Genomic DNA, 230686 nt, shown 5'->3' on the forward strand with positions numbered 1-230686 from the left:
TCCGCGGTGGTGCTGGGCGAGCGGCCGTCGGCGCTGCAGCTCGCCGGGTGCGCGGTGATCGTCCTCGGAGTCCTGTACGGCTCCCGCACCCGGTCGCCGCAGCCCGCCGAGACCCGCCGGAAAGAGACCCGTAAGGAGCAGGTGCCGAAGGCCGCCGGCTGACGCCGGTCAGCCCCTGGAGAAGACGGCGCAGGTGCCGAAGGCCCCCACCAGCTGACGTCGGTCAGCCCTTGGAGCAGGCGGCGCAGGTGCCGAAGACCTCGACGGTGTGGGTGATCTCGGTGAAGCCGTGCTCGCTGCCCACCGCCTCGGCCCACCGCTCGACCGCGGGGCCGGCCACCTCCACCGTGTGGCCGCAGCGGCGGCAGACCAGGTGGTGGTGATGGACGTCGCTGGCGCACGCGCGGTAGACGGACTCGCCCTCGTCCGTACGCAGCACATCGACCTGCCCGCCGTCGGCCAGCGCCTGCAGGGCGCGGTAGACGGTGGTCAGGCCGATCTTGGCTCCGTGCAGGCGCATCTCGGCATAGACGTCCTGCGCGCTGCGGAACCCCTCGCTCCTGCGGAGGGTGTCGTGCACGGCGTCGCGTCTTGTCGTCATGCGACCTCCTCCACGCGCATCTTCGGTCGCTCGCTCACTGTCGACTCCTGGGTACGGCCTCGGCGTACGAATTTACCGACACCGAGGGCCAGGACGAAGCCGGCGAGAGCAAGAAGCACGATCGCCGCGCCGGGAGGCACCTTGGCCGAGTAGGTGGAGGCGAGCAGGCCGCCCACCGAGGCGAGCACCCCGAACAGCATGGCCAGCCCCATCGTCGTCCGGAACCCCCGGGTGAGCTGCTGGCTGGTGGCCACCGGGATCACCATCAGCGCGCTGACCAGCAGCAGGCCCACCACGCGCATCGCGATCACGACGGTGAGCGCGGCGGTGACCGCGATGAGCAGGCTGAGGAAGCGGACCGGCAGGCCGCTCGCCCTGGCCATCTCCTCGTCCTGGCAGAGCACGAACAGCTCCCTGCCGAAGACCACGACCACGCCGATCACGGCCACGGCCAGCGCGGCGATGACCCAGATGTCCTGGACCGTGACGCTGGCGATGGCGCCGAACAGGTAGGAGTTCAGCTTGGCGTTGCTGCCGCCCGGCGCGATGGCCATGAGCATGACGCCGCCCGCGATCCCGCCGTAGAACAGCAGCGCCAGCGCCACGTCGCCGCTCGTCCGCCCGCGCGCCCTGACCAGCTCGATGGCCACCGCCCCGACGACGGAGACGATCACGGCGGTGAGCACGGGCGTGGTGCCGGTCAGGAAGCCGAGGGCGACGCCGGTCAGCGCCACGTGGCCGATGCCGTCACCCAGCAGCGCCAGCCTGCGCTGCACGATGAACGTCCCCACGGCGGGCGCGCACAGGCCCACCAGCAGCGCGGCCACCAGGGCGAGCTGGAAGAGCTGCTCCTGGAGCAGATCCATGATCATCGCGGTTCCCCCCATCGGCCGCCGTTCACGGCGCCTCCCCCTGCCAGCCGGTCAACGGCCCCGCGGCCGGTGTGGCCGCGTGCGGATGCTGATGCTCGTGGCCCGGCCGGGCGCAGTCGCCCTCCGGGCGCGGCGGCCTGCCGTCGTGCGCGACGCGGCCCTCGCGGATCACCACGCCGCGCGTGATGATCGGCTCCAGCGGCCCCAGCTCGTGCGCGACCAGCACCACCGTCTTGCCGTCGCGCACCAGCCCGGCCAGCGTGTCGGCCAGCAGTTGCTGCGTGTCGGCGTCCACGCCCGCCGTCGGCTCGTCCATCACGTACGTGTCCGGCTCCCCGGCCAGCGCCCGCGCGATGAGCACCCGCTGCTGCTGGCCGCCGGACAGCGACTGGACGGGGTCGTTCGCGCGGTCGGCCAGCCGGACGGCCTCCAGCGCGCCGGCCACGGCGGCCTTGTCGGCCGGGCTGGTCCTGCGCAGCCGGCTCTGCCTGGCGATCCGGCCCGAGGCCACGACCTCGCGTACGGTGGCGGGCACGCCGCCCCCGACCTGCAGCCGCTGCGGCACGTAGCCGATGCGCCACCAGTCGCGGAACCTGCCCGGCGGGGACCCGTACATCAGCGTCGAGCCGCCGGTCAGCGGCGTGAGGCCGAGCAGCGCGCGGACCAGCGTCGACTTGCCCGAGCCGTTGGCCCCCAGGAGGGCGACGACCTCGCCCGGGCAGACGGTCAGGTCGATCCCCCGCAGGACGGGCTTGCCATCGAAGGAGACCCGGCCGTCGGTCATCGCGAAGGCCGTTTCGCTCATGCCGTACACCCCAGTGCTGTTTGTAGGGTTTTGAGGTTATCGCGCATGGCTGAGAGGTAATCGCCGGAGGGTCGGCTCTCCAGCGGGTCGAGCACGGCGGTCTTCGCGCCCACCTGGTTCGCGAGCACCTCGGCCACCTTGGGGCTGACCAGGGACTCGGTGAAGATCGTGGTCACGCCCTCGGCCTTGGCCAGCTTGGCCACCTCGGAGATGCGCGCGGGCGACGGCTCGGTCTCGGGGTCGAGTGTGATGCCGACCTGCTTGAGTTTGTAACGGTCCGCCAGGTAGCCGAACGCCTCGTGCGCCGTGACCAGCGACTTGGTTCTGCACGTGCTCAGGCCCTTGGCGAACTCCTGATCGAGCGTTCCAAGCGCGCCCGCCGTCTTGGCGGCGCGGTCCTTGTACGCCTGCGCGTGCGCCGGGTCGGCGGCGGCCAGGCGCTCGCCGAGCTTGGTGGCGACGGTGGCCAGGCGGGTGGGGTCCAGCCAGAGGTGCGGGTCGTACGAGACCTCGTGGCCGTGCTCCTCCTCGCCCTCCTCGTGCCCGCTCGCGGGCAGGGTCGTGACGGCCGTGGCGGCGTCGAAGCTCTTTTCGGCGTCGACCGCGTCGTCCACGGCGGGCTGGACGCCCTTGATGTAGACGGTGAGCGCCGCCTTCTGGATCTCGGTCACCTGCTGGATGCTCAGCTCGAGGTCGTGCGGTTCGACGCCGGGGGCGGTCAGGACGGTCACGTGCGCGTCGGATCCTCCCACCTGCTCGGTCAGCCATTGGAGCGGGTAGAACGCGGCGACCACCTCCGGCTTGCCCCCTGCGGCGGTCTCGGCGGAGCCGGATCCGCAGGCAGCGGTGGTGAGGAGGGTGGCTCCGGCCAGCAATCCGACAGCGTACGACCGGGAAAATCCTGACATCATGTGAGTCAGTATGCGCCAAAATGAAAATGGTTGTCAAAATCCCCCGGCGAGGGAGCGCCGTCGCCTGGACTGAGGAGCGTAGGGAGCGTAGCGACTGGAGCGACGAGGGAAGGCGGCGGCTCGGGGCGACTGAGCCCGCCTCCGCGGAGCGGAGGCCATAAGCGCGCGAGGGAGCGCCGTCGCCTGGACTGAGGAGCGTAGGGAGCGTAGCGACTGGAGCGACGAGGGAAGGCGGCGGCTCGGAGCGACCGAGCCCGCCTCCGCGGAGCGGAGGCCATAAGCGCGCGAGGGAGCGCCGTCGCCTGGACTGAGGAGCGTAGGGAGCGTAGCGACTGGAGCGACGAGGGAAGGCGGCGGCTCGGGGCGACCGAGCCCGCCTCCGCGGAGCGGAGGCCATAAGCGCAGAGGGGATGCCGACGGCGGCTGGGGGCCAGGGCGCCGTGCGGCATCCCGCCATCACCCCGGTGAGTGCGCGCCGGCCGAGCCATAGCCGGCGCCCGAGGTGATGCTCAGGCGGCGCTCGCCCGTGTAGACGTTCATCGAGTTCCCGCGCAGGAACCCGATGAGCGTCAGCCCCTCCTCCGCGGCCAGTTCGACCGCGAGCGACGACGGCGCCGAGACCGCGGCGAGCACGGGGATGCCCCCCATGACCGCTTTCTGCACCAGTTCGAACGAGGCCCGGCCCGACACCATCAGCACCGTCCCCCGCAGGGGGAGCCGGTCGTTGCGCAGGGCCCAGCCGAGCAGCTTGTCCACCGCGTTGTGCCGGCCCACGTCCTCGCGCACGCACAGCGGCTCGCCGTCGGACGTGAACAGGCCGGCCGCGTGCAGGCCCCCGGTCCGGTCGAACACCCGCTGGGCCGCGCGCAGCCGGTCCGGCAGGGTGGCGACGGTCGGCTGCGCCAGCTCGACCGGGTCGTCCGCGGCGCTCCAGCGAGCCACCGTGCGTACCGCCTCCAGCGACGCCTTGCCGCAGACGCCGCAGGAGGACGTGGTGTAGAAGTTGCGCGGCGCGGGCGCGGCCACGCCGGGTGCCAGCCGCACGTCGAGCACGTTGTACGTGTTCCCGCCGTCCACCGTCGCGCCCGCGCAGTAGCGGATCGTGTCGAGGTCGTCCGCCGAGCCGACGGCCCCCTCGCTGACCAGGAACCCGGCGGCCAGGTCGAAGTCGTCGCCGGGCGTGCGCATGGTGACCGTCAGCGGCGTGCCGTCGAGGCGGATCTCCAGCGGCTCCTCGGCGGCCAGCGAGTCGATCTTGGGGATGCGGGCGGTGTCCTTGATCCGCAGGATCCGCCGTTTCACCGCGACCCTAGACACGAGCGCTCCTCTCGGCCCGAGTGGGCGCCCTAGACATAGCCGTACCCGAAGCGGCCCTTGACGCAGAGGTTGCCCTTGGTCACCGGGTTGTCGTGCGGCGAGCTCACCTTGACGATCTTGTTGTCCTGCACGTGCAGGGTCAGGTTGCAGCCGACCCCGCAGTAGCTGCAGACCGTCGTGGTCTCGCTCTGCCGCGACTCGTCCCAGGTGCCCTCGGCCCGCATGTCGAACTCGGTCTTGAACGACAGCGCGCCCGTCGGGCACACCTCCACGCAGTTGCCGCAGTAGACGCAGGCCGAGTCGGTGAGCGGCGCCTCGAACTCCGTGGAGATCGTCGCGTCGAACCCGCGGCCCGCCACGGCGATGGCGAAGGTGTTCTGCCACTGGTCGCCGCAGGCGTCCACGCACTTGTAGCACAGGATGCACTTGCTGTAGTCGCGTACGTAGAGGTCGTTGTCCACCTTGGCGGGCTGCTCGACCGTGGCCGCGTCGTCGCCGAAGCGCGCGGGGTCGGCGCCGTACTCCTCGGTCCACTCGGCGGCGCGGGGGGTGGTCGACAGGTCCACGGAGGAGCCGAGCAGCTCCAGCACCACCTTGCGGCTCTGCCGGGCGCGCTCGGTGTCGGTGCCGACCTTCATGCCGGCCTCGGCCTTGCGGGAGCAGGCGGGCGCCAGCGTCCTGGCGCCCTCCACCTCGACGACGCAGACGCGGCAGGCGTTCTTCGGGGTCAGCGTGTCGCCGTAGCAGAGGGTGGGGATGTCCTTGCCCGCCGCGTGGCAGGCGTCGAGGATCGTCGAGCCCTCCGGCACCCGTACGTCCTCGCCGTCGATCTGGACGTCGATGAGCCGCCGGGGCGGCTGGAGCGGGATCATCTGAACACTCCCAGACGGTCGATGGCCGATTCGACGGCGTTCCAGGCGGTCTGTCCGAGGCCGCAGATCGAGGCGTCCCGCATGGTCTGGCCGACCTCGCGCAGCAGCACGAGATCGTCGTCGGAGACCCGGCGCGAGAGCCGGTGCAGGGCCTCCTCCTGCCGTACGGTGCCCACCCGGCAGGGCACGCACTGGCCGCAGGACTCGTCGCGGAAGAACTCCGCGATGCGCAGCAGCAGCCGTTTCATGTCCACGGTGTCGTCGATGACGAGCACCACGCCGGAGCCGAGCGTCGCCCCCGCGTTCCTGGTGCCCTCGAAGGTGAGAGGGATGTCCAGGTCGGTGACGAACGCGCCGGCCGCGCCGCCGAGCAGCACCGCGCGGGTCGTGCCGGTGGTGCCGGTCAGATCCAGCAGCTCGCGCAGCGTCGCGCCGAACGTGAGCTCGTACACGCCGGGCCGCTCGACCGCGCCCGAGACGCAGAACAGCTTGGGCTCGGCCGCCGCGTACGCCCGGGCGCCGCGCTCCAGGATCGGCAGCACGTTGACCAGCGTCTCGACGTTGTTGACCACGGTCGGCTTGCCGAACAGCCCCTTCTCCACGGGGAACGGCGGCTTGCTGCGTGGCTCGCCCCGCTGCCCCTCGATGGAGTTGAAGATCGCGGTCTCCTCGCCGCAGATGTACGCGCCCGCGCCCCTGCGCAGCTCGATGTCGAACGACAGGCCCTTGCCGAGGATGTCGTCGCCGAGCAGGCCCCGCGCGCGGGCGGTCGCGATGGCGTGCTGGAGCCGCGCGGTCGCCCTGGGGTATTCGCCCCTGATGTAGAGGTATCCCTTGGCGCAGCCGGTGGCGTAGGCGGCGATCGTCATCGCTTCCACCAGCGCGTACGGGTCGCCCTCCATGATCACGCGGTCCTTGAACGTGCCCGGCTCGCTCTCGTCGGCGTTGCAGACCAGGTAGTGCGGGTGGTCGGGCTGGCGCGCGGTGGCGTCCCACTTGCGGCCGGTCGGGAACGCGGCGCCGCCCCGGCCGACCAGCCCCGACTCCAGGACCTCCCGGATGACCCCGGCGGGCCCCAGCTCGAACGCCCTCCTGAGCGCGGTGTAGCCGCCGGCCGCCCGGTAGTCGTCCAGGCTCGCGGGGTCGGTCGTGCCGACCCTCCTGAGCAGCGTCAGCCCGTCCTGCCCGGCCTGCGGCACGGCCGCCGCCACCGGGGCGTCACCGGCGACGTCGAGGCTCGGGGTGGTGCCGTTGGGGGTGGGGGAGCCGAGGGTCAGGGAGGCGTTCGCGGGCGCGTACACCTGGGCCTTGGGAGGCGTGCCCGCCTCCAGGGCGAGCGCGGCGGGGGCCCGCTCGCACAGGCCCAGGCAGGGGCTCTCGTGCCACGACGTGCCGGGCGGGCCGAGCCGCTCCTCCACCTGCCTGCGTACGTCCTCGCCGCCCTTGGCCTGGCAGGCCAGGTCGGTGCAGACGTGCAGCACCCGCTTCGGGCGCGGCTCCATGGAGAACAGCGAGTAGAACGTCGCCACCCCGTACGCCTCGGCGGGTGGCACGGTCAGGCGGCGGCAGATGTAGTCGAGCGCGCCCTCGCTGATCCACCCGACCCGGTCGTTGACCGCGTGCAGCGCGGGCAGCAGCATGTCGCGCTGGGACTCGGCGCGCACGGCCACCCGCAGGTCGGCCTCGCTCCTCCCGCCGCCGTCCCACGCCGACGCGGGCGGCCCGAGCAGGGCGTCGACGGCCGCGCGCTCCTCCTCGGACGGCTCTGCGCCGCGGAACCTCAGATCCATCTGATCACCCGGCCTTCACGAGCTTCTCGACGCGTACGGCCGCCGCCTTGAACTCGGCGGTGCCCGCGATGGGGCAGGTGGCCTCGATGGTGAGGGAGTTGGTGTCCACTTCGTCCGGGAAGTGCATGGTCATGAACACCAGCCCCGGCCGCAGGGCGGGGTCGATGAAGACGGGCGCGACCACCGACCCGCGCCGCGAGGTGATCCGCACCTCCTCGCCCGCGACGACGCCGAGCCGGTCGGCGTCCTCGGGGCAGAGCTCCACCGTCTCGCCCCGGCGCAGGGGAGAGGCGAACCCGGAGGACTGCACGCCCGTGTTGTAGGAGTCGAGCCGCCGCCCGGTCGTCAGCCGAAGCGGATATTCCTCGTCCAGCAGGTCCACCGGCGGCGAGTGGCGCAGCACCGCGAACGGCGCCGGCGTGCCCCGCCTGACCGGGTCGCTCTCCCACAGCCTGCCGTGCAGGTAGGGCGGCTCCAGGGAGTCCTCCGACGGGCAGGGCCACTGGATGCCCTGCAGGTCGGCCAGCCGCTGGTAGGTCATGCCGTGGTGCTGGGGCGACATGGCGCGCAGCTCGTTCCAGACCTCTTCGGCGCCGTCGTAGTGCCAGTCGTGGCCCAGCCTGCGGGCCAGCTCGCACATGATCCAGATGTCGTCGCGCGCCTCGCCCGGCGGATCGAGAGCCTTGCGCACCCGCTGGACCCGGCGCTCGCTGTTGGTGAACGTGCCGTCCGCCTCGCACCAGGCGGCGCTCGCGGGCAGCACGACGTCGGCCATCTGGGCGGTCTTGGTGAGGAAGATGTCCTGCACGACCAGGTGGTCGAGCATGGACAGGCGCTTGATGCAGGCCAGCGAGTCGGCCTCGGACTGCACGGGGTTCTCACCGATGAGATAGCAGGTGGTCACCTCGCCTTCGGCCATGGCCTCCAGCATCTGGGTGAGGTTGAGGCCGTAGCGCGGCTGGATCTCCCTGCCCCACGCGCTCTCGAAACGCGCCCTGATGCCCGGGTCGAGGAGGTCCTGGAAGCCGGGCAGGCGGTTGGGGATGGCGCCCATGTCGCCGCCGCCCTGCACGTTGTTCTGGCCGCGCAGCGGCGACAGTCCGGAGCCGTAGCGGCCGACGTGGCCGGTGAGCAGCGACAGGTTGATCAGGGCCCGTACGTTGTCCGTCGCGTTGTGGTGCTCGGTGATGCCGAGCGTCCAGCACAGCTGGGCGCGGTCGGCGCGGGCGTAGGCGTGGGCCAGCTCGCGGATGGCGTGCGCGGGCACGCCGGTGACCTGCTCGGCGACGGTGAGCGTCCAGGGCTCGACCGACTCCTTGAACTCCTCGAACCCGACCGTGGCCCGCTCGATGAACGCCTCGTTGTGCAGCCCGGCGTGGATGATCTCCCTGGCCACCGCGTGGGCGAGGGGGATGTCGGTGCCCACGTTCAGCCCGAGCCACAGGTCGGCCCACTGGGCGGTGCCGGTGCGGCGCGGGTCCACCGCGAACATCCGGGCCCCGTTGTGGATGCCCTTCAGCACGTGCTGGAAGAAGATGGGGTGGGCGTTACGCGCCGCCGAACCCCACATCACGATCACATCGGTGTCCTCCACCTCCTGGTAGGAGGACGTGCCGCCACCGCTGCCGAACACCGCCGACAGCCCCGCCACGCTCGGCGCGTGGCAGGTGCGGTTGCAGGAGTCCACGTTGTTGGTGCCGATCACCACGCGGGTGAACTTCTGCCCGACGTAGTTCATCTCGTTGGTGGAACGGGCGCACGACAACATGGCGAAGCAGTCGGGCCCATGTGCGGCGAGGTTGCGGCGGAAGCCCTCCGCCGCCCGCTCCAGGGCCTCCTCCCAGGTCGCCCTGCGCAGCACGCCGTTCTCACGCACCAGTGGATGGGTCAGGCGGTCATAGCTCATGATCCCTCCATTCTGTATACAGGCTACGGTATTCCTCGCTAGACCGCGCGGACAAGGTTGGCGTTGAGGAGGTCGCTCACCGCGTGGATCGCGCGCAGCGTCGGCACCTCGGCGCCGGTGAGGTCGGCCAGCTCGACCACCGCCGCGAGCAGCACGTCCAGCTCCAGCGGCTTGCCCTTCTCCAGGTCCTGCAGCGTGGAGGTCTTGTGCTCGCCCGCCTTCTCCGCCCCCTTCAGGCGGCGCTCGATGGAGATCCCCGGGTCGCACCCGACCCGCCTGGCCACCTCGACGGTCTCCCGCATCATGGCCACGACCAGCTCCCTGGCGCCGTCGTGGCGGCAGATCCCGGCCATGGTCGCCCTGGCCAGCGCGCTGATCGGGTTGAAGGCGATGTTGCCCATGAGCTTGACCCACACGTCTTTGCGCAGGTCGCGCTCCACCGGGCACTTGAGCCCGCCCGCTATGGCGGCCTGGCTGAAGGCGTCGCACCGCTCGGTCAGCTCGCCGTCCGGCTCGCCGATGGAGAAGCGGGTGCCCTCGAGGTGGCGGATCACGCCGGGCCGCTCGATCTCGGTGGCGGCGTACACGACGCAGCCGACGGCACGGTTCAGGGGCAGCGCGGTCGTGACCGCGCCGCCCGGGTCGACGCTCTCGATGCGGTAGCCCTCGTAGGGGCCCTTGAGCCCGTGGAAGTACCACCACGGGATGCCGTTCTGCGCGGCGATGATGCTCGTGGCCTCGTGCAGGAGCGGCCTGATCATGGGGCCGGCGGAGGCGTAGCTGTTCGCCTTGAGGCCCAGGAAGACGTGGTCCACCGGGCCGACCTGGGTGGGGTCGTCGGTGGCATGGGGATGGGCGGTGAAGTCGCCTCGGGGGGTGAGCACCCGCACACCGGCGCGCCGGATCGCCTGGAGGTGCTCGCCTCTCGCGATGAGGTGCACCTCGACTCCCGCCCGGTGGAGGGCGGCCCCCACGTATGCGCCGATGGCGCCGGCGCCAAGAACAGCGACCTTCATGCTGCGCTCCGTTCTCGCGTCGGATTTGCATTCGGTATACAGTATGGAAAAACGCGGGTCAAGGAGCATGCCTGTGACCGTTCTTCGGCATGATCTAGTGGTGGAGTCGACGACCTGGGTGACCGCGCGGGCCCTCGCGAAGGGGGCCGCGGCGCCCCTGGAGCCCGCGTCCGTGCCGCTCGCCGACGCTCTCGGCGGCCGCCTGGCAGCGCCTTTGCCGGCGCTGGTGGCGGTGCCCGGGGTGGACGTGTCGGCGATGGACGGCTACGCGGTGGCCGGTGCCGGGCCGTGGCGGGTGGTCGGCCGGGTCCTGGCCGGTGGCGCCTGCTACGGGGAGGAGCTGCGGCCAGGGGAGGCGGTCGAGATCGCCACCGGCGCTCCGGCGCCCCCGGGCGCCTTGGCGGTGCTGCCGTACGAGCAGGCCGCGGTGGACGGGGCGCGGGTGGACGGCGCCGTCGAGCCCGGGCGGCACCTGCGGCGGCGGGGCGAGGACATCGCCGAGGGCGCGGTCGTGCTGGGCGCGGGCGCGGTGGTGACGCCGGTGGCGCTCGGGCTGGCCGCCGCGCTGGGCCACGACGAGCTGCTGGTACGGCCCCGCCCGCGGGTGGCGGTGCTGATCACCGGGGACGAGGTCGTCCACGAGGGCCTGCCCGCGCCGGGCCGGGTGCGCGACGCCATCGGCCCGTTCCTGCCGGGCCTGGTGTCGTGGGCCGGCGGCCGGGTGGCGAGCACGGACCGGCTGCCCGACGGCCCGCAAGCGCTCCGCGCCGCGCTGGCGGCTGACGGGGCGGACGTGGTCGCCGTGTGCGGGGCCTCGTCCAAGGGCCCGGCCGACCACCTCAGGGCCGTGCTCGGCGACCTCGGCGCCGACGTGATCGTCGACGGCGTCGCCGTGCGGCCAGGGCACCCGCAGCTCCTGGCCCGGCTGCCGGGCGGATCGCTGGTCGTCGGCCTGCCGGGGAACCCGTTCGCGGCCCTCGGCGCGGCCCTCACGCTGCTCGCGCCCATCCTGCGCGAGCTGGCCGGGATCCCCGTCCGCACGGAGGCGTCGGCGCTGGCCGGGGCGGTGCGGGCGCACCCGCGCGACACGCGGCTCGTGCCGGTCAGGCGGTCGGGCCGGGGAGCGGTGCCGGTGGGGCACGACCGGCCGGGTTCGCTGTGGGGTGCGGCGCTGGCCGACGCGCTGGCCGTAGTCCCGCCGGGGTGGGCCGGTGAGCAGGTCGAGCTGATCGAGTTGCCTCCTGGGGGCTAGACAGGCCGAACGGGAGGGAGTAACCATTGCGTTCATACGGTATGCAGTATGCGGAAGACAGCCGACGCCGGAAAGGGTGGCATGATGTCGGAAACGATCTCTGGTGGTCATCTCGTAGCCAAGGCACTCAAGGCCGAGGGCGTGGATGTGATCTACACGCTCTGCGGCGGCCACATCATCGATATCTATGACGGCTGCGTCGATGAGGGCATCGAGGTCATCGACGTACGCCACGAGCAGGTGGCGGCACACGCGGCCGACGGGTACGCGCGCATCACCGGCAAGCCCGGCTGCGCGGTCGTCACCGCCGGGCCGGGCACGACCGACGCGGTCACCGGCGTGGCCAACGCCTTCCGCGCGGAGAGCCCCATGTTGCTCATCGGCGGCCAGGGAGCGCTGAGCCAGCACAAGATGGGCTCGCTGCAGGACCTGCCGCACGTGGACATGATGAACCCGATCACCAAGTTCGCGGCCACCGTGCCGAGCACGGAGCGGGTGGCGGACATCGTGTCGATGGCCTTCCGCGAGTGCTACAACGGCGCGCCGGGCCCGTCGTTCCTGGAGATCCCGCGCGACGTGCTCGACGCGAAGGTCCCCCTGGAGAAGGCGCGTATCCCCAAGGCCGGGCACTACCGGGCCTCGACCCGCCAGCAGGGCGACCCGGAGGCGATCGAGCGGCTGGCCGACATGCTGGCGCACGCGGAGAAGCCGTGCATCCTGCTCGGGAGCCAGGTGTGGACGTGCCGGGCCACGGACGCCGCGATCGACTTCGTCCGCGCCCTGAACGTGCCCGCGTACATGAACGGCTCGGGCCGCGGCACGCTCCCGCCCGGCGACCCGCACCACTTCCAGCTCAGCCGCCGGTACGCCTTCACCAACGCCGACCTGATCATCATCGTCGGCACCCCGTTCGACTTCCGGATGGGCTACGGCAAGCGCCTGTCGCCGACCGCCGCCGTCGTCCAGATCGACCTCGACTACCGCACCGTCGGCAAGAACCGCGACATCGACCTGGGGATCGTCGGCGACGCCGGCCTCGTCCTCGCGGCGGCGGCCCAGGCCGCCAGCGGCCGCATCGAGAACGCGGTCACCAAGCGCAAGGAGTGGATGGACGAACTGCGCGCCGTCGAGACCCAGGCGTACGAGAAGCGCCTGCCCCGCCAGCTCTCCGACGCCCAGCCCATCGACCCCTACCGCCTGGTCCACGAGATCAACGAGTTCCTCACCGAGGACACGATCTACATCGGCGACGGCGGCGACATCGTCACCTTCTCCGGCCAGGTCGTGCAGCCCAAGTCGCCCGGCCACTGGATGGACCCGGGCCCGCTCGGCACGCTCGGCGTCGGCATGGCCTTCGCCATGGCGGCCAAGCAGGCGCGGCGCGACAAGGAGGTGCTCTGCCTCTTCGGCGACGGCGCCTTCAGCCTGACCGGCTGGGACTTCGAGACCATGGTCCGCTTCGACCTGCCGTTCATCGGGGTCATCGGCAACAACTCCTCCATGAACCAGATCAGGTACGGCCAGGCCGCCAAGTACGGCGAGGACCGCGCCCGCGTCGGCAACACCCTCGGCGACATCCGCTACGGCGACTTCGCCAAGCTGCTCGGCGGCTACGGCGAGGAGGTGCGCGACCCGGCCGAGATCCGCCCCGCGCTGGAGCGGGCCAGGGAGTCGGGCAAGCCCTCGCTGATCAACGTGTGGGTCGATCCCGAGGTCTACGCCCCCGGAACCATGAACCAGACGATGTACAAGTAGGCGGACGAAGTTAGGAGAGACGCCCAGATGAAGGCCCTCGAAGGTGTCCGCGTCCTCGACATGACCCACGTCCAGTCGGGCCCGTCCTGCACCCAGCTGCTCGCCTGGCTGGGCGCGGACGTCGTCAAGCTGGAGGCCCCGACCGGCGACATCACCCGGCAGCAGCTGCGCGACCTCCCGGACGTCGACAGCCTCTATTTCACGATGCTCAACTGCAACAAGCGCAGCATCACCCTCAACATGAAGAGCGAGCGCGGCAAGGAGATCTTCACCGAGCTGGTGAAGAGCGCCGACATCCTGGTCGAGAACTTCGGCCCGGGCGCGGTCGACCGCATGGGCTTCACCTGGGACCGCCTCCAGGAGCTCAACCCGCGCCTGATCTACGCCTCCATCAAGGGCTTCGGCACCGGCAAATACGCCAAGTTCAAGGCGTACGAGGTGATCGCCCAGGCCATGGGCGGCTCGATGACCACCACCGGCTTCGAGGAGGGCCCGCCGCTGGCCACCGGGGCGCAGATCGGCGACTCGGGCACCGGCATCCACGCGGTCGCCGGCATCCTGGCCGCCCTCTACCAGCGCCAGCGGACCGGCCGCGGGCAGCGCGTACAGGTGGCCATGCAGCACGCCGTGCTGAACCTGTGCCGCGTCAAGCTCCGCGACCAGCAGCGCCTGGCGCACGGCCCGCTGCGCGAGTACCCGAACAAGACGTTCGGCGACGAGGTACCCCGCTCGGGCAACGCCAGCGGCGGCGGACAGCCCGGCTGGGCGGTGCGCTGCGCGCCCGGCGGGCCCAACGACTACATCTACGTGATCGTGCAGCCGGTCGGCTGGAAGCCGATCTCGAACATCATCGGCCGCCCCGAGCTGGCCGAGGACCCCGAGTGGGCCACGCCCGAGGCGCGGCTGCCGAAGCTGGACAAGATGTTCCAGCTCATCGAGGAGTGGACGATCCGCCACGACAAGTGGACGGTCCTCGACCGGCTCAACGCCGAGAACATCCCGTGCGGGCCGATCCTGTCCACCAAGGAGCTGGTCCAGGACGAGAGCCTGCGCGAGGAGGGCATTGTCGTCACGGTCGACCACCCGCAGCGCGGCGAGTTCGTGACGGTAGGCAGCCCGCTGCAGCTATCGGACTCCCCGGTCGACGTCCGCACCCCGCCCCTGCTCGGCGAGCACAACCAGGAGATCTACGGCGAGCTCGGCGTCAGCGCGGACGAGCTCGCCGAACTCAGGACGAACGGAGTCATCTAGTGGAGCGGCGAGTAGGGTCCGACAGCGGCAGCTTGCGTAACCAGGGAGGACCCGTAGGGAGCGCGACCATGGGCGCAGTCCGCGAAGTCATCGAGAAGGCGCTCGCCGAGGGCCGCACGGCCCTGACCGCCCCCGAGGGGCGCCAGATCTGCGAGGAGTACGGCATCGCCACCCCGGGCGAGGGCCTGGCCACCTCGGCCGACGAGGCGGTCTCGATCGCCGAGCGCATCGGCCTCCCCGTCGTCCTGAAGATCGTCTCCCCGGACATCCTGCACAAGACGGACGCGGGCGGCGTGCTGGTCGGCCTGAAGAGCGCGGAGGAGGTCCGCGCCGGCTACGACACGATCCTCGCCAACGCCCGCGCCCACAACGCCGACGCCGCCATCGACGGCGTCCAGGTGCAGCAGCTCGTCGGCGGCGGCCACGAGGTCATCGTCGGCGCCGTCACCGACCCCACCTTCGGCAAGGTCATCGCGTTCGGGCTGGGCGGCGTCCTGGTCGAGGTACTCAAGGACGTGACCTTCCGGCTTGCCCCGGTTTCGGGTGAAGATGCCCTTGGGATGCTGGACGACATCAGGGCGGCGGAAGTGCTCCGTGGGGCCCGTGGCGCGGAGCCCGCGAACAGGGAGGCGCTCGCGGAGCTGATCGAGCGCGTCGGCCGGCTGGTCTCCGACGTCCCCGAGATCGTCGAGGTGGACCTCAACCCCGTCTTCGCCGACGCCAACGGCGCGGTCGCCGCCGACGTGCGCATCCTCATCGGCGACAGGCCCGCCGAGGTCGCCCGCCTGCCGCGGGAGGAGATCCTCCGGCAGATGACGCGGATCTTCAAGCCGCGCTCGGTGGCCGTGATCGGCGCCTCCGCCGAGACCGGCAAGATCGGCAACTCGGTCATGCGCAACCTCATCAACGGCGGCTACCAGGGGCAGATCTTCCCCATCAACCCCAAGGCCGACGAGATCATGGGGCTGGCCGCGTACAAGAGCATCTCGGACGTGCCCGGCGACGTGGACGTGGCCGTGTTCGCGATCCCCGCCAAGTTCGTGGCGCCGGCGCTGGAGGAGGCCGGGCGCAAGGGCGTGGCGGGCGCGATCATGATCCCGTCGGGGTTCGCCGAGACGGGGAACGTCGAGGGCCAGAAAGAGATCGTCGAGATCGCGCGCAGGCACGGCGTGCGCATGCTCGGGCCCAACATCTACGGCTACTACTACACGCCGGAGAACCTCTGCGCGACGTTCTGCACCCCGTACGACGTCAAGGGCAGCGTGGCGCTGACCTCGCAGAGCGGCGGCATCGGCATGGCCATCCTGGGCTTCAGCCGCACCACCAAGATGGGCGTCTCGGCCATCGTCGGCGTCGGCAACAAGGCCGACGTGGACGAGGACGACCTGCTGACCTTCTTCGAGCAGGACGACAACACCAAGGCCGTCGCCATGCACCTGGAGGACCTCAAGGACGGCCGCGGCTTCGTCGAGGCCGCGCGCCGGGTCGTCAGGCAGAAGCCGGTCATCGTGCTCAAGGCCGGCCGCACCGCGATGGGCGCGCGGGCGGCGGGCTCGCACACGGGCGCGCTGGCGGGCGACGACAAGGTCTACGACGACATCCTGCGGCAGGCCGGGGTCGTGCGCGCGCCGGGGCTCAACGACATGCTCGAATACGCCCGCGCGCTGCCGATCCTGCCCGCGCCCCAGGGCGAGAACGTCGTCATCATCACCGGGGCGGGCGGCTCGGGCGTGCTGCTGTCGGACGCCATCGTGGACGCCGGGCTGACGCTCATGGACATCCCGCCCGACCTGGACGCGGCCTTCCGCGCCTACATCCCGCCGTTCGGCGCGGCGGGCAACCCCATCGACATCACCGGCGGCGAACCCCCCTCGACCTACGAGAACACGGTCCGCCTCGGCCTGGCCGACGAGCGCATCCACGCGCTCGTCCTGGGCTACTGGCACACGATCGTGACGCCGCCGATGGTCTTCGCCGAGCTCATCGCCCGCGTCGTGGCGGAGGAGCGGGCGAAGGGCAACGTCAAGCCGGTCGTCGCGTCGCTCGCCGGCGACACCGAGGTAGAGGAGGCCAGCGAGTACCTGTTCGAGCACGGCGTGGTCGCGTACCCGTACACGACGGAGAAGCCCGTGGCGGTCCTCGGCGCGAAATATCGCTGGGCCAGGGCCGCCGGACTGTTGCGCTAAGAGCCGAGCGCAGCAGAGCCGGGTGAGGGGGCTAATCGGGGCGCACGAGGAAGTAACAACCCCCCAGGAGGTCCGTAGGTGGACACATCGAAAACACCACCGGCGACGGCCACGCCGCCGGTCGAGGACGAACGAGTATGGAAAGCGGGCCGGCTCGCGCCGATGCCCATCAGGAAGCTGCCCGACGCGCCTCCGTCGGTGCACATTCTCGGGCCGACGGTCTTCCTCGTCGCGCTGGGCGTGGGCATGGGCGAGTCGTACATGTGGCCCCGGCTGGTGCTGCTGTTCGGGCCCGAGATCAGGTGGCTGTTCCTGATCGGCGTCACGCTGCAGGCCTTCGTGATGCTGGAGATGGCGCGCTACGCCATGGCCACGGGGGAGAGCATCTTCTCCGGCGCGGCCCGGGTGTTCAAGCCGCTGATGTGGTTCTTCTTCATCGTGGCCATCGCCGTCTACATCTGGCCGGGCCACCTGTCGGCGGGAGCGGCGGCGTTCGAGGAGATCACCGGCATCCCATGGATGGTCACCGCCATCGTCGGGCTCATCCTGGTCGGCGTGGTGTTCAGCCTGGCCAAGGTGATCTACAACGTGCTGGAGAACGTGCTGTCGCTGCTCATCGGCACACTCGTGATCGGCACGGCGGTGGTCGCGGCCATGGTCGGCTCCTGGGGCGACGTGGCCTCCACGCTCTCGGGCATGTTCTCCTTCGGCTACTTCCCGTCGGAGGCCATGTCGGCGGCCTGGTTCCCCGTCATCGTGGGGGCGTGCGCCTTCGCCGGACCCTCCGGCATGCAGCAGATGTGGTACACGCTGCACCTGCGTGACTCCGGGGCCGGCATGGGCGCGCACATCCCGCAGATCCGCGGGCTGCGGCACGCGGGGGAGCAAGAGGAGATGCCCGCGCGCGGGTTCATGTTCGACACCGAGGACCCGGCCGAGATGGCCAAGTGGAAGGGGTGGCGGCGCTGGGTCACGTTCGACGCGCTGCTGCTGTTCTGGGGCGTCACCATGCTGGTGACGATCTCGTTCACGGTGATCGCGCAGTCCGCCGTGCGGCTCAACCCGGGCGTGCGGGCCGTCATCCAGGGCGACGACCGCGAGGTGGCGCTCACCGCGATGGCCAACGCCGTCTCCCACGCGGGCAGCTCGGTGCTCGGGGCGGTCTTCCTCGGGTTCATCGCGCTGATCGGCCTGAACGCCACCCTGGGGCTGTTCGACTCCTTCTCCCGGGGCCAGGCTGACATGACGTACCACTTCGTGCCCGGGGCGAAGAAGCTGGGCATGTCGCGCCTGTACGGGGTCTTCCTCTGGGGCGTGATCATATTCGGCATCCTGATCCTGCTGTTCGGACCGGCCGACGGGCCGAGCGGGATCCTGGACACGCTGGCGTTCCTGTCGACGTTCGCGATGGGGGCGTACTGCGTGACCCTGCTCCTGGTGAACAACCGCATGCTCCCCAAACCGATCCGGCCCAAGTGGTGGACGAACGTCGTCATCGGCTTCGGCGCGGTGTTCTACCTGGGGATGCTGTTCTACAGTCTGTTCGCCTTCGGCGTGGTCGTGGGCTGATGGACGGACGGCACAGCCTCGAACTCGCCCTGCCAGGGGCGTCGATCGGAGCCGTCGCCGGAGCCATGGCCGGTGGGCTGACCCTGTTCGCGGGGCAGCCCACCGGGATGGCCGCGCTGTCGGCCCTGTCGCTCGCCATGCCGCTCGCCCTCTTCGGCGGCCTGTACGGCGTGCTGCTCGGCCACGGCGTGTTCCGTCCGGGGACCTTCGGGCCGGTCGGCCTGTACTGGGTGGCGGCCTTCCCCGTGTCCCGGCTCGCGCAGGAGAGCCTGGTCGGGATCGGCCTGGCCGACGGAGTGCTGCCGTTCCTGGCGTACCAGGCGATGGTGAGCCTCGGCTTCGCGATCGGCTTCGTCTGGCTGCACGAGCGGATCATGCCGCACTGGCTGATCCGCCGCGCCGCCGCCAACCCCCTGGCCCACGACCTGCTCGGCGTCTACGTCCGGCACGCCGGGATGCTGCGCGCACGGAAGGGGACCCGCCGGTGAACCTGCCCCCCTGGATCTGGCTGGCCACGATCGCCGGCTTCGCGGTCGTGCTCGCCGTGGACTTCTGGCTCGTCGCCAGGAGGCCGCACGAGCCGTCCATGAAGGAGTGCGTGGCCTGGGTCTCGTTCTACGTCGCCCTGGCCGCGGCCTTCGGCGTGGGACTCCTGCTGCTGTCGGGCCCCGCGCACGGCGGGGAGTTCTTCGCCGGCTGGATCACCGAGTACTCGCTCAGCGTGGACAACCTGTTCGTCTTCCTGCTGATCATGAGCCGCTTCCAGGTGCCGCGCGAGTACCGCCAGAAGGTGCTGCTCATCGGCATCATCCTGGCGCTCGGGATGCGAGGCGCGTTCATCGCCGCGGGCGCGGGCGCGGTGGCCAGGTTCGACTGGCTCTTCTACGTCTTCGGCGCCTTCCTCGTCTACACGGCGTGGAAGCTCATGGGCGGCGAGGACGACGAGGCGGAGTTCTCCGAGAACGTCGCCCTGCGCGCGGTGCGCCGGGTGCTCCCGACCACGGACACCTATCACGGCGCCCGCCTCACCGTGCACCTCGGGCGCAGGATGGTCACCCCGATGCTGATCGTCATGGTCGCCATCGGGACCACTGACCTGCTCTTCGCGCTCGACTCCATCCCGGCCATCTTCGGCCTCACCAAGGAGCCGTACCTGGTCTTCACCGCCAACGCCTTCGCCCTCATGGGGCTGCGCCAGCTCTTCTTCCTCATCGGCGGGCTGCTCGACCGGCTCGTCTACCTGAGCAAGGGGCTGTCGGTGGTGCTGGCCTTCATCGGCGTGAAGCTGATCCTCGAGGCCCTGCACCACGACGGTGTGTCGTGGGCGCCGGAGATCCCGATCCTGGTCTCTCTCGGCGTCATCATCGGCACCCTCGCCGTCACCACGGTGCTGAGCCTCATCAAGTCGGCCCGTGACGCGAGGGCGTCCGCCGCGGCCTCGGAGGGGGTGGAGCCCGAGCCCGTGGAACGCTGACCACGCCGCGGCATCGGGGCGATCGTCCCGGCCGCGGCTGCTCAGTGATGCGGGCAGTTGGGTACGTCGTGCTCCACGGCCGCCCACTCGCGCAGGTAGCGCTCCGCTTCGTCGGCGGAGTAGTGCTTCTTGAGAGCTGTGCTCAGGCCCAGGCCGATCACCCGGCCGTCCGCCGCCTGGCCCGGGGGATCACCGAGGAGAAAGCGGAAGAACGCCTTCACGGTCACGCACCTCCATTCGTCCGGCTCCATCCTCTACCCGAGGTGTTTCGGAGCATGCGGTCTCTTGTGAACGACAGATCAACCCGGCTGCCGCGTCCGGCGCCGCCGCACCGGCTTGGGCGCCGGCAGGACGGGCTCCTGCTCGCGCTGGGCCATGTACGAGGCGCGGGTGTGCTCGGTGTGCTCGCGCATGATCTTGGCGGCGCGCCGCTCGTCGCCCGCCTCGATGGCGTCGATCAGCGAGGTGTGCTCCTCCCACGAGGCCATGCCGCGCTGGCGGGCCACCGGCGTGTGGTACCACCGCACGCGCCTGGCCACCTGGCTGGCCAGCTCCGAGAGGACCTGGTTGCCCGACAGGGCGGTCACCAGGGCGTGCAGCTCGGAGTTGGTCGCCACGGCGGAGTCGACGTCGTCGGCCTCCACCGCCGCGATGCCCCGCGCGCACAGGGCGCGCAGCCGCCTGACGCCGTCCTCGCCCGCGTGTTTGGCGGCGAGCCTGGCGGACTCGGTCTCCAGCAGCGTGCGCACGGCCAGCAGCTGGTCGGCCTCCTCCACGGTCGGGACGTGCACGAACGCGCCCTGGCCGGGGAACAGGTCGACCCAGCCCTCGCCGCTGAGCTGCTGCAGCGCCTCGCGGACCGGCTGCCTGGACACGCCAAGCAGCTCGGCCAGCTCGCTCTCCACGAGGTGCTGGCCCGGCTTGAGCTGCCCGGAGACGATGAGCTCCTGGATAGCCTCGATAACGCTCTCGCGGAGCGTGGCAGGGCGGGGAATCTTGGTGGCCGCCGCCTGACCGGCCTGATCCGACAGCAACATGGTCACGTCTCCAGGGCTGCGTACGGTTTTTCGTCGACTGCCTACAGCATACTGGCCAGGGGTCTGTCCTGGCTGGTGAGCCTTGTCACAGGCGCCTTCTATCCCCGTTCCTCACCGTTACTCCCGCTGCGAGCGCGGGCGGCCGTGGGTCACAGGGGGATGGTGGCCGGGAGGCCGGGGATGCGCAGGCGGGGGATGGCCAGGGCCGGGAGGGCGGCGAGGGCCGCGGCGACGGCCAGCGCGGTCACAGGCGTGCCCAGGGCGAGCAGGGCCAGGGCGGCGGCCCCCGCGCCGGCCAGGGCCTTGGCGCTGTAGACGACGGCGTGGATCTCGCCCGCCCGCTCGGCCCCGAAGAACTCCCGCACCAGGCTGGCGAGCAGCGGGTAGAACGCCCCGCCCCCGAGACCGGCCGCCACGGCCCCGAGCCACAGCAACGGCCCCCCGGACGGCACCGGGCCGGCACCCCCGGCCGTGGCGGCGAGGGCGGTGGCGAGGAGCACCTGGCCGACGGCGAGGGTGGTCAGGACGGCGGCGAGCACGCGGCGCCGCCCGAACAGCTCCGAGCAGCGCATCGCCACCGACCGGCTGGCCCCGTTCAGCGCCACCAGGACGGCCAGCGCGCCCCACGACCCGGTCCCCGCGACCACGATCACGTCGACGACCGACACCGCGCCCGCGCACGTCAGGATCAGGGCCAGCGCCGGCAGCGTACGCGTGCGCAGCGCCTGCGCCGGCCCGAACTGCCGGGCGGCTTCCGGGGTCGTGCGCAGCCGCGCCGCGTCCAGGGCGTGCGAGCGCGGGTCCACGTCCTCGGGCCACCACAGCGCGGGAGGCAACCGCAGGTGCCGGGCCGCGGTCCCGATGACCGCCAGCGCGACGACCGCAGCGACCAGGAACGCGGTGGACGTGGCGGCCGGCGCGAGCCCGGCCCAGACGAGCAGGGGCACCGCGCCGTACCCGAAGGCGCCGGTGATCAGCCCGACCCGGGCGGCGGGCCGTTCCGGGTACCAGGAGGAGACGACCTCGCCGCAGACCCCGTAGACCAGGCCCGCGCCCAGACCGCCGAGGAGCGCGTACCCGGCGAAGGCTCCGGGGCCGCTCAGCGGGAGCGCCGCCGCGGCGAGGCCGGCGAAGCTCAGGGCGGCTCCCGCGGCCAGGCTGGCGCGGACGCCGAGGCGGCCCCGCCGTACGAGGTGGAGCGCGGGCAGGGCGCCCGCGGCCTGGCAGGCGATCCAGACGGCCAGGAGGGTGAGCCCGGTGGCCTCCTTGGCGAGGAGGGCGGCGTAGCCGTACTGGAGCGGGCTGATCGCCGCCATGGCGCCCCAGGCCAGCCAGAACATGCGCGTGCGGTCGGCGGGGACGGGCCCGGGGAGGTACGAGCGGCCGCGCCAATCTCTAGCTGCATTCTCCATACTGTATGGAATATCCAGTAGACGAGAGACTGTCGAGACCCTAGACGAGGGATTTTCCATACGGTATACCGTCTACAAAGGAGGCTCGAATGGACCTGTACGAGTACCAGGCGAAGGAGCTCTTCGGGCGTCATGGGATCCCGGTCCCGGCCGGCAGGATCGCGGCCACCCCGGCGGAGGCCCGCGCGATAGCGGCCGAGCTGAACGCGCCCGTCGTCATCAAGGCCCAGGTGAAGACCGGCGGACGCGGCAAGGCGGGCGGGATCAGGACCGCCGCCGGGCCGGTCACCGCCGAGGCGGAGGCCGAGCACGTGATCGGGATGGACATCAAGGGGCACGTCGCGCGCAGCGTGCTCGTCGAGGCGGCGACCGTGCCGTTCGAGGAGTACTACGCGGCCTTTCTCGTCGACCGGGCTGAGGGCGGTTTCCTGGCGATGGTGTCCGGCCGGGGAGGCATGGAGATCGAGGAGCTGGCCGCCACCGACCCCGACGCCCTGGTGCGGCTGCCGGTCGACCCGGTGACGGGCGTGGACGCGGACACCGCGCGCCTGCTGGCGGCCAAGGCGGGGCTGCCCGAGCAGGCGGCTGAGGTGCTGGAGAAGCTGTGGCGGGTCCTGGTCGCGGAGGACGCCCTGCTGGTCGAGGTGAACCCGCTGATCTGCACCACCGACCAGCGCATCGTGGCCCTCGACGGCAAGGTCACCCTGGACGACAACTCCGCCTTCCGGCACGCCTGGGAGTACGGGGAGACCACCGGCAGCCTGGAGGACCGCGCCCGGGCCAAGGGGCTGAACTACGTCAAGCTCGACGGCCGGGTGGGCGTGATCGGCAACGGCGCCGGGCTGGTCATGAGCACGCTCGACGTGGTCGCCGGGGCCGGGGCCGCCCCCGCGAACTTCCTGGACATCGGCGGAGGCGCCTCCGCCAAGATCATGGCCGACGGGCTGGAGATCATCCTGGCCGACCCCGACGTGCGCTCGGTGCTGGTCAACGTGTTCGGCGGCATCACCGCCTGCGACGCGGTGGCCAGCGGCATCGTCACCGCGCTCGAGCTCCTCGGCGAGCGCGGCCTGGCCCGGCCCATCGTCGTACGCCTGGACGGCAACAACGCCGAGGTGGGCCGGCGCATCCTGAGCGACGCCCGGCACCCGGCGGTCCGGCAGGTCTCCACCATGGACGGCGCCGCCGAGATGGCGGCCAGACTCGCGGCAGGTGCGTGATGGCGATCTTTCTGACCAAGGACAGCCGGGTGCTCGTGCAGGGCATGACCGGCGCGGAGGGCACCAGGCACACGGCCCGCATGCTGGCCGCGGGCACCGACGTCGTGGCCGGCGTGACGCCCGGCAAGGGCGGCCGGTCCGTGGACTTCGGCGAGCGCGCGGTGCCCGTGTTCGGGTCCGTGGCCGAGGCGATGGGGGAGACCGGGGCCGACGTCTCCGTGGTGTTCGTGCCGCCGCGCTTCACCGGCCCGGCGGTGGAGGAGGCGGTCGAGGCCGGCATGCCCTTGTGCGTGGTGATCACCGAGGGCGTCCCCGTGCACGACGCGGTGCGCTTCCGCGCCCTCGCGCACGGCCGCACCAGGATCATCGGCCCCAACTGCCCGGGGCTCATCAGCCCGGGGCAGTCCTCGGCCGGGATCATCCCCGCCGACATCACCTCCGCCGGGCGCATCGGGCTGGTGTCGAAGTCGGGCACGCTGACGTACCAGCTCATGTACGAGCTGCGCGACCTCGGCTTCTCCACCGCCGTCGGCATCGGCGGCGACCCGGTCGTCGGCACCACCCACATCGACTGCCTCCAGGCGTTCCAGGACGACCCCGGCACGGACGCCATCGTCATGATCGGCGAGATCGGCGGCGACGCCGAGGAGCGGGCCGCCGCCTACATCGCCGCGAACGTCAGCAAGCCCGTGGTCGCCTACGTGGCCGGGTTCACCGCGCCGGAGGGCAAGACGATGGGGCACGCGGGCGCGATCGTGTCCGGCTCGTCCGGCACCGCCCAGGCCAAGAAGGAGGCGCTGGAGGCGGCCGGGGTCCGGGTCGGCCGCACGCCGTCGGAGACCGCCCGCCTCATGCGCTCGGCGATCTCGTCATGAAATTCGCCGTCAACCTCTCCATTCTCCTCACCGACCTGCCGCTGCTGGAGCGGCCAGCGGCGGCGGCCAAGGCCGGGTTCGACGCGGTCGAGCTGTGGTGGCCGTTCGGCGTCCCCGACCCCGCGGGCGCCGAGCTGGCGGCGCTCCGGCAGGCGATCGAGGACGCCGGGGTGCGCCTGACCGGCCTCAACTTCGACGCGGGCGACATGGCCGCCGGTGAGCGCGGCCTGCTGGCCAGGCCGGACGGCTCCGCGCGGTTCCTGGCCAACATCGACGTGGCGGTCCGGCTGGCGGGCGAGCTCGGCTGCGGCGTGCTCAACGCCCTGTACGGCAACGATCCCGGCACCGACCGGGCCCTGGCCGTGGCGAACCTGCGCGCGGCGGCCGACGCGGCGGCCTCGATCGGCGCGACCGTGGTGGTCGAATCCCTCAACTCCCACGAGAACCCGAAATATCCGATCACGTCGTCGCAGGCGGCGTTCGAGCTGATCGACGAGGTGGACCGGGAGAACGTGGCCTTCCTGGCCGACCTCTACCACCTGCACCGGATGGGCGAGGACGTGCTGGAGCTCATCGACCGGCACAGCGCCAGGTTCGGTCATGTGCAGATCGCCGACGACCCCGGCAGGGGACGCCCCGGCAGCGGCCAAATGCCGTACGACGAGATCTTCGCCCGGCTGGCGGCGGCGGGCTACCAAGGCCACGTCGGCCTGGAGTACCGGCACGAGGGGCCGGGCGCGTTCGACTGGAGGCAGGCGTGAACATCGGCTTCGTCGGCTTGGGGATCATGGGCAGCCCGATGGCGGCCAACCTCCTCAAAGCCGGACATGTCGTGACCGGTTATGACGTGAGCGCCGAGCGGGTCGAGCAGCTCGTCGGCCTGGGCGGCAAGGGCGCCTCCGGCGTGGTCGACGCGGTCGGCGGCGCCGAGGTGGTGATCACGATGCTGCCCGACTCGCCGCAGGTGGAGGAGGTCGCGCCGCTGATCGTCGAGTACGGCCGCCCGAACCTGCTCTACATCGACATGAGCACCATCAAGCCCGAGACCTCCCGCTGGGTGGCCGGGCGGGCGGCGGCCGCCGGCGTACGGGCGGTGGACGCCCCCGTCAGCGGCGGCGAGCGCGGCGCGATCGACGGCACCCTGTCGATCATGGTGGGCGGCGCGGCCGAGGACGTCGAGGCGGCCCGGCCCGTCCTGGGCACCCTGGGCACGACCGTCGTGCACGTCGGCCCGGCCGGCGCGGGACAGACCGTCAAGGCGGCCAACCAGCTCGTCGTCGGCGGCATCTACGGGCTCGTGTCGGAGGCGATCGTGCTGCTCGAAGCCTCGGGCGTGGACCCCCTGGCGGGGCTGGACGTGCTCGCGGGCGGCCTGGCGGGCTCCAGGATCCTGGAGCTCAAGCGGCACACGATGGTCAGGCGGGAGTTCAACCCCGGCTTCCGGATCGACCTGCACCACAAGGACATGGGCATCGCCGTCGCCGCCGCCCGCGAGGCCGGGGTCAGCCTGCCGCTCACCGGGCAGGTCGCCCAGCTCGTGGCCGCGGCCAGGGCGCAGGGCCACGGCTCGCTCGACCACTCCGCCCTCCTGAAGGTCGTGGAAAGGCTCAACGGATGAAGCGCATCCCGTGCATGGAGGCCGTGGTGGCGGTGCTGGAGTCGGAGGGGGTGGACACCGTCTTCGGCATCCCGGGCGCGGCCATCCTGCCGCTCTACGCCGCGCTCCAGCACAGCTCGATCAGGCACGTCACCGTACGCCACGAGGAGGGCGGCACCCACGCGGCCGACGGCTGGTCCAGGGTGACCGGGAACGTCGGCGTCTGCATCGGCACCTCCGGCCCCGCCGGCACGAACATGATCACCGGCCTCTACACCGCCCTGGCCGACTCGATCCCCATGATCTGCGTCACCGGCCAGGCCGTCTCCTCCAAGCTGCACCAGGAGGCGTTCCAGGCGGTGGACATCGTGGAGATCGCCCGGCCGGTGACCAAGTGGGCGGTGCAGCTCAAGGAGCCGGCGCAGGCGCCGTGGGTGTTCAGGGAGGCGTTCAGGATCGCGCGGTCGGGGCGGCCCGGCCCGGTGCTCATCGACCTGCCGGTGGACGTGCAGCGCGGGACCTGCCTGTACGACCGGGAGCTGGACGCGCCGCTGCCCGTCGAGGAGCCCGCGCCGCTGCCCAACGCCATTCGCAGGGCCGTGGACCTGCTGGCCGAGGCCAGGCGGCCGATCATTCTGGCCGGCGGCGGCGTGATCATCGCGGACGCGACCGACCAGTTGCGCGCGCTGGCCGAGCACCTCCAGGTGCCCGTGCAGGTGACGCTCATGGGCAAGGGCGCCTTCCCCGAGGACCACCCGCTGTTCGCGGGCATGGCGGGCATCCAGACCCAGACGCGGTGGGGCAACGCCGCGTTCCTGGAGAGCGACCTGGTGCTGGCCGTCGGGGCCCGCTTCGGCGACCGGCACACCGGCGACCTCGACGTCTACCGCCGGGGCCGCACGTTCGTGCACGTGGACATCGAGCCCACGCAGATCGGCCGGGTCTTCGAGCCCGACCTGGGGATCGTCGGGCACGCCCGGCCCGTGCTGGCGGAGCTGCTGGGCGAGGCGCGCCGGCGCGGCGGGCCGCGGCAGCCCGGCAAGTGGGTGCGGAAGGTCGCCGACCTGCGCAGGACGATGGCCCGCCGCGACGACTTCGACGACGTGCCGATCAAGCCGCCCAGGGTGTTCAGGGAGATCAACGAGTATTTCGGCAGGGACACCACGTTCGTCACCGCCATCGGGCTCTACCAGATCTGGTCGGGCCAGTTCCAGACGACCTACCTGCCGCGCCGCTACCTGGTGTGCGGGCAGGCCGGGCCGCTGGGCTGGGAGGTGCCCGCGGCGATGGGCGTCAAGTGCGCGCACCCGGAGCGGCAGGTCGTGGCAGTGGTGGGCGACTACTCCTTCCAGTTCCTCATGGAGGAGGTGGCGGTGGCCGCCCAGTACCGGATCCCGTTCGTCATCGTCATGATCAACAACGAGTACCTGGGCCTCATCAGGCAGGCCGAGATCCCGTACGGCATGAACTACGCCGTGGACCTGCACTACGGAGAAGGCGGCATCGACCATGTCAAGGCCATGGAGGCGTTCGGCTGCCCGGCGCGCCGGGTGGAACTGCCGGGCGACATCCGGGACGCGCTGGCCTGGGCGACGGCGGAGTCGGCGCGGGAGCGGCTGCCCGTGCTGGTGGAGGTGATGGTGGAGCGCGAGGCCAACGCCGCCATGGGGCCCTCGCTGGAGGCGATCAAGGAGTTCGAGCCGCTGCCCGAGCTCATCACCGCCGACTGGTCCGACTGAGGAGGAGCGCATGCGGCTCAAGCCGGGTACGGCCTGGCGGGACGCCTACGAACGGTGCTGTTCGGCGGCCCCCGAGGCATTCCACGACGACCGGGTGCTCAACCACTGGGGCGGCATCTGGCACCGCGACGGGCGCCCCGTGCCCGGCTTCTCGCCGCTGGACGGCACCGCCATCGCGGGCCTGCCCCGGATCGACCGGGCGGGCGCGGGACGGGCGGTGGCGGGCGCGGTGGAGGAGCACCGGCGCTGGCGGCACCTGCCGCTCGCCGAGCGCAAGGCGATGGTGTCGGCCGCCGTCGAGTCGATGGCCGCCCACCGCGACCTGCTGGCCCTGCTGCTGGTCTGGGAGATAGGCAAGCCGTGGAAGACGGCCTGCGCGGACGTGGACCGCTGCCTGGACGGCGTGCGCTGGTACGTGGCCGAGATCGACCGCATGGTCGCCGGCCGGATGCCGCTGCCCGGGCCCGTCAGCAACATCGCGAGCTGGAACTACCCGATGAGCGTGCTCATGCACGCCATGCTCGTGCAGGCGCTGGCCGGCAACGCGGTGATCGCCAAGACGCCCACGGACGGCGGCCTGTGCTGCCTGACGCTGGCCTGCGCGCTGGCGGTGCGTGAGGGCCTGCCGTTCACGCTGGTGAGCGGGGGAGGGGCGGAGCTGTCGCCGGTGCTGGCCGGCGGGCGGGCGCTGGGCAGCGTGTCGTTCGTGGGCGGCCGGGACGCGGGGGCCAAGGTGGCGACCTCGCTGGCCGACCTCGGGCGCCGGCACGTGCTGGAGCAGGAGGGGCTGAACTGCTGGGGCGTGTGGGAGTACGGCGACTGGGAGCTGCTCACGAGGCAGATCCGGGCGTCGTTCGACTACGGCAAGCAGCGGTGCACGGCCTATCCGCGGTTCGTGGTGCAGCGGTCGCTGTTCCACGAGTTCCTGGGGGCGTATCTGGCGGCGGTGGAGTCCCTGCGGTTCGGCCATCCGCTCGCGGTGGCCGATCCCGACGATCCGCTGCCGGAGCTGGACTTCGGGCCGCTGATCAACGCCTCCAAGGCCAAGGAGCTGGCCGATCAGGTGGACGAGGCGGTGGCCAGGGGCGGGGTGCCGGTGCACCGGGCGTCGCTCGATGCCGGACATTTCCTGCCGGGGCAGGATATTTCGGCGTATTTTGCGCCGACGGCGCTGCTCAACCCGCCCCGCTCCTCACCCCTCTTCCACGCCGAGCCGTTCGGGCCCGTGGACACCATCGTGCTGGTGGACACGGAGGCCGAGCTGCTGGCCGCCATGAACGCCAGCAACGGCGCCCTGGTGGCCACGCTGTCGTGCGACGAGGAAGAGACGTTCCACCGGCTGGCGCCGGAGGTGCGGGCGTTCAAGGTGGGGCACAACCGGCCGCGCTCGCGCGGCGACCGCGAGGAGCTGTTCGGCGGGCTCGGGGCATCCTGGCGCGGGGCGTTCGTCGGCGGCGAGCTGCTGGTGCGGGCCTCCACCGTGTCTTCCACCGGGGGCCCGGACGGCGAGCGCCTGCCGGGCAACTTCCCCCACTACACGCTGTTGCCCTAGGGGTTGCTCTAGGGGGCTATGAAACCGAAGCGGGTCGCCGCCAGCAGCACGAGGAAGGTCAGCATGGCGACCCGCATCACCTTTCCGCCGATCCCCAGCGACGGCCACGACAGGTACGCCAACCAGCCGATGAAGACGATCACCGGCAGCACGGCCACGCCGCCCAGCGGGTTGGCCACGGCGAACCCGGCCAGCAGCAGGACCACCAGCACCGTCGGCGCCGTCCATCGGGGCACCTGCGTGAACAGATAGGTCATCGGCACGGCGCTGCGCTGCTCGACGGCCTTGCGCAGGCCGGTCGCGCCCGGCGTGAAGAACTGCTCGCCCTCGGGAAGCGGGCGCTTGCTGTCTGGGGCCACACCCAGAGCCTACGGGAGACGGGACGCCGAGCGGGCGGGCCGCCCGCCGGCATCGTGGCGCGTTTAATCTGGTCGGGTGCTCGCCGTGATCCGATACACCGTTCCAGAGTCCCAGTCCCAAGATTTCGTCAAGCAGGGCCACACCATCCTTGACACGTTCGCCGCCCAGCCGGGCTACCAGCGGGGCAGGCTGGCCCGTTCGGTCGATGAGCCCAATCTGTGGGCCCTGGTGACGGAGTGGGAAGGCGCCGGTTTCTACCGCAGGGCGCTCTCCGCCGCCCGGATGGTGATGTATCCGCTGATGATTCTCATGGTCAACGAACCCAGTGCGTTCGAGGACGTTTACACGCAGGAAGGCGCTTAACGATTACTGGCGCGCGAGAGGGTCCGCGCGTCCCCTAAGCTGGGATCTCACCAATTTCACTCGCCGACCTCCAGCCGGAAAGAGAATCAACCAAAATGGCACGACGCACCGACGTCATGGACACCATCGTCAGCCTCGCCAAACGCCGCGGGCTCGTATACCCGTCGAGCGAGATCTACGGCGGACTGCGCGCGTCGTGGGACTACGGTCCACTGGGTGTCGAGCTCAAGAACAACGTCAAGCGGCAGTGGTGGCTGTCGACGGTCCAGTCGCGCGACGACGTGGTGGGCCTCGACTCCAGCGTGGTGCTGGCCCCCGAGGTGTGGCGGGCCAGCGGTCACGTCGAGACCTTCACCGACCCGCTGACCGAGTGCCTCTCCTGCCACAAGCGCTTCCGCGCCGATCACCTGATCGAGGCGTACGAGGAGAAGAACGGCAAGGAGCCCGAGGGCGGCCTGGCCGACATCACCTGCCCCAACTGCGGCAACAAGGGCACCTTCACCGAGCCCAGGCAGTTCAGCGGCCTGCTCAAGACCTACCTCGGCCCGGTCGAGGACGAGTCGGGCCTGGCCTACCTGCGCCCCGAGACCGCGCAGGGCATCTTCATCAACTACCTCAACGTGCAGCAGTCGGCGCGCAGGAAGATCCCGTTCGGCATCGGCCAGATCGGCAAGTCGTTCCGCAACGAGATCACGCCGGGCAACTTCATCTTCCGCACCCGCGAGTTCGAGCAGATGGAGATGGAGTTCTTCGTCAAGCCGGGCACGGACGAGGAATGGCACCAATACTGGATCGACGAGCGCTACCGCTGGTACTCCGACCTGGGCATCAACAAGGACAACCTGCGCCTTTACGAGCACCCGAAGGAGAAGCTGTCCCACTACTCCAAGCGGACCGTCGACATCGAATACCGCTTCAACTTCACCGGCTCCGAGTGGGGTGAGCTCGAAGGCGTCGCCAACCGCACCGACTTCGACCTGACCGCCCACTCCAAGGCGTCGGGCACCGACCTGAGCTTCTTCGAGCAGGACACGGGGGAGCGCTACGTCCCCTACGTCATCGAGCCCGCGGCCGGTGTCGACCGCGCCACGCTGACGTTCCTGCTCGACGCCTACAGCGAGGACGAGGCCCCCAACGCCAAGGGCGTCATGGAGAAGCGCACGGTCATGCGGCTCGACCACCGGCTCGCGCCGGTCAAGGCCGCGGTGCTGCCGCTCTCGCGCAACGCCGACCTGTCGCCGAAGGCCCGCGACCTGGCCGCCCAGCTGCGCCGCCGGTGGAACGTCGAGTTCGACGACGCGGGCGCCATCGGCCGCCGCTACCGGCGCCAGGACGAGATCGGCACGCCGTTCTGCATCACGGTCGACTTCGACACGCTCGAGGACCAGGCGGTGACCATCCGCGAGCGCGACTCGATGGCCCAGGAGCGCATCTCCATCGAGGGCGTCGAGTCCTACCTGCGCCAGCACCTGAATGACTGATCTCTAGAGTGCGTCCCACGGGCCGCCCGCCGTGATCCACGGCGGGCGGCCGCTGTGTTTTCTCCATCTTTTACGGCTTCGCACGGCCGCTGTGTTCCTTCATCCTTTACGGCTGCGTACGGTGTGCGTGTCTTTCCATCCTTTACGGCTGCGCACGGTGGGCTCCACCCGCCGCACCGCGCTGAGGGCCCTCCAGGGTGACGCTTCTCCGCCTCATCGCCGGGCCACCGTGACGCGCGCAAGCTTGACCGGCTCCGTGGTGATTCGTAGAGCGCCGGACGGACGGTCAGTCCGTTGCGGGTGGCCCGCAGGCTCCGGGTGGAGTGGCCGGTGGACCGGGGGATCTGGAGGCGTGGGAGTGAGGCGGGCAGGGCCGCAGGAGCCGATCCAGGAGCAGCCGTCGTGGTCAGGCCGGCCGGCAGGCGCAACGGCGGTTCGCGCTCGGCGCGGCGCCGGCCGTCGCTGCGCTCAATACCCTTCCGATTGGTATGGGTTGATCGCGTAACCCCCGGACCTGTTAGATCAGGGAGGGATGAGGTTCGTAACCATATGACGGGTGGAGTAGACGTTGAGCTATTCGTCTGGCGGGTACCCCAGAGGGGGGAACAGCAGCAAGGCGACGGCGGCTCTGGTGCTGGGCATCCTGAGCTTGGTCATGTGCGGGATCCTGAGCATCGTCGCCGTGATTGTCGGGCACAGCGCGATAAACGAGATCGACCGGGAGGGGCTGGAAGGGCGAGGGCTCGCGACGGCGGGGTTGGTGCTCGGCTACATCGCTCTGGTGCTGTGGGGGATCGGCTTTCTCATCTATCTGACCTAGCGTCATCAATGCCCGGGCGCGGGCGGGGGTGTTGTAGTGGCCCACGAACGCTCGGCGAGCGCGGCGCGCGGTATGTCACGGTCATTCGTCCAGTAGGGCGCGCCACCGTGACGCGCGCAAGCTTGACCGGCTCCGTGGTGATTCGTAGAGCGCCGGACGGACGGCCACCCCGTTGCGGGCCTTCTTGGGGCGGGGACCGAAAGATCATGTAAAGGCGGGGGTTACGCTGGTTTTCGCGGTCGCTTGATGACATGCGTTCCATGCGTACATCACGTTTCGCTCTTGTGCTGCTGGCCGCGGGCGCCGTGCTCATGACGGGAAGCGCCGCGTTCGCCGATCCCGAGCCGTCCGCGCTGGAGTTGCGGGTGGTCGTGGACGACTGCGACCACTCGGTGGTGCAGCCATGACTGATCCCCTGCTGCTCGAACGGGCGTTGTTCGAGGTCAAGCGGGTGATCGTGGGTCAGGACCGCATGGTCGAGCGGCTGCTCGTGGCGGTGCTGGCCAAGGGCCACTGCCTGCTGGAAGGCGTGCCCGGCATCGCCAAGACGCTGGCCGCCGAGACCCTGGCCACCGTGGTCGGCGGCACGTTCGCCCGGATCCAGTTCACACCCGACCTGGTGCCCGCCGACATCGTCGGCACCAGGATCTACCGGCCGTCGACCGAGACCTTCGACGTCGAGCTCGGCCCGGTCATGGTCAATCTGCTGCTCGCCGACGAGATCAACCGGGCGCCCGCGAAGGTGCAGTCGGCGCTGCTGGAGATCATGGCCGAGCGGCAGGTCAGCATCGGCGGGGTCTCGCACGACGTGCCGAGGCCGTTCCTGGTGCTGGCCACCCAGAACCCGATCGAGTCCGAGGGCGTCTACCACCTGCCCGAGGCGCAGCGGGACCGCTTCCTCATGAAGATCGACGTGGACTATCCCAGCGAGTCGGAGGAGCTGGCGATCGTCTACCGCATGAGCGTGGACCCGCCCGTCCCGCACGCCGTGCTGGACGCCGCTCAGGTCGTCGCGCTCCAGCGGCGGGCCGAGGAGGTCTTCGTGCACCACGCGGTGGCCGAGTACGCCGTCCGCCTCGTCTACGCCACCCGCGATCCCGACCGGTTCGGGGTGGAGGACGTGCGGCGGCTGCTGGCGTTCGGGGCGAGCCCCAGGGCCACGCTCGGCCTGCTGGCGGCCGGGCGGGCGCTGGCACTCCTGCGGGGGCGCGACTACGTGCTGCCGGAGGACGTGCGCGACCTGGCGCACGACGTCATGGCGCACCGGCTCGTGCTCTCCTTCGACGCGCTGGCCGACGGGGTGGTCCCCAGGCAGATCGTGGACCGGGTGCTGGCGGCCGTCCCGCTGCCCGTCATCGCCCCCCAGCAGCAAGCCCAGCAGCAAGCCCAGCGGCAAGTTCAGGAGAACGAGGCCGTGGCATGAGACCGTACCTGATGGCCGAGCCCGCGCTGCGCCGGCTCGAGCTGACGATCACCAGGAGACTGGATGGACTGCTTCAGGGGGAGCATCTGGGGCTGGTCCCGGGTCCGGGGAGCGAGCCGGCGGAGACCCGGCCGTACCAGGCGGGCGACGACGTGCGGCGGATGGACTGGAACGTCACCGCCCGCACCAACGAGCCCCACGTCCGGGACCTGGTCGCCGACCGCGAGCTGGAGATCTGGGCGCTGCTCGACGCCACCGCCAGCATGGACTTCGGCACCGCGGCCATGGAGAAGCGGGAGCTGGCCGTGTCGGCGCTGGCGGCGGTCGGCTTCCTCACCCAGCGGACCGGCAACCGGATCGGCACCCACCTGCTGCACGGCGGCGGCGTCCGGACGCTGCCCGCCAGGACGGGCCGGCCGCACCTGATGGCGCTGCTGCAGGCGGCGTTCGCGCTGCCCCGCACCCCGCCCGGGGTGGCCGAGCCGCTGCTGGGCGTGGCCGCCGACCAGCTAGGCCGGATGGTACGGCGCCGCGGCCTGGTCGTGGTCGTGTCGGACTTCCTCGACGCGCCCGAGACCTGGGAGCTGCCGCTGCGCAAGCTCACCGCCAGGCACCAGGTGCTGGCCGTGGAGGTGCTCGACCCGCGCGAGCTGACGCTGCCCGACGTCGGGATCCTGACGCTGGTCGACCCGGAGACGGGGCGGCGGCGCGAGGTCGCCACGGGGAGCGCGCGGCTGCGCCGCAGGTACGCGCAGGCGGCGGCGGAGCAGCGGGACGCCGTCGCGCAGGCGCTGCGCCGGGCCGCGGCGACCCACCTGCGGCTGCGCACGGACCGGGACTGGGTGCGTGACCTGGTCCGGCACGTCATGAGCCAGCGCCGCCTGGCCGCCCTGGCCCGCCCCTCCGGGGGAGGAGGTGGTGTGGCGTGACGCTGCTCGCGCCCCTGTGGTTGCTGCTGCTCATCCCCGTGGCCGCGCTGGCCCTGGCGTACGTGGTCATGGCGTTGCGGAGCAGGACCGCGTACGCCGTCAGGTTCACCAACCTCGACCTGCTCGACAAGGTCGCCCCGAGGCGGCCGGGCTGGCGCAGGCACGTTCCCGCGGCGGCGCTGCTGCTGATGTTCGCCCTGCTCGTGATCGGTTTCGCGCGGCCGACGGCCGAGGTGCGGGTGCCGAGGGAGCGGGCGACGATCATGGTGGCGTTCGACGTGTCGGCGTCCATGAGCGCCACCGACGTCCAGCCCAACCGGTTCGAGGCGGCCAAGCAGGCGGCCCGGCAGTTCGTGGCGGGGCTGCCCGAACGGTTCAACCTGGGCCTGGTGTCGTTCTCCTCGTCGGCGTCCGTCGCCGTGCCGCCGACCACGGACCGGCAGGCGGTGCTGGGCGCGCTCGACCGGCTCAGCACCGCCTCGGGCACCGCCATCGGCGAGGCGGTCTACTCCTCGCTGGACGCCATCGCCGCGCTCGACTCGCAGGAGGAGACGCCGCCCGCGCACATCGTGCTGCTGTCCGACGGCTCCAACACCACGGGCCGCACGGTCGGCGACGCGGCCGCGGCGGCCTCCGGGAGGGGCGTGCCGGTCACGACCATCGCCTACGGCACGGCGGACGGCACGATCGACATCTCGGGACGCGAGATCCCGGTGCCGGTGGACGCTCCGGCGCTGCGCGGGCTGGCCGAGGCGGCCGGCGGCGGCTTCTACGAGGCGGCCAGCGGCGACGAGCTGCAGGCGGTCTACGAGGACATCGGCACGTCGGTCGGCTACCGGACCGAGCGGCAGGAGGTATGGATGTGGTTCGTGGCGGCGGGGATGGCCTTCGCGCTGATCGCGGCGGTGACGTCGATGTTGTGGTTCTCGAGGCTGCCATGAGAGGGCTGGGCAGCCCGCGCGGGCCGGAGTTCGTCACGCCGGCGTCCGGAATCCCCGCCACGCCGCCGCAGGACGTGTCGCAGGACTCTCCCCGGAAGGGACGCCTGCTGGTGGCCGCCGCGCTCGTCGCGGCGCTCACCGGGGCGGCGGCGGGCGTGGCGGGGGCGCGGCTCTCCGAAGGGTCCCAGCCGGCCCCCGTCGCCGCCCTCCCCAGGGTGGCGCCCGCGCCGTCGGCCGGCCTCGGCGGGCTGAGCGCGACGGCGGCCCGGGTGCTGCCCAGCGTGGTCTCGGTGGAGACGGGCAGCGGGGGCGGCTCGGGGTTCGTGGTGGACGGCAGCGGCCACATCCTCACCAACGCGCACGTGATCAGGGGCGGCGACCGGGCGACCGTCGTGCTGAACGACGGCCGCCGGATCAGCGCCCGCGTGATCGGCGAGGACGACGACGAGGACCTGGCCGTGCTGGAGGTGGACTACCCGCGGGAGCTCACGCCCGCCACCCTCGGCAGGTCCGGCGACCTGGCCGTCGGCGACCAGGTGCTCGCGATCGGCTCCCCGCTGGGCCTGTCGGGCACGGTCACCGCCGGCATCGTGAGCGCTCTGGACCGGGAGGTACGGTTGGGCTCGGCGCGACGCACGGCCGTGCAGACGGACGCGTCCATCAACCCCGGCAACTCGGGCGGCCCGCTGGTCAACGCCCGGGGCGAGGTCGTGGGGGTGAACACGGCGATCGCCTCCGGGCGCGGCGGCGGCAACATCGGCATCGGGTTCGCCATCCCCATCGACCGGGCGGCGCCGATCGCGGAACGAATCATCCGAAACTAGGGTGCGGGGCATGCGACTGCTTGTGGTGGAAGACGAGGAGGACCTGGTCGACGCGTTGCGCGTCGGCCTCGTCCGGGCGGGATACGCGGTGGACGTCGCCTACGACGCGCCTTCCGCGCATGAGAAGTTGCAGCTCAACTCGTACGATCTGGTCCTGCTCGACCTCAACCTGCCCGGCGGGGACGGCTTCCAGCTGTGCCGCAGCGTGCGCGCGGCCGGGCAGGGCGCGCGGATCATCATGGTGACCGCCCGCGACCGGCTGGACGACCGGGTGCGCGGGCTCGACGAGGGGGCCGACGACTACCTGGTCAAGCCGTTCGCGTTCCCCGAGCTGCTGGCGCGGGTGCGGGCGCTGCTGCGCAGGGACACCGGCGCCGGCACGTCGGTGCTGGAGGTGGGCGGGCTGCGGATCGACACCGCCCGGCTGGAGGTGTCGCTGCACGGCAGGTCGCTGGCGCTCACCCCCAAGGAGTACGGGGTGCTGCACTACCTCATGCGCCGCCCCGGGCACGTGGTCTCCTCCGAGGAGCTGCTGGAGCACGTCTGGGACGAGCACGCCGACCCGTTCACCAGCACCGTCCGCGTCACGGTCGGCAACCTGCGCCGCAAGCTGCAGGAGGAGGGGCTGATCGAGACCGTGATCAGCCGGGGCTACCGGCTCAGGGAACCGGCGTGATCCACACCATCCGCTTCCGGCTCACGGTCCTGTACTCGGGCCTGCTCTTCGCGCTGGCCGCGCTCGTGCTCGGCGGCACCTACTTCGCCGTGTCCAAGACCACCGAACAGCGGCCGATCACGACGGAGTTCGCCAAGACCTACAGCGGCACCACCTTCCTCGGCAAGCGCGAGGTGGTCTTCGTCGAGGAGGTCGAGAACGCGGTCAACGTCAGGACGATGGCCACGCTGCGCGACTACTCGCTGATCACGCTGGCCGGCCTCTACGTCGCCAGTCTCGGCATCGGCTGGGTGCTGGCGGGCCGCGTGCTGCGGCCGGTCAGGTCGATCACGCGTACGACGGAGGAGATCCAGGCCACCGACCTCAAACGGCGCATCAAGCTGAACGGGCCGCGCGACGAGCTCAAGGACCTGGCCGACACCATCGACACCATGCTGGACCGGCTGGAGGAGGCGTTCAGGGCGCAGCGCCAGCTCATCGACGACGCCTCCCACGAGCTGCGCAGCCCGCTGACGATCATCCGGGCGAACGTGGACGCCGTGCTCGCCGCCCCCGAGGCCAGCGACGAGGAGCGGGTCAGGGCCGTGGCCATCGTGGACCGCGCCACCACCCGCATGACCAGGCTCGTCGAGGATCTGCTGGCCAGCGCCAGGCGGCAGGGCGGCGCGTTCGCCGACGCCGACCTCGACCTGGCCAGGGTGGTGGGCGAGGCGTGCGAGGAGTACGCGACGCCGGCCGCCGCCCGAGACCTGACCATCACCCGGCGGCTGGGAGCGGGCCTGGAGGCGACCGGCGACGCCGACGCGCTGCGCCGCGCCGTGGCGAACCTGCTCTCCAACGCCGTGCGCCTCTCACCGCCCGGCGGGGCGATCCGGGTCGCGGCGGGCAGGTCGGAGGGCTGGCTGTGGGTGGCGGTCCGTGACGACGGCCCCGGAATCGAGGCGGCCGACCAGGCGCGGGTGTTCGACCGGTTCTGGCGCGGAGAGGCCAGCCGCCGCGACCGCCACACGGGCCTCGGCCTGGCCATCGTCCGCCAGATCGTGGAGTCGCACGGAGGGCGGGTGGCGGTGTTCTCGCGGTTGGGGGAGGGGGCCACGTTCGTGCTCTGGCTGCCGCCGCGGGACGGCGTGCCCGGCGCGCCGCCCGATCACAACCCTCTCTGACCGGCCCGCCCGCGGCAGACCGCCCGCGCGACCAGGAACGCCACCACCGGCACCACGAACACGGCCACCCGCAGCCCGAGCACGATCGTCGCGTAGGTGTCGTGCGGGACCGTGAGCAGCGCGTGCGGGGCCGGGGGCGGCTGCGGGAAGCCGGGCGCGGAGTGCATCGGAGGCGCCGCCTCCGAGACCCACGTGCCCGCCCACAACACGGTGAAGAACGCGATGACCGCGATGCCCAGCGCCGTGCGCACCGGGGCCTGCGACGGCCGGTCGAGCAGGTGGTGGTGGTCGCCGTCGCCGGTGAAGCGCCGCTCGAGGAACGGGTAGAGCAGCAGGATCCCGAAGAAGACCGTCAGGATCAGCGGCGGGATCCAGAGGCCGGGCTGCAGGACGTACCCGCCGATCGTGAGCTCCCACGGCGGGACGAGCCGCTGCGCGCCGTCCAGCACCCCGAAGTACCAGAACGGCTGCGCCGACGGGACGTGACCGCCCGCGCTGTACGCGCCGTGCTCCCACACCGGGTTGACCCGGACGAACGTGGCCAGCGCCGCGATGGCCCCCATCGTGAACAGCGCCGTCGCGCCGTTCTTGACCGCGAAGTAGGGAAAGAACGGGCCGCCGGTGACCCAGCCCTCCACGGCCTTGCGCTCGTGTTCATGGTCGCGACCGCTTCGCTCGGTGTGCTTCTGCCGCCAGGTGAGGATCAGCGCGTGCAGCGGCACGACCGCCATCAGGATCCCCGGCACCAGCAGCACGTGGGTGACGAAGATCCGCGGAAGGACCTGCCCGGGGAACTCGCCGTCGAAGGCGAACGCCGACAGGTACGTGCCCACCACCGGGATCGACAGCAGCAGCCCCTGCGCCTGCCGCAGCCCGGTCATCGCGAGCTGGTCGCCCGGCAACGAGACGCCCAGGAACGACTCGAACAGCACCAGCCCGAACAGCACCACCCCGAGCATCCACGTCAGCTCGCGCGGCCGCCGGAACGCGCCGGTGAAGAAGACGCGGCACAGGTGGGCCACGATCGCCAGCACGAACACCGTCGCCGACCAGTGGTGGAGCTGCCGCATCAGCAGCCCGCCCCGCACGTTCAGGCTGATCTCCGCCGCGGACGCGAAGGCCACGTCGGGGTTGGGCTTGTAGAACAGCGTGAGGAACGTGCCCGTCAGCACCAGCAGCGCGAACGAGTAGAGCGCCAGCTCGCCCAGCAGGAACGACCAGTGGCTCGGGAACAGCTTGCGCAGCTGGGGGCGGAGCCAGCGGGCGAAGGGCAGGCGATCGTCGAGGTAGATCGCCGAATCGACGGCCGTTTTTGCGGATCCCGCGACGATACGGGCGCGTCGCTTGGGCTTGGTAGGAGTGGCCATGGGGGCCTCCTGGTGGGGGTGTGATCCGATTCTGCACCCATACGCCGACTTTCTCAAGAATTGGTGTAAACCAATTGGTCTAATCCAATTTCTGGTCTTCCAGAACTATAATTGGATTAGACCTTTGGTGGGGCTTTGACCAGGACAAACAAGGACTTATCCGAGGAGTGCAGTTTCATCATCAATTTCGCCGGTAGAGTCCGGGCAGAGCCGTTGATTGGAGCGTGTGGTGGCCAAGTACGTTTACGACTTCACCGAGGGCAACAGGAATCTCAAGGATCTTCTTGGCGGCAAGGGAGCGAACCTTGCCGAAATGACCAACCTCGGGCTCCCCGTTCCCCCCGGATTCACGATCACCACTGACGCCTGCCGTCACTACCTGGCGGCGGGCGTCGTACCGGACGGCCTCGAGCAGGAGGTCGCCGAGCACCTGGACGCGCTCGAGAAGCAGATGGGCCGGCGGCTCGGGCAGGCCGACGACCCGCTGCTGGTGAGCGTGCGCTCCGGGGCGAAGTTCTCCATGCCGGGCATGATGGAGACCGTCCTCAACATCGGGCTCAACGACGAATCGGTACACGGCCTGGCCAAGCAGGCGGGCGGCAACGACCGCTTCGCGTGGGACTCCTACCGCCGGCTCATCCAGATGTTCGGCAAGACGGTGCTCGGGATCGACGGCGACCTGTTCGAGCACGCGCTCGACACGCTGAAGGGCAAGCGCCAGGACACCGACCTCGACGCGGGCGAGCTGCAGGGGCTCGTGGAGACGTTCAAGGGCATCGTCCACGAGCAGACCGGCAAGGACTTCCCCACCGACCCGCGCGAGCAGATGCGCCTGGCCGTCATGGCGGTCTTCGACTCCTGGAACGCTCCCCGGGCCATCCTCTACCGCCGCCAGGAGCGCATCCCCGCCGACCTCGGCACCGCCGTGAACATCGTGGCCATGGTCTTCGGCAACGTCGGCAACGACTCCGGCACCGGCGTCGCCTTCACCCGCGACCCGGGCACCGGCAGGCAGGGCATCTACGGCGACTACCTGCAGAACGCCCAGGGCGAGGACGTGGTGGCCGGCATCCGCAACACGATCCCGCTGGAGGAGCTCGAGCGCATCGACAAGCGTTCGTACGACGAGCTGCTCGGGATCATGGAGACCCTCGAGAACCACTACCGGGACCTGTGCGACATCGAGTTCACGATCGAGCGCGGCAAGCTGTGGATGCTGCAGACGCGGGTCGGCAAGCGCACGGCGGCGGCGGCGTTCTGCATCGCCACCCAGCTCGTGGACCAGGGCCTGATCACGATCGACGAGGCCGTCACCCGCGTCACCGGCGACCAGCTGGCGCAGCTCATGTTCCCCCGCTTCGACGGCGGCGCGGACAAGAAGAAGATCGCCAAGGGTATGAACGCCTCGCCCGGCGCGGCCGTGGGCAAGGCCGTCTTCTGCTCCGAGCGGGCCGTGGAGCTGTCGGAGCAGGGCGAGGACGTCATCCTCGTCCGCCGCGAGACCAACCCCGACGACCTGTCCGGCATGATCGCCGCCAAGGGCATCCTGACCAGCCGGGGCGGCAAGACCTCGCACGCCGCCGTGGTGGCCAGGGGCATGGGGAAGACGTGCGTGTGCGGGGCCGAGGAGCTGGAGGTCTCGACGAGCGAAGGCCGCTTCACCGCGCCCGGCGGGGTGGTGGTGTCGGAGGGCGACGTCATCTCGATCGACGGAACGTCCGGGGAGATCTACCTCGGCGAGGTGCCGGTCGTGGACTCGGCCGTGGTCGAGTACTTCGAGGGCGCCGAGCCGGAGGACGAGCTGGTCAAGGCCGTGGACCGGATCATGAGCCACGCGGACTCGGTCCGGCGGCTGGGCGTGCGGGCGAACGCGGACACCCCGGACGACGCGGCGCGGGCCCGCCGGTTCGGGGGGCAGGGGATCGGGCTGTGCCGGACGGAGCACATGTTCCTGGGCGAGCGCAGGCAGCTCGTGGAGGACCTGGTCCTGGCCTCGACGGACGAGGCCCGCCAGGCGGCCCTGGACGCGCTGGAGCCGCTCCAGAAGGCCGACTTCACTGAGATATTTCGGGCTATGGACGGAAATCCCGTCACAATTCGGCTGATCGACCCGCCGCTCCACGAGTTCCTTCCCGACATCGTGGATCTGTCGGTCAAGGTCGCCACGGACGGGGCCACGGACAAGGACCGCAAGCTCCTGGCGGCCGTGAAGCGCCTCCACGAGCAGAACCCGATGCTCGGCCTCCGCGGCGTCCGCCTCGGGCTGGTGATCCCGGGCCTGTTCGCCATGCAGGTGAGGGCCATCGCCCAGGCGGCCAAGGAGGTGCCGGGCGCGCGGCCGGAGATCATGATCCCGCTGGTGGCGGCCGTACAGGAGCTGGAGTCGGTACGCGAGGAGGCGGCGAAGATCCTCGCGGAGACCGGCGTGGAGGCCCTGATCGGCACCATGATCGAAGTCCCCCGGGCGGCCCTGACCGCGGCCCAGATCGCGGAGGCGGCGGAGTTCTTCTCCTTCGGCACCAACGACCTGACCCAGATGACCTGGGGCTTCTCGCGGGACGACGTGGAATCGGCGTTCTTCTCCCGCTATCTCGACCAGGGCATCTTCGGCGTCTCCCCGTTCGAGACCCTGGACCGGGAGGGCGTCGGACGCCTGATCAGGATCGCGGTCGAGGAGGGCCGCTCGACCCGCCCGGACCTCCACCTGGGCATCTGCGGCGAACACGGCGGCGACCCCGACTCCGTCCACTTCTGCCACGACGTGGGCCTGGACTACGTCTCCTGCTCCCCCTTCCGCATCCCGATAGCCCGCCTGGAAGCAGGCCGCGCCGCCCTGACCGACTCAGACTCCGACACCCGCTGACCTCGGGGGGCCTCAACCCCCCCCGCTCGCTTCGCTCGCCGGCACCCACCCGCTACTCGGTTACCGGTCGGGCCCGCCGGACCGCTCGCTTCGCTCGCCGGCACCCGCCCGTTGCGTGGTTACCGGGTGGGCCTGCTGGATCCCGCCCCGAGCGGTCCTCGCTGACGCTCGGCCGTGTCGATGGGGGCTCGCAGCTTCGCCCCGAGCCCCCGGGCGAGGTGGCCTGCCGGCCCCCTCGCGCTCCCCCGGCCGTGGGCCACATTCCACAGGAGTGTCGTAGGCACTGAGACGAGAATACGAGCGGCGTTCTACGGCTGCGGAGGGACAATGCTAAGCGGCGTGAGCCTCGAATCGGACCGATGCGAGATCATGCCAGAGGTGCGCCGGACATCGGCGTCCAGGGCAGCGGCCAGGTGGCGTAGGAGCGCGACGGTTGGTGCAGTCAGCGCGTCAGCGCGGTGCCCAGGCGGCGGATCACCTCGGCCTCGCCCGGGTCGGCGTCGTCGCCGGACGGCGCGTGTTCGGTGATGGCCGCCCCGACGACGTCGTCCACCTGGGAGAGGAGGTCGAGCAGCCGCTGCGGCCGGACGCCGTCGGGCTCCGGGTAGCAGGTCGAGCCGAAGGCGGTGGGCTCCAGGACGTCGAGGTCGACGTGGACGTACACGGGGCCCCGCAGACCGTCGAGCGCGCGCTCCAGGTCGTCCACGCCGTACCTGCGCAGGCCGGTCTCCGCGAGGTACTCGTGCTCGGACGCGTCGCCCGCCCGCTCACCGGCGATGATCACCTGGTGCGGCCGCAGCGGCCGCTCCGGCGTGAGGCCGGCCGGGCCGTCCCCGAGCAGCGCGCGCACCACCATCCCGTGGAAGGCGCCCGACGGCAGGGTACGCGGGCTGTAGACGTCCGGGTGCGCGTCGATCCACAGCACCGTCAGAGCGTCCCCGAAGCGGGCGTGGGCGGCGTCGATCGGCGCGATGTCGACCGCGCAGTCGCCGCCGACGGTGACCACCCGGTCGTCGATGCCGGCCAGCGCCTCGCGCGTCCGCCGCTGGTTCTCCACGAGCACGTCGTACGCGCGAACCCCGGCCGCCCTGTCCCCGCCCGTCTCGAGCACCGGCACGGTCACCACCGCGTCGGCCGGAACGAGCGCGGCGGCGCGGCGGGCACCGGCCATCAGCCGCGGCGCGCCGTCGGACGCCGAGCCTTGCCATTGCGGCACGCAGAGCACAGTGGTCATGCGGCGACGATACGGGGCGCCGTGATCGGAGTGCCAGATCGTTCATGAGGAGGCCCAGGTCCGGTGTGGGCGTCGCCCACTTCGGAGGTCACTTCCATGGAAACCCTTGCCGCATCCGGATCGTAGTCGTACCGTCACGGATAGCGTTTCCCGAGATGTGGAGGTGGAGCAGTGGGGAGGCACGTATGCGGGCATCCTTTCGCGAACGGGGAGGTGTGATGTTCACGCACATCGCGTGGCGGCTCGACGCGATGATCGAGGCGATCACCGACCACCGCCCGCCCCTCACCCGCCCGATCGAGCAGGCGCTGCGGGCGGTCCCGCGCCACTGGTTCGTGCCGCCGGTGGGGGAGTCGCTCGAACGCGACGGGCGCGGCGCGCCGATCGACCGGGAGGCCGACCCGCCGGCCTGGTGGGACGCCGTTTACGCCGGGCGCCCGATCGTGGCCGCCGACGGGTGCTCGTGTCCCGCGCCCAGCGCGGTCGCCGACCTGCTGGAGCTGCTCGGGCCGGCGCCGGGCCAGCGGGTGCTGGAGGTGGGCACGCGTACGGGGTGGACCGCCGCCCTGCTGTGCCGGCTGGTCGGGCAGGCGGGGAGCGTGACCTCCATCGAGGCGGACCCCACCGTGGCCGAGCAGGCCGCCAAAAACCTGGCCGCCGCGGGAGCGCTCCCGCACCTGGTCGTGGGCGACGGCACGGGAGGCCGGTCCGAGCGGGCGCCGTACGACGGGGTGCACGCGACGTACGCGACGCGCACCGTGCCGTACGCCTGGATCGCGCAGACCAGGCCGGGCGGGGTGGTGGTCGCGCCGTACGGCGACGGGCACGCCCTGCGGCTCGTGGTCGGTCCGGACGGCACGGCCGCCGGACGGTTCTCGCCGCTGACGACCATGACGTGGACGCGGCGCGACACCCCGCCGGGCGCCGTCCTGGCCGAGGACGTCCTCGCCGGGCCGGGTGACGCCCGCCGGACGTGGGCGGAGTGGGGCGAGCCGGAGCGGGAGCGGTTCGGCGTGACGATCACGCCCGACGGGCAGCGGGTCTGGCTGGACAGCCCCGAGCGCGTGATCGGCTGAGCTGCCGAAATCCGGTTGACCCCGCGCGGAGCCCGCCAGAAGGATGCGGGGGTGCAGATCGAGTTCACGCGATTCTCCCCGGACGACGTCGAAGCGCTCGTCGGCTTCCTCACCGGGCACGAATGGCCCTTTCACGCGGGCGTCCAGGACCCCGGGACCGTGCGCGAGCGCGCCGCGGGCGGCCTCTACGACGACGAGGAGTCCAGGACGTTCTGGGTGCTCGCCGACGGGGAGCGGGCGGGCCTGGTGCGGCTGCAGGACCTCGCCGACGACACCCCCCTGTTCGACCTTCGGATAGCGGAGCGATGGCGGGGCCGGGGCCTCGGCGCCGCGGCGGTCGCCTGGCTGACCGGATATCTCTTCACGGAGCTGCCGCACGTCAACCGGATCGAGGGCACGACCCGCCAGGACAACCACGCGATGCGGGCGGTCTTCCGCAAGAGCGGCTACGCCAAGGAGTCGCACTACCGGGAGTCGTGGCCGGGCCTGGACGGCACGGTCCACGACGCCGTCGGCTACGCGATCCTGCGCCGCGACTGGCTCTCCGGCACGGTGACGCCCCCCGACTGGGACGACGAGCCCCGCTGACCGCGGGCGGCGCGCCTGGCCGGAGACCGGCCAGGCGCGGGGGGTCAGGAGGTCTTGCGGGGGCGGTGGCGGGCCACGGCGCGGGCGTGGGCGTCGGTCAGGAGGGGGCGGGCCTGCTCGCCCGGGTTCACGATGGCGATCCAGCCCTGGGTCGCGTACTTGGGGTGGGGCAGGACGCGGTCCTCGGCCGTGTAGTCGACCTCGGAGTCGTCGCCGGCGAGCCGCTGGAGGGTGGCGCGCCCGACGGCGATGTTGAGCCGGAACACGCCCGGCCTGTTCAGGTCGGAGAAGGTGTCCCAACCCGGGTAGTCCTTGATGACGATCGTGGCGAACGGCTGACGGGGGTGGGTCTCCAGGGTGCCTTCCGGGTCGTAGAAGAAGAACGTGTCGCCCCAGGCCACCTCGGGGGCTTCGCTGTTCGCCTCGATGGTCTGGGTCACGACTCCGGGAAAGCCGGAAACGAAGCTGATGATGTCTTCCTCAGTCATGCCTTCAAGTGTTTCATTGACCAACCCAGTGAGACTTTTCGCGCAGAACAGTCCCTTGACCGAGCGAAAGCTTCAAACCGCAGGAGGACAACCATGTCTGAGACACACCTTCCCGGGGGCTTCGTCAACGCCGTCGTCCGCGTCGGCGAGACCGTCCGCCGCACGCCCGGGCAGCGGGCCGCGTACGTGCACGAGCTGCTGCGCCTCCTGGAGGCGAGCGGGTGGGCGGGCGCGCCCCGGTTCCTGGGCCTCGACGAGCGCGGGCGGGAGATCCTGAGCTTCGTGGACGGCCACGTGGCCTGGGAGGACGTCCAGCCGGACGGCGTCGCCTCGGACGAGAGCCTGGCGCGGGTGGCGGAGCTGGTGCGGGAGTTCCACGACCTGACCGCCGGCACCTCACTGGCCGGGGAGGAGGAGGTGGTCTGCCACAACGACCTGTCTCCCAAGAACACCGTCTACCGGGGCGAGGAGCTGCGGCCGGTGGCGTTCATCGACTGGGACCTGGCGGGGCCGGGACGGCGCGTCCACGACGTGGCGCACGTCTGCTGGCAGTACGCGGGCCTCGGCCCGCTGCTCGCCGACCCGGCCGACGCGGCCCGGCGGGTGCGGCTGATCTGCGACGCCTACGGGCTGCGGGAGCGCGGCGAGGTGGTCGAGACGATCCTGTGGTGGCAGGACAGATGCCGGCGCGGCATCGAGCAGCAGGCCGCGGAGGGGCTCGCTCACGCGGTCAGGCTGCGCGAGCAGGGGGTGGTGGCGCAGGTGCGCGCCTGCCACGACTGGGTCGCCGAGCACCGCGCCGGATTCGAGCGGGCGCTGCGCTAGACCGTGGGCGTCACGGCCTGGGCGGGCTGCCCGGGGGAGGGCTCCTCGACCGGGACGTAGTCGTGGCGCATGCCGTGGTCCCCGAGCCACCGCCGCAGCCCGGAGACGGCCTCCGGATTGGCCGACACCTGGGCCGCGTACTCCGACAGCGCGACCTCCTCGCCGTCGTCGAACAGCAGCCGCGCAGGCCCCGACCACGACAGCGTCCACTTGGCCTCGCCGAGCTGGATCAGCACCGCCTCCAGCGCCTGCCCCAGCACCCCGGCGAGCAGGGTCTCCGAGGCGTTCCAGCCCTGCTCGCGCAGGACGGCCTCCAGCTCCGCCTGCCGGCCGCGGGCGATCGCCTCGAAGGCGGCGTCCAGGTACGGCCGCGCGGCCCCCATCACCCGCTGGCCGGCCACCGCCAGGTCGTGGAGGGCGTCGGCGTTGCGGCCCGCGTACATGGCGTGCGCCACCAGCTCCTCCCACGGCACCGGCCGCAGCCCGGTCAGCGCCTCCGGCGTCCACATGGACTGCTCCACGGCGTTCACCGCCACGTTCGCGTCACGCAGCAGCGTCAGGGCCGAGCGGGGGTCGGGGACGTGCGGCGGCTCCGGCAGGTGCTCGATGGCGGCCAGGCGCTCGGCCAGGCTCGGATGGGAGTCGTACGGCGAGACCTCCTGCGGCTCCTCGCCCAGCTTGGCGATCTCGGCCTGCCGGTCGGAGTCGCTCATGAGCGCGTGGAAGCCCCCGAACACCGAGACGGGCCTGGTGCCGCCCGCGCCGGTGAGCGACAGGTAGTTGGCGACGTAGAGGTCCCAGCCGGTCGCGGTGGTCTGGATCTTGCGCAGCGCCCCGGCCATGGCCTGCCGCCCGCCGATCGCGACCGCGAACTGGTCGGCCTCCAGCTCCTGCTTGCGCGAGACGGACTGCGAGACCCGCAGGTAGAACTTGGCGTACCAGGTGAACAGGCGCTGGACGAACGGGTGGTTGCGCAGCCCCTGGACGGTGGCGAGGAGCGCGACCCGCCCCCGGTAGACCGGCGCGCCCAGCCGCGTGTGCGCGCCGCTGTAGTGGCCCAGCTCGTGCCCCAGCACCGCACGCATCTCGTCCACCGTCAGCGTCTGCAGCAGCGGCAGCCCGATGAACATCCGCCGCCGCGTCGCCTTCATCCCCAGCCAGCGCGTGTCCTCCGAGACGGCCGCGTTGACCTCCGCCACCAGCCGGATCTCGTCCGGCGGCGCCGTGCGCACGCGCTGGGCGAGCTCCTCGACCGTCTGCCAGAGCACGGGCTCGTGCTCGCGCCCGATCGGCACGCCGGGCTGCTCGCCGCCCTGGCGGCGGCTCACCACGAACAGGGCCCGTACGAGCGCGCCCGCGACCAGGGTGAGGACGATCGCGGCCTTGAGGGCGTTGGCGTGGAAGTCCACGAGGAGCAGGACGTCGAAGAAGACGGCGGCCACCAGGAAGAGGCCGACCAGAACGTAGAAGCCGGCGAGCAGGATGAAGGCCAGCACTGCTCGGAACGCTGTCGTCATGGGGTGAGGGCTCCCGGGGAAGGGGTTCTCGCGAGGCTCGACCTTAGCGGAGACCTGAAACTGGATAAAATCACCAAAGCAATGCCGTACTACGATGACCACGATCAGGAACGCTGGATTCCGGAACCTCCCGGCAATCCTGAGCGCTCCGCGTTCGAGCGCGACCGCGCCCGCGTGCTGCACAGCGCCGCCCTGCGCAGGCTGGCCGCGAAGACGCAGGTCGTGGGCCCTGCCGAGTCCCTCGGCGGCGGCCAGCACATCCCGCGCACGCGCCTGACGCACTCCCTCGAATGCGCTCAGGTCGGCAGGGAGATGGGCGCCACGCTCGGCGTCGATCCCGACCTGGTGGAGACCGCGTGCCTGGCGCACGACCTGGGGCACCCGCCGTTCGGCCACAACGGGGAGATGGCGCTCAACGCGCTGTCGGCCTCGTGCGGCGGCTTCGAGGGCAACGCGCAGAGCCTGCGCCTGCTCACCAGGCTGGAGGCCAAGGTCCTCACGGAGGACGGCCGCAGCGCCGGGCTCAACCTGACGCGGGCGGTGCTCGACGCTTCCATCAAATATCCCTGGACATGCGAAAAATCCGCAAAATTCGGCGTATACGACGATGATCTACCCGTGTTCCGGTGGATCCGGGACGGCGCGCCGGACGGGCGGGTGAGCTTCGAGGCCCAGATCATGGACTGGGCCGACGACGTCGCCTACTCCGTGCACGACCTCGAGGACGCGCTCCACTCCGGCCACGTCACCCCCGAGGCGCTGCGCTCGCCCATCGAGCGCACGCTGGTGTGCGAGACCACCCGCACCTGGTACGCCCCCAACTCCGACCTCGGCGAGCTGGAGGAGATCTTCGCCAAGCTGATCACCGACCCGCTCTGGCCGCGCCGCTTCGAGGCCACGCTCGCCGACCTGGCCGGGCTCAAAGCCCTCACGAGCGGCCTCATCGGCCGCTTCTGCCGCTCGGCCCAGACCGCCACCAAGGAGGTGTACGGCTCCCGCCACCGCGCCGACCTGGTCGTGCCCCACGCCACCCGCCTGGAGTGCGCCCTGCTCAAGGGCGTCACCGCCCACTACGTCATGGCCACCAGGGACCACAACGCCAACCAGGCCAGGCAGCGCGAGCTGATCACCGAGCTGGCCTCGATGATCACGCTGGGCGCGCCGGGCACGCTGGAGCCCGCCTTCAGGCCCGCGTACCTGGGCGCCGCCGACGACGCCGCCCGGGTCCGCGTGGTGATCGACCAGATCGCCTCGCTCACCGACACCTCCGCGGTGGCGTGGCACCGCAGGCTCTCCCGCTGACCAAGTTTCTCCATGAGTCGGCACACCCGGCTTTCCCGATGACCCGCGCGGGCGGATACTGCGCCCATGGCCACATATGTGATCGTCGGTGCCGGACTCGCGGGGGCCAAGGCCGCGGAGACGTTGCGCGAGGAGGGCTTCGACGGCGAGATCGTGCTGATCGGCGCGGAGAACGAACGGCCCTACGAACGACCGCCCCTGTCCAAGGAGTACCTCCAGGGCAAGGGCGAACGCGAGAGCATCTTCGTCCACGGCCCGCAGTGGTACGCGGACAACGCCGTCGACCTGCGGCTCGGCACGCGCGTCACGCGCCTCGAGCTCGACAACCACCTGGTCAGGCTCGGCGACGGGTCGCGCCAGCCGTACGACAAGCTGCTCATCGCCACCGGTGCCACGCCGCGACGCCTGCCGGGGCCCGCGTACTACCTGCGTACCGTGCACGACAGCGAGGCGCTCAGGGAGCGCCTGGCCGGCGCCGGCAGCGTGCTCATCGTCGGCGCGTCCTGGATCGGGCTGGAGACCGCGGCGGCCGCCCGCGCGGCCGGTTGCGAGGTCACCGTCGTCGAGCCCGAGCCCACCGCGCTCAACCGGCCGCTCGGCCACGAGCTCGGCGACCTGTTCGCCCGCCTGCACCTCAGCAAGGGCGTGGACCTGCGCTTCGGCACCGCCGCCGCCGAGATCACCGAGACGGGCGTGCGGCTCAGCTCGGGCGAGCGGCTCGCCGCCGACTTCGTCGTCGTCGGCATCGGCGCCGCGCCCGAGGTCGGGCTCGCCCGTGACGCCGGGCTCGACGTCGGCCAGGGCATCCGCACCGACGCCGCGCTGCGCACCTCGCACCCCGACGTGTTCGCCGCCGGCGACGTGGCCGAGTCCTTCCACCCCCTGTACGGGCGCCGCCTGCGCGTCGAACACTGGGCCAACGCCCTGCACGGCGGCCCCGCCGCGGCCCGGTCCATGCTCGGCCAGGACGTGGTCCACGACCGGATCCCGTACTTCTACACCGACCAGTACGAGCTGGGCATGGAGTTCTCCGGCGACATCGAGGGCTACGACGAGATCGTCTACCGCGGCGAGCCGGAGAGTCTGGAGTTCGTCGTCTACTGGCTGCGCGAGGGCCGCGTGATCGCCGGCATGAACGTCAACGTCTGGGACGTCGTGGATGAGATCCAGGAGCTCATCAGGTCACGCGTCATTGTTGACCAAAAGGAGCTATCGACGGGGTGACGGTGACCACGCCCTTGTCGGTGCGCTTCGGCTTCGGCTCCTGGGTCTTGCCGGCCTGCGGGACCTTCTTCGTCCCGCCGCACTGCACGGCGCAGGCCGGCGTCTCGCCCAGCTTGCCGCGCAGCGCCAGCGTCTTCTCCCTCGGCGAGTACGTGCGGTTGCCCGTCGCCCAGGCGTCGAGGTAGTCCCACGGCTCGACCATGCCCCTGCGCACCCACCAGTAGGCCGGGCCCGTCTTCCACGAGATCGCGAAGTAGAGGTTGGGCCCGGTGTCGCGGGCGTTGCCCGTCCGGCCCACCCGCCCGAGCAGCTGGCCCGCCTTGACCTTGACGCCCGGCCGGACGCCGTCGGCGATCGTGTCGAGGTGGCCGCCGAGGTAACGCACGCCGTCCTCGCCGATGATCGTGACGAACTTGCCCTCGCGGGCGGCCCCCGCGTCGGTGGCCGGGCTCCAGTTGTTCTGGAGGTTCACCTCGTCCACGACGCCGCCGATCGGCGCCACGAACGCGCACCCCTGCGGCGCCCAGATCGTCGTCTTGGGCAGCACGAGGAGCTGGCGCTGGTAGGTCGTCTTGCAGCCCTTCACCGGGAAGGTGTACTCGTACTTCGACAGCTTCGGCGGCGGCACCTTCACCGGGTCGTCGCCCTTGGGCGGCTGCTCGGCGGCCTGGTGCTCGGCCGTCGGCTCCGCCGACTCGCCGGTCTGCGCGGCGGCCGGGGGGCTCGTGGCCGGCGGGGTCGAGGGCGACGTCGCGTTGACCCCCGCCAGGCCGGTGACCTGGGAGCAGGCGCCGGTCAGCAACAGAGCGGCCGTGACGGCCGCCCATCGTCCGAGATGCCCCGTACGCATGATCTCCACCCGTGTCACCGTTTCCACCGACAACCTTTACCTTTGTAGCCGACCGGGAGCCCCCACAGAGCCGGTTTCCCCCTTTAGCAACCGACAGGTAATGCCCGTCTACCCCGGACCGCGCCCGGACGGGCGGAACCGTCGGTGGGGCGGAATAGACTCACCGGCGTGGCTGGCCGGATCCGTGATGTCGACATCGCGCTCGTACGCGAGCGTTCACCCATCGCCGACGTGATCGGCGAACACATCCAGTTGCGCAACGCCGGGGGCGGCAACCTCAAGGGCCTGTGCCCCTTCCACGACGAGAAGAGCCCGTCCTTCAACGTCACCCCCGAGCGCGGGATGTACTTCTGCTTCGGCTGCTCCGAGGGCGGCGACGTGATCACGTTCGTCGAGAAGATCGAGCACCTGTCGTTCGGCGAGGCGGTCGAGCGGCTGGCGCAGCGGGCCGGGATCACGCTGCAGTACGAGCAGGGCGGCTACGTCCCCAGGCGCGACCACGGCGAGCGGGCCCGGCTGATCGAGGCGCACAAGGCGGCGGCGGAGTTCTACGCGGACAAGCTGCTGGTGCCCGACGCGGCGCCCGGCCGGCGGTTCCTGTCGGAGCGCGGCTTCGAGCGGGCCGACGCCGAGCTGTTCGGGGTGGGCTACGCGCCGGCCGAATGGGAGGCGCTGACGCGGCATCTGCTGGGGCGCGGGTTCACCACCGAGGAGCTCGTGAAGGGCGGGCTGGCCAAGGAGGGCCGGCGGGGGCCCATCGACCGCTTCAGAGGGCGGCTGATCTGGCCCATCAGGGACGCCACGGGCGACGTGATCGGGTTCGGCGCGCGGAAGTTGCTCGATTCCGATGATGGGCCGAAATATCTCAATACGCCTGACTCGCCGCTTTACAAGAAGAGCCAGGTCCTTTATGGGATTGATCTCGCCAAACGGGAGATCTCCAAGCGCGCCCAGGCCGTGATCGTCGAGGGCTATACCGATGTGATGGCCTGCCACCTGGCCGGCGTGCCGACGGCGGTGGCCACCTGCGGCACGTCGTTCGGCGAGGAGCACATCAAGATCCTGCGCAGATTCCTGCTCGACCAGGCCGAGTTCCGGGGCGAGGTGATCTTCACTTTCGACGGCGACGCGGCCGGGCAGAAGGCGGCGCTGCGGGCGTTCGCCGACGAGCAGAAGTTCGTCACCCAGACCTACGTCGCGGTGCAGCCCGACGGGCTCGACCCGTGCGACCTGCGGGTCAAGCAGGGCGACGCGGCCGTGCGCGATCTCATCGCCAGCCGGGAGCCGCTCTTCCAGTTCGCGATCAGGAGCACGATCTCCCGCTACGACCTGCGCAGCAACGAGGGCAAGATCGCCGCGCTGGACGCCGCCGCGCCGATCGTGGCCGGCATCAAGGACGTCGGGCTGCGCAAGCGCTACGCCATCGACCTCGACCGGTGGCTGGGGTTCATGGACGAGCGGTTCGTGATGCAGCGCATCGCCGAGGTGGGCGGGGCGCAGCAGGGCCGCCCGCGGCGCGCGCCCCAGGCCGCGCCCGTCGATCCGAGCGTGCGGGTGGAGGGCGAGCTGCTCAAGCTCGCCGTCCAGCGCCCGGCGCTGCTCGGGCCCCGCTTCGACGCGCTCGACCCGCAGGCTTTCACGGCTGCCGACCACGTGATGCTGCACAAGGTCATCCTCGCGGCGGGCGGCGTGGCCGCGGGCGCCTACGGCGGGCGCGAGTGGGTCGACCGGCTGCTGGAGCACGCGCACGAGGAGGGGGCGCGGGGGCTGGTGACCCGCTTCGCGGTGGAGCCCATCCAGGCCGACGCGCACGCCGAGGAGCGCTACGCCGGCGCCATGCTGGCGGCCATCGAGGCCATCGCGGTCGACCGGGCCATCGCGCAGGCGAAGTCGCGGATGCAGCGGCTCAATCCGGTGGAGGAGCAGCAGGAGTACAACAAGCTGTTCGGGGAGCTGGTGGCGCTGGAGCAACAGCGCCGCGTCCTCCGCGACCGCGCCGCCGGCAGCTGACCCCCCGAACCCGTGTGAAGCGGGCATACCACGCAGACGGTTGATAACAGTTCGGCCGCGATGACAACCTGGATACCAGGGCGGTTGAGCGGGGAATCTCAGGGAGCCTGGCGCGGTCCAATGCAGCGTCAAAGAGGACGGGTGACGACTTCCGGGCAGCGAAAGAGTCGCGTCCGACCGGAGGGTGTCGCCGGGCGCCGGGAATCCAGACCGCGTAATTGACTTTTCTTTCCTGATCAAACTCCGGCTAAACCTTTAAGTGATCTCAATTCGGTAAGGACGTTCGTCTTACCTTCGGTGACAAAAATGGGTCTGCCATTTGATGGAACCAATACTGCAGACTGTCTCCCGTGGGTGCATCGGTGCTGCCAAGCAGTCCGCCATCGGTAGATCAGGTGGCGGACCTCGTCGCTAAGGGAAGAGAGCGCGGGAGCGTAACCGTCGATGACGTCGCAGCCGCGCTTGACCGATCCGAGTTGCCATCCGACGCGCTGGAACGCGTCGTGCGCATGCTCGCAGAGAACGGCGTGGAGGTCCTCGAGCCCCAGGGCGACGAGGAATCCACCCGCGCCGATGAGGAAGACGTCGGCAAGCGGGCGCCGACCAGCGATCTGGTCCGTATTTATCTACGGGAGATCGGCCGCGTGCCTTTGCTGACGGCAGAGGAGGAGGTGGAGCTCGCCAAGTCGATCGAAGCCGGTCTGTTCGCCGAGGACAAGCTGGGCAGCGGGGTCTCGCGCCTGGCCTTCCCGGAGTTCAGGGAGCTCGTCTGGCAGGGCACCCGGGCCAAGCAGCGGCTCATCGAGGCCAACCTCAGGCTCGTGGTGTCGATCGCCAAGCGCTACGTGGGCCGCGGCATGCTGTTCCTGGACCTGATCCAGGAGGGCAACCTCGGGCTCATCCGGGCGGTCGAGAAGTTCGACTACACGAAGGGCTACAAGTTCTCCACCTACGCCACCTGGTGGATCAGGCAGGCGATCACCAGGGCCATCGCCGACCAGGCGCGGACGATCCGCATCCCCGTGCACATGGTGGAGACCATCAACAAGCTCGTGCGCGTACAGCGCCAGCTCCACCAGGACCTCGGCCGCGAGCCGATTCCCGAGGAGATCGCCAAGGAGATGGACCTCCCTGTCGATCGCGTGGTGGAGATCCAGCGCATCGCCCAGGAGCCGGTGTCGCTGCAGTCGCCGATCGGCGAGGAGGACTCCGACCTCGGCGACTTCATCGAGGACGCCGACGCCGTCGTGCCCATGGAGGCCGCGGCCTTCATCATGCTGCAGGACCAGCTCGACGACATCCTGGCCACGCTGTCCGACCGCGAGCAGCGCATCATCCAGCTCCGCTTCGGCCTCGCCGACGGCCATCCGCGCACGCTGGAGGAGGTGGGCAGGGAGTTCGGGGTCACGCGGGAGCGCATCCGGCAGATCGAGTCGAAGACCCTGGCCAAGCTCCGTCACCCGACGCGGGCGCAGATGCTGAGGGACTATCTGGACTGATCCGGAGGGATCCCAAGGGAACGGGCCCGGGCCGCTTCGCCCGGGCCCTTCCCACGCCCGCGGCCGTCAGGAGCAGCCCTCGAACTGCGGCACCGCGACCGTCGACAGGTCCAGCCCCGACTTGCCGAACCACCGGTGCAGCAGCCGCCCGGCCGTCCCGTCCTGGTACATGTCGGTGATCGCCCGGTTGACCGCCTCGCACCCGGCCACGTCGCTCCTGCGCATGCCCACCCCGGTGCGCTGCTCGTTGAACTGCGCGTTGGCCAGCTTCAGCCCCGTCCCGTCCTGGTTGGCCAGCCCGGCCAGGATGACGTCGTTGGTGGTGACCGCGTCGACCTGCTTGGTCTTCAGCGCCGTCAGGCACGCCTTGTAGTCGTCGAACGGCACCAGCTTCGCCGGCACCTCGCGCTCCTCCACGACCCGCTGGGCCGCGTTCGAGCCCTTGACCGCGCAGATCCTGCGGCCCTTGAGGTCGCGCACGTTCTTGATCGTCTCGTCGGGCCGCTGCAGGATGTCCTGGTAGGAGACGTGGTACGGCCCCGCGAACAGCACGTCCTTCTTGCGCTCCTGGTCGATCGTGAACGTGGCCAGCACCAGGTCGGCCTTGCCGTCCGTGATCACCTTCGCCCGGTCGGCGGCCAGCACGGGGATGTAGGAGACCTGCTTGTGCAGCTTGCGCGCGATGTAGGCGGCCACGTCCACGTCGAAGCCCTCGAACCCGCCGTCCGGGCGGCGGAACCCGACCGACGGCAGGTCGGGCCGTACCGCGATGACGATCCGGTCCTTGTCCACGACCGATTCCTGCCCGTCCGTCCCGCAGCCCGCGACGACCGTCGCGAACAGGGCCAGCACCGCTGCCAACGCCCGCTTCACCGGTACTCCTTGAGTCGTGGCCACACCCCTGCGATCAGCAGCAGCCCGATCGCGCCGATGGCGAACGGCAGCAGCCGCCACAGGTTGTCCAGCGAGCTTTCGCCGGTCTGGATCGCCCGCGTGAACGCGGCCTGGTGCCCGGCGGACAGCGACACCAGCGCGCGGTCATAGGCGTCGAACGACTGGGCCACCGGCCCGAGCCGCTCGGCGACCGCCTCGTTGGTCCGGCCGCTCGCCACCAGCTCGCGGAACTTCCCGTCGGCGGCCTGGAAACTCCGGTACGCCTCCATCGCCTGGACGCCCTGCGGGCCGACGAGCTCGGGCCCCAGCAGGCCGAGGACGTCGTTGTCACCCTTGGCGACCTGGTCGTGGTAGGTCCGCAGGTTGCCGGCCTTGAGGAAGACGACCGACATCGCCTTGTCCAGGAACGTGTGCTCGTAGGTGTCGGCCCACTCCTTGTCGAGCAGGTAGCGGCTCTGGTCGCCCTGCATGCTGTTGCTGATCGAGCGCGCCTTGGCCAGCGTCAGCACCGAGTCGAACCCGGCCGACTTCGCCGTGCGCAGCGCGTCCTGGTCCCGCGCGAGCACGTTCATGCCGATGATCAGCGCGACCGCGGTCGTCACGGTGGCGACCAGCAGCGCCGGGCCGAACACCCGGCGGAACCGCCGTGCGAGGAAGATCTGCAGCCAGAGCAGGCAGCCCAGCGCGAGCAGCCCGGCCACCACCACGGCGGCCCGCAGCAGGGGCACCATGACGGCCTTGTCGTCGTAGGTGGCGCGCACGATCGTGCCGCTCTCCAAGGTCAGGTTGTACGCCTGGGGCAGCAGCTCGACCCGCATCAGCTTGGTGGCCTCGCGGTAGGTGAGCACCACCTCCTGGGGCGGCGGCCCCGGCGCGTGCTTGGACCGCTCGTCCAGCAGCAGCGCCTGGCCGGTCAGCCGTTCGTAGCGGCCCAGCCGGTCGAGCACCGAGTGGACCGTCTCCTGCTCCGCCTTGGTGTCGGCCAGCGACAGCGCCTGCATCAGCGCCCCGTTGGCCCTGGACCGCGCCGCCTCGTAGCGGTCGAGCGCCTGCGCGCGCTGCGGCGCGTACTGGTCGCCCATCACCAGCACGTTGGCCACCTGCGCGTCCATGTCGCTCAGCGCCAGGTAGAGATCGGCGGTGGCGACCACCTGCGGGCCCGCGTCGCGCCCGATGACCTGCAGGCCGTCGCGGGCGGTCATGCTGCCGACCGCGAGCGCCCCGAAGAGCAGCGCCAGCGAGGCCACGGTGACGCCGGTGATGACCCGGATCCTGCCGGGCACGCTGCGCCGCGCCGGCGGCGGACCGGCCGCCGCCGGCACCGCGGGGGCCTGGGGCGCCTGGGGCTGTGCGAGGGTCACGGCGTGCCCTCCCTGATGGTGATGACGGTCCACGCGCCCAGGTGGATCTTGTCGCCCGCGCCGACCCTGACCGGCACGTTGACCTTGACGGGCCTGCCGTTCACCTGGGTGCCGTTGGAGGAGCCGGGGTCGACCAGCATCCACGAGCCGTCCGGCTGCGCCAGCAGCACGGCGTGCAGGTGGGAGACGCCCGGGTCCTCGGGCGGCCCGGTCAGGTCGATCTCGGGCGCCATGTTCCTGGCCCGGCTGCGCCGCCCGATGCGTACCTGCTCGCCCATCAGCGCGAACGAGCGCTCGGGGCAGTACGGCGGGAACGCCATCGCCGCCGCGTCGGGCCCGCCCTCGGCGACGACCTTCTCGTAGTAGGTCCGGTCGGCCGCCGTGACGGCCTCGAACCGCACCCCGCTCACGGGGACCGAGACGGGCGCGCTGCCGCCGGTGAAGTCGTGCCCGCACACCTCGCAGAACTGCCCGGCACGCGGCGTCTGGCAGACCGGGCACGCCTCCGCCGACGGGCCCGGAGCCTGGGGCTGGGGCGCGGCCGCGGGCGCGCCCCCCATCTGGGCGCCGCAGACGTCGCAGTAGTCGTCGGCGCCTGACGGGTGCCCCTGCGGACAGGTGGCCATCAGTTTCCTTCCTTGCGCAGCCGGCTGGTACGGACGGAGCCGGTGTCGAGCTCGAGCTCGTCGGCCTTGTCCACGTTCCTGCGCAGCCTGGCCGTGCCGGTGGCCGGATCGACCTCGACCACCTTCTCCAGCAGCCTGGCCGTGTCCTCGCGGCCCGACTGGGCGGCCAGCTGCTGGGCCTTGGCCAGGCGGGCGGTCGCGGTGTCGACGTCGCCCATCGCCCGGGCGCTGAGGCCGTCCTGGATGAGCTCGTGCAGCTCGGCCTGGCCGGTGTAGTGGGCGACCTTGCCGTTGATCCGGGTGGACTGCGCCAGGTCGTCGGTCCACTGGGCGAGCACGTTCCCGCTGGCCAGGACCTCCTGGGTGTCGGGGCGTACGAGCTTGACCCAGCCGGCCCTGATCTCGTGCCCGATCTGCCCCGGCGGCACCTCCACGCAGATGTGGTACTCGCGCTCCTCCGTGCCCCAGGAGCCGGTCGGGTAGTCGCCGGTCAGCGGGTTGACGTCGGTGCGCTTGCCGGTCAGGTCGAGCAGCGTGGGGGAGACCTGCTTGACGAACTTCAGCGTCGCCGTCTGCGGCACCCACACCCGCAGCGACAGCTCGGCCACGGTCTTGCTCATCGACGTCCGCGTCAGCCTGCGGAAGAACTCCGACAGATCCCCTTGGTTGCGTACGTAGTCGAACGAGCCGAGCATGGCCTCCGCGACCTTGCGCAGCTCGGCGGGCACCCAGTCCTCGCCGATCCCCAGGGAGTCGACCACGAACTTGCCGCTCCAGCCCGCCAGCACCGAGGCGAACACCTCGGGCCGCTCGTTGTTCTGGCCGTCGGTCATCAGCAGCGCGTGCCGGATCGCCGACGGGTGCGCTGAGAGGAGATGCCCGGCCAGCTTCAGCCACTCGCCCATGGCGGTGCCGCCGTGCGCGCTCAACCGGCTGATCGCCCGCTCGGCCTCGGCCCTGGTGGCTGGGCTCGCCTTGACCAGGTTGGCGTTGCCGCCGGGGTAGACGACCTTGGCCCGCTCGGTGCCGGCGACCACCGCGAAATACACCCCGTCACGCAGGGTGTGGACGGCGGCCGTGGCCGCCTGCCTGGCCTCGCGGATCTTGCTGCCGCTCATCGAGCCGGACGTGTCAATGATGATCACTTCGGCGGCCTCGGCGGCGACGGTCTGCGTGGTGACGCCGCCGGTGGAGCTGACCGTGAGGATGGCGTGCACGTCGCGGCCGTCGGTGGACAGGTACTTGTTCTGGTCGATCGTCAAGGTGAAGGTCGGCTGCTCACCCATGCGTCACTCCTAGGGGGATCAAGGCGATGGTCACGTTGTCCTGGCCGCCGGAGTCGAGCGCGTGGCGCAGCATCTCGCGGGCCATGTCGATGGGGGTTCCGGAGCTGGGGAAGGCGTAGCCGTCCAGGTAGCGCCACAGGCCGTCGCTGCAGACGAGCAGCAGGCCGGGCTCCTCCGGGGTGAGGACGCGTACGTGGAGCGGGACGTCGACCGCGTCGGCGCCCAGCCAGCCGGTGATCTCGCCGGTCTCGATCGCGTCGTCCACGGTCAGCATGACGCCGGGCCGGCCTGCCGGTCCCGGCAGCCAGTAGGCCCTGGTGTCGCCGGCCCAGCCGAGCGTGATCCGGCCCCGCTCGACCACGGCGGCGATGTACGTGCAGGCGGGGGCGTCGTCCACGGATGTGGCGAGCTTGCTCACCGCGCGCCCGGCCAGCTCGAACGCCTCCTGCTGCCCCAGCCCCCTGGCCAGCGCGGCCGAGGCGGTCTCGACGGCCACCGCGGACGCCTCGTCGGCCCTGGGCGAGCTGCCCACGCCGTCGCAGACCACGGTCACGACCGCGTCGCCGGACGTCAGCAGCGCCACCGCGTCCTCGTTGCGGCTGCGGCGCAGGCCCTTGTCGGTCACGGCCGCCGCGCCGCCGTCGATCACGGTCTCCGCGTGGTCCCTGTCGGTGGGCTGGCGCAGGCCGCACCGCTCGCAGTAGCCCTCGGCGTCCACGGCCGCCGCGCCGCACGAGGCGCAGGTCGGCGCGCCCAGGGCGTGCCCGCACGCCTCGCAGTAGGTGTCACCCGCCAGCACGGGCGCCTCGCAAACCGGACAGCTCATTAGATCCAGCTCCTCGGCCGTACGGCGTTCGCCCGGTCGATGAGGGCGTGGCGTTCCTGGCGGGAATCGGCCGCGACGGCCAGCCTGCGGAAGATCGACTCCAGCCTCTTGCGCAGCCCCTGCTCGGTGAACGGCGCCTCGGCCAGCCGCGCGCCCTTCGGCGGGGAACCGCTCTCGAGCCAGGTCAGCGCCGAGGTGAGCAGCTCGGCGGTCAGCAGGTCGCGGCGGCGCGGGTCGAGGTCGGCCTGTCTGGCCAGGCGGTCGGCCGAGCCCACCAGGTCGTCCGTGGTGAGCGTGCTCAGGTCGGCCCCCCGTACGACGGAGACCGCCAGCGCCACCTGCGCCCGCGCCCGGTAGACCGAGTGGGAGGGCACCTCGTCGAGCACGCTCATCCGGCCCGACCTGGCCAGCCCGAACACCGCGCTCACGTACGAGTGGTCGGTCCGCCAGACGGCCTCGTACCAGCCGGCGGCGGGCTTGCCCGCGCACTCCAGCGCGAACGCCAGCGCCAGCTTCGGCGCCAGCTCGCCGGGCAGCGCCGACAGGCACGCGTCGAACATCGCGACGGCCTCCTCCGGCCGCCCCGTGGTCAGGCAGAGCACCCCGCGGTACCAGGTCACCCGCCAGTCGCGGGGCAGCTCGATGTCCAGCTCGTTCAGCGCGACGGGGGCCTCGGGCGCGGCCCCCTCGGCCAGCAGCCTGGCCCGCATCAGCTTCGTCTCGGGCGTCCTCGGCAGCGCGGCGAGCTGGTCCATCAGCTCCTGGCCGTCGCTGCCCAGCAGCCCGGCCAGCGCGCCCGCCGCCGCGTCGGCGGGGTCGACCAGCGGCACCGGCAGCGCCTGCGCGACGGCCACCGGGTCGAGCGGCCCGAACACCACGTCGCTCTCCTCCGCCAGCACCGTGCCCACGGCGCTGCGCTCGGGCCCGAACATCGGCGAGGGCGCCGGGTACGGGACGTTGTCCTCGATGGCGCTGACCTCCCGCAGCACCCCGACGAGCTGCTCCTCCATCTCCTCCGCGCTCTGGAACCTGTCGGCGGGGTTGAGGGCGGTGGCCTTGCGCAGCAGCCGGGTGAACGACGGGTGCCCGCAGTCCTCGGGCAGCGGGGTGGCCACGCCGTTCGCATACGGGGCGAAGCCCGGGATCGCCAGCACCGCCAGCGTCCTGGCCACGGTGTAGAGGTCGGCGGTGACGGCGGCGGGGTGGGACTCCACCTCGGGGGCGTGGTAGCCGGGCGTGGCCCAGCCCGAGCCCGGCGGCGCGCCGACGGGCAGCACCGCGCCCAGGTCGATGAGCTTGAGCCGCTTGCCGACCCTGATCACGTTGGCCGGTTTGAGGTCGCAGTAGACCATGCCGTGCTCGTGCAGGTAGGCGAACGCCTGCAGGATCTCCCGGCCGTACATGAGGGCCTCGCGCAGCGGCACCGGGCCCTGGCGGCGCAGCTCGTGCAGCGACTGGCCGCCGACGTACTCCATGACGATGTAGCCGAAGCCGCCGGAGCGCTGGAAGTTGAGGATCTTGACGATGTTGGGGTGGTCGACCGTGGTGAGGAACTTCCGCTCGGCCTCCGCCGCCGCCAGCGCCTCGGCGTCGTTGGTGTTGAGCAGGCCCTTGAGCACGACCCACATGCCGTCGAGGTTCTCGTCGGAGGCCAGGTAGATCCAGCCGAGCCCGCCGTGCGCCAGGCAGCCCAGCACGCGGTACTGGTCGGCGACCAGGTCGTCCTTGTCCAGCTTGGGGGTGAACGAGAACTGCGTGCGGCAGTGCGGGCAGAACCCGTCCGTCAGCCCCGGCCGGCCCTCCCTGGAGCGCCCGACCTCCTGCCCGCACGCCGGGTTGGCGCAGTAACGCTTGTTCTCGGGCACCACGGGGTCGGCCATCACGGCGGTGGCCGGGTCGCGGTAGGGCACCGACGGCAGGTCGGCGATGGTGGCCAGCACGCCTGGCCGCGACCTGCCGCTGCTCACCGGAGAGGTGACGGACCGGCTCACCGGCTGTGTCCGTACGGAAACGGGCCCGGAAATGGGCACGGAAACGGGCACGGAGGCGGGCGGCGGCGCCGGGGTGCTCGCCGAGTGGCCGCACAGGTCGCAGTAGCCGTCCTCGATCGTGCCCGTGCAGCCCGGCTGCGCGCAGCGGGTCATGGCTTACCTCCGTGGATCGCGCGCTGGTACGTCTCGACGGCCGCCGCCGCCCTCGTCAGGTCACAGGGCGCCGTCCACAGCAGCACGCGCGCCCGTTCGAACAGCTCGGAGGCCGCCGGGTCCTCCGCCAGGCCCTTGCGCACCGCCATCACCTGGCAGGCGCCGAGCCGCCCGCGCAGCTCGTCACGCCTGCTGACCAGGCCGTAGAGCGCCTTGGCGGTGGCCTGCGACTGCTCGGCGGCCCGGCGGGCCTCCTCCTCCAGCGCCGCCAGCCGCTTGGCCCGCAGCACCCAGGTGTCGGCCGAGGCGTCGAGCGCGTCCAGGCCGGCGGCCAGGGACTCGGCCCGGCCGCGCGGCTGGGCCTGCGGCGGCAGGGCGATCTTCACGACGACCGCGCCGTGGGCCAGCCTGGCCTCGCTCTCGGCCGCCCGTACCCGGTCGAGCGCGGCCACGAGGTCCTCCCGCCGCCTGGCGAACTCGTCCTTGACGGTGAGCGCCAGCTCCAGCTCCGCGCGGGAGCCGGCCAGCAGCTTGGTCAGCCGGTCGAGGTCCGGCTCCGCGGACGGGCCCAGCGGGTCTTCGAGCACCGAGCCGCGCAGCCGCTTCAGCTCGGCCTCCTGGGCGGTCAGGTCGGCGCCCTCGCCCAGCCGGCGTTCGAGGTCGCGGATGTGGCGCAGGTCGCTGTCGGCGCCGTCGAGGCGGGGCAGCACGGCGTTCCACACCGCGTCGATGTCGTTGAGCGCGGAGGTGACCTCGCGGAAGGCGGCGTCCATCCGGGTCAGGGTCTGGTCGAGGGTCAGCCGCTCGTCCTTCTGGGGGAGCAGCGAGCGCTGCTCGACGGGCTTGGCGGTGGCCCGCAGCACCACGGACGGGCCCGCGAGCAGCTCCGTCAGCTGGCTCAGCTGTTCGGGGGTCAGCCTGGCGCGCGTGGCCCTGATCTGCTCCGCGTCGCGCAGCACCCCCCGGTACGCGTCGTTCAGAGACCACAGCGTGGCCAGCGACTCCTGCGCCGCGGCCCATCTGCGCTGCGTCTCCCCGCGTAAGGAGGCTCCCTTGAGCAGCTGATAGGTGGTGTGGGATTCGAGATCGAGCAGGTCACCCGAGACGCGGTCGCGTTCGTCGGCGCGAGCGCGCAGTGCGTGCTCGACGCCCTCCCTGCTCATAGGTGGTCCCAGGCTCATCACGCTCCCCGTGAAGCAGGCCGCCCCCGAACCCTCGCTCCTACCGGCACAACGGGGGGATCGGCCGGTTGGTTCCAAGAGTAGGGGTGACCCCTGACTTGTCCCTGATTCAACCCTGCATCGCCTGCAATTCGCTTAAAGGATCTTTTACCGTTGCGGGCATGGGACGAATTCTGCTGATCATCGCGGCCGTCGTGGCCGCACTCGTACTCCTCGGGCCCCTTGTGGGCTTCGCTCTCACGCTGCTCAAGTGGGGACTGATCATCGGCGCCGTGGCGTTCGGGGTCATGCTCGTGTCGAAGTGGGCCCAAAGGAAGTCAGCACAGAGGACATAGCATCCTGGCGTTTCCCCAGGCATAGTTGTGTGATGGAGGCGCGGCCGGCGGTCGACGATGCCGCGCTCGGGCGCGAGGCACTGGCCGTGCTCGAGGCGAACTGGACAGGCACGGGCACCGTGCCCGCGCCAGGTCTCTATCCGCACCAATGGAGCTGGGACTCCGCGTTCGTCGTCATCGGTCTGGCCAGGCACCGGCCGGACCGGGCCCGCGACGAGCTGCTCAGCCTGCTGCGGGGGCAGTGGGCGACCGGGATGGTGCCGCACATCGTCTTCCACACGCGCGAGGCGTACTTCCCGGGGCCGTCCGTGTGGCGCTCGCAGGAGCACGAGGCCGCGCCACGCGTGCTCACCTCGGGGCTCACCTCGCCGCCGCTGCACGCGCTGGCGCTGTGGTGGTTCTACCGGCACACCGGGGATGTCGAGTTCGTCAGGAAGGCGTACCCGGCGCTGGTGGCCCAGCACGCCTACCTCTCCTCGGCCCGCGATCTCGGCGGCGCGGGCCTGGCGGCGATCGTGCACCCCTGGGAGTCGGGCATGGACGACAGCCCCTCCTGGGACGAGCCCCTGAACGCGCTGCCCGCGATCAGGTACGGCTACCGCCACCTGGAGCTGGAGCAGCGTCACCCCGACAGCGACCACGACCGCTACGTCTGGCTGGCCATGCGCTACCGGGACGCCGGATACAGGGCCGAATACCTGCGGGACGAGCATCCGTTCGCGATCGAGGACCCGATGTTCAACGGGATCTGGCTGGCCTCCTGCCAGGCCCTGGCCGAGCTGGCGCCGCTGGCGGGCGCCGACCCCGTACCCCACGCCGAGCAGGCCGACCGCATCAGGCAGGCCATGCTCGACCGCCTGTGGGACGGCTGCTTCTACGCCCGCGACCTGCGGACCGACCGGCTGATCCGGGTCTGCACGGTGGGCGGGTTCGGGCCGCTGCTGGATCCCGGGCTGCCCAGCGACCGCCTGCACGCGGCGGTGGAGGTGCTGGAGTCGGCCAGGTTCATGGGGGCCACCGGCTATCCGGTGCCGAGCTGCGAGATCCGGGCGCCCCAGTTCGACCGTACGCGCTACTGGCGCGGCCCCTCCTGGGTGAACACCAACTGGCTGCTGCGCCGGGCCGCGGCCGTGCACTCGCTCGACCAGCTCGGCCGGCAGCTCGCCAACGGCACCCTGCGCCTGGTCCGGCAGGCCGGCTTCCGGGAGTGCTTCGACCCCTTCGACGGCAGCGGGCGCGGGTGCCGGGACTTCTCCTGGAGCGCGGCGCTCACCCTCGATCTGCTCGCCGATAACGTGGAGGAATGAGCATTTTCCGCCGCCTGCCCGCCGATGTGCGCAAGTCCCTGGCCACCGAGCCCGGGGAGCGGGTGCTGACGTTCGCCGCCGGGGCCGACTCCGGCCACGTGGTGGCCACGAACCTCGCCCTCTACCTGACGGACGGGACGCGGGTGCCGTACGAGCAGGTCGACAAGGCGTCCTGGGACGAGGACGGGGTGCGGATCCTGACCACGGACGGCACGTGGCACGCCGAGCGGATCACCGAGCCGCGGATGCTGCCCGAGACCGTGCGGGAGCGCGTCAACTCCACGATCGTGGTCAACAAGCACGTGAAGCTCCCGGGGAGGGGCGGCGTGCGGCTGGTGGCCAGGCGCCGGCCCGACGGTGAGGTGCGCGAGTGGACCTTCGTCTTCGACGACGGCCTCGACCCCGAGGACCCGGGCCTGCGCGCGCAGGCCGAACAGGCCCTGGAAGGGCTGCGGCGGAGCATGGGCGTGTGACGCCCCTGGAAGGGTTACGGCAGAGCATGGGCGTGTGACGCCCGCCTAGCTGTGGACGCCCGTACGGAGCCGTGTGGGGCGCCCACGCCCATGCCCTGCTCTGCCCGATCAGTAAGGAATGCCGCTCTCGCGGGCCTTCTTGTCCACGATGTCCTCTTCAGGCCAGCCCGTGCCCGTGTCGGGATGGTGGTCGTCGGCGCTGAGGAACGGGATGCGGTGTTGCAACGTCGCCCCCACCTTCGACTTGGCCACCCCGGCCAGCCTCGACGCCTGCGCGCCCACCACCCCGGCGACCTCCTGCACCCTGGGGCTGTCGGCGACACGCTGGGCCGTCCGCTTGATCTGTTCGTACCGCTCGCGTCCGGCCCGGCTGCCCAGCACGTAGCCGATCGCCATACCCACAGCGAATGTCACTCGATAACGCATTTTTCACCTCCGCTGTCTCCGGGCCTACCCCGCTTACGATGCGACACGCACTCCAGGAGTGCGCTAATCTATTCCTGCGCACGACGAAGGAGCCAACAGCCCCGACCAAATGCGCAGACGCACGATCCCGCGTAGCTCAACGGCAGAGCAGCCGGCTGTTAACCGGCAGGTTATAGGTTCGAGTCCTATCGCGGGAGCTTCGGTTCCACAGCCAGGCCCCCTTCCTGATCAAGGACAGGGGGCCTGAGTCGTTCCGGGAGCCACTACCCGGTCTGGTCGCCGTTTCCGAAGACACTTCCCCCTTCACAACCTGATCGGCTGCAGGTGGTTTGATGTCGGTCCTGCAAGGTGGTGCGGGTGCCGTCATACGTCGGCCGGGCGCTTGGTCTTGGTGCCGGCGAGCAGGGCCTTGAGCGTTGCGGGGTTGCTCGGCGGCCGCCGGCGGGGCGATCACGGCAACGGACGTGATCGCATATCCGCCTGCGATGATCAGTCAAGCCAGATCGGGGCCTCTCGCGTTTGCGGGGTCAGGAGGGGCGTTTGGCGAGGACGCCGGTCAGGGCCCAGCCGAGGCCGACGACGACGCCGCCGACGATGGCGACGACGCCGACCCCGCCGGTCTCGAGCAGCGCGAGCAGGGCGATCACCACCCCGTAGACCACGGTCAGGGCGAGCATCAGGCGGAGATACGTCTTCTGGTTCATACGCACACGATCGCGCGGCGCGGGACAGTGGTCTGTCCCCCGATCGGTGGACATGTCCCCGGTAAAATGCCGATCATGGGCAGTCCCGTGGACGCGCGGGCGGAGAACGCCTGGTTGCCGTCCTACCCCTTCTGGGACGCGTACTTCGCGATCGTGCTGATCGCGACCATCATCACCATCGTGGTGGACGACGGGGCGCCGGTCGCCGTCATCCTGCTGCTCCTGATCACCGTCTCGTACGCGCTGTGGGGCCGCAAGGCCGTACGGGCGCCGGTCGCCCCCACCAAGGAGGGCTGGTGGCACGCCGCCGCGATGATCGTCCTGTTCACCGCGGCCGACCTGCTCGCGCCGCAGTCCGCCGTCGCGCTGTCGGCGCTGATCCCCATGGCGTTCATGGCGCTGCGGCGGGCGCGGGCCGTGGCCGTGACGGTTGCCATGTTCACCGGGCCCGCGATCCAGCTCATGGCCGAGAACGGCTCGCACCCGCTGCTGATCGCGGTGGCGATCGTGCTCGGGCTGTCGGCCAGCACGCTGCTGGGGGTGTTCATCGACCGGCTCGGGCGGCAGAACACCGAGCGGGCCCGGCTGATCGCGGAGCTCGACCGCACCCGGGAGGAGCTGGCCGAGGTGAGCACGGAGGCCGGGATGCTGGCCGAACGCGAGCGGCTGGCCGGTGACATCCACGACACGCTGGCCCAGGGGTTCGCGAGCATCGTGATGCTGCTGCAGGCCGCGGGGGACGGACACGACCCGTACGTGCGGCGCGCCATGGAGACGGCCAAGGACAACCTGTCCGAGACCCGCGCGCTCATCGCCGCCCTGGCGCCGCCCGCGCTGGAGGGCGCCTCGCTGGAGGAGGCGCTGGGGCGGCTGGCCAAGAGGTTCGAGCTGCCCGTGGAGGTGAGCGTCGCCGGGGCCGCCGACGTGCCCGCCCTCGTGGCGGAGGCGCTGGTGCGGGCCGCCCAGGAAGGGCTGGCCAACGTACGCAAGCACGCCCGCGCCCGCTCCGTACGGCTGGCCCTCGAACACGTGCCGGGCCCGGCCGTACGGATGTCGATCGCCGACGACGGGTGCGGCTTCCACCCCTCAACCGGCGGCGACGGGTACGGCCTGCGCGTGATGCGCAACCGGGTGACCCGGCTCGGCGGCACCGTCCGGATCACCGGCTCGCCCGGCCAGGGGACCACGCTCGCGGTGGAGCTGCCGTGCTCAGGGTGATGATCGTCGACGACCACCCGATCGTCCGCGAGGGGCTGCGCGGGATGCTGCTGGCCGAGCCGGACCTGGAGGTGGTCGGCGAGGCCGGCTCGGGGGACGAGGCCGTGGTCGTCGTGCCCCTGCTGCGGCCCGACGTGATCCTCATGGACCTGCGCATGCCGGGCGGGGACGGCGTCAGCGCGATCGAACGGCTGGGGCCCGGCCACCGGGTCATCGTGCTGACGACGTACGAGGACGACGGGGAGATCCTGCGGGCCGTCTCCGCGGGTGCGGCCGGATACCTGCTGAAGGACGTGTCGCGGGCGGACCTGGCGTCGGCCGTGCGGGCGGCGGCCGGCGGCCGGACGGTGCTCTCGCCCTCGGTCGCGGCGCGGCTGGCCGGGCGGCGGCCCGCCGCGCCGGTGCTGTCGGAGCGGGAGCGGGAGGTCCTGGAGCTGGTGGCCCAGGGGCTCACGAACGGGGAGATCGGCAGGCGGCTGTTCATCGGGGAGGCGACGGTCAAGACGTACCTGCTGCGGGTGTTCGGCAAGCTGGGCGTCTCCGACCGCACCTCGGCCGTCCTGGCCGCGCTGGACCTCGGCCTCGTCCACCGCCGCCCCTGACCCGCCCGAGGGCGAAGGCGAGGGGAATGGGCCGTCAGAGGGCGTTCCTGAAGGGCTCTTCGGGTGTCTTAAGCCCCGCTTCAGGTGCGTCGCGCCACCCTCGGGCTGTCTCATCGACTCGGGGAAGGAGACCCCAATGTTCAAGCGACGCGCCGCCGTCATCCTCACCGCCGCCACCCTCGGGCTGGCCGGCATGGCCGGGTCCGCGCTGGCCGACGACGGTCCGATCGAGGTGCGGGGCGAAGGGCTGGTCAGGGTACACGGCGAGCCGGACCTCCCGGCCGGACCGCTCACGTGCTGGCTGACCGACGGCAAGGTCGTCAAGTTCTCCAAGGCCAGGGTGGCCGAGCTCGTGGATGAGGAGTACATCGAGCCGGCCCGGCCCGTGACCGTGGACGGCGTGACGACCGTGCCCGCGGACCGGCTGTCGATCAGCGTGCCGGCCGGGGAGCTGCCGCGCGAGGTCAAGGCCGGCAAGCGGTGGCACCGCAGCCGCGTCATCCACCTCACGTGCGTGTGGAGGGACCGCGCGGGCCGGTAGCCGCTGAACGCGCCCCGGAGCCTGCCGGAGATGTTGCCGGTGCAGTGCCGGTGCAGTGCCGGGGCAGCAACTGGCGCGGTGTCGGGAAGCGCCGGCGCGGTGCCGGGGCGCGTTCATTTCGTCGTTTGGCGGGACAAAGCTGGGAGTGGCTGGTAAGGATGGGTTACCGGTCCTGAGGGCCGGGAGCCGCGGGCAGGTCCACGGGGGCGAGGAGAGGGCGCCGCCACCAGGACGTGTCGCCGACCCGGAATCGGCGGGGCGATCCGACGACGGAGAAGTGTGGATTGCCGCGTGCGTACCTGGATCACGAACCTGCGCCCCTTCGATGCACTGACCGTGCAGGCAGTGCTTGAGCGAACCACCGACCTCCGCGAGGCGGAGCGCTTCATCAGGCTCTTCCACGCCGAGAACCCCCAGGCCGGAGGCCTGCAGGCCCGGCTGCGTGACGTCTCGAGAGACGTGGCCCGCCACGGGACCTACACGCACACGTACGAGGAGCTGGAGTTCGGCGCCCGGGTGGCCTGGCGCAACAGCAACCGGTGCATCGGGCGGCTCTACTGGCGCTCGCTGAAGGTGCGCGACCGCAGGCAGGTGAGCACGGCCGAGGGGGTCGCCCTGGAGTGCGTCGAGCATCTGCGGGTGGCCACCGGGAACGGCAGGATCAGGCCCACCGTGACCGTCCTGCCGCCCGACACGCCGGCGCTGCGCGGCCCCCGGATCCTGAACGACCAGCTCATCCGGTACGCGGGCCACCGCACCCAGGAGGGCCGCATCGTGGGGGACCGGCGCAACGCGGAGCTCACCGACCTGGCCAAGGCGCTGGGCTGGCAGGGCAGGTCCGGCCGGTTCGACGTGCTGCCGCTGATCATCCAGCCGAGCCTGGGCGATCCGCTGCTGTGCAACCTGCCGGGGGACGCCGTGCTGGAGGTGCCGCTGACGCATCCGGAATATCAGTGGTTCGAGGAGCTGGGCCTGCGCTGGCACGCCGTACCAGCTATTTCCGATATGTGCCTGGAGATCGGCGGCATCTGCTACCCGTGCGCGCCCTTCAACGGCTGGTACATGGGCACCGAGATCGGCGCCCGCAACTTCGCGGACGCCGACAGGTACGACCAGCTCAAGGTCGTCGCGGAGCGGCTCGGGCTGGACACCTCGACCGAGCGGACCCTGTGGCGGGACCACGCGCTGGTGGAGCTGAACGTGGCGGTGCTGCACTCGTTCGAGCGGGCGGGGGTCACGATGACCGATCACCACACCGAGTCGCGCCGTTTCCTCACCCACCTGTCGCGCGAGGAGAAGGCCGGGCGCGTCTGCCCGGCGGACTGGTCGTGGATCGTGCCCCCGATGTCGGGCGGCGTCACCCCCGTCTTCCACCGCTACTACGACACCAGCGTCCTGAGCCCGGCCTTCGTCCATCACCGCCAGCCGCCGTCCTTGCCTTCTGCGCCTAGAACATGGTTCGGTTAGCGCATGGCAGAACTCGTGCTCTCATCCCTCGACCAGGGCGTACTCACGCTGACCTTCAACCGTCCCGACACCCTCAACGCGTGGACGGACGCCCTGGGACGGCGCTACTTCGACCTGCTGGCGCAGGCCGAGAAGGACCCGGAGGTGCGGGCCGTCGTGGTCACGGGCGCGGGCAAGGGGTTCTGCTCGGGGGCGGACTTCGAGGCGCTGGCGGCGATCCGGAACGGCACCTACGACCAGGAGCCCGACCCGCGGCCCAACACGTTCCCGACCACCGTCGGAAAGCCGATCATCGCGGCCGTCAACGGGGCCTGCGCGGGGCTGGGCATGGTGCACGCGCTCGTCTGCGACCTCGTCTTCACGGCCGCGGACGCCAAGTGGACCACGGCGTTCCCGCGCCGGGGGCTGATCGCCGAGTACGGGCTGTCATGGGTGCTGCCCAGGCTGATCGGGCAGCAGCGGGCCATGGACGTCCTGCTGTCGGGGCGGGTGTTCACCGGGGCCGAGGCGTACGAGCTCGGGCTGGTCAACCGGGCGGTGACGGGGGAGGGCGTGCTCTCCGAGGCGCAGGCGTACGCCCGGGAGCTCGCGGCCTACAGCTCGCCGGCGTCGATGGCGGTGATCAAGCGGCAGGTGTGGCACGACTGGGACGCCACCCTGGAGGACTCCGCCGCGGCGGCCGTCCGGGAGATGGTCGCCTCCTTCGGCCGCCCCGACTTCGCGGAGGGCGTCGCCAGTTTCCTGGAGCGACGCCCGCCGAACTTCCCACCCCTGTAAACAGCTCAGGCCAGGCGGTGGGCGCCGCGGGCCGGGGTGGTGGTCAGGAAGCGCGGAGCCTGGAAGCCGTGCTCCGCGTACGCGCCGGTCACCGACTCCTCGACACTGGCGAGGCGGTCCACCGGCACCAGGGCGATGGCGGAGCCGCCGAAGCCGCCGCCCGTCATCCGGGCGCCGCGCGCCCCGCCCTTGACGGCGGCCTCGACGGCGACGTCCAGCTCCGGCGAGGAGACCTCGTACTGGTCACGGAGCGACAGGTGCGAGGCGTTGAGGAGGGCGCCGATCTCGGCGACGGCGCCCGCGCGCAGCAGGCCGATGAGGGCCTCGACGCGGTGGTTCTCGGTGACGATGTGCATCGTGCGCTTGCGCTCGTCGCCCTGGAGCTGGTCGAGGGCCGCGGCCAGGTCCGTGACGTCGCGCAGGGCCGGGACGCCGAGCTTGCGGGCCGCGGACTCGCACTCGGCGCGGCGCTTGGCGTACTCGCCGTCGGCGTGCTGGTGGTGGACCTGCGTGTCGATGATCAGCATGCTCAGCCCGTGGGCGGCCAGGTCGAGCGGGATGTTGCGGGAGGCGAGCGAGCGGCAGTCGAGGAACAGCGCGTGGCCCTCCTGGCACAGCGCCGAGGCGGCCTGGTCCATGATGCCGCAGGGCATGCCGACGAAGTCGTTCTCGGCCTTCTGGCTGAGCAGGGCGATCTCCATGGGCGTCAGGCCCAGGCCGTGCAGGTCGTTGAGCGCCGAGGCGACCGCCACCTCGAGGGCGGCGCTGGAGCTGAGGCCCGCTCCCTGCGGGACGTCGCCGTCGATCGCGATGTCCGCGCCCCGCACGCGCTCGCCCAGCATGGCGAAGACGCCGACGACGTAGCGCGTCCAGCCCGCCGACTGGTCGTGGCTCGCAATGGTGACGGGCTCGCCGGGGGCCTGGAGGGAGAGGAGCCGGATGGTGTCGTCCGTACGCGGCGTGATCGCGGCCGTGACGCCCCACGGCACGGCGAACGGGAGGACGAAGCCGTCGTTGTAGTCGGTGTGCTCGCCGATCAGGTTGACCCGGCCGGGCGCACGCCAGACGGTCTGGGGGGCCGCGCCGTAGGCGGCACGGAAAGCTTCAACAACGCGCATAATCGAACACTCCTCAACACAGGCTCGACCGTAGACTAGCGCCATGGAAGAGCTCCTGGATCCCGGGCTCGGCCGGGTCCGGTTGTTCCTGATGAACGACGACAACAAACCCCGCAAACTCCGCTACAACCTGGGCCATTCCCGCCTGCTGACCTTCGGCGGGGCATACTCCAACCACATCAGGGCCGTGGCCGAGGCGGGGCGGCGGCACGGGATCGAGACCATCGGGGTCATCCGGGGCGAGGAGCACCTGCCGCTCAACCCCTCGCTCGCCCACGCCAGGGCGTGCGGGATGACCCTGACCTACCTCGACCGGGCCTCCTACCGGCTCAAGCACACCGAGGGCGTGCTGGCGGGGCTGCGGGCGCGCTGGGGCGACGACGTGGCGATCCTGCCCGAGGGCGGGAGCAACGCGGCCGCCGTGCGCGGGTGCGCCGAGCTGCCGGGGGAGATCTCCGCGGAGTACGACGTCATCTGCTGCCCGGTCGGCACCGGCGGGACGCTGGCCGGGATCTCGGCGGGGCTGCCGGAGGGGAAGCGGGCGATCGGGTTCGCGGTGCTGAAGGGGGCGGGCTTCCTCGCGGGCGAGGTGGCCAGGCTGCAGCGGGAGGCGTACGGGCGCACCTGGGCGAACTGGGAGCTCAACCTGGACTACCACTTCGGCGGCTACGCCAAGTCAACTCCCGCCTTGGACGCATTTATCGGGAAATATCGTGTCGAAGGCATCTATGTGGCCAAGATGCTCTACGGGATCCTCGACCTCGCCCGGCAGGGCGCCTTCCCCGACGGCACCCGCATCGTCGCCGTGATCACCGGTCAGCCCTCCACGCCCGTCTCGGCGTGAGCGGCCCCCACCGGCTTCGACTCGGGTGACCCCCGCTGCCGCAGGTAGATCGAGAGCACCACCATCGACAGCACCGCGAGCAGCTCCGACTGCCAGTTCTGCAGGGTCCGGTCCCAGAACTCCGGCGCGGTCACGTACGACCACCACGAGAGCGGGTCGCGCAGGTCGCCGAGCCGATCCGAGTTGTACGCCGCCTGCCCCGTCACCGACTGCGCCAGCCACGACAGGACGAAGATGGCCCCCATCACCAGCCCCAGCGAGTTGCTGTAGACCCACAGCCTGGCCCCGCCGGCCCTAGCCCACCGGGGAGAGCGCGGCCCGGCATGCGCCCCGATCCCCTGCTCCTCGTCGGACTCCGTCCCCACCCGGTCCATCTCCTTGGACTCGGGCGACCCCTTCTGCACGAGCCAGACGGTCAGCATGATGTACAGCAGGAACTGCAGGTACTCCGACTGCCAGTTCTCCGAGACGTCCACCGCGAACGGCGACGACGTCACGTACTGCGCGAACGAGACCGGCTGTGCCCCCTCGGCCCGCTGCACGTCGTTGTACTCCAGCAGCCCGGCCACGGCCTGGCCGCCCAGCGAGAGCAGGAACATGACGAGGAACGCCAGCGCCAGCGAGTTCTCCCTGACCCACCTCATAGCCGCGAGAGGCCCACGACGAAGAAGAACGCCAGGCCGACCACGATGATCAGCATGGTGAGCGTGAACATGACCCGCATCAGTCCTCCACCTCGCAGTCGTAGGGGAGGTCGCGCACCGGCTCGCACCCGGCGGCCTTGACCCGCCAGCCGTCGGTGAAGCGGTGCAGGAAGAGCGTGTCGCCGGCCAGCCGCACCTGGGCGGCGTCTCCCCACACGCTGACCGAGGTGACGGCCCCGCCCGGCCCCAGCTTCGCCTCGCGCAGCGCCTCGGCGCAGGTCTGGCCGGGATCGGGGAGCTTCTCGGCGGTCTTGCGGGTGAGCATCGCGCACGCGGCGTCCTCGTGGTGCGCGGAGAGTGCCGCGTGGAAGCGCTCGGCCGCCCGCGCCGGGGCGGTCGTGTCAGGAGCGCAGCCCACGGCGACCAGCACGAGCGCCGGCCAGATGAGCAGGTTCCTCATAGACCTCCGCTACCCACGGATCATCCGCGCATGCTAGCCGCCGAGTTGGTCGAGGACCGGTGAGACCAGCGCGTTCAGCTCGCGGGTCAGCACCACCACCGCCCGGTGCGCGCGCTGCTCGACCTCGTCGTGCGGCCCCTCGGGCTCGGCCGGCAGGTCGTCCAGGGGCACGGGCACCTCCAGGAGCAGCGAGGCCCGCAGGAACGGGTGCCGGGCCAGGTCCTGCTGGGACGGCTCGACGTACTGGCCGAAGGTCTCCTGCCAGCCCAGCCACCCCCGGTCGCGCCACCAGGCCCGCGAGCGGGTCAGCTCCTCGGGCAGCGGCGAGACGACCCTGACCCGCGCGTAGAGGGAGCCGTCCCAGGTGTTGCGGTGGCAGGTGGCGTCGAGCACGCGCCGGTCCCACCGCACGTAGCCGGGGGTCAGCGCCGGCGGCGTGGCCAGCCGCCACGCGGCGCACGCGAACCTGACGGGGGCGATGTCGCCCCATTCAAACTCTTCGAGATTCTTGCGAACGTGTACGGCATAGCGCCCGTCACGGTCTCTGTCGAACTCTTGATCGATCCAGAACGCCTTGCCCATGAGGACTACGCTACGGCCTCCCCGCCCGGCCGGGGCTCCATGAGCACGCGCCATCTCCACAAATGGCCTGTGACAGACGTGACACATGTGTAGCTTTTTCACATTGTTGGATGACTTTGGAGTGAGCAATGGCGTCAGAACAGCTCGACGCGGCCATGGGCCACTGGAAAGCGGGAGACCTCGACCAGGCCGCCGCGCTGTTCAGGCAGATCGCGGCCACAGGCGACCCGGAGGCCTCCCACCTGCTGGCGGGTCTGCTGCAGGAGCAGGGGGACCTCGACGGCGCCGAGGCGGCGCACCGGTCGGTGATCCAGTCGGGCGACCCCGTGTTCGGGCAGCGCTCGGCCATCGCCATGGGCATGATGCTGGTCGTGGCCAAGGAGTGGCCGGCGGCGCACCGGGTGCTGACGATCGCGTCCGACGGGGCCGACTTCGAGGTGGCCGCGCTCGCCGACACCGCGCTGGTGCTGGTGCTCACCCAGCTCGGCGACGTGGAGGGCGCGAAGGAGGCGCTGGAGCGGGCCCGCAGGTGTAACAGCCAGGCGGTGGCCGAGCTGGCCGAGCGGCTGGAGCTGCCCGAGTTCCACGTCCAGGACCCGGCCTCGGCCCGCGAGCTGTATGAGGAGGCGGAGGACGAGGAAGACTTCCAGGCGCTGCTGACCTGCGGCGACCCCGACGTGGTGTCGCTGTCGGCCTTCCGGCTGTACCAGATCTACGCCGAGGAGGAGGAGTTCGAGCAGGCCAGGCAGGTGTGCGAGCACGCCATCGCCGTCGGGCACCCCGACCACCTGGCCATGGCGCACAAGCTGCTCGGCGCGGTGCTGGTGGACCTGGGCGAGTACGCCGAGTCCGCCGCCGCCTACCGCGTGGCCGCCGAGGACCCGAGGCCCGACCTCCGGCTGCCGTCGCTGATCGAGCTGGCCAAGGTGACCGCGTCGCTGGGCGACGTGGAGGAGACCAAGGCGATCTTCCGCCGGGTGATCGCCAGCGGGCAGCGCGAGTACGTCGTGCAGGCCCAGGCGTGCCTGGCCCAGATGCACGTCGAGGCGGGCGAGACGGCCGAGGCGCTGGCCGCGCTGCGCGCGGTGCTGGAGGCGGGCGAGGACGAGTGGGCGTCGATCTGCGTCACCCTGCTCGGCCTGCTGCTCGACCAGCCGTCGCTCGACCAGCATCCGGACGTGTACGACGAGGCCATGGAGCTGGCGCGGTTCGCGGCCGGGCACGACGACCCCGACGCCGCGTTCAAGGCCACGCTGCTCCTCGAGCACGCCGCGAGGCAGCAGCCGCTGGCCGACCCCGTCGAGGAGCAGGCGCTCCAGGACACCGACGAGGGGCTGGCCCGCCTGCAGGCCGGTGACGTGGCCGGGGCCAGGCGGCTGCTGCGCGGGGCCGCCGACTCGGGCGCGGCCACGCAGTCGCTCAGGGCCATGGCGACGCTGGCCCAGCTGGAGATCGGCGAGGGCGACCGGGAGCAGGCCGACGAGCTGCTCGCGTACGTGGCCGAGGGCGAGGACGTGCTCCAGGGCTTCAGCGCGGCCTTCCTGCTGCACCTGCTGCGCGAGTCGGGCGAGGAGCCGCACCCCGTGCTGGCCGCGATGCTCGACCACCAGCGACTGGGCAGGGAGGAGGGGCTGGTCCGCTACCGCGCGGCCATGGACCATCCCGATCCCGCCGTCGCCGCGATCGGCGCCGCCGTGTTCGGCCAGGTGCTGGCCTCCATCGGGTACGACCTGTCGGACGCGGCCAAGCTGTTCGAGTCGGCGGCCGAGAGCGGGGACCCGCTGGCGCTGTCGTACACGGCGGTGATCTGCAAGGAGGTGCTGTCCGACGAGGAGGCCGCGCTCGAGCTGCTGCGCCGGGCCACGGCGGAGGGGCATCCGGTGCTGGCGCCGTGGGTGGGGTACGCGCTGGGCGAGCTCGTCGCGGAGCACGACCTGGGCGAGGCGCGGGCCGCGTACACGACGGCCCTGGACGGCGGCAACCGCGGACTGCGGAGCGAGGCGGCCGCCTCGCTGCTCACGGTGCTGGAGCGGCAGGGCGACCTGCTGGCCGTCTGCCGGCTGCACGAGAGGCAGATCGAGGAGGAGACCTCCGCGGACGCCCGCTCGCGCAGCGCCTGGCTGCTCGGGCTGCACCGGGTGCGGGTCGACGACCTCGCCGCCGCGCGGGCGGCCTTCGACCTGGCGACAGGGGAGCCGGAGGAGATGGGGCGCTTCGCCCGGTTCCTGCTCGACCGGGACCTCGACGCCGCCGCCGAGGCGCTCGCGGAGATCGACGACGAGGGCAACATGTTCCTGGTGAGCATGCTGGCCATGGAGAGCGCGCACGCCTGGCAGCGGCGCGGCGAGATCGCCGCCGCCGACGCGGCGCTCTCGCTGGTGCTGGCCGCCGGGCACCCCAGCTACCGGCAGGAGGCGGGCTGCTACCTCGGCGCGCTGCGGAACGAGGCGGGGGACAAGCGCGGGGCGCTGGAGGCGTGGGAGCGGGTCGCGGAGGGCGACAACGAGCGCCTGGCCGCCATCACGCTGCGCGACATCGGGCAGGTGCGCCAGGAGCTCGGGCTGCTGGCCGAGGCGGCCGCCGCCTACCGGGGGGCGCTCGGGGAGCTCGGCGAGGCGCGCAGGAAGGACGCGACCGTGCGGCTCGCCGAGGTGCTCGTGGCGAGCGGGGCGGCGCAGGAGGCCGGCGAGCTGATGACGGAGGAGTTCGGCGCGGCCGGGCGGCTCCGGTTCGCCGGCGTGCTGCGCGATCACGGTGACCTGAGCGCCGCCGTGTCCCTGCTGACGCCCGGCTCGGGCGACGCGGTGGAGGAGCTGCTGCTCGGGGAGCTGCTGGCCGGGACGGGCGACGTGGCCGGGGCGCGGGAGGCGTTCGAGCGCGCCGTGGCCGCCGGCCCCGAGTCCGCGTCCGGCACTCTGGTGTCGGCGGGCCGGGCGCTGGCCGGGGCGGACGACGACTACGCCCGCTCCGCCTACGAGCGGGTCGTCGCCCTGGACGACGACGAGTGGTTCACGGCCGTCGCCCGCGTCCGGCTCGGCACGGCCTCGGCCAAGGAACGCGGATGGGTGCTGGCCGACGACGGCGACCGGGAGGGGGCGGTCGCGGCGCTGGCCGAGTTCGCCGGGTCGGAGCTGATGGCCGAGGTGCTGCTCGCGCTCGAGGAGGCCGACGCGAAGGCCGTACGCCGGCTGGTGGCCGCGGCGGACCCGCAGGACCGGCGGGAACCGCTCGCCGAGACCCTTGAGCGGGCCCGCGGGCTGGACGAGCACGCGGCCGCGGCGCTCTGCCGGGTGGTCGTCGAGCTGGGCGAGCCCGACCTCGCCGCGCAGGCCGCGGTGGACCTCGGCGTGGTCCTCGCCGAGCGCGGCCACCACTGCCGGGCCGAGCTGAGCACCCTGCCCGCCACCGAGCACCCGCGCACGGCCGAGATGGCCTGGCGCAACATCGCCATCCTGCGCCACCGCCGCGGCGACCTCGACGGGGCGATCGAGGCGGCCCGCGCCGCGATGCCCGCCACCGCCGTCGTGCTGGCCGACCTCCTCAACGAGCGGGGCGACACCGACGGCGTACGCGAGGCGCTGACCGCCGGGGCGGCGGCCGGGGACCTCGAGAGCGAGCGCCACCTGATCGCCCACCTGCTCCTCGTGGAGGACCACGACGCCGTGGTGGAGGAGGCCGAGCGGGCGATCGGCACCGGCGACCCCGAGACCGTGTCGATGGGCTACTGGGCGTGGGGCGACGCCTGCAAGGCGCGGGACGACCTGGAGAACGCGGCCCTCATGTACCGGCGGGGCGTGGAGACCGGCTTCCCCGGCACCGCGGCAGGCATCCGCGTGGACCTCGCCCAGGCCCTGCGCGGGCTGGGCGACGCGGCCGGCGCCGTCCGGGAGGTGCGGCTGGCCATGGAGTCCGGCGCGCCCGACGCGGTGGACCGGGGCGGCGTGCAGCTCGGCATCTGGCTGTACGAGGAGGACGACCACATGGGCGCCGCCCAGGCGTTCGCGGCCGCCGCGGGCGCCGGCTCCGAGGTCGCGGCGGGCAACCTGCGGGTGCTCGCCCACCAGGCGTCCGACCGCGGCGAGCACGACCTGGCCGTGCGGATCCTGCGGCTGATGGGCGACGAGGCCGCCGCCGTGGCGCGCGAGCTGGGCGGGCGGTGCGAGGACCCGCTCGCCGTGCGGGCCTACTTCGAGCTGGCCGGGCGGGGGGCGTTCACCGAGCTGGACGTCGCCGACCGGCTGGCCGAGCTGGGCGAGCACGCCGAGGCCCGGGCGACCTACGAACGGCTCAGCCGGCACGACGACGCGGACGTACGATTCGTCGCCGGCGGCAGGCTGCTCGAACTGCTCGACGACGAGGGGGACGCCGAGGCGTTCTTCGACGTCGCGCAGCGGGCGGCGGCCGACGCCGACAGCCCCATCCGCGGGGTGTTCGGGAGCCTGCTCGGCATGCTGCAGGGCGACCGCGGAGACACCGAGGCGTCCCTGGACACGTTGCGGGAGGCGGCGGCCGGGGGCGAGCCCATCGCGCTGGCCACGCTCGCGCAGACGCTGGTCGGGGCCGGGCTGGTGGACGAGGGGCGGGAGGCGTACCTGCGGGTGCTCGACGCCGGCGACGCCGACCTCGCGGCCCGGGCGGCGATCGCGCTGGGGCAGACGTACCACGAGGAGGACGAGGAACGGGCCCGGCAGTGGTACCTGCGGGGCGTCGAGGAGGCCGAGGGACACTACAGCGCGCTCGCGGCGATGTACCTGGGCGCGCTGGCCAAGCGGAACCGGGACTTCCCCGAGGCGCTCACCTGGTACCAGCGGGTCATCGACGCCGGCGACACCGAGTCGGGGCTGGCCGCGGCGCACCTCGGCGAGCTGTGCTACTGGCTCGGCGACCACGACGGCGCGCTGCGCTACTACGAGCTCACGCTGGGGCTGACCGAGCAGGCCGACCTGGTGGCCGAGGCCGCCTGCCGGATGGGGGAGATCAGGTACGCGCGGGGCGACATGGAGCTGGCCCGGCGGCTGCTGGTGACGGCGGTGGAGACCGGCGACCCGTCCTTCGCCTCCCCGGCCTCGTCACTGCTGGCCAAGATCGGGTAAGCCCGGCCGGGCCCGCCGCCGGGGTCGGCGGGCCCGACCGGGACCGCCTCAGTTCACGCGGGTGACCCGGCCCAGGGCCGGGGCCTGCAGCGGGCTCTTCGCCCGGATGTAGGACTCGAACGCCTCGATGTCGCGCACCTTCTCCACCCGGTCGGTGCCCTCGGTCAGCACCGAGAAGCCGTCGCCGCCGGTCGCGATGAAGGAGTTGGCGCTCAGGCGATACTTCGCGGCCGGGTCGACGACGGTCCCGTTGAGCTTGACGGTGGCCGGGTCGATCCGGTCGCAGGCCGGCTTGGCGTTGTCGTAGGTGTAGGTGAGCCCCTGGGAGATGCCGAGCACGCGCGCGGTGCCCTGGCCGCACCACTGCTGCTCCAGCAGCCGCTCCAGCTGCGCGCCGGTGAGCGTCATGGTGACGAGCATGTTGGCGAACGGCTGCACGCGCAGCGCCTTGCCGTGCGTCACCAGGTTGGCCATCTCATTGCCGGTGGGATTGACGATCAGGTCGCCGCCGATGCCGCCGCCGTAGGGCGGCTGGATCGCGATCTGGGCGCCGCCGTTCTCCGGGGCCGAGGTGGCGAAGAGCCGGGCGTCGGCCAGGGCGTGGCCGATGGTCGACTCGCCGGCGGCGTTGCGCTGGGCGGTCAGGTCGCGGGCGAGCAGGCCGACCGGCCGGTCCAGCAGCTTCTGCCCCTGCTCGTCGGTCCTGCGGCGCAGGGCGGCGATCTGGCCGTCCGGCTTGATGTCGTGGGTGACGGTGAGGTTCTCGGCCTTGGAGGCGGTCGGGTTGCCGGTCGCCCGGTCCACGGTGAGGACGATCTTGGTGAGCTCGCGCGTGTGGCCCGACGTCTGGGTGACCGGGATGCCGTTGATCACGCAGTTGTACGCGTTGTGCGTGTGCCCGGAGATCACCGCGTCGACCTCGGGGTCGAACCGCTGCACGATGTCCTTGATCGGCCCGGCCAGGTTGTCGCACCGGTTGGGCAGCCCGCCGCCGGTCTGGCCGCCGCCCTGGTGGATCAGCACCACGATGGTCCGCACGCCCTTGGCCTTGAGCTCGGCCGCGTACGTGTTGACCGCCTCGGCCTCGTCGCGTCCCTCCAGCGGCGCGGTGGGTCCGGGGGCCTCGTTCAGCGTGTTCTTGTAGCTGACGCCGATGATGCCGACCTTGACGCCCTTGACCTGCTTCACGATGTAGGGGGTCATCGCGGGCTTGCCGGTGGTGGTGTCGACGATGTTGGCGCCCAGGTACGGGAAGCCGGCGCCCTTGAAGCCCGGGAGCGCGCACCCTTCGATCGGGTGGCAGCCGCCGTTCTCCATCCGGCGGAACTCGGCCAGGCCCTCGTCGAACTCGTGGTTGCCGACGCTGGAGGCGTCCAGGCGCATCAGGTTGAGCGCCTGGATGCCCGGCTCGTCGTGCAGGGCGGTGGCGTTCATGGTGCTGGAGGAGATGTTGTCGCCGGCCGAGAGCCGCAGCGTGCCGTCGGGGTTGTCGCGCTGGAGCCGGTCCAGGTGGGCGGCCAGGTATTCGGCGCCGCCCGCCGGGACCGGCCCGGACGGCGTCATGGCGAAGCTGGTCGGGAAGCCGGAGTGGAAGTCGTTGAAGGCCAGTAACTGGATGTCCACCGCGTCGGCGCGGGTGGGCAGCAGGCCGGCGCTCCCGAGCACCAGCGCCAGGAGGAAGTTCCGCATGGCCTCGAAAGTGACATACTCCCAATAGCTCACACAAGGGGGAAATTTTCTAACATCGTCCGTTCAATGTGAACTATTGACATACATGTCGGAAAGCGGGAGGGTTCCTCCCATGTCACCGATCCTGGCCAGAATCCGGGGGGTCGAGCCCACCCTCACCGCGACCCACCGGCGCATCGCCGAGATGATCCTGGCCGACCCCGCCGCCGTGGCCGCCTCGACCATCGGCGAGCTGGCGGAGCGGTGCGGCACCTCGCTCACCACCGTCACCCGCTTCTGCCGCGAGCTGGGCCTGGCCGGCTACCCCGAGCTCAGGCTGGCGCTGGCGGCCGAGCTCGGGCGCAACGACGCGACCCCGCGCGAGCAGAGCCTGATCGCCTTCTCGCCGGACGACCCCGCGAGCCTGGTGCTGCGCAGCCTGCTGGCCAGCGACATGCGCGCGATGGAGGAGACGGCGGCCCAGCTCGACCTGGAGGCGGTGGACCGGGCGGTCTCCGCCCTGGTGGGCGCCAGGTTCATCGACTTCTTCGCGGTCGCCGGCAGCGCCGGCGTGGCCATGGACCTGCACCTGCGGCTGCACGCCATCGGCCGGCCGGGCGCGCTGTGGACCGACGTGCACAGCGCCGTCTGCAGCGCCAACGCGCGCGACGGTCAAGACGTGGCGCTCGGCATCTCCCACTCGGGCACCACGGCCGAGGTCGTCGAGCCGCTGGCCATCGCCAGGAAACGCGGCGCCACCACGATCGCGGTCACCAACTTCCCCCGCAGCCCGCTCGCCGAGGCCGCCGACATCATCCTCACCACCGCCGCGCAGGACACCCCCTTCCGCGCCGGCGGGGTGGCCGCCCGCCACACCCAGATGCTCGTCCTGGACTGCCTCTACATCGGCGTCGTCCAGCGCACCCACGAGACCAGCAACCAGCTGCTGACCGCCGCCACCGACGCGGTCGCCAAGCACCGCCTGCCCCCACGCTAGGAGCCCCCATGCGCCTCGCCGCCGCTGTCGCGCTGGCGATAGCCGTCACCGCCTGTGCCCCTTCGACCACCACCAGTGCCGGCGAGGGCAAGGTCACCCTCTCGGTCTGGGGGTGGGGTCCCGAGGCCAACTACGACAAGATGTTCGCCGAGTACGAGAAGCTCAACCCCGGCGTCGACGTCGACGCCCGCTCCTTCACCACCGCCACCGAGTACGACACGATCCTGTCCACCGGCCTGGCCGGCGACAGCGGCCCCGATCTGGCCTGGCTGCGCGCCGGAGCACAGTTGCAGCCGCTCGTCGAGGCGGGCCGGCTGGTCCCGCTCGACACCAAGGACGTGCCCGGCCTGGCGGGCTTCGACGAGGGCGTCCTGCGCGCCGCCAAGGGCGACAAGGACGGCAAGGTGTACGGCGTCCCGTTCGCCGTGCAGACCCTGCAGGTGATCTACAACAAGAAGATCTTCGCGGACAACGGCGTCACCCCGCCCAAGACGTACGACGAGATGATCTCCTCCGCCGAGAAGCTCAAGGCCAAGGGCGTCATCCCGTTCGCCTTCGGCGGCAAGGACGACTGGATGCTGCCGATCGTGGCGAGCATCTTCGGCACCGCCCACTGGGGCGGCGACGAGTTCCTCGCCGCCGTCAAGGCCAAGCGGAAGAAGTTCGCCGACCCGCGCTTCGTCGAGGGCATCGAGCAGATCACCAAGCTCAAGCCGTACTTCCCCGAGAACGCCGCAGGCGTCTCCTACACCGACGCGCAGATCCTGTTCTCCTCCGGCAAGGCGGCCATGTTCCCCGGCGGCCTATGGGAGCTGAACTTCTTCAGCGAGAACGCCAAGGGCATCGAGCTGGGCGTCTTCACGCCGCCCGCGCCGGAGGGCCAGGGCCTCATGCCCGGCTTCACCGACGGCTCCTACGGCGTCAACGTCAAGACCAGGCACAAGGCCGAGGCGCTGAAGTTCGCCGCCTGGCTGGCCTCCAAGGACTACGGCCGGCTCTACACCGACACCGTGCGCACCTTCTCCGCCGTGCCCGGCGTCACGCCCAAGGACCCCCTGCTCGCCGAGGTCGCCACCACCTTCGAGCAGCACGGCGCCACCTACTTCATGAACGAGTTCGCCTACGGCAACCCCTCCTCGGCCACCGTGTTCTCCAAGGCGCTGCAGGAGATGCTGCTGGGCCGCATCACGGCCAAGCAAGCGGCGGAGCGGCTCGACAAGAGCGTGTCCACATGGCTCTAGGCGCGCGGCGGGGGCGGGGATCGTCGTACCTGTTCCTGATCCCCGCCTTCCTCCTCTACTCGGCCTTCGTGGTCTACCCGCTGTTCACCGGCCTGACCTACAGCTTCTTCTCCTGGAAGGGCACGCTGCGGGGCGGCTTCGCCGGGCTGGACAACTACGCCGGCCTGCTGTCGGGCACCTTCCTCGACCAGCTGCTGCCGGCGCTGGGGCACAACTTCCTGCTCTTCGCGGGCACCATGCTGGTGCAGAACACGCTGGGCCTGGCCTTCGCGCTCGCGCTGTCCCGCGTGCGGCGCGGCAAGCGGGCGCTGCAGACCATGTTCGCCCTGCCCTACCTGGTCAACCCCCTGGTCATCGGCTACCTGTGGACCCTGCTGCTCAGCCCTGCCTTCGGCCCGGTCAACGCGTTCCTCGAGCCGCTCGGCCTGGCGATGCCGTGGCTGGGCGACCCGGACACTGCGCTGCCGACCGTCATCGTGATCACCACCTGGCAGTGGGTGGGCTTTCCGATGCTGCTGTTCAGCGCCGCCCTCGCCGGCATCCCCCCGGAGTACGGCGAGGCCGCCAGGACCGACGGCGCCGGCTCCTGGCAGGTGTTCTGGCGCATCACGCTGCCGCTGCTCAAGCCGGCCATGGCCACCGTCACGATCCTCAGCTTCATCGGCAGCATGGGCACCTTCGCCCTGGTCTACGCGCTCGGCGGCTCCAACGGCGCCCCGGCGGGCGCGACCGACGTGCTCGGCCTGCTGTTCTACCGGACCGCGTTCGCCTCGGGAGACGTCAACGCGCTGGGCACCTCCTCGGCGCTGGCGGTCTTCATGTTCACCTTCATCTTCGGCTCGACGCTGCTGCTCGAGCGGGTGCTGAGGAGGAAGGCGTGAAGGCGCTGACGGTCAGGATCCTGCTCTGGGGCTACGCCGCCTTCTCCATGGCGCCCCTGCTCGTCATGGTGCTGAGCTCGTTCCGGCCCACCAGCGAGATCTTCGACCGGCCGCTCGGCCGGCCCACCGGGTTCGGCAACTACGTCAAGGCGTGGACGGAGGCGTCCTTCTCCACCTACGTGGTCAACTCGGCGGTCGTCGTGGTCTGCGCGGTGCTGCTGGGCGCCGCCGTCTCGCTGCTGGCCGCGTACCCGCTGGGCCGCAGGGAGTTCCGCGGCCGGAGCATGTTCGCCGCGTACTTCATCTCGGGCATGACCCTGCCCGCCCACCTGGGCGTGCTGCCGCTGTTCTACCTGCTGGAGAGCATGGGGCTGGTGGACTCGCTGGCCGGGCTGGTGCTGGTCTACGCGGCCGGGTCGGTCCCGTTCAACGTGTTCGTGCTGACCGCCTTCTTCCGGCAGCTCCCGCACGAGCTGGACGAGGCCGCGTCCCTGGACGGCGCCGGGCCGTTCGCGACCTTCTGGCACGTGATGCTGCCGCTGGTCCGGCCAGCGCTCGCGACGGTGGTGGTCTTCCAGTTCGTGCCGATCTGGAATGACTTCTTCTACCCCCTGGTCCTGATGCGGGACGAGAGCAAGCTGACCCTGCCGGTCGGCCTCACCCACTTCTTCGGCCAGTTCCAGAACGACTGGGGGACGCTCTTCGCCGGCCTGGTGATGACGACGATCCCCCTGGTCGTGCTCTTCGTGCTGGCCACGCGCCAGATCGTCGCCGGGCTGACCGCCGGCATGAACCGTTGAGGAAACAGTCTATGGATCTTGTGATGGCCTTCGCCGACGAGGCGCGCTCCCGGCTGGACCGGCTGGTGACCGGAGAGCTGCCCGCCATCAGGCGGGCGGGGGCGCTGATCGCCGCGGCCGTGCGCGCCGGCGGCGTCGTGCACGCGTACGGGACGGGGCACTCGGAGGCGGTGGCGCTGGAGGTGGCGGGCCGGGCGGGCGGTCTCATCCCGACCAACCGGCTCACCCTGCGCGACCCGGTGGTGCTGGGCTCGGCCGACCCCGGCGAGTTCGACCCGCTGGCCGAGCGCGACCCGCGCACCGCGCACCAGGTGCTGGCCCTGCACACGATCGAGAAGTCCGACGTCTTCGTCATCGCCTCCAACTCGGGCGGCAACGGCTCGACCGTGGAGATGGCCCGGCTGGTCAAGGAGCGCGGCCTGCCGCTGATCGCGATCACCTCCCTGGCCCACTCCGGCGCCATCACCTCGCGCCATCCGTCGGGGGAGCGGCTGTTCGAGCTGGCGGACATCGTGATCGACAACCTCGCCCCGTACGGCGACGCCGTCCTGCCGACCGAGCACGGCCCGGTCTGCGGCATCTCCTCGATCACCTCGGCGCTGGCCGTGCAGCTGATGGTCGCCGAGGCGATCGGCCTGCTCCAGGCCGATGGAACGATCCCGCCGGTCTACCTGTCGGCCAACATCCCCGGCGCCGACGCGCACAACGACGCCCTCGTGGCCCGCTACGCCGGGCGGATCAGGACCGGAGCGCTGTGAACCTGACGATCGCCGCCTTCTGGCCGCCGCCGCCCCACGAGACGACGGCCGCCCGCTACCGGGAGATCGCCGAGGCCGGCATCGACCTGGTCATCACCGGCAACTACCTCAACGACCGCGTCATCCTGCGACACGCGCTGGCCTGCGCCGAGGAGGCGGGGCTCGGCGTGCTGGTCGCCTCGGACCCGCGCGTGGACGTGCTCATGCGCGACCTGGACGTGGACCCCGCGCCGCTGATCGGCCGGGTGGTCGACGACTACCGCCCGTTCCGCTCCTTCCGCGGCGTCAGCCTCATGGACGAGCCGCACGCCGGGCAGTTCGCCAGGGTGGCGGCCGGGGTCGCCGCCGTGCGCGCGGCCGGCGCCTTCGCCTACGCCAACCTCCTCCCGAGCCACGCCACCGGCCCCTATGACGAGTACGTGGGGGAGTTCGCCAGGATCGTCCGCCCCGACGTGCTCTCCTTCGACCGCTACCCGTTCCTGGCCGACGGCTTCGACGAGGGCTACTTCGCCGATCTGGCGACCGTCCGCGAGCACGCGCGCCGGGCCGGGCTGCCCGCCTGGATGTACGTGCAGACGCTGGCCTACGACGGGCACCGCGAGCCGACGGCCGCCGAGCTGGCCTGGCAGGTCAACACCGCGCTCGCCTACGGTTACACCGGCATCCAGTACTTCACCTACTGGACGCCCGACCCGGCGCGCGGCGAGGGCTTCCAGCCGGCGCTCATCGGCGGGGACGGCGTGCCGACCGAGCGCCACGGCATGGTGCGCGACCTCAACACCCGCTGGCTGCGCCCGGTGGCGGCGGAGCTGTCCGGCTGGACGTCGGCCGACCACGACGGCGACGTCCTGGTGGGCCGCTACGGTGAGGGCCTGCGGTTCGTCTGCAACGCCCGCTACGACGAGCCGGCCGAGGTCACGCTCGACGGGATCACCGAGACCTTCGACCCGGCGACCGGCTCCTACGAGGCGTGCGGCACGGCCTTCACCCTCGCGCCCGGCGCGGCGAGGCTGGTCCGATGATGCTCTTCGCCGGCGTGGACGCCGGCGGCACCACCACCCGGGCCGCCCTCCACGCGGCGGACGGGACCAGGCTCGGCTACGGCACCGCCGGCCCCGGCAACCCGGCCGCGCACGGCGGCCCGGCCGCCGGGGCCGCGATCGAGCAGGCCCTGCGCCGCGCGCTCGACGGCCTGGACCCCTCGCTGGTGGCCGCCTCGGTGGCCGGGGTGGCGGGCGCGGACGGCGGCTTCGCCGAGGTGCTGCGGCGCGTCTGGACCGCCTGCGGCATCGCCTCCCCGCCCAGGCTGGTGGGTGACGTGGACGTCGCCTACGCGGCCGGCACCCCGGCGTCCTCGGGCACGTTGCTGCTGGCCGGGACGGGGGCGGCGGCCGCCCGCTTCTCCGGTCGCGCGGTGGCGGCCGTCGCCGACGGGCTCGGGTGGCTGCTCGGCGACGAGGGCGGAGGCTTCTGGATCGGCCGGGCCGGGGTGCGCGCGGCCGTCCGCGCGCTCGATCGCGGCCTGCCGTACGGGCCGCTGGTGGAGCTGGTCAGCGCGCACTTCGGCGTGACGGGGGAGCCGCGGCGGCGCGCCGACGCGATCGTGCGGCTCGCGCAGGCCGACCGGATGCTGGTGGGGGCCGCGGCGCCGCTCGTGGCCGAGGCGGCGGCGGCCGGGGACGAGCGCGCGGCGGAGATCGCCGGCGCGGCCGCGCGGCGGCTGGTGGCGACGGCGGGCCGGGTGCACGGCGAGGGCCCGATCGTGCTGGCGGGCGGGGTGCTGGCCGCCGACGGCCCGGTACGCGCGGCGGTCATGGAGCTGCTGGCCGGGCGGGAGGTGGTCACCGCGCGGGACGGCGCGGCGGGGGCGAGCTGGCTGGCCGCGCTCGACCGCCTGGGCGACCTCGGCGCGCACGCGCGCTTCACCACGGCTTGCCATTAATTTAATGACCGATTAACCTCATCTGGTCAAACAAATGAGGTGAGACGGATGGTCAAGGTAGGACGGCCACCGCAGGACCCCGCCCGGCAGCTGGAGCGGGCCCACCGGATCCTCGACGCCGCCGCCGAGCTGATCCTGCGCTGGGGCTACGGCAAGACCACGATCGACGATGTGGCCAAGCGCGCGGGCGTCGCCAAGGGCACCATCTACCTGCACTGGAAGACGCGCGACGAGCTCTTCGCCGCGTTGCTGCGCCGCGAGCGGGTGCTCATGCTGGCCGAGGTCCGCCGGGACGCGCCGGCCACGCTGGGCGAGCTGTACGGCGGCTACGCCCGCGCGCTGCTGCGCAGGCCGCTGCTCCAGGCACTCATGCGGGGCGATTCGGAGCTGCTGGGCAAGTTCACCCGCCAGAAGCAGCAGGCGGGCCGGTCGCCGACGATGGGCCCGCCCCTGGAGGCGTACGTGGCGGAGCTGGTCAAGCTGGGCGCGGTGCGCGCGGAGCCGGCCGAGCCCGCCATGGTGGCCAACGCCGTCCTGTACGGCTTCCTGTTCGTGCCGGACGGCCTGTCCCGGGAGGAGTCCGCCGAGCGGATCGCGTTCCTGGTGACCGACACCATCGACCGGGCCATGAGCACCGGCCGCCCCCTGCCCGGCGACGACGCCGACGCCGTCGCGCGGGCCACCCTCGACTTCCTCGCCGCCGCGCAGGAGATCGCCGAGCAGCGGCTGGCGGCCTCCATGGGTGGGCCGCAGCAGGCGCAAAGGAGCGTGTGACGTGAAGGCCGTACTCCCTCTCGACGACGCGGCGGCCGACCTCGCGACCGCCGGCGGCAAGGGCGCGTCGCTGGCCAGGCTCACCAGGGCGGGGCTGCCCGTTCCCGCCGGGTTCCACATCACGACCGCGGCCTACCGGGCGTTCGTGTCGGCCTTCCGCGACGAGCTCCCGCACGCGGAGGACCCGCGCGCGCTGTTCGCCGCGCACGACCTGCCCGCCGGGCTCGCCGCGGAGATCCGCCGCGCGTACGAGGCGCTCGGCGACGACGTGCCGGTGGCCGTGCGCTCGTCCGCCACCGCCGAGGACCTGCCGGACATGTCGTTCGCCGGCCAGCAGGACACCTATCTCAACGTCAGGGGCGACGCCCTGCTCGACGCGGTCAGACGCTGCTGGGCCTCGCTGTGGAACCCGCGCGCCATCGCCTACCGCGACCAGCACGGCGTCCCCCACGACGACGTGGCGCTGGCCGTGGTGGTCCAGGAGCTGGTGGACGCGGACGCGGCCGGCGTCATGTTCACCGCGAACCCCATCAGCGGCGCCCGTGACGAGACCGTCGTCAACGCCTCCTGGGGGCTCGGCGAGGCGGTCGTCGGCGGCCAGGTCACCCCTGACACGGTCGTCGTCTCCGGCGGCGCCGTGACGCGGGAGCAGGTGAGCGACAAGACGGTCATGACCGTCCGCACCCCCGACGGCACCCGCGAGCGGCCCGTCCCGGAAGAGCTGCGGCGCGCGGCCGTGCTCGACGCCGCGCAGGCCGTGGAGCTGGCCGCGATCGGCGCGCGCATCCAGAGCCTGTACGGCACGCCGATGGACGTCGAGTGGGCCAGGCGCGACGGGAGGTTCGCCATCGTCCAGGCCCGCCCGATCACCGGCCTCAAGCCGCAGGTCGAGGAGTGGAACGACAGCCTCAAGGGCGAATACCTGTGGACCGGCGGCAACCTGGGCGAGGCCATCCCCGACGTGATGACGCCCCTGACGTGGTCGTTCGTGCGGCTGTTCATCCACGAGGCCATGTCCGCCTCGGCCCTGCCCGGCTTCGACCTGGTCGGCAACATCGGCGGCCGCTTCTACATGAACCTGAGCGTCATCCACTCCATCGCCGGCGCCCTGGGCATGGGCGGCAGGCTGAGCGCGGTCGAGCAGGTCTTCGGCAAGCTGCCGCCGGGGCTCGCCGTCCCCATGGTGCCGGTGTCGCGCTGGGAGATCATCAAGCGGGTCCTGCCCATGGCGATCGGCATCCGGCGCCGCGTGCGTACCAACCTCAAGGGCATGCGCGCGTTCCTGGCCACCTCGCAGCGGCGTTGCGAGGAGCTGCGCGCCACGATCGCCGCCACCGGGTCGGGCCCCGAGCTGGCCGAGCTGTGGGAGCGCGAGATCAGGGCCCACCTGGTCACCTCCTGCCGCATGCTGGAGGCCGCCGGCCGCCAGGGCGGCGCCACCCTGGTCTGGACCCGCGACCGGCTGCGCAAGATGATGGGCGAGGTCGACGCCGAGGCCATGCTGACCGGCGTCAACACCGACGGCGAGCTGGCCAGCCTGGGGCCGGTGATGGGCCTGTCCAGGCTGGCGCGCGGGGAGATCACCAGGGACGAGTTCGCCCGCGCGTACGGGCATCGCGGCCCCCACGAGTTCGAGGTGTCGATCCCGCGGCCCGGCGAGGACGACGCCTGGATCGACGCCCAGCTCGCGGGCCTGCGCGATCTGCGGGCCGGCACCGAGGCGCTGCTCGCGCGGCAGCGGAAGGCCAGGGAGGAGGCGTGGGCGCGCTTCGCCGGGCGCTATCCGCGCCAGGAGGCCAGGATGCGCGCCCGGGTCCAGCGGTGGAACGCCGTCGTGCGGGACCGCGAGGCCACGCGCTCGGAGAACATGCGGGCGTTCTGGGTGCTGCGGGCCTTCGCCGTACGGGCCGGGGAGCTGTCGGGCCGGGGCGACGAGGTGTTCTTCCTCTCCCTGGACGAGCTGCTCGCCCTGCTGCGGGGCGAGTCCTCCGCGCTGGAGCGGGTGCCGGTGCGGCGGGCCACCTACGAGCGCTACGCCGCCCTGCCGCTCTACCCCGCGCTGATCGTCGGCCACTTCGACCCCGTGCGCTGGGCCGCCGACCCCGCCCGGCGGGCCGACGTCTACGACGCGCGCGGCACGGCCGTGCCGGTGAGCGACACCGTGAAGGGCTTCCCCGGCGCCCCCGGCATCGTCGAGGGCGTCGCCCGGGTGATCTCGGGGCCCGAGGAGGGCGACCGGCTCAAGCCGGGCGAGATCCTCGTCACGACGCTCACGAACGTGGGCTGGACCCCGATGTTCCCCCGCGCGGCGGCCGTGGTGACCGACATGGGCGCGCCGCTGTCGCACGCCTCGATCGTGGCGCGCGAGCTGGGCATCCCCGCCGTCGTCGGCACCGGCAACGCCACCATGCGCCTGCGCGACGGCGACCGGATCAGGGTGGACGGCGAGCGGGGCACGGTCGAGTTGCTGGCGTGAAAAGTCTCCGCCAAGTCGATCGCTTCGACGGGTGGCATGGGATGACCTTGGTGCCCATGATCGAATGGTGGACTCCAGAGGACGTTTACGAGCTCGAGGCGCGCTGCGCCCGATTCCGCATTGCCAAGCTGGCGCTCGACCGGGGCCCCACAGAAATGGACAGGGCAGAAATGGGCAGGGAGGATGAGGCCGATCCGGCGGCGTGACCTCGCCGAGCTGCCCCCGTCGCTCGTGGCCGAGGTGGAGCGCAGGCTGGGCGCCGTGCGCGGCTTCGAGGAGCGGCGGGGCGGCTTCTCGGACGGCGTGCTCGGCGTGGCCGCGCTCGCGGGCGGGGAGCGCGTGTTCGTCAAGGCCGTCCCGGCGGACGGCGGGGACGCGGACGCCTACCGGGAGGAGGCTGCGGTCAGCGCGGCGCTGCCTCCCGGGGTGCCCGCGCCGCGCCTGCTGTTCACGGACGAAAGGGACGGCTGGCTGCTGATCTGCTCCGAACTGGCGCCCGGGCGGCTGCCGCACGAGCCGTGGCGCCCCGAGGAGCTGGCGGCGGCGCTGGACCTGCTCACGGCCTGCGCCAGGGAGCTGACCCCGGCGCCGGTCGAGGGCCTCCCGACCGTCGCCGCGCGCATGAAGGGCCGCTGCGAGCTGTGGCAGGACCCGGGCGCCGCCCGCCTCGGCGCGTGGGAACGCGGCCACCTGGCCAGGCTGGCGGAGGTCGAGCGGGAATGGGAGTCGCTGGTCACCGGCGACACGATGCTCCACTTCGATCCGCGCTTCGACAACATCCTCATCGACGAGCGCGGCACGGCCCGGCTCGTGGACTGGGGGCGGGCCTGCGTCGGCCCGGACTGGGCGGACCTCGTCTGCCTGCTGCTGGAGTCCGAGCTCGGGGACCCCGACCTGGAGGAGGTCTTCGCCGGGCACCCGCTGGGGCGGCGGGCGGCGCCGGAGGGCGTGGACGCGCTGCTGGTGGCGCTCCTGGGCTACTGGACGCGTACGGCGGCGCTCCCCGGACCGGCGCACGCGCCGCACCTGCGGGAGCGGCGCGAGCACTCCCGCCGCGCCACCCTCGCCTGGCTCAGCGCCCGCTGGGCGTGAAAGGGCCCGCTGGACGTGAAAGGGCCCGCGGGGCGTGAAGGGGCCCGCCGGGAGGAGCGCGCTAGCCGCCGACGTGGATGCCGGGCCGCTTGTCGGGGTCGGGCTCGCTCTTGCGCAGGATCTCGCGTACGACCGGCGCCGTGTCGCCGCGGCCGAGGATGAGATAGCGGAACAGGTGCACCAGCGGCGAGCCCTCCGCCCACGCGAAGTAGCAGTGCGGCCGCACGCCCGCGGCGTCGCGGAGCGCGAGCAGGACGGCGGCGATGGCGTTGGGCGCGGCCGGGCTCTGCGCGCGCAGGATGCGGTACTTGTCCACCTCCACCCCGCGCACGTGGAGCGCGTCGCTGAAGTCGGACGGGTCGATGACGTCGATCTCCAGGAACAGGATGTCCGCCCGGCCCGGGACCGGGTTGACCCCGCGCTGCTCGGCCTCCTTCTCAGCGTACTCGGCCGCGTCACCCGCCTGGCGGCGGTTGGCGATGATGTTGAGGGCGCCGTCGTAGTCGAGCGAGTCGGCGATGAACCGCCGCGCCGCCTCGTCGAACTCGATCCGGTCGGCCCGCAGTTCGGTCGTCCGCGAGACGCGCGAGATCAGCGAGATGGCGATGATGCCCAGGATGAACAGCGCGGAGATGGCGATGCCGTCGGGCTTCTCCCGGATGTTCTCCACCAGCGCGTACACCAGCACCAGGGTGAGCACCGTGAAGCCGGCCGCGGCGGCCCGCTGGCGGCGGCGGATCGCCGAGATCGTCACCGCGACCGCGCCGGAGACCATCATGGCCAGGATGCCCGTGGCGTACGCGCCGGCCTGGGCGTCCACGTCGGCGTCGAAGGCGATGGTGAGCACCACGCAGATGCCCGTGTAGACCAGCACCACGGGCCGCACGGCGCGGCCCCAGTCGGGCGCCATGCCGTAGGAGGGCAGGTAGCGCGGCACGATGTTGATCAGGCCGGCCATCGCGGAGGCCCCGGCGAACCACAGGATGAGGATCGTGCTGATGTCGTAGACCGTGCCGAACATCTCGCCGAGCCGCTCGTGCGCCAGATAGGCCAGCGCCCTGCCGTTGGCCTCGCCGCCGGGCCGGAACTTCTCGGCCGGGATGAGCACCGTGGTCACGAAGCTGGTCGCGATCAGGTAGACGCTCATGATGAGCGCGGCGCAGGTGAGCAGCTTGCGCGTGTTGGCGACGCGGGACTCGAGCCGCTCCTCGGCGGTCTTGCCGGCGGCGGCCACCAGCGGCATCATGCTGACGCCCGTCTCGAACCCCGAAAGGCCCAGCACGAGCAGCGGGAAGGCGAGGACGGCCGGCCCGATGAGGCCGCCGAAGCCGCCCGTGCCGCTGGTCAGCGCGTCGGTCCAGCGGGAGAGCGCGTCCGGGGAGGTGAAGACCTCGCCCAGGCCGACGGCGACGACGACGGCGTTCAGCACGAGGAAGATCGCGACCAGCGGGATGGCCACGCCGACCGCCTCGCTGAACCCGAGCAGGAACACCCCGCCCAGCACCAGCAGCAGCACCACGGTCAGCAGGACCTCGTGGCCGTGCAGGAAGCTCGGGAAGAACGGGTTCTCCACGACGTGCACGGACGCGTCTGCCGCCGACAGCGTGATCGTGATGATCCACGACGTGGCCACGAACCCCAGCAGCACCAGCACGAACAGCTTGCCCCGCCAGAACGGCAGCAGCCGCTCCAGCATCGCCACGGAGCCCTGCCCGTGCGGGCTCTCCCGGGCCACCCGCCGGTACATCGGCAGCATGCCCAGCAGCGTCAGCGCCACGATGAGCAGCGTGGCCAGCGGCGATAAAGCGCCGGCCGCCAGGGCGGCGATGGCGGGCAGGTAGGCCAGCGTGGAGAAGTAGTCGACGCCGGTCAGGCACATGACCTTCCACCAGGCCTGCGGCTCGGCGTGCCCCTCGGTCGTCTCCGGGCCCGTCGGCTGCACGCGAAGCCGCAGCAGCCAGCGCGCCAGGCCGTTGGACGGGGGCGCTGGAGGGGTCGGGCTTTCGACGACCGCGGGGATCGCGCGCCCACCGGTACCGCTCACCGGATCTTCCTCTCTCGTGGAGAAACGCACCCCACCCTAGGGGGTCCGGTACGGTATCACGCGGCTGGTCCCGCGAATCCAGCCACCACACGCCGTGCGCAGGGTTCAGGCACCGTCCTTGTCGGAGTCGGCGGAGAAGACGATGGCCCCGAGGTAGCCGTCGTCCTCCTGGGTGATCTTCATGAGCATGCTGTCGTCGTAGAGCCCGGCCGCGTCGCAGTGCCAGATCTCCACGACCGCGTTGCCCAGCGGCTTGCACGTCTCGCTGTCCTGCACCTTGATGGCCACCCGCAGCCGCACGCCCTGCTTGTCCTCGCGGATGTCGCTGCGGATCTTGTCGGCGTCGAAGTAGTAGGGGCCCTGCGTCGTGGTGCCGGTCAGCTTGCAGGTGCCGGCCCCTTCGAACAGCGAGGTGAGGTCCGCGGCCGTGGTGGCGGCCGGCGTCACGCTCGCGCCCGTGGACGTCGTGACGGTCGCCGTGCCCTCGGCGCTCGAACAGGCCACCAGCAGGCTGCCGAGCCCGAGCGAGCTGATGCCGGCGAACAGCCGTCGCCGGCTGACGCGCTGACCTTCGTGATCGTGTCCCACTGTGGTGTCCTTGTCCGGGATGCGGTGATGTTCCGGACCTCACCGTAGGACGGGACCTCTTGGGACCTCCTTCACCGCGGATGAAGTTCTCATGAGTCGGGGACGGGGTCAGCCGCCGTTCCGATCGGAGTCGGCGGACAGGATGATCGTGCCCAGGTAGCCGTCGCCGTCCTGGATGACCTGCAGCATCATGCCGTCCCTGAAGATGTTGTCGGCGCTGTTGAAGGTGTCGCGCCCGGTGTGCGCCGCGTAGGGCGGCGTCGCCAGCACCTTGGCGTTGAGCGCGTCGTCGAACATGATCTGCGTGTTCAGCACGCGCCGGTCGCTGAAGTGGACCATGGTGTGGATGTGGACCGTGCGGCCGGGATACCAGCCCGGCCAGATGGTGGTGAACTCCACGATGCCGTCGCTGTTGGTGACCTGCGCGCCGCGCAGGTAGCGGGAGTCGTCCGAGGGCTTCATGTCGCTCATGAAGGCCACGTCGGTGAAGCCGCCCGGGGGAGGGCCGCTGGCGGCGTCGTCCTTCGACTCCTTCTCCGCCCCCGAGTAGACCCCCGCGGCGTCGCAGTGCCAGATCTCCACGACGGCGTTGCCCATGGCCGAGCACGTCTCGCTGTCCTGCACCCTGATGCCCATCCGCAGCCGCACGCCCGGCTTGTTCTCTCGGATGTCGCTGCGGATCTTGTCGGCGTCGAAGTAGTAGGGGCCCTGCGTCGCGCTCGGGGTCAGCTTGCACACGCGCGAGCCGGCGAGCAGCGAGGCGAGATCCCCGGTCGCTGCCCCCGCGCGGGCGCCGGGCGCCGACAGTACGGCGCCGAGCCCGAGCGAGCTGATGCCGGCGATCAGCCGCCGCCGGCTGACCCGCTGACCTTCGTGATCGTGTCCCACTGGAGTTCCTTCTGGCGTTCCTTCACTCAGACGAACCTCTCACGGGAGGGCGGCCTTTCAGCGGAGGCGCGGCCTGCGTCTGATGACATTTCAGTCGAAACCCTTTTCGGTGATATGAAACTGTAACCAGCGGCTCGCGAGCTGATCAGCGACGGTCGGGCCAGATAGGTCCAGTTGGAAGGCACTGCACACAGTTGCAGTGGCCGATTGACAGTCCCTGTCCGGCCGGTCTACTTTCCCGAAAACCTTTTAGGTTCACCGCTTCGATCCCTGTCCGTGATGTTAGCGCTAACAGAAGCAATCGCTAGATTGTAAGGGGCGAACACATGAGACGACGCTGGGCAGCGGCCCTCACCGCGGCACTCGTGCTCATCCTCGGCAACGCGACGCCCGCGTACGCGGGCGCGCCGATCACCACCGCGATCTACACGGCCGACCCGGCCGCGCTGGTCGTGGGCGACACCCTGTACCTCTACACAGGCCACGACGAGGCCCCGGCGGGCGGCACCAACTTCGTCATGCGCGACTGGCACGTCTTCACCTCGACCGACGCCACCAACTTCACCGACCAGGGCGCCAAGCTCTCGATCTCGAACTTCTCCTGGGCGGGCGCCGACGCCTGGGCGGGCGAGGTCGAGCGCGGCGCCGACGGCAAGTACTACTGGTACGTCCCCGTCAACGGCAACGGCGCCGGCTGGATGGACATCGGCGTGGCCGTCGGCGACACCCCGACCGGCCCGTTCCGCGACGCCAAGGGCGGCCCGCTGATCAGCGACAGCACCCCCAACTCCTCGCCCCTCAACATCGACCCCACCGTCTTCACCGACGACGACGGCCAGGTCTACATGTACTGGGGCTCCTACTACGGCCTGCGCGCGGCCAAGCTCAACGCCAACATGACCTCGCTCAACGGCTCGGTCGTCACCCCGAGCGGCGTGTCGAACTTCTGGGAGGCCCCCTGGATGTTCAAGCGCAACGGCGTCTACTACCTCGCCTACGCGGCCAACGACTCGGCCTGCTCCGCGCCGGGCTACGCCTGCATCAGGTATGCCACCGCCAGCAACCCGCTCGGGCCCTGGACGCACCGCGGCGTCGTGCTCGACCAGGTCAGCTCGACCACCAACCACCCGGCGATCATCGAGTACAAGGGCCAGTGGTACATGGTCTACCACAACGCCGCAGCCCCGGGCGGAGGCAACTTCCGCCGCTCGGTGACCATCGACAAGCTCTACTTCAACGCCGACGGCACCATGCAGAAGGTCGTCCAGACCTCCGGCGGCCCCACCACCCCGGGCAACCTGGCGACCGGCGCGACCCCGTACACCTCGTACGTCTCGCCCTGGGAGACGCTCGGGGCGATCAATGACGGCTACACCCCGGCGAACTCGGCCGACCACAGCCACGGCGCCTACGGCAACTGGGACCACCAGGGCACCGAGTGGATCGAGTACCGCTGGCCCACCGCCCAGAACGTCTCCAGGATCCAGACCTACTGGTTCGACGACGACCAGGGCATCGACCTGCCGGCCTCCTGCCAGGTGCAGTACTGGAACGGCAGCGCCTACGTCAACGTGCCCGGCCAGTCGTCCTGCGGCGTGGCGGGCAACACGTTCAACACCACGACGTTCACCTCGGTCAACACCACCCGGTTGCGGCTGAACATCACCTCCAAGTCCGGCTTCTCGACCGGTGTGCTCGAATGGAGGGCCTTCTCATGAGGCGCGCCCTGTTAGCCCTGCTGCTCGTGGTCGGAATGCTCGTCGCCGGTGCTCCGGCGCACGCGGACCAGACCATCGGCTACCCGACCTTCAGCGGCCCGGCCGTCCCCGCCCCGCCGGGGTCGTACACGCCCGGCAACACGATGCAGGCCATCTACGACGCCGAGAGCTCCGGCACCGACTTCTGGATGGACCGGCTGCTGTCCCGCTCGGGCAACGACCCGGCCGGCACGTGGCTCATGACGCGCGGCCGGGCGCTGTTCATGAAGACCCACACGCCCGGCACGCTCGGCTTCGCCGGGCAGGTGGCGTACTGGGAGAGCATCAACAACAACAACGCCTTCACCGTCGCCGTCACCCCCGGCACCTTCACCGAGCAGGTGAACTCGCGCTGGCAGGCGCCCAGCTACTGGAAGAGCCGGCACACCAGCGGCTCGATCACGATCGACCAGACGAAGTTCATCACCGACAACAACGTGGCCGTGGCCAACCTGGCCATCACCAACGGCGGCTCCGCCTCGACGACGCTGCAACTGCGGGCCACCTCCCCGTACGCCACCAGCGGCAGCGGCAGCGAGCTGACCGGCCAGGTGAACGCCTACAACAACCTCACCACCATCTACCCGAGGCTGACCGGTGACGGGTTCACCGTCTCCAGCGGCGGGCTGAACAGGTCCGTCACGATCGCCCCCGGGGCGACGACGACCGTCAAGGTCGTCATGGGCTTCGTCACCAACGAGATCCCGGCCTCCCGCACCGACTACGACGCCTACGCCGGCTACACGCCCGCCACCGCGTTCGCCACGCACGTGCGCGCCTACAACAAGTGGTGGGCCGACAACATCCCCTACATCGACGTGCCCGAGCCCGGCATCAAGAAGAACATCTACTACCGCTGGTGGCTGATGCGCTTCAACCACCTGGACGCGGACATCCCCGGGCAGACCTTCCAGTTCCCGACCTCCGTCGAGGGCGCGCTGGGCTACAACAACGCGATCGCGCTGACCCAGCCCATGCACATCGACGACCTCAAGTACCTGCGTAACCCGATCTACTCGTACGGCGACTGGCTGAGCGTCGGGCAGATCTCCAAGAACGGCCGCTTCCTGGACAACCCCGGCGACCCGGAGAACTGGTCGAACAGCTACACGCAGTACATCGCCGAGGCGGCCTGGAAGAGCTACCAGATCCACGGCGGCCAGCCCGCCATCGCCGCGAACCTGGCCCGCTACGCCGAGCAGGACGTCAAGGGCCAGCTCTCCTACTACGACCACGACAACAACAAGCTCATCGAGTACGACTGGGGCGCCCTGACCGGCAACGACGCCGACGCCGTGTCCTTCCACTGGAAGCCGGGCAACATGGACCGCGCCGAGGCCGCCTACCAGTACAGCGGGGCGCTGGCCGCCGCGCAGGCGTACGAGGCGACCGGCAACACGGCCAAGGCCAACGAGATGCGCACGCTGGCCACGCAGATCCAGAACGCCATCGTCAACGTGCTGTGGAACCCGAACCGGCAGCTCTTCGAGCACCGGCTGAAGTCCACCAACGAATGGGTGCCGTGGAAGGAGATCAACAACTACTACCCGTTCGCCGTCGGCGCGATCCCCAACACCTCCACCTACAAGCAGGCCCTGCGCCTGTTCGACGACCCGGCGCAGTATCCGATCTTCCCCTTCTACACCGCCAACCAGGCCGACAAGGCGGCCTCGGGCACCGGCAGCAACAACTTCTCCACGATCAACTCCACGGTGCAGTTCCGCCTGCTCTCCTCGGTGCTGCGGAACTACTCCAACGAGTGGATCGACGCGACCTGGTACAAGAAGCTGCTCTACTGGAACGCCTGGGCGCAGTACATCAACGGCAACACCCAGTGGCCGGACGCCAACGAGTTCTGGGCCGACTGGAACGGCTCGTCCATCACGTACCGCTCGTGGATCCACCACAACATCCTGGGCAGCAGCAACTGGACCGTGATCGAGGACGTCGCCGGCCTGCGCCCGCGCAACGACGCCAAGGTGGAGCTCTCGCCGATCAACATCGGCTGGAGCCACTTCACCGTCAACAACCTGCGCTACCGCAACGCCGACCTGACCATCGTCTGGGACGACCCGTCCGACGGCGTCGTGCGCTACCCCGGCGTCCCCGAGGGCTACTCGATCTACATCAACGGCAACCGGGCGGCCACGGTGTCGTCGCTGGTGCCGTTCACGTGGGACCCGGCCACCGGTGACGTCACCACCAGCGGGTCCGTCACCTACCACGTGGCCGTGCCCGGGCTGCAGGCGCCCGCGCAGGTCACCCAGAACAGCGCCCGCATGGTCGACATGCTGGCCAAGGCCGGCGTCGACCTGACCGCCAACCTCACCAACCTCGCCGCCGGCGCCACCGCCACGGCCTCCACCACCGCCTCGGGCAGCACCACCGCGGGCGCGGTGGACGGCTTCCCGATCAACGAGCCGTTCTGGGGTGGCACGACCGCCGGGCAGGACTGGTACGAGCTGAACTTCGGCTCCGCCAAGACGGTCAACGAGGTGCGGCTCTACTTCAAGGACAGCCGCCCGGCCAGCGCCACCTACCGGGCGCCGGCGTCGTACGACATCCAGTACTACAACGGCAGCGCCTGGGTGAGCGTGCCCGGCCAGGCCAAGACGCCGTCCGCGCCGCGGGCCAACTACAACGTGGTGCAGTTCTCCGCGGTCAGCACGCAGCGCCTGCGGGTGCTGGCCACGGCCGCCTCCGGGGCCAGGACCGGCCTCACCGAGATCAAGGTCTTCAACCGGGGCGGGACGCAGCAGCCGAACCCCACCAACCTGGCGTCGTCGGCCACGCCGTCGGCGTCGAACACCTCGTCGTGGGAGAGCGTGGCCGCGGTCAACGACGGGATCGACCCGCCGTCGTCCAACGACACCGTCAACCCGCGCTGGGGCTGCTGGCCGGAGACCGGGCAGCAGTGGGTGGACCTGACCTGGGGCTCGGCCCAGAACCTGAACCGCGCCGAGGTGTACTTCTTCGATGACGACGAGGGGATCGACATGCCCGCGTCGTGGAAGCTGCAGTACTGGAACGGCAGCGCGTACGTGGACGTGCCGGGCGCGTCGGCGTACACGCTGACCAAGAACGCCTACAACAGCGTCACCTTCAACGCCACGAGCACGACCCGCCTGCGGGTGCTGCTCACCGGCAACGGCAGCAATTCGGTCGGCCTCCTGGAGGTCAAGGCCTACGGTCCGTGACGCCGCGTGGGGGCGCGCCTCGGCGCGCCCCCACCCTTTCAGCGCTGCGCGGCCGGGCGGATGACCATCTCGTTCACGTCCACCTCCGTCGGCCGGCCGATCGCGTACGCGATGGCGTCGGCGATGGCCTCCGGCGGGATCGAAGCCGCCCGGTACACGCGCATCGCCTCCCGCGCCCCCGGCTCGGTGATCGTGTCGGCCAGCTCCGACTCCACGACGCCCGGGGAGATCGTGGTGACCCGGATGCTCGGGTCCAGCTCCTGGCGCAGCCCCTCGGTGATCGCCCAGGCGGCGTACTTGGTGGCGCAGTAGACCGCGGCCGTCGGCACCACCCCGTGCGCGCCGATCGAGGCGACGGTGACGAAGTGGCCGCCGCCCTGCCGCTGGAAGTGGGGCAGCGTCGCGGCGATGCCGTGCAGCAGGCCGCGCACGTTCACGTCGATCATCCGCTCCCACTCGTCCACCAGGAGCGAGTCCAGCCGGGACAGCGGCATCACGCCCGCGTTGCTGACGAGCACGTCCACCCGGCCGTGCCGCTTCGCGGCCGTGTCGGCGAACCTCGTGACGTCCTCGCGGTCCGTCACGTCGAGGCGGCACACCTCCACGCTGCCGCCCTCGTTCCTGATGCTCTCGGCGACGGCGGCCAGCCGGTCCTCGCGGCGGGCGCCGATGACCAGGTGGTGGCCCTCGCGGGCGAGGCGCAGCGCGGTGGCCTGCCCGATGCCGCTGCTGGCCCCGGTGACCAGGACGATCTTCTTCATGGTGTGACTCCAGGTAGATGGGCATGGCGAAATGGCGCCCCGGCGGGGCGCGGTCAGCGAAGGGTGGTTCAGCCGGCGGTCAGGGAGCCCAGCAGGGACAGCGCCTCTTCCGACGGGCTGCCCGGGTCGGCCTGGTAGACGACGAGCTGCTGCCCGGGAGCGCTGTTCACGGTCAGCGACTCGTAGTGCAGGGTCAGCTCGCCCACCAACGGGTGGCGGAAGCGCTTGGTCTCGTGGGTCTTCTGGCGGATGTCGTGACGGGCCCACAGCCTGCGGAAGGGCTCGCTCTTGACCGACAGCTCGCCGACCACCTCAATCAGCAGCGGGTCGTCCGGGTCGGCGCCCGCGCCGGCCCGCAGCCCGGCGACCGTGTTGACCGCCACCCGGTCCCAGTCGGGGTAGAACTCCCGCGCGTCCGGGTCGAGGAACACCAGCCGGACCAGGTCCCCGCTGTAGGCGTGGCCGTCGAACAGGGCCCTGCCGAGCAGGTTGGCGGCCAGCACGTCGAGGCGGCGGCCCAGGACCACCGCGGGCGTGTGCGGCCAGCCCTCCATCATGCGCAGCAGGTTGGGGCTGACCCGCTCCCGCCTGGCGGACGCCCGCCTGCGCCGGACCGGGCGGGCCAGCCGGTGCAGGTGCGCGACCGCGTCCTCCTCCAGGGCCAGCGCGTGGGCGAGCGCGTCGACCACCTGGGCGGAGGGGTGGCGCTCGCGGCCCTGCTCCAGTCGTACGTAGTAGTCGGTGCTCACGCCCGCGAGCCGGGCGACCTCCTCCCGGCGCAGCCCCGCCACGCGGCGCCGGGCCGTGACCGGCACGCCGGCCTCCTCCGGTTGGAGCAGCTCGCGGCGGGCCCGCAGGAACTGGCCGAGTGGGTTCTCCCTGTCCATGTCTTCGAGGCTAGGCCAAGCGCAGGGGTGTCACAGGGGCTGAAGGTGGCCGCGCCGCTCCCACCTTCGGCCCCTCGTCTGATCGGGCCGCTCAGTGCAGGCGGCCCGCTCCGGCCCTCGCCGGGACGAGGGCGCGCAGCGCCTGCGGCGGGTGGACGCGGGTGAACAGCGCCGGGGTCCAGCCGGCGTCCGGCCCGACGGCCGTGCCGTGCGCGGCGTTGTAGGCGGCCACCACGTCGGCCGGGGCGCCGTCCACCAGGTTGCCCTTCGCGGTGATCGCGGTGCCGTTGAACACCGACAGGACCTTGTCCGCCGCGATGCCGTCGAAGGCGTTGTTCTCGGCGTAGACCTTGGAGCCGAAGCCCACGCCGATGCTGTAGCCGTGGCCGTCGCCGCCCGTGTAGTAGTTGTTGTAGACGTGCACCTGGCCGAAGCGCACCCTGGGCGCGCGCTGGCCGAGGCCCTCGAAGTAGTTGTGGTGCAGGGTGACCTTGAGCTTGTCCTCCTCGCCGTACCGCGTGGGGTTGTCGGTGTTGCCGATCAGGGTCACCTTGTCGTGGTCGCTGAGGTGGTTCCAGGAGAGCGTCACGTACGTGGAGGCGCGGACCACGTCCAGCAGGCCGTCGTGGACCTGGTACGGGCGGCCGAAGTAGCGCGGCTGGCCGGAGTCCGGGTTGTCGCCGTCATTGAGCGTGTTGTGGTCGAGCCAGACGTGCGTGGACCCGGAGACCTCGACGTTGTCGAAGGAGGCGTTCCAGTTGCCGTCGGCGCCGTCGGTCGGGTCCCACTGCGGGAAGCAGTCGGAGGTGTCGGTGATGGTGAGGTTGCGGACGATGACGTTGTCGGCGTTGCTGACGCGCACGCCGAAGCTCTTCAGCGCCGCGTCCGCGCCGAGGCCCATGAGGGTGACGTTGGAGCCGACGGTGACCGTGACGTGCTCGGCCATCTTCGCGTACGACGCCTTGCGGGCCTCCTCCAGCGGACCTGACGGGACGCCGGCCCGGCCCCAGACGGCCGGGTCGTAGGCGGCCAGGTAGGCGGGCAGACTGTAGCCGTTGACGGCGTAGTCCTCGCAGGTCAGCGGGGTGCCGTCGGTGCCGGTGTCGGCGTCTATGGCGCCCTTCACGTACACGATCCTGGGGGTGTTGTCGGCCGGGTCGCCGAGCGCCGCGACCAGCTCGGCCCTGGTCTTGACCACGTGGACGTCCTCGGGGCGGGCGGCCGAGCCGCCGGTGGTGCCGGTGCCGGCCGCCGCCCAGCCGTCGTCGCGGGGGAGCACCTCGCGGCCGGGCTCGCGCGGGACGGGGCGGTGGCGGCGGATGGGGTTCCAGCCGTCGGCGCCGGCCAGGTACCGCTCCGGGGTGAAGGCGGCGGCCTGGCCCGGGGCGAGCTGCGGCCGGTCGCCGTTGACGGTCGCGCCGGGGCCGTGGTTGCGGTACTCGGACAGGCGCGCGTCCCGCCAGCTCAGGCCGGACATGTCGGTCCAGGGGGCGTCCTTGACCTGCTGGCCCAGCCACGACTCGCGCACCAGCACCTGGCCCCTGGCCGTGGCGGAGCCGCCGGCCGGCCACGGGCGGCCCAGGTGGAAGGTGCGGGCGGGCGCGTCGCTGGTGAGGTGGCTGCGGTAGATCAGGAACCCGTACGGGTTGCTCAGCTCGGTGCTGGCGGCCGTGACGTAGCCGTTGTTGTCCGCGCTGCCGCGCGTCCTGCCCTTGATCAGGCAGTGGTCGAAGACGGCGGTGGCGCGGCCGAAGATGAAGTCGACGTCGCCCTCGACGTAGCAGTCGGTGAAGTACTGCCTGGCGACCGTCGTGGCCGAGGCGGTGTTGGCGTACAGGGTGTCCTGGTTGCCGATGAAGCGCACGTTGTCGTACACCTGCCGGTCGCCCGTCGTCCGCACGGCCACCGCCTGGCTGTAGCCGTGGGCGGCCTCGTCGTAGGCGTTCTCGAAGGTGAGGTTGCGGGCGGTGAAGTCGGGGGCGCTGATCGTGTACGAGGCGCTGCCGGAGGTGCCGTACGGTCCCGAGCCGTCCGGCTTCTGCGTGGCCGCCGAGGCGTCGAACGTGAGCACCACCTCATGCGGGTCCCGCGTGGCGCCGACCAGGGAGATGTGCGGTTTGTCGGCCGGGATCACCACCTGCTGCCGGTAGGTGCCCTTGCGGACCAGGATGGTGACCGGGCGGGCGTTGCCGGCGGGGACGGCGTCGACCGCGGCCTGCACGGTCGTGTGGTCGCCCGTGCCGTCGGCCGCGACCACGATGGTGGCGGGCGCCGGGGCCGTTGTCACAGGGGGCAGGGCGAGCAAGGGGAGGAGCAACAGCAATCGCATGGGGCGACCTCGCCGAGGATGCGGCAATCGGTTGCATGAAACGCTGACTCAGCCGCCTCACTCCGTCAATCCCCTGCAGTGAAACTGCACCGCGCTGCAACAAGCGATTGCAAGATTATGAGTGATCTTGACCATCGGAGCGCGCCGCATCTACAGTCCGCCTGATATTTATCGGCGTTTCGCTGAAACTTTCATCGGGAGCATCGTGCGCACCCTTCGAGCCCTGGTGGCCGCCGCCCTGTTATGTCTCGTGCCCGCGCTCTCCGCGCACGCGGCGGCCCGCCTCACGTACGACCTCACGTACGACTTCGAGGACGGCACCACCCAGGGATGGGGGCCACGCGGCGGCGGCGTCTCTGTCACCGTGACGCCGGAGGCCGCCCACGGGGGCACGAGCGGCCTCCTGACCACCGGCCGGACCGCCACGTGGCACGGCGCGTCCATCGTGGCGCCGTTCGTCCGGGGCGTCGGCTACACCGTGACCGCGTACGCGCGGCTGGTGAGCGGGCAGCCGGCCGCCACGATCGCGCTGACCGTCCAGCGCACCCCGACCGGGGGCAGCACCACGTACGAGCGGGTCGCGGCGGCGACCGTGACCGACGGCGGGTGGACGCGGCTTTCGGGGAACTACCTGTTCACCGCCGAGTCCTCCGACGTGCAGCTCTACGCCGAGAGCTCCGACGCCACCGGCCAGTTCTACCTGGACGACATCGTCGTCACCCCGCTGGGCGACCCCACGCGCGAGCCCGTCAGCAGCGACTTCGAGGACGGCACCGCGCAGGACTGGGCGCCCAGGGCCGCCGCCGCCCTCCAGTCCAGCGCGGAGGCCGCCCACGCCGGCAGCCGCTCGCTGGCCGTGAGCGGCCGCTCGGCCTCCTGGGACGGCCCCGCGCTCAACGTGCTCGGCCGGATGGCCAAGGGCGACAAATACGCCCTGTCGGTGTGGGTGCGGCTCGGACCGGAGGCCACGGCGGGCCGGCTCGGACTGTCGATCGAGCGCAGGACCGGCGGCACCCCCAGCTACGAGCGCGTCGCCTCGCCGAAGGACGTGCCGGCGGGGGAGTGGGTGCAGCTGTCGGGCACGTACACGCTCGCGTACGACGTCGACTTCCTCAGCGTCTACGTCGAGTCCGACACCGGCACGTTCCCCTTCTACCTGGACGACTTCTCCATGAAGTACCTCCAGCCCAAGCCGATCCAGACCGACATCCCCGCGCTCAAGGACAAGGTGCCGTTCGTCATGGGCTCGGCGCTCACCAGGCCCGACGCGCTCGGCGTCCACGGCGAGCTGCTGGCCAGGCACTTCAGCGGCGTCACCCCCGGCAACGAGCTCAAATGGGACGCCACCGAGCCCCGTGAGGGCGAGTTCACCTTCGCCGACGGCGACTTCCTGGTGGACTTCGCCACCCGGCACGGCATGACCATCCGCGGCCACACGCTCGCCTGGCACAGCCAGACCCCCGACTGGGTCTTCCAGAACGCCGACAAGGAGACGTTGCTCAAACGCCTGGAGACGCACGTGCGCACGCTCGTGACCAGGTACAAGGGCAAGATCGCGGCCTGGGACGTGGTCAACGAGGTCGTGGACGAGAACCAGCCCGACGGCCTGCGCCGCTCCCAGTGGTACGAGATCGCCGGCCTCGACTTCATCCGCACCGCCTTCCGCGTCGCCCACGAGGCCGACCCGGCCGCCAAGCTCTTCATCAACGACTACAACACCGAGTTCCCGCGCAAGCGCGAGGCCCTGTACGCGCTGGTCAAGCGGCTCAAGGCGGAAGGGGTGCCGATCGACGGCGTGGGCCACCAGCTCCACCTGAACATCGAGCACCCGCCCGCCTCCTCCGTCGAGGCCACGATCGAGCGCTTCGCCACGCTGGGGGTGGACCAGCAGATCACCGAGCTGGACGTCAGCGTCTACACGGACTTCGTGTCGTCGTACGACACGATCCCGCCCGAACTGCTCGCCCAGCAGGGCCACCGCTACAAGGAGCTGTTCGACGTCTTCCGGCGTCAGGCCGCCGACCTCAGCTCCGTGACCGTCTGGGGCGAGTCCGACGACGTGAGCTGGCTGCGCTCGTGGCCGATCCCGCGGCTGAACGCGCCGCTGCTGTTCGACGACGACCTCCAGGCCAAGCCCGCCTACTGGGGCGTCGTGGACCCGTCGCGGCTGCCCCCGCCGCAGCGCCGGCTGGAGGCGCCCGCCGGGACGCCCAAGGTGGACGGCAAGCGGGACCTCGAATGGGACCTGCTGCCGGACTCGCCGGTCGCGCGGGTGGGCGAGGTGTCGGCCGGGTTCCAGGCGCGCTCGTCGGGCAAGGGGCTGTACGTGCTCGCCGAGGTCACCGACCCGACGGCGGGCAAGGACGACCGGGTGACGTTCACCGTCGACGGCACCCCGTACGTGGTCAAACGAACCGGCACCTCGTACGGCGTCGAGCAGACTGACGATCCGCACGCCGCCGTCAAGGGGACCGGCGGCCCCAAGGCGGCGGTGCGGCCGACCCCGACCGGCTACCGCGTCGAGGCCCTGATCCCGGCCGCCACCGACGCGGACGCGACCGCAAGCGCCTTCACGGCCGTCACGGGCGCCGACGCGGACGTGACCGCAAGTCGTTCCACGGCCGTCACGGGCACCGACGTGGAGGTGACCGTGAGCGACTCCGCCGGCGCGAGCACCTCCTGGACGGGACAGGTGACCGCCGCGCCCGCGATCAAGCTCACCGCCGCCGCCCACCGCACGCCCGTCCTCGACGGCGCCGTGGACCGGGCCTGGTCGGCCGCGCCGGAGATCCGTACCGCGACCTGGATCCAGGGCACGTCCGGCGCGACCGCCAGGGTCCGCTCGCTGTGGAGCGGGTCCACCCTGTACGTCCTCGCCCAGGTCACCGACCCGACACTGAGCGAGCAGTCCCCGAACCCGTGGGAGCAGGACTCCGTCGAGATCTTCGTGGACCCGGGCAACGGCAAGACCAAGGGCTACGAGGACGACGACGGCCAGTACCGGATCAGCTTCTCGGGCCGGATCACGGTCGGCGGGACGTTCGACGCGGGCGGGGTGAAGGACCACGTGAAGGCGGTGACCAGAAGGGTGCCCGGCGGATACGTCGTAGAGGCGGCCATCGAGCTGCCCACGATCACCCTCGCCCCGGGCACGCTCCTGGGCTTCGACACCCAGGTCAACGACGCCACCGGCACCACCCGTACCAGCGCCGTGACCTGGAACGACAACACCGGCCGAACCTACCTGGACACCAGCCACTGGGGCGTCCTCCGGCTCACCCAGGGGTAGGCGGGCCCGGAGCCACCCACCCGTTGCCCGGTTACGGGGTGGGCCTGCCGACACCCACCCCAGACCGGGATGCCTTTGAACCGCGTCGCCGTGCCGCTCACCGCCGCGCTTCAGGGCCTCACCGCACTGGCGTTGGGCGGCGCGATGTCCGCCGAGCAACTCGAGGAGAGCCTGGACGAGACGATCGCGTTCATTCTGCGCGGCCACGCGCCTTGAGCCGCTGACCGAGCACACCCTGCCCGGCGGTGGTGATGCCCGGCGACGGGCGACGCGCTCGCGACCCGTTCCGAACGCCCGGTGGGAACTGTGAAAGGCCCACCGGATAAAGACGGTCGTGACAACCACTTCAGAACGGGAGCTCGTCTTGACGGACCCTCCATCTCCCGGCGGCGGCCATCAGCCATCGGTACGCGGCCGAGCGGCGCTGGTGGACTGCCGGGACGACTCCTCCATCATCGAAGCCTCGCTGCGCACACCGGAGTGCTTCGCGGTGCTCTTCGATCGGCATGCCGCCGTGCTGCACCGCTACGCCGTGCGGCGTCTTGGACCCGAACATGCCGAGGACGTGGTGGCCGAGGCGTTCACCAGGGCCTTCGAGACGCGCGACCGGTACGAATTCGCGCGCACGGAGGCGTTGCCCTGGTTGTACGGCATCACCACGAACGTCATCGGCCTGCACCGGCGTGCCGAAGTGCGGGGTTACCGGGCCATGGCCCGTACGGGTGAGGACCCGGTGGTCGCCGCGTTCGACGAGCGGGTGGCCGCCCGGGTCTCCGCGTCGGCCACCCGGCAAAGCCTGGCCGCCGCGCTGGCGAAACTCGGCCGCGGCGAGCGGGACGTGCTGCTGCTGATCGCCTGGGGCGATCTGACGTACGAGGAGACGGCCCAGGCGCTGCGGGTGCCCATCGGCACGGTCCGATCACGCCTGTCACGCGCCCGGCGCAAGGTCGCGCACGCTCTGGGCGGCGCCAATCCGGCTGAGACGAGAGAAGAAGACCATGAACGACCTTGAGCTGATCAAGCGCCTGCGCTCGGAGGTGCCGGAAACCGGCCCGGACGCCTTGACCGGCGCGCGGGAGCGGCTGCTGGCCGTGACAGCCCGCCCGGCGGCTCCCCGGCGGTCCCGGCGGCCTTTGACCATGCGGGTCACAGGCCTTGCCGCTGCCTCTGCCGCGGCCGCGCTCGCGGCGGCCGTCGCCGTCGTGATCGGCCCCGGCCAGACCGCCGTGCCCGTCAAGCCACTGCCCTACGCCCGTAACGTTCTGCCACTGACCTCTGCCAAGAACATCCTGCTCGTGGCCGCCGACAACGCGGAGCAGGAACCACAAGCTTCCGGAACCTACTGGCACATCAGACAGGAGAGCGAGAACGGCCGGCTCCGGGGAGAGAGCTGGACCACCCGCGATGGGCGGCGGTGGAGCAGGGGCATGCCGGGCCGCGGCGAGGGCGTGGTGGAGGAGCCCTCGGCGTCGTTCTGGCTGGGACTCGGGCGCGGCGGCGAAGTCGGCTTCCAGGACCTCCAGGAGTTGCCGACCGACCCTGAGACGTTGAAGCGGCGGGTCGTCGAGATGCGGACGGAGACCGTCGGCGAGCTGGACATCGCCTTCCTTCCGCTGGTCTCGCTGATCGCGGAGTTGCCCGCGCCCGCGGAGGTCCGTGCGGCGGCGTTCCGCGCGCTCGCCTCACTGCCGAACGTCCAGCGGCTGGGCGCGGTCGAGGGTGGGGAGGAGCTGATGATCCCCGATGGGACCTGGGAGATCAAGTTGGTCGTCGATCCCCAGACTTCCCGGGTGATCCGTACCAATCTGCTGCCCACCAGCGACGGCGGGCTGGCCGGTGCGAACAGCGGGTTCATCAAGCTGACCACCGGTTGGACGGACGAGCTTCCCCGGTAAGGGTCCTTTCCTTCGTACACGAGGTAGATCATGACTTTAGGCAAGTCGCTCCTCGCCGCTCTGCTGGCGGGGACGATCGGTGTCACACCGACACAGGCACCGGCATCACAGACCCCATCTCGGCAGGTGAACGGGATCACCCTGATCACCGGTGACCGGGTGGTGGTCGCCGGTCAGGGGCATCGCGTGGAGCCGGGGCCCGGCAGGCAGGTCGGCTTCTCCAGTCAGGTGCGCGGGGGCCACCTGTATGTGATCCCGTCCGATGCCGCGCCGTTGCTCGCCCAGGGCGTGCTGGACCGGCGGCTGTTCGACGTCACCCAACTCCTGGCCTGGCGGTACGGCGATGCCGACACCCCCGACATCCCCGTCATCGAACAGGGCATCACCACGTCACTGGGCTCGTCGCAGGTGCGGAAACTGTCCAGTCTCGGCATGAGCGCGGCACGTGTGTCCAAGGCGAACGCCGCGCAGACCTGGCGGACCCTCACGGGAGCTCGCGCTCTGGTGGCGGGTCGTACCAAGTTGTGGCTGGACGGCCGCAGGCCGTTCCTGCTGGACGACAGCGTCAAGCAGATCGGCGCACCGCAGGCGTGGGAGCAGGGGCTGACGGGCAAGGGCGTCACGGTCGCGGTCCTGGACACCGGCTACGACCCCGAGCATCCCGACCTCAAAGACGCGGTGATGCAGGAACGAAACTTCAGCGACGAACCAGACATGCGCGACAACGTCGGCCACGGCACCCACGTCGCCTCGATCGTGGCCGGCAGAGGCGAGAAGTACCGGGGCGTCGCGCCGGAGGCGAGCCTGGCCATCGGGAAAGTGGGCGGGCCCGAGGGCCCGACCGACTCGGCCGCCCTTGCCGGTATGGAGTGGGCCGCCGTCGAGGTCAAGGCCAAGATCGTCAACATGTCCTTCGGCAACTCCGACCTTCCGGAGCTGGACCCGCTGGAGCAGGCGGTCAACACCCTGTCGGAGCGGACCGGCACGCTGTTCGTCGCGGGAGCGGGGAACGGTGGCCCATTGCCATCGTTGATCTCCCCAGCCAGCGCCGACGCGGCCCTGGCCGTGGGCGCTGTGGACAAGCAGGACCAGCTGGCGAACTTCTCCAGCCCAGGGCCGCGGCTGAACGACCACGCGATCAAACCCGAGCTGACCGCGCCGGGTAAGGACATCACGGCCGCCGCTCCAGGAGGCGGCTACCAGGAAATGAGCGGTACGTCGATGTCCACGCCGCACGTGGCCGGGGCGGCGGCGATCCTGGCCCAGCGCCACCCGGACTGGACGGGCGCGCGGCTCAAGGCCGCCCTGATCGGCAGCGCCGCTCCCGCTCAGCGCGCGACCCTCTATCAGCAGGGCGCCGGGATGGTCGACCTGGTGCGCGGGTTGCGGCAGCAGGTCGTGGCCGAGCAGGGCAGTCTGTGGGCGGTCTTCCCCTACAACGGCCCCGGCGAGCGGTCGGCGACCAAGACGATCACCTACGCCAACACAGGTGACAGCCCCGTCACGCTCGACCTGTCGCACGACAGCCAGGTGCTCAAGCTGTCGGCGGAGCACGTCACGGTCCCGGCCGCGGGCAAGGCGTCGGTCACGCTCACCATCGACGCCGGCGGGAAGGCCCCGGGCGACTACCCGGGAACGGTCACCGCCAGGTCGGGCGACACGGTGATCCGCACGCTGGCCGGCGCCTACGTCGAGCCCGAGTCTTACGACGTCACCATCACCGTCCTCGACGCTCAGGGCCGCCCGGCCGATCCCCGTGAGAGCCAGGTCTACAACGCCAGGACCGGGGCCGTCCACCTCCCGGTTTTCCGGGACGGTGTGGCCACCGTCCGGCTGCCCGAGGGTGACTGGAATGTTTTCACCGAAGTCGGTCTCCCCAAGTTGGCCTCCGCGGTCGCCGACGTCCCGGTGACGATCGACGGCGGCGACCGTCAGCTGACGGTGGACATGCGGCAGAGCAAGCCGGTCACGTTCACACTCGATGACCCGGGCGCCGAAAATCAGCCCGGTTCCGGTTTCGGGCTGTCCCATGGCCAGTGGAACTTCGGCATGACGTGGTCGGGGTCGAGGGTGACCGCGCTCCACGTCGTTCCCAGCCGCCAACCGGGTCTGACCTACACCGCGGAGACCACGTGGGTCAATGAGGACGTGTCTCCGGGGCCTGTCGTCTACAGCCTTGTCGACCGTCGCACCGGCGGCATTCCCGACGATCCCACATACCACGCCAGGCAGCAGGATCTGGCCAAGGTCACCGCGACGTACCGGGCCTCGGGAGTGGCGGCGACGGGCACGCCGCACGCCGGGGCGCGCATCTTCGACGTCCCGGGAGCCTCCATGATCTGGACGGTGCGCGACATCGCCCTGCCTGCCACGGTCATCCACTACCGAACGCCCGGGCTGACCTACGAAAGCGGGCTCAAGGTCGGTGATTCGGTGATCGTCGACGGTGGCCGGCAGGCGAAGCCCGGCCAGACCGGCGAGGTCTGGAACGCCGCGGTCACCGGGCCGTCGTTCCTGCTGCCGGGCGGCGGCCGTACCGGCGACAGCCTCCTGTTCTCGGGGGTGGGGCTGTTCGCCGACGGGGGAGAGGGGCGTTCGGGCTCCGACGGTGCCGCGACCGGCTCCGCCGCTCTCGCCAGGGACGGGCACGTGCTGGCCACGGCCGACCTCACCGGCTGCTCCGTCTATGAGTCGCACAAGTGCCGGCTGCACGCCGACCTGCCCGCCGAGCGCGGGACGTACAGCCTGACCGCGTCGATGCGCAGGCAGGTTCCGTACTCGGCGTTGTCGACCGGCGTGGAGTCCGTGTGGACGTTCCGGTCCGGCACCACGACCGAGGAGCGGCCCCTGCCGTTGATGGCCGTCCGCTACCGCCCCGAGGGCCTGGACGACTTCAACCGCGCCAGGCCGGGCAGCACGACCCGCGTGCCCGTGTGGGTCGAGCGCAACCCCGGCTCCACGAAGGCGGAGGTGGCGTCGATCCGGCTGGAGCTGTCGGCCGACGACGGCGCCACCTGGCGCGGCGTCCCGGTCACCCGCACCGGCTCCGGCTGGACCGCCACGCCGGCGAACCCTCGTACGGCCGGGTTCGTCTCCCTCCGCGCGGTGGTCACCGACACCGCCGGCAACCGGGTGACCCAGACGATCACCCGCGCCTACGCCGTCAGCTGATCCGCAACGGTGAGGGCGCCTTCGGGGCGCCCTCACCGCCGTCGGCGGTCACGGCAGGCGCAGGTTGGGGCTCCGCTTGAGCCCGAGGAGGCCGAGCAGGTCGTCGATCATGTGCTCGAACAGCGGCTGCGGGTCGTCGAAGGCGAATTTGTGATGCCCGTAGACGGCCATGCAGAGCAGCCCGTAGATCTGCCGCCAGCAGACGACCATGAGGAACACCACGCCGATGGGGAACCCCAGGCCGACCTCCAAGCGGTAGGTGCGCAACTGCGCCGCCAGAACGGGGTCGATCTCCTCGTCCGCCGGGCAGGTCAGCCGTCCCTCGTCCCACAGGCGGGCGAACAGCTGCCCGAACAGGCCGCCCAGCTCGCGCGCGATGACCACCGGGATGCCCTCCTCCGACTCGGCGATCTTGGCGAAGCCGGCGCCCATGAGCAGGTCGAACTCGACCTTGTTGGCCAGCGACCAGTCGAGCACGGCCTGGGTGGCGGCGTGCAGCTGGGCGCTGACGTCGTCGGGGTCCTGGCGCCGCACGGCCAGGTCCACGGTGTCGATGAACTCCGCGGTTATGTCGTCGTAGATGGCGCGGACGAGGCCCGCCCTGCCGTTGAAGTAGCGGTAGAGGGCCGGGGGCGTCACGCCGACGCCGCGGGCCACGGCGGCGAGGGTGAGACCCTCGATGCCTTCCTCCGCGGCGATCCTGCGGGCGACCGCCTTGGCGTCGCGTTCGAGCTCGGCCCGCAGTCGTTCCCGTCGCGTCAACGCTGTCACCCGACCATCTTGTCTGGTTTTGCCGGCTGCGGTCACTTGCAGTGAAGGGGCATCACATGGTTAATGGTATTCACTCTTTTATGGATCATCATTGAAGGCGTGAAGGAGATCATGGATGAGTTCGCGTAGAGGTGGCTGGCCGGCGGTGGCGGTCGCGCTCCTCCTGGCGGCAACCGGCTGTTCGGCGGGCTCCGGCCCCGTCGCCCTGGCGCAGCCGAGTCCCCGCGCCTCCACCCCCGCCCCGGACCCCAGGAAGACGGCGCTGGCCGAGACGGCGAAGAGCCTTCCGGCCGTGCTCGCCGCCCAGGGGCCGGTCGCCTGCTCGTGGAATGACGACGGGTGGCGGGCCACGGCCTACGACGACGCCTTCCGTACCGGTGTCGCGAGCTTCTCCAGCGTGACGCTCGCGCCGCTCCTGACCGAGATCGCCGCGAAGGCGGGCGGAGAGGAGGCCGTCGTCCGCAGCCTGTGCGGCGAGGAGGGGGATCCCGGAGTCAGCCCGGTCTCGCCGGACGGCCGCCGGATCGCCGTCCAGGTGGACTTCCCGTCCGGCGGCGACCCGACGCACGTCGGCTGGCTCGACCTCGGCACCGGGACGTTCGTGGACCTCACCGACAGGTCGAACAAGAAGGGGTACGTCAAGGAGACGTTCTCCGACAAGTACCCCGGATTCGCGCCCGACGGGTCGTTCTGGTTCCTGCGCGACTCCCAGCAGTACTTCTCGGCGGACCCGGACGGCCGGCTGACTCCGCGCAAGGTCAGCCTGGCCTGTTTCACCAACAGCAACGACGACACCTTCTACCGCGTCGTGGGATCGGTCGCCGTCATGTGCCCGGGCACCGTCCATCCCTCCGGGAGGTTCGCGGCCGACCCCAGCCGGGTGGCCGTGGGGATGAACCTGATGCAAGGGGCCGAGCTGGACATCCTCGCGAACACCGTGGACCGCTATGAGGACGCGCCGCTCCAACTGCCGTTCGGCATGGAGATCGTCGTGCGCGACGGCGGCCTGCGCCACTGCGACCCCCTCGCCTGGATCAACGCCACCGACCTGCTCTGCGCGGGCGGGAGCAACGACTTCTACACCGCGCGGATCAACCCCCGCCTCGCCCGGAACGACGTCGAGTACGTACAGCACACCGAGGTGAAGGTGAAGAACGAGATCGCCCCGGCGACCGAGTCGTCGATCATCTCGGTGGCCCTCTCCCGGGACCGCCGCTCCCTGATCATCGCGGCCGGCGAGAACGACGACACCGCCACGGCCAAGCTCTACCGCGCCGACCTGAGCTCCCCCTCCGCTCCCGTGGAGATCGGCCCGATCCCGGCGGAGTCGAGGGAGCACTTCACCCTCCTGAACAACTACCAGCAGCCCGTACGCGCCGACGGCACTTCGCCCTGACACCGCGATGATCGCGATGGCGGGCCCGGCCCCCACGCCTGGGCCCGACTACCATGTGACCGTGACCACGAGCCCCCGACATGTCCGAAAAGGGGCCGTCCCGAGCATCCGCGACGTCGCCGCCGCGGCCGGCGTCTCGCATCAGACCGTCTCCCGCGTGCTGAACGACTCCCCCCGGGTGCGGCCCGACACCCGCGCCGCGGTGCTGGCCGCGATCGACCGGCTGGGGTTCCGCCCCAACCGGGCCGCCCGGGCGCTCGGCCTCGGCCGCGCCAGCGGCGTCACCGTCGTGACCTCCAACACCATGCTGTACGGGTACGCCTCCACGCTCCAGGGCATCGAGGAGGCCGCCAGGACCGAGGGCGTGGCGCTGGGGATCAGGGTCGTGGAGTCCGCCGAGGTCCGGCAGACGGTCGACTACGTCAGCGACCCGAGCGCGGGCGGCCTGGTGGTGATCGCGTTCGACCCGCTGGGCACGGCGGTGGTGCAGGCGCTGCCGCCGCACGTCCCGGCCGTGGTGGCCGCCGAACCGGTCGCGCCCGACCTGGGGCGGGTGGCGATCGCGCTGGACGAGCGCCGGGCCGCCGCCGACGCCACCCAGCACCTGCTCGACCTGGAGCACCGCACCGTCCACCACGTGGCCATCCCCTCCGAGGGCCGGGCCGGCGGGCGGCACGCGGGATGGCGCGACGCGCTGCGGCAGGCGGGCGCGGAGATCCCCTCGGTGCTGGGGTGCGGGTGGGACATCGAGTCGGCGTACGCGGCGGGGGAGCGGCTGGCCCGCTCGCCCGGGGTGACGGCGATCCTGTGCGGCAACGACGACATCGCGCAGGGGGTACGGCGGGCGCTCTACGACGCCGGCAAGGACGTTCCCGGGGATGTCAGCATCGTGGGCTTCGACGACATCCCAGGTTCGGCCTTCTGGACCCCGGCGCTGACGACCGTGCGCATGGACTTCGTGGGGCTGGGCCGGGCGTGCTTCCACGCGGCGCTCGCCGAACTGAGCGGCCAGCCGCAACCGGACATCTCCCTGGTCCCGCCCCGCCTGATCGTCCGCGAGTCCACCGCCCCTCCCCGGCAGTAGGTGGGCCGGGGCTTCCCCACCCGTTGACCGTCTGGGTGGTGGGCCGACTGATGCCCACCCCGGACCGGAACACCACCGGCACCGTCGTTGACCGGCAGGCACATCACGTTGGGGCGGGACTATGGCAGATTTCCGCTCTCACCTGGGGCTATGGTCCGAGGAAGTCCCCAGAATCCAAGGCCGCCCAGCGCGATTGCCACTCAGAATTCGTCGTACCCGGAGACCTGGCCGATGGAGAAGACATGCCGGTTCGCCGCGCAGATCGTCTCCAAAATGTGAATGGGCGTATCCTCGGTGGAATAGCTCGCCCGGAGTACCTGGACGACCCACTCGCCCGGCTCCAACTCCAGCGTCTCACGCTCGAAGGCGGTCGGCGGCCGGGCGGTCAGGTTCTCCTCCGCGTGACCGAACGCGTAGCCCAGGGCGATCAGCGCCGACTGAAGCGACGGCTTGACGAACTCCGGCTCGGCAAGCCGGGTGTCGCCGAACAGGTCGGCGCGGAAGTAGCTCGTCGCGATCCGCACCGGCACGTCGTTGGCGGTCATCATCTTGCGCCGCGCAACGATGTCCACGCCAGGTTCGACCCGTAGGCAAGCCGCCACATGATCGCTGGCGGGCTCCAGTCCGACGTATAGCATCTGGCGGTCGGCCCTGAGCCCCTGCCGTTCCGCCTCCGCCAGGAACAGGGACTTGGAGCCCCGTACGGCGGGCTCGGTCGGCAACGCCCGCTGCACCAGCACCCGAGGAGCGGGGGACGCGGGCCCTTCCGGAGCACGAGCCGTCGGCCCCTTCCTCATCTGTGAGATACGACCAGGCGACACGCCCAACCGCCCGGCGATCTCCTCCAAACTCATGCCGGATTCGCGTGCCTCGGCGATGGCCTGCCGCCGCATCTTGGCCGCCTCGGTCACCAGCCCCTGTTCCTCGGTCATGAGTCGGCTGAGAAGACGGGCTCGTTCCACGGGATCGCTGACCTGGGCGACTTCCCTCAGCGTCTTCAAGTCCATCCGGGCGTTGCCTCCTCGGCGACCGACATATGGTGCACTTTAGCCCCCCTATTGCGAGGGTCAAGCCACAGCTCTACTCTCGACTTTAGCCCCCCTAAAAAAGGGGGCCTTAAGCAGACCCCCACCTGCGGGACGAACGGTGCAGCAACACCGCCCGCAGACGGGGGTCTGAAGCATCGAGAGCTTTGGGGCGTCAACGATGCACGACCAGATTATCGCCGTGCCCAAGAACGGTAAGAAAACGCAAGCCGCACTATCCGCAGATCTCCTACGCCGGTCCCTCCAGATCGAGCACGGCATTCACGCAGACACACACGAGGGCTACGGCCTTGCCCTGGTATCGGTCTGGGTGGGGCTGGTGGTGTGGTGCGACGGGACTTGGTACTGGTGGCGGGCCGGCTGGGATGACCAGCGCAAGCGGGTGCTGTACGCCCGCCATCCGGCCGTCGAGCCGTCACGAGCCGCCCGACGTATCGCCTTCCGCTACGCCGATCTCCAGAACCGTCGTCCCTCCTCGACGACGATCGGCGATCTCGCCACCGGCCGCCTCAAGTGGCAAAAGACCGGCTGAAGTGGCTCAGTCGCATTGGCGATCCAAAGTGGAGGTGTCACAATGACCGCTGTGCATTTCGACACCTACACGAAGGCTCGTGCGCATCTCAAAGCGCTATTGGACGCGGCTGAACGCGGCCGTGTGGCCACAGTGCGTCGCGAGTCGGCCACGACCGCCCTCGTAGACGTCGATAGATTGCGCCACCATCTCGCCGCGAACACTCCACCTCGCGCACAAGCGGTTCCCGAGGACGGCGGTTGGTCGGTCTTCATTCCTGGCCCGCCCCTCGCAGCCGAAGGCCGGACCTTCAATGAGGCCGTCATCGAGATGGTCGATGCGCTGCGCGAGTACGCCGAAGACTGGCAGGACCACCTGCTCGACGCCCCCAACCATCGCGAGAACTGGGGGCTGGTGCAGTTGATCAGTCTCAGTGATGACGATCAGCTGCGTGAATGGCTGGTAGGGAAGGCCAGGTGACCTGGCCCCAACCCACGCGCCAGGACTCCGATCGGTTCTGCCAGATCGAAGGCCGGCGACCACCCTGGGACGCTGCCGGGCGAGCCGGGGCGCACCATGTCACCTCTGAGCTCAATCTCTCGATGGCCGGATCCTGAGGACCCGGATCTCCCATCCGGTCGACCGAAGCACCTACGGTCGGAGATGCGGGGTCACATACTGCGCGATCAGCTACAGGTGGACGAAACGACGTTCTGGGCATGCGTCAAGCACGGCGCTGTACCCGATCGCGGAACGCCCAAGCTTTCCGCTCACGCACTGCCCGCTGATCTTGTTCAGCTGCTGATCTCCAAGGTGGGCCTGGATGAGGCCGAGGTCGCAGTGATGAGCAAGGAAGACACCGTGGCCAGGATGCAAAAGTACTGGGCTGAAGGCGTCTGATCTATCCCTCATCCGGTAAGGGTGGGTGGGATCCGCCTTTTCCTGTCGATCAGGAACTGTACGGTGTGCCTCGGTCAACGACGGTGCCGGTGGTGTTCCGGTCCGGGGCGGGGTCCAGCAGGCCCACCACCCAGACGGGTAACGGGTGGGGAAGCCCCGGCCCACCTACTGCCCTCGCCGCGGGGGCCGGACGGAGTTGCGGACGACGATGTGGGTGCCGAGGACCACGTGCTGGCGTTCCTCGCGATTCAGCGCGAGCCGGACCGCCGTCCGCCCCAGCTCCTCCGTCGGGATGTGCACCGTCGTCAGCCCCGGCTCCAGGTCGGCGGCGAACGGGATGTCGTCGTATCCGACGAGCGACACGTCGTCGGGCACCCGCAGCCCCGCCTCCCGCAGCGCCGCCAGCACGCCGATGGCCACCATGTCGGTGGCCGCGAACACGGCGGTGAACCGCGCCCCGAGCGCGATCAGCCGCCGGGTGCCCTCGTATCCGTCGGCCCGGCCGAAGCCCGCCGGGATGACCAGGTCGGGGTCATAGGGCACGCCGAAGGACTCGTGCGCCCGCACGAACCCGCGTTCCCGGTCGACCTTCGTGGTGCTGCGGTCGGCGGGGGAGGCGGCGCCGAGCAGGGCGATGCGGCGGTGGCCCTGCGACAGCAGGTGGCTGGTCATGGCGTAGGCGCCGCCCTCGTTGTCGTACTCGACGACGGTCGTGGGCACGTCGTCCCCGAGCGGCGGCCGCCCGCACAGCACCAGCCGGGAGCCCGCCTTGTCGAGGGCATGGGCGAAGTGGGACATGCGCTCGCGGTAGGTGTCGTCCAGCGAGCCGCCGCCCACCAGGATCACCGCGTCGGCCCGCTGCTCGCGCATCGCCTCCACGACGGCCAGCTCCCTGGCCGGGTCGCCGTGGGTGGTGCACACCATGCACAGCCGCCCCTCGGCGGTGGCCTGCTGCTCGACGCCCTTGGCCACGTACGCGAAGGACGGCCCCGTGACGTCGTCCAGCACGAACGCCACCATCTTGGTGCTCGCCCCCGACAGGGCGCGGGCGTGCACGTTGAGCACGTAGTCGAGGTCGCGCATCGCCCGCAGCACCCGCGTCCTGGTGGCCTGGGCGACCGGGTAGTCACCCTTGATCACCCTGGAGACCGTGGTGGCCGACACGCCTGCCCGGGCGGCCACGTCGCGGATCGTGACCCGCTCGTCGTCGGTGAGCACCCCTTTTGTGCTTACTTTTCGCGACAAGGTCGGCCCTTCACGGTTTTCGGCAGACGGAGCAGTGCGGGTGGGAGATTACGCCATCTCACCGAAGTCTATGGCCAGGGAGATCCACGGGCGCAACGCGCAGGACGCGCGATCTCCACGACCCGGCGTCACCCGGCCTGGCAGGGCGGGCTGTACGGGAGGCCGGGCACGTACTGGGCCCACTCGCTCCGGGTGATGACCATTCCGGACACCTCGCAGACGCGCCGCTGGGCCTGCTCCACGTCCATGCTCCAGAGCTGCGCCGTCCCGTTGCCGGACGCGCTGGCCAGCACGTTCCCGTCCGGCGTGAACGCCACGCCGTTGACCCAGTCGGACCCGGCGAGCACGGCCCACGCGGCCGGCCGGGCCCGGTCGGCGAGGTTCCAGATCCGGATGGTGCCGTCACGCGCCCCCGTGGCCAGCCTGCGCCCGTCGGCGGTGAAGGCCACGCTGCCCACCGCGCCCGTGTGCCCCAGCAGGACCGCGACCTGCGCCGGCCGCTCGGGGTGGGTGAGGTCCCAGAGCCGGGCCGTCCCGTCGGAGCCCGCCGACGCCAGCGTCCTGCCGTCCCTGCTGTACGTCAGCGCCAGCACGCTGTTGGTGTGCGCCGGGTAGTTGGCCAGCAGCCGCGGGGCGGCGGGCTTGGACACGTCCCAGAGCCGGATGACCCCGGTCCCCGAGCCGATCGCGAGCATGCGGCCGTCGGGGCTGAACATGGAGGCGTTCAGCCAGTTGTCGGCGTCGCCCGGCGAGGAGAGCAGCTTGGGGGCCCGGGGGTCGGTCAGGTCCCACAGGTAGGTGCGGCCGTCCCGCGACGTCGTCACCAGCGTGCGCCCGTCCGGGCTGAAGGCGCCGGACTCCACGACGTTCACGTGCTTCTTGATCGTCGCCAGCGGTTTCGGGGCGGCCGGCCGGGAGACGTCCCACAGCTTGGCCGTCTGGTCGGAGGAGCCGCTGACGAGCATGTGACCGTCCGCGCTGAACCGCACCGTCTGGACGATGTCCGTGTGGCCGGACAGCGTGGACAGCGGCCTGGCCAGGCCCGGGTCAGAGATGTCCCAGAGCTTGACGGTCCGGTCGCCGGAGGCCGTGGCCAGGATCCGGCCGTCCGGGGAGATCGAGAGCGCGTTGACGGGGCCGGTGTGCTCGGTGAGGCCGGCGCGGTAGGAGACGCGGGCAGGATCGGAGACGTTCCACAGCCTGGCCATGCTGTCCGCCGACGAGGTGGCGAGCGTCCGGCCGTCCGGGCTGAACGCGGCGGCGGTCACCGTGTTCGCGAACCCGGTCAGGGCGGTCGTGCGCCGCGGCTCGGCCGGGTTCGAGACGTCCCACAGGGTGACGGAGGCGTCGGTGGCGGCGCTGGCCAGCAGCTTGCCGTCGGGGCTGAACGTGACGTCGTACACGAAGGAGCCCCGGCCCCGCGCGGTGCCGACGCGCCTGGCCGCGGTGACGTCCCAGAGGTAGAGCGTGCCGGTGGTGGAGGCGGTGGCCAGCCGGCGGCCGCCGGGGTCGAAGGTCACGCTCCAGGTGCCGCCGCCGTCCGGCGCGCTCAGCACCGTCGAGCCGCCGGGCCGCGCCGGGTCCAGCACGTCCCAGATCGTGGTGCTCCCGTCGCCCGCCGCGATCGCCAGCAGCCGCCCGTCGGGGCTGAAGGCGACGTCGTTGAGCACGTACTTCTGCCGCAGGAGGGCGATCTGGGCGGGGCGGGCGGGGTCGGCGATGTTCCACAGGCGGGTCGTGCCGTCGTAGGAGACGGTGGCCAGGACGCCTCCCTTGGGGCTGAACGCCACCGAGGCCACCTTGTTCGTGTGGCCCTTGAGCGTGGCCAGGGCCCGTGGCCTGGCCGGGTCGGAGACGTCCCAGAGCCGGGCGGTCCGGTCCACGGACGCGGTCGCGAGCACCCGCCCGTCCGGGCTGAACACCGCTCTCACCACGCTCGCGGTGTGGCCCTTGAGCTCGCTCACGGCCTTGGGGCGGGCGAGGTCGGAGACGTTCCAGAGGCGGGCGGTGGCGTCGCTGGAGGCGGTGGCGATCATGCGGCCGTCGGGGCGGTAGGACACCCACTCGACCGGGCCCCGGTGGCCGATCAGGCGGGCGCCGACCGGGTGCGCGAGCGTGCCGAGCAGCGCGCCGCGGGCCTCCGGGGTGTCGGCGACGCGGTAGGAGACCAGGGAGAGCTGGGCGCCGAGCGAGGCGTCGGCGGCGCCGTTGGCGGAGCCGGCGATCCGCGTGGAGACGGCCTGGTCACGTTGCCTGGTCACCTCGCCGGTCTGCCGCAGGGCCAGGACGCCGGCGGTCACCGCGGCGAGGAGGAGGACCGTGAGGGCGGCGATCACCTGGCGGACGACCCAGGTCCGCCGCCTGCGCCGCCGCAGCGCCGCGTCCAGGAACTCCCGCTCCGTCCCCGATCGCGCGCCCTGCGCAACAGCCTGTGCCGCTGCCAGACGGCTGTCCGCGTACAGGTACGCCGGGTCCCTGCCGTGCCGCTGCCACGTCTCCGCGTCCTCGGCCAGGCGCTGGCGGACGAGCAGGTCGACCCGGTTGCCCTCGATCCAGTTCCGGAGCCTGGGCCAGGCGCGGATGAGGGCCTCGTGGGCGATCTCCGCCTCGTCCTCGTTCACCGTGAGGAGCCGCGCGCGTACGAACTCGTCCAGGACCCGCCGCGGGACGCCCGCGGGCGCCAGGTCGGCCAGGGCCACCCGCTTCCTCGTGTCGCCGGTCTGCTCGTCGAGGTGCACCAGCCGGACCATCAGGTCTCGCGCGATCGGCTCCACGTCCGCGCCGAGGCGCCGCAGCGTCTCCTCGGCGCTCGTGGCCAGCGCCCGCGCGATGCCGCCCGAGGCCCGGTACGCGGCCATCGTCAGCGTCCCCTGCGTACGGCGCTGCCAGGTGGCCAGCAGCGCGTGGGACAGCAGCGGCAGCACGCCGCCCGAGTGGTCCACGTCGCCGGCCCCGACGTCTTCGAGCAGCAGGTCGGTCAGCCCCGGCTCCAGCGAGAGCCCCGCCCGCGCGGCCGGCCCCTCGATCGCGGCGCGCAGCTGCGTCACGGTCATGGGGCCGACGATCGCGGGCCGCTGCATCGCCTCCAGCAGCCCCGGGTACGACGCGCAGTGCCCGAAGAAGTCGGCCCGGACGCAGGCCACCACGGCCGCCGACCTGGAGAGCGCGACCAGCTCGGCCACGAAGCGCCGCCTGGCCGGCTCGTCCGCGCACGTGGTGAAGACCTCCTCGAACTGGTCCACCACCAGCAACAGTCGCCGCCCCTCCGGGGCCGGCCTGCGGGCCAGCTCCGCCGACGGATCCGCGCCCGGGGCCAGCACGACGCACGACAGCTCCTCCGCGAGCTGGTGCCGCAGCGCCGGGATCAGCCCGGCCCGCAGCACCGACGACTTCCCCGCCCCCGAGGGACCCGTCACGATCAGCGGGCGTCCGCTCCCGAACGCCTCCCGCACCCGCGCCACCAGCGACCTGGTCAGCTCCTGCCGCCCGAAGAACACCTCCGCGTCCTCGGGCCCGTACACGGCCAGCCCCCGGTACGGGCCGGCCTCGTCGCCGCCCTCCGCGACCGGCGGGACCGGCCGGGAGCGCGGGGCCACGTAGGCCGGGTTGACCGCGAACGCGCGGCGATCGCCCAGGTCGGTGGCCTGGCGGCGGGGCCGGGGGAATCCGGCGTCGGGGAGCCTGCGGGCGAGGCTGTGGTAGACGTGGTCCAGCGTGAACACCGAGGGCCCCGCCGGGTCGCCCGCGTTCAGCAGCCGCAGCAGCGCGCCGCTGAAGGCCGTGTGCCGGACGCCGGGCAGCGCCCAGGAGTTCTCGTCCCTGCTCGACGACGTGATCAGGTACGCGCCCTGCCACATCGAGTCGAACACCCGCTCCACCGCCTGCGACGACGCCCCGCGGGCGCGGCCGGCGAAGCAGCAGTCCAGGACCACGACGACGAGCTCGGCCCGCGACGCGGACAGGATCTGGCGCACGACCCCGTACGGCAGCGCCTGGTACCCGGGAGCGCCCCGGCCGAGGTCCACGGTGGCGCGGGTGGCCAGGTGCAGGTCGTTGTCCGGGCCGATCAGGCCGTGGCCGACGTAGTAGAACATCAGGACGGACGTCGCCTCCTGGGCCAGCCGGTCCAGCGCCTGCCCCAGGTCGGCGGGGGTCGCCGGGTCCAGCCGTACGGTCAGGTGGGCCGGCGCCAGCCCGCCACGCTCGACCAGGCATCGCCCGACGTCCGCGACCGTCGCCGGCACGGCGGGCACCGCCGGCAGCGGCGACTCGGGCCGATGCGTCCCCGTGCCCGCCACCAGGACGCGGGCGCCACCGGAGGACAGCAGGAGAGGTGGACCGTTCCAGCGCGGTCGGGGCCTCTCGACGGTTGCGGATTCGTCGTCGGTCATCCGGCGCTCCACGGCGAGGAAGGTCGGCAGGCGGCACGAGCTAGGAGGCGCCACCTCGAGCGCGCCTCGTGATCCCCCGACAACTCCCGGTTGCCAGGGTACGCACCTGTCCGACCTTCCGTCGAGATCCCGTGCCGGGCCGGGGTCACCAGTTGGCGGGCAGCCCCGGCGTCGTGGCGGGCAGCTCGTGGCCGGGCGGGTGGATGATGTACGTGACGCCGCCGCTGCTGGAGCTCCGCAGCCACACGTTCTCGAAGTCCGCCCGCGGATAGACGTGCCGCACGGCGGCGTTGGAGGACGACGCCGGGTCGTTGGCGATCACGTCACCCGACGAGGTGAAGCCCACGATCGCCATGAGGTGCCCGTTGGTGCCGTAACCGGCGCCGGGCAGCTCGCCCTTCTTGAACGACTGCGACGTGATGACCGGGATGCCCGCCTTGATCAGCAGCTCCAGCTCGGTCAGCGACCGCAGCCGCGTGACGAACCCGTCCATCCCGTAGCGTCCGGCGTAGGCGGTGTTGAACGGCCAGTTGCCGGCGCCCTGGTAGGCGTGGTCGTAGGTGTAGCGGGCGGCGTAGTCGACCTCGGGGTTGGGGTCGGAGGGGTCGACCCAGGCGGTGTCCTGGGCGCTCGGCCACCTGTCCCAGTAGCCGAGGACCATGGTGGTCGAGGTGGGGCTGCACCAGGCCTCGCCGCCGCCGTCCCATTCGGGGTAGTGGCCCTGGTGGACGTTCTGGGAGCGGCGTGGCACGGCGAGCTCCGTCCCCCAGGCGCCCCCGCCCGGGCTGACCGGCACGGTCTTGCGCTCGGGCACGTTGGAGGCCATGACGCCGGAGGTGCGCACGCGCGGCGTGACCGCGGAGCCGGGCGCGCGGTAGAGGGTGAGGCGCAGCTGGTAGGCGGTGATGGGCTTGCCCGCCGCCGCGACCAGCGTGTCGACCGAGACGTTCGCGTCGGCGTCGCCCTGTCCCGCCACGGAGGTGCGGCGGATGTCGCCCTCCGCGTACGCCCAGCGGCCGAGCGAGAACCACTTGGTCAGCCCTCCGGCGTTCCTGGCCCGGGCCTCGACCTGCATCCAGCTGCCCTGGGGCACGTCCGCGGTCCAGGAGGCGATCAGCTCGGTGGCGTCGAACCCGATGGTGCGCTCGGGGCCGGTCCAGCGGGCGTACTCCCAGGTTTTGGCGCCGAGCGCGTCGGTGTAGGAGACGGTGCCGGCGGCCGTGCCGAACGACAGGCCGTCGCCGGCCGTGGTGCCCTCGTACGTGCCGGTGGCGAAGTCGGCCCGCTGGAAGACGACGTCGGACGTCAGGGCGAGCGGTTTCGCCCCGGCGGGTGCGGAGAGCGTCGTGGCGAGGAGCAGGCTGGACAGGAACACGGTCAGCGCGCGCATGGATCCACCTTCCGGCACAACCATTGTGTGAAGCATCCGAAAATCTACGTATCAACTCACGCTGCGCAAGTTTCACGCGCACTGAAATGTTTCGGTAAGAGTTTCCCCACGTTATGACAGATAATCACGCTTGGTAGCGTCCTCGGTCGCCGATAGATTTCCATGATTTATTGACACATTTCGGAAATTTCCCCAAACTGGCAGTTCACCCCCTCGGTGATGGACGTGTGTGGTGTGGTGTGCTCCGGGTGCCGCCACACCACACACCTTGATGAGCCGACCGTGGGAACGTGGGTCATATGCGCAAATACGTGATCCTCGGCGTTCAGGGCAGTGGCAAGGGCACCCAGAGCGCCATGCTCGCCGGCGACCTCGACCTCGTGCACATCAGCGTCGGCGACATCTTCCGCTGGCACGTCAAGAACCACACCAAGCTGGGCGCCCAGGTCCGCCGCGTGGTCGCGGCCGGCGAGCTGGTGGGGGACGACCTGGTGGAGTCCGTGGTCAGGGACCGGCTCCAGCAGCACGACTGGAACTACGGCTTCATCATCGACGGCTTTCCCCGCAACCGCCGCCAGGCGGAGTTCTTCCTGGAGAGCTACGACATCGACGGGGTGATCCACCTGGACCTGCCGGACGAGGAGGTGCGCCGCCGCGTCCTGGCCCGCCGCCTGTGCTCACGCTGCGGCATGGACTACAACCTGATCGCCCACCGGCCGGCGGAGGAGGGCCGGTGCGACGTGTGCGGCGGTGAGCTGGTCTCCCGCGCGGACGACACCCCGGACGCCCTGGCCAGACGCCTGCGCGAGCACCACAGCAAGATCGACCCGGTGGTGGAGCTGTTCCGGCGCAAGGAGTACGTGATGACCGTCGACGCCCGGGCGGACAAGGCGACGGTCCAGCGGAGCATCCGCACCCGCTTCAACCTCCCGCCCTACATCCCGCCTCAGTGAGTGACCAGGGTGGTGAACCGGTAGAGGTCGACGGCGAGGAGGAGGGAGAAGAAGACGAACGCCGACGTGCGCCGCCGCTAACTGTCCCGAGGTCTCCGGATTTTTCACGACGACGCCCCCGTTTCCCGTAATTCCTTGACGCACCTTATGACGAGGAACACGGGAAATCGGGCCGCTTCCGGCCGATCCGCCGCCCATTCAGGGGCGGGCTCGGGCTCGGCGAGCTCGTCCACCCACAGGCCGTGGCGGCGGAAGGTGTTGACGTACGTCGAGAGCGTACGGTGGTTGGCGCCCACCTGGCGGCGCAGCGTGGAAAGCTCCCCGTCGGCGCGCCACCAGCCCTCGGCGTGGTAGCGCGCGTCCCCCGGCCAGGAGCCGGACACCCCCGGGCCGCCGGGAAAGCACGGGTGCAGGATCGAGCAGGCGAAGACCCCGCCGGGCCGCAACGCGCCGGCGGCGGTCGCGACGGCGCCTTCGAGGTCGTCGATGTCGGAGAGGCCGAAGCTGCAGACCACCGCGTCGAACGGGGGGAGATCCCGCAGGCCGGGCCGGGAGGCGTCCGCGTGGAGGTAGCGGATGCCCAGCGGCGCGTCGCGCTCGGCGGCCCGGGCCTTCTCGATCAGGGCCCGCGAGACGTCCACGCCCACGACGGCGGCGCCCCGGCGGGCCAGCTCGCGGCTGATCCGGCCGTGGCCGCAGGCGATCTCCAGCACCCGCCCGCCCGCGACCGGCCCCAGCAGGTCGAGCAGGCGGACGGAGGCCGGGTCGTCGATGGCGTCGGTCCAGCCGGCGGCGTAGAAGTCGGCGATCTCGTCGTAGCGCGCGACATCGGGCATGACCCCGACGGTACGCGTCCTCGATCCCCGGCGGGCGCATGTTCGTCGAGCGCGGAACGCCCGCCGGCGGGCAGGCGGGCAAAGGGTTCGCCATGGCGGCGCATGGTTCCGGTCGGGCCGCCACGGGGGCGGGGCGGGTGAGAGGAGGATCGTCCCCGGTCGAGCGGCACGGCCGCGGTCAGGCGGGAGGACGACATGGGCATGCCCGGGATCGCGGCGGTCATCGCGCTCCTCGCCGTCGGCGGGTGGACGGGGGTGTACGGCTCCGCCCCGCCACCGCTGTCCGGCGCCGTTCCGGCCGCGTTCCACGTGCCCGGGAGCCCGGATCTGCGGATCGTCGGGACCGTCAGCCCGGAGCCGATGCTCATTGGCGGCGAGTCGGTCTACTCGGTCACCGTCACGAACGCCGGAGACCGGGCCGCCCAGAGCGTGACGGTCATCGACACCCTGGACCGCAACGCGATCCCGGGCCCGATCCCCGACGACTGCGCCCTCGTCAGGCGCGGCGGCGCCGTCGCCTGCGGCGGGCCCGGGGTGACGCTCCCCCCCGGGCAGAGCGTGAGCTACGAGATCCCGGTCACGATCGACCCGGGGGTCCCGGAGGGCGCGCACGTCCTCAACCGCGTCGAGGTCACGGCCTGGGGAATGGGCAGCGGCACGACCCGGATGGTCAGCCCGACCCGGGAGCGGGTCAGGGGCCGTCCGGAGGCCGCGGGCCCGGACGGCGGCGCCGTCGACGACTGCGGCCCCGGCAACACGGGCGGTTCCGAGGACGCGCCGGTCGAGGGCCACGCCGGAGGCGGCGGCTGCGCGTCCGCCATCCCCGATCCGGCCCCGGCTCCGCGGCCGACGCCGAGCCCCGACACCCCCACCGAACCGGCCCCGGGGCCCACGGCCGATCCGGTGCCGTCCGCCACGGCGGAGCCCGGACCGGCTCCGGGCCCCACGGCGGGCGACGAGGCCGGGCCCGAGCCGCCCGTCCCCGGCGAGGATTACCTTCCGCCGGCGCCCGGCCCCGGTTCGCTCCAGCCCGTCCCCGGTCAGGGCCTGCTCCAGCCGAGTCCCGGCCAGCCGGGCTCCGACGAGGAGGCCGTCCCCGGCCGGCTGCCGTACCCGGAAGGTCTCCATGAGGGCGGCTACCAGGTGGGGGTCGGCGGGGGACCCGCCCATCGCGGGCCCCGGCCGGCCTCCGGCGACGAGGACCCGGAGCCGGAGGGCGACGACCTTCCCCTGACCGGCGTGTCGGGTTGGGGGCTCGGCCTGGGCCTGGCCGTCCTGCTGGCGATCAGCCTGCTGGTATGGCACTTCTCCCGCCGCGAGCAGGCCCGCGACCGGGCCCCGGCCGGAGCGGGCAAGAAGCGGTGAGGGTCAGCGGGCGCGAGGGGACAGCGCGTCGCGGGTCCACGAGCCGAGCACCAGCAGCGTCTTGGTCCCGGTCACGTCCCCGGCCCGCCGCAGCCGGTCGATGACCTGCTGCAGGTGCCCGAGGTCGCGTACCCGCACGTGGATGAGGGCGTCCGGGTCGCCCGCGATCGTGAACACCGCCTGCACCTCCGGCACGTCCGTGGCGGTGCGGACGATCTCGCTCACGGGCGTCGTGCCCGGATAACGTAGCTCCGTGAACGCCTCGATGCCCCACCCCAGCTTGCCGTAGTCGATCTGCACCGTGAACCCCGTGATCACGCCGAGCTCCCTGAGCCGGTCGACCCGCCGCTTCACCGCCGCGACCGACAGCCCCACCAGCTCGGCCATCTCCGAGAACGTCCTGCGCCCGTCCTCCCGCAGCAGCCGGAGGATGCGGTGATCGACGTCGTCCACATCAGGCATGCGAGAACCCCTTCGTCCGGCGCAAAGAACCTCAGCCGCCAAGCCCAAGTGTTCACATAGTTTGCGTCTTCCGGGCACTTTCTCATCTAATACTTGCGCATATCATCCCGCGTTGCTGTGCTTGGCACACACGTACGAGGCCAGGAGGTTCGAGCGTGAGCGAGCCAACAGTGTCGCTCGGCGATAAGTACACGGCACACGACGGCCGGGTCCTCATCTCCGGCATCCAGGCCCTGGTGCGCCTGACGCTGGAGCAGCGCCGGCTGGACGAGGAACACGGGCTGGACACGCGCGTGTTCGTCACCGGCTACCAGGGTTCGCCGCTGGGAGGCGTGGACCTGGAGATGAAACGGGCGGCGCGGTTCCTGGAGCCGGCCGGCGTGGTCTTCCAGGCGGGCCTGAACGAGGAGCTGGCCGCCACGGCGGTGGCCGGCACCCAGCTGCTCGACCAGGTGCCGGGCCGCCGTCACGACGGCGTCACCGGCTTCTGGTACGGCAAGAACCCCGGCCTCGACCGCGCCGCCGACGCCATCCGGCACGCCAACACGGCGGGCACGGCGCCCCTGGGCGGCGCGGTGGCCTGGATCGGCGACGACCCCGGCTGCAAGTCCTCCACGCTGCCCAGCACGTGCGAGCCCATGTGCCAGAGCCTGTCCATGCCGCTGCTCGCGCCCGGCTCGGTCGCGGAGATCGTCGAGTTCGGGCTGCACGCGGTGGCCCTGTCGCGCGCCACCGGGCTCTGGGCCGCGCTGAAGATCGTCGCCGACATCGCCGACGCGTCCGCCACGGTGGACCTCGGCGCGCTCCGCGACGGCATCCCGATGCCCGACAAGAGGGATCGCGGCGCCCCGCCCCTCCTGCTCGGCGCCGCCGCGCTGGACGCCGAGCACGACCTGCTCACCCGCCGCCTCGACCTGGCCCGCGAGTACGCCCGCGAGCACCGCCTCAACCGGGTGATGGCGGGAGCGGGCAACACCGCCCTGGGCATCCTGGCCTCCGGCACCACGTACGCGGTGGTCCTGCGCGCCCTGGCCGACCTCGGCCTGGACGAGGCGGCGCTGGACGAGCGCGGGATCCGGCTGATCAGGCTCGGGATGCCGTTCCCCCTCGCCTACGACGACCTGGCCGCCATGACCGGCGACCTGGACAAGGTGCTGGTGGTCGAGGACAAGGTGCCGTTCCTGGAGGGACAGCTCAAGCAGGCCCTGTACGGGCGGGAGCGGACGCCGGCGGTCGTGGGCCGGGACCTGCTGACCGCCCGCGGCACCCTGGGCGCGGAGGACGTGGCCAAGGCCGTCGCCACCTGCCTGGGCATCGAGCCGGCCCCGCGGAAGAAGGCCCGGCCGGGGCGCATGCTGCCCCTGGTGGCCGCGCGCACCCCGTACTTCTGCTCCGGCTGCCCCCACAACACCTCCACCCGCACCTCCGACGGCACGCTGGTCGGGGTCGGCATCGGCTGCCACGCCATGATCGCCCTGGACGGCCACGGCCGCGGCACCCAGGTGGGTCTCACGCAGATGGGCGGCGAGGGCGCGCAGTGGTTCGGGCTGGCGCCGTTCACCGACGACCGGCACTTCGTGCAGAACCTCGGCGACGGCACCTTCCACCACTCCGGCTCCCTGGCGATCAGGGCCGCCGTCGCCGCCGGGGTGACGATGACGTACAAGCTGCTCTACAACGACGCCGTGGCCATGACCGGCGGCCAGCGCGCCGAGGGCCGGCTGGACGTGCCGGCGCTGACGCACGAGCTGGCCATCGAGGGCGTGCGCCGGATCGTGGTCACCTCGCCCGAGCCGGAGACGTACCGGGGGGTGCGGCTGGCGGGGATCGCGTCGGTGCGGCACCGCGACGACCTGCCCGAGGTGGAGAAGGAGCTGGCCGCCCTCGACGGCGTGACCGTGCTGATCCACGACGACCGGTGCGCGGCCGAGGAGCGGCGGCTGCGCAAGCGCGGCAAGCTGCCCACGCCCACGGAGAAGGTCGTGATCAACGAGCGGGTCTGCGAGGGCTGCGGCGACTGCGGCGAGGTGTCGACGTGCCTGTCCGTGCAGCCGGTCGAGACCGAGTACGGCCGCAAGACCCGCATCCACCAGGCCTCCTGCAACTCCGACCTGAGCTGCCTCAAGGGCGACTGCCCGTCGTTCCTGCTGGTGGAGCCGGGCACCGTGCGCCGTCGCCAGGCCCCGCCGCCGCCCGCCGAGCTGCCGGAGCCCGCGAGCCGGCCCGCCGAGGCCCTGATCCGGATGCCCGGCATCGGCGGCACCGGCGTCGTCACCGTCTCGCAGATCCTGCAGATGGCGGCCCACCTCGACGGCCTGCACGCGTCCGGGCTCGACCAGACCGGGCTGGCGCAGAAGGGCGGCCCCGTGGTCAGCGACGTGCGGATCTCGGCGCGGCCCCTGGAGGGCTCCGTGCGGGCCACGCCGGGGAGCGCGGACGTGCTGATCGGGTTCGACCTGCTGGGCGCGGCGGCCGAGCCGAACCTGGCCACGGCGTCGCCCGAGCGCACCGTCGCCATCCTGAACACCGCCGTCGTCCCGACCGCCGCCATGGTGACCGGGCGCGCGGCCGTGCCGGGGCACGCCGACGCGGTCGCCCGCGTCGAGTCCGCCACCAGGCGCGTCGAGTGCCTGGACGCCCAGGGGCTGTCGGAGGAGCTGTTCGGCGACCACATGCCGGTCAACCTGCTCCTTCTCGGCGCCGCCTACCAGCACGGCTGCCTGCCGGTCTCCGCCGCCGCCGTCGAGCGGGCCATCACGCTCAACGGTGCCGCCGTCGAGCAGAACCTCGCCGCCTTCCGCTGGGGCCGCGCCACCGTAGTCGCGCCCCCCTCTCCAGATGTCGCGGTCCCCGAGGGATTGGACGAGGTGGTGGCCACCCGCGTCGCCGACCTGACCGGCTACCAGAACGCCGCCTACGCCCGTTCGTACGAGGAGGACGTGCGGCAGGTGGCGGCCACCGCGGTCGAGCGGGCGGGCGAGGAGGCGGGCAACCGGATCGGGCTCGCGTACGCCCGCGCCCTGCACAAGCTCATGGCCTACAAGGACGAGTACGAGGTCGCCCGCCTGCACCTCGACCCCGCGGAGAAGGAGCGCAGGGAGCGCGAGTACGGCCCGGACGCGGTCGTGTCGGTGCTGCTGCACCCGCCGCTGCTGCGGGCCATGGGGCTCAAGCGTAAGATCAAGGTACGCCGTTCCGCCGGGGTCCTGTTCCGCGGGCTGCGGGCCGCCAGGGTGCTGCGCGGCACGACGTTCGACGTCTTCGGCCACGCTCGCGTGCGACGGGTCGAACGCGAGCTGGTCGTCGAATACCGCGACCTGATGCGGACCGCGCTGGAGCGGCTCACGCCCGGCAGCGCCGCGACGGTCGCGGAGATCGCGGGCCTGCCCGACCTGATCCGGGGGTACGAGGACATCAAGCTCGCCCGGGTCGCCGAGTTCCGCGACCGCGCCAGGGTCGCGCTCGCGCGGCTGGACGAGCCCGTTACGAGCCAGGAGAGATCGTGACCGTTGACCGGCTGCTGCCCGACCAGGACGCCAGGGATCTCATCGAGCTGACCCGCGAGATCGCCGACAAGGAGCTCGCCCGCCGGGTCGACGAGCACGAGCGCGCCGAGACGTACCCGGAGGGGCTGTTCGCCACGCTGGGCGCGGCGGGGCTGCTCGGGTTGCCGTACCCGGAGGAGCTCGGCGGCGGCGGGCAGCCGTACGAGGTCTACCTGCAGGTGATCGAGGAGCTGGCGATGCGGTGGGCGGCCGTCGCGGTCGCCACCAGCGTGCACACCCTGGCCTGCTTCCCCGTCTCCGCCTACGGCACCCCGGCGCAGCGCGAGCGGTGGCTGCCCGACATGCTGGCCGGGCGCCTGATCGGCGGCTACAGCCTGTCGGAGCCCCAGGCCGGCTCCGACGCCGGGGCGCTGACCTGCAAGGCCGAACGGGTGGAGACCGGCTACCGGATCACCGGCAACAAGGCGTGGATCACCCACGGCGGCCTGGCCGACTTCTACGCGCTGTTCGTCCGCACCGGGGAGGGGTCACGGGGCATCTCCTGCTTCCTCGCGCCGGGGGCCGCCGACGGGCTGACGTTCGGGCGGCCCGAGGAGAAGATGGGGCTGCACGCCGTGCCGACCACCAGCGCCCACTGGGACGGGGCGGTCCTGGAGGAGGAGCGGCTGATCGGCGAGGAGGGCCAGGGGCTGCAGATCGCCTTCAGCGCGCTCGACTCGGGCCGCCTCGGCATCGCCGCCTGCGCCACCGGCCTCGCCCAGGCCGCGCTCGACGAGGCCGTGGCCTACGCCAAGGAGCGCCAGACGTTCGGCAAGCGGATCATCGACCACCAGGGGCTCGGGTTCCTGCTGGCGGACATGGCGGCGGGGGTGGAGAGCGCACGGGCCACCTACCTCGACGCGGCCCGCCGCCGGGACGCGGGGCTGCCGTACAGCAGGCAGGCCAGCATCGCCAAGCTGGTCGCTACGGACACGGCGATGAAGGTCACTACGGATGCGGTGCAGGTGTTCGGCGGGTACGGGTATACGCGGGAGTTCCGTGTTGAGCGTTACATGCGCGAGGCCAAGATCATGCAGATCTTCGAGGGCACGAACCAGATCCAGCGGCTGGTGATCAGCAGGCACCTGGCCAAGTAGCCCCTGACGCGCGAAAACCCCGCTTCCCTGTGCCGGGAGGCGGGGTTCTTTATCTTGGGATCGGGTCCTGGATGATCGCTGTTCCGTCCCTGTTCCGTGAGACGCGGCGCAGAGAGCAGTCCTGGTTGGGTCTCTCGAGACCAGCCGACTCGTGTCGTCCTCGGCGGATAAGGTGCAGGCCTTTGCTGATCGGAGATTCTGGAGGGGCGGGATGGGCGCGAAGACAGCATTGCTGGCGTTCGCTGAGGGCGACATCCGACCCGCGTTGTTGAGCGCGACGCGCTCGGAGCGGGCTGAGACCGAGGCATTGGTCCGTCGGGTTCACCCAGATTATGCGGTCGCACCCGCCGAGGACGGCACGTTGTGGGACTGTGTCTACCCGCCTGACGACGTCACCTACGCCACCGCACTGGCCGGGGCCGAGCTGTTCTGCGATCGCAGGCTCGTGCTCGATCGTCCGTCTGAGTTGCCTGAGCATCTGCTCAAGGCCGGTGCGGGCAGGCGGATCATCATGCATGCGATGCACTCGGTGGTGGACTGGCTTGCTTTCGCGGTCTGGGAGGACGGGGTGCTGGTCCGCTCGCTGAGCCTGTCGCCCGATGGCGGTATCCAGGAGAACATCGGCGAGCCGTACGACTTCGAGCTGCCGTACTGGGCGGGCGAGCATCCTGTCGAGCGCGTGCCGGGCTGGCCGGATCAGGATCCCTACCCACTGCCGTTCCATCCCCTTGAGCTGGGCGAGGATGCGTTGCACGCGTTGTTCGGCTTCGTGATAGAGGGAGCTCCCGACCCCGGCCACATCGATGCGGCCGGTCTTCACCTGCACGGGTTCCGGGTGACCGACCCGTCGGGCAGGGAACAGGCCGAACGGGAAGCCAGGTACGCCGAGGCACGGCGGGCCATGGGTCCACCGCGGATATTCCGGATGGGACCGAACGGGACGATGCACGAGGTTAGCTTCGACAGCCTCTGACCATCTGTGCCTGGCCGGCGCTCTGCTCTCTTCGGCAGGACAACACGCCGCAGGTGAACGCCCACACACATACAAACGCGACCCCTGCCTGGTTGATCGGCAATGGGCTCGCGTTTCTGTGATCAAGGCCGCCCCAAAAGGCCGCACGCGCCGCCGTCTTGGCGCGCGTCGCCTTCGTAGGGCTTAAATGGTCAATGGCTCCGTCCCCGTTCCGTGAGAGACCTCGCGTGGACGGAACAGCCGGTCGTCGAGGGCCCTGCAGGCGCCTCGGCGATCCCGACAGCCCTCGGGTCGCCAGGCGCGGCATCGACGAGGGCATCGGCCCGCCGTCATGGCCGCCCGCATCAAGAATGCGATCACCCTCTACCGCCGGCTACACAACGTTCCCAACGTAGAGATCCGGCTCCACCGCACCGTGCTCTACAACTCCATCTTTCGGGCAGACAGCGAACTCCTGGTCAACCTCCACGCCTACGCCACCCCAGCAGCCGACGCCCCCGTCATGCACCTCCGCCATAGGGAGGAGCAAGGGGCATCCGCGATCTACCTCACCAGCTTCGAGCGCATCTGGACCAGCGCTACGCATCGAGGGCGATAGAGCCATGCCAGATGAACCTAGCGTTCCGGCCGAGGATGTCGGGCCCACCACACGAATGCGACCCTTACGATCGCCACGGCATGGCGGGTCACCGTACGTGGCTGGGGGGCGATCGAAGGTCCAGGGCTTCGTTCCTCAGCCCCGTCCCACCGAGGATCACGGCTGATCACCGTAAGTGCAAGCTGCAACTGTGGGCGGTCAGGAGTCTCTCCAGTTAGGCGGCCAGCCTGATCCAGGCTGGTGACCATGAAATCTCCAGGTGGGCGGACACGTAGAGTCCTGCCCGGCGGTCAGGTGTCGGCGTACAGCCTCAGGTGCAGAGCTGTGTGCGTGAACATACACAGGTGGAAGCGGGGCACGGTGTTGCTGGTGGGCTCCTCGCTAAAGAGGTCCTGTCCGGTCAGAGAGCCACCTCGTTCAGCTGCACGTCACGGGGCAAGCGCCGCTGCGGCGTTGAGCGCTGCCTCGATCTGCTTGCGCTCTCCCGCGTGGTGGATTCTCGTCAGCAACCGCTGCAGCGCCGCGGGGGCCTGCGGGCCGGGGATGGTCCCCAGGGCGTGCACCGCCGCCGTGGCCACCTTGGGCTCGGGAAAGTAGGCGAAGGTGTCGTATGAAGTCCGCAACACCACCGCCTCCAGTGCTGTCACCGCTGAGGGCCCTTCAGTCAGCGCCGCCATCCAGACGACACCTCTCGCCAGATCGTCGTTGCGCTCGTCCAGTAGCACCCGTTGCTGCTTTCCGTGGCGCCGCATCGTGGTGGGGCCGCACTCCAGCAGCCCGGCCAGCGCTCGTCGGCCGAACTCCCGGGTGCCCTCTCGGAGCGCCAAGTCCATGCACGTCCGCCGCCACGCGGCCGTCGGAAGACCCGACGCCAGGGTGGCCAGATGAATGATCAGCTGGACCAGGTGCGGCATCGGTTCGATGCCGAGCCACTCCCTCAGGTCCCCTGCCCATCGATCGCGGGGCACGAGCACCGAGTCGGGCAAAGCCGTCGGCGGCCCGTCGACCAGCGCCAGGTAGGACCGCATGGCCTGAGGCAGGCGAGCGCGGTCGGCGCCACGGATTCCCCACGCGGATGGCAGCGTCTCCTCAACGGCGCGTAGCAACGGAGCAAGCTCTCGAAGTTCCGGCTCTTCGAGCCCTTTGAGTGAGGCCAAGGCCAGCTTGACGCATGTGACCCATCGAAAGCCTCGCTTCTGGTCAGTGGCGGCCAGACGCCACAAGACGCTCGCCTGCTCGGCAGTCCAGCCCAGACGCCGCCTGGTGGCGCGTTTCAGTATGTCGTCGAAATCCGCGTAAGGGTCCTCTGGCCACAACACCACGCAGAGCGCCGCGGCGCTAAGGGTGGCGTCATCCGCTTTCTCCAGCCGCCGGGTGACGTCCTCTTTGATCCGCGCCCGGGTGGCCCAGCATTCGTCCCAGTCGTCCTTATGCTGAGTCCGCAGAGCATGGGCTGTGGCGGCCCGCTCGTCGCCAAGGTGGTCCACGAGCCAACGGGCAAGGTCCACCGCCGAAGTCCGAACGTGATCGAGACCGTCATCACGGCGAAGAACTTGCTTCAACTCGTCCAACTCGTCGTCGCGCATGAGGTGCACTCTTCCAGGCAGGACCGACAGTCGCAGCCACGAGTGCCGCGAGGTGGCGTCTTCGGAGCGGTGTAAATCGCTCGACGAGGTAGGTGCCGTGAGTGGATCTTAGGCGGCCTCGGTAGCGAGTTCCAAGGCCGGGTCGTCGGTAGGGCGGAGCAGCGCCCGGCGGGTGGAGCAGCGCCCGGCGGAGGTCGTGCAGGATCCGCAGGCCCTTGCTGGTCAGGCTTTGGCGGTCGGTGAGCAGGCACTTGACCGCCGCCGGGTAGCGGCCGGACCAGGTGTCGGCGAAGGCGTCGATGCGCCGCTGGACGAGGTCGACCAACCCCTGGCCGGCCGTGATGTCATCGCCCGGCTCGCTGAGGTCGAAGATCTGCCAGTAGGCGGCCTTCACCTCGGCCTGGTCGCCGGCGCTGACCTTCGCGAGCACGTTTCTGGCGCGGTGAACGAGACACCTCTGGCGCAGTGAGGTGGGGAAGACCTGCTCGGCGGCGCTGATCAGGCCGGGCGCGCCGTCGGAGATGATGAGCAGCGGCGGGCGCAGACCGCGGGCGACGAGGTCGGACAGGAAGTCGTGCCAGGCGTCGGTGGACTCGGCCGCGGCGGCGGCCAGGCCGACGAAGACGGGCTTGCCGGCGGTGGTGATGCCCCGGGCGGCCAGGATCGGCTCGGCCCGGCTGCCGTCGTGCATCTTGAAGTGCGAAGCGTCCAGGAACAGGTAGTCCAGATCGACGTGCGTCAGGTCGCGGCGGCACCAGGCGTCGTACTCGGCCACGATGGCCTGGCAGATGGTCGAGACCGTGGACTTGCTCAGGGCGGCCTCGGGGCCGAGCGCGTCGGCCAGTGCGCCCTCGACGTCACGGACGGACAGGCCACGCACGAATCGGACGCGACCATCATGCCAGAGGCAGGGGAAGCTCAGATCAGGTACTGAGGCGGTTCGCCCGGGGCACGATCAGTTCGTCCTCAGTAACGGTGAGGGCGAATCCCGGGCCCGGTTGCCCCGAGTTCCATCCTTGTTCGACGGCTCGCCGGATGCATTCGACGACCAGGGCAGGACGGATGGCGATCGCTCGCTCTCCTAGCCAGTTGTCCGGGCGGGCGCAGGGGAGTGACACCACGAGAACGCGTCCCGGCTTCTCGGCTCGTTCGACGGCGAAGCTGAGCGGTGCCCAGGCCATGCCCTGGCAGTAGGTCGGCTTGTGGCGGACGCGCCAGCGGAAGACGGTGCCGTCGACGGTGATGAGCCGCGAGCCCCTCCTTGGTATGGCCATGGCTTCCTCCAAGCTCTGCCCTTGTTCCGTCGCTGTTCCGTGGGAGCATTGGAACCAGGGAGAAGCGACGCGAGGCGCCCGCAAGCGTAACCGCTGCTCACCGACATGATCGAGCTGTTTTCGCGAGTGACTGGATCGCGCATCGGAGAACATGCAGATCTTCGAGGGCACCAACCAGATCCAGCGCCTGGTCATCAGCAGGCACCTGGCGAAGTAGCCTGGTCGGCGTGGCCGAGGTATTCGGCGAGTTCTCCGACCGAGACACCACCGGCCAGCATGACGCTCGCGTAATACGCCGGAGCTGGTGCGGCCCCTCCTCGCGGGAGGTGGTGTAGCGCCTCCGCCGGCGTGGGTCTTTCTTCGGCGGCGGGATCGCAGGAGACCGAGCAATCGTAACTGCTCAGGTTCTTTGTGATCATGAGGTGGCGTGAGCCGGATGGGCTACCTGATCGTCATCTGCCGGTGTGCGGTGGTGCGGCGGGTAGCTGCACCGTGACGCGGAGCCCGCCGGCGGGGCGTGGGGTGAGGGCGAGGGCTCCGTCGTGTGCTTGGGCGATGCTTTTGACGATCGCCAGGCCGAGGCCGACACCTGCATGGTCGGCGTGTATGCGTTCGTTGCCGCGCTGAAACGGCTCGACAAGCGTGGAGACCAATTGTGGGGCGAGCTTCTCGCCGGTGTTCTCGACAGTGAGCACCACAGTCTCGGGGTGAACGGTGGTCGTGACCCATACGGTGCCCTGTTCAGGCAGGTTGTGGACGATCGCGTTGTGCACGAGGTTCGTAGTCATCTGCAGGAGGAGCGCGTGTGAACCGTTGGTGGGGGTGATGTCGCCGGAGGTCTCGATGGTGAGGCCGCGTTTTTCTGCGAGGGGGAGGAGCGTTTCAGCGGCTTCTTCCGCTATCAGGGACAGGTCGACGTGTTCTCGGGTGTAGGACCGTCGGTCGGCGCGGCTGAGCAGGAGCAACGCTTCTGTGAGGTCGATCGCTCGGGTGTTGACGGCGTGGAGGCGGTCGACGAGTTCGCCGGTGTCGCGGTTCGGATCGTTGCGGGCCACGTCGAGAAGTGTTTGCGTGATCGCCAGTGGGGTGCGCAGTTCGTGGGAGGAGTTGGCTGCGAATCTCTGCTGTTCGGCGACGTGTGCTTCGAGCCGTAGGAGCATGGTGTCGAAGGCGTCGGCGAGTTCGCGGAACTCGTCTTTGCGGCCCTCCAACTGGATCCGGTGGGAGAGTGACCCGTTCGCGGCCCTGCGTGTGGCGTCTGTGATGCGAGTCAGAGGGGTGAGCATGCGGCTGGCGAGAAGCCACCCTCCCGCGACACCGAACACCAGCAGGAACGCGAACACTGCGGCTGCCACCGGAGCGAAAGCGTGCAGCGGGTCGGGCCGGTTGGGAACAAGACGACTGAAGGTGAAGAGCACACCGTCGGACAAATAGCACCGAAGGAACACCAACACGGCCGCGAGTACCAAGGAACCTGCAAGCGTGACGAACCCGGCATAGCTGAGCGCGAGTTTGAGACGAACACTCAAACCAGGCGCCCTATCCACGGTTCCCTCCCTCACGTCCGGTGCCGGGTACTGTGTCGATGCGGTAGCCGACGCCGGCCACGGTGGCGATGATCCCGGGTTCGCCGAGCCGTTTGCGCAGTGCCGAGACAGTGATGCGCACGGCATTGGTGAAGGGGTCGGCGTTCTCATCCCACGCTCGCTCCAAGAGTTCTTCGGCGCTGACGACACCGCCCTCGGCAGCGACGAGGACTTCGAGCACGGCGAACTGTTTCCGGGTGAGCGCGACATAGCGGCTGTCGCGGTAGACCTCGCGGCGGAACGGATCCAGACGCAGCCCTGCGATCTCTCGCACGGGTGGTCTGTTGTGGGCGCGCCTGCGGTCGAGTGCTCGGAGACGGAGCACGAGTTCTCGGAGTTCGAAGGGCTTTGTGAGGTAGTCGTCGGCGCCGAGTTCGAACCCGGAGGCCTTGTCGTCGAGCCGGTCGGCAGCGGTGAGCATGAGGATAGGCATGCCGCTGCCGGAGGCGACGATGCGTTTGGCGATCTCGTCGCCGGAGGGGCCAGGGATGTCGCGGTCGAGGACGGCGATGTCGTAGGCGTTGATGCTCAGCAGCTCCAGAGCGGTGTCACCGTCACCGGCGATGTCGGCGGCGATCGCTGCCAGGCGTAGGCCATCGCGGATGGCTTCTGCCAGGTAGGGTTCGTCCTCGACGATCAACACGCGCATGCTCTTGATGCTAGGAGCCGGAGCATATCCTCGGCATATCAAAAACCGCATACGTGCTGACAACGCCACGCTGCCTTGACTGGCGGCATGACGACCACGACCCAGCAGGCCACTCAGGAGACCGTGGCCGCCAGCGCGCGGGACCTGACCAAGACCTACGGCCAAGGCGATGCCCAGGTGCATGCCCTGCGCGGCATCGACCTCGACCTCCCACGAGGGAGGTTCACCGCGATCATGGGGCCGAGCGGGTCGGGCAAGTCCACGCTGATGCACTGCCTGGCCGGACTCGACCAGGCCAGCGGTGGCACCGTCACCGTGGCCGGCATCGACCTCGGATCACTCGACGACGACGCGCTCACGATCTTCCGCCGCGAGCACATCGGCTTCGTGTTCCAGTCGTTCAACCTGCTGCCGATGCTCACCGCGGGCGAGAACATCGTGCTCCCGCTCGAGCTGGGCGGTCGCCGGATCGACGACGCGGCGCGCGAGCGCGCGCACCGGCTCGCCGATATCCTCGGCGTGGCTGACCGGCTCGGTCACCGGCCCGCGGAGCTGTCCGGCGGCCAGCAGCAGCGCGTCGCGATCGCCCGGGCCCTGATCACCCAGCCGGACCTGCTGTTCGCCGACGAGCCCACCGGAAACCTGGACAGCACCACGTCTGCGGAGGTGCTTGATCACCTGCGCCGGTCGACGCGCGAGCTCGGCCAGACCGTCGTGATGGTCACCCACGAGCGGGACGCGGCGAAGTACGCCGACGACGTGGTCATCATGCGGGACGGGCGGCTCGCCTGATGCGCACCGTCTTCCTCGCGTCGCTGCGCACCCACACCCGCAGGTACGTCGCAGCGGCCATCGCGGTCATCGTCTCGGTCGCCTTCGTCGTCGTGATCGGCGTGATCACGTCCGGGGCACGCGCCGGATTGATGGAGAACGCCGGGGCGCCGTTCCGCAATGCCGACCACGTGGTCGACGCCGCCCACGTGGACGACACCCTGGACACGTCAGTCGCGATCGAGATCGCCGAGCGCCTTGGCGAGAACGCATCCGGGCTCGGCCGGGTCCTGCTGCCGACGCGCACGGGCGACAGGTCGGCCTCCGAGATGACCGTGGGGCCGATCGCGCCTGCCAAGGAGATGCGCTGGCAGAAGCTCATCTCAGGCCGCTTCCCGGAACGCACGGGCGAGGCGGTGGTGCACGTGTGGGACGCCCAGGCCAGGGGAATCGCGATCGGCGACCGGATGCGGATCGGCGAGGGCGCCACCGCGACCGACCTAGTAGTGGTCGGCCTCGTGGAGTCGCCCTCTCCCACGGTCCAGGCCTCGGTGTACGTCACCTGGCCGCAGTTCCTGCACTGGCGCGACCACCCCTCCTTCCACGTGAGCAGGGTGGCGGTACGCGGGGAGGTAGGCCAGCTCCCGGAGGGCGCCGCGCTGTACTCGCCGGAGGAGTACGTCAGGGTCGGCCAGGCCAAGCTCAGCAACCACACGGACATGATCGCGTTGATGCTGCTGGTGTTCGCCGCCATCGCGGTCTTCGTCTCGGTCCTGGTCGTCGCGAACACGTTCTCCGTCATGTTCGCGCAACGCCTGCGCGACTTCGCACTGCTGCGCTGCGTCGGCGCGACCCGGCGGCAGGTGGTGGGTTCGGTACGCCGCGAGGCGGCCGCCGTCGGCGTGCTCGCGTCGCTGACCGGGACACTGGTCGGCGTCGGCCTCGGCTACGGGCTGATCGCCCTGATCAACACCCTCGCACCCACCACCCCGATGGGCGCCGCCGGACTGCCCACGCCCTGGCTGTTGGGCGGGTTCACCGTCGGCCTGGTCGTCACCATGCTCGCCTCCTTGTTGCCGACCCGGCGTGTGGTCCGGGTGAGCCCGCTGGCGGCACTGCGCCCGGATACCGCGGTCGACGGACACACGGCCACCGGCCGGGTACGGCTGGCGCTCGCTGCACTCCTCCTGGTCACCGGGCTGGCCCTGCTCGGGGCGGCGATGGTCCAGGACAGCACGGCGCTCATGCTGGCCGGCGGCGGATCGGTGTTCACCGGCGTGCTCCTGTCCGGGCCGGCGCTCGTTCCCCGCCTGGTCCGGATCACCGGCGCGCTGCTCGGCCCCGCAGGGCGGCTGGCAACCAAGAACGCCGTGCGCAACCCCCACCGGACCGCCGCCACCACCGCCTCCCTGCTGGTCTGCGTCACCCTGACGACCGCAGTGCTCACCGGATCGGCCACGACACGTACGGCCGTGGACGAGGAACGCGACAGGGATCACCCCATCGATGTCGCGCTCACCTCGCTCGAGACGCCGGTCACCACCGACCTCCTCGACCAGGTACGTCGCACTCCCGGTGTGGAGCAGGCCATACCGGTGGAGGGCGCCATGGCTCAGGTGGCGGGGCTCGACGAACCGGTCCTGGTCGTCACCGCGCCGGACGCGGAGCAGGTGGCCCGCGACGGTGGGTCGTTCGCCCGCGTGGAGCCGGGGAAGATCAGACTCGATGATGCGGCCTTTGGCAAGAACCTGAGCTGGCGGCCCGGTGACCGGGTCACGGTGCACGTCGGCGACCGGCGAGCCCAGTTGCAGGTCGTCGCCGGCACCGACTGGGGCCAGGTGGGCGTGGTCGCGCCCGGGACCCTGGCGCAGCTCACCGACTCCCCCGAACCGCACGTCATCTGGGTCCGCGCCTCCGCAGGCGCCGACCCGCTCGAGCTCGTCGGCGATCTGGCCGGGCTGGCGAATGCGGCCGGCGCGGAGATCCGCGATGACCTGCAGGCCCGGGCGACGGAGGACCAACTGCTGCGAATCCTCACCTGGTCGGTGCTCGGCCTGCTCGCAATCGCCGTGGTGATCGCCCTGATCGGGATCGCGAACACCCTGGGGCTCTCCGTCCTCGAACGCGCCCGCGAACACGCGATGCTGCGCGCGCTCGGGCTCACCCGCAGGCAGCTGCGGCGGATGCTGGCGACCGAGGCAATGCTGCTGTCGGTGGTGGCCACCCTGCTCGGCACCGTGATCGGCGTCGGGTTCGCCTGGGCCGGCTACGAGACGGTCGTGAAGTCGGCTCTCAGCGACGCCACCATGCAGGTCCCCTGGCCATCACTCGGCGTCGTTGCCCTCATCGCCGCTCTGGCCGGACTCCTCGCCGCTGTCCTCCCGGCACGCCGGGCCGCTCGGGTGACTCCGGCCGCAGGGCTGTCCCTCGACTGATACCTTCATCAATCGCTTGTGCCCGGCGATCGTTCCGGCTCTTTCGGAAGTCGGCGGGTGGGCCTTCCGGTGGGTGACGGGGCTGGGATAGCCGTCATTGCCGCCGGAAGGCCGCTTTTGTCCGGGATCGAGCCCGCGCAGCAAGCGCAGGTCTGCGCACGGGTTGCTCGGGGGTACCCGAGCGGGCCCGTGTCACGTGATCAGTGCTGCAGGGTCAGCAGTCCCGGCCGGTAGGGGAGGAGGCCGTAGTCGCCGCCGGAGCTGGGGTTGCGGCCCTGGTAGAGCAACTGCAGGTTGCAGGGGTCGACGGTCATGGTCTGATCAGGGTTGCTGCGGACCAGGTCGCCGTGGCTGATGTCGTTGGTCCAGGTGGCGCCGCTGTTGGCCTTGCCGGCGAAGGGGTTGCTCTCGGTCGCGGCCTGCGGGGTCCACGAACCGTCCAGGCTGGTGGCCGTGAACGAGCGGAAGTAGCGGCCCTGCGCGCCGATCGCCTCGACGAGCATGAGGTATCGGTTCTGGCCTTGGAGCTTGTAGACCTGAACGGCTTCAAAGAGGTTGTTCGTCGAGTCACTCATGATCACCGTGGATGTGGCGCCGAAATTGCCCGGGAAGTTCCCGATGGGCATGCTGGCGCGGTAGATCTTGCCGTTGTCCCCGGCGAAGAACAGGTACATGTTGGTGCTGTCGCCGATGAGGGTCTGGTCGATGGGGCCCGTTCCGGAGCCGGAGATGCTTCCGGAGAAGAGCGCCTGTGGCGAGGACCAGCCGTTCGGGTTGGTGGGGTCGCTGGAGGTCCGGTAGGAGAAGGCGGTCGCGCCCCACTGGTAGGCGAGCACCCAGATGTTCTTCGGGGCGAAATAGAAGAGCGTGGGCGCGACGGTGGAGGAGGACATCGTGTTCTGGCTGGCCGAGGCCATGTCGGACCAGTTGGTGAAGAGGCCGAAGTTCATCGAGCCCCACGCCGTTCCCGTGTCGTGCGTCGTGCCGTAGACGAGGTGCCTGCCGTTGTAGACGACGGTGCTGAAGTCCTTGAGCGAGACCCACCCGGACTTCGGGTTCGCCAGCGGGCCGGTCGAGGTCCAGCGGTACGTCGACGGAAGGGCGCACGTGCCGGTCGGTGTGGGGGTGGGGGTGGGAGTTGGGGTCGGTGTGGGGGTGCCGGGGTTACCGCAGGTCACGCCGTTCAGGGCGAACGAGGTGGGCACCGGGTTGCTGCCGCTCCACGAGCCGTTGAACCCGAAGCCGGCGCTGCCGCCGGAGGGGATGGAGGCGTTGTAGGAGACGTTGGTGGCGGTCACCGACGAGCCGGACTGGGTCTGGGTGGCGTTCCAGATCTGGGTGATCTGCTGGCCGGCGCCGAAGGACCAGGTCAGCCGCCAGCCGTTGACCGCGTCACCGAGGTTGTTGATGGTGACGGTGGCGTTGAAGCCGCCTGCCCAGCTCGAACTGATGGCGTAGTCGACCCGGCAGGCGACGGCGGCCTGGGCGGGCTGGATGGTGAGCAGGCCTGCTCCGGCGAGCAGGGCTGCGATGGCGCCGATCACCAGGCCGCGGCGTGGGGCCCGCCGGGTCGGCGCCGCGGTCGTGACGGCGGAGGGGCGCGGTGACCGCGCTCGCCAGGGCAGACGCATCTGTCTTCTCCTCATCATGTCCAACCGCCGTCAGGGGTTGGTGCAGGTGGCGGTCGGGGTGGCCGCGGTGCCGTTCGCGGTGAACCCGAAGGTCGTGGAGCCGCCGGCGGCGATGGAGCCGTTGTAGGCGGCGTTGCGTACGGTGACGCTGGAGCCGGACACACTCTGCTGGCCGTTCCACAGGCTGCTGATGCTCTGGTCGCCGGGCCAGGTCCACCGCACGGTCCATCCGCTGATCGCCGCGTTGCCCGCCCGGACGGTCACCGTCGACTGGAAGCCGCCCTGCCAGCTGTTGGTCGTCGCGATCGTCGCCTCGCATCCGTCCGGGACCGGCGTCGGGGTGGGTGTGGGCGTCGGGGTCGGCGTGGGGGTGGGGGTGGGGGTGGGGCCGGGGTTGGCGGCGTTCAGGGCGTTGAGGACGGCGTCGTAGGCGGGCTTCTTGTTGCCGCCGCTGAACAGCAGCGGGGTGTCGCCCGAGCGCCAGGAGTCCTGGTCGCGTACGCCCCACACCGTGATGCCGGCGCAACGGGCCACCGCCAGGCAGTCGTTGGTCACGGCGGCGTAGGTCTGCGGAGAGGCGCCCTGGATGTCCAGTTCGGTGATCTGCACGTCCACCCCGAGGGCGGCGAAGCTGGAGATGGTGGTGCGGTAGTTGCTGTTGTACGGGCTGCCGCTGTTGAAGTGCGACTGCAGGCCGACGCAGTCGATCGGCACGCCGCGCTGCTTGAAGTCGCGGACCATGTTGTAGACGCCCTGCGTCTTGGCCCAGGTCCAGTTGTCGATGTTGTAGTCGTTGTAGCAGAGCTTGGCGGCCGGGTCGGCGGCGCGCGCGGTGCGGAAGGCGACCTCGATCCAGTCGTTGCCGGTCCGCTGCAGGTTGGAGTCGCGCCGGCCGCCGGAGTTGCCGTCGGCGAAGGCCTCGTTGACCACGTCCCAGGCGTAGATCTTGCCCTTGTAGTGGGCCATGACGCCGTTGATGTGGTCGATCATGGCCTGGCGCAGGGTGCTGCCGGACAGGGACTGCATCCAGCCGGGCTGCTGGCCGTGCCAGGCCAGGGTGTGGCCGCGTACCCGCTTGCCGTTCTGCACGGCCCAGTTGTAGACGCGGTCGCCGTTGGTGAAGTTGAACTGGCCCCGGTTCGGCTCGGTGGCGTCGATCTTCATCTCGTTCTCGGCCGTCACCATGTTGAACTCGCGGCCGGCGATCGTGGTGTACTGCGAGTCGCCGAGCCTGCCCGCGCTGATGGCGGTGCCGAAGTACCGCCCGCTCTGCGCGGCGGCCGCGCCGAGCGTGCTCGCCGCGGCACCGGCCGGCGTGGTCGGTACCGTCACCGCGGTGACCACGCCGATGACGCCGACGGCGGCGGCGATCAGAACCCGCGAGCGCCTGAGAGGCCGCGGCGGAAGGATGGCTTTGTCGCCCATGGCTGAGTGCTCCAGACTGAATCACGGAAAAGCGGGACACGCGGGGTCACCCCACGCGATCGACGCCGCGTCCCGTGATCGGGAACGCACACCACCAGGGCATCGTGAACGGCGTTCCTCACCGCGCACCACCACATGGCAGGAGGAAGCCTTCTCAGGGACACAGTCTGGAAACCGTGCCGAAAGTTGTCAAGCTTTGGCGAAAGTTTCAGAGAGACGCTCTCGCCGTCGCGGGGGGCGACCCCCGATAACGCCTGATGAGCGCGCACGCCCCTCTATCGCCCCTCTATCGGCGCGAGGTGCCGTCCTTGACGTCGCCTCGCCGTCTCGTATTGGCTCGACCTGCCACCACGGCCATCTGACAGAGAAGGAAACGCGACAGGGAAGAGGATGTGTGAGCGCTAACAGCCGACCGGGGGCCACCACCCGGCGGCCATGGCGCGGGGCGGTCCGGCGGACAGACACCACGTCCCTGGAGCCGCCCTTTCGGAGGTTCACCGAGGAGGAGGTTCACTGAGGAGGAGGATCGCCGAGGAGGAGGTTCACGGCGGCGAAGCCGCCGGCGACGGCCTGCGGTGGTGGCGGGCTGCGGCGGTGGTGCCCCGGCTCAGGGATGGGGACTGCAGGAACGGTCGTCACCGAGCCTTGTCATCGGCCGTCACCTAGCCAGGTGACCCCCTGTCAAGATCCTGAACCGCCGAACGATGCCCCCCAGCGTCGGCCAATCTCTCCCTTAACAGGATGCTCTTGCTGGGTGACCGTGAGCGCGTAAAGATCCCCATGCAAGGAGGTCGCCATGATCCGCGCACTCAACAAGCTGGGAGACCGACTCCTCGACAAGTTCCTGCCGTCGGCGAACGCCTCGGCCGCGTGCTGGACCGACTGGTGCTGCCAGGGCAAGTTCTGCCGGACCTGCTGCTACCACGACTCCACCGGCACGACCAACTGCGGCAGCTTCGACTACTGCTGACGCGCCCTCCGACAGCCCCCAGGACAGTGCGGGCCGGCTCGGTGCCGGCCGGCGCCGTCCTGGCGGGTTCTCTGTGCTTCGCCGCCCACCCCCTGAGGAGCTCGCATGCCGTATCTCGTCGCCGCCGTCGTCGTCGTCGGATTGCTGTGCCTGGTGGACCTGGTGCTGACCCTGGCGGTGATCCGCCGGCTGCGCGTGCACACGCTGCGGCTGGCCGAACTGGCGCCGGCGGGCGCCCCGATGGTGCAGCCGGGAACGACGCTCGGCGAGTTCAGCGCGACCGCCCTCAGCGGGGAGACCGTGTCGCGCGCGTTCTTCTCCGGGCCCTCCGTGGTGGCGGTGTTCTCCACCGAATGCGCGTCCTGCCACGAGCGGCTGCCGGAGTTCGCGTCCTACCTGGCCGACACCCGCCCACAACGCGTGCTGGCCGTGGTCGCGGGCGACCCCGACGCGGCCCGGTCGTTCACCGGCGAGCTGACCTCGGCCACCGTCGTGGTCGAGCCGATGGGCGGCCCGGTGGGCAGGGCCTTGCGGGTCTCCCGGTTCCCCAGCTTCTACCTGGTGGACGGTGACGGGGTGGTCGTCGCGGCCGACACCGCCCCGGGCAGGCTGCCGGCGGCCACGCGCCGATGACCTCTAGCGGCGCCACGCCGCGGCGGCGCTTCCGCGCGGCCGCGGCGTCGGCCTGGCGGGCGCACCCGGCCGCCGTCCTGGCATCCGGGATCACGGTGCTGCTCATGGGCCTGGTCCCGGTGGTCACGGCGTGGCTGACCAAGCTCGTGCTCGACGGGCTGGCGGCCGGGGCGGGCCTCGCCGAGCTGCTTCCGTACGGCGTGGCTCTCGGCGTGACCGGCCTGGCGGGCGCGGCCCTGCCCGCGGTCGCCGAGTACGCCCAGGAGCAGCTGCGCCGCGCGCTCCAGGTGCTGATCCAGGACCGGCTCTTCCAGGCCGTCAACGCCCACCCGGGGCTGAGCCGGTTCGAGAACCCGGCCTTCCACGACCGGGTGCGGCTGGCGCAGGAGGCCGGCCAGAACGCGCCGCAGCGGATCGTCCGCTCCGGCCTGGGGATCGCCCAGGGGGCCGTCACCCTCGCCGGGTTCACCGCGGCGCTGGCGGTGCTGGCGCCGGGGATGATCCTCGTCGTGGCGCTCTCCGCGGTCCCCTCGGTCCGCGCCCAGCTCGACCTGTCCCGGCGCCGCGCCGGCATGATGTGGGGCGTCAGCTCGAGGAGCCGTCGGCAGATCTTCTTCGCCGGCCTGCTCACCAGCCCCGACGCGGCCAAGGAGATCCGGCTGTTCGGCCTCGGCGACTTCCTGCGCGCCAGGATGCTGGGCGAGCTGCGCGCGGTCAACGCCGCCGAGCAGGGGCTCGCCCGCAGGACCCTGCGTACCCAGGGGTCGTTGTCGCTGCTCGGGGCGGCCGTCGCCGCGCTCGGCCTGCTGTGGGCGATCAGCGGCGCCGCGTCGGGCACGCTGAGCGTCGGCGACGTCGCCGTGTTCGTCGCGGCCGTCGCCGGGGTGCAGTCCGCGCTCGCGTCGGTCGTCGGCCAGTCCGCCGACGCGCACAACGCGCTGCTGATGTTCGGGCACTACCTCGACGTCGTGGCCGACGCGCCGGACCTGCCCGTCCCGCGGCGGCCGCGCCCCGTCCCCGCGCTGCGCGAGGGCATCGAGGTGCGCGACGTGTGGTTCCGGTACGACGACGCGCATCCGTGGGTGCTGCGCGGAATCGACCTCTTCATCCCGCGCGGCGGCTCCCTCGCCCTGGTCGGGCTGAACGGCGTGGGCAAGAGCACCCTGGTCAAGCTCATCTGCCGGCTGTACGACCCGGTACGCGGCTCCATCCACTGGGACGGCGTCGACCTGCGGGACCTGGACCCCGCCGAACTGCGCGGCCGCATCGGCGCGGTGTTCCAGGACTACATGTCGTACGACCTGACCGCGGCCGAGAACATCGGGCTCGGCGACGTCGCGGCGCTCGACGACCGGGACCGGGTCGAGGAAGCCGCCAGGCTGGCCGGTGTCCACGAGACGGTCGCCGGGCTGCCGCGGGGCTACGAGACGCTGCTGAGCCGGATCTTCTTCGGCGACCGGGACGACCCGCAGGCCGGAGTGGTGCTGTCCGGCGGGCAGTGGCAGCGCCTCGCGCTGGCCCGTGCCCTGATGCGCAAGGGGCGGGACCTGCTCGTGCTCGACGAGCCGAGCTCCGGCCTGGACGCGCAGGCCGAGCACGCCATCCACCAGAGCCTGCGCCGCCACCGCGCCGGGCGGACCAGCCTGCTGATCTCGCACCGGCTCGGCGCGGTGCGGGAGGCGGACGTGATCGTCGTGCTCGCCGAGGGGCGGATCGCCGAGCGGGGCTCGCACGCGGAGCTGATGGCGCTGGGAGGTGAGTACGCGGGGCTGTTCACCCTCCAGGCCCAGGGCTACGAGCCGGCGGATTCGGGGGAGGTGTCGAGCCGGCGGACGACGACGCCGAGCACGCGGTCGAAGGGCACGTAACCCCATGCCCGCGAGTCCTCGCTGACCGGCCCGTCACCGAGGACGACCAGCCGGCCCGCCGGGACCGGGTCGCCCGGCGACGCCTCCACCCGAGCCGCGACCTGGCCGGGCACCGGATCGCCCGGCACGGCCACCGCCCGCTTGATGAACCACCTGGCCGCCCCCGGCCGGGGCAGCGGCCCCGTACGCCACTTCCCTCCGGGCAGCGCGGTCTGCAGCACCACGACCTGGCCGCGCCTGACACCCGCCCCCGTGGTCCTGCGGACGAGCACCCGGTCGCCCGTCCGGTAGGTCGGCAGCATGCTCGCCCCGCTGATCCGGACGACGACGAACCGCCTCCGGGCGACGACCAGCCCGGCGGCCAGGGCCGCGATCGGGGCCAGCAGGATCATGACGCGCCGCACGGCGCCCTCCAAAGTCGATCACCACCAGTGGACTGCCGACACTAACGCCCGATCTCCTCCTCCGGGGAAGGGGAGGGGGCTCGACGCAGCCGTACCGCGAGCACGATCAGGACGACGGGCAGGAGCGTGTAGAGCGCCCACGCGAGCGTGACCGGATCGGCCGCCGCCCCCTCCTCCGAGGACTGCGCGCACCCGAGCACCGGCATCCAGTTCATCGCCAGGTCCCTGAGCACCATGGGCGCCACCGTCAGCCAGCCGACGAGCCGGCCCAGCGGCCGGCGGCCGGTGCGGGCCAGCAGTGCCCACAGCCCGAAGCCCACCGCGACCACGATCGGCTGCGGGATCAGGACCAGGACGGCCGTCGCGAACATGATCTCCTCCGTGCCGCCGAAACAGTCGCCGTTCATGATCATGATCGAGTACTCCCTCGTCTCGCCGGCCAGGGGCGCCAGGAGCATCGCCAGAGGAATGCTCACCAGCACCAGCGCGACGCCCCACATGACCAGCGGCCATCGCAGGCGCGGCGGAGGCATGCCCTCCCCACGGACGGCCTGACCGAGCGTCAGGAGCAGCGCCGCCGTGGCGAGGCAGGCGAGGGCGATCAGCAGCAGGTCGTCGGTGTCCCAGGGCAGGATTCGCAGATCCCCGAAGTCGATCGGTCCGCCGCCGGCGCTCCGGCCCGCGACATAACGCACGACCTCCTCCTGGCTGGGCTTGTCGAGCCCGCTGATCGGCGTCGCGGCGGCGGCCACGGCGAGCAGGGCCAGCAGCGCGGCGCCCAGCCGTGGCGCCCAGCGCCGGTGGCGCAGCACCACGACGGGCACGACCAGGAGGGCGGCGACGGCCGCACCGGCGACGACGTTGGCGGTGCCGGGCGCGATGGCGGCGCTTCAGCGGACGAGCAGGTGGACGAGGGCGATCCCGCCGACGGCCACGATCAGGAAGCGTAGCGTCGCCGGGCTGAAGCGCCGGCCCGCCTCGGCGCCGAGCCGGCCACCGAGGGCGGAGCCGGTCGCGATGAGCGCGACGGCCGTCCAGTCGTAGTCCGCGACGAACAGGAAGAGGAGCGCGGCGGCCGCGTTGACCACGGCGACCAGGACGTTCTTGGCGGCGTTGAGCCGCTGGGGCGTCTCGTCGAGGAGCATGCCCATGAGGGCCATGTAGATGATCCCCTGGGCGGCGGCGAAGTAGCCGCCGTAGACGCCGGCGAGCAGCAGCCCGGCGAAGAGCCCGCGACCGGACGTCTCGCGGCGGCGGTGGCTAAGGAGCTTGGTGATGCGGGGCTGCAGGACGACCAGGACGAGGGCCAGGGCCACCAGGACGGGGACGATCCGTTCGAACGCCGTGGCCGGCAGGGTCAGCAGCAGCACGGCGCCGCACAGGCCGCCGAGCAGGGCGGCGACGCTCAGCCTCAGCAGGCGCCGGGACTGGCCGCGAAGCTCCCTGCGGTAGCCGATGGCGCCGCTGATGGAGCCGGGGATCAGGCCGAGCGCGTTGGTGACCGTGGCGGTGACGGGCGGCAGGCCGATGGCGAGCAGCACGGGGAAGGTGATGAGGGTGCCGGAGCCGACGACGGTGTTGAGGGCGCCGGCGCCGATGCTCGTCGCGAAGACGGCGAGCATCTCCCAGGGGGTCACGACGCCTCCGCGGGGGAGGCGCTGCTCATGGCCGGCGGGGTCGGCGTCATGCGGCCGACGTTAGGCGGGAAAAGCTTCGACGCCCGGCGAAGTGTCGGCGCCCACGCCGTGACGAGGAGCGACGGTCACCTATGCCCGCGGTCCCGGTCGAAGCGGCCGGAGAGGGCGGGGAGCAGGCCGCGGGGCAGGAAGAGCACGACCAGGATGAGGACGAGCGCGTACACGGCGTACGACAGCACGCCGGGCGCGTACGACGGCATCCCCGGCAGCGCGGCCAAGCTGTTCAGCCCCTGCACGAGCAGCGTGATCGCGGTCGCGCCGACCACGGCGCCCCAGATCGTGCCCAGCCCGCCGACCACGGCCATCACGATGTACTGGATCGAGATGAGCACGGGGAACGAGCCCGGCGCCACGTACCCCGTGTAGAAGCAGTAGATCCCGCCCGCGAGCCCCGCGAACGCCGCCGACAGCGCGAACACCACCAGCTTGTACCGCCCGACGGGGATCCCCGAGGACGCGGCGGCGGTCTCGCTGGTGGCCAGCGCGCGCAGGGCGCGGCCCGGCCGCGAGGTGATCACGTTCCGGGTCACCAGCATCACCAGCGCCAGCCCGATCCAGGTCAGGTACGCGTACGCGGACGCGCCGCCCGCCTCGAACGACCCGACCGAGAACTGCGGGATGGCCTGCAGCCCGATGTCCCCGCCGGTGACCTCCAGCTGCCCGGCCAGCGAGAGCAGGATGAGCTGCATGGCCAGCGTCGCGAACGCCAGGTGGTGCCCGCGCAGCCGCAGCAGCGGCACGCCGATCACCAGCGCCGACGCGGCCGCCACCACCGGAGCGGCGACCAGCCCGGCCAGCGGTGGCACGCCGTGCAGGGACAGCAGCGCGGCGGTGTAGGCGCCGACGGCGTAGAAGGCGCCCTGGCCCAGCGACACCTGCCCGGCGTAGCCCATCAGCAGCGACACCCCGACGGTGACCATCGCGGCCAGCCCGAGCAGGATGTACACGGCCAGCGCGCTGTCGTCGAGCACGGCGGGCAGCGCCAGCGTCACGGCCGCGACCGCCGGCCCGGCCACCCGGCGGATCATGCCGGTTCCTGCGAGATGGCCGAGCGCCGGCTCGCCTGTACGATCATGACGACGATCATGAGACCCAGCGCCACCTCCAGCTGGTGCGATCCGTAGCCGTACCCGGCGGCCATGGTCTCGGCCACGCCCAGCAGCAGCGCTCCGGCCAGCGTGATCACGGGCCGGGTGAGCGCGCCGAAGACGGCCGCGGCGAAGGCGTTCACGATGAGCGTGACGTCGGTGTCGAACGAGATCGGCCGCAGCGGCGTCACCAGCACCCCGGCGATCCCGCCGAGCAGCCCGCCCAGCGCGAACGCCAGCAGCCCCATCAGCCGCGTGTCGATCCCGACCACGCGGGCGGCGTACGGGTTGGAGGCGCACGCCGTCAGCGCCTTGCCCAGGTAGGTGCGCCCGAAGAAGAGCGCCAGCAGCACGAACGCGGCCGCCGTCACGCCGATGACCAGCAGGTGCTGCGTCTGGACGCGCGCGCCCGCCAGCGTCACCGAGCCGGCCAGGCCGGGCGCCGAACGCGGCTGGTCGCCCCACAGGACGATCTCGACGGCGTACGCGAGCACGCCCACGCCGAGCGTCACGATCAGGGACGACAGCGGCGTGGTGCCCCGCCGGCCGATGGCGGCCAGGCCGGTCAGCAGCCCCGCCAGCGCCGCGACCAGGATGGCGGCCAGCTCGCTCAGCCCGTGCGGGAACCCCAGCCCGAGCAGCGACGACGCGCACAGCCCGGCCACGACCGCGAACGTGCCCTGCGCGAAGTTCACCACGCCCGTGACGCGGTGGATCACGACCAGGCCGCTGGCGATGAGCGCGATCGCGCATCCGACCGCGAGCCCGTTCAGCAGGTACGTGAGGAAGGCGCTCATGTGATCGCCCCGCCCAGGTACGCGCTGGCCACCCGAGGGTCGCCGGCCAGCTCCGCGCACTCGCCCTCGGTCACCACCCGCCCGGACTCCAGCACGTACGCCCGCCCGCACAGGTCGAACGCCAGCCGCGCGTTCTGCTCGATGAGCAGCACGGTCAGCCCCTGCTCCCGGTTCAGCTCGGCGAGGTGGGCGGCCAGGCCGGCGGTCACGTTCGGGGCCAGGCCCAGGGAGAGCTCGTCCACGACGAGCGCCTCGGGCCGCGACATCAGGGCGCGCCCGAACGCCACCATCTGCTGCTCGCCCCCCGACAGCACCCCGGCCCGCCGCCCGGCCAGCTCCGCCAGCCGGGGCAGCAGCTCGTACACCGAGGAGGGGTCCCGCAGGCCCGACCGCCACCCGCCCAGGGCCAGGTTGTCGGCGACCGACAGGTCAGGGAAGAGCTGGCGGCCCTCCGGGATGAGGGCCAGCCTGCCCCCGATCCGCACCGTGCCCGAGGCGGGCCGCAGCAGCTCGGCGAGGGTGTTGGCCAGCGTGGACTTGCCCGCGCCGTTCGGGCCGAGCAGGGCGACCATCTCGCCCCGCCCCACGGTGAGCGTGACGTGGTCGAGCGCGGTCGCGGTGCCGTACGAGACGACCAGGTCCTTGACGTCGATCATGCGCTCTGCCCGAGGTAGGCGGCGAGCACCAGCGGGTCGGCCCGCACCTCGGCGGGCGGGCCGTCGGCGATGACCCGGCCCAGGTCGAGCACCACCACGCGGTCGGCCAGCCGGGTCACGAACGCGACGTCGTGCTCGACCAGCAGGATCGTCAGCCCGTCCGCGCGCAGCTCCTCCACCAGCGCCGCGAGCCGCTCGCGCTCCTGACCGCGCAGCCCCGAGGCGGGCTCGTCGAGCAGCAGCAGCCGGGGCCGGGCGCACAGGGCGCGGGCGAGCTGGAGCGCCCGCTGCTGCCCGATGGGCAGCAGGTCGGCGGGCCGGTCCGCCCACTCGGCCAGCCCCACGCGGCTCAGCACGGCCTCCGCCTCGGCGGTGATCTCGCGCTCGTCGCGCCGGTGCCGCGGCAGCCGCAGCGCCGCCGACACGAACCCCGCACCGGTACGGCCGTGCATCCCGACCATGACGTTCTCCCTGACCGTCATGCCGCGGAACACCCTGGCCGCCTGGAACACGATCGACATGCCGAGCCTGGCCCGCCGGTGCGGCGCGAGCCGCTCCACCCGGTGCCCGCGGAAGGAGATCTGGCCGTGGTCGGCCTCCAGATGCCCGGTGATGAGGTTGAACAGCGTGGACTTGCCCGCCCCGTTCGGCCCGATGACGCCGCAGACCTCGCCGTCCGCGACGGCCAGGGACACGTCGCGGACGGCGTAGACGCCCCCGAAGGAGCGCGAGAGCCCGGTGACCGTCAGCACCGGCTACCCCGCGCCGACGGTCTTGGCGAGCTGCTCCTTGGCCCAGTCGGTGGGAACGAACTTCCCGTTCTGCACCGTGTTGACCGAGATGAACTCGGGGGAGAGGCCGGAGTGGTCGGTGGGGGAGTAGCGGAAGCGGCCGTTGGGCGTGACCAGGTCCATGGTCTCCAGTGCCTGCTGGACCTTGGCCTGGTCGGTGCTGTTCGCCTTCTTGATCGCCTCGAAGAGCAGCAGGCTCGCACTGTAGCCGTCCTGCGCGAACTGCGGCGGTGGATAGCCGTGTTTCTGCTGGTACGGCTTGGCCATCTGCTCGATGACCTGCTTCTGCTTGCCGTCGGGCAGATATTCGCCGACGACGCCGATGGCGCTCTGCACCGTCATGCCCTCGGCCGCGCCGCCCATCGGCTCCAGCCACAGCTTGCTGGCCTGCGAGGCGGTCAGGAACAGCGGCGTCTTGAGCCCCGAGGCCACGTACTGCTTGGCCGCCGTCACGCCGGGCGCGCCCGAGCCCCAGAACACCAGCGCCTCGGCGGCGGAGTCGCGCACGTGGGTGAAGAGCGGGCTGAAGTCCGAGGTGGTCGTCTCGTACGGCTCGTCCACGGCGACCTTCACCCCGTACTTCGGCGCGAGCGCGATCATCGACTTGTGGCCGGAGACCGAATAGGCGCTCTTGGAGTCCCAGGCCACGGCGATCGTCTTGATGCCCTTGGCCTGGAGGTACTGCAGGTAGCGCTCGGCGTACATGCTGGACAGGGCGGGGGTGACGAAGATGTACGACTTGATCGGCTCGACCTGCTCCTGCGCCGGGGCCAGCGACAGGTACGGCATCTTGTCGCGCTGCGCGAGCGGCTCGACCGCCAGCGCCGAGTTGGAGAACACCGGGCCGATCAGCACGTCGATGTCGCCCTTGATCTGGTTGTAGGCCACGATGCCCTGGTCGGGGGCGGTCTTGTCGTCGCGCGTGACCAGCTCCACCTTGCGGCCGAGCAGGCCGCCCTGCGCGTTGACCTGCTCGACGGCCAGCTCGACGGCCTTCTTGTCCTCGCTGCCCAGCGGCGTGTAGTTGCCGGTGAGGGAGACGATGAGGCCGACCTTGATCGGGTCTTGGGCGCCGCCGCCGGAATCACCGCCGCAGGCGGTCGCGGCCAACGCGAGACAAACCAGAGACGGGAGCAGCCTGCGCATCAGGACCCTCCAAGCCGTGCTTATGGCCTCCACTCCGTGGAGGCGGCTCGGTCGCCGGGGAGCCGTCGCCTTCCCTCGTCACTCCGGTCGCTGCGCTCCCTGCGTTCCTCAGTCCAGGCGACGGCGCTCCCTCACGTGGCCCTGAATGTAGGCAGATATATTACGGCTGTCAATAGAATGCCCAAGATGCGGGGAGGGCTGAGATGCGGCCTCAGTCGGTGATTCTGACGTTCCTCGGCGATCACGTGTACGGCCGCGGGATCTGCGTGTCCTCGGGCAGCTTCATCGAGGCGTTCGCCAAGGTCGGGATCTCGGAGGAGGCGACGCGTTCGACGCTGACCCGGATGGTCCGCCGCGACCTGCTGCGCCGCCAGCGCTCGGGCCGCCGCATGTACTTCGGGCTCACCCCGACGAGCACCGAGGTGCTCAAGGACGGCGAGCGGCGCATCTGGCACAGCGGCGTCGTCAACGACGCGGACGAGGACCGCTGGACGCTGATCGGCTTCTCGCTGCCCGAGTCCTGGCAGCGGCAGCGGCACGAGCTGCGCTCGCGGCTGGTCTGGGCCGGGTTCGGGCCGCTGCAGAACGGCCTGTGGATCGCTCCCGGCGACGTGGACGCCGCGCGCGTGATCGAGGACCTCGGCGCGAACGTGAAGGTCTTCGCCGCCGAACCCCGGCACCCCACCGACATGCAGGCGCTGGTCGGGGACGCCTACGACCTGTCGGGCCTGGGCGAGCGCTACCGGGAGTTCCTGCGCCGCTGGGACCGGGCCGACCCGGCGCCGGACGCGCCCGACGACCTGGCGCGCTCGCTGACGCTGCTGACCGACTGGCTGCAGGTCATCAGGGCCGATCCGCGGCTACCGCTGCGCTACCTGCCGCACGACTGGCCGGCGGAGAAGGCCCAGCGGGTCTGCCACGCGCTGCACGAGCGGTTCAGGCCGGAGGCGGGGCGGATCGCGGAGCGGCTCCTCGACGTCGTCCCGGATGAAACTTGGGCAGAACGGTGACAGCGATCGCCCAGTGGCCTAACTTGATGGCTTGAGCGTCAAGGAGCGCCGATGCGGAATCAGGGGATTGGCTCATGGCCCGCACGCCGGGCCCGCATGACGCCCGGACGGGTGGCGGTGACGTACCGGGGACATGACCGCACGTACCGTGAGTTGAGCGAGCGGACGTACCGGCTGGCCTCGGCGCTCGGCGTGGGCCGCGGCGAGCGGGTCGCCTTCCTCGGCGTCAACCAGCCCGCGATGGTGGAGACGTTCTTCGCGGCGGGGCTGGTGGGGGCCGTGTTCGTGCCGCTCAACGCCCGGCTGGCGCGGCCGGAGCTGCGCTTCATCCTGGAGGACGCGCAGGCGTCGGTCCTCGTGCTGGGCGAGGAGCAGGACGGCGAGGGGCTGCCGGGGCGGCACGTCAGGGCCGCCGAGTACGAGGCGCTGCTCGCCTCCGGCTCGCCCGAGCCGATCGACGAGCCGGTGCGCCCGGACGACGTGTGCCTGATCATGTACACGTCGGGGACCACGGGCCGCCCCAAGGGGGCCATGCTCACCCACGCCAACCTGACCTGGAACACCTTCAACCTGCTGGTCGACGTGCCGCTCGCGCACGACGAGGTCACGCTGGTCAGCGCGCCGCTGTTCCACATCGCGGCGCTGGCCCAGACGCTGGTGCCGACCGTGCTCAAGGGCGGCCGGGTCATCCTGGAGCCCTCCTTCGACGTGGACCGGACGTTCGACCTGATCGAGGCGGAGCGGGTGACGGTGATGTTCGGGGTGCCGTCGATGTTCGGCTTCCTGACGCGGTCGCCGCGCTGGGCGGGGGCGGACCTGTCGAGCCTGCGGCACCTGCTGTGCGGGGGCGCGCCGGTGCCCGAGCCGCTGATCCGGGTCTATCAGGAGCGGGGGCTGACGTTCCTGCAGGGGTACGGCATGACCGAGACGGCGCCCGGCGCCCTCTTCCTCGGGGCCGAGCACTCGATCGACAAGGCGGGCTCGGCCGGCGTGCCGTGCTTCTTCTCCGACGTGCGGCTGGTCGCGCCCGACGGCTCCCCGGCGGGTCCCGGCGAGCCGGGCGAGGTGTACGTACAGGGGCCCAACGTCATGACCGGCTACTGGCGGCGGCCGGAGGAGACCGCGAAGGTGCTGTCGGCGGACGGCTGGTTCCGCTCGGGCGACGTCGGCGTCGCCGACGAGGACGGCTACGTGCGCATCTCCGACCGCCTCAAGGACGTGATCATCTCCGGCGGCGAGAACATCTACCCGGCCGAGGTGGAGAGCGTGCTGTTCGGGCACGACGCGGTCGCCGAGTGCGCGGTGATCGGCGTGCCGGACGACAAGTGGGGCGAGGTGGGCAAGGCGCTGGTCGTGCCGGCCCAGGACGCCGCGATCGAGCCCGAGGAGCTGCTGGCGTACCTGGACGGCCGCCTGGCCCGCTTCAAAATCCCGAAATATCTGGAATTCGTCCCTGAATTGCCGAAGAACGCAGCGGGCAAGCTGCTCAAAGCCAACCTCAGACAGCTCTACGGGCACGACCTCGACGACCAGAGGAGATGATCTGCGAATGCGCACCTCGCCGCCGTTCCGCGCGGACCACGTCGGCAGCCTGCTCCGCCCGCCCGCGCTGCTCCGCGCCCGCGAGACCCTCATGGGTGACGCGCTGCGGGAGGCCGAGGACGAGGCCATCAGAGAGGTGGTACGCCGCCAGGAGGAGATCGGGCTGCAGAGCGCCACCGACGGCGAGTTCCGGCGGGCCTCGTGGCACATGGACTTCATCTACCGGCTCGGCGGCATCGGCCAGGCCACCGACGAGCACATCACGGTGCGCTTCCACAACGAGCAGGGGGACATCGAGTTCACCCCGGCGGCGCTGCGCGTGCACGAGCGGATCCGGCTGAACGAGCCGATCTTCGCCGACGACTTCGCCTTCCTGCGCGACACCGCCACCAAGGTCGTGCCCAAGCTGACGATCCCCTCGCCGAGCATGGTCCACTACCGGGGCGGGCCGGCGGCCATCGACCCCGGGGTCTACCCGGACGTGGAGGAGTTCTGGCGCGACCTGAGCGCGGCCTACGCCGAGCAGGTGCGCAGGATCGGCGCGCTCGGATGCACGTACCTGCAGTTCGACGACACCAGCCTGGCCTACCTGAACGACCCGGCCCAGCGGGCGGAGCTGAGCTCGCGCGGCGACGACGCCGAGCACATGCACCTGCGCTACATCAGGCAGATCAACGCCGCCCTGGCCGCCAAGCCCGCCGGGATGACGATCACCACCCACATGTGCCGGGGGAACTTCCGCTCCTCCTGGGCCGCCTCGGGCGGCTACGACTTCGTGGCGGAGGCGCTGTTCAGCGAGCTGAAGGTGGACGGGTTCTTCCTGGAGTTCGACGACGAGCGGTCCGGGGGCTTCGAGCCGCTGCGCTTCGTGCCGCCGGGGAAGATGGTGGTGCTGGGGCTGGTCACGACCAAGCGGGGCGAGCTGGAGTCGAAGGACACGCTCAAGCGGCGGATCGACGAGGCCGCCAAGTTCGTCGACCTCGACCAGATCTGCCTGTCGCCGCAGTGCGGGTTCTCCTCGACGGTCGAGGGCAACCAGCTCACGGCCGACGAGCAGTTCGCCAAGCTCCGCCTGATCGTCGAGACGGCCCAGGAGGTCTGGGGCTAGCCCCCGCCCGCCCGCCGCGCCCGCCGCGCCCGCCCCCAGCGGTGCTTCACCCGTGGGGGCGGAACGTGACGACCGAGCCCGTGAGGCGGGCCTGCTCGGCGGCCCACACCACGCGGTGGGTCATGAGGCTCTCGAACGCGTCCGAGCGCAGCGGCGACGGATCGCCCGAGGCGACGGCGGCGAGGAAGGCGTCCACCAGGCCCTCGTCCCCGCCGCCGTGCCCGTCCGCCGCCGAGGGCCCCTCCGAAGCTTCCGGCGCGCCCGCGTCGGCGGCGGTCGTGTCGACGACCTCCTCCTCGCCCGTGCGGAAGTCCACCACGCGCAGCGTGCGGCCGTCGCCGTCGACGTAGCCGTGGGTGCCGAACAGCCGCGTCCGCCGGTGCTCCATCGGTGTGAACGCGCTCATCGTGAACGAGCACGTCGCCCCGTCGTCGAACTCCATCACCACCTCCTGGTGATCGACCACGTCGTTGTCGCACGCGTACACGCACCGCCCGTACGGCCCCACCCGGAGCGCCTCCAGCACGGCCTCCGGCGTGCGCCCGGGCGTGACGGCCGACAGCGGCCAGAACTCGCTCTCCGGGTCCCCGAGGCACCCGAGGTACAGCCGCGGCGCCGAGTACGGGCAGGACGCCTCCAGGAGGCAGTCCACGCACCGGTCCGCGGCCGACGCGGGGCGGTCCTCGGCGCGGAAGTGGGACAGGGAGCCGAACGACGACACCCGCGCGGGCGGCCGGCCGAAGAGGTGCACGAGCCAGTCGATGTCGTGGCACGCCTTGGCCAGGAGCATCGGCGCCGAGGTGTCCTGGCGGCGCCAGTGGCCGCGGACGAAGGAGTGCGCCTGGTGCCACCACCCCACCGGTTCGAGGTGCTGGACGCTGATCAGCCGCCCGATCCGGCCCGAGTCGAGCAGGTCCCGCACGGCCCGCGTGTAGGGCGTGTACCGCAGCACGTGGCACACGGCCAGCATGATCCCGTTGCGCCGGGCGGCCTCGGCGATCCGCGCCGCCTCACCCTCGTTCGGCGCCATCGGCTTCTCCAGGAGAATGTGGTAACCGAGGTCCGCCAGCGCCACCGCGGGGTCGGTGTGCAGCTGGTCCTGCGTGGCGATGACGGCCGCGTCGGCCAGCCGGTCCGCCGCCGCCAGCTCCTTCCAGCCGGGGAACGCCGCCCCGGCCGGGACGCCGAACTCCGCCGCGAACGCGGCGCGGCGCCGCGGGTCGGGCTCCGCGACCGCCACCACCCGTCCCGCGCCCGTGGCGTGCGCGTGGCGGGCGTAGGTCAGCCCTCGCAGGCCGCCGCCGACGACGGCTAGAGTCACCTCAGTCATGGAACCTTCCCGACGAAATATCATGGAGACCATCATTATTCGGAGTCGGCTGACTGACGGCAAGGGGTGTCCATGGGCGAGGATCTGAGCGGCGGCGACCTGTCACGGCTCAGGCAGCTCAACGCGCTCGCCGTGATCAAGGCGCTGCAGGGCAGGCCCTCGCTCACGCTCACCGAGGTCGCCAAGCGCACCGGCCTGTCGCGCGCCTCCGCCGAGGACGTGGTCCGCGAGCTGCTGCAGAAGGGCTGGGTCGCGGAGGCGGGCGCCACCGCGGGCGGCGTGGGCCGCCCGGCCAGGCGCTACCGCTTCAGGGCGGACGCGGGGCGGGTGCTCGGCGTCGACATCGGCGGCCACAAGATCCGCGCCGTCGTCGCCGACCTCGACGGGAACGTCGGCGAGCGGGCCTCCGTCCCGGTGACGCCGGAGATGGGCAGGCCGGAGCGGCTGGAGGCGGTGGACGCCGCGGTGGCCGCATGCCTGGAGGGCGCCGGCCTGGCCGCGGGCGACGTCTGGGCCGCGGGCGTCGGCACGACGGGCCTGGTGGACGGCTCCGGCCGGGTGATGCTGTCGGAGGCACTGCCCGAGTGGACCGGCGTCGACCTGGCCGCCCACGTGCGCCGGCTGGTCCCCGGCCCCGTCCTGGTCGAGAACGACAGCAAGCTCGCCGCCAGGGCCGAGTGCTGGCGCGGCGTGGCCCGCTACGCCAAGGACATGGTGTTCCTGCTGGCCGGGCTCCGCACCGGCGCCGGCCTGGTCATCGACGGCAAGGTGCACCGGGGCTTCGCCAACGCCTCCGGCGAGGTCGGCGCGCTGCCCGCGCTCGGCTGGATCCGCGCCCAGGAGCACCTCAAGGCCGCCAGCGGCGAGGCGGGCGACGTGTTCGCGGCGGCCAGGGCGGGCGAGCGGGCGGCCGTCACGGCCGTGCGCCGCTACGTCAGGGACCTGGCGCTCGGTGTGTCCGCCCTGGTCCTGGCGCTCGACCCGCAGATGGTCGTGGTCGGCGGCGGCTACTCGCGCTCGGCCGACGTGCTCATCGAGCCGCTCAAGCGCGAGCTGGACCGCTGGTGCATCCGCACGCCGGAGGTCCTCATGTCCGCGCTGGGCGACGAGGCCGTGGTGCTCGGCGCCGTACGGATCGCGCTCGACGACGTCGAGGACCGCCTGCTCGACGGCCGCACCCCGCTCGTGAGCCATCTGTGACAAAGCAAAGCCTTGAAGAAAATTTCACTGGACTCCATCATTACTCCCACGTTCTAGGAGAGGACACGGGAGATGTGGAAGTCGGCACGGAGCGGTGCTGCGCTCCTTTGCGCGGCGTTGCTGGCCTCCGCGTGCGCGGGCGGTGAGCAGGCGGGCACGGGCGCGCGGTCGCAGGAGAAGGTGACGCTGTCGTACGGCGTCTGGGACGCCACCCAGCAGGCGGTCATGCAGGAGCTGGCCGCCGAGTTCACCAAGACGCACCCCAACATCGCCGTCGACGTCCAGGTCACGCCCTGGGCCGACTACTGGACCAAGCTCAAGGCGGCGGTGACCGGCGGCGCGGCCCCCGACGTCTTCTGGATGAACGGCCCCAACTTCCAGCTCTACGCCTCCAACGGCGTCATCAAGCCCATCGAGGAGCAGGTCGACACCTCCGTCTACCCCAAGTCCCTGGTCGGCCTCTACACCTACGACGGCAAGCTGTACGGCCTGCCGAAGGACATGGACACCATCGGCGTCTGGTACAACAAGACGCTCTTCGACGCCGCCAAGGTGAAATATCCGGCAGCCGACTGGACCTGGGCCGACTTCAAGGCCGCCGCCGCCAAGCTCACCGACGCCAAGAAGGGCGTTCACGCGATCGGCGCGCAGCTCACGAGCTTCCAGGAGTACCAGTACAACACCATCTACCAGGCCGGCGGCCATGTGATCTCGCCCGACGGCCGGAAGTCCGGCTACGACGACCCCAAGACCATCGAGGGCCTGCGGTTCTGGACCGACCTGATCGCCGCCGGCCAGTCGCCCGACCTCAAGACCATGACCGACACCGCCCCGATCCAGCTCTTCGAGGCCGGCAAGCTGGCGATGTACTGGGGCGGCTCCTGGGACGTGGCCGAGTTCACCAAGAACGACTACACCAAGGACAAGGTGGACGTGGCCCCGCTCCCCAAGGGCGAGAAGCAGGCCACGATCATCCACGGCGTCGCCAACGTCATGTCGGCCAAGACCGAGCATCCGGCCGAGGCGTGGGAGTTCGTCAAGTTCCTCGGCTCCAAGCCGGCCGCCGATCTGCTGGGCAAGAAGGGGCCGATCCCGGCGTACAACGGCACGCAGAGCGCGTGGGCGGCCGCCCATCCCGAGCTGAAGCTGCAGGTCTTCCTGGATGCCGTCTCCTACGCGGTGCCGTACCCCGTCTCCAAGAACACCGCCGCCTGGCAGGAGGCCGAGCTGACCCACCTCACCAAGGCGTGGACCGGCGAGGTGCCGATCGAGAAGGCGGCCGCGGACCTCGCGGCCGGGATGAACGAGCTGCTGGCCAAGGAGTGACGTGACCGCCACCGCCGAGAAGCGCCTCACCAGGGCGGCTCACGCGGCGAGGAGACGCCCGTCGCGCACCGAGGCCCTGTGGGGGTACGTGTTCATCGCCCCCACCGGGCTCGGGCTCGCGGTCTTCTACCTCTGGCCGGTGCTCCAGACCGCGTACTTCTCCTTCACCGAGTGGGGCGCGTTCGGGGGACACACCTGGACCGGGCCGGCCAACTACGCCCGCCTCGTCGCCGACCCGGAAGTGGGCCGGGCCGTGCTCAACACGCTCGCCTACACCGGACTGGGCCTGGTGGGGATCCCGCTGGCCATCGTGTTCGCCGCGCTGCTCAACCTGCCGGGGCTGCGGGGCGTGGCCGTGTACCGGACGGCCTTCTTCCTGCCCGTGGTCACCATGCCGGTCGCGGTCGCCATGCTCTGGCGGTGGCTCTACAACGGCGACTACGGCCTGGTCAACCAGGTGCTCGCGCTCGTCGGCGTGGACGGGCCCAACTGGATCGCCGATCCGGCCACGGCCATGTACGCGCTGGTCGTGGTGGGGATCTGGAGCAGCATCGGCTACAACCTGATCATCTTCCTGGCCGGGATGCAGGCCATCCCGAAGGAGCTGTACGAAGCGGCGGGCCTGGACGGGGCCGGTCGCGTCCGGCAGTTCTTCTCGGTCACGCTGCCGATGTTGTCGCCGACGGCGTTCTTCATCTCGATCGTGTCCGTGATCGGCTCGCTGCAGCTGTTCGACCTGGTCTTCGTGATGACCGGGTCCGGGCAGGCGGCGCGGGCCAACCCGGCGTACTCGCGGCTCCAGACGGTGGTGCAGCTCTTCTACGAGCGCGCCTTCGTCACCGACGACCGCGGCTACGCCGCCGCCATCGTGATCGCGCTGCTCCTGCTCATCGCGGCGCTGACGGTCCTGCAGTTCCGGCTCCAGCGCAGGTGGGTGCACTATGTCTGAGCGTCGTCGGCCGTTCGGCGTACACGTGGTGCTGGCCGCGGCGTCGCTGGCGATGGTGGCCCCGTTCGTGTGGCAGGCCGTCACCTCGCTCAAGACGCTCAGCGGCGCCACCCGGGTGCCGCCGAGCCTGCTGCCCGAGTGGCGGTGGGACAACTACGCGAAGGTCTTCGAGCTGCTGCCGTTCGGCGACCAGTTCCTCAACACCGTGGTGATGGCGGCGGGGCGGGTGGCGGGGCAGGTGCTGTTCTGCTCGATGGCCGCCTACGCCTTCGCCCGGCTGCGCTTTCCCGGCAGGAACCTGCTCTTCGGCGTCTTCCTGTCGGTGCTCATGGTGCCGCCGCAGCTCTTCGTGATCCCGCAGTACCAGATCATGTCGTCGCTCGGCTGGCTCAACAGCCTGCAGGCGATCATCGTGCCGGGGCTGTTCAGCGCCTTCGGGGTGTTCCTGCTGCGGCAGTTCTTCCTCGGGCTGCCGCGCGAGCTGGAGGAGGCCGCCCGGCTGGACGGCGCCGGGCCGGTGCGCATCTACTGGTCGATCATGCTGCCGCTGGCCCGGCCGGGCCTGGTGGCGCTGGCCATCCTGGTGCTGCTGTGGGCTTGGAACGACCTGTTCTGGCCGCTGGTGGTCAACACCGATCCGGACAAGATGACGCTGTCGGCGGGGCTGGCCGCGCTCCAGGGCCAGTACCAGACGGACTATCCGGTGCTGATGGCCGGCTCGCTCATCGCCTCGCTCCCGGTGATCGCCGTCTTCGTGTTCCTGCAGCGGCAGTTCATCCAGGGCATCGCCACCAGCGGCTCGAAGGGCTGACCGCGTCGTGACGAGAGCCCGGGCCGGCACCTGCCCGGGCTCTCGCGGCCCGGCTACCGGATGACGATCGTGGTGAGCGCCCGCGGCTGCAGCGTCACCGTGCGGCCCGTCACCGCGGACGGGGTGAGCGAGTTGGCCCCGTCCGTGAGGTACGCGGTCGCCCGGCCGCGCACGCCCTGCCACGTGACCGGCGCGGTGCCCGTGTTGAGCACCTCGACGACGCGAGAGCCGTCCGGGTTGCGGAAGGCGGAGACCTTCAGCGCCGGGTCCGCCGCCGCCGTGTCCAGCCTGACCGCGCCCGGCCGGATGAACCTGCTGTACGCCGCCAGCGCCCACAGCCGCTTCGAGACGCGATACGTCTTCGCCGTGTCGTCGAGCTGCAGCAGCGCCCGGGTCGCGCCGCGCGAGCCGCCCAGCCAGTAGACGTAGCCGCTGACGTTCCCGAGCGTGAGCGCGTCGTGGACGGCCTGCGCGATCGCGAAGCCGTCGGAGCCGCTGCCGTCGTCCCAGTTCTCGTTCCAGGTGCTGCCGTTCGGGTTCCACTCCGACATCCAGGTCTTCCTGGTCGTCGGCAGCGGCGCGTCCACGGGGCTGGCGTAGGTGTGCCCGGTGTGGGTCTTCACCCAGCGGCGGGCCTCGGGGTCGGCCTCGATCGCGGCCGTGTACGCCTTGGCCTGGTTCCAGCCGAAGGAGTCGCAGCAGACCACGCGCGTGCCCTTGGCCGCCGGGCCCAGCACCTTGGCGAACTGGGCGGCCTGCTCCGGGGTGAAGCGCATGGAGGCGTACGAGGCCGTCCAGTCGGGCTCGTTCGTGAACCCCAGGTCGGTGATCTTGATGCCTTCCTTGGCGTAGAACTTCGTGTACGCCACCAGGTAGTTCGCGTACGCCCGCTGCCACTCCGGCTTCAGCGTGCCGCCGCCCTTGTCGTCGCCGTTGTCCTTCATGTAGCCGGGCGCGCTCCAGGCGTCGGCGAAGAACCGCTTCACGCCGTACGCCTGGGCCGCCTTGGCCACCCACACCTGGCTGTTGTCGTCGCCGTCCCATACGTACTTGGGCGCGGCGTCCGGGCCGCCGGGGTCCTCGGGCTGGATCGACACCATGTGGTCGTACGGGCTGCCGGCGGGGGAGGAGCCGATGCCGAGCCGCAGGATGCTGAGCCCGGCGCCCTTCTCGCGGTCGAACCACAGGTCCAGGACCTCGCGCTGCTGCGACTCCGGCAGCGCCTTGAGCAGCTCGTTGCGCCGGAAGGCCTGGGAGATGCCGAAGCCGTCGATCTCCTGGTGCCTGACGTGCTCGTTCACGGTGATGGCGGGGGGCTGGGAGGGATTCACCGCAGGGAGGCCGAGCAAGGCGACCGCGACGACTCCACGAAACATGACGCCTCCGAAAGTTTCGGATTCGTATCGATATATTTCACCGATATCGCCGGAACCGTAAGCGGTCCGGAGTCCTCCCGTCAACCGGCACGCGGAAACGCCGGGGCGCTGTGCGCGCCCCGGCGTCGATGCGGCCGCTCAGTGGCTCGGGACCGCCGGCGGCGGCGGGTCCGGGGCGATGATGAACTCCTCCGGCCACACCGTGAGCTGGAGCCGCTGCCCGGCCCCCTTGAACACGTCGTGCAGGTTGCCGTGTTCGAGCCTGGTGAGCAGGAACACCTCGTCGTCCCGGTTGACCGGGTCCGCGCGCAGCCAGGCGTCGAAGCCGTCGAAGTCCGTGAAACCGGCCGCGAGGTACGGCACGATGCGGCGGAACAGCTTCGGCCACATCACCAGGCCCTCGGCGTCGACCAGGCCGGTGACGGTGGCGGCGCCGTTCGGGTCGGCGGTCGAGCCGGGCCAGATGCCGGCGGCCTTGCCCCTGGCGGCCTGCGACACCTCCGCCAGGTGCGTACGCAGCTCCGCCGGCAGCGTCGCGTAGAACGCCGGATAGACCAGCCCGCCGGCCAGCAGCGTGCCGTTGACGGAGGCGTCCACGAGCGCCGGGTCGAGGAACACCGAGGCCCCGTCGGCCCCCGAAGGGTCACCGGCGTAGGCGAACCCGATCAGCCGGCCGTTCGCGTCGACCCCGTTCGTGAGCACGTGCCCCCGGATGGAGTCCTGGTCCGCCGACTTTACCTTGTTGGGCTGGTCCTCCCAGTAGCTCACGTTCGTGAACCCGAGCAGGCGCAGCAGCTCGTCCCGGGCCGCATCGGCCCCGGCGAGCTGCTGGTGCGTCTCCTCGAAGTGGGTCTCCAGCGCGTCGATGGCCTCCAGCCGCACCGAGACGCCGCGGCGGTTGATCTTCGGCGGGTGGCCGGAGCGCCGCGGCAGCGTCTCCACCAGCGCGGGCGAGTCGGGCAGGAACTTCACGGTGTCGCCGTCGGGCTCGGGGCCCTGCCGGGGGAGATCCGCGTACCGGATCACGAAGTTCCCGCGTAAAAGCGTGTAAGTCATGGATTGCCCCCCATCGTGTGGCGAGCGGAGCGTAACCCGCCCACCTCGCGCCGTCCATGGGGGGGCGCGGCCGATCAGTCGAGGCAGAACTCGTTGCCCTCGGGGTCGGCCATCACGATGTGACCCCCGCTGAGCGGGGGCGCGGGCTCGTGGCGCTGGAGCCGGGTGGCGCCGCGGGAGACCAGCCGCCCGGCCTCCGCCTCCAGGGCCGCCATCCGCGCCTCGCCCTCGAGCCCGGGGGCGGCCCGCACGTCGAGGTGCACGCGGTTCTTGGCCTGCTTGCCCTCCGGCACCCGCTGGAAGAACAGCCGCGGCCCGGCCCCGTCGGGGTCGATCACCGCCGAGGCGTCGTTGCGGCGCTCGGGCGGCACGCCCATCGCCTCCAGGGCCTGCTCCCACGAGTCGAAGCCCTTGGGCGGGTCCTGCAACCGGTAGCCGAGGGCCTCGGCCCAGAACGCGGCCAGCCCGGCCGGGTCGGCGCAGTCGAAAGTGATCTGAACGTCGCGGGCCATGTCAGCTCGCCTCCTGATGGGTGTGCAGGTAGAGGTCGCGCAGCAGGCAGACCTCCGCCAGATGGTGGATCAGCTCGCGGTTGATGTGCAGCACCAGCGCCGACAGCGGATATTCGGCGTACGGGCCCTCCGCCTCCCCGCACGGGCGGGCGAGACCGGCCTCGCCGAGGGACTCCACCCCCGCCAGCCACGTGGCGTATTCGGCGTCGAGCTGGGCCAGCGCCGCACTCGCGGTCGGAGCGTACTCGAACGACTCGTAATCGGTGGGCGTGGCGCCGAAGTGCGAGGCGTTGCGCATCGCCAGCACGCCGACGATCACGTGCCCGAGCCGCCAGGCGATCGTCGTCAACGGCGGCGGCTCGGGCATCGGGAACGCGAAGTCGATGGTCATCGCTCCGGACCCCGCCCGCACCGGCGCGTCGCCGGTGCCGCGCGGCCGCACGCTCCAGCAGCCGGGCGCCGGCTCCCAGAAGTACTCGTCATCGGTGAGCCCGTCGAGGCGGTCGCGCAGCTGATGGGTCCAGTGCCAGGCGATCTGATCTCGGAGCAGGGTGTTCCAGGGCTGGTCGTTCATGGCTCAAGCCTCTCGCATATAGCGGACAGGATCGGTCCGTGATCTGTGGAACGATGAGCCCGTGTCTGTCGAGTCGACCACCGAGCGGGTGCTGCGGCTGCTGGGGCTGCTGCAGCGCCGGCCGTCCTGGACCGCTGTCGAGCTCGCCGCCGAGCTGGGGGTCACCGACCGCTCGGTGCGCCGCGACGTGGAGCGGCTGCGCGCGCTCGGCTATCCCGTCCACGCGACCGCGGGCGTCGGCGGCGGCTACCAGCTCGGCGCGGGCACCCGGCTGCCGCCGCTGCTCCTCGACGACGAGGAGGCGATCGCGACGGCGGTGTCCCTGCGGCTGGCGGCGGGAGGCACGGTCGCCGGGGCGGGCGAGGCGGCGCTGCGGGCGCTCGCCAAGCTCGACCAGGTGATGCCGCCCCGGCTGCGCGCCGAGGTCCGGGCGGTGTACGGCGCCACCGAGACCCTGGTCGGCCCCGGGGTCGAGATCGACGCGGAGCTGCTGACGACGCTCGCGCGGGCCTGCCGCGACGCCGTCCGGGTGCGGTTCCGGTACGCCGCGCCCTCCTCACCGACGCACGACGGCGGGGAGCGCGAGCGCACGGTCGAGCCGGTGCGGATGGTCTCCACCGGCCGCCGCTGGTACCTGATGGCCTATGACGTCGACCGCGACGGCTGGCGCACCTTCCGGCTGGACCGGATGCGCGAGGTGGAGGCGACGACCTGGCGCTTCCGGGCGAGGGAGCACCCGGACCCGGTCGCCTACGTGCAGCGGTCCGTGGCCGAGGCGCCGTACCGCTATCTCGCCCGGGTGCGCCTGCACGCCCCGCCCGACCGGGTGCGGGAGCTGGTGCCGCCCCAGGTGGGGCGCGTCGAGGACGATCGCGACGGGTGGTGCGTGCTCGTCGCCGGAGGGCAGGACCTCGACTGGCTGGCCGTGCACGTGGCCCGGCTGGGCTTCGAGGCGGAGGTGCTGGAGCCCGCCGAACTGCGGCAGGCCGTCGCCCGGCTCGCCCGCCGCCTCGCGGCGATGGCCGGGCCCGGCTGAGGGATGCGGTCGGATCCGGCTGAGGGATGCGGTCGGACCCGGCTGAGGGGAACGGTTCAGCCGAGCCGGGACTGGAGGCCGTCGAGGACCCGCTGCAGGCCGTACTCGAAGCCGTCCTCGTCGGCCTGGGAGGAGAGCTGGCCGCGCTGCGCGGCGTAACGCGCGCGCAGGCGCGGGTAGTCCTGCACGGCCCGCTCGGCCGCCGGCCACAGCTGCTCCACCCACTCCTGCTCGGTCTGGCCGCTGCGAGCGATCATCGACAGGACCGCGGCCTCGCTGGTGGTGACGCCGAGCACGTACGCGACGAGTGTGCTCATCGCCTGGTCGGCCTCGTCGAGCGGGAACCCGGCGGACTCGAAGACGCCGAGCAGGTGCTCCGTCTGGCGCAGCATGTTGGGCCCCAGGTAGGCCAGCCCCACCTCGCCGAGCTTGGCGGCCATCCACGGGTGACGCAGGATCGTGGCGCGCAGGCCGTGGGCGATGCGCGCGATGACCTCGCGCCACCGGGCGGCGTCGGCCTCCTCGGGCAGCGGCAGCTCGCCGTAGACCGCGTCCACGGCCAGCTCGATCAGCTCGTCCTTGTTGGCCACGTGGCGATAGAGCGAGGTCGCCCCGGCGTTGAGCCGGCTGCCGAGGCGGCGCATGCTCAGGGCGTCGATGCCCTCCTCGTCGAGCAGCCGGACGGCCTCGGCCACGATCTGGTCGCGGCTCAGCGCCGGCTGCTCCCGCTCGCGACGGGGCCGCGCCCACACCGACGGGATGGACTGCTCGTCTTTCGCCATGCTCCGCACCCTAGCGCACATTGTACGCATATGCGAACAGTGTCAGCGCTTCCGCCTGCGGTTGTGCTCCTGGGGACGGTGACGGGTGTTGCCCCGGGCGGGGCCGTAGCCGATGGAGCCCATCATGCCCTGCTCCTGGTGATACAGGTTGTGGCAGTGGAACATCCACTCGCCGGGGTTGTCGGCGAGCACGTCCAGGTGGAGCCGCTGGCGCGGCTTGACGTTCACGGTGTCCTTGCGCGGCCCGCGCCCGTCGGCCAGGCGCAGCTGGAAGGTGTGGCCGTGCAGGTGCATCGGGTGCCACATGGGCGACTGGTTGTCCACGACCAGCCGGACCGTCTCCCCCCGGTCCACGCGCAGCCGCAGGTGGTCGCCGGCGACCTTGTCGTTCATCGTCCACTCGTTGCCGGACGGGCGCATGCCGAGCGTCACCGAGATGGACCTGGACGGGCGGGGCAGATCGAAGGACGACGGCGCTTCCAGGTCCCGGTACGCCAGCATCCGCTCGGTCAGCTCCGGCACCTGGACGGTGCTCGCCGGCGACTCCGCCCGCCGATTCGTCCGCACCACCGCGAACGCCCGCCCCCGCTTGCCCTCCGCCACCGCGACCAGCGGGAACGCGCCCTCGTCGAGCCGGGTCAGGAAGTCGTAGCGCTCGCCCATGCCGATGAGGAACGTGTCCACGTTCACCGGCCGGCACGGGAACCCGTCGGTGTGGGTGACGGTCATGCGATGCCCGCCGAGCGCCACCCGGAAGGCGGTGTCGGCCGCCGCGTTGATGACCCGGAACCTGACCACGCGGCCCGGCGCGGTGCGGAAGGTCATGGGCGTGTCCGGCGCCTGGCCGTTGACCAGGTAGAGCGGGTGCACCATCTCCGCCGCCACGCCGCCGAGCGCCTCGCTGCGCAGGGTGTCGTCGTGGTCGGTGGAGGCGTTCAGCCGGGCCAGGGCGTCGTCGGGAGTGCCCTCGATGCCGTCCAGCCAGTCGTCGAGCACGACGGTGAACTCCTCGTCGTACTCGAGCGGCTCCCGCGGGTCGAGGACGACCAGCGTGCCGTACAGGCCGCGGTCGGGCTGGGTGCCGACGTGCGAGTGGTAGAAGTACGTGCCGGGATCGGGCACGGTGAAGTCGTAGTCGAACGTCTTGCCCGGCTGGGTCGCCTCCTGGCTGAAGCCGGGCGCGCCGTCCATGGGGAAGTCGAGCCGGATGCCGTGCCAGTGCACGGTGGTCGCCGCGGGCAGGTCGTTGACCAGCTTCGCGCGGACCCGCTCACCGGCCATGACCCTGATCTGCGGGCCGGGGACCTCGTCGTTGTACGTCCAGGTGCGCACCGTGCGCTGCCCCAGGGAGACCGTCGTGGGCCGGGCCCGCAGCACCATCGCCCGGGGCCGCGCCGCCGCCGCCGCGGGCGGGGCCCCCAGCAGGGGGACGGCGCCGGCCAGCGCACTGGCGAATGTGCCGGTGACGAACGCCCGGCGGGAGACCCGCCCGCCCGAACCCCACGAACTCGACCAACCACCCACGATGCCTCTCCCTCCGCTCACCAGGCGAGATTACGGAGGGTAACGGGCGAAATCCCCTCGCCACGCCGATGGCGATCCCTAGCGCGTGCCGGGCGGGCGCTGGTGGCCGAAGCGGACCGGCTTGGCGCCGCTCAGCCGCACCTCCGGGTCGGGCATCGCCTGCGGCGGCGCGGGGCGCTCGACGGCCGGCTCGACGACCGGCTCGGCCCCCTCGGCCTCCGCGATCCGGCGGACGAGCCGCTGCCGCAGCTCCGCCGCGACCCCGGCGTGCGACGGGAACCCCGCCAGGTTGACCAGCTCGTGCGGGTCGTTCTCCAGGTCGTACAGCGCCTGCTCCCGGTAGAGGCCGGAGCTGGCGTCGTCCCACGGGTGGGCGTCCTCGGCGACGGCGTAGTACTTCCAGCGCGACGTGCGGATCCCGCGTCCCACCTCCGACTCGCTCACCTGGAAGAACACCTCCTCGGGCCAGGCCGCCCGGGGGTCACGGATCAGCGGGAGGAACGAGCGCCCCTGCATGGCGTCGGGGACGGGCAGCCCGGCGGCCTCCAGGAGCGTGGGAGGCAGGTCGATGGTGCTGACCGGGCGGGAGATGGCGCCGCCGCCGTCGAAGCCCGGGCCGCGCAGCGCCAGCGGCACGCGGAGGGAGGCGTCGTGGCACGAGCGCTTGTACTCGCCGTTGCGGGTCTTGAAGTGGTTGCCGTGGTCGGAGGTGTACGCCACGATCGTGTCGTCCAGCAGGTCCATGCTGCGCAGCGCGTCCAGCAGCCGCCCGAGCCCCTCGTCCAGCCGCTTGACCTGCCCCAGGTAGCCGCCCATGTGCTGGTGGGCGGTGCCGCCGAGGGCGGCCAGGTCCGGCGGCATCCAGCGGCCCTGGTGGCGCTCCTCGTAGCCGTCGGGGGCCGGGTAGTTGTCCACCTCGTTCTGGTGGTGCGGCTCCAGGAACGACAGGAACAGGAAGAACGGCTCCTCGTGGTGGTCGGCGACGTACCTGATGGCCGCGTCCACGAGGGCGTCGGAGCGGTAGCCGGGCAGCAGCACGGGGTCGTTCGCCTCGTCGTAGACGATCGTGCGGTAGGCGTCCGAGGTGTGTTCCAGCGCGTTCGCGGCCAGCCACGACCGGTAGCCGCCGCGCCGGTCGGCCGGGACCGGCTCGCTGCCGCCGAGGTGCCACTTGCCGATGTAGCCGGTGGCGTAGCCGGCCGCGCCGAAGTGGTGGGCCAGCGTGCGCTCCTCGGGCGGCAGCACGAGGCCGTTGCGGTGGACGCCGGTCGTGGTCGGGTAGCGGCCCGTCTGCAGCGCGGCGCGGGCGGGCGCGCACACCGGCTGCGGCGTGAGCGCGACCGTGGCCTGCGTGCCGTGCCTGGCCATCCTGTCGAGATTGGGGGTGAAGGGGCCGACGGTGTCCCACCGCTGCTGGTCGGTGAAGACGACGATCACGTTCGGACGCAAGAAATGACTCCTATTTGAGGCCGGTCAGCGCGATGCCGCGCACGAAGTATCGCTGGGTGAAGACGAACAGGACGGCGGTGGGGACGAAGAGGATCACCGAGCCCGCGGCCGTGAGGTGCCACAACGTGAAGTACTCCTGGTTGAACAGGGTGAGCCCGACGGGAATGGTGCGCATCTCGGGCGTCGTGGTGGCGACCAGCGGCCAGAGGAACTCGTTCCACTGGAAGACGAACGTGAACAGCCCGAGCACGGCCAGCGCGGGCCGCGTCTGCGGCAGGATGATCCGCCGGTAGATGCCGAGCTCGGAGGCGCCGTCGATGCGGGCCGCGCTGATCAGGTCGTCGGGGATGGGCTGGATGAACTGCCGCATGAGGAAGATCCCGAACGCGTCCATGAGGAACGGCGCGATCAACCCCTGGTACGAGTTGAGCCACCCCAGGTTGGCCATGAGCACGTACAGCGGGATCATCCGCACGAAGAACGGCACCATGAGCGTGGCCAGCAGCGCCACGAACAGGGTGTTGCGCAGCGGGAAGCGGAACTTGGCGAACACGTACCCGACCAGCGGGTCGAAGATCAGGTGCGCCAGCGTGATGGCGCCGGCCACGACGAGGCTGTTGACGATGAAGTTCCCGAACGGCGCGCGGGCGAACAGCTCCGCGTAGTTGCCCCACTGCGGCGAGGCGGGCCAGACCACGGCCCGCGCCGACAGCGTCTCGGCCTCGGTCTGGAGCGACAGCGACACCATGTAGAGCAGCGGCAGTACCGTGACCAGCGAGGCCAGCCCGAGCAGGAGGTAGAGCAGCGTCCTGCGCATCAGTACACGACCTCTCCGCGCCGCCCCGCCCGGAGCTGGACCAGCGTGAACGCCACGATCACGATCAGCAGCAGCACGGACTGCGCCGAGGAGTAGCCGAAGTCCCTGGTGCGGAAGGCCACGTTGAAGATGTGGAAGACGGACAGGTCGGTGGCGTCGCCGGGCCCGCCACCCGTGATGATGTACGCCTGCCCGAACGCCTGCAGCCCCGAGATCACCGCCATCACCGACACGAACAGCGTCGTGGGGGCCAGCAGCGGCAGCGTGATGCGCCAGAAGCGGCGCCACGCGTCCGCGCCGTCGATCTTGGCGGCCTCGTGGTACGTCTCGGGGATGCCCTGCAGCCCGGCCAGGAACAGCACCATCGTGTAGCCCACGCTCTGCCACAGCGTCACGGCGGCGATCGTGAGCAGCGGCGCGGTGTTGAGCCACTGCTGCGCGGGCAGCCCGGCCGCGAGCAGCACCCGGTTCAGCACGCCCAGCTCGGGGTCGAGGATGTTGCGCCACAGCAGGCCGACGATCGCCACGGAGGTCAGGTACGGCACCAGCAGCAGCACCCGGAACGCCACCCGCCCCTTGAGCGGCTGGTCGATCGCCATCGCCAGGGCCAGCCCGAGCACGATCGAGCCCGCCACCACGGCCACCGCGAAGGCCACGGTGACCAGGAACGAGTGCCGCACCGCCGGGTCGGCCAGCGCCTGCGTGTAGTTGCCCAGCCCGGCCCACTGGTCGGCCTGCGGCCCGGTGCGCAGGCTGGTGGCCACGACGTTGCCGATCGGCAGGTAGAAGAAGGCCGCGAAGAACAGGATGGCGGGCAGGAGGAACAGGTAGGCCGTGCGCGCGTACCGGCCCGAAAGGGTGCGGGGCTTCACCGAAGGAAGCCCTCCGCCGACTCGGCGAACGCCGCGAGCGCCTCGGCGGCCGGCTGGTTCTGGATGAGCACCTGCTGGTACATGACCTTGAGCTGCTCCTCCCACTTGCCGAGCTGCCCGGTGAGGCGCACCTGCTGGGAGGAGTCCTTGGCGTAGGGGAGGGCGTCGGCGAAGACCTTGGTGAACTCGTTCGAGGTCACCTCGGGCAGCTTCGTCCAGGAGACGCGCGGCATCAGCATGCCGGTCTCCTTGGTGGCGGCCTGCTCGACCTCGATGGCGGTGATGCGCTTGATGAAGTCCCACGACAGGTCGGGCCTGGTGGCCTTGGCGGGCACGAACATGCTGACGCCCGCCGCCTGCGTCGCCTGCGTCTTGTGCTTGAGCGGCGGCGCGACGCCCAGCTCGATGTCGGGGCTGGTCTTCCTGATCGGCTCCAGGTCCCACGGGCCGGTGAAGATCATCGCGGCGCGCTTGGCCGAGAACAGCTTCTGCGGGCCCGAGTAGTCGGTGCCCGACACCGGCACCGGGGCCACCTTGTGCTTGTGGATCAGGTCGGCCTGGAACTGCAGGGCGGCGACCGCGTCCGCGACCGGCGTCATGACCTTGCCGGTCGACGGGTCGTAGGGGGTGACGCCGGCCTGGGTCAGCCAGGGCCAGAGGTAGGTGTAGTCCTGGTTGAGCGCGACGCCGTACACGCCGTCCTTGGTGAGCTTCCTGGCGGCGGCCAGGAACTCCTCCCACGTGGCCGGCACCTCCACCCCGGCGTCCCTGAGCATGGCCTTGTTGTAGAAGAGCGTGTTGCAGGTCAGGTGGAGCTGCACGCCGTACACCTTGCCCTGGTACGAGTTGCGCTCCACGGTGACCGGCTGCCAGTCGGAGGGGAAGCCCATCGCCTGGCCGTCGCGGTCGACGTACTCCTGCAGCGAGCGGGCGTTGCCGGAGACGGCGAACTCCTGCACCCACCCGCCGGGCTCCTCGACCAGGTCGGGCACGGTCCCGGAGGCGAAGTCCGCCAGCAGCCGCGTGCGCAGGTCGGGCCACTGGTACTTCTGCAGGTTGACCTTGACCTTGTTGGCCTGCTCGAACTCGGCGATCACCTTCCGGTAGGCCTGGTAGTCGTGGCCCGCGTTCCAGTAGACGGTGAACGTCCCGGGCGCGGCGGCCTGGGTGGTCGGGGCGCCGGCGCAAGCTGAAAGGACGGGTACGGCGGCGGTGGCAGTGGCGGTGGCGGCGGCCAGGCGGAGCAGGTCACGGCGAGACAGAGGGGAGGACATCTCGGGTTTTCCCTTCTACGAAGAGCCCCGCCGCAGGAAGGTCCAGGAGCGGACGATCTCGCGGGCGGGTGGCTGCTCCTCGGCCTGGAGGCGGTCGAAGAGCAGGCGTGCGACGTCGGTGTAGTCGTGGCGGAGCGGGCCGACGGTGCTGAGCTGCGGATTGCTGATGAGACCCTCGTCGATGTTGCCGGCGCCGACGATCGCGACGTCGCCGGGCACGCTGAGCCCGGCGTCCCTGGAGGCCCAGATCGCGCTGATCGCGGCCCGGTCGGAGGCCGCGAAGATCGCGTCGGGGCGGTCGGGCGAGCGCAGCAGCTCGGCGGCGGTCTGGTAGGCCGCCACGCGGTCGTCCGCGCCCGCGGTGATGATCCGCTCGCTCACACCGTGCCGGTCGAGGGCGGTCGTGTAGCCGAGCAGCCGGCCCGCGGGCTGCTCCCGGTGGAGCTCGTGGCGGTGGGCCAGGAACGCGATGCGCCGCCTGCCCTGGGCCAGCAGGTGCTCGACCGCCTCCGCGCACGCCTCCGTCTCCGGAGTGCGTACGAGGTCGCAGCCCTCGAGGCCGTCCTCGTTGCTCAGGACCACCATCGGCAGCCCGGTGCCGGCGAGCCCGGTGACCAGGTCGCGGGTGAGGTGGTCGCCGGCGAGGTTGATCAGCGCGCCGTCGGCGACGCCGCCGCGCAGCACGTCGACGGCGGCCTTCGCGCGGGCCTCGGAGTAGACGGCGAGCGTCACCACGGAGTAGCCGCGGGCGTCGGCCATCTCGTGCAGGTCGGTGGCCAGGCGCTCGTCGCTCGGCACGCCGCCGAGCGAGCTGAGCACCAGGCAGATCCGCTGGGTGCGGCGCTTGCGCAGGCTCCTGGCGGCCTGGTTGGGGGTGTAGCCGAGCTGCCTGGCTGCCTCGAGCACCCGCTGCCTCGTCTCGGCGGCAACGGGGCGATCCCGGCCGCTGAGCACGTAGGAGACGGTCGCCACTGACACGTTCGCCAGCTCGGCCACTTGTCGCGCTGTAGGTCTCATGTTAGTCGTATAACCTAGCATTCCCTATAGAGATAAAGGGAAATATCTGGCTGGTGATATGGGCGGGAACGTCGGCACGTCGATGGTTCTCACCGGACTGTCCGACGGCGTGTTAATCGATTAGCACCGTATGCCTCCCGCGTTCACCGGATCAACCCCATCGGCTCGGGTTTTCCCCAGGACCTTCCCGGTGGCGCGATGACGTGGGCAATCGCTAGCTTGGGTATCCGTGACGCCTCTTCTGCCGGGCGACCCGGCGCAGCTGGGCGAATACTGGCTGGCGGGCCGGCTGGGCGCGGGCGGGCAGGGGGTCGTGTACGACGCCTACGACGACGCCGGCCGGCGCGTGGCGGTCAAGGTCATCCGCCCGGAGTTACTGGAGCACGCCGGGGCCCGGGCCGACTTCGTCAAGGAGGTGACGGCCGCGCGGAAGGTGGCCTCGTTCTGCACGGCCCGCATCATCGACGCCGACCTCGACGCGCCCGCGCCGTACATCGTGAGCGAGCACATCGAGGGGCCCAGCCTGCGCACGGCCGTCGAGCGGCACGGGCCCTTCGACGCCGACCGGCTGCACCGGCTGGCCGTCGGGGTGGCCACGGCGCTGGCCGCCATCCACGACGCGGACGTGGTGCACCGGGACCTGAAGCCGGGCAACGTGCTGCTCGGGCCCGACGGGCCGCGAGTGATCGACTTCGGGCTCGCCAGGACGGGCGAGATGTCGCAGACGACCGAGGGCGGGTTCGCGGCGGGCACGCCGCCGTACATGGCGCCCGAGCGGCTGGCCGGGCAGCGCGGCGGATCCGCCGTGGACGTGTGGGCGTGGGGCGCGATGATGCTGTACGCGGCCACCGGGCGGTCGCCGTTCTCCGGCGACCTCGCCCTCGTGCGTCACCAGGTGGCCGGCGCGCGGCCCGACTTCACCGTGCTGGCGCAGCCGCTGCGGCGCCTGGTCACCGAGGCGATGTCGCTGGACGCGGAGGCCCGGCCGCCGGCGCGTTCCCTCCTGCTCGACCTCATCGCCATGAACACCTCCGCCAACGGGCCGGGCCTCTCGCCGGGCGGCCTCTCCGGGTTGCAAGGCGGGCTCTCCGGGTTGCAAGGCGGGCTCTCCGGGTCGCAGGGCGGGCTGTCCGGGCTGCTCAGCAGCGGGAGCCGGGTCGCCGGCCAGGTCAGGCCGCCCGGCGAGCCGGCGGCGCCGTCGCCGGCCGAGGTCGCCGAGGCCGTCTACGGGCGGCTCAGCCCGGAGGACCAGGCGCTCGTCCCCTCGGCCCTGCTGCGCATGGTCCGCTCCGACGAGAGCGCCGAGACCGCGCTCAGGGAGGCGGCGACCCGGGATCTCGTCGACGGCGCGCGGGACCCGGCCGGCGTGCAGCGGGTGCTGCAGGCGTACACGGACGCGGGCCTGCTCGTCCACAAGGGCGAGACGATCACGCTGGCGGGCGCGGCGCTGCTGCGGGCGTGGCCGCGCCTGCGGGACTGGGTCGAGGCCGACCGCGCGGCCCTGAGCGTCCACCACGCCCTGAACAGGGCGGCCACCGTCTGGCACGCGAACGGGCGCCGCCCCGACGACCTCTACCGGGGCACGGTCCTGGACGAGACCGTCGAATGGGCCGCGAACGGGCGCGGACCGCTCCGGCCGAACCAGCGCGAGCAGGCGTTCCTGGACGCCTCCCGCGAGCGCAGCCGGGACCTGGCCAGGCGGCGCCGGCGCGTCCGGGGCACGATCGCGGCGCTCGTCGCGGTGCTGCTGGCCGCGATGGGGGTCGTGGCCGTGCAGAACGTGCTGGGCACGCGCCAGCGGGACACGTCGGCCGCCGGCCGGGTGGCCGCGCTCGCGAACCGGACCCGAGCCGGCGACCCGCTGACGGCGCTGCTGCTGAGCGTGGCCGCGTGGCGGATCGCGCCGGTGGCCGAGGCGCGCTCCGCCATGTACGCCTCGCTGGCCCAGCGCGAGCGCTCGGCCTTCCGCCCCGGTCCGGTCCCGGGCTCGGCCCGCTTCGACCTCAGCGACGACGGCACGCGGCTGGCCGTGCTGGACGGCGGCAGGTTCACGCTGTGGGACGTGACCACCGGGCGTCCCGCTCGCGCCTTCGACGGGGTGAGCAACCCCGTCAGCGCGATCGCGCTCAGCGCCGACGGGCGCAGGCTGGCCGTGGCCGGCGAGCGGTCGATCTCCGTCTGGGACGCCGAGCGCGGGGTGCGGGTCGCCGAGTTCGGGGAGGGCGCGCAGCGGCTGGCGTTCAGCCCCAGGCGGCTGCTGCTGGCGGCCACCACGGCCGAGGGCCGCGTGCGGGTGTGGGACCTCACCAGCCAGCGCCCGCTGGCCGTCGGCGACGCCACCGAGGTCGCCTTCTCCGCCGACGACGCCCTGATGGCGACCACCCTGCCCGGCGGCCGGATCGAGCTGCACGACTGGCAGGGCGTGCTGGCCCGGCTCCCCGGCGCGGCGCTCGCGTTCGACCCGGCGCGGCGCGAGCTGGCCGTACGGACCGGCGGCGAGGTCCGCTTCTGGGACCTCGCCGCGCGACGCTGGCGGCAGCCGGTGCTGAAGGGGTTCGGGGCCCGTGCGCTGCGCTTCAGCCAGGACGGCCGCTACCTGGCCGCCTACGACGGGTCCGGCCTCGCCCTCTGGTCGCGGAACGGCACCCGGCTGCTGTCCCACCCGGTCGGCGAGCTCGTGGCCGGGCTCCGGCTGGGCCCGGGCACGCTCGCCTTCGGCCTGCTCGACGGCACGGTCGTGACCCTGGACGTCTCCGACCTCACCCGCCCGCGCACGCTGGCGCCCGGCGTCGAGGCCGGGCTGATCGACCCCGCGCGGCGTACGGTGATCGTGCGGCGGCCCCGGGTGGAGATCTGGCGCCTGGACGAGCCGGCGCGGCAGGAGGCCCTGCCGGTCACCCCGACCGCGATGGCGCTGAGCCCCGGCGGCACGCTTCTGGCCGTCGGGACGGCCGATCCCGCGCGGGTCACGCTCTGGAACCTGACGACGGGCACGAAGGACCGGACGTTCCCCGTCAAAGGCGCGAGCGAGGTGGGCGGGCTCGCGTTCGCCCCGGACGGCACGACGCTGGCGGTGGCGCCCTTCCAGGAGACCGTCACCCCGCCCGCGAGCAACTGGCGCGACGTCCAGCTCTGGGACGTCCGCCGGGGGGTCAGGACGCGGACGCTGAGCGTCCCCGGCGGCTCCGGCCTGGTCTTCCGGCCCGACGGGCGGGAGCTGGCGGTGAACGGCGTGGACGGCGCGCTCGCGTCGCTGGGCGGGGCCGAGGCCGTCACCAGGCCGTTCGGGGAGAGCGCGGACGGCGTGCGGGCCATCGCGTACAGCCCGGACGGCACGGTCATCGCCACCGGCGCGCTGGCCGCCGGGGTGACGCTCTGGAACGCCGCCGACCGCCGGCAGCTGGCCCACCTGCCGCTCAAGGGGTTCGGGGCGGTGGACGTGCTGGCGTTCTCGCCCGACGGGCGGACGCTGGCCGTCGGCGGCTCGAACCGCGTCCAGCTCTGGGACGTCGCCGAACGCGCCCCGCTCGGCGCGCCCGCCGTGTACCCGGCGGGCGAGGTGGTGGCGCTGGCCTTCGACGCCGGGCGACTGCGCTGGCTGCGGACCGACGGCACGCTCGGCGACCAGCCCGTCACCGCCGCCGGCGTGGCCGCCGCCCTCTGTGCCAGGGCCGGGCGCTCGCTCTCCCGGACCGAGTGGGACCGGCTCATCCCCGGCACGCCCTACCGCGAGATCTGCTGACAGGAGGAGACATGCAGGCTTCGCCCGACATCGTGGCCATCCAGGTGACGCCGCAGCCGGTCGTCCTGGACACCGGCGAGGTCGCGCTCCGGATCGAGGTGTCCACCGCGAACGCCACCCGGTTACGCGGCCGGCTGCTGAGCCCGGACGGGACGCGCGTACCGCTCGAGTTCGCCGCCCAGCCGCCGCCGTGCGACTGGCTGGCCACGCACACCCTCCGGCCCGCCGACCCGGAGGGGACGTGGCAGGTCGAGGCGCGGGCCGGCCGGGCGACGGCCGTGTACGAGTTCGACGTCGACCGGCGCGGGGCGAAGGCCGAGGCGCGGTTCGAGTCCTTCGACGCGGAGCCCCGCCAGGTCACCAGAGGCGATCTGATCCGGCTCGTCGGCCGGCTGGAGCTGGTCAAGAACGGCGCCTCCGGCCCGGCGGCCGGCCTGACCGTCGTGATCGCGTTCCAGGAGCAGGAGACCTGCGGCCGGCGCGAGCTCGCCGGCGCGGTCACCGACGACCTCGGCCGGTTCGTCGCGCAGGCGCCCGTCATGGAGAGCGGCGAGTGGCGGGCCGAGGTCCGCAGCGGCCGCGAGGTGATCGGGGCGGTGAGCGCGGCGGTGTTCGTGGAGGCGACGGCCGAGCAGCGGTACGCGACGCGGCTCGACTACGCGGTACGGCGGGCGGGCGGCAGCACCGTCCACTCGGGACGGCTGCGCGGCAAGCCGGGCGCGTCCTGGGAGGGGCTGGGGAACCAGCGCATCTGGGTCTTCTACCGCAAGCCGGGAGCGCCGTCCGGGGCGTTCAACTCGGTCGACAAGAGCACCCTGACCAGGGACAACCCGATCCTCAGCAAGGGCCGCTTCGAGCTGCGCACCGGGTCGAAGAGCGGGGGAGCGTGGCGGGTGCAGTATTTCGGCACCAACCTGGCGGCGGGCGTCGTCAGCGACGCGAAGCCCGCACCGTGATTGGGGGTCCCGTGGTGTCCACGGGAAGATGGGAGCTGCGTAAACGGCCCAGATGACAGCGAAACGGGGAACCGTATGTCCATAGAGCTCCAGTCCACCGGCACGTTCGCCATCGGTGACAAGACCGTCCACCGGCTCGGCTTCGGGGCCATGAGCCTCACCGGGCCCGGGGTCTGGGGGCCGCCGCGCGATCACGACGAGGCCGTGCGGGTGTTGCGGCGGGCCGTGGAGCTGGGCGTCGAGCTCATCGACACCGCCGACTCCTACGGGCCGTACGTCAGCGAGGAGATCATCCGGGAGGCGCTGCACCCGTACCCGGAGCGGCTGCTGATCGCCACCAAGGCCGGCTTCGTGCGGCCGGGGCCGGGGCAGTGGGTGGTCGTGGGGCGGCCCGCGTACCTGCGGCAGGAGGTCGAGATGAGCCTGCGGCGGCTCGGGGTGGAGCGGCTCGACCTGCTCCAGCTGCACCGCATCGACCCGGAGGTGCCGCTGGAGGACCAGCTCGGCGAGCTGAAGGCGCTGCGGGACGAGGGCAAGATCGGCAGCATCGGCCTGTCGGAGGTGAGCGTCGAGGAGCTGGAACGGGCGCGGCGCATCGTCGAGATCGTCACCGTGCAGAACCGCTACAGCCTCACCAACGGGCTCTCGGAGGACGTGCTGGAGCACTGCGAGGAGCAGGGGATCGGGTTCATCCCCTTCAGCCCCATCGCCAAGGGCGCGCTGGCGGTGGCCGGGAGTCCCGTGGACCACGTCGCCAAGGCCGTCGGGGCGACGCCCGCGCAGGTCAGCCTGGCCTGGTTGCTGGCGCGTTCGCCGGTGATGATGCCGATTCCGGGCACGTCCTCGGTGGCTCACCTGGAGGAGAACCTCGCCGCGTCCACTGTGGAGCTGACGGCCGAGCAGGTGAGCGAGCTGACCGCGGCCGCCCGCTGACGGGCCCCTCGCAGGGGCCCGTCAGGTTTGGTTCAGTTCAGGCCGGACTTCATGGCCGTGAGGAGTTCGGCGTTCGTGGTGTCGCCGCTGAGCTCCCAGAAGAACGCGCCGCCGAGGCCCTGGCTCTTCGAGTAGCTCATCTTGCCGCCGATCGTGCTCGGCGTGTCATAGCTCCACCACTGGCCGCCGCAGTACGCGTACGCCGTGCCCGCGACCGTGCCGGTGGACGGGCAGCGCGTCTTGAGCACCTTGTAGTCCTCGATGCCCTGCTCGTACGTGCCCGGCGCGGGCCCCGAGGCCGTGCCGCCGGGCGCGGACTGCGTGACGCCCGCCCAGCCGCGGCCGTAGAAGCCGATGCCGAGCAGCAGCTTGCTCGCCGGCACGCCCTTGCCCTTCAGCTTCTGGATCGCGGCGTCGGAGTAGAAGCCCGGCGTCGGGATCCCGGAGTAGGAGGTGAGCGGGGAGTGCGGGGCGGTGGGGCCCTGCGGCGCGAACGCGCCGAAGTAGTCGTACGTCATGACGTTGTACCAGTCGACGTACTGCGCGGCGCCGGCGTAGTCGGCCGCGTCGATCTTGCCGCCGTTCGTGCCGTCGGCGGTGATGGCCGCGGTGACCAGGTTGCCGGAGCCGAAGCGGGCGCGCAGCGCCGACATGACGTTCTTGAACGCCGCCGGGCCGCTGGAGTCGCAGGTGAGGCCGCAGGCGTTCGGGTACTCCCAGTCGATGTCGATGCCGTCGAACACGTCCGCCCAGCGCGGGTCCTCGACCAGGTTGTAGCAGGAGTTGGCGAAGGCGGTCGGGTTCTGGGCGGCCTGGGTGAAGCCGCCGGACCAGGTCCAGCCGCCGAAGGAGAACAGCACCTTCAGGTTCGGGTACTTCTTCTTCAGCTTGCGCAGCTGGTTGAAGCTGCCGCGCAGCGCGCCCGCGTCCCAGGTGTCGGCCACGCCGTCCACGCTCTCGCCCGCCTGGTAGAAGCGATCGTAGTCGGCGTAGCTGTCGCCGATCGTGCACTGGCCGTTCTGCACGTTGCCGAACGCGTAGTTGATGTGGGTCAGCTTGGCCGCCGAGCCGCTCGTGTCGATGTTCTTGACGTGGTATCCGCGCTGGTAGACGCCCCACTGCACGAAGTAGCCGAGCACCTTGTTCCCGCCTCCGCCGCCGCCCGTGGTCGTGGCGGTGGCGGTGTTGCTGTTGGCGGAGCGGTTGCCGGCGGCGTCGCGGGCGCGGACGGTGTAGCTGTAGGCGGTGTTGGCGGCCAGTCCGGTGTCGGTGTGGGTGGTGCCGGTGACGGTGGTGATGAGGGTGCCGCCTCGGTAGATCTCGTAGCCGGTGACGGCGACGTTGTCGGTGGAGGCGTTCCAGGCGAGGGAGACGGTGCTGCCGCTCACGCCGGTCGAGCGCAGGTTGCCCGGCACGGTCGGCGGGCTGGTGTCCGAGCCGCCGCCCGTCGTGGTGGCGGTGGCGGTGTTGCTGTTGGCGGAGCGGTTGCCGGCGGCGTCGCGGGCGCGGACGGTGTAGCTGTAGGCCGTGCCGGCGGCGAGCCCGGTGTCGGTGTGGGTGGTGCCGGTGACGGTGGTGATGAGGGTGCCGCCTCGGTAGATCTCGTAGCCGGTGACGGCGACGTTGTCGGTGGAGGCGTCCCAGGCGAGGGAGACGCTGTTACCGCTCACGCCCGTCGAGCGCAGGTTGCCGGGCACCGACGGGGCGGTGGTGTCGGTGCCGCCGCCGGTCGAGGGCTTCCACAGGGCGGGCACGTTCGGGGGCTCCCAGCCGGGCTGGGAGGTGTGGCTCTGGACGCACTCGTACTCGACGCCGTTGTACGTGACGTGCGTGCCCGCCGTGTACGCCGTCCACGGGGCCCATTCGGCGAGGGCGGCGTACGCCGAGGCGGAGACCGGCGGCGGGGCGACCGCCACGGCCGTGAGGGGCAGCAGCAACGCCACCAGGATCTTGCTCAGGACACTGTGTCTCATGACGCTCCGACATCCGGTTGGGGGGTGTACGAGGGGTGGGATGCCAGGAAACTATTAGGAAAGTTTCCTTTAAGTTATGAGACGACGTTAGCCTCTGCCTGCGGAGGCGTCAATGAGTGAAATTTCGATGTAAAGCGGATTACGTCGTGGGCGGGATGCCGGGTGGAAGAGGCGATGGTCTTCAGCCCCCACGCCTGCCCTTGGCTTTGATCGTTTGGACCAGATCTGTCGGAGACCTCCGGTAAGTTCCCGGATCATTGATCAGCCGGTCGCGAAGGCGCGGGCATTCCCGCATGCGCCAGTGAACCGGCCGGGGCGGGAGGGTTCGAGGTCGTGGACGCGGACAGAGCCGCGTGGGAGCAGCGCAGCGTGGTGCGGGTGGTGCCGCCTGTCGAGCCGAGGAAGCTGGCGAAGGTGCCCTTCGTCGAGCTGGCCGACGGGCGGTTGCAGGGGGTCGTGTCGAGCGGATCCGACATCGAACGGGTCTACGTCTCGTCCATCACCGCCGGTACCCACGCGTTGAGTTGCAGCACCAACAACAACCGGCCGTGCGGCGCGCTGCACGGCTACGCCTGCAAGCACATCCGCCAGCTGGCCGACGAGGCGGTCCTGCAGTACGGGCTGGACCGGGTGGCCCGTTACCTGGGAGTGGAGGTGCCGGAGGGCCAGTCCCTGATGTCCTCCATCAACGGGCCGGTCGAGCGCACCCCGGCCGCCGTGGTGTTCAGCAGGTTCCTGCGCCACCTGGCCTACCTGGAGGTGCCCGACAGCACGGAGCCGCTGGCCGAGCTGCACTGGTTCCCGGCGACGAGGGCGGTGCGATGATGCTCGACGTACAGCTCGGAGAGCTCCTGGGCGACGCCCCGGCCGGGGTCGGCGAGGCGCTCGACCTGGTGACGGGGTTCGACGACGCGCTCACCCACGGGTTCGCCCGGCTCGGCGAGGAGGCCTCCGGGGCGCTGGCCGCCCTGGCGGGCGCGCTGGCCGGCAGCCCGATCGGCGACCGGCTGGCCGAGGCGGCGGAGAAGGTGAGCGCCGGGTCGGTCGGTGACGAGCACCTGGCGGCGCTGGCCGGCGGGCGGGCCGCGCTGCTCGGCGCGGTGCACGACGCGCTGCTCGCCCGGTTCGACACGGCGCTGGGCCGCACCCGCGCGACCTGGGAGCCCGCCGCCGACGCGGGCGACCCGGCGGGCGTGCTCGCCGCGTGCCGGGGCTGGCTGCGCGAGCTGGCGATCACCGGCTGGCGCGGAGTCGACCACGACGTCGTCTCCTCCGCCGACCCGGCGATCGAGGCGCTGCTGGCCACGCCCGGGCTGCGCGGGCTCGCGGTGCTGCTCGACGGCCTGGCGGCGGAGCTGCGGGCGTCCTGCCCGGTGGGCACGATGGAGCGGCTGCCCGTGCGCAGGTGGGCCGACCTGTGGACGCGTGCCCTGCTGCTGTCCCAGAAGGGCACGTGGCACGGCGCCGCCGAGCCGGTCTCGGGGCGGCTGCTGATCCTCGGCGCCGACGTGCACGAGCACGCCACCGTGGTGCGGGTGCAGGTTCACGGCATTCTCGAGCCCGCGGGCGGCGCCCCTTCCCGGCTGGTACGCACGAGCGTGGCGGCCGCGAAGGTGGACACGATCTCCGGCCCGTCCGTGTGGCGGCTGCTGGGCGACCACCCCGTGCTCATGGGCGCGCTGGCCGGGCACCTCAGCCTGGAGCTCGCCGACATGCCGCTGCTGCCGGGCGGCGACCTGGTGTGGCACGACGGGAAGGCGAGCGCCGGCGCGGCGGCCGACCCGTTCGCGACCGCGCGGGTCCAGCTCGCCGAGGCCGTGGCCCCGGCGACCCCGCCGCTCGACCGCCATCCCGTACGCATCGCGGAGCCCGTCTTCCTGGAGGGCTACACGATCCGCGACGAGACGCTCGACCTGGGCGGCAGCTCGCTCCCGGTGGCCCTCGACCGGCTGCCGGCCTGCGGGCCGCTCACGCCCGAGCTGGTGTCGGCCTCCTCCGCCTGCGTCGGCCTGATGCGCTGGGACGGCGGGCAGTGGCTCCTGCAGCCGCTCGCCGTGCAGGCCACGGTCAAGAAGAAGGCCGTCACCGCGCACAACGGCGACTGGGCCATGGGCCCCACCGACCCCAAGGTCGTCAAGGCCGAGGCCAAGGCCGGCGACGTGGTCGCCGTGCTGCGCGAGCGAGCAGGGCGGCTGCTGCGGAAATGACCGACACCGACAACGACACCGACAACGACACCGGCAACGACACCGGCACCCGCAACGTGCAGGACGCCGACGCGACCCGCCGCCAGGTGCTCTACTGGCGCCTGCTGTCGCGCGTGTTCGGCGCCGACGAGCAGCCCACCCTGGAGCGGGCGAGCGTGGCCATCGTCGACGACCTCGGTCTCCCCGCCGCCCTGCTCGACCCCGGCGTCTCGATCGACAACCTCGTGCAGCGCTTCCCCGGCCTGGCCGAGGAGCTCCAGGACCTCATGGCCGAGAAAGACCATGAGGACGGCGGCGAAGTCCGCCGCGCGGCCCTGGTCTCCAAGCTGCTGCTCAACGTGTTCTCCACGGGCACCGGCAACGTCACCGCGAGCAAGCTGGAGAGCTGGAAGAAGGACGCCGGCTGGTTCGAGCGCGGCATGGGCTGCGAGCCGGGCGGGCTGCGCCACAGCCCCGGCGACGAAGAGGTGGCCGCGGTCCTGGCGGGCATCGAAGGCGACCTGGTCAAGCGCATGCACCTGCGCGAGGTGCTGGCCGACCCGGCGCTGTCCCGGCAGCTCACGCCCAGCATGTCGCTCATCGAGCAGCTGCTGCGTGACAAGTCCAACCTGTCGGGCGTCGCGCTGGCCAACGCCAAGGCGCTGATCCGCAGGTTCGTGGACGAGGTCGCCGAGGTGCTGCGTACCCAGGTGGAGAAGACCAGCGTGGGCGTCATCGACCGGTCGGTGCCGCCGAAGCGGGTCTTCCGCAACCTCGACATCGAACGCACCATCTGGAAGAACCTCACCAACTGGAGCCCGGAGGACCAGCGCCTCTACGTCGACCGGCTCTACTACAAGCAGACCGCCCGCCGCACCACCCCGGCCCGCCTGATCGTGGTCGTCGACCAGTCGGGCTCGATGGTGGACGCGATGGTCAACTGCACCATCCTGGCGTCGATCTTCGCCGGGCTGCCCAAGGTGGACGTGCACCTCATCGCGTACGACACCCGGGCCCTCGACCTGACCCCGTGGGTGCACGACCCGTTCGAGGTGCTGCTGCGCACCACGCTCGGCGGCGGCACCGACGGCACGGTGGCGATGGCCCTGGGCCGGCCGAAGATCACCGATCCGCGCAACACCGTGATGGTGTGGATCTCCGACTTCTACGACAACCGATCGCTGATCAACGACTTCGAGGCGATCCACCGCTCGGGGGTCAAGTTCATCCCCGTCGGCTCGGTCAACAGCTCCGGACACGCGAGCGTCGACCCGTGGTACCGCCAGAAACTCAAGGACCTGGGCACCCCGGTGATCTCAGGCCATATCCGGAAGCTCGTCCTCGAGCTCAAGAACTTCCTCGCTTAGGAGATTTCACCCATGAGTGACGACATGCTGCGCGCCCCCGCAGAGGTGAAGTACGCGGAGGAGCTCGACTGGCTGGAGTCGATCGACGACGGCCCCAAGCCGTTCTCGTGGCGGCTGAGCCCCCGCATGATCAGGCTGTTCATCCTCGGCTCCGAGCGCTCCGACGGGCTCGACCGGGAGATCTCCCAGAAGTGGTTCGGCGACCGCAGCTTCGTCGAGCGCAGCATCGTGACCCTGGCCTCCGACCGGGGCCTGCTGCTGATCGGCGACCCGGGCACCGGCAAGAGCTGGCTGGCCGAGCTGCTGTCCGCGGCCATCTCCCGCAACTCCACCCTCGTGGTCCAGGGCACCGCGGGCACGACGGAAGACCACATCAAATACTCCTGGAACGTCTCCATGGTCATCGCCAAGGGCCAGTCCCGCGAGTCGATGATCCCCTCGCCGATCATGACGGCGATGGAGAACGGCGTGATCGGCCGCTTCGAGGAGCTGACCCGCTCGACCAGCGACGTGCAGGACGCGCTGATCTCGATCCTGTCGGAGAAGTACGTCTCCATCCCCGAGCTCGACGACGACAACATCGTCTTCGCCCAGCCCGGCTTCTCCATCATCGCCACCGCCAACAGCCGCGACCGGGGCGTCAACGACCTGTCCTCGGCCCTCAAGCGCCGCTTCAACTTCGTCCGCATCCCCGTCGTGACGAACAAGAAGAGCGAGGCGGAGATCGTCCGCTTCCGCACCGAGGAGCTGCTGCGCCGGCACAGGATCGAGCTCGACCTGCCGCCGACACTGCTGGACATCCTGCTGCAGAGCTTCGCCGACCTGCGTACCGCCGCCGCGTCGGCCACCAGCGACGACGAGAAGCTGGAGTCGGCGCTGTCCACGGCCGAGCAGATCGGCGTGCTCGAGGACGCCATCCTGCACAGCCACTTCTTCGGCGACCGGGTGCTGCGCGCGCAGACCCTCGCCGGCTCGCTGGTCGGCTCGCTGGCCCGGCGCAGCCCCGAGGACCTCGCGATCCTCAACAAGTACTGGCACGGCGTCGTCGAGCCCCGCAGCAAGAAGGACGGCGGGGAGTGGCCGGAGTTCCTCGAGGGCGGCCGCGAGGCCATCGCCACGCTCTCATGACCGGCCAGACGAGCCCGTTCGGCGCGCTCCGCGAGCAGCTCCTCGACGCCGCCGCCGCGTTCGCCGGCAGTCCCGTGGCCGTGTCGGACGTCCTGTCCGGCCTGGTGGACGACGTGGACCGGGCGCTGCGCGAGGAGCTGGAGATCTTCCCGGTCTGCCACCACTCGCCGGCCTCGGCGCTGGCGATGGTGCGCAGGCTGCGGGAGAAGCAGCCGAAGGTCATCTACCTGGAGCTCTGCGAGGACCTGCAGCCGCTGCTGACCGAGCTGCGCAACTGCCGGCTGCCGGTGGCGGTGCAGGCGTTCGCGGCCGAGATCGACGGCTTCCCGCCGTCGTGGGCGCCGCTCAGCGTGGTGGCGCCCATCACCGAGGCGTCCGCCGAGTACCAGGCCATCTCGTACGCGCTGGAGACCCCGGGCGTCGAGCTGGTGCTGGTCGACCGCTCGACGGACCACGTGTTCCAGTGGGCGCCGAACGAGGAGCCCGGCAAGAAGGAGCACGCCGAAGAGGCCGGCCTGCACGGCGACGCGGTGGGCGTCGAGCTCGGCGACCTGCGCCCGCGCTTCGCCGAGCTGGAGGAGCACCTGCTGCACCACGGCAAGGTGCGCCACTGGTCCGAGTGGTGGGACCAGTACGTCGAGCAGCCGCTGGCGGGGGCGGACTACGACACCTACCGCCAGGTCATGGTGCTGATCGGCAGCCTGTTCCGCCGCCTCGACCGCGACGGCGGCCGGCGGACCGTGGACGAGGACCGCGAGCGCTACATGTGGACCAGGATGCGCGAGCACCTGGCCGCCTCGGGCGCCGACCCGGCCGACTGCCTGTACGTGTGCGGCGCCTTCCACGCCGCCAGCCACGTCGAGCAGTTCGGGCTGAGGTCCACGGCCACCTTCGAGATCACCCCCCGAACCGGCACGAAATGGCTGTACGGCCTCATCCCGTCCAGCCACTCGGCCATCGAGGCCCAGTTCGGGCTGGCCTCCGGCTCGGTGTCGATCGCGGCGGCGACCTGGGACAAGTCGCTGACCCGCAGCAAGCTGACCCCGTTCCAGCTGGCAGGGCAGAGAGGCACGCGCAAACGCGGGGCCAAGCTGCCCGCGCCCGTCCCCCAGGGCGAGGTGGCCGACCGGCTGACGGGGTTCCTGTCGAAGCCACCCGTGCTCGACGAGCTGGACGAGGCCGAGCTGCTCGGCTGGAGCGTGGAGATCGTCCGGCTGGCCCGCCGCAACGGCTACCTGGCCAGCACCGCCGACGCCATCGCCGTGTTCGAGACCTCGATCCTGCTCGCCGGCATGCGCAACCGGGCCAGGCCCACCCCGTACGACTTCCAGGACGCGGCCGTCACCTGCATCGAGAAGGACGTCGTGCCGGGCCGCCGCGACGTGCGGCGGCTGTGCGAGATCATGCTCGGCGGCGACCGCGTCGGCGAGGTCGGCTACGACGCCCTGCCGCCGCTGGCCCGCAACGTGTACGACCGGCTCGCGCCGCTCAAGCTCGACCTGGAGAAGCGCACGATCCAGCGGGCGCTGCTCGACCTCAACGCCAACCCCGAGCTGGCGCCCTGCTCCGACCTGCTGTGGATGCTGCGCTACCTGCTGCCGTCGGACGCCGTGCGCCCCATCATGGGCGAGCGCAGGCTGGGGGAGCGCTCGATCCAGGAGAGCTGGGACGTGGCGTTCGGCAAGCACCAGCGCTCGATCATCGAGCTGGGCTACGAGGGCGTCACCATCGAGCAGGTGGTGGAGCAGCGGCTGCGCCGTTCGGTGTGGGACCCCAAGGCCACGGCGGCCGTCGCGCTGGCGGCCGTCGAGGACGCGGTGCTCTTCCTCGGCAGCCGGCGCTTCGCCGACGAGCTCGGGCAGCGGGCGGTGGAGCTGCTGGCGTCCGAGCGGAGCGTGGACGACGCGCCCGAGGTGCTGCGCAGGATCCGGCGGCTGATGTCCTACTACCGCGCCCACGAGCCGGAGCTGCCGGCCTGGTGCGAGGAGTTCGCGACCTCCGGCTACGCGCATTACTGCACCCTCCTGCCGACGGCCTTCGTGGACGACGACACGGGGGCGCGGCAGGTCGCGGCCATGCTGGGGTTCCTGTTCTCGATGGAGAGCCTGGCGCTCTCGCTGGGCTGCGACCGGGCCCAGCTGGAGCTGGCCGTGCAGCAGTCGCATCCGGAGGCGCCGGACAAGGTCGCGCTGCTGTGGGCGGCGCGCTCCCAGCTCGGGCTGCTGCCGCTGGCCGAGCTGCGGGCGCGGTGCGACGAGCTGCTGGCCAACCCGCTGGTCGTCCCGTCGTTCCCGCTCTACATCCTGGGGTTCGTCCAGGCGATGGAGCCGGTCCCCGCCCTGTCGGGCTTCGTGGTGGAGGTGATCTCGAAGGCGTTCGGGCAGCTGCCCGACCGGGTGCTGCTGCCGTGGCTGCCGAAGCTGATCACGACGCTGCGGGACCAGGCGGGCGAGCTGATGCCGATGCTCGTACGCGAGGCCGGGCGCACCTTCCCCGGCACGCTGGCCGCCGTGGACGGCTGGGTGCCGCCGTGGACGGCGCGTCCGGCCGCTGTGCCGGTCGGGTCTGGGCCGGTCCGATCGGGGCCGGTCGCGTCGGGGCCGGTGGCCGAGCTGCTCCTGGGGCATCCGGCCGCGTGTGACGCGGTGGCCGGGCTGCTCGGCTGCGAGGGCTCATGGCAGGCACCGCCGGCGCCGGCGCCGGGCCGCGGGGAGGTCGCCGCGCTCCTGGCCGGCCACCCGGAGCCCGCTCTGGCGCTGGCGGGCCTGCTCGCCTGACGCCGCAGGCGGCCCCGTCCGGTACGGGGCCGCCCGCGCTCGGCCGGTCGCTGACCGGCCACTCCGGCTGGGTGCGGTCGGTGGCGCTGGGCCTGCTCGACGGCCGGCCGGTCGCCGTCAGCGGCAGCCGCGACCAGACCGCCCGCACGTGGAGCCTCGCCACGGCCCGCTGACCGCGATCCGCGACGCCTCCTTGGTCAGGCGCGCGCTGCGGCGGGCGCCCGCATCTCGCGTTCCATGCGCTGGAACTCCTCGGGAAGCTCCTCCCGGGTCTCCTCGATCCGCAGCGCGGTGCCGAGCGCGAAGAGCGTGGGAGCCCACTGCCCGACGAAGATGCCCCACCGGTCGGCCCGGTCGATGCCGGCGCGCTCGTACTTGAGCGAGGCGGTCCAGGTCGCGATCGACAGCCCTACCGAGGCCAGACCCGCTGTATACAGCATGCTGGACCGGATGCCCATCTTGTGGAGCGTTCGAATCATGACGTTCTCCCTGAGAGCGAACGAGTGTTGCTGCCTACGCCTCGCTGCCCGCGACGGGTGGACCGATGTGGCGGTTGGCGGAAGATTGACGTCCGGGGGCGGGCTCTTTGCTCACGCTCCGCTGTCACGAGGCAACGTTTCCTTACGGTGGAGCGCGATGGCCAGGCCGGTCCCCAGGGCGGCGGTCACCACCAGGAACGCCGGCCCGCCGCCGTAGCGGTCGGCGAGAGGGCCGGCCACGATCGCGCCGGTGGCGCTGCCGATCTGCCCGGCGGTCGTCAGCCAGCCGAACAACGTACTGCTGCGCCGGCCGGCGGCACTGGCCGCCAGGTGGTCGTTGGTCGCCAGCCACGGTGCGAGCGCGACGCCGAACACGGTGATCGCGACGGCCATCGGCGCGATCGTGCCCGGCACGGCCAGCGGCAGCGAGGTCGCGGCGAGCGTGCCGAGCAGCCACAGGTAGCGGTCGCGCTGGGAGCCGTGCGTACGGCGCGCCGCCAGGATCAGTCCTCCGGCGAGGCTGCCGGCCGACCAGAGCGCGACCAGGAGCCCGGACTGTTGCGGCGCGCCGGCGTGGGCGGCGAAGGCGGGCACGAGCACCCACATCGCGCCCATGCAGATCCAGTAGGCGAGGTAGGCGGCGCCGAGAGTGCGTACGGCGGGCATGGCCAGCAAGGACGGCCCGGCGTGGTGGACCCGGTGCGGCAGGGCTGGCGCGAGCGCGATCCCGGCCGCCAGGGCGAGCGCGCCGATCAGCGCGCTGGCGACGAGCGCGGCGGCGGGACCGGCGAGCGTCACCCAGCCGCTCACCCATAAGGGCGATCCGATGTAGACGGTCTCGACGGCGACGGCGTTGGCGGCGTAGGCCCTGGCCGGGTCGTCGGAGGAGGTGAGGCGGGGCAGCATCGAGCGCACGCTGCTGGAGATCGGCGGGGTGCACAGACCCGACAGGGCCGCCGCGCCGACGGTCTGCAGCGGGCCGTGACTGATCGCGAGGGCGAGCTCGCTGGCGAGGAAGAGCGTGCCGGAGGTGATCAGGATACGCCGGTCGCCGAAGCGCGGCAGGCCGCGCGACCACCACGGCGCCGACAGCGCCATGCCCGTCGCCGCCGCTCCACCGGCGAGCCCGGCAGTGGAGAAGCCACCTGCCTGGGCCCCTACCAGCGCGATGAGCAGCGGCCGCATCGCGATGGGCAGCTGCGCGACGTTGAGGCAGACAATCAGCCCGGAGAGGCGTACATTCATAAGTTATGAATGTTCGATCACGGCATGCCGCAAACCTGCTGGGCGCGTCCTCGCTGCTCGTGGCGGGTATGGTCCGGGAGGCGGTGACCGCGTCGGTCGGCGCGGGTGGCTCGCTCGGTGAGGCGTTGATCGCCATCAAGGATCAGCCGGGCCGTACGGCGGACTGGCTGAGCACGGTGCTGCAGATCTCCCAGCCGGGCACGGCACACCTGATTCGCCGGCTGACCGAGCAGGGGTGGGTCGTGCGAGGCAGCGAGGGACGCGCCCGCCCGCTGCGCCTCACCCCGGAAGGCGAGCGCGTGGCGGCGGCGGCGCTGGCGGCCCGGGAGGCCGTCCTTGAGGGGCTGATCGATCGGTTGAGCGACGAGCAGCGCGAGCAACTGGTGGCGATCACCGGGGCGCTGCTGGGGCCGGAGGCGCGGAGCGAGGAAACGCTGGCCAGGCTGTGCCGGCTGTGCGACCGGGGCACGTGTTCCGCATGCCCCGTCTACGAGGGATTGCGGGGCTGATCGGCCGTTCCGGCGTCGCGCGCAGCCCGCGCGGGCCGGCAGCCCGGCCGGCCCACGCGGTGTCCCTGCTGCCGGTACGCATCCTTTCTGGTCGGCGCCTAAGCGCGATCACCGCTCACACCCGGAGATACGCGGAGGATGCGAGAAGAGTTCACACTTGGCCCGGAGGATTGATCAGTGCAGGTCAGGCGGGGCGGCGTTGAAGACGAGGCGCGGCGGGCGGCCGCCGAACAGCTCGCTGACGGTGACGAACCGGTAGCCGCGCCCGGCCAGCTTCCGCAGCACGCGCGGGATGGCCCGCACGGTCGTCGGATGGATGTCGTGGAACAGGATGACGCTGCCGGGCCGCACCGCCCTGAGCGCCCGGCGGGCCACCGTGGCGCTGCTGCGGTAGCGCCAGTCCAGGGTGTCCACGCTCCACAGCACCATCGGGCGGCCGGTCTGGCGGCGCACGGTGGCGTTGAGCGCCCCGTACGGCGGGCGGACGAGCCTGGGCACGACGCCCGTGACCGCCCTGATCGCCTGGTCGGTGCGGCCCAGCTGGGAGCGCACCCGGGCGGGCGACAGCCTCGTCAGGTCGGGGTGCGACCAGGTGTGGTTGCCGATCTCGTGCCCGGCCGCGACGGTGCGGCGCAGGACGCGGGGGTAGGTCACGACGTTGCCGCCCACGACGAAGAACGTGGCGCGGGCGTGGTAGGCGGCCAGGTAGGCCAGCAGCGTGTCGGTGTAGGGGCCGGGGCCGTCGTCGAACGTGAGCGCCACGCACTTGACGTGGCGGCAGTCGACGCGGGGCCGCGACCGGGCCTCGGTCCTGTCGCCGGGGGCGGACATCGCCACCACGCCGGGCGCTCCGGTCGCCGCCGCACCCCATGCCCCGGATGCCGCCCTGTTCGCAGCCGTGCTCGTCGCCGCATACGCCGTCGTGCTCGCCGCCGCATTTGCCGCCGTGTTCGTCGCCGCGCCCGGTGGGGGAGCCGCATGGGCGGCCGGGGAAGGGGCCGCCAGCGTGCTGGCGCCGCAGGTCAAGGCCACGAGCACCGCCGTGGCGACCGTCCTGGCCGTCCCCCGCCCGGCCCCGCCCAGGAAGGGCGGGTGTGCCCTCGCACCGATGTCCATCGCTCCCCCTCGCGCACCGCCCCCGGCGCCTCTCCCCATAGTGACGACCCCGGCGGGGATCGTTCCACTGAGTACGACAACCGCCGCCCGCTCCTGGTTCGCCGGAGACCGCTTTCCAGATGACGGAACCCCGCACCACCGCCCTCACACACCGCTTCCCTGCGCGGGGGTCCTCATTCGGGGAGCCGGTAGTGAGGAGGGGGCGGTGGTCCCGGGGGCGAGGTGAGCGGGCCCCGTCAGCGGGACCAGGAGCGCTGGACGGCGTCGTGGACGCGGCGGCGGGCCGGGGGAGGCACGTCGCCGTCGGCAGCCGCCGGGAGCGCGGGCCGCGCGGGCGGCACGAGCACCGCGGACTCCTCGTCCGTCACCGGCCGCTCGATCTCGGTGAACGCGCCGTCCACGCCGCGCACGATCACGCCGGTCTCCACCCCGTGCGCCAGCGTGTGCCGGTCGCGCGCCAGCAGACCGAGGCAGATCCGGCGGGCGATCACGAACCCCAGCACCGGCCCCGCGACCACCAGGACCCGGAAGATCCACGTGGTCGCGTACAGCGAGATGTGGAAGGTCGAGGAGAGCACGTCGTTGCCGCCGGCCAGCCAGAGCACGCCGTAGTAGACGATCCCCGCGACCCCGAGGCCCACCCGGGCCGGCGCCTCGCGCGGCCGGTCCAGCAGGTGGTGGATCGCGTGGTCCCGGGTGATCCACCGCTCCACGAACGGGTACACCGCGAGCCCGGTGAACAGCAGTCCGGGCGCCCCCAGGGCCGGGATCAGCACGCTCATGGTCACCGTGTGCCCGAAGACCGTGAGCTCCCACGGCGGCATGACCCGCAGCGCGCCCTCGAGGAAGCCCATGTACCAGTCGGGCTGCGAGCCGGCGCTGACCGTGCTGGGCGCGTACGGGCCGTACAGCCAGATGGGGTTGACCTGGAACACCGTGGCCAGCGCCGCCACCACCGCGAGCACCCACAGGAAGAACACCGTCGTCTTGGCCAGGAACGCCGGGAAGAACGGCGCGCCCCGCACCACCCCGTCGTCCAGCCCCTTGGCCCTGAACTGGGTGTGCGTCTGCCGCCACGTGAGCACCACCGCGTGCAGCGGCAGGAGCACGAGCAGCAGCCCGGGGATCAGCAGCACGTGCAGGCTGAACAGCCGGGAGATGATGTCCTCGCCGGGGAACTCCCCGCCGAACAGGAACATCGCCAGGTACGTGCCCACCAGCGGCACCGAGATCGTGACCCCGTGCAGGATGCGCAGCCCCGCGCCGGACAGCAGGTCGTCGGGGAGCGAATATCCGAACAGCCCGTTGAGCATCACCAGCCCGAACAGGGCCACGCCGATCAGCCAGTTCAGGTCGCGCGGCTTGCGGAAGGCGCCGGTGAAGAAGTTGCGCAGCAGGTGGATGACGATGGCGCCCAGGAAGACGAGCGTGGCCCAGTGGTGCATCTGCCGCATCAGCAGGCCGCCGCGCACCTCGAAGCTGATGTCCAGCGTGGAGGCGTACGCCTGGCTCATCTGCACCCCACGCAGCGGCACATAGGCGCCGTCGTAGACCACTTCCTCCATGGTCGGCTTGAAGAAGAACGTGAGGAAGACGCCCGTGAGCAGGACGATCACGAACGCGTACAGCGCGATCTCGCCCAGCAGGAAGGTCCAGTGATCGGGAAAGACCTTCCTCATCGCCTTCTTCAGGAAACCGGCCCCGCCGATCCGATCGTCGAGCGCCTGGGCCAGTGAGCTGACCTTCATAGTCACCCCGCCTATGACTGGATGGGTACGTCACAGACAAGACGGACTGGGACTGGAAAATGTGACAGTCAGGCGAAACGTTCTACGGTGACCGGAATCAGGCCCTGCTCGCGGATCGCCTGCCGGAGGTGGTCCAGCAGCGCCCCGAGCACGCCGGCCGGGCCGCTCCCGAGCCGTACGGTCACGTCCACGCACCACGCGATGCCCGCGCCGATGCTGCGTAGCTCCCACGCGTAACCGTCGGCCGACGCCCGGCCCGCCACGCGCGGGTCGTCGGCGGGCTCCAGGCGCAGGGCCGCGCGGGCGTTCGCGAGCCCGTCCGCGTCGAAGTCGCCCGCGAACAGGATGCGGTAGCGGCGCGCGTCCGGCGACGAGCCCAGGTTGAGCGGGGCGGCCGTGGGCAGGGGCTGGCGCTGCCGGAAGAGTCCGCGCAGCCGCCCCTCCTCGGGCAGTTCGCCCCCGCCGAGCCGCGTGTACGCCTGCGCCGCCGCGCGCCGGTCCATCGGGGTCACCAGCGCGCGGAGCCGGGCGTCGGAGCGCACCTCGCGGCTCACGTCGGGGGAGGCGGACCACGTGCCGCTCTCCGGGCTCCACACGGCGCTGTCGATGCCGGCGGCGGTGTAGTCGTGGTGGAGGGCGAACTCCTCCACGAGGATCCCGTCGGGGCCGGAGATCAGGTAGTAGTCCATCCGCCCCATGATTGTCCTGGGCGCATGGCACGGCAATCTCACACGCGGCGACTCTCCGGCCAGTTCGGGCGGCACGCCGCCGGTGTCCACGACGATCCGCTGGAGCGCGACGGTCGGGTCGGCCATCCAGAACTCCGCATGCCCGGGGCGGTTCGGGGCAGAACTGCACCGGGCTCTAGAAATGCCGTCTAGTGTGAAATGTCCCTTTTTGTCAGGTTGTGGGAGGCATCACCGATGCGGAACCCCCGGACCGTACTCGTCGGCACCTTCGCCACGGCCCTGCTCCTGGCCGTCGGCTGCAGCTCGGGCGGCGACTCGGGCGGTGGCCCGGGCGCGCCCGTCAAGTCGCAGGAGCAGGGTCCGGTGGCCAAGCTGTCGATCACCCCGGCGAACGGCACGAAAAAGGTGGCCCCGGACGCCGGGGTCAGCGTCAAGGCCACCGACGGCAAGGTCACCAAGCTGACCGTCGCCGACGCCAAGGGCCATGAGGTGCGCGGCACCTTGGGCGCGGACGGGACGTGGCACCCCACGTGGCCGTTGCGGCCCTCGACCGCCTACACGGTGAGCGCGCAGGCCACCGGCACGGACGGCAAGCCCGTCACCGCGCGGGCCACGTTCACCACGCTCAAGCCGAAGCGGGCGCTGGAGAGCGGCATGTCCCCGCTGGACGGCGAGAAGGTCGGCGTCGGTATGCCCGTCCAGCTCCTGCTGTCGCAGCCCGTGACCGCCCAGAAGGATCGCGCCGCGGTCGAGAAGTCGCTGGTGGTGCGGATGTCCAAGCCGGTCGAGGGCGCGTGGAGCTGGGTGAGCGACCGCGAGGTCCAGTTCAGGCCGCGTGAGTACTGGCCGGTCGGCGAGAAGGTCACGGTGGTCGCGCACCTGGCCGGGGTGCGGGCGGGGCGGGACCTGTGGGGCACGAGGGACCGCAGCCTGACGTTCACCGTCGGCGACGAGCACATCACCGAGGTCAGCAACGCCACCCACCAGGCGGTCGTGCGGGAGAACGGCGAGGTCGTCAAGACCATCCCGGTCAGCCTGGGCAAGCCGGGGGACGACAGCTGGTCCGGCGTCATGATCGCCCAGGAGAAGGCCGCGGAGACCGTCATGGACTCGGCCACCATCGGCAAACCGGGCGAATACCGCATCCGCACCAAGTGGAACGTCCGGATGACCTACAGCGGCACGTTCTTCCACGCCGCGCCCTGGTCGACCGGCGCGCAGGGCAACAGCAACGTCAGCCACGGCTGCGTGAACGCCAGCCCGGCCAACGCCCGCTGGTTCTACGAGTTCACCCAGCGAGGGGACATCATCGAGGTCAAGGGCACGTCGCGGAAGCTCCAGTTCGGCAACGGACCGACGCCGTGGGCCAAGTCGTGGGACGACTGGCTGGCGGGCAGCGCCCTGGGCAAGCCGATCAACAGCTGAGCGCCGTCCCGGATGACCCTGTTACGTCACCATCCGGGCCGGGCATGGTCTGGGAGGCACACTGAAAGGGTCATCGCCGTCGAGGGAAGGGCGTCGTGATACTGCGTGCCGAATGACGGAATCGGACGGGGATTGGCCCGGCTTCCCGCCGTGGCCCTGTGGCTGCTGGTCTGGCTGTTGAACGTCTACGAGTTCCTGCTGACGATCTAGGCGCTCGTCCCCGGGACCACCAGGCCGGACTCGTACGCGACGACGACCAGCTGAGCCCTGTCACGCACGCCGAGCTTGGTCATCGACCTGCTCACGTGGGTCTTGGCGGTGGCACCGCTGATCACCAGGTGCTCGGCGATCTCCTCGTTGGACATGCCCCTTGCCACCAGGGTCACGATCTCGCGCTCTCGGTCGGTCAGGCGCTCGAGGGCGGGCGCGGGAGCGGGGCGGGGAGGGGTGCTGACGTACTCCTCGATCAGGCGGCGCGTCACCGAGGGCGACAGGAGCGCGTCGCCGCGGGCGGCCACCCGCACCGACTGGAGCAGGTCGCCGGGCTCGATGTCCTTTTGCAGGAAGCCGCTGGCCCCGGCCCGGAGCGCGGCGAAGACGTACTCGTCGAGCGCGTAGTTCGTCAGGATCACCACGCGGACGCCGTCGAGGTCGGGGGCGGCGCCTATCCTGCGGGTGGCCTGGATGCCGTCGAGCAGGGGCATGCGCACGTCGAGCAGCGCCACGTCCGGGAGCAGGCGCCTGGCCAGCTCCACGGCCTCCACGCCGTTGGCCGCCTCGCCGACCACGGTGATGTCGTCGGTGAGCTCCAGCAGCGCCCGGAAACCCGCGCGGATCAGCGGCTGGTCGTCCGCCAGCAGCACCCTGATCACCGCGGGACCCGCACCGCCGACCCCTGTCACGTCGGGACCTGTCACGTCGGGACCCGCACCGCCGACCCTGTCGGACGCCGTCATGCCGGGACCCGGACGGGCAGCTCGGCGCGGACCGCGAAGCCGCCGTCGTCGACGGGGCCCGCGGTGAGCGAGCCGCCGATGGCGACCGCGCGCTCGCGCATCCCGATCAACCCCATCCCCGGTCCGGCCGTGCCCGCCTCGCCGTCGTTCTCCACCCGCAGCACGATCTTCGACGGATCGTATTCGACCGCGACCGTGACCGTCGCGGCGCCCGCGTGGCGCAGCACGTTGGTCAGCGCCTCCTGGGCGATGCGGTACGCGGCCCGGTCCACCTCGGGCGGCAGCGCGTACGGCGTGCCGGCCACGGTGTGCGCCACCCGCAGCCCCGCCCCCTCGGCCCTGGAGACCAGGCGCGGCAGCCTGGACAGCCCCGCCTCCTCCGGCTCGCTCTGGCGCAGCACGCCCAGCGTGGCCCGCAGCTCGCGCATCGCCTCGTGCCCCGACTCCTTGATCGCGGCCAGCGACTCCCTGACCCGGGCCGGGTCGCGCTCCAGCAACTGCATGGCCACCGTCACCTGGACGTTGACCACGGAGATGCTGTGGGTGAGCGAGTCGTGCAGCTCCTGCGCGATCCACAGCCGCTCCTCGCCGGCCCGGCGCAGCGCCGCCTCCTCGCGGGTGCGCTCGGCCTCCTCGGCGCGCTGCTCCACCGCCCGCAGGTAGGCGCGGCGGTGCCGGGTCAGCTCGCCGATCACCACCATGGCCACCAGCCACCCGCTCAGCAGCCCCATCCAGCTCCCCGGGGGCGGATCGTCCTCGGCGATCGCCATGAGCCCGTACATCCCCGTGGCCAGCGCCAGCGACAGCCAGATCGCCGCCTTGCGGCGGCCGAGCGCGGCCAGCGTGTAGATCGAGGCCAGCGCGGGCGCGGAGGTGAACACGCCCGGATAGTGCAGCGCGTAGTAGACGACCCCGGCGGCCGCCGCGACCACGCCCGCCGCCAGCGGCGCGGTGCGCCGGAAGGCCAGCGTCAGCGACGCGACCACGATCAGCGTCAGGCCCGCCGGGTCGAGGGGGCGCTCCAGCGGGCCGGTCCACGAGAGGTCGGCGTATGTCCCTCCCGTGATCGCCACCAGGGCGGCCGCCGCGACGAGGGCGTCGGTTCTCCGGCTGTCCATGCTGACAAGGTAGGTGACCGGGCCGGGGCCGGTCGTCGCCCCAGGGTTGTATGTTCGCGGCCCTGGTGCAGGCCCGGCGTCATCCCACGGTTGTACGTTCGCGGCCCCGGACGGGCGGCGTACTCCACGGGGGGTATGCCGGGAAGCCCTCCTGCGTGGGACGCGGCCGCACGGGTCCTGCCTGGAGCATTCCGTGCATGACCGCATCACCCTCCCCTCCGCCCGGCTGGATCGTCCGGTCGCTGCGCGTGCTCGCCACCGCGCACCTGGCGGGGGTGCTCGGGCAGGCCGCGCTGGCCGGGCTCTTCGTCACCGGCGACGTCGACCTGCTGGCCTGGCACCAGAACAACGCCGGGTTCACGCACGCCCTGCTCTACCTGCAGCTCGTCGCCGCCGTCCTGCTGTGGCGGCCGGGACGTGGACCGGGATGGCCCGCCCTGGCCGGTCTGGGGCTCGTGGCGCTGGAGACGGCGCAGGTGGCGCTGGGGCAGTGGCGGGTGCTGGGACTGCACTTCCCGATCGGCATGGCGATCTTCGGGCTGTCCGCCGTCTTCACCGCCTGGACCTGGCGCGCGTTCCGCCGCCGCGGAGCCGGCGCGGAGGTCGCAGCCGGCGCCGACCGCCCGAGCGCCGCATGAGCGCCCTGACCAGGCGAGGGTTCCTCGGGGTGCTGGGCGGGACCGCGCTGGCCGCCGCCGGGTGCGCCGAGATCTCGGGAGAGCTGCTGCGCAGCCGGCTCGCCCTGCCCCGGCCGTTCACCGTGCCGCTCCCGATCCCCGAGGTCGCCCGTCATGTACGCCCCGGCCGCTACGAGCTGACGCAGCGGGCCGCCAAGATGGAGATCATCCCCGGCACGACCACCGAGGTCCTGGGCTACGGCGGGACCTTCCCGGGGCCCACGCTCGACCTGCGGCGCGGCAGCCGCGTCACGGTCGCCGTGCGCAACGAGCTGAGCGTGCCCACCTCCACCCACCTGCACGGCGGCGTCACCCCGCCCGGCTCCGACGGCTACCCCACCGACCTCGTGGCGCCCGGAGGCGGGGCGAAGGACTACGACTACCCGCTGGAGCAGCGGGCCGCCACGCTCTGGTACCACGATCACCGGATGGACTTCACGGCGCCGCAGGTGTGGCGGGGGCTGGCCGGGATGGCGCTGGTGCGCGACGACGAGGAGGACGCGCTGCCGCTGCCGAGGGGGGAGCGGGAGCTGCCGTTGATGATCTGCGACCGGGCGTTCGAGGAGGACGGCTCCTTCCGGTACCCGAGCCCGCCCGGCGGCGGACACTCAGGTCATACAGGTCACATGGCGGCGGTCGACGGCGACTACATGGAGGGCGTCGAGGGGGACGTGATCCTCGTCAACGGGGCGCCCTGGCCGGTGGCCGAGGTGACGGCCACCCGCTACCGGCTGCGGCTGCTCAACGCCTCCAACGCCCGCCGCTACCGGCTCCGGCTCGCGCCGGGCGGCCGGTTCACGCAGATCGGCAGCGACTCCGGCCTGCTGGCCGCGCCCGTCGCGCACGACGAGCTCCCGATCTCGCCGGGCGAGCGGTACGACGTGGTCGTCGACTTCTCCGCCTACCCCGTCGGCAGCGCGGTCACCCTCGTCAACACCCTCGCCGACGGCCCCGCCCGCAACGTCATGCGCTTCGTCGTCGCCCGCCGGGCCGCCGACGACACCGCCGTACCGGCCGTGCTGTCGCGCCCGCCCGGGCGCGTGGCGCCCGTGACCACCCGCAGGTTCGACTTCCGCAGATCAGCGGAGGGGGTCTGGGCGATCAACGGCCACCCCTACCGGCCCGGCGTCCCGCTGGCCCGCCCCCGGCTGGGCACCGCCGAGGTCTGGCGCCTGTCCAGCGACTTCCACCACCCCGTACACGTCCACCTGGCCCACTTCCTGGTGCTGGCCAGGAACGGCCGGGCCCCCGCCGCCCCGGACGCGGGGTGGAAGGACACCGTGGACGTGCGCCCGTACGAGGTGGTGGACGTGCTCGCCCGCTTCGACGGATACCGCGGCCGGTACATGCTCCACTGCCACAACCTGGAGCACGAGGACATGGCGATGATGGCCGACTTCGAGGTGATCTGACCCGCCAGCAGCCTGCCCGGCCGGGTAGGGAAGACTTTCATCAGACTCGTCTGATGAGAATGAGGAGCAGGCATGCACATCGTACGGTTCGTCAGCCCTTTGACCGACGCCCCCGCGGTCGGCGTCGACGACGGCGAGCAGGTGGTGGAGCTGGCCGGCGTCACGACCGTGGCCGAGCTGCTGCGGCTCCCGGTCGAGGGGCTGCGCGAGCGGCTGGCGGGGGCGGGCGGGCCGGGCCACCCGTCCGCGTCCGTGCGGCGGCTCGCGCCGGTGGACGGGCTGATGGAGGTCTGGGCGGCCGGCGTGACCTACCGGCGCTCGCGCGAGGCGCGGGTGCTGGAGAGCGAGCGCGCCGCCGACGTGTACGAGCTCGTCTACGACGCCGAGCGCCCTGAGCTGTTCTTCAAGTCGGTGGCCTGGAAGGTCTCGGGTGACGGCGGGCGCATCGCGGTGCGGTCGGACTCCGGGATCGACGTGCCGGAGCCCGAGCTCGGCCTGGTGCTGAACACGGCGGGGGAGATCGTCGGCTACACGGTCGTCGACGACGTGAGCTCGCGCACCATCGAGGGCGTCAACCCGCTGTACCTGCCGCAGGCCAAGATCTACCTGGGCGCGTGCGCGGTCGGCCCGGCGATCAGGCCCGTGTGGGAGGTGTCCGACCCGTACGCGCTGGACATCACGCTCACGATCGGCAGGGGCGGCGAGACGGTGTGGGACGGCAAGGCGTCCACGTCGGGCCTGCACCGGCGCCTCGACGAGCTGGCGGGCTACCTGTTCCGCGCCGACTCCTTCCCCGACGGCGCCGTGCTGGCCACCGGCACCAGCCTGGTGCCCGACCTGCCGTTCACGCTGCAGGACGGCGACACGGTGACGATCGGCATCGCCGAGGTCGGCACCCTGACGACCACCGTGGTCAGGGGCCTGGAGGCCATGCGCCTCCCGGTGTGAGCCCTGCCGCCGCCGTCCTCGGGGGAGGAGGGCGGCGGCCCGGGGTCAGTCGCGGTAGGTGCGGACGTAGTCGAACTGGGCGAGGGCGCCCGACCGGTTCATCGAGATCAGCCCGATCCTGAGCGGCCCCTTCGCCGGAAGGGTCCACACGCCGTTGCGCACCCAGCGCCGGCCGTCCCGGCTGGTCGCCGCGCGCACCTCGGTCTCGCCGTTGGCCGCGTCGAAGTGGTACGACATCCGCAACCACATCGTCCTGGCCGCCGGCCCGCCGAACATCGGCCCGTTGAACACGGCGGTCGGCGGCGTGGTCGTCGGCCGCTCGCCCTCCTTGAGGAACTCGCTGACCTGCAGCACCGCCCCGTTCCCGCGGGCCAGCGGCAGCACCGAGTGGGCCATCTTGAAGTACCGGTCGTCGTTCTCGTACAGCACGAGCCCGGCCTGCTGGTTGCCCTGCGTGGGCGCGAAGTCCAGCTTCGCCTCCACCGTGTAGTCGCCCTGCGGCGCCTCCCGCAGCAGCACCGAGGCCGTGTTGGTGCCCCGGTGCAGCTCGGCGTCCTGGGTGGGCCAGGACAGCACGCCGCCGGAGACGGCGACCCCGGGCGCCGGGCCGCGCACCCACTGCCACTTCGCGCCGATCGCCGTGCCGTCGAACTCGTCGCTGAAGTCCGGCAGCAGCTCCCCGGGCGACGGCTCGGGCACCCGCCGCGTGACGGGCGTGTACAGCCCGGCCGCGCCGACGTTGTCGGCGTCGGCCGCGCCGCGCGCCACCGCGCCGACCGAGCCGGGGCGGGCGGCGGCCCGCGGCAGGGGACGCGTCTGCTCGGCGACCGGGTCGCCGAGCTTGTCGCCGCTCACCTGGACGGTCAGCCGCGTGCCGCGCAGCTCGGCGACCACGGTGTGCCAGGTGCCGAGGTCGAAGCCGGCGGGCAGCGCCGTCGCCTGCGCGCCGCGGCTCGTGCCGCCGATCACCACGTCGGTGACCAGGGCGTCGCGGTCCTTGTCGAGCCAGGCCACCACGTGGTTGTTCCGGTTGACGTGGGCGAGCGTGAGCCCGGCCGCGCCGGAGGACACCCGCAGGTCCGCCTGCGCCCGCACGTCGGCGTCCGGAGTCTTCTTCGCCGAGACCACGTAGGACAGGGCGCCCGTGTGGGCCGCGTACCCGTGGGCGTCCTGGCCGCTCCTGGCCTGCCAGCCGGGCCCGGCCTGCCAGGCGTTCAGGGAGCCCTCGCCGAAGGTGCCCCCGGCGTCGTACGAGGTGACCGGCGCGGGCTGGGCGCCCTCCGACGGACCGGCCCCCGCGCGGACCACGGGCCAGCCGTCGATCCAGTCCAGCCGGTCGATCAGCAGCGGGCGCTTGGTCAGCCCCGAAGGCCCGTTGGTGATCGGCGGGAAGTCCGGGTCGGCCGTCGAGATGGCGTGGTAGACCAGCCAGTCCTGGCCGGACAGGTCCGTGACGAAGCCGCTGTGGCCCGGCCCGGCCCAGCGGTTGCCGTTCGCGCCGACGACGATGGCGCCCTTGGAGGTCAGCTCCATCAGGTCCACGCCCTCGTCGTCCGTGAACGGGCCGAGCGGGCTGGTCGCGCGGCCGGCCTTGACCTGGTAGCCGCTGTAGGAGCCGTCGCAGCAGCCGGCGTCGGAGTAGAACAGGTAGTAGAAGCCGCCGCGGCGGACCACGTACCCGCCCTCCATCCGGCGGCCCCTGGCCACCTGCGTCACCGGGCCCTCGACGCGGGTGGCGTCGGCGTTCATCCGCGCGGCGCAGATGGTGTCGTAGCTGCCCCAGTACAGGTAGTGGCTGCCGTCCACGTCCGTGAACTGGGCCTGGTCGATGCTGAACGTGGGGCACGCGTCCTGGGCGGCGGCCGGGAGCACGTCGCCCCGGTCGGTCCACGGCCCGGTCGGGCCCGGCGCGGTGGCCAGGCCGACGTCGCCGGAGGCCAGCGAGTAGTAGAGGTAGTACCGGCCGTCGACGTACCGGATGTCGGGGGCCCAGAGCCGGGCGCCGCCGTGCCAGGCGGGCTTGGTCTGCGGGGTGAAGACCTCGCCGGCGTACTCCCAGCTCACCAGGTCCTTGGAGCGCAGGATCGGCAGCATCCGCTCGCCGGCCTCGCCCTTGCTGCTGAACACGGGGTTCTGGGTGCCGTAGGCGTACCAGAGCCCGTCCCTGGCGTGGATGACCGTCGGGTCGGGGAGGGAGTCGACCACGCCGGCCGAGACCGGGTTGGTGAACAGCCCGGACAGCAGGGCGGCGACGCCTAAGAGGATCTTCATCCGGTGGTGCCCTCTTTCTCGAAAGCGCTCAGCGTGGGGTCGTAGTCCGAGGGGCCGATGTCGTACATCGGGGTCATCCAGTGGTAGAAGTTGTCGCCGCGCTCCCGCAGCAGGTCGTACAGCCTGCGCATCAGGCGGCGGCGGACCGGGGCCAGCTCGGGGTGGGTGTAGCGGTTGCTCAGCTCGTACGGGTCGGCGTGCAGGTCGTACAGCTCGTTGACCGACTCCGGGTTGACGACGAGCTTGTAGCGGTCGTCGCGGAGCATCCGCTGCGGATAGGGGAAGTGGTGTCCGTGGAACTCGGCGAGCAGCTCGCCCGGCCACTCCGGGCGCTCGCCGCGCACGAGGGGCGCCAGGCTGCGGCTGTCCACCGCCGGCCCGGTGTCGCAGCCCGCCAGCTCCAGGATCGTCGCGGTGCAGTCGGTGAGGGTCACGAACTCGGTCCTGACCTGCGGTTCCTCGCCGGGGATGCGGACGATGCCGGGGATGCGGTAGATGTCCTCGTACATGGCCGGGCCCTTGTCGTGCAGCCGGTGCGCGCCGGTGAACTCGCCGTGGTCGGCGGTGAAGAAGACCGAGGTCTGGTCCGACAGACCCAGCTCGTCGAGGCGGTCGAGGATCCGCCCGAGCTGCCGGTCGATCAGCGTCACGTAGCCCCAGTAGACCGCGATCAGCTTCCGCGTGACCTCGATCGGGATCGTGTCGAACGTCCAGTGCTCGCTGTAGTTGCGCTGCACCGGCGGCTTGCCCTCGAACGTCTCCGCGATCGACGGCGGCAGCTCCACCAGCGCCGGGTCGTACATGTCGAAGTACTCGTCCGGCAGCAGGTAGGGCAGGTGGGGCCCGAAGAAGTGCGCGGCCAGGAAGAACGGCCGGCCGTCGGCCGCGTACCTGTCCAGGTGCTCGATGGTCCGCGTCGCCAGGTAGTGCTCGAACGTGGCCTCCTCCGGCTGGTGCAGCCGGGCGGCCAGCAGGTTGCCCTGGTTGCCGTTGGGCGTGGTGCCCCGGATCAGGTCCGAGATCCGGTACGGCGGCAGCCCCCGCTCCTCCAGGTACGCCAGGTAGTCGGGATGATCGACCGGGTTGTGCCAGCCGGGCAGGTCGGGCCCGTCGAAGCCGTAGGAGGCGGCGTTGCGCGTGGTGCCCCCGTGCCACTTGCCGATCAGCCCGAGCTGGTAGCCGCGCTCCTTCAGCGCGGCGGGGAAGGTGAACGCGTCCTCCCGCAGGTCCTCCAGGTAGCCGACGTTGCGCTCGTAGTTCGCCAGCAGCCGGTGCCGGAACGGCGCCTGCCCGGTGAGCAGGCTGGCCCGCGCGGGCGTGCAGATGGCCGTCGGCGTGTAGAACCGGTCGAACCGGGTGCCGGTCGCGGCCAGCCTGTCCAGGTTGGGCGTGGCCACGTGCGGGTTGCCGTAGCAGCCCAGGGTGTCGACGCGGTGCTGGTCGGTCATCAGGAACAGCAGGTTCACTTGCTGAACGCCTTCTCGTAGAGGTCGCCGGTGTAGTACGTGGCCGGGTCGGGCCGCGACTTGAGCTGGCCGGTGCCGACGAAGAAGTCGCCCAGGCTGTTCAGCCACTTGGCGACCGTGCCGTCCTTGGTCTTGGCGACCAGGTCGGCCGTCGTCATCGTCTGGACGTTCGCCGCGTCGGCCTTGACCTTGGCCGGGTCGAGCTTGAGCAGCGCGGCGGCCTCGGCGATCGCCTCGTCGGGGTGGGCGGCCCGCCAGTCGTTGGCCTCCTGCAGCACCTTGATGACCTTGCCGGTGAGCTCCTGGTCCACCTTGGCGCCGCCGACGAACGCGGTCGGGAACGAGTTGTCCGGGAACTCCCTGGTGCTGGCCACCTCCACCACGCCCGGCACCTTCTGCTTGATCGTGTCGATCAGCGGGTACCAGATGCCGGCGCCGTCGATCTGCCCGGCCGAGAACGCCGACACGACGGTGGCCGGGTCCATCGGCACCTTCTGGATGTCCTGGACGGTCATCCCGGCCTTCTTCAGCGCCAGGTTGAGCACCATGTCGCCGGACGTGCCCTCGGGCACGCCGACCTTCTTGCCCTTGAGGTCCTGCATGGTCGAGATGCCGGGGCGGCCGATGACGCGGTCGGCGTACGCGAGCGTGTTGATCGCGACGACCTTGGCCTTCCCGGAGGCGGGCAGCCACATGGCGCCCGGGCCGATGTAGCCGAAGTCGAGGTCGCCGGCGCCGAGCGCCTGGATCTGCAGCGGCCCGTTGGTGAAGACCTTGATCTCGGGGGTGAGGCCCTGCTTCTTCCACAGGCCCTGCTTGTTCGCGATGGCGAGCAGGCTGGCGCCGTTGTAGTCGCTGATGTAGCCGAAGCGGACCGTGGTGCCGTCGCCGGAGCAGGCGGTCACGGAGAGTGCCAGCACGGTCGCCGCCGTGGCGGCCGTCAGGGCGCGGCGAAGAGAACGCATGGCGGGTGGCTCCTTTCGGGAGAGGGTCAGGCCGCGGGAGCCTGGTGGTAGACGGAGTGCCAGACCTCGTTGCGGATCCGCCCGAACTCGGGCGAGAGCCGCATCTCCTCTGTTCTCGGGTAGGGCAGGTCCACGTCGATGACCTGCTGGACGCGGCCCGGCCTGGCCGCCATGACGATCACGCGCCTGGCCAGGTAGACGGCCTCGTCCACGTCGTGGGTGATGAACATGACCGTGCGCTGCTCCTGGCTCCAGGTGTCGAGGAGCTGATCCTGCAGCTGCACCCGGGTGAGCGCGTCGAGCGCGCCGAACGGCTCGTCCATGAGCAGGACCTGCGGGTTCACCGCGTACGCGCGGGCGATCGCGCAGCGCTGCTTCATGCCGCCGGACAGCGTCTTGGGCAGCGCGTCGGCGAAGTCGGACAGCCCGACCAGCTCGATCGCCCGCTCGGCCCGCCGCCTGCGCTCGTCGGCGGGCAGCTCGGCCAGCTTCAGCCCGAACTCGACGTTCTTGCGCACGGTCAGCCACGGGAACAGCGCGTACTGCTGGAAGATCACCCCCCGCTCGGGCCCCGGCCCGGTGACCGGCACGCCGTCCACCAGCACCTCGCCCGACGTGGGCTCGACCAGCCCGGCCGCCATGCTCATCAGCGTGCTCTTGCCGCACCCCGACGGGCCCACGACCGTGACGAACTCGCGGTCGGCGATGTCCAGGGACACGCGGTCGAGCGCGGTGAACGTGGTGTCCTTCATCGGGTACGTCTTGACCACGTCCCGGAATGAGATCTTGCTGTTCAACGGCGTTCCTGCCAGTCGGTGAGGTGGCGCTCGGCCAGCAGCAGCAGCCGGTCCATCAGCAGGCCGAGCACGCCGATGGCGATCAGGCCCACGAAGATCGTGGACAGATCGTAGTAGAGCTGGGCCTGCTGCATGCGGAAGCCCAGGCCCTCCTGGGCGGCGATCAGCTCCGCGGCGACCAGCGTGCCCCATGCCGAGCCGAGCCCGACCCGCATGCCGACCAGGATGAACGGCGTGGACGCCGGCACCACGACCTTGAGGAAGATCGTCCGGTCGGACGCGCCGAGCACGCGGGCGGCGTTGATCAGGGTCCTGTCCACGTCCACCACGCCCTGGAAGGTCGCCACGACGCTGGACAGGAAGGCCGCCAGGAAGATCACGAAGACCTTCGGCACCTCGCCGATGCCGAGGAGCACGATGGCCAGCGGGATGATCGCCAGGGGCGGGATGGTCCGGAAGAACTGGATGTAGGGCTCGAGCAGGCCGCGCGCGGTGGCGTACCAGCCCATGAGGAAGCCGATCGGGACGGCCAGCAGGGTGCCGAGCAGGAAGCCCAGCAGTACCCTGCGCAGGCTGGCCAGCGCGTCGCCCAGGAGCGTGCCGTCGGCGATCAGCTCGCCCGCCTTGGCCGCGACCTCCAGCGGCGTCGGCAGGGCCTGCACGCCCAGGACGCCCAGCAGCGTCCAGACGGCCAGCCCGGCGGCGACCGCGATCAGGTTGAGCGTGACGGCCCGCTGGGGACGCCTGGGAGCGCGCCGCGCCGCCGGTGATTTGGCCGGCATGGTGAGCTGGGTCATGGTTGCCTCCGCTTGATGTCCTCGAGGAGGTCGGGCGCGAGATCGGGGCCCGCGGGGTAGCGGGACAGCAGCGGGGACTCGTGCAGCACCAGGGCGATGCCGCCGAGGGCGCCCGCGGCCTCGCCGAGCGTGGCCCGGCGCAGGCTGACGCGGTGCCGGGAGACCGGCATGACCTGGGCGCGCAGCGCCCGCTCGACCGGCTCGATCAGCGCGGGGCCGGTCTCCGCCAGCTCGCCGCCGATCACGATCACGGACGGGCCGATCGCGTTGCACACGGCCGCGAGCACGCCGCCGATCGTGCCGCCGACGCCCTCCAGGAGGGTCAGCGCCGCGCCGTCGCCCGCCCTGATCGCCTTCACCAGCTCCGGCACGTCGTCGGCCCGCCCGCCCGCGGCGCGGTAGGCGTCCAGCACGGCTCTTATCGAGGCCACGGTCTCCAGGCAGCCGGTGCCGCCGCAGTCGCACGGCGCGCCGTCCGGGTCGACCGTGATGTGGCCGAACTCGCCGGACAGTCCGTACGCGCCCCGGTGCAGCGCGCCGCCGACCACCAGCCCGCCGCCGACGCCGTGGGACAGGCGCAGGTAGAGCACGTCCCGGTCACCGGCGGCGGCGCCCCAGATCGCCTCGCCCAGGGCGGCCAGCCTGGTGTTGTTGTCCAGCAGCACCGGCGCCCCGAACCGCTCGCGCAGCAGCGGCTGCACCGGGTGGGCGGGCTCGTCCGGCTCCGGGTCGTCCTCGGGCTCCGGGTCGTCCTCGGGCTCCGGCCAGCCGACCGGGCCGACCACGCCGGCGCCGATCGCGCTGAGCGCGCCCAGCCGCAGGCCGCCGTCGTTGAGCGAGCCGACGAGCCGTTCGGCCAGGTCCACCCGCTGCTCCCAGGGCAGGTCGGCGTCGTGCGGCTCGCTGGCCGAGCCGACGATCTCGTGGGCCAGGTTGACGGCGGCGACGTGCACCGCGCGGCGGGCGAAGTCGATGCCGATGGCCTGGCCGGCCTCCGGGTTAAGGGTCAGCGTCTCGGCCGGCCGGCCGCGGCCGCGCGGGGCGTCCTGCGGCCCGGCGGCGACGACCGCGCCGCCGGCGACCAGGCCGGCGAGGATGTCGTACAGGGTGGTGCGGGAGAGCTGGCAGAGCTTGCCGAGCTCGCCCCGGCTGAGCGGGCCGTGCTTGCGCAGCAGCCCGAGCACGAGCTCTTCGTGCCCGCGCCTCAGCTGCGCCAAGGGGCCACGGGGGTGTGACATAACGCGAAGTGTGCCGACCTTCCGGGTTTTTCGTCAATAACCCGGAAAAAACCCTGACTGTGGCGCTGAGCTGCGAGAACGCCGCGCGAAGGGTTTCGCGGCGCTCGTAACGTTCCGGTAACAGGGTGTGGGTGGCGATCGCCCCGGACTCACGATCCGGTTGACTTTCGTTTGGATGGTCGCCAAATTAAAGGCCCCAGCCGCTTCCGCCGGTGGCGCGGGGTGGGCGGGCACCGCCCGCCCGTCGACCGGTTCAGTGCAGAGGCCGGCCGGTCACCGAGAGCGGTCGTTCCTCCTGGGGGCGGCGCACGGAGGCGGGCGGTTGCGAGGGGTACTCGGGAGCGCAGCGCGTGCCGTTCGGCGGCAGCTTCAGGCTCGTCAGGTACGTCTCGATGTGGTCGCGGGCGCAGGTGCTGTTGCGGTACTGGCCGTGGCCCACGCCGTCGTACTCCAGGATCCTGACGTCGGGGATCTGCGCGGCCGCGGCGTAGTTCCAGGCCGCCGGCGTGCCGACGTCATGGCGGGCCTTGGGCAGCAGGGTCGGTGGGGTGCCCGAGATGTCCAGCCGGTGCTGAGGGTTGGTGACCTTGCCCTGCCAGCCCAGGCAGTAGACGACGTCCGACCAGAACGGTGACAGCTTGGTGTGCGGGTAGAGCGCCTCGAGCGCCTTGCGGTACTGGTCGAGCTGCCTGAAGCCGCTGATCTGCCACTTCCAGTCGGAGCACCAGATGGCCGGGTAGGCGTAGCTGACGGTCTCCGTCTTCGGGGTGGCGAAGGTGCGGAGAGCGGCGGCCTTGCCGGCGTCGAGGGCCTTCAGGGTCGTCGCGACGTCGAACCAGCTGCCGGCCGGGTCGTACATGCCGTCGAACAGGAACATGCGCAGCTGCTCGGCCGTGATCGGCTCACCGGTGGAGGGGTCCTTCAGCGTCCCCTCGGCCGCCTTGCGGTGCAGCCCGTCCCAGATCGCCGTGACGTTCTCGCCGTTGAGCGGGCAGGCCTGCGTCTGGCCGCACCACGTGACGAACGCCTTGAACGAGCCCTCGAAGTCCTCGGTGGTCGTCTGCAGATAGCGGAAGGCGGAGGTGATGCTGTGGTCCATGTTCGAGTCGATCGCCATGGCCCGCAGATTGCGCGGGAACAGCTCCGCGTACTGCTGGCCGACCTGGGTGCCGTACGAGATGGCGAAGAAGCTGATCTGCCGCTCGCCCAGCGCGGCGCGGATGGCGTCCACGTCGCGGGCGGCGCTCGTGGTGTCCACGTGGTCGAACACCGGGCCGGTGCGCTCGCGGCAGTTCTGCGACAGCTTCGCGTTGTAGGCGAGCCAGGTCCGGTACTCGCTCTCGTCGGCCGGATAGGTGGCCGGCATCTGTTCCACCAGGTCCCGGTCGCACTGGATCGGGTTGCTCCGCGCGACGCCCCGCGGGTCCACGCTGACCAGGTCGAAGTACTGGCGTAGCGCGCTCTCGGCGGGGATGGCGTCGTGGAGGATGAACGGGTTGATCCCGGAGGCGTCGGGCCCGCCGGGGTGCACGATCAGCACGCCGATGCGCTTGGCCGGATTGAGCGCCTTGAGCCGGCCGATCGCCAGGTCAAGAGCCGGGCCCGACGGGTTCGCGTAGTCGACCGGCACCTTGATCGTGGCGCACTCGCCGCCGTGGTCGCCGCACGCCGCCCAGCTGACCGGGGCGGGGGCGGCTGAGGCGGCCGTGGTCGTCACGGTAGCGAGCATCACACCCGCCAAAAGAGCGCTGACTAACCCTTTTCGCATGGGGCTCACTCTCGGTAATGGCTCAAGTCGGAATGGACAACCCACAAGATACATCATTTCGGAGCGCGTGCTCTATTATTCGACCGGTCGGCAGCCAGCCTGGCCCCGGTGACATCCGTGAGATCATTTCCTACGATCCGGCGTGAGATCGAAAGAAGGTCGTGGACATGCTCCGCACGCAACTGGCCGTCCTGGCCGCGGGACTCGTTGGAGCATCTCTGCTTTCCACGGTCGATCCGCGGCCGGCCGTGGCCGCCTCCGCCCTGACCTGCTCGGCGGTCGTGCCGGTGTACGGCATCGACGGCGGGGGAAAGCTGCGCTGGTACGGCCACCGCGCCGGCGCCTCCGGCGAGGACTCCTGGGTCGCCGACAGCGGCAAGGAGATCGGCTACGGGTGGAACACGCTGGCCAAGGTGTTCTCCGGCGGCAACGGCGTGATCTACGCGGTCGACGGCGTCGGGGACCTGAAATGGTACCGTCACCTGGATCCGGCGACCGGTGAGCGCGGCTGGGCTCCCGGCGAGCGCACGGTCATCGGCCATGGCTGGGGCGACTTCGTGGACATCGTGTCGGCCGGCTCCGGTGTCATCTACGCCCTCGACAGAGCCGGAGACCTGCACTGGTACCGCCACCTTTCGCCGACGACCGGCGAGGCCCAGTGGGCGCCGGGGAGCGGCAAGGTCATCCGCTCGGGCTGGACGGCGATCACCACCCTGATGACCGGCCGCGACGGCACCCTGTACGGCGTGAACACCAAGGGACACGTCCGCTGGTACGACCACACCGACCCAGTCGCGGGCGGCACCGCCTTCGGCCCGGGCACGGGACTGGTGACCGGCGAGGGCTGGACGGATTACCGCAGCCCGTCCGGCGCCGGAGCGGGAGTCGTCTACGCGCTCGACGCGTCCGGCCGGATGTGGTGGCAGCGCCATGCCGACCCCCTGGCCGGGGCGCCCGTCTGGCAGGACCGCCGCCCCCTGAAAGAAGGATTCGCCTCCTTCACCACCCTGTTCGCCGACGCCGCCGCCTGCTCGCCGGGCCAGTCCTTCACTGGTTACGCTCCCGGCAAATCCGGCCAGAACCTCTACTACAGCCAAGGCCGGGTCGGCGCCGTCCTGACGGAAGGCGCCCGGACCGCCGTCACCTACGGCCAGCAACGTAAGTTCGCCGAGCCCACGACCGAGGCGACCGTCTCGACCCGGGCCTGGGTCCGCCTGCTGCCCGGCCCGTGGTTACCCTCGGCGCCATGGGCGGCCTCATGGCCGGCGGCCAACATCGCCAGGACCGACGAGGATCTGCTGGACATCGCCACGCAGTACCTCGCGGACGCTCCCGCCAAGGTCCGTGATGGCGTGCGCTACGCGGGCGACGCCCACTACGGCCCCTTACTTCCGGACGGCACCCGGGAAGAGGGCTCGGACTTCAACGACTACCTCGGCCTCGCATGGACCTACGACGACAGGACCGACCCCCCGGAAGCCCGGCAGAAGGAGTCGCTGGACTGTTCCGGTTTCGTCAGGATGGTCCTCGGCTACCGCGGGGGCTACCCCCTGGGCATCGGCGACACGCTGAGCAAGTCCGCCCTTCCCCGCCGAGCCGTACAGATGGGCGACGAGAACGCCCCGGGGGTCACCGTGATCGACGGTGGAACGGCCAAACCCACGTCCTACGCGGAGCTGCAGACGGGCGACCTGCTGTTCTGGGACGCCAGCACGGACGACGGCACAGCCCTCGACCATGTCGGCATTTATCTGGGCATCGACTCCACCGGCAAACACCGGTTCGTATCCAGCCGCAAAACGGTCGACGGTCCCACGCTGGGCGACGAGGGCGGCCCCTCGACCCTCGACAGCGCCACGCTCTACGACCGCTCATGGCGCAAGGCCAAGCGCGCCTAGCCTCTGCCGACGCCCCCAGTACGCCGCCTGCCACCACGCCGTACGGGCGGGCGGCTGACGAGCCTTGTCCACCGTTCGTCTCAGATCGTCATGAAGCGCTCGCTCGCCGGTCGCTGGGGGCCTGGAAGCCGGTGAGGCCGGGTGTGTCGTCCGTGGTCAGGACGATCTGGTTGAGCACCAGCCCGGCCTCACGAGGCGCCAGCGAGATCGTGTGCTCACCCGGCCCGAGCGCCAACGCGGCCGCGGCGACGCTCGTGCTGCCGTACCAGGTCTCGAACCCGGTCTCCGGCCCGGACTTGTTCGACTGGTATCTCCACCGCCCGTCGACGAGCACGTGGTAGGAGTCGGCGTCGGCGTTCGGGTTGCTCGTGTTGACGAACAGGTAGTACGTGCCACCGGTCCGGATGTCGACGGTGAAGTCGAGCCGCGGTGGTGCTCCTGCCGCGGAGCTCCCGTTGACCTTCTGCGTCGGCCCGGCCCCGAACAACGCCTCGGCCTGGGTCGCCGACGTCGCCAGCCACTGCGCCTTCGCGCCCGCGTCGGCCGGCGGGACGGCCTGGAGACCGTTACGGGCCAGCGCCCAGCCGTGCGTCCCGTTGTTGCTGTCGACCGCGTTGGCGGAAGCGCTCTTCTCCAACGCGTCGGCCGCGTCGAAGACCACCGAACCGTCCCGCTCCAGATAGGCGCCGACCGGCGCCCCCGCGGCCCTGCCCACCGTGACAGGCACCACCCAGGCCTCGCCACGACCAGCGGTGACGGAGACCTCGGCCGTCCCGACCCGGTGCCCGGTGACCCGCACCTGACCGTTGTCCACCGCGACCGACACGGCGGTCTCGTTGTCGGAGGCCGCGGACACCACATTCCGCACGCCCTCGACCGTGCTCGTCTCGCCTGCCGACGTCCGGATCGCGGGCAGCCGGTGCAGCTCCGGCATCGTGTCAGGAAGAGGCGCCACGGTGGCCCTCTGGGGTGCGGCGATGTTGTTCGGGCTCTCGGGCGGGCCGACGAGGCCGTCACCGGCCGAGCCGGCACGGGTCTCGATGATGATCCGGTCGAAGAGGATCGCCGCGTCCGAGCGGTAGACCACGAGGTCGTGCCACCCCGGCGTGGTCACCTCGATGGTGAAGTTCAGGGGTTCGATTCCACGCATGACGTTGAATCCCCACGGGCTGGTGCTCGTACCGGCGACGGAGTTGCCGCGCAGCAGGCTGGGGGCCTGGTCGTCGAGTCCGATCGCGGTGCGCGCGGTTCGCGGCGTGCCGTCGTCCTCGGTGCCTTCGTTCAGCGTCGGAATCCGGTAGAAGGTCCCGGTGAACCTCCCGGTGGAGGTGAAGTGGACCCGGTATCTCAGGCGGGCGGTCGTCCCGAAGCCGGAGTCGACCCGGGGCGCGATCTCCGGGAAGCTGCCCATGGACGCCCCGCGCTGACCCACGCCCTCGAGAGGGGCCCACCGGCTCCCGTCGGCGCCGCGCACGTTCTCGGAGAAGTGCTCGGCCTCGATGGCCACGTACCCGTTGGCCTCCAGGTGCGCCGGCTCGGCGACCCGGCGCAGATCCACGGCTGCCCGCTCCGCGTCGACCGTGAACGTCGCGACCGGGTCGCCGGTCTTGGCGCCGCCGACGGCGTTGAAGACCTTGATCGTCCCCGTCGTGGCCGGGTGGTTCCCGGCGAGCGTCACCGTGACCCGTTGCTCTGTCGCGGTCGTGCCCGAGCGCCGGGAAAGGACGATCCAGGGAGCGTCCGCCTCGGCGACCCACTCCTGCTTGCCGGATACGTCGTCCCGGGAGAACACGTCGAAGAACCGCTTGTCGTCGGGCGCGGCCGAGTTGAATCTCAGCGTGCCGCGGCCCGGCTCCCTGCTCCCCTCGGCGGCGGCGCCCACGGCATCGGCCGGTGTGGCCACCCGGGCATACCGGTCGTTGGTGAGCATGACGGTGCCCTCGTTCGGGAAACCTTCGGGATGGCTGTGGCCGATGGCGTGGTCCCACTTGCCGCCGCTGATCGTGTTCCAGTAGTCCTCGTCGGTGCGGATGCGCTCACGGGCCCGCTTCGAGAGCAGTTCGTAGCTTCCCGCGCTGGCGTAGCGGCCCTGGGCGGCGGCGAGCTGGTTCTTCCAGTAGTAGCCGATCTGCTCTGCCATGTTGCGGTAGGACCGGATCCGATGGAGCACCTGCTGGTAGAACGCGGAGCGATAGCGCGGGTCGAGCTTCGCGGAAACATCCTCGGCAATCGCCACCAGCTTGCCGGACTCGTTGATGTAGCGCTGGAGCTCGTCCCCGTCCGAGGTGGCGCTGAACGGGAAGACCTGACCGTTGTGAATCCTTCCCGAGTTCGCGTTGGACGAGTTGATCTCTCCCCAGAACTCGGCGCGCTTGGTGTTCTCGAGCGCGTCGAACCTTTCCAGCGCGTCGGCGACCACGGCGGCGTCGGCGCCTTTCAACCGGAAGTCCCGCCGCAGGTGCTCGGTGAGGAACCTGCTCCCGATGTTGGTGTCGTCATAGCCCTTGACGTCCCACGCGAGCTTGGCGAACAGGTCGAGCTTGATCTCGCCGGGCTTGATGTCCCCGACGTTGAGGATCCAGTAGCGCCCCGCGCCGGAGCTCCACGCCCGGCGCAGCTGCTGCACCATCAAGGACATCGGCGTCGAGTTCAGCCACAGGTAGCTCTTCGGCTCGCCCCAGTAGGAGATGTGGTAGTAGACGCCGTTCCCGCCGGACCGGGCGGCTTCGGTCCGCGTGGGCACCTGGCGCAGATAGCCCTGGTTGTCCTCGGCCCACATCAGGGTCACGTCGCCGGGGATGTGGTCCTTCAGCCCGGCGTTGTAGAGATCGTTCATCTCCTTGTAGGGGATGAACACCTGCGGCACGGCGTCGACGCTGCCGTAGACCGCGGCGATCAGCTTGCGCTGCTCGCGGATGACGTCGGCCAGCATCTCGATCTTGTCCTTGAACCCGTACGGGTTACCGGGCGTGAACACCGGATCGCTGTCGTGCACACCGCGGATACCCAGGGCGAGGATGTTCTCGAAGGCGGCGTTGGCGACCACCCGCTGGCGCCAGTACTCCAGGATCGCGGGCTTGTTGATCGAATAGTCGAAGGCCGCCACGGCGTCCGGGCCCTTGATGTCGAGCGCGTCCTTGTTGCGGGCGTACCACTGTCGCCACTCGCCCTCGTTGTTGCGCAGCATCAGCTCCGCGTGGGAGGAGGAGGCGACCACGCCGAAGGCCGCCGCCTCGCGGGCGTTGACCGGGGTCCCCTGGTCGTACGTCCCGGTGTCGGTGACCGCGTTGAACGCCGTCGAGGCCAGGTGCATCGCAGGCCACAGCGTGTTCAACCGGAGCCGCAGCATCAGCTCATAGACGTGCCGGTAGTAGTTGACGTCGGGCGTGCCGTTGGCGGTGGGGAACTTCTTCTTCGCCCACGCGACGGTGCGTTCTTCGTCGTTGACGAAGATTCCGCGATATTTGACGTCCGGCCCGTCGTCGACCCGGGCCTTGCCCAAGACCTTGATGTCGTCGCGCCTTCTGACCGGTACGTCGCTGTACCAGTACCACGGCGAGACGCCGATCTCCTCGGAGATCGAGTAGATCCCGTAGATCGTCCCGCGGGCGTCGCTGCCCGCGATCACCAACGCGTTGTCGACCCCGGGGACCGGGTTCTTGATGGTCTTGGTCGCGTACGCCTCCCACGCGCCCTTGATCCCGGCGGCCTCGTCGAACTTGCCGGCTCCGACGATCTCGTCGATCAGCCGGCTCTGACCGAGCTGGCCGACGATGATCGCGGTCTTCTGGCCCGCGGCCTCGGTCAGCAGAGCCGGGAGCTTGCTGCGGTCGGCCTTCGCCAGCCGCGCTTCCTTGGCCGGCTCGTCGTCGGCGAACAGGCTCTGCACCGCACCGGGATCGATCGCCCCGGTCACCATGGCGACGTCCTGGCGCAGGTCCTGAACCGCGCGGCGCACCTGCTTGTAGTCCCGATCGGCGTGATCGCCGCCATAGGACGGATCGATCAGGATCGGAGCGGTCGTGCGACCGTTGAAGATGGTGAACTCGGCCGATGACGCCTGCGCCGGCGTCACCCCGACCGACGTCAGCGACGCGGCCAGCAGGGCGCCGGCCGTCACAGCCGCGTACCACCGCCTGGCCCGACCCGAGACATCGCGCTCGTTGTGCTGCACACCTCGACCTCTTTGCCCGGGCTGCGACACTCCGCGCTCCTCTCGTCCGAGACGTCATCGTGCGGCCGGTGTGATCGCAACGTAGGTACCTTGCGACAACTTCTGCAAGGTGTTGCCAAAATTTCCACTTTCGTGGCTTGATGCGTTCGTGGAGCCCACCATCTTCGACGTCGCGCAAGCTGCCGGCGTGGCCGCGTCGACGGTCTCCCGGGCGTTCAACAAGCCGGGCCGGGTCAACGAGGCGACGCGGCAGCGGATAGTCGCCGCCGCCGCGCGGCTCGGCTACCAGCACAGACCGCAGAACCGCGCTCTTCCGGGTCTACGCCACCGCACCATCGCCATGGTGCTCTCCGACATCACCAATCCCCACTTCTTCGAGCTGATCCGCGGCGCGGAGCAGCGCGCGAAGGCGTCCGACGTCACCCTGGTGATCGTCAACGCCGAGGAATCCCGGCGCATCGAGGAGAACCAGATCCGCGACCTGTCCGCCGGCGTGGACGGGTTCGTGCTGGCCTCCAGCCGGCTCGACGACGAGGTCCTGCGCGACCTCGCCAAACTGCACCGGATCGTCCTGTTCAACCGAGAACTGCCCGGGCTGACCAGCGTGACGTTCGACACCGGCGCCGGCTGCCGGCAGATCCTGGAGCACCTGGCCTCGCTCGGGCACCAGAGCCTCACCTACTGCGCCGGGCCGCCGAGCTCCTGGATAGGTGCGGCGCGCTGGGCGGCGCTGAGCGCCGGGGCCGAGACGCACGATCTGACGGCACACCGGATCGGTCCGTACGCCCCCAACGTCGCGGGCGGCGGGGCCGCCGCCGACGGAGCACTGCGCACCGGCGCGACGGCGGTCATAGCCCACAACGACCTCCTGGCGATCGGCATCATCCGACGCCTCGCCCAGCGAGGTGTTCGCGTTCCCGCCGACATCAGCGTGATCGGGTTCGACGACATCTTCGCCGCCGACTTCGTTTATCCCTCGTTGACCACCCTGGCCGGGCCCGGCTCGCCCGCCGGTCGGCTCGCGGTGGAGCCTTTGATCGAGCAGTTCGCCGGACGATCACAACGCGCGGGCGAGGCGATCCGTCTGCCTACCGAGCTGGTGCTCCGCGAGTCGTCCGGCCCGGCGAAACGCCGCGCCTGAGCGCCGGACACACCGGTCGCTTCTGGGACTCGGACGGGAGCGTCGTGGACGTGACGCGGGTGACCCCGCGTCCGGCTAGTCGCGGTCCGGGACGGCCAGTTCGCCGAGCAGGGACCAGTCGTCCTGCGGGACGGTGGCGTTCACGATGCGCGGCGTCTCGGCGAGGTGCGGCGGCAGCGTCTGCTGGGCCTGCTTGAAGTGGGCCGACTGGACGTGCGCCGCCCCGGCGTCGCCGTCGCGGAACGCCTCCACCAGGACGTATTCGACCGGGTCCGCCACGCTGCGCGACCAGTCGAACCACAGGCAGCCCGGCTCGGCCCTGGTCGCCTCGGTGAAGTCGGCGACGATCTCCGGCCAGCGGTCGGCGTGCTCGGGCAGGATGCGGAACTTGGCGGTAATGAAGATCATCGGGCTGGCTCCTTCGAGTCCGTGAGGATCAAGCCTATCGAGAGGACGTTGACAGGCATTCATGCATTACCTACCGTTTAGCTAGGTAATGCCTCGCCCAAGGAATGCGTGTGAAGAGACCCAAGGGCATCGCCCCCTTCGTCCTCGTCGTCTCCCTGACCGCCTGCGGCTCTCAGCAGCCCGCCCAGCAAGCCCAGGACTCCTCCCTGACCTGGGCCATCGAGACCCAGCCGCTCACCTTGAACCCCCAGCAATGGGGCCAGAACAAGGTCAGGCTGCTCGTGTTCAACCAGTTCGACGCGCTGCTCTCGCGCCAGAAGGACGGCACGTTCCAGCCCTGGCTGGCCAAGTCGTGGAAGGTGTCGGACGACGGTCTGACGTACACGCTGGAACTACGCGACGACGTGACCTTCCACGACGGCACGAAGTTCGACGCGGCGGCGGTCAAGGCGAACCTGGAGCAGTTCCTGGTGCCCGGCTACAACCCCGGCATCGCCTCCATCCAGCTCAAGTCCTTCGCCAGGGCCGAGGTGAAGTCGCCGGCCACCGTCGAGATCACGCTGAAGGAGCCGGACGCGCTCTTCCTCGACTTCCTCGCCTCGCCCCTCGCGGGGCAGGTCTCGCCGAAGTCGCTGAAGGCGGCCAAGGACCTCAAGTCCGGCGGGCCCGACCTGGTCGGCACCGGGCCGTTCATCCTGGAGTCGTACGTGCGGGGCCAGGAGATCCGCTACCGGCGCAACCCGGACTACAAGTGGCCGCCCGCCGGGGCCGGGCACCAGGGGCCGGCCTACCTCTCGCGGATCACGTACCGGTTCCTGCCCGAGGCGGCGGTACGCGTCGGCGCGCTCACCTCGGGACAGGTGCAGGTCATCGAGGGCGTCCCGGCCACCGAAGCCGCCATGATCAAGCAGGATCCGGGTCTGACGTATCAGACTTCGCTCAACTCGGGCACCTCCTTCTCCTACTACTTCAACACCGCCCACGCCCCCTTCGACGACCAGCGCGTACGGGAGGCCTTCCGCGAGGCCGTGGACGTGGACGCGGTGCTGAAGGCCGTCTACCAGGGCACCGCCACCAGGGCGTGGAGCGTCGTCACCAAGGGCGGGCCGTTCTACGACGCCTCGCTGGAGGGCTCCTTCGGCGGGGACACCGCCAAGGCCAACGCCCTGCTCGACGCGGCCGGCTGGAAGCAGCGCGACGCCCAGGGCTACCGCGTCAAGGACGGCAGGCGGCTCACCGTGCGCTCCGTCGCCTCCGCGCCCTTCGTCCGCGACCGCCGCGACATCCTCGCCCAGGCCATCCAGGCGCAGGTCAAGCAGAGCGCCGGGATCGACTTCCAGGTCAAGATCGTGGACCAGGGAACGGCGCAGAAGGCCTACACCGAGGGGGAGTACGAGATCTTCGAGAACTCCCGCGGCGACGCCGACGCGGGCGCCGCCCTCAACCTGATCCTGCCGGGCAAGGGGCCGATCAACCGCACCGGCTTCTCCGATCCCGACGTGGAGAAGTGGCTGGCCGCGGCCGCGGGCTCCGCCTCCCTGGACGAGCGCAAGGAGCTGTACGCCAAGGTGCAGCGGGCCGTGGTGAAGGACAAGGCGATCGTGTTCCCGGTCTACGTGCCCGCCGACCAGATCGCGGCGCAGAAGAGCGTCCAGGGCCTGGGCTTCGAGGCCGGCTCCGGCACGCCGCGCAGCGCGTACGACGTCCGGATCGGCACATGACCGGACGGCCGGCGGCGGCCTGGGGGAGAGGCGTCGCCAGGCGCCTGCTCGCCGCGCTCGCGGTGCTGTGGGCGGCGGCCAGCGCCTCGTACGTCGCGTTGCTGCTCGCCCCGGGCGACACCATCGACATCCTGGTCGGCGACGGCCCCGACACCCCCGAGATCCGGGCGCGGATCGTCGCCGAATGGGGGCTCGACCGGCCGGAGGTCGTCCAGTACGTGGCCTACCTGTGGCGGCTGCTCCACGGCGACCTCGGCCGCTCGTACCAGCTCCAGCTCGGCGTCGGCGAGGTCCTGTCCTCCCAGGTGGGCCCGACCCTGCAGCTCACGCTGGCGGCGGCCGGGGCCGGGGTGTCGCTCGCCGGGGTGATCGCCGTCGTGACCGCGGGGCGGGGCCGGTGGCTGCGCGGCGCGGCCTCGGCGGCCGAGCTGGTCTCGGTGTCGGTGCCGCCGTTCCTGATCGGGCTGGTGCTGCTGGCGGTGTTCTCGTTCACGCTCGGCTGGTTCCCCGTGTCGGGCGCGTCCGGGCCGCAGGCGCTCGTGCTGCCCGCGCTCGCGCTCGGCCTGCCGATCGCGGGCGTGCTCGGGCAGGTGCTGCGCGGCGGCCTGGAGCGGGCGCTGGAGCAGCCGTTCGCGGTCACGGCCAGGGCCCGCGGGCTGAGCGAGCCGCGGCTGGTGGCCAGGCACGCGCTCCGGCACGCGCTGATCCCCGCCGTGACGCTGGCCGGCTGGTTCACCGGCACGCTGCTCGGCGGGGCCGTCATCACCGAGGTGCTCTTCGGCCGCCCAGGGCTGGGGCAGGTGGCGATGCAGGCCGTCACCGGCCGGGACATGCCGGTGGTGATGGCCGTCGTCCTGCTGTCGGCCATCGTGTACGTGACCATCAGCACCCTCCTCGACCTGGCCTACCGCGCCATCGACCCCCGGATCGGAGGCCGGCCGTGATCTCGTCGCGCTCCTTGCTCGCGCCCGTGATCTCGTCGCGCTCGTTGCTCGCGTCTGTGACCGCGTCGCGCTCGTTGCTCGCCCCCGTGGCGTTCCTCGCCCTGCTGGCGGTGGCGGTGGCCGCCCCCGGGCTGCTGACCGGCGTGGACCCGCTGGCGGCCGACCCGGTGAGCGCGCTCGCGCCGCCCGGCGGCGCGCACTGGTTCGGCAGCGACCACCTCGGCCGCGACGTGCTGTCCAGGGTCGTGTACGGCGCCCGCCACTCGCTCAGCATCGGCGTCACCGCGACCGCACTGGCGGTGGCCGCCGGGGTGCTGCTCGGCCTGGCCGCCGGGCTGTCGCCGAAGTGGCTGGACGAGGCGCTGGCCAGGTCGTTCGACGTCCTGTCCACGTTGCCGGAGCTGCTGCTCGCCCTGCTCGTCATCGCCGTCACCGGCCCCGGCACGGGAAACGTCATCTTCGCCATCGCGGTCGCCCAGGTCCCCAACTACGCCCGCGTCATCCGTGCCCAGACCTTCGTCGTGCGCCACGCCGGATACGTTGAGCAGGCCGTCACGTTCGGCCGGTCCAGGGCCGCGATCACGGCCGGCCACGTGCTGCCTAACGTGCTCGGGCCGATCCCCGTCCTGGCCACCATCGGGCTCGGCCAGGCCGTCATCGCTGCCTCCGGGCTCAGCTTCCTCGGCATGGGCCCGCAGCCCCCGGCCGCCGAATGGGGCGCGATGCTCTCCGAGGCCCGCAACTACCTGCGGGTCGCCTGGTGGGAGGCGCTGTTCCCGGGCGTCGCGATCACGCTGACCGTGGTCAGCCTCACCGTCGTCGGCCGCCGGCTCCAGCGCCGCTTCGAGGGGAGAACCCCATGACGACCTATGCCTCCCCTCCGGCGCTCGCCACTCTCGTCGCCGTGGAGGACCTGCGCGTGAGCTTCGGCGGGACCGAGGTCGTGCGCGGCGTCTCCTTGTCGCTCGCCCCCGGCGAGTGCGTGGCCGTCGTCGGCGAGTCCGGGTCCGGCAAGAGCGTCACGGCCCGCACGCTGCTCGGCCTGGCCGGGCCGGGCGCCACCGTGCGGGCGGCCGCGTTCAGCGTCGGCGGCCGGGACGCGCTCGGCTTCGGGCCGCGGGAGTGGCGCCGGTTGCGCGGTGGGTTCGCCGGGCTGGTGCTGCAGGACGCGCTGGTCTCCCTCGACCCGCTGCGGACCGTGGGGGCCGAGATCGGCGAGGTGCTGGCCGTCCACGACGTGGTCCCGCGCGCCCGGCGCCGCGACAGGACGCTCGAACTGCTCGACGCGGTCGGCGTGCCCGATCCGCCGCTGCGTGTCGCGCAGCACCCGCACCAGCTCTCCGGCGGGCTGCGGCAGCGGGTGCTGATCGCCTCGGCCATCGCGGCAGGTCCCGAGCTGATCATCGCCGACGAGCCGACCACCGCGCTCGACGTCACCGTGCAGGCCCAGATCCTGCGGCTGCTGGCCGAGCGCCGGGCCGCCGGCTGCGCGCTGCTGCTGATCAGCCACGACCTGGCCGTCGTCGCCTCGATCGCCGACCGCATCCTCGTCATGAAGGACGGCCGCGTCGTCGAGGAGGGCCCCGCCGGGAGCGTGCTGTCGGCGCCCTCGCACGACTACACCCGCTCGCTGCTGGCCGCCGTACCGTCGGCCGCCTCCCGGGGCACCCGCCTGTCCGCCGCCCTGTCCACCGCGCCGACGGGCTCGCCGCTGCCGCGCCGCACGCCGGACCCGTCGGCGCCGGTGCTCGCCGGCACCGGCCTGTCCAGATCGTACGGGCCGCGCCGGGTGGTCGACGACGTCTCGTTCACCCTGTGCGAGGGCGAGACGCTCGGCGTCGTCGGCGAGTCGGGCTCGGGCAAGACCACCCTGGCCCGCCTGGCCCTCGGCCTGCTCGAACCCGACGCGGGCCGGGTCACCCTGCACGGCCGCCCGTGGAGCCACGTGCCCGAACGCCGGCGCCGCCCGCTCCGCCGCCGCATCCAGCTCATCTCCCAGAACCCGCTCGACTCCTTCGACCCCCGCCACACCGTCGGCCGCCTGGTCGCCGAGCCGCTCGACCTGCCCAAGGACGAGCGCCGGGCGCGGGTGCTCGACCTGCTCGAACGCGTCGGCCTGCCGCCCGGCGTCGCCGGCCGCCACCCGCGCGAGCTGTCGGGCGGCCAGCGGCAGCGCGTCGCCATCGCCAGGGCCCTCGGTCCCCGCCCCGACGTGCTGGTCTGCGACGAGCCGGTCTCCGCGCTCGACGTCTCGATCCAGGCCCAGGTGCTGGACCTGCTCGCCGAGATCCAGGCCGAGTACGGTACCGCCATGCTGTTCATCAGCCACGACCTCGGCGTGGTGCACCACGTCAGCGACCGGGTCCTGGTCATGAAGGACGGCAGGGTGGTCGAGGAGGGCGAGGTGACGGAGGTGTTCACCCGGCCGCGGCACCCGTACACGCGGGAACTGGTCGCGGCGGTTCCCCGACTTACCTGAATTTCCTACCAAGTGTGTGGGATAATGGAGGGGTGAGTCTGGACAGGATCCGCGCGTCGAGCGCCCGAGCCGATTCCCCGCTGACCGCCGCCATCCTGGCGGGGCGATGGATCAGATCCGCCGCGGCCGACGATGAGAACGGACGGCGCTGGCTGGCCAATCCCGATCCGCACGGCGGGTCGGCGGTCACCTCCGAGCCCTGGTCCCTCTACTCGGGGGCGGCGGGCGTCGTGCTGTTCTTCCTCGAACTGGCCGCGGCCACCGGCCACGAGGCGTACCTGGAGGACGCCAGGCAGGGGGCCCGCAGGCTCGCCGCCACCTGGCGCGAGAAACAGGACGACCTCTCCCTCTACCACGGGCTGACCGGCACGATGGTCGCGCTCATGGAGGCGGGCTGGGTGCTCGGCGACGGCGCGTTCGAGGCCGAGGCCGCCGCCATCGCCGACGTGATCGTCCGCCGGGGCCGGGAGTTCGAGGGCGGCGTCGGGTGGTCGCGGGATCCGGCGCAGCGCGGCGAGGGCGGCGTCATCCTCGGGCTGCTGCGGGCCGCCGCCCACCTCGGCGTGCCCGCGTACGAGGAGGCGGCCGTCGAGGCGGGCCTGCGGATCGCCCGGCTGCCCGTTCCCGGGCACCGCTTCGGCGACTGCGCCGACCTGCCCGTGGACGCCGTCACGCCCGGCTTCCTCGCCGGCACGGCCGGGACCGCGTTCCTGCTGGCCCGCCTGTACGGGGTGACCGGCGACGAGCGCTTCCTGTTCGCCGCGCGCAGCGGCGCGGCCTTCGTCCGCGAGATCAGCGTCGTGTCCGGCGGCTGCGCGGTCGTGCCGCACCACGTGCCGCACGCCAGGGAGCTGCACTACCTGGGCTTCTGCTCCGGCTCCGCGGGCGTGGCCAGGATGTTCTACGAGCTGTACCGGGTGGGGGGCGACCCCGGCGACCTGGAGTGGGTGGAGCGGCTGGCCAAGGGCATCGTCAAGAGCGGCGTGCCGCGCCGCCGTACCGAGGGCTACTGGAACGTGGCCTGCCAGTGCTGCGGGACGGCCGGGCTCATCGAGTTCTTCGTGGGGCTGTGGGCGGCGACGGGGGAGGAGTCCCACCTGGAGTACGCCCGCGGGCTCGCCACCGACCTGATCGGCCGGGCCACCGACCACGACGGGCGCGGCTACCGCTGGTACCAGGCGTACCGGCGGCTGCGGCCGGGCGAGGTGACGGCCGACACCGGCTACATGGTGGGCGCGGCCGGCATCGGCGCCGCTCTCCTCCACCTCGACGCCGCAGGTCAGGCCGACCGTCCGCGCCGCGTCATCCTGCTGCCCGACAATCCGTTCCCCGCGATCCCGTTGCCCGCTTCCGTGCTCCGTTGACAGCGATACCCAGTTTTCCTACTGTTTAACTGGGTATTGAGCCAAGGAGCACGTTATGACTGGTTCCACATGAAGCAGGTCCACCTGGCCGCGCACTTCCCCGGCGTCAACAACACCACCGTCTGGGCCGACCCCCGCTCCCGCAGCCAGATCGACTTCACGTCGTTCGCCGACCTGGCCCGTACCGCGGAGCGGGGCAAGTTCGACTTCTTCTTCCTGGCCGAGGGCCTGCGGCTGCGCGAGCTGAAGGGCCGCATCCACGACCTGGACGTGGTCGGCCGCCCCGAGTCGCTCACCGTGCTGGCCGCGCTGGCCTCCGTCACCGAGCGACTCGGGCTGGCCGCCACCGTCAACGCCACCTTCAACGAGCCGTACGAGCTGGCCAGGCGGCTGGCCACGCTCGACCACCTCAGCGCGGGCCGGGCCGCCTGGAACGTGGTCACCACCTCCGACGCCTTCACCGGCGAGAACTTCCGCCGCGGCGGCTACCTGGACCGTTCCGAGCGCTACACGCGGGCCGAGGAGTTCGTCCGGCTGTCGCGCGAGCTGTGGGACTCCTGGCGGCCCGACGCCGTGCTCGCCGACCAGGAGAGCGGGCGGTTCCTGCGGTCCGGGGCGGTCTCGGCGGTCAGCCACCGGGGCCGCCACTTCACCGTCGAGGGCCGCTTCAACGTCCCGCGCGGACCGCAGGGCCACCCCGTGATCATCCAGGCGGGGGACTCCGACGAGGGCAGGGAGTTCGCCGCGGCCAACGCCGACGTCATCTTCAGCCGCCACGGCACGCTGGAGGAGGGCCGGGCCTTCTACGCCGACGTCAAACGCCGGCTGGCCGCGCACGGGCGGCAGCCGCACCAGCTCAAGATCATGCCGGCGGCGACGTTCGCGCTCGGCGACACCGACGCCGAGGCGGCCGAGCGCGCCGCCGAGATCCGCCGCCAGCAGGTGGGGCCGCAGACGGCGATCGCCTTCCTGGAGCAGATCTGGGGCCGGGACATGTCCGCCTACGACCCCGAAGGGCCGCTGCCCGACGTGGAGCCCGCCGTCGAGCAGGGCGTCTCCCAGGGCCGGGTGCAGGTGTCCGACCGGGTCGCCGTGGCGGCGCGCTGGCGGGCCGTGGCCGAGGAGAAGGAGCTGAGCATCCGCGAACTGGTGATCCACAT

General features: G+C 71.5%; 193 protein-coding genes, 1 tRNA gene and 1 pseudogene (2 of these 195 cut by a window edge). 106 read left to right on the forward strand and 89 right to left on the reverse strand.

The window, feature by feature from the left end; translation table 11 throughout:
• Positions 1-162 carry the 3' portion of a DMT family transporter gene (locus tag H4W80_RS48080; RefSeq protein WP_225964067.1) on the forward strand. 765 nt of this gene lie to the left of the window's left edge, so only the last 162 of its 927 coding nucleotides appear in the window; its start codon lies beyond the left edge, outside the window; it ends in the stop codon at positions 160-162.
• Between the two features lie 61 nt (positions 163-223).
• Here H4W80_RS48080 and H4W80_RS48085 read toward each other — a convergent pair whose 3' ends face one another.
• The 9 genes from H4W80_RS48085 to H4W80_RS48125 form a co-directional block, all read right to left on the reverse strand.
• Positions 224-601 (reverse strand): Fur family transcriptional regulator, encoded by a 378-nt coding sequence (locus H4W80_RS48085; protein WP_192791172.1) that lies wholly within the window; start codon positions 599-601, stop codon positions 224-226.
• A complete protein-coding gene (locus H4W80_RS48090) occupies positions 598-1470 on the reverse strand; it encodes a metal ABC transporter permease (RefSeq protein ID WP_313047587.1) in 873 nt (290 codons plus the stop codon). Before H4W80_RS48090 ends, H4W80_RS48085 begins: the two co-directional genes overlap by 4 nt.
• A gap of 28 nt (positions 1471-1498) precedes the next feature.
• Complete coding sequence (locus tag H4W80_RS48095; protein ID WP_192791173.1) at positions 1499-2278, reverse strand: metal ABC transporter ATP-binding protein; 780 nt, start codon at positions 2276-2278, stop codon at positions 1499-1501.
• Positions 2275-3189: a metal ABC transporter substrate-binding protein gene (locus tag H4W80_RS48100; protein ID WP_225964068.1), complete on the reverse strand. Its 915-nt coding sequence runs from the start codon at positions 3187-3189 to the stop codon at positions 2275-2277. The genes H4W80_RS48095 and H4W80_RS48100 overlap by 4 nt, the downstream gene beginning before the upstream one ends.
• Positions 3190-3645: 456 nt before the next feature.
• The gene (gene fdhD, locus H4W80_RS48105) at positions 3646-4506 is read right to left on the reverse strand and encodes a formate dehydrogenase accessory sulfurtransferase FdhD (protein WP_192791174.1); all 861 of its coding nucleotides are present in this window, start codon (positions 4504-4506) and stop codon (positions 3646-3648) included.
• A 29-nt stretch (positions 4507-4535) separates the two neighbouring features.
• Positions 4536-5378, reverse strand: a complete 843-nt coding sequence (locus H4W80_RS48110) for a 2Fe-2S iron-sulfur cluster-binding protein (RefSeq protein WP_192791175.1) — start codon at positions 5376-5378, stop codon at positions 4536-4538.
• Positions 5375-7168 (reverse strand): NAD(P)H-dependent oxidoreductase subunit E, encoded by a 1794-nt coding sequence (locus H4W80_RS48115; RefSeq protein ID WP_192791176.1) that lies wholly within the window; start codon positions 7166-7168, stop codon positions 5375-5377. The genes H4W80_RS48110 and H4W80_RS48115 overlap by 4 nt, the downstream gene beginning before the upstream one ends.
• 4 nt (positions 7169-7172) lie before the next feature.
• Positions 7173-9074, reverse strand: coding sequence for a molybdopterin oxidoreductase family protein (locus tag H4W80_RS48120; RefSeq protein WP_192791177.1), 1902 nt, complete (start codon positions 9072-9074; stop codon positions 7173-7175).
• A 38-nt stretch (positions 9075-9112) separates the two neighbouring features.
• The gene (locus H4W80_RS48125; protein ID WP_192791178.1) at positions 9113-10090 is read right to left on the reverse strand and encodes a 2-dehydropantoate 2-reductase; all 978 of its coding nucleotides are present in this window, start codon (positions 10088-10090) and stop codon (positions 9113-9115) included.
• Between the two features lie 73 nt (positions 10091-10163).
• On the opposite strand from H4W80_RS48125, the gene H4W80_RS48130 reads away from it, so the two are divergent.
• From H4W80_RS48130 to H4W80_RS48160, 7 genes are all read left to right on the forward strand, one after another.
• Positions 10164-11342: a molybdopterin molybdotransferase MoeA gene (locus H4W80_RS48130; protein ID WP_378525777.1), complete on the forward strand. Its 1179-nt coding sequence runs from the start codon at positions 10164-10166 to the stop codon at positions 11340-11342.
• A gap of 48 nt (positions 11343-11390) precedes the next feature.
• Entirely contained in the window at positions 11391-13097 is a 1707-nt protein-coding gene (locus tag H4W80_RS48135; RefSeq protein ID WP_225964069.1) for a thiamine pyrophosphate-binding protein, read from the forward strand.
• Positions 13098-13124: 27 nt separating this feature from the next.
• Positions 13125-14348 carry a formyl-CoA transferase gene (gene frc, locus H4W80_RS48140; RefSeq protein WP_192791180.1) on the forward strand — a complete coding sequence of 408 codons (1224 nt, stop codon included), beginning with the start codon at positions 13125-13127 and terminating at the stop codon, positions 14346-14348.
• A gap of 68 nt (positions 14349-14416) precedes the next feature.
• Entirely contained in the window at positions 14417-16534 is a 2118-nt protein-coding gene (locus tag H4W80_RS48145; RefSeq protein ID WP_192791181.1) for an acetate--CoA ligase family protein, read from the forward strand.
• A gap of 78 nt (positions 16535-16612) precedes the next feature.
• Positions 16613-18103: an Nramp family divalent metal transporter gene (locus tag H4W80_RS48150; protein WP_318787398.1), complete on the forward strand. Its 1491-nt coding sequence runs from the start codon at positions 16613-16615 to the stop codon at positions 18101-18103.
• Positions 18103-18591: a hypothetical protein gene (locus H4W80_RS48155; protein WP_192791182.1), complete on the forward strand. Its 489-nt coding sequence runs from the start codon at positions 18103-18105 to the stop codon at positions 18589-18591. The genes H4W80_RS48150 and H4W80_RS48155 overlap by 1 nt, the downstream gene beginning before the upstream one ends.
• Positions 18588-19577, forward strand: a complete 990-nt coding sequence (locus tag H4W80_RS48160) for a TerC family protein (protein ID WP_192791183.1) — start codon at positions 18588-18590, stop codon at positions 19575-19577. The genes H4W80_RS48155 and H4W80_RS48160 overlap by 4 nt, the downstream gene beginning before the upstream one ends.
• A gap of 41 nt (positions 19578-19618) precedes the next feature.
• Here H4W80_RS48160 and H4W80_RS48165 read toward each other — a convergent pair whose 3' ends face one another.
• The 3 genes from H4W80_RS48165 to H4W80_RS48175 all read right to left on the reverse strand — a co-directional run bounded on the left by H4W80_RS48165 (position 19619) and on the right by H4W80_RS48175 (position 22026).
• Positions 19619-19804 carry a hypothetical protein gene (locus tag H4W80_RS48165; protein ID WP_225964070.1) on the reverse strand — a complete coding sequence of 62 codons (186 nt, stop codon included), beginning with the start codon at positions 19802-19804 and terminating at the stop codon, positions 19619-19621.
• 72 nt (positions 19805-19876) lie between these two features.
• Positions 19877-20614: a GntR family transcriptional regulator gene (locus H4W80_RS48170; protein ID WP_192794172.1), complete on the reverse strand. Its 738-nt coding sequence runs from the start codon at positions 20612-20614 to the stop codon at positions 19877-19879.
• Between the two features lie 149 nt (positions 20615-20763).
• Positions 20764-22026, reverse strand: coding sequence for an MFS transporter (locus H4W80_RS48175; protein ID WP_192791185.1), 1263 nt, complete (start codon positions 22024-22026; stop codon positions 20764-20766).
• Between the two features lie 89 nt (positions 22027-22115).
• On the opposite strand from H4W80_RS48175, the gene sucC reads away from it, so the two are divergent.
• The 6 genes from sucC to H4W80_RS48205 are packed head-to-tail and all read left to right on the forward strand — an operon-like array spanning position 22116 to position 29009.
• A complete protein-coding gene (gene sucC, locus H4W80_RS48180; RefSeq protein ID WP_192791186.1) occupies positions 22116-23246 on the forward strand; it encodes an ADP-forming succinate--CoA ligase subunit beta in 1131 nt (376 codons plus the stop codon).
• Entirely contained in the window at positions 23246-24121 is an 876-nt protein-coding gene (gene sucD / locus H4W80_RS48185) for a succinate--CoA ligase subunit alpha (protein WP_192791187.1), read from the forward strand. The genes sucC and sucD overlap by 1 nt, the downstream gene beginning before the upstream one ends.
• A complete protein-coding gene (locus H4W80_RS48190; RefSeq protein WP_192791188.1) occupies positions 24118-24882 on the forward strand; it encodes a hydroxypyruvate isomerase family protein in 765 nt (254 codons plus the stop codon). The genes sucD and H4W80_RS48190 overlap by 4 nt, the downstream gene beginning before the upstream one ends.
• A complete protein-coding gene (locus H4W80_RS48195) occupies positions 24879-25739 on the forward strand; it encodes an NAD(P)-dependent oxidoreductase (RefSeq protein ID WP_192791189.1) in 861 nt (286 codons plus the stop codon). The genes H4W80_RS48190 and H4W80_RS48195 overlap by 4 nt, the downstream gene beginning before the upstream one ends.
• Positions 25736-27457: a glyoxylate carboligase gene (gcl, locus tag H4W80_RS48200; RefSeq protein WP_192791190.1), complete on the forward strand. Its 1722-nt coding sequence runs from the start codon at positions 25736-25738 to the stop codon at positions 27455-27457. Before H4W80_RS48195 ends, gcl begins: the two co-directional genes overlap by 4 nt.
• A gap of 10 nt (positions 27458-27467) precedes the next feature.
• The gene (locus H4W80_RS48205) at positions 27468-29009 is read left to right on the forward strand and encodes an aldehyde dehydrogenase family protein (RefSeq protein ID WP_192791191.1); all 1542 of its coding nucleotides are present in this window, start codon (positions 27468-27470) and stop codon (positions 29007-29009) included.
• Between the two features lie 8 nt (positions 29010-29017).
• Here H4W80_RS48205 and H4W80_RS48210 read toward each other — a convergent pair whose 3' ends face one another.
• Entirely contained in the window at positions 29018-29368 is a 351-nt protein-coding gene (locus H4W80_RS48210; protein ID WP_192791192.1) for a DUF6703 family protein, read from the reverse strand.
• Positions 29369-29444: 76 nt separating this feature from the next.
• Here H4W80_RS48210 and H4W80_RS48215 point away from each other — a divergent pair, with 76 nt between their 5' ends.
• From H4W80_RS48215 to H4W80_RS48260, 10 genes are all read left to right on the forward strand, one after another.
• Positions 29445-29732 (forward strand): antibiotic biosynthesis monooxygenase family protein, encoded by a 288-nt coding sequence (locus H4W80_RS48215; RefSeq protein ID WP_192791193.1) that lies wholly within the window; start codon positions 29445-29447, stop codon positions 29730-29732.
• Positions 29733-29827: 95 nt separating this feature from the next.
• Complete coding sequence (locus tag H4W80_RS48220; RefSeq protein WP_192791194.1) at positions 29828-31213, forward strand: glycine--tRNA ligase; 1386 nt, start codon at positions 29828-29830, stop codon at positions 31211-31213.
• Between the two features lie 568 nt (positions 31214-31781).
• A complete protein-coding gene (locus tag H4W80_RS48225; protein WP_225964071.1) occupies positions 31782-32033 on the forward strand; it encodes a DUF4190 domain-containing protein in 252 nt (83 codons plus the stop codon).
• Positions 32034-32293: 260 nt separating this feature from the next.
• On the forward strand, positions 32294-32440 hold the full coding sequence (locus tag H4W80_RS48230; RefSeq protein ID WP_192791196.1) for a hypothetical protein: 147 nt from the start codon (positions 32294-32296) through the stop codon (positions 32438-32440).
• Positions 32437-33456, forward strand: a complete 1020-nt coding sequence (locus tag H4W80_RS48235; protein WP_192791197.1) for an AAA family ATPase — start codon at positions 32437-32439, stop codon at positions 33454-33456. The genes H4W80_RS48230 and H4W80_RS48235 overlap by 4 nt, the downstream gene beginning before the upstream one ends.
• Positions 33453-34385 (forward strand): DUF58 domain-containing protein, encoded by a 933-nt coding sequence (locus tag H4W80_RS48240; protein ID WP_192791198.1) that lies wholly within the window; start codon positions 33453-33455, stop codon positions 34383-34385. Before H4W80_RS48235 ends, H4W80_RS48240 begins: the two co-directional genes overlap by 4 nt.
• Complete coding sequence (locus H4W80_RS48245) at positions 34382-35326, forward strand: VWA domain-containing protein (RefSeq protein WP_192791199.1); 945 nt, start codon at positions 34382-34384, stop codon at positions 35324-35326. The genes H4W80_RS48240 and H4W80_RS48245 overlap by 4 nt, the downstream gene beginning before the upstream one ends.
• Positions 35305-36150: a S1C family serine protease gene (locus H4W80_RS48250; RefSeq protein ID WP_318787399.1), complete on the forward strand. Its 846-nt coding sequence runs from the start codon at positions 35305-35307 to the stop codon at positions 36148-36150. The genes H4W80_RS48245 and H4W80_RS48250 overlap by 22 nt, the downstream gene beginning before the upstream one ends.
• 10 nt (positions 36151-36160) lie before the next feature.
• Positions 36161-36826 (forward strand): response regulator transcription factor, encoded by a 666-nt coding sequence (locus tag H4W80_RS48255; protein ID WP_192791200.1) that lies wholly within the window; start codon positions 36161-36163, stop codon positions 36824-36826.
• Complete coding sequence (locus H4W80_RS48260; protein WP_192791201.1) at positions 36823-37989, forward strand: HAMP domain-containing sensor histidine kinase; 1167 nt, start codon at positions 36823-36825, stop codon at positions 37987-37989. Before H4W80_RS48255 ends, H4W80_RS48260 begins: the two co-directional genes overlap by 4 nt.
• On the opposite strand, the gene H4W80_RS48265 is transcribed toward H4W80_RS48260, so the two are convergent.
• Entirely contained in the window at positions 37974-39356 is a 1383-nt protein-coding gene (locus tag H4W80_RS48265) for a cytochrome b (RefSeq protein ID WP_192791202.1), read from the reverse strand. The genes H4W80_RS48260 and H4W80_RS48265 overlap by 16 nt on opposite strands.
• Before the next feature lie 229 nt (positions 39357-39585).
• Between H4W80_RS48265 and ppdK the strand changes: the two genes are divergently transcribed.
• Positions 39586-42219: a pyruvate, phosphate dikinase gene (ppdK, locus tag H4W80_RS48270; RefSeq protein WP_192791203.1), complete on the forward strand. Its 2634-nt coding sequence runs from the start codon at positions 39586-39588 to the stop codon at positions 42217-42219.
• A gap of 442 nt (positions 42220-42661) precedes the next feature.
• Here ppdK and H4W80_RS48275 read toward each other — a convergent pair whose 3' ends face one another.
• The gene (locus H4W80_RS48275) at positions 42662-43453 is read right to left on the reverse strand and encodes an arginase family protein (RefSeq protein WP_225964073.1); all 792 of its coding nucleotides are present in this window, start codon (positions 43451-43453) and stop codon (positions 42662-42664) included.
• Positions 43454-43671: 218 nt separating this feature from the next.
• On the opposite strand from H4W80_RS48275, the gene H4W80_RS48280 reads away from it, so the two are divergent.
• Together H4W80_RS48280 and H4W80_RS48285 are read left to right on the forward strand one after the other, a co-directional pair.
• On the forward strand, positions 43672-44529 hold the full coding sequence (locus H4W80_RS48280; RefSeq protein WP_192791204.1) for a protein-L-isoaspartate O-methyltransferase family protein: 858 nt from the start codon (positions 43672-43674) through the stop codon (positions 44527-44529).
• Positions 44530-44580: 51 nt separating this feature from the next.
• On the forward strand, positions 44581-45117 hold the full coding sequence (locus tag H4W80_RS48285) for a GNAT family N-acetyltransferase (RefSeq protein WP_192791205.1): 537 nt from the start codon (positions 44581-44583) through the stop codon (positions 45115-45117).
• Between the two features lie 44 nt (positions 45118-45161).
• Here H4W80_RS48285 and H4W80_RS48290 read toward each other — a convergent pair whose 3' ends face one another.
• The gene (locus H4W80_RS48290) at positions 45162-45605 is read right to left on the reverse strand and encodes a DUF6194 family protein (RefSeq protein WP_192791206.1); all 444 of its coding nucleotides are present in this window, start codon (positions 45603-45605) and stop codon (positions 45162-45164) included.
• Between the two features lie 93 nt (positions 45606-45698).
• Here H4W80_RS48290 and H4W80_RS48295 point away from each other — a divergent pair, with 93 nt between their 5' ends.
• On the forward strand, positions 45699-46430 hold the full coding sequence (locus H4W80_RS48295) for a phosphotransferase (protein WP_192791207.1): 732 nt from the start codon (positions 45699-45701) through the stop codon (positions 46428-46430).
• Here H4W80_RS48295 and H4W80_RS48300 read toward each other — a convergent pair.
• Complete coding sequence (locus tag H4W80_RS48300) at positions 46427-47947, reverse strand: M48 family metallopeptidase (protein WP_192791208.1); 1521 nt, start codon at positions 47945-47947, stop codon at positions 46427-46429. The genes H4W80_RS48295 and H4W80_RS48300 overlap by 4 nt on opposite strands.
• A gap of 81 nt (positions 47948-48028) precedes the next feature.
• Here H4W80_RS48300 and H4W80_RS48305 point away from each other — a divergent pair, with 81 nt between their 5' ends.
• Entirely contained in the window at positions 48029-49249 is a 1221-nt protein-coding gene (locus tag H4W80_RS48305) for a deoxyguanosinetriphosphate triphosphohydrolase (RefSeq protein ID WP_192791209.1), read from the forward strand.
• 66 nt (positions 49250-49315) lie between these two features.
• Positions 49316-50473, forward strand: coding sequence for an NAD(P)/FAD-dependent oxidoreductase (locus H4W80_RS48310; protein WP_192791210.1), 1158 nt, complete (start codon positions 49316-49318; stop codon positions 50471-50473).
• On the opposite strand, the gene H4W80_RS48315 is transcribed toward H4W80_RS48310, so the two are convergent.
• Positions 50439-51350, reverse strand: a complete 912-nt coding sequence (locus H4W80_RS48315) for a M23 family metallopeptidase (RefSeq protein WP_318787400.1) — start codon at positions 51348-51350, stop codon at positions 50439-50441. The two genes, H4W80_RS48310 and H4W80_RS48315, sit on opposite strands and share 35 nt — an antisense overlap.
• Positions 51351-51491: 141 nt before the next feature.
• Here H4W80_RS48315 and dnaG point away from each other — a divergent pair, with 141 nt between their 5' ends.
• Both dnaG and rpoD read left to right on the forward strand, forming a co-directional pair.
• Positions 51492-53333 (forward strand): DNA primase, encoded by a 1842-nt coding sequence (gene dnaG / locus H4W80_RS48320; RefSeq protein WP_192791211.1) that lies wholly within the window; start codon positions 51492-51494, stop codon positions 53331-53333.
• Positions 53334-53728: 395 nt separating this feature from the next.
• Positions 53729-54832, forward strand: coding sequence for an RNA polymerase sigma factor RpoD (gene rpoD / locus H4W80_RS48325; RefSeq protein WP_364748160.1), 1104 nt, complete (start codon positions 53729-53731; stop codon positions 54830-54832).
• Positions 54833-54898: 66 nt separating this feature from the next.
• On the opposite strand, the gene H4W80_RS48330 is transcribed toward rpoD, so the two are convergent.
• The 7 genes from H4W80_RS48330 to H4W80_RS48360 are packed head-to-tail and all read right to left on the reverse strand — an operon-like array spanning position 54899 to position 63132.
• On the reverse strand, positions 54899-55705 hold the full coding sequence (locus H4W80_RS48330; RefSeq protein WP_192791212.1) for a transporter substrate-binding domain-containing protein: 807 nt from the start codon (positions 55703-55705) through the stop codon (positions 54899-54901).
• A complete protein-coding gene (locus H4W80_RS48335; RefSeq protein ID WP_192791213.1) occupies positions 55702-57087 on the reverse strand; it encodes a hypothetical protein in 1386 nt (461 codons plus the stop codon). Before H4W80_RS48335 ends, H4W80_RS48330 begins: the two co-directional genes overlap by 4 nt.
• On the reverse strand, positions 57084-57713 hold the full coding sequence (locus H4W80_RS48340) for an FHA domain-containing protein (RefSeq protein ID WP_192791214.1): 630 nt from the start codon (positions 57711-57713) through the stop codon (positions 57084-57086). The genes H4W80_RS48335 and H4W80_RS48340 overlap by 4 nt, the downstream gene beginning before the upstream one ends.
• Positions 57713-58999: a vWA domain-containing protein gene (locus H4W80_RS48345; RefSeq protein ID WP_192791215.1), complete on the reverse strand. Its 1287-nt coding sequence runs from the start codon at positions 58997-58999 to the stop codon at positions 57713-57715. Before H4W80_RS48345 ends, H4W80_RS48340 begins: the two co-directional genes overlap by 1 nt.
• A complete protein-coding gene (locus H4W80_RS48350; RefSeq protein ID WP_192791216.1) occupies positions 58992-59825 on the reverse strand; it encodes a PP2C family protein-serine/threonine phosphatase in 834 nt (277 codons plus the stop codon). Before H4W80_RS48350 ends, H4W80_RS48345 begins: the two co-directional genes overlap by 8 nt.
• Complete coding sequence (locus H4W80_RS48355) at positions 59825-61969, reverse strand: serine/threonine-protein kinase (RefSeq protein WP_192791217.1); 2145 nt, start codon at positions 61967-61969, stop codon at positions 59825-59827. The genes H4W80_RS48350 and H4W80_RS48355 overlap by 1 nt, the downstream gene beginning before the upstream one ends.
• Entirely contained in the window at positions 61966-63132 is a 1167-nt protein-coding gene (locus H4W80_RS48360; protein WP_192791218.1) for a hypothetical protein, read from the reverse strand. Before H4W80_RS48360 ends, H4W80_RS48355 begins: the two co-directional genes overlap by 4 nt.
• A 179-nt stretch (positions 63133-63311) precedes the next feature.
• Between H4W80_RS48360 and H4W80_RS48365 the strand changes: the two genes are divergently transcribed.
• The 3 genes from H4W80_RS48365 to H4W80_RS48375 are packed head-to-tail and all read left to right on the forward strand — an operon-like array spanning position 63312 to position 65265.
• Entirely contained in the window at positions 63312-63485 is a 174-nt protein-coding gene (locus tag H4W80_RS48365) for a hypothetical protein (RefSeq protein WP_192791219.1), read from the forward strand.
• 32 nt (positions 63486-63517) lie between these two features.
• Positions 63518-64792: an amylo-alpha-1,6-glucosidase gene (locus H4W80_RS48370; RefSeq protein ID WP_192791220.1), complete on the forward strand. Its 1275-nt coding sequence runs from the start codon at positions 63518-63520 to the stop codon at positions 64790-64792.
• The gene (locus H4W80_RS48375) at positions 64789-65265 is read left to right on the forward strand and encodes a hypothetical protein (protein WP_192791221.1); all 477 of its coding nucleotides are present in this window, start codon (positions 64789-64791) and stop codon (positions 65263-65265) included. Before H4W80_RS48370 ends, H4W80_RS48375 begins: the two co-directional genes overlap by 4 nt.
• A 108-nt stretch (positions 65266-65373) precedes the next feature.
• Here the strand turns inward: H4W80_RS48375 and H4W80_RS48380 are convergent, their stop codons facing one another.
• Positions 65374-65691, reverse strand: a complete 318-nt coding sequence (locus H4W80_RS48380) for a YtxH domain-containing protein (protein ID WP_192791222.1) — start codon at positions 65689-65691, stop codon at positions 65374-65376.
• Positions 65692-65816: 125 nt separating this feature from the next.
• Here H4W80_RS48380 and H4W80_RS48385 point away from each other — a divergent pair.
• Positions 65817-65888: transfer RNA gene (locus tag H4W80_RS48385), tRNA-Asn, on the forward strand.
• 330 nt (positions 65889-66218) lie between these two features.
• Here the strand turns inward: H4W80_RS48385 and H4W80_RS48390 are convergent.
• Complete coding sequence (locus H4W80_RS48390) at positions 66219-66395, reverse strand: hypothetical protein (RefSeq protein WP_192791223.1); 177 nt, start codon at positions 66393-66395, stop codon at positions 66219-66221.
• Positions 66396-66470: 75 nt separating this feature from the next.
• Between H4W80_RS48390 and H4W80_RS48395 the strand changes: the two genes are divergently transcribed.
• From H4W80_RS48395 to H4W80_RS48415, 5 genes are all read left to right on the forward strand, one after another.
• Positions 66471-67613, forward strand: a complete 1143-nt coding sequence (locus H4W80_RS48395) for a sensor histidine kinase (protein WP_192791224.1) — start codon at positions 66471-66473, stop codon at positions 67611-67613.
• Entirely contained in the window at positions 67601-68215 is a 615-nt protein-coding gene (locus H4W80_RS48400) for a response regulator (protein ID WP_192791225.1), read from the forward strand. Before H4W80_RS48395 ends, H4W80_RS48400 begins: the two co-directional genes overlap by 13 nt.
• A gap of 136 nt (positions 68216-68351) precedes the next feature.
• Positions 68352-68756, forward strand: coding sequence for a hypothetical protein (locus H4W80_RS48405; protein ID WP_192791226.1), 405 nt, complete (start codon positions 68352-68354; stop codon positions 68754-68756).
• 345 nt (positions 68757-69101) lie between these two features.
• Positions 69102-70223, forward strand: a complete 1122-nt coding sequence (locus H4W80_RS48410; protein WP_318787401.1) for a nitric oxide synthase oxygenase — start codon at positions 69102-69104, stop codon at positions 70221-70223.
• A 3-nt stretch (positions 70224-70226) separates the two neighbouring features.
• Positions 70227-71000 carry an enoyl-CoA hydratase-related protein gene (locus H4W80_RS48415; RefSeq protein ID WP_192791228.1) on the forward strand — a complete coding sequence of 258 codons (774 nt, stop codon included), beginning with the start codon at positions 70227-70229 and terminating at the stop codon, positions 70998-71000.
• A gap of 5 nt (positions 71001-71005) precedes the next feature.
• On the opposite strand, the gene galK is transcribed toward H4W80_RS48415, so the two are convergent.
• Positions 71006-72118, reverse strand: a complete 1113-nt coding sequence (gene galK, locus H4W80_RS48420; protein WP_192791229.1) for a galactokinase — start codon at positions 72116-72118, stop codon at positions 71006-71008.
• 43 nt (positions 72119-72161) lie between these two features.
• Between galK and H4W80_RS48425 the strand changes: the two genes are divergently transcribed.
• Positions 72162-72962: a 1-aminocyclopropane-1-carboxylate deaminase/D-cysteine desulfhydrase gene (locus H4W80_RS48425; protein ID WP_192791230.1), complete on the forward strand. Its 801-nt coding sequence runs from the start codon at positions 72162-72164 to the stop codon at positions 72960-72962.
• Here H4W80_RS48425 and H4W80_RS48430 read toward each other — a convergent pair.
• The 3 genes from H4W80_RS48430 to H4W80_RS48440 form a co-directional block, all read right to left on the reverse strand.
• Positions 72935-73606: a DUF6766 family protein gene (locus tag H4W80_RS48430; RefSeq protein ID WP_192791231.1), complete on the reverse strand. Its 672-nt coding sequence runs from the start codon at positions 73604-73606 to the stop codon at positions 72935-72937. The genes H4W80_RS48425 and H4W80_RS48430 overlap by 28 nt on opposite strands.
• A 79-nt stretch (positions 73607-73685) precedes the next feature.
• Positions 73686-74066: a hypothetical protein gene (locus tag H4W80_RS48435; protein ID WP_192791232.1), complete on the reverse strand. Its 381-nt coding sequence runs from the start codon at positions 74064-74066 to the stop codon at positions 73686-73688.
• A 33-nt stretch (positions 74067-74099) separates the two neighbouring features.
• Positions 74100-74648 (reverse strand): hypothetical protein, encoded by a 549-nt coding sequence (locus H4W80_RS48440; RefSeq protein ID WP_192791233.1) that lies wholly within the window; start codon positions 74646-74648, stop codon positions 74100-74102.
• Positions 74649-74776: 128 nt separating this feature from the next.
• Here H4W80_RS48440 and H4W80_RS48445 point away from each other — a divergent pair, with 128 nt between their 5' ends.
• Positions 74777-79741 (forward strand): tetratricopeptide repeat protein, encoded by a 4965-nt coding sequence (locus H4W80_RS48445; RefSeq protein ID WP_192791234.1) that lies wholly within the window; start codon positions 74777-74779, stop codon positions 79739-79741.
• A 48-nt stretch (positions 79742-79789) separates the two neighbouring features.
• Here the strand turns inward: H4W80_RS48445 and H4W80_RS48450 are convergent, their stop codons facing one another.
• The gene (locus tag H4W80_RS48450) at positions 79790-81430 is read right to left on the reverse strand and encodes a bifunctional metallophosphatase/5'-nucleotidase (RefSeq protein ID WP_192791235.1); all 1641 of its coding nucleotides are present in this window, start codon (positions 81428-81430) and stop codon (positions 79790-79792) included.
• Between the two features lie 112 nt (positions 81431-81542).
• Here H4W80_RS48450 and H4W80_RS48455 point away from each other — a divergent pair, with 112 nt between their 5' ends.
• Genes H4W80_RS48455 through H4W80_RS48505 form a run of 11 tightly spaced genes read left to right on the forward strand, consistent with a single transcriptional unit; the run spans position 81543 to position 92370 of the window.
• On the forward strand, positions 81543-82406 hold the full coding sequence (locus tag H4W80_RS48455; RefSeq protein WP_225964075.1) for a MurR/RpiR family transcriptional regulator: 864 nt from the start codon (positions 81543-81545) through the stop codon (positions 82404-82406).
• Positions 82407-82414: 8 nt separating this feature from the next.
• Positions 82415-83647, forward strand: coding sequence for an extracellular solute-binding protein (locus H4W80_RS48460; RefSeq protein ID WP_192791237.1), 1233 nt, complete (start codon positions 82415-82417; stop codon positions 83645-83647).
• A complete protein-coding gene (locus H4W80_RS48465) occupies positions 83638-84528 on the forward strand; it encodes a carbohydrate ABC transporter permease (RefSeq protein ID WP_192791238.1) in 891 nt (296 codons plus the stop codon). Before H4W80_RS48460 ends, H4W80_RS48465 begins: the two co-directional genes overlap by 10 nt.
• Positions 84525-85328, forward strand: coding sequence for a carbohydrate ABC transporter permease (locus H4W80_RS48470; RefSeq protein WP_318787402.1), 804 nt, complete (start codon positions 84525-84527; stop codon positions 85326-85328). The genes H4W80_RS48465 and H4W80_RS48470 overlap by 4 nt, the downstream gene beginning before the upstream one ends.
• 11 nt (positions 85329-85339) lie before the next feature.
• Positions 85340-86086 carry a sugar isomerase domain-containing protein gene (locus H4W80_RS48475; RefSeq protein WP_192791239.1) on the forward strand — a complete coding sequence of 249 codons (747 nt, stop codon included), beginning with the start codon at positions 85340-85342 and terminating at the stop codon, positions 86084-86086.
• Positions 86083-87108, forward strand: coding sequence for a hypothetical protein (locus H4W80_RS48480; protein WP_192791240.1), 1026 nt, complete (start codon positions 86083-86085; stop codon positions 87106-87108). Before H4W80_RS48475 ends, H4W80_RS48480 begins: the two co-directional genes overlap by 4 nt.
• On the forward strand, positions 87105-88028 hold the full coding sequence (locus H4W80_RS48485; protein ID WP_192791241.1) for a BadF/BadG/BcrA/BcrD ATPase family protein: 924 nt from the start codon (positions 87105-87107) through the stop codon (positions 88026-88028). Before H4W80_RS48480 ends, H4W80_RS48485 begins: the two co-directional genes overlap by 4 nt.
• 48 nt (positions 88029-88076) lie before the next feature.
• The gene (locus H4W80_RS48490) at positions 88077-88802 is read left to right on the forward strand and encodes a TetR/AcrR family transcriptional regulator (protein WP_192791242.1); all 726 of its coding nucleotides are present in this window, start codon (positions 88077-88079) and stop codon (positions 88800-88802) included.
• Between the two features lies 1 nt (position 88803).
• A complete protein-coding gene (locus H4W80_RS64060; protein WP_192791243.1) occupies positions 88804-91278 on the forward strand; it encodes a PEP/pyruvate-binding domain-containing protein in 2475 nt (824 codons plus the stop codon).
• Positions 91279-91334: 56 nt separating this feature from the next.
• A complete protein-coding gene (locus H4W80_RS48500; protein ID WP_192791244.1) occupies positions 91335-91484 on the forward strand; it encodes a hypothetical protein in 150 nt (49 codons plus the stop codon).
• Positions 91462-92370: a phosphotransferase gene (locus H4W80_RS48505; RefSeq protein ID WP_192791245.1), complete on the forward strand. Its 909-nt coding sequence runs from the start codon at positions 91462-91464 to the stop codon at positions 92368-92370. The genes H4W80_RS48500 and H4W80_RS48505 overlap by 23 nt, the downstream gene beginning before the upstream one ends.
• Before the next feature lie 61 nt (positions 92371-92431).
• Here H4W80_RS48505 and H4W80_RS48510 read toward each other — a convergent pair whose 3' ends face one another.
• From H4W80_RS48510 to H4W80_RS48520, 3 genes are all read right to left on the reverse strand, one after another.
• Positions 92432-94414: an amino acid transporter gene (locus H4W80_RS48510; RefSeq protein WP_192791246.1), complete on the reverse strand. Its 1983-nt coding sequence runs from the start codon at positions 94412-94414 to the stop codon at positions 92432-92434.
• A 105-nt stretch (positions 94415-94519) separates the two neighbouring features.
• Entirely contained in the window at positions 94520-95002 is a 483-nt protein-coding gene (locus H4W80_RS64065; protein WP_192791247.1) for a peptidase associated/transthyretin-like domain-containing protein, read from the reverse strand.
• 108 nt (positions 95003-95110) lie between these two features.
• On the reverse strand, positions 95111-95890 hold the full coding sequence (locus tag H4W80_RS48520) for an intradiol ring-cleavage dioxygenase (RefSeq protein ID WP_192791248.1): 780 nt from the start codon (positions 95888-95890) through the stop codon (positions 95111-95113).
• A 326-nt stretch (positions 95891-96216) separates the two neighbouring features.
• Between H4W80_RS48520 and H4W80_RS48525 the strand changes: the two genes are divergently transcribed.
• Positions 96217-97608 (forward strand): glycoside hydrolase family 43 protein, encoded by a 1392-nt coding sequence (locus H4W80_RS48525; RefSeq protein ID WP_192791249.1) that lies wholly within the window; start codon positions 96217-96219, stop codon positions 97606-97608.
• Positions 97605-100844 (forward strand): MGH1-like glycoside hydrolase domain-containing protein, encoded by a 3240-nt coding sequence (locus H4W80_RS48530; protein ID WP_192791250.1) that lies wholly within the window; start codon positions 97605-97607, stop codon positions 100842-100844. The genes H4W80_RS48525 and H4W80_RS48530 overlap by 4 nt, the downstream gene beginning before the upstream one ends.
• A 38-nt stretch (positions 100845-100882) precedes the next feature.
• Here H4W80_RS48530 and H4W80_RS48535 read toward each other — a convergent pair whose 3' ends face one another.
• From H4W80_RS48535 to H4W80_RS61900, 3 genes are all read right to left on the reverse strand, one after another.
• Entirely contained in the window at positions 100883-101605 is a 723-nt protein-coding gene (locus H4W80_RS48535) for an SDR family oxidoreductase (protein ID WP_192791251.1), read from the reverse strand.
• Between the two features lie 68 nt (positions 101606-101673).
• The gene (locus tag H4W80_RS48540) at positions 101674-102492 is read right to left on the reverse strand and encodes a helix-turn-helix transcriptional regulator (protein WP_192791252.1); all 819 of its coding nucleotides are present in this window, start codon (positions 102490-102492) and stop codon (positions 101674-101676) included.
• Positions 102493-102583: 91 nt separating this feature from the next.
• Positions 102584-104821, reverse strand: a complete 2238-nt coding sequence (locus H4W80_RS61900) for a pectinesterase family protein (RefSeq protein ID WP_225964076.1) — start codon at positions 104819-104821, stop codon at positions 102584-102586.
• A 205-nt stretch (positions 104822-105026) separates the two neighbouring features.
• On the opposite strand from H4W80_RS61900, the gene H4W80_RS48555 reads away from it, so the two are divergent.
• From H4W80_RS48555 to H4W80_RS48575, 5 genes are all read left to right on the forward strand, one after another.
• Positions 105027-108110 (forward strand): endo-1,4-beta-xylanase, encoded by a 3084-nt coding sequence (locus H4W80_RS48555; RefSeq protein ID WP_192791253.1) that lies wholly within the window; start codon positions 105027-105029, stop codon positions 108108-108110.
• A 75-nt stretch (positions 108111-108185) separates the two neighbouring features.
• A complete protein-coding gene (locus H4W80_RS48560; RefSeq protein WP_192791254.1) occupies positions 108186-108326 on the forward strand; it encodes a hypothetical protein in 141 nt (46 codons plus the stop codon).
• Positions 108327-108474: 148 nt separating this feature from the next.
• Positions 108475-109122, forward strand: coding sequence for an RNA polymerase sigma factor (locus H4W80_RS48565; protein ID WP_225964078.1), 648 nt, complete (start codon positions 108475-108477; stop codon positions 109120-109122).
• Positions 109109-110005 (forward strand): CU044_5270 family protein, encoded by an 897-nt coding sequence (locus H4W80_RS48570; RefSeq protein ID WP_192791255.1) that lies wholly within the window; start codon positions 109109-109111, stop codon positions 110003-110005. The genes H4W80_RS48565 and H4W80_RS48570 overlap by 14 nt, the downstream gene beginning before the upstream one ends.
• A gap of 126 nt (positions 110006-110131) precedes the next feature.
• Positions 110132-113176: a S8 family serine peptidase gene (locus H4W80_RS48575; protein ID WP_192791256.1), complete on the forward strand. Its 3045-nt coding sequence runs from the start codon at positions 110132-110134 to the stop codon at positions 113174-113176.
• 48 nt (positions 113177-113224) lie between these two features.
• On the opposite strand, the gene H4W80_RS48580 is transcribed toward H4W80_RS48575, so the two are convergent.
• A complete protein-coding gene (locus H4W80_RS48580) occupies positions 113225-113947 on the reverse strand; it encodes a TetR/AcrR family transcriptional regulator (RefSeq protein ID WP_192791257.1) in 723 nt (240 codons plus the stop codon).
• Positions 113948-114062: 115 nt separating this feature from the next.
• Between H4W80_RS48580 and H4W80_RS48585 the strand changes: the two genes are divergently transcribed.
• Positions 114063-115343: a hypothetical protein gene (locus tag H4W80_RS48585; RefSeq protein ID WP_192791258.1), complete on the forward strand. Its 1281-nt coding sequence runs from the start codon at positions 114063-114065 to the stop codon at positions 115341-115343.
• A 61-nt stretch (positions 115344-115404) separates the two neighbouring features.
• A complete protein-coding gene (locus H4W80_RS48590; RefSeq protein WP_318787403.1) occupies positions 115405-116427 on the forward strand; it encodes a LacI family DNA-binding transcriptional regulator in 1023 nt (340 codons plus the stop codon).
• 200 nt (positions 116428-116627) lie between these two features.
• On the opposite strand, the gene H4W80_RS48595 is transcribed toward H4W80_RS48590, so the two are convergent.
• Positions 116628-117434, reverse strand: coding sequence for a UTRA domain-containing protein (locus tag H4W80_RS48595; protein ID WP_192791260.1), 807 nt, complete (start codon positions 117432-117434; stop codon positions 116628-116630).
• A 199-nt stretch (positions 117435-117633) separates the two neighbouring features.
• Here H4W80_RS48595 and H4W80_RS48600 point away from each other — a divergent pair, with 199 nt between their 5' ends.
• From H4W80_RS48600 to H4W80_RS61905, 3 genes are all read left to right on the forward strand, one after another.
• A complete protein-coding gene (locus H4W80_RS48600) occupies positions 117634-118005 on the forward strand; it encodes a hypothetical protein (protein ID WP_192791261.1) in 372 nt (123 codons plus the stop codon).
• Positions 118006-118047: 42 nt separating this feature from the next.
• Positions 118048-118464 (forward strand): prevent-host-death protein, encoded by a 417-nt coding sequence (locus tag H4W80_RS48605; RefSeq protein WP_192791262.1) that lies wholly within the window; start codon positions 118048-118050, stop codon positions 118462-118464.
• 216 nt (positions 118465-118680) lie between these two features.
• The gene (locus H4W80_RS61905) at positions 118681-118884 is read left to right on the forward strand and encodes a hypothetical protein (protein WP_318787404.1); all 204 of its coding nucleotides are present in this window, start codon (positions 118681-118683) and stop codon (positions 118882-118884) included.
• A 165-nt stretch (positions 118885-119049) separates the two neighbouring features.
• On the opposite strand, the gene H4W80_RS48615 is transcribed toward H4W80_RS61905, so the two are convergent.
• The 3 genes from H4W80_RS48615 to H4W80_RS48625 form a co-directional block, all read right to left on the reverse strand.
• On the reverse strand, positions 119050-120102 hold the full coding sequence (locus H4W80_RS48615) for a LacI family DNA-binding transcriptional regulator (RefSeq protein WP_192791263.1): 1053 nt from the start codon (positions 120100-120102) through the stop codon (positions 119050-119052).
• A gap of 155 nt (positions 120103-120257) precedes the next feature.
• On the reverse strand, positions 120258-124520 hold the full coding sequence (locus H4W80_RS48620) for a caspase, EACC1-associated type (RefSeq protein ID WP_192791264.1): 4263 nt from the start codon (positions 124518-124520) through the stop codon (positions 120258-120260).
• A 145-nt stretch (positions 124521-124665) separates the two neighbouring features.
• Positions 124666-125910 carry a C39 family peptidase gene (locus H4W80_RS48625; protein WP_192791265.1) on the reverse strand — a complete coding sequence of 415 codons (1245 nt, stop codon included), beginning with the start codon at positions 125908-125910 and terminating at the stop codon, positions 124666-124668.
• Positions 125911-126209: 299 nt separating this feature from the next.
• Between H4W80_RS48625 and H4W80_RS48630 the strand changes: the two genes are divergently transcribed.
• A complete protein-coding gene (locus H4W80_RS48630; RefSeq protein ID WP_192791266.1) occupies positions 126210-126863 on the forward strand; it encodes an adenylate kinase family protein in 654 nt (217 codons plus the stop codon).
• A gap of 104 nt (positions 126864-126967) precedes the next feature.
• Here H4W80_RS48630 and H4W80_RS48635 read toward each other — a convergent pair whose 3' ends face one another.
• Complete coding sequence (locus tag H4W80_RS48635; RefSeq protein WP_192791267.1) at positions 126968-127699, reverse strand: class I SAM-dependent methyltransferase; 732 nt, start codon at positions 127697-127699, stop codon at positions 126968-126970.
• Between the two features lie 195 nt (positions 127700-127894).
• Between H4W80_RS48635 and H4W80_RS48640 the strand changes: the two genes are divergently transcribed.
• Complete coding sequence (locus tag H4W80_RS48640) at positions 127895-129064, forward strand: DUF11 domain-containing protein (protein WP_192791268.1); 1170 nt, start codon at positions 127895-127897, stop codon at positions 129062-129064.
• A gap of 3 nt (positions 129065-129067) precedes the next feature.
• Here the strand turns inward: H4W80_RS48640 and H4W80_RS48645 are convergent, their stop codons facing one another.
• Positions 129068-129526: an Lrp/AsnC family transcriptional regulator gene (locus H4W80_RS48645; RefSeq protein WP_192791269.1), complete on the reverse strand. Its 459-nt coding sequence runs from the start codon at positions 129524-129526 to the stop codon at positions 129068-129070.
• 155 nt (positions 129527-129681) lie between these two features.
• Here H4W80_RS48645 and H4W80_RS48650 point away from each other — a divergent pair, with 155 nt between their 5' ends.
• The 4 genes from H4W80_RS48650 (at position 129682) to H4W80_RS48665 (ending at position 135739) form a co-directional block, all read left to right on the forward strand.
• Positions 129682-133032 carry an indolepyruvate ferredoxin oxidoreductase family protein gene (locus H4W80_RS48650; protein WP_192791270.1) on the forward strand — a complete coding sequence of 1117 codons (3351 nt, stop codon included), beginning with the start codon at positions 129682-129684 and terminating at the stop codon, positions 133030-133032.
• A complete protein-coding gene (locus H4W80_RS48655; RefSeq protein WP_192791271.1) occupies positions 133029-134168 on the forward strand; it encodes an acyl-CoA dehydrogenase family protein in 1140 nt (379 codons plus the stop codon). Before H4W80_RS48650 ends, H4W80_RS48655 begins: the two co-directional genes overlap by 4 nt.
• 211 nt (positions 134169-134379) lie before the next feature.
• Complete coding sequence (locus H4W80_RS48660; protein ID WP_192791272.1) at positions 134380-135141, forward strand: DUF6928 family protein; 762 nt, start codon at positions 134380-134382, stop codon at positions 135139-135141.
• Positions 135142-135472: 331 nt separating this feature from the next.
• Entirely contained in the window at positions 135473-135739 is a 267-nt protein-coding gene (locus H4W80_RS48665) for a hypothetical protein (protein WP_192791273.1), read from the forward strand.
• Between the two features lie 428 nt (positions 135740-136167).
• Here H4W80_RS48665 and H4W80_RS48670 read toward each other — a convergent pair whose 3' ends face one another.
• The 5 genes and pseudogenes from H4W80_RS48670 to H4W80_RS48690 all read right to left on the reverse strand — a co-directional run bounded on the left by H4W80_RS48670 (position 136168) and on the right by H4W80_RS48690 (position 140834).
• Entirely contained in the window at positions 136168-137325 is a 1158-nt protein-coding gene (locus H4W80_RS48670; RefSeq protein ID WP_192791274.1) for a hypothetical protein, read from the reverse strand.
• A 108-nt stretch (positions 137326-137433) separates the two neighbouring features.
• Positions 137434-138208, reverse strand: a pseudogene (locus tag H4W80_RS48675) (IS256 family transposase); the annotation flags it as partial.
• A 40-nt stretch (positions 138209-138248) separates the two neighbouring features.
• Positions 138249-138794, reverse strand: coding sequence for a hypothetical protein (locus H4W80_RS48680; RefSeq protein WP_192791276.1), 546 nt, complete (start codon positions 138792-138794; stop codon positions 138249-138251).
• A gap of 257 nt (positions 138795-139051) precedes the next feature.
• Positions 139052-140128: a sensor histidine kinase gene (locus tag H4W80_RS48685; protein WP_225964081.1), complete on the reverse strand. Its 1077-nt coding sequence runs from the start codon at positions 140126-140128 to the stop codon at positions 139052-139054.
• Positions 140129-140138: 10 nt separating this feature from the next.
• Complete coding sequence (locus H4W80_RS48690; RefSeq protein ID WP_192791278.1) at positions 140139-140834, reverse strand: response regulator transcription factor; 696 nt, start codon at positions 140832-140834, stop codon at positions 140139-140141.
• An 87-nt stretch (positions 140835-140921) separates the two neighbouring features.
• Here H4W80_RS48690 and H4W80_RS48695 point away from each other — a divergent pair, with 87 nt between their 5' ends.
• Together H4W80_RS48695 and H4W80_RS48700 are read left to right on the forward strand one after the other, a co-directional pair.
• Entirely contained in the window at positions 140922-141626 is a 705-nt protein-coding gene (locus H4W80_RS48695; protein ID WP_192791279.1) for an ABC transporter ATP-binding protein, read from the forward strand.
• Complete coding sequence (locus tag H4W80_RS48700; protein WP_192791280.1) at positions 141626-144040, forward strand: ABC transporter permease; 2415 nt, start codon at positions 141626-141628, stop codon at positions 144038-144040. Before H4W80_RS48695 ends, H4W80_RS48700 begins: the two co-directional genes overlap by 1 nt.
• A gap of 200 nt (positions 144041-144240) precedes the next feature.
• Here H4W80_RS48700 and H4W80_RS48705 read toward each other — a convergent pair whose 3' ends face one another.
• Positions 144241-145671, reverse strand: coding sequence for a non-reducing end alpha-L-arabinofuranosidase family hydrolase (locus tag H4W80_RS48705; protein WP_192791281.1), 1431 nt, complete (start codon positions 145669-145671; stop codon positions 144241-144243).
• A 30-nt stretch (positions 145672-145701) separates the two neighbouring features.
• On the reverse strand, positions 145702-147096 hold the full coding sequence (locus H4W80_RS48710) for a glycoside hydrolase family 10 protein (protein ID WP_192791282.1): 1395 nt from the start codon (positions 147094-147096) through the stop codon (positions 145702-145704).
• Between the two features lie 796 nt (positions 147097-147892).
• Here H4W80_RS48710 and H4W80_RS48715 point away from each other — a divergent pair.
• The 3 genes from H4W80_RS48715 (at position 147893) to H4W80_RS48725 (ending at position 150567) form a co-directional block, all read left to right on the forward strand.
• On the forward strand, positions 147893-148066 hold the full coding sequence (locus H4W80_RS48715; protein WP_185072132.1) for a hypothetical protein: 174 nt from the start codon (positions 147893-147895) through the stop codon (positions 148064-148066).
• Between the two features lie 105 nt (positions 148067-148171).
• Positions 148172-148699, forward strand: a complete 528-nt coding sequence (locus H4W80_RS48720; protein WP_192791283.1) for a TlpA family protein disulfide reductase — start codon at positions 148172-148174, stop codon at positions 148697-148699.
• Positions 148696-150567, forward strand: coding sequence for an ABC transporter ATP-binding protein (locus H4W80_RS48725; protein ID WP_192791284.1), 1872 nt, complete (start codon positions 148696-148698; stop codon positions 150565-150567). Before H4W80_RS48720 ends, H4W80_RS48725 begins: the two co-directional genes overlap by 4 nt.
• Here the strand turns inward: H4W80_RS48725 and H4W80_RS48730 are convergent.
• From H4W80_RS48730 to H4W80_RS48765, 8 genes are all read right to left on the reverse strand, one after another.
• Positions 150492-150971, reverse strand: a complete 480-nt coding sequence (locus H4W80_RS48730) for a S26 family signal peptidase (RefSeq protein ID WP_318787405.1) — start codon at positions 150969-150971, stop codon at positions 150492-150494. The two genes, H4W80_RS48725 and H4W80_RS48730, sit on opposite strands and share 76 nt — an antisense overlap.
• 41 nt (positions 150972-151012) lie before the next feature.
• Complete coding sequence (locus tag H4W80_RS48735) at positions 151013-151795, reverse strand: hypothetical protein (protein ID WP_192791285.1); 783 nt, start codon at positions 151793-151795, stop codon at positions 151013-151015.
• 66 nt (positions 151796-151861) lie between these two features.
• Positions 151862-152608, reverse strand: a complete 747-nt coding sequence (locus H4W80_RS48740) for a sulfite exporter TauE/SafE family protein (RefSeq protein WP_192791286.1) — start codon at positions 152606-152608, stop codon at positions 151862-151864.
• Between the two features lie 125 nt (positions 152609-152733).
• Positions 152734-153696 (reverse strand): branched-chain amino acid ABC transporter permease, encoded by a 963-nt coding sequence (locus H4W80_RS48745; RefSeq protein ID WP_192791287.1) that lies wholly within the window; start codon positions 153694-153696, stop codon positions 152734-152736.
• Positions 153693-154553: a branched-chain amino acid ABC transporter permease gene (locus H4W80_RS48750; protein WP_192791288.1), complete on the reverse strand. Its 861-nt coding sequence runs from the start codon at positions 154551-154553 to the stop codon at positions 153693-153695. Before H4W80_RS48750 ends, H4W80_RS48745 begins: the two co-directional genes overlap by 4 nt.
• Positions 154550-155209, reverse strand: coding sequence for an ABC transporter ATP-binding protein (locus tag H4W80_RS48755; RefSeq protein WP_192791289.1), 660 nt, complete (start codon positions 155207-155209; stop codon positions 154550-154552). The genes H4W80_RS48750 and H4W80_RS48755 overlap by 4 nt, the downstream gene beginning before the upstream one ends.
• Complete coding sequence (locus H4W80_RS48760) at positions 155206-155961, reverse strand: ABC transporter ATP-binding protein (RefSeq protein ID WP_192791290.1); 756 nt, start codon at positions 155959-155961, stop codon at positions 155206-155208. The genes H4W80_RS48755 and H4W80_RS48760 overlap by 4 nt, the downstream gene beginning before the upstream one ends.
• Positions 155962-155964: 3 nt before the next feature.
• Positions 155965-157146, reverse strand: coding sequence for an ABC transporter substrate-binding protein (locus H4W80_RS48765; protein WP_192791291.1), 1182 nt, complete (start codon positions 157144-157146; stop codon positions 155965-155967).
• A 203-nt stretch (positions 157147-157349) separates the two neighbouring features.
• Here H4W80_RS48765 and H4W80_RS48770 point away from each other — a divergent pair, with 203 nt between their 5' ends.
• The 3 genes from H4W80_RS48770 (at position 157350) to H4W80_RS48780 (ending at position 160806) form a co-directional block, all read left to right on the forward strand.
• A complete protein-coding gene (locus H4W80_RS48770; RefSeq protein ID WP_192791292.1) occupies positions 157350-158156 on the forward strand; it encodes a PaaX family transcriptional regulator in 807 nt (268 codons plus the stop codon).
• A 96-nt stretch (positions 158157-158252) separates the two neighbouring features.
• Complete coding sequence (locus H4W80_RS48775) at positions 158253-159698, forward strand: acyl-CoA synthetase (protein ID WP_225964082.1); 1446 nt, start codon at positions 158253-158255, stop codon at positions 159696-159698.
• A 7-nt stretch (positions 159699-159705) separates the two neighbouring features.
• Complete coding sequence (locus H4W80_RS48780; protein WP_225964083.1) at positions 159706-160806, forward strand: 5-methyltetrahydropteroyltriglutamate--homocysteine S-methyltransferase; 1101 nt, start codon at positions 159706-159708, stop codon at positions 160804-160806.
• Between the two features lie 46 nt (positions 160807-160852).
• On the opposite strand, the gene H4W80_RS48785 is transcribed toward H4W80_RS48780, so the two are convergent.
• Positions 160853-162136, reverse strand: a complete 1284-nt coding sequence (locus H4W80_RS48785; RefSeq protein WP_192791294.1) for a Gfo/Idh/MocA family protein — start codon at positions 162134-162136, stop codon at positions 160853-160855.
• A gap of 72 nt (positions 162137-162208) precedes the next feature.
• On the opposite strand from H4W80_RS48785, the gene H4W80_RS48790 reads away from it, so the two are divergent.
• From H4W80_RS48790 to H4W80_RS48805, 4 genes are all read left to right on the forward strand, one after another.
• Positions 162209-163336: an ROK family transcriptional regulator gene (locus H4W80_RS48790; RefSeq protein WP_192791295.1), complete on the forward strand. Its 1128-nt coding sequence runs from the start codon at positions 162209-162211 to the stop codon at positions 163334-163336.
• 72 nt (positions 163337-163408) lie between these two features.
• On the forward strand, positions 163409-164662 hold the full coding sequence (locus H4W80_RS48795) for an ABC transporter substrate-binding protein (protein ID WP_192791296.1): 1254 nt from the start codon (positions 163409-163411) through the stop codon (positions 164660-164662).
• A gap of 1 nt (position 164663) precedes the next feature.
• Positions 164664-165611 carry a carbohydrate ABC transporter permease gene (locus H4W80_RS48800; RefSeq protein ID WP_318787406.1) on the forward strand — a complete coding sequence of 316 codons (948 nt, stop codon included), beginning with the start codon at positions 164664-164666 and terminating at the stop codon, positions 165609-165611.
• Complete coding sequence (locus tag H4W80_RS48805) at positions 165604-166422, forward strand: carbohydrate ABC transporter permease (RefSeq protein WP_192791297.1); 819 nt, start codon at positions 165604-165606, stop codon at positions 166420-166422. The genes H4W80_RS48800 and H4W80_RS48805 overlap by 8 nt, the downstream gene beginning before the upstream one ends.
• Positions 166423-166475: 53 nt before the next feature.
• Here the strand turns inward: H4W80_RS48805 and H4W80_RS48810 are convergent, their stop codons facing one another.
• From H4W80_RS48810 to H4W80_RS48825, 4 genes are all read right to left on the reverse strand, one after another.
• Positions 166476-167798, reverse strand: coding sequence for a glycoside hydrolase family 30 protein (locus H4W80_RS48810; protein WP_192791298.1), 1323 nt, complete (start codon positions 167796-167798; stop codon positions 166476-166478).
• Positions 167799-167936: 138 nt separating this feature from the next.
• Entirely contained in the window at positions 167937-168854 is a 918-nt protein-coding gene (locus tag H4W80_RS48815) for a thermonuclease family protein (RefSeq protein WP_192791299.1), read from the reverse strand.
• A gap of 74 nt (positions 168855-168928) precedes the next feature.
• A complete protein-coding gene (locus H4W80_RS48820) occupies positions 168929-169366 on the reverse strand; it encodes a VOC family protein (RefSeq protein WP_192791300.1) in 438 nt (145 codons plus the stop codon).
• Position 169367: 1 nt separating this feature from the next.
• Positions 169368-169940, reverse strand: a complete 573-nt coding sequence (locus H4W80_RS48825) for a DinB family protein (RefSeq protein WP_192791301.1) — start codon at positions 169938-169940, stop codon at positions 169368-169370.
• Between the two features lie 61 nt (positions 169941-170001).
• Between H4W80_RS48825 and H4W80_RS48830 the strand changes: the two genes are divergently transcribed.
• Complete coding sequence (locus tag H4W80_RS48830; protein ID WP_192791302.1) at positions 170002-170976, forward strand: helix-turn-helix transcriptional regulator; 975 nt, start codon at positions 170002-170004, stop codon at positions 170974-170976.
• A 56-nt stretch (positions 170977-171032) separates the two neighbouring features.
• Here H4W80_RS48830 and H4W80_RS48835 read toward each other — a convergent pair whose 3' ends face one another.
• The 7 genes from H4W80_RS48835 to H4W80_RS48865 form a co-directional block, all read right to left on the reverse strand.
• Entirely contained in the window at positions 171033-171758 is a 726-nt protein-coding gene (locus H4W80_RS48835) for a TetR/AcrR family transcriptional regulator (protein WP_192791303.1), read from the reverse strand.
• A gap of 42 nt (positions 171759-171800) precedes the next feature.
• Positions 171801-173282 carry a multicopper oxidase family protein gene (locus H4W80_RS48840; RefSeq protein WP_192794183.1) on the reverse strand — a complete coding sequence of 494 codons (1482 nt, stop codon included), beginning with the start codon at positions 173280-173282 and terminating at the stop codon, positions 171801-171803.
• A 78-nt stretch (positions 173283-173360) separates the two neighbouring features.
• The gene (locus H4W80_RS48845) at positions 173361-174731 is read right to left on the reverse strand and encodes a sulfatase family protein (protein WP_192791304.1); all 1371 of its coding nucleotides are present in this window, start codon (positions 174729-174731) and stop codon (positions 173361-173363) included.
• 10 nt (positions 174732-174741) lie between these two features.
• A complete protein-coding gene (locus H4W80_RS48850) occupies positions 174742-175548 on the reverse strand; it encodes a carbohydrate ABC transporter permease (protein WP_192791305.1) in 807 nt (268 codons plus the stop codon).
• Positions 175548-176420, reverse strand: a complete 873-nt coding sequence (locus H4W80_RS48855) for a carbohydrate ABC transporter permease (RefSeq protein WP_192791306.1) — start codon at positions 176418-176420, stop codon at positions 175548-175550. The genes H4W80_RS48850 and H4W80_RS48855 overlap by 1 nt, the downstream gene beginning before the upstream one ends.
• Positions 176417-177694, reverse strand: a complete 1278-nt coding sequence (locus H4W80_RS48860) for an ABC transporter substrate-binding protein (RefSeq protein ID WP_192791307.1) — start codon at positions 177692-177694, stop codon at positions 176417-176419. The genes H4W80_RS48855 and H4W80_RS48860 overlap by 4 nt, the downstream gene beginning before the upstream one ends.
• Positions 177695-177709: 15 nt before the next feature.
• Positions 177710-178690 (reverse strand): LacI family DNA-binding transcriptional regulator, encoded by a 981-nt coding sequence (locus tag H4W80_RS48865; protein ID WP_318787407.1) that lies wholly within the window; start codon positions 178688-178690, stop codon positions 177710-177712.
• Between the two features lie 250 nt (positions 178691-178940).
• Between H4W80_RS48865 and H4W80_RS48870 the strand changes: the two genes are divergently transcribed.
• The 3 genes from H4W80_RS48870 (at position 178941) to H4W80_RS48880 (ending at position 184342) form a co-directional block, all read left to right on the forward strand.
• A complete protein-coding gene (locus H4W80_RS48870; RefSeq protein WP_192791309.1) occupies positions 178941-182453 on the forward strand; it encodes a WD40 repeat domain-containing serine/threonine protein kinase in 3513 nt (1170 codons plus the stop codon).
• An 11-nt stretch (positions 182454-182464) separates the two neighbouring features.
• The gene (locus H4W80_RS48875; protein ID WP_192791310.1) at positions 182465-183409 is read left to right on the forward strand and encodes a hypothetical protein; all 945 of its coding nucleotides are present in this window, start codon (positions 182465-182467) and stop codon (positions 183407-183409) included.
• A gap of 75 nt (positions 183410-183484) precedes the next feature.
• Entirely contained in the window at positions 183485-184342 is an 858-nt protein-coding gene (locus H4W80_RS48880; protein WP_192791311.1) for an aldo/keto reductase, read from the forward strand.
• 32 nt (positions 184343-184374) lie between these two features.
• Here H4W80_RS48880 and H4W80_RS48885 read toward each other — a convergent pair whose 3' ends face one another.
• Positions 184375-186315 carry a glycosyl hydrolase family 18 protein gene (locus tag H4W80_RS48885; protein ID WP_192791312.1) on the reverse strand — a complete coding sequence of 647 codons (1941 nt, stop codon included), beginning with the start codon at positions 186313-186315 and terminating at the stop codon, positions 184375-184377.
• Between the two features lie 333 nt (positions 186316-186648).
• Between H4W80_RS48885 and H4W80_RS48890 the strand changes: the two genes are divergently transcribed.
• Genes H4W80_RS48890 through H4W80_RS48910 form a run of 5 tightly spaced genes read left to right on the forward strand, consistent with a single transcriptional unit; the run spans position 186649 to position 193773 of the window.
• The gene (locus H4W80_RS48890) at positions 186649-187140 is read left to right on the forward strand and encodes a hypothetical protein (protein WP_192791313.1); all 492 of its coding nucleotides are present in this window, start codon (positions 186649-186651) and stop codon (positions 187138-187140) included.
• Complete coding sequence (locus H4W80_RS48895) at positions 187137-188522, forward strand: hypothetical protein (protein ID WP_318787408.1); 1386 nt, start codon at positions 187137-187139, stop codon at positions 188520-188522. Before H4W80_RS48890 ends, H4W80_RS48895 begins: the two co-directional genes overlap by 4 nt.
• On the forward strand, positions 188519-189868 hold the full coding sequence (locus H4W80_RS48900) for a VWA domain-containing protein (protein ID WP_192791314.1): 1350 nt from the start codon (positions 188519-188521) through the stop codon (positions 189866-189868). Before H4W80_RS48895 ends, H4W80_RS48900 begins: the two co-directional genes overlap by 4 nt.
• 12 nt (positions 189869-189880) lie before the next feature.
• On the forward strand, positions 189881-190996 hold the full coding sequence (locus H4W80_RS48905) for an ATP-binding protein (RefSeq protein WP_192791315.1): 1116 nt from the start codon (positions 189881-189883) through the stop codon (positions 190994-190996).
• Positions 190993-193773, forward strand: a complete 2781-nt coding sequence (locus tag H4W80_RS48910; protein WP_192791316.1) for a DUF5682 family protein — start codon at positions 190993-190995, stop codon at positions 193771-193773. The genes H4W80_RS48905 and H4W80_RS48910 overlap by 4 nt, the downstream gene beginning before the upstream one ends.
• Positions 193774-193970: 197 nt before the next feature.
• On the opposite strand, the gene H4W80_RS48915 is transcribed toward H4W80_RS48910, so the two are convergent.
• Complete coding sequence (locus H4W80_RS48915) at positions 193971-194252, reverse strand: hypothetical protein (protein ID WP_192791317.1); 282 nt, start codon at positions 194250-194252, stop codon at positions 193971-193973.
• Between the two features lie 111 nt (positions 194253-194363).
• Positions 194364-195497: an MFS transporter gene (locus H4W80_RS48920; protein WP_192791318.1), complete on the reverse strand. Its 1134-nt coding sequence runs from the start codon at positions 195495-195497 to the stop codon at positions 194364-194366.
• A gap of 5 nt (positions 195498-195502) precedes the next feature.
• Here H4W80_RS48920 and H4W80_RS48925 point away from each other — a divergent pair, with 5 nt between their 5' ends.
• On the forward strand, positions 195503-196006 hold the full coding sequence (locus H4W80_RS48925; protein WP_192791319.1) for a MarR family winged helix-turn-helix transcriptional regulator: 504 nt from the start codon (positions 195503-195505) through the stop codon (positions 196004-196006).
• Between the two features lie 174 nt (positions 196007-196180).
• Here H4W80_RS48925 and H4W80_RS48930 read toward each other — a convergent pair whose 3' ends face one another.
• The 3 genes from H4W80_RS48930 to H4W80_RS48940 all read right to left on the reverse strand — a co-directional run bounded on the left by H4W80_RS48930 (position 196181) and on the right by H4W80_RS48940 (position 199685).
• Positions 196181-197122, reverse strand: a complete 942-nt coding sequence (locus tag H4W80_RS48930; protein WP_225964084.1) for a polysaccharide deacetylase family protein — start codon at positions 197120-197122, stop codon at positions 196181-196183.
• A gap of 236 nt (positions 197123-197358) precedes the next feature.
• Positions 197359-198870 (reverse strand): cytochrome bc1 complex cytochrome b subunit, encoded by a 1512-nt coding sequence (gene qcrB, locus H4W80_RS48935; protein ID WP_192791320.1) that lies wholly within the window; start codon positions 198868-198870, stop codon positions 197359-197361.
• Between the two features lie 68 nt (positions 198871-198938).
• Positions 198939-199685 carry a hypothetical protein gene (locus H4W80_RS48940; RefSeq protein WP_192791321.1) on the reverse strand — a complete coding sequence of 249 codons (747 nt, stop codon included), beginning with the start codon at positions 199683-199685 and terminating at the stop codon, positions 198939-198941.
• A 108-nt stretch (positions 199686-199793) separates the two neighbouring features.
• Here H4W80_RS48940 and H4W80_RS48945 point away from each other — a divergent pair, with 108 nt between their 5' ends.
• Positions 199794-200984 (forward strand): L,D-transpeptidase, encoded by a 1191-nt coding sequence (locus H4W80_RS48945; RefSeq protein WP_192791322.1) that lies wholly within the window; start codon positions 199794-199796, stop codon positions 200982-200984.
• A gap of 206 nt (positions 200985-201190) precedes the next feature.
• On the opposite strand, the gene H4W80_RS48950 is transcribed toward H4W80_RS48945, so the two are convergent.
• Entirely contained in the window at positions 201191-201856 is a 666-nt protein-coding gene (locus H4W80_RS48950; RefSeq protein ID WP_192794186.1) for a response regulator, read from the reverse strand.
• Between the two features lie 80 nt (positions 201857-201936).
• A complete protein-coding gene (locus tag H4W80_RS48955) occupies positions 201937-203058 on the reverse strand; it encodes a sensor histidine kinase (protein WP_192791323.1) in 1122 nt (373 codons plus the stop codon).
• A gap of 197 nt (positions 203059-203255) precedes the next feature.
• On the opposite strand from H4W80_RS48955, the gene H4W80_RS48960 reads away from it, so the two are divergent.
• The 3 genes from H4W80_RS48960 (at position 203256) to H4W80_RS48970 (ending at position 206095) form a co-directional block, all read left to right on the forward strand.
• Positions 203256-203696 carry a hypothetical protein gene (locus H4W80_RS48960; protein ID WP_192791324.1) on the forward strand — a complete coding sequence of 147 codons (441 nt, stop codon included), beginning with the start codon at positions 203256-203258 and terminating at the stop codon, positions 203694-203696.
• Positions 203693-205147 carry a multicopper oxidase family protein gene (locus H4W80_RS48965; RefSeq protein ID WP_192791325.1) on the forward strand — a complete coding sequence of 485 codons (1455 nt, stop codon included), beginning with the start codon at positions 203693-203695 and terminating at the stop codon, positions 205145-205147. The genes H4W80_RS48960 and H4W80_RS48965 overlap by 4 nt, the downstream gene beginning before the upstream one ends.
• Before the next feature lie 72 nt (positions 205148-205219).
• Positions 205220-206095 (forward strand): fumarylacetoacetate hydrolase family protein, encoded by an 876-nt coding sequence (locus tag H4W80_RS48970; protein ID WP_192791326.1) that lies wholly within the window; start codon positions 205220-205222, stop codon positions 206093-206095.
• Positions 206096-206140: 45 nt separating this feature from the next.
• Here H4W80_RS48970 and H4W80_RS48975 read toward each other — a convergent pair whose 3' ends face one another.
• The 7 genes from H4W80_RS48975 to H4W80_RS49005 form a co-directional block, all read right to left on the reverse strand.
• Positions 206141-208366 carry a family 43 glycosylhydrolase gene (locus H4W80_RS48975; protein ID WP_192791327.1) on the reverse strand — a complete coding sequence of 742 codons (2226 nt, stop codon included), beginning with the start codon at positions 208364-208366 and terminating at the stop codon, positions 206141-206143.
• Positions 208363-209832, reverse strand: coding sequence for a sulfatase family protein (locus H4W80_RS48980; RefSeq protein ID WP_192791328.1), 1470 nt, complete (start codon positions 209830-209832; stop codon positions 208363-208365). The genes H4W80_RS48975 and H4W80_RS48980 overlap by 4 nt, the downstream gene beginning before the upstream one ends.
• On the reverse strand, positions 209829-210797 hold the full coding sequence (locus H4W80_RS48985; protein WP_192791329.1) for an aliphatic sulfonate ABC transporter substrate-binding protein: 969 nt from the start codon (positions 210795-210797) through the stop codon (positions 209829-209831). The genes H4W80_RS48980 and H4W80_RS48985 overlap by 4 nt, the downstream gene beginning before the upstream one ends.
• A 26-nt stretch (positions 210798-210823) precedes the next feature.
• Complete coding sequence (locus tag H4W80_RS48990) at positions 210824-211594, reverse strand: ABC transporter ATP-binding protein (RefSeq protein WP_185072180.1); 771 nt, start codon at positions 211592-211594, stop codon at positions 210824-210826.
• A complete protein-coding gene (locus H4W80_RS48995) occupies positions 211591-212391 on the reverse strand; it encodes an ABC transporter permease (protein WP_192791330.1) in 801 nt (266 codons plus the stop codon). The genes H4W80_RS48990 and H4W80_RS48995 overlap by 4 nt, the downstream gene beginning before the upstream one ends.
• Positions 212388-213629 carry an ROK family protein gene (locus tag H4W80_RS49000; RefSeq protein ID WP_192791331.1) on the reverse strand — a complete coding sequence of 414 codons (1242 nt, stop codon included), beginning with the start codon at positions 213627-213629 and terminating at the stop codon, positions 212388-212390. Before H4W80_RS49000 ends, H4W80_RS48995 begins: the two co-directional genes overlap by 4 nt.
• A 253-nt stretch (positions 213630-213882) precedes the next feature.
• A complete protein-coding gene (locus H4W80_RS49005; RefSeq protein ID WP_192791332.1) occupies positions 213883-215346 on the reverse strand; it encodes an alpha/beta fold hydrolase in 1464 nt (487 codons plus the stop codon).
• 218 nt (positions 215347-215564) lie between these two features.
• On the opposite strand from H4W80_RS49005, the gene H4W80_RS49010 reads away from it, so the two are divergent.
• A complete protein-coding gene (locus H4W80_RS49010) occupies positions 215565-217295 on the forward strand; it encodes a tachylectin-related carbohydrate-binding protein (protein ID WP_192791333.1) in 1731 nt (576 codons plus the stop codon).
• 88 nt (positions 217296-217383) lie between these two features.
• On the opposite strand, the gene H4W80_RS49015 is transcribed toward H4W80_RS49010, so the two are convergent.
• On the reverse strand, positions 217384-221469 hold the full coding sequence (locus tag H4W80_RS49015; RefSeq protein ID WP_192791334.1) for a glycosyl hydrolase 115 family protein: 4086 nt from the start codon (positions 221467-221469) through the stop codon (positions 217384-217386).
• Positions 221470-221617: 148 nt separating this feature from the next.
• Between H4W80_RS49015 and H4W80_RS49020 the strand changes: the two genes are divergently transcribed.
• Positions 221618-222610 carry a LacI family DNA-binding transcriptional regulator gene (locus H4W80_RS49020; RefSeq protein WP_192791335.1) on the forward strand — a complete coding sequence of 331 codons (993 nt, stop codon included), beginning with the start codon at positions 221618-221620 and terminating at the stop codon, positions 222608-222610.
• A 75-nt stretch (positions 222611-222685) separates the two neighbouring features.
• Here H4W80_RS49020 and H4W80_RS49025 read toward each other — a convergent pair whose 3' ends face one another.
• A complete protein-coding gene (locus H4W80_RS49025; RefSeq protein ID WP_192791336.1) occupies positions 222686-223018 on the reverse strand; it encodes a putative quinol monooxygenase in 333 nt (110 codons plus the stop codon).
• A gap of 104 nt (positions 223019-223122) precedes the next feature.
• Here H4W80_RS49025 and H4W80_RS49030 point away from each other — a divergent pair, with 104 nt between their 5' ends.
• From H4W80_RS49030 to H4W80_RS49055, 6 genes are all read left to right on the forward strand, one after another.
• A complete protein-coding gene (locus H4W80_RS49030) occupies positions 223123-224739 on the forward strand; it encodes an ABC transporter substrate-binding protein (protein WP_192791337.1) in 1617 nt (538 codons plus the stop codon).
• Entirely contained in the window at positions 224736-225683 is a 948-nt protein-coding gene (locus H4W80_RS49035) for an ABC transporter permease (protein ID WP_192791338.1), read from the forward strand. The genes H4W80_RS49030 and H4W80_RS49035 overlap by 4 nt, the downstream gene beginning before the upstream one ends.
• A 56-nt stretch (positions 225684-225739) precedes the next feature.
• Positions 225740-226546, forward strand: coding sequence for an ABC transporter permease (locus H4W80_RS49040; protein ID WP_318787409.1), 807 nt, complete (start codon positions 225740-225742; stop codon positions 226544-226546).
• Complete coding sequence (locus H4W80_RS49045; protein WP_192791339.1) at positions 226543-228162, forward strand: dipeptide ABC transporter ATP-binding protein; 1620 nt, start codon at positions 226543-226545, stop codon at positions 228160-228162. Before H4W80_RS49040 ends, H4W80_RS49045 begins: the two co-directional genes overlap by 4 nt.
• Positions 228163-228194: 32 nt before the next feature.
• Entirely contained in the window at positions 228195-229526 is a 1332-nt protein-coding gene (locus tag H4W80_RS49050; RefSeq protein ID WP_192791340.1) for a lanthionine synthetase LanC family protein, read from the forward strand.
• 69 nt (positions 229527-229595) lie between these two features.
• A protein-coding gene (locus H4W80_RS49055) for an NtaA/DmoA family FMN-dependent monooxygenase (protein ID WP_192791341.1) crosses the window boundary here: on the forward strand, positions 229596-230686 show its 5' portion. Its footprint extends 232 nt past the window's final position; the window shows 1091 of its 1323 coding nt (coding positions 1-1091); the start codon lies at positions 229596-229598; the stop codon falls past the right edge of the window.

It is taken from the genome of Nonomuraea angiospora (genome assembly GCF_014873145.1).
Taxonomy (GTDB): domain Bacteria; phylum Actinomycetota; class Actinomycetes; order Streptosporangiales; family Streptosporangiaceae; genus Nonomuraea; species Nonomuraea angiospora.

What these genes read in the sequence shown, in the direction of transcription:
- H4W80_RS48085 (WP_192791172.1), bottom strand. Translation starts at nt 601, where the DNA reads ATGACGACAAGACGCGACGCCGTGCACGACACCCTCCGCAGGAGCGAG.
- H4W80_RS48095 (WP_192791173.1), bottom strand. Translation starts at nt 2,278, where the DNA reads ATGAGCGAAACGGCCTTCGCGATGACCGACGGCCGGGTCTCCTTCGAT.
- H4W80_RS48100 (WP_225964068.1), bottom strand. Translation starts at nt 3,189, where the DNA reads ATGATGTCAGGATTTTCCCGGTCGTACGCTGTCGGATTGCTGGCCGGA.
- H4W80_RS48110 (WP_192791175.1), bottom strand. Translation starts at nt 5,378, where the DNA reads ATGATCCCGCTCCAGCCGCCCCGGCGGCTCATCGACGTCCAGATCGAC.
- H4W80_RS48115 (WP_192791176.1), bottom strand. Translation starts at nt 7,168, where the DNA reads ATGGATCTGAGGTTCCGCGGCGCAGAGCCGTCCGAGGAGGAGCGCGCG.
- H4W80_RS48120 (WP_192791177.1), bottom strand. Translation starts at nt 9,074, where the DNA reads ATGAGCTATGACCGCCTGACCCATCCACTGGTGCGTGAGAACGGCGTG.
- H4W80_RS48125 (WP_192791178.1), bottom strand. Translation starts at nt 10,090, where the DNA reads ATGAAGGTCGCTGTTCTTGGCGCCGGCGCCATCGGCGCATACGTGGGG.
- H4W80_RS48135 (WP_225964069.1), top strand. Translation starts at nt 11,391, where the DNA reads ATGCGGAAGACAGCCGACGCCGGAAAGGGTGGCATGATGTCGGAAACG.
- frc (WP_192791180.1), top strand. Translation starts at nt 13,125, where the DNA reads ATGAAGGCCCTCGAAGGTGTCCGCGTCCTCGACATGACCCACGTCCAG.
- H4W80_RS48145 (WP_192791181.1), top strand. Translation starts at nt 14,417, where the DNA reads ATGGGCGCAGTCCGCGAAGTCATCGAGAAGGCGCTCGCCGAGGGCCGC.
- H4W80_RS48155 (WP_192791182.1), top strand. Translation starts at nt 18,103, where the DNA reads ATGGACGGACGGCACAGCCTCGAACTCGCCCTGCCAGGGGCGTCGATC.
- H4W80_RS48170 (WP_192794172.1), bottom strand. Translation starts at nt 20,614, where the DNA reads ATGTTGCTGTCGGATCAGGCCGGTCAGGCGGCGGCCACCAAGATTCCC.
- H4W80_RS48175 (WP_192791185.1), bottom strand. Translation starts at nt 22,026, where the DNA reads ATGGAGAATGCAGCTAGAGATTGGCGCGGCCGCTCGTACCTCCCCGGG.
- sucC (WP_192791186.1), top strand. Translation starts at nt 22,116, where the DNA reads ATGGACCTGTACGAGTACCAGGCGAAGGAGCTCTTCGGGCGTCATGGG.
- sucD (WP_192791187.1), top strand. Translation starts at nt 23,246, where the DNA reads ATGGCGATCTTTCTGACCAAGGACAGCCGGGTGCTCGTGCAGGGCATG.
- H4W80_RS48190 (WP_192791188.1), top strand. Translation starts at nt 24,118, where the DNA reads ATGAAATTCGCCGTCAACCTCTCCATTCTCCTCACCGACCTGCCGCTG.
- gcl (WP_192791190.1), top strand. Translation starts at nt 25,736, where the DNA reads ATGAAGCGCATCCCGTGCATGGAGGCCGTGGTGGCGGTGCTGGAGTCG.
- H4W80_RS48205 (WP_192791191.1), top strand. Translation starts at nt 27,468, where the DNA reads ATGCGGCTCAAGCCGGGTACGGCCTGGCGGGACGCCTACGAACGGTGC.
- H4W80_RS48220 (WP_192791194.1), top strand. Translation starts at nt 29,828, where the DNA reads ATGGCACGACGCACCGACGTCATGGACACCATCGTCAGCCTCGCCAAA.
- H4W80_RS48230 (WP_192791196.1), top strand. Translation starts at nt 32,294, where the DNA reads ATGCGTACATCACGTTTCGCTCTTGTGCTGCTGGCCGCGGGCGCCGTG.
- H4W80_RS48235 (WP_192791197.1), top strand. Translation starts at nt 32,437, where the DNA reads ATGACTGATCCCCTGCTGCTCGAACGGGCGTTGTTCGAGGTCAAGCGG.
- H4W80_RS48240 (WP_192791198.1), top strand. Translation starts at nt 33,453, where the DNA reads ATGAGACCGTACCTGATGGCCGAGCCCGCGCTGCGCCGGCTCGAGCTG.
- H4W80_RS48255 (WP_192791200.1), top strand. Translation starts at nt 36,161, where the DNA reads ATGCGACTGCTTGTGGTGGAAGACGAGGAGGACCTGGTCGACGCGTTG.
- H4W80_RS48265 (WP_192791202.1), bottom strand. Translation starts at nt 39,356, where the DNA reads ATGGCCACTCCTACCAAGCCCAAGCGACGCGCCCGTATCGTCGCGGGA.
- H4W80_RS48275 (WP_225964073.1), bottom strand. Translation starts at nt 43,453, where the DNA reads ATGACCACTGTGCTCTGCGTGCCGCAATGGCAAGGCTCGGCGTCCGAC.
- H4W80_RS48280 (WP_192791204.1), top strand. Translation starts at nt 43,672, where the DNA reads ATGTTCACGCACATCGCGTGGCGGCTCGACGCGATGATCGAGGCGATC.
- H4W80_RS48290 (WP_192791206.1), bottom strand. Translation starts at nt 45,605, where the DNA reads ATGACTGAGGAAGACATCATCAGCTTCGTTTCCGGCTTTCCCGGAGTC.
- H4W80_RS48295 (WP_192791207.1), top strand. Translation starts at nt 45,699, where the DNA reads ATGTCTGAGACACACCTTCCCGGGGGCTTCGTCAACGCCGTCGTCCGC.
- H4W80_RS48300 (WP_192791208.1), bottom strand. Translation starts at nt 47,947, where the DNA reads ATGACGACAGCGTTCCGAGCAGTGCTGGCCTTCATCCTGCTCGCCGGC.
- H4W80_RS48305 (WP_192791209.1), top strand. Translation starts at nt 48,029, where the DNA reads ATGCCGTACTACGATGACCACGATCAGGAACGCTGGATTCCGGAACCT.
- H4W80_RS48310 (WP_192791210.1), top strand. Translation starts at nt 49,316, where the DNA reads ATGGCCACATATGTGATCGTCGGTGCCGGACTCGCGGGGGCCAAGGCC.
- H4W80_RS48340 (WP_192791214.1), bottom strand. Translation starts at nt 57,713, where the DNA reads ATGGCCACCTGTCCGCAGGGGCACCCGTCAGGCGCCGACGACTACTGC.
- H4W80_RS48345 (WP_192791215.1), bottom strand. Translation starts at nt 58,999, where the DNA reads ATGGGTGAGCAGCCGACCTTCACCTTGACGATCGACCAGAACAAGTAC.
- H4W80_RS48350 (WP_192791216.1), bottom strand. Translation starts at nt 59,825, where the DNA reads ATGAGCTGTCCGGTTTGCGAGGCGCCCGTGCTGGCGGGTGACACCTAC.
- H4W80_RS48355 (WP_192791217.1), bottom strand. Translation starts at nt 61,969, where the DNA reads ATGACCCGCTGCGCGCAGCCGGGCTGCACGGGCACGATCGAGGACGGC.
- H4W80_RS48360 (WP_192791218.1), bottom strand. Translation starts at nt 63,132, where the DNA reads ATGAGCAGGGAGGGCGTCGAGCACGCACTGCGCGCTCGCGCCGACGAA.
- H4W80_RS48365 (WP_192791219.1), top strand. Translation starts at nt 63,312, where the DNA reads ATGGGACGAATTCTGCTGATCATCGCGGCCGTCGTGGCCGCACTCGTA.
- H4W80_RS48370 (WP_192791220.1), top strand. Translation starts at nt 63,518, where the DNA reads ATGGAGGCGCGGCCGGCGGTCGACGATGCCGCGCTCGGGCGCGAGGCA.
- H4W80_RS48375 (WP_192791221.1), top strand. Translation starts at nt 64,789, where the DNA reads ATGAGCATTTTCCGCCGCCTGCCCGCCGATGTGCGCAAGTCCCTGGCC.
- H4W80_RS48380 (WP_192791222.1), bottom strand. Translation starts at nt 65,691, where the DNA reads ATGCGTTATCGAGTGACATTCGCTGTGGGTATGGCGATCGGCTACGTG.
- H4W80_RS48390 (WP_192791223.1), bottom strand. Translation starts at nt 66,395, where the DNA reads ATGAACCAGAAGACGTATCTCCGCCTGATGCTCGCCCTGACCGTGGTC.
- H4W80_RS48395 (WP_192791224.1), top strand. Translation starts at nt 66,471, where the DNA reads ATGGGCAGTCCCGTGGACGCGCGGGCGGAGAACGCCTGGTTGCCGTCC.
- H4W80_RS48405 (WP_192791226.1), top strand. Translation starts at nt 68,352, where the DNA reads ATGTTCAAGCGACGCGCCGCCGTCATCCTCACCGCCGCCACCCTCGGG.
- H4W80_RS48415 (WP_192791228.1), top strand. Translation starts at nt 70,227, where the DNA reads ATGGCAGAACTCGTGCTCTCATCCCTCGACCAGGGCGTACTCACGCTG.
- galK (WP_192791229.1), bottom strand. Translation starts at nt 72,118, where the DNA reads ATGCGCGTTGTTGAAGCTTTCCGTGCCGCCTACGGCGCGGCCCCCCAG.
- H4W80_RS48425 (WP_192791230.1), top strand. Translation starts at nt 72,162, where the DNA reads ATGGAAGAGCTCCTGGATCCCGGGCTCGGCCGGGTCCGGTTGTTCCTG.
- H4W80_RS48430 (WP_192791231.1), bottom strand. Translation starts at nt 73,606, where the DNA reads ATGAGGTGGGTCAGGGAGAACTCGCTGGCGCTGGCGTTCCTCGTCATG.
- H4W80_RS48435 (WP_192791232.1), bottom strand. Translation starts at nt 74,066, where the DNA reads ATGAGGAACCTGCTCATCTGGCCGGCGCTCGTGCTGGTCGCCGTGGGC.
- H4W80_RS48440 (WP_192791233.1), bottom strand. Translation starts at nt 74,648, where the DNA reads ATGGGCAAGGCGTTCTGGATCGATCAAGAGTTCGACAGAGACCGTGAC.
- H4W80_RS48445 (WP_192791234.1), top strand. Translation starts at nt 74,777, where the DNA reads ATGGCGTCAGAACAGCTCGACGCGGCCATGGGCCACTGGAAAGCGGGA.
- H4W80_RS48450 (WP_192791235.1), bottom strand. Translation starts at nt 81,430, where the DNA reads ATGCGGAACTTCCTCCTGGCGCTGGTGCTCGGGAGCGCCGGCCTGCTG.
- H4W80_RS48455 (WP_225964075.1), top strand. Translation starts at nt 81,543, where the DNA reads ATGTCACCGATCCTGGCCAGAATCCGGGGGGTCGAGCCCACCCTCACC.
- H4W80_RS48460 (WP_192791237.1), top strand. Translation starts at nt 82,415, where the DNA reads ATGCGCCTCGCCGCCGCTGTCGCGCTGGCGATAGCCGTCACCGCCTGT.
- H4W80_RS48465 (WP_192791238.1), top strand. Translation starts at nt 83,638, where the DNA reads ATGGCTCTAGGCGCGCGGCGGGGGCGGGGATCGTCGTACCTGTTCCTG.
- H4W80_RS48475 (WP_192791239.1), top strand. Translation starts at nt 85,340, where the DNA reads ATGGATCTTGTGATGGCCTTCGCCGACGAGGCGCGCTCCCGGCTGGAC.
- H4W80_RS48485 (WP_192791241.1), top strand. Translation starts at nt 87,105, where the DNA reads ATGATGCTCTTCGCCGGCGTGGACGCCGGCGGCACCACCACCCGGGCC.
- H4W80_RS48490 (WP_192791242.1), top strand. Translation starts at nt 88,077, where the DNA reads ATGGTCAAGGTAGGACGGCCACCGCAGGACCCCGCCCGGCAGCTGGAG.
- H4W80_RS48500 (WP_192791244.1), top strand. Translation starts at nt 91,335, where the DNA reads ATGATCGAATGGTGGACTCCAGAGGACGTTTACGAGCTCGAGGCGCGC.
- H4W80_RS48505 (WP_192791245.1), top strand. Translation starts at nt 91,462, where the DNA reads ATGAGGCCGATCCGGCGGCGTGACCTCGCCGAGCTGCCCCCGTCGCTC.
- H4W80_RS48525 (WP_192791249.1), top strand. Translation starts at nt 96,217, where the DNA reads ATGAGACGACGCTGGGCAGCGGCCCTCACCGCGGCACTCGTGCTCATC.
- H4W80_RS48530 (WP_192791250.1), top strand. Translation starts at nt 97,605, where the DNA reads ATGAGGCGCGCCCTGTTAGCCCTGCTGCTCGTGGTCGGAATGCTCGTC.
- H4W80_RS48535 (WP_192791251.1), bottom strand. Translation starts at nt 101,605, where the DNA reads ATGAAGAAGATCGTCCTGGTCACCGGGGCCAGCAGCGGCATCGGGCAG.
- H4W80_RS48540 (WP_192791252.1), bottom strand. Translation starts at nt 102,492, where the DNA reads ATGGACAGGGAGAACCCACTCGGCCAGTTCCTGCGGGCCCGCCGCGAG.
- H4W80_RS61900 (WP_225964076.1), bottom strand. Translation starts at nt 104,821, where the DNA reads ATGCGATTGCTGTTGCTCCTCCCCTTGCTCGCCCTGCCCCCTGTGACA.
- H4W80_RS48570 (WP_192791255.1), top strand. Translation starts at nt 109,109, where the DNA reads ATGAACGACCTTGAGCTGATCAAGCGCCTGCGCTCGGAGGTGCCGGAA.
- H4W80_RS48585 (WP_192791258.1), top strand. Translation starts at nt 114,063, where the DNA reads ATGAGTTCGCGTAGAGGTGGCTGGCCGGCGGTGGCGGTCGCGCTCCTC.
- H4W80_RS48595 (WP_192791260.1), bottom strand. Translation starts at nt 117,434, where the DNA reads ATGGACTTGAAGACGCTGAGGGAAGTCGCCCAGGTCAGCGATCCCGTG.
- H4W80_RS48600 (WP_192791261.1), top strand. Translation starts at nt 117,634, where the DNA reads ATGCACGACCAGATTATCGCCGTGCCCAAGAACGGTAAGAAAACGCAA.
- H4W80_RS48605 (WP_192791262.1), top strand. Translation starts at nt 118,048, where the DNA reads ATGACCGCTGTGCATTTCGACACCTACACGAAGGCTCGTGCGCATCTC.
- H4W80_RS48620 (WP_192791264.1), bottom strand. Translation starts at nt 124,520, where the DNA reads ATGACCGACGACGAATCCGCAACCGTCGAGAGGCCCCGACCGCGCTGG.
- H4W80_RS48625 (WP_192791265.1), bottom strand. Translation starts at nt 125,910, where the DNA reads ATGCGCGCGCTGACCGTGTTCCTGTCCAGCCTGCTCCTCGCCACGACG.
- H4W80_RS48630 (WP_192791266.1), top strand. Translation starts at nt 126,210, where the DNA reads ATGCGCAAATACGTGATCCTCGGCGTTCAGGGCAGTGGCAAGGGCACC.
- H4W80_RS48635 (WP_192791267.1), bottom strand. Translation starts at nt 127,699, where the DNA reads ATGCCCGATGTCGCGCGCTACGACGAGATCGCCGACTTCTACGCCGCC.
- H4W80_RS48640 (WP_192791268.1), top strand. Translation starts at nt 127,895, where the DNA reads ATGGGCATGCCCGGGATCGCGGCGGTCATCGCGCTCCTCGCCGTCGGC.
- H4W80_RS48645 (WP_192791269.1), bottom strand. Translation starts at nt 129,526, where the DNA reads ATGCCTGATGTGGACGACGTCGATCACCGCATCCTCCGGCTGCTGCGG.
- H4W80_RS48660 (WP_192791272.1), top strand. Translation starts at nt 134,380, where the DNA reads ATGGGCGCGAAGACAGCATTGCTGGCGTTCGCTGAGGGCGACATCCGA.
- H4W80_RS48665 (WP_192791273.1), top strand. Translation starts at nt 135,473, where the DNA reads ATGGCCGCCCGCATCAAGAATGCGATCACCCTCTACCGCCGGCTACAC.
- H4W80_RS48670 (WP_192791274.1), bottom strand. Translation starts at nt 137,325, where the DNA reads ATGCGCGACGACGAGTTGGACGAGTTGAAGCAAGTTCTTCGCCGTGAT.
- H4W80_RS48680 (WP_192791276.1), bottom strand. Translation starts at nt 138,794, where the DNA reads ATGACCAGGCGCTGGATCTGGTTGGTGCCCTCGAAGATCTGCATGTTC.
- H4W80_RS48690 (WP_192791278.1), bottom strand. Translation starts at nt 140,834, where the DNA reads ATGCGCGTGTTGATCGTCGAGGACGAACCCTACCTGGCAGAAGCCATC.
- H4W80_RS48695 (WP_192791279.1), top strand. Translation starts at nt 140,922, where the DNA reads ATGACGACCACGACCCAGCAGGCCACTCAGGAGACCGTGGCCGCCAGC.
- H4W80_RS48700 (WP_192791280.1), top strand. Translation starts at nt 141,626, where the DNA reads ATGCGCACCGTCTTCCTCGCGTCGCTGCGCACCCACACCCGCAGGTAC.
- H4W80_RS48705 (WP_192791281.1), bottom strand. Translation starts at nt 145,671, where the DNA reads ATGCGTCTGCCCTGGCGAGCGCGGTCACCGCGCCCCTCCGCCGTCACG.
- H4W80_RS48710 (WP_192791282.1), bottom strand. Translation starts at nt 147,096, where the DNA reads ATGGGCGACAAAGCCATCCTTCCGCCGCGGCCTCTCAGGCGCTCGCGG.
- H4W80_RS48715 (WP_185072132.1), top strand. Translation starts at nt 147,893, where the DNA reads ATGATCCGCGCACTCAACAAGCTGGGAGACCGACTCCTCGACAAGTTC.
- H4W80_RS48720 (WP_192791283.1), top strand. Translation starts at nt 148,172, where the DNA reads ATGCCGTATCTCGTCGCCGCCGTCGTCGTCGTCGGATTGCTGTGCCTG.
- H4W80_RS48725 (WP_192791284.1), top strand. Translation starts at nt 148,696, where the DNA reads ATGACCTCTAGCGGCGCCACGCCGCGGCGGCGCTTCCGCGCGGCCGCG.
- H4W80_RS48745 (WP_192791287.1), bottom strand. Translation starts at nt 153,696, where the DNA reads ATGATCCGCCGGGTGGCCGGGCCGGCGGTCGCGGCCGTGACGCTGGCG.
- H4W80_RS48750 (WP_192791288.1), bottom strand. Translation starts at nt 154,553, where the DNA reads ATGAGCGCCTTCCTCACGTACCTGCTGAACGGGCTCGCGGTCGGATGC.
- H4W80_RS48755 (WP_192791289.1), bottom strand. Translation starts at nt 155,209, where the DNA reads ATGATCGACGTCAAGGACCTGGTCGTCTCGTACGGCACCGCGACCGCG.
- H4W80_RS48765 (WP_192791291.1), bottom strand. Translation starts at nt 157,146, where the DNA reads ATGCGCAGGCTGCTCCCGTCTCTGGTTTGTCTCGCGTTGGCCGCGACC.
- H4W80_RS48770 (WP_192791292.1), top strand. Translation starts at nt 157,350, where the DNA reads ATGCGGCCTCAGTCGGTGATTCTGACGTTCCTCGGCGATCACGTGTAC.
- H4W80_RS48775 (WP_225964082.1), top strand. Translation starts at nt 158,253, where the DNA reads ATGACGCCCGGACGGGTGGCGGTGACGTACCGGGGACATGACCGCACG.
- H4W80_RS48780 (WP_225964083.1), top strand. Translation starts at nt 159,706, where the DNA reads ATGCGCACCTCGCCGCCGTTCCGCGCGGACCACGTCGGCAGCCTGCTC.
- H4W80_RS48785 (WP_192791294.1), bottom strand. Translation starts at nt 162,136, where the DNA reads ATGACTGAGGTGACTCTAGCCGTCGTCGGCGGCGGCCTGCGAGGGCTG.
- H4W80_RS48790 (WP_192791295.1), top strand. Translation starts at nt 162,209, where the DNA reads ATGGGCGAGGATCTGAGCGGCGGCGACCTGTCACGGCTCAGGCAGCTC.
- H4W80_RS48795 (WP_192791296.1), top strand. Translation starts at nt 163,409, where the DNA reads ATGTGGAAGTCGGCACGGAGCGGTGCTGCGCTCCTTTGCGCGGCGTTG.
- H4W80_RS48805 (WP_192791297.1), top strand. Translation starts at nt 165,604, where the DNA reads ATGTCTGAGCGTCGTCGGCCGTTCGGCGTACACGTGGTGCTGGCCGCG.
- H4W80_RS48810 (WP_192791298.1), bottom strand. Translation starts at nt 167,798, where the DNA reads ATGTTTCGTGGAGTCGTCGCGGTCGCCTTGCTCGGCCTCCCTGCGGTG.
- H4W80_RS48815 (WP_192791299.1), bottom strand. Translation starts at nt 168,854, where the DNA reads ATGACTTACACGCTTTTACGCGGGAACTTCGTGATCCGGTACGCGGAT.
- H4W80_RS48820 (WP_192791300.1), bottom strand. Translation starts at nt 169,366, where the DNA reads ATGGCCCGCGACGTTCAGATCACTTTCGACTGCGCCGACCCGGCCGGG.
- H4W80_RS48825 (WP_192791301.1), bottom strand. Translation starts at nt 169,940, where the DNA reads ATGAACGACCAGCCCTGGAACACCCTGCTCCGAGATCAGATCGCCTGG.
- H4W80_RS48835 (WP_192791303.1), bottom strand. Translation starts at nt 171,758, where the DNA reads ATGGCGAAAGACGAGCAGTCCATCCCGTCGGTGTGGGCGCGGCCCCGT.
- H4W80_RS48850 (WP_192791305.1), bottom strand. Translation starts at nt 175,548, where the DNA reads ATGCGCAGGACGCTGCTCTACCTCCTGCTCGGGCTGGCCTCGCTGGTC.
- H4W80_RS48860 (WP_192791307.1), bottom strand. Translation starts at nt 177,694, where the DNA reads ATGTCCTCCCCTCTGTCTCGCCGTGACCTGCTCCGCCTGGCCGCCGCC.
- H4W80_RS48875 (WP_192791310.1), top strand. Translation starts at nt 182,465, where the DNA reads ATGCAGGCTTCGCCCGACATCGTGGCCATCCAGGTGACGCCGCAGCCG.
- H4W80_RS48880 (WP_192791311.1), top strand. Translation starts at nt 183,485, where the DNA reads ATGTCCATAGAGCTCCAGTCCACCGGCACGTTCGCCATCGGTGACAAG.
- H4W80_RS48885 (WP_192791312.1), bottom strand. Translation starts at nt 186,315, where the DNA reads ATGAGACACAGTGTCCTGAGCAAGATCCTGGTGGCGTTGCTGCTGCCC.
- H4W80_RS48895 (WP_318787408.1), top strand. Translation starts at nt 187,137, where the DNA reads ATGATGCTCGACGTACAGCTCGGAGAGCTCCTGGGCGACGCCCCGGCC.
- H4W80_RS48900 (WP_192791314.1), top strand. Translation starts at nt 188,519, where the DNA reads ATGACCGACACCGACAACGACACCGACAACGACACCGGCAACGACACC.
- H4W80_RS48905 (WP_192791315.1), top strand. Translation starts at nt 189,881, where the DNA reads ATGAGTGACGACATGCTGCGCGCCCCCGCAGAGGTGAAGTACGCGGAG.
- H4W80_RS48910 (WP_192791316.1), top strand. Translation starts at nt 190,993, where the DNA reads ATGACCGGCCAGACGAGCCCGTTCGGCGCGCTCCGCGAGCAGCTCCTC.
- H4W80_RS48915 (WP_192791317.1), bottom strand. Translation starts at nt 194,252, where the DNA reads ATGATTCGAACGCTCCACAAGATGGGCATCCGGTCCAGCATGCTGTAT.
- H4W80_RS48920 (WP_192791318.1), bottom strand. Translation starts at nt 195,497, where the DNA reads ATGAATGTACGCCTCTCCGGGCTGATTGTCTGCCTCAACGTCGCGCAG.
- H4W80_RS48925 (WP_192791319.1), top strand. Translation starts at nt 195,503, where the DNA reads ATGAATGTTCGATCACGGCATGCCGCAAACCTGCTGGGCGCGTCCTCG.
- H4W80_RS48930 (WP_225964084.1), bottom strand. Translation starts at nt 197,122, where the DNA reads ATGGACATCGGTGCGAGGGCACACCCGCCCTTCCTGGGCGGGGCCGGG.
- qcrB (WP_192791320.1), bottom strand. Translation starts at nt 198,870, where the DNA reads ATGAAGGTCAGCTCACTGGCCCAGGCGCTCGACGATCGGATCGGCGGG.
- H4W80_RS48940 (WP_192791321.1), bottom strand. Translation starts at nt 199,685, where the DNA reads ATGGCCGACCCGACCGTCGCGCTCCAGCGGATCGTCGTGGACACCGGC.
- H4W80_RS48945 (WP_192791322.1), top strand. Translation starts at nt 199,794, where the DNA reads ATGCGGAACCCCCGGACCGTACTCGTCGGCACCTTCGCCACGGCCCTG.
- H4W80_RS48955 (WP_192791323.1), bottom strand. Translation starts at nt 203,058, where the DNA reads ATGGACAGCCGGAGAACCGACGCCCTCGTCGCGGCGGCCGCCCTGGTG.
- H4W80_RS48960 (WP_192791324.1), top strand. Translation starts at nt 203,256, where the DNA reads ATGACCGCATCACCCTCCCCTCCGCCCGGCTGGATCGTCCGGTCGCTG.
- H4W80_RS48965 (WP_192791325.1), top strand. Translation starts at nt 203,693, where the DNA reads ATGAGCGCCCTGACCAGGCGAGGGTTCCTCGGGGTGCTGGGCGGGACC.
- H4W80_RS48970 (WP_192791326.1), top strand. Translation starts at nt 205,220, where the DNA reads ATGCACATCGTACGGTTCGTCAGCCCTTTGACCGACGCCCCCGCGGTC.
- H4W80_RS48975 (WP_192791327.1), bottom strand. Translation starts at nt 208,366, where the DNA reads ATGAAGATCCTCTTAGGCGTCGCCGCCCTGCTGTCCGGGCTGTTCACC.
- H4W80_RS48985 (WP_192791329.1), bottom strand. Translation starts at nt 210,797, where the DNA reads ATGCGTTCTCTTCGCCGCGCCCTGACGGCCGCCACGGCGGCGACCGTG.
- H4W80_RS48995 (WP_192791330.1), bottom strand. Translation starts at nt 212,391, where the DNA reads ATGACCCAGCTCACCATGCCGGCCAAATCACCGGCGGCGCGGCGCGCT.
- H4W80_RS49000 (WP_192791331.1), bottom strand. Translation starts at nt 213,629, where the DNA reads ATGTCACACCCCCGTGGCCCCTTGGCGCAGCTGAGGCGCGGGCACGAA.
- H4W80_RS49010 (WP_192791333.1), top strand. Translation starts at nt 215,565, where the DNA reads ATGCTCCGCACGCAACTGGCCGTCCTGGCCGCGGGACTCGTTGGAGCA.
- H4W80_RS49025 (WP_192791336.1), bottom strand. Translation starts at nt 223,018, where the DNA reads ATGATCTTCATTACCGCCAAGTTCCGCATCCTGCCCGAGCACGCCGAC.
- H4W80_RS49030 (WP_192791337.1), top strand. Translation starts at nt 223,123, where the DNA reads ATGCGTGTGAAGAGACCCAAGGGCATCGCCCCCTTCGTCCTCGTCGTC.
- H4W80_RS49035 (WP_192791338.1), top strand. Translation starts at nt 224,736, where the DNA reads ATGACCGGACGGCCGGCGGCGGCCTGGGGGAGAGGCGTCGCCAGGCGC.
- H4W80_RS49045 (WP_192791339.1), top strand. Translation starts at nt 226,543, where the DNA reads ATGACGACCTATGCCTCCCCTCCGGCGCTCGCCACTCTCGTCGCCGTG.